A 230686-nucleotide genomic window follows, 5' to 3' on the forward strand; every position below is an offset into this window, starting at 1 on the left:
GCCGCGCGCATGGAGATCATCGTGGTCTGCGTGCTGTGCATCGGCCTCAGTGGCTACCTGATGTCCTGGCTGTGCACCCTGCTCACCCGCCGCCTGCTGCGCTGGCGCACCAACCATTGAAAGGCTCGACCATGAACGCCATCGCCCACGCATTACCCACCACCGCCAGCACTGGCGCGCTGACCATTCGCGGCCTGAACAAGGCATACCCGCTCAAGGGCAAGCATGTGCCGGTGCTCGAAGGCATCGACCTGGACATCCGCCCGGGCGAATTCGTCAGCATTCTCGGCGCCAGCGGCTGTGGCAAATCCACCCTGCTGCGGCTGATTGTCGGCCTCGACCAAGACTACCAGGGGCAGATCCTGCTGGACCGGCAACCCGTGCGCGGGCCGGGCCTGGAGCGCGGCATCGTGTTCCAGGACCACCGCCTGTTCCCGTGGATGACCCTGCAGCAGAACATTGCCCTGGCCTTGAAAAACCATGCGCTACCCGCGGTTGAGAAAAACCGCCTGGTGGCCGAGCACATCGAACTGGTGGGCCTGAGTGGTTACGAGCAGGCCTACCCGCACCAGTTGTCCGGCGGCATGGCCCAGCGCGCGGCAATTGCCCGGGCGCTCGTGAACAAGCCCAAGGTGCTGTTGCTGGACGAACCGCTCGGCGCGCTGGACGCCCTGACCCGGGTGCGGCTGCAACAGGAGTTGCAGCGCATCTGGGTGCAGGAGCGCTGCACGGTGATCATGGTGACCCATGACATCGAGGAAGCACTGTACCTGGGTGACCGGGTGATCGTGATGGACGCGCACCCAGGGCGGATTCGCGAGGATTTGCGCATTGACCTGCCGCACCCGCGCCAGCGGGACAGCCAGGTGTTGCAGGGGTACAAGCAGCGGTTGCTGGGGGAGCTGGTAGGGCATTGAAAGGGGTGAACTGAACAATTTGCCGGGGGCTGATTTGCAGCCCCCGGCACCATCAGAAATCGTAACGCAGGTTCAGGCTGGCATCCTGGCCCCTTGTCCCCCTGCCCAAGCACCACCATAATGATAAGAATTCTTATTTGAATCTGACTGTATGAAAAAGCCTTGCACGGATGCACACGCCCAGGTCGATGGCCTTTACCGTGACCACCACCGCTGGCTGCGCAACTGGCTGCAACCGCGGCTGACCTGCCGCGACCTGGCCACCGACATGGTCCAGGACGTGTTCGTGCGTATCCTCACGGCAGACAACGCGGCCGAGCGCCTGCACGCCGTGCGCGAGCCCAAGGGCTACCTGGCGACCATTGCCCGCCGCCTGATGATCGACCACTTCCGCCGTGCCCGCCTGGAACGGGCGTGGTTGCAAACACTGGCCGAACAGCCCGAGGCGCTGGATATCTCCGAGGAAGACCGCGCCGTGTTGCTGGAGACCCTGTGCGAGCTGGACACCATGCTGGCCGGCCTGGGGATGGAGGTACGCCGGGCTTTTCTGCTCTCGCAACTGGAAGGCCTGCCGTACAAGGCCATCGCCGAGCAGTTGGGCATATCGCTGTCCACGGTCAACCGGCATATGGCCAAGGCGCTGCACCACTGCCTGCTGTTCAACCTCGAGGCAAACCTGCAATGAGCGTGACCGATCCGCGCCAGCGCGAGGCACTGGAGCAGGCGGTGCAGTGGTACACCTTGCTGCAGAGCGGCGCGGCCAGGCCACAGGACCATCTCGGCTGGCAACACTGGCTGCAACAAGGCGCGGCCAACCAGTGGGCCTGGCAGCAGATCGAGCACCTGCAACAACGCCTGCAAGGTGTGCCCGCTGCCGTCGCCGGCCGCACGCTGGAGCTTGCCGGCCAGGCGCAGCACCACACCCGGCGCAGTGTGCTAAAGGGCGGGGCGCTGATGCTGGGCAGCAGCAGCCTGGGCTGGCTGGGCGTTCACCAGTTCGAAAACGGCGCTTGGCTTTCCGACTACCACACTGCGGTTGGCCAGCGACTGCCCGTGGCCCTCGCCGACGGTGGGCAGTTGATGCTGAACACCGACAGCTCGGCGGATGTCCGCTACGACGCACAACAGCGCCTGGTGCACCTGCGCCAGGGCGAGGTGATGGTCACCACCGCAAACGATCCTGGGGGCCGGCCCTTCTTCGTCCAAACTTCGCATGGCCGCGTGCAAGCCTTGGGCACGCGCTTTTCGGTGCGCCTGCTGCAGGGGCAGACTCAGGTCTCGGTCTTCGAGCACCAGGTGCGCATTACCCCCGCCCATGGGCACCCCCTGTTGCTGCAACCCGGGCAGTACTGCCGTTTCTCTGCTGCGAATGCCGGCCCGACACGTTCGCTGGCCGCCGCACAGGATGCCTGGACTCAGGGCCTGTTGGTGGCCAACGAACAAGCGCTGGGGCCGCTGATCGACGAACTGGCCCGCTACCGCCGTGGCTGGCTGCGCTGCGACCCGTCAGCGGCCGGGCTGCGCGTCAGCGGTACCTTCCCGGTGGATGACACCGACAAGGCGCTGCGTGCGATCGCTAGCGTACTGCCGATAGACATCGTGCAACGCACCCGTTACTGGGTGAGTGTGAACGCCCTGCACACGGGATGAAAAATTTTTTGCCCACCGATGAGATTTCTTCTCTTTCTCATACGACTCAGGGGTAACGGGTGCATGACCCGCTTGCCAACATAAGAGAAGCCCTCCATGAAAACGCATCATCCGCTCCGCCCGCTGGCGGCCGGTATCCGCAACGCCCTGCTGGTTTCAGCCCTGTTCGCCGCCACCCCTGCTCTGGCCGACAGCACGCCCCGCGAATACAACATCGGCCAGGGTGACCTGGGCCAGGCACTGACCCGCTTCGCGACCCAGGCAGGCATCGTGCTGTCGTTTGATCCCGCCTCCACCCAAGGCCGGAAAACGCCGGGGCTGGACGGTGTGTACGCAGTCGACGCAGGCCTGCAGGCGCTGTTGTCGGGCAGTGGCTTGCGAGTGATGCGGGAAAGTGACGATCGCTATTTCATCATCCCCGCAGGTGAAGAAACCGGTGCAATGGAGTTGTCGGCAACGCACGTGAACAGCGTCGGGCTTGGGGCGACTACCGAGGGGACCGGCTCGTACACCACGGGGGTGACCAGTACCGCAACCAAGATGAACCTGTCGATTCGCGAGACGCCGCAGAGCATCAGTGTCGTTACCCGCCAACAGATGGACGACCAACACTTGGCGAGCATCACAGATGTGCTGAAGCAGAACCCTGGCATCACCATGTCGCAGGACGGCGGCGAGCGCTTTCATATCTACTCGCGCGGCTCCGAAATCAGTACCTACCAGCTCGACGGGGTCAACACGGTTCAGGAGTACCTGACCCGCAACATGCCCAGCACGTTGATGGACATGGCCATCTTCGACCGTGTAGAGATCGTGCGAGGGGCCACTGGCCTGATGACCGGTGCAGGTGAACCCAACGGCGTGGTCAACATGGTACGCAAACGCCCCACTCGCGAGTTCCAGTCCTATGTACAGGCGGGGGTCGGCTCTTGGGACTATTACCGCGCCGAGGCTGATGTCTCGGGCCCTCTGGTCGAGAATGGAAAGCTGCGCGGTCGGCTGGTGGCCGCCAAGCAGACCAACCACAGCTTCATGGACTGGTACAGCCAGGACCGCGACCTGTTGTACGGTGTGCTTGAAGCTGACTTGTCTGACTCCACCACCGCGCGCCTGGGGGTGGACTACCAGACCTACAATGCCGACGGCGCCCCCGGTGTACCGTTGTTCTACAGCAACGGCCAGCCGACTGACTTTTCGCGTTCCACCAGCAGCGGCCCGCGCTGGATGTATGAAGACTACACCACCAAGAACTATTCCTTCGGCCTCGACCAGCAGCTTGCCAATGACTGGCAACTGAAACTGGCAGCGAACTACATGGATGTCGATCGCGATTCATTGTCGGCGTTCTACCGCACCGGTGCCGGTATCGCCACCCTTGATCAGGCCACAGGCAATGCCACGCTGGACCTGCTGGAGGTCGAAGCGCATCAGGTGCAGCGCGGCATGAACATCACCCTGCAGGGCCCTTTCGAACTGCTTGGACAATCCCATGAGCTGATCGTCGGGTTCGACTACCTGGACTACAGAAACAACCACCTGACCGGGTCGGCAGGGTCGCCCACATTCAACTTCTTCACCTGGGGCAATCGCATACCACAGCCCGGCAACTACACGCCCGTGCTGGATTACGACGTCAACATCCGTCAGACCGGGTACTTTGCTGCCACCCGGCTCAACTTCACCGACGATTGGCATCTGATCCTGGGGGCACGGACCACCAGCTACCGCTACGACGCCCACCAGGTGTCGCTACCCAGCGGTTTCGACAGGCCCTCCAACCTGCAGGAGCGTGGCGAAGTCGTGCCCTATGTGGGGCTGATCCATGACTTGACCGCTGAACAGTCTCTGTACGTCAGCTACACCGACATCTTCAAGCCGCAGACCGCCAGGGACCGTACCGGCAAGGTCCTTGACCCCGTCACTGGCAAAAATTATGAGTTGGGATGGAAAGGCGAGTTCTATGAAGGCCGATTGAATACCAGCGCTGCGATTTACCTGATCAAGCGAGACAACTTTGCAGAGGACGACACCGGTTTCCCGATACCTGGCGTGGCAAACTCAACGGCGTCGCGCGCGGTAAACGGGGCCGAAACCAAAGGTATCGACCTTGAGCTCTCTGGCGAAGTGGCCGACGGCTGGAACGTGCACACCGGGTACAGCCATTCACGCACGGAAAACGCCCAGGACACCCGCCTGACGCCACAGCTGCCGCTGGACACCTTCCGGTTGTGGAGCACCTATCGCATGCCGGGCGAATGGGAGCGCCTGACCTTGGGGGGTGGGGTGAACTGGAACGCCAAGCAGTCGCTGCTGACCACCCGCAACACACGTATCACCCAGGAAGACTATGCCGTAGCCAGCCTGATGGCACGCTACAAGCTCCGCGACAACATGGCCGCCACCTTGAATGTCGAGAACCTGTTCGACAAGAAGTACTACGCGGGCCTGGCGGGCAATTACGGTCATTACGGAGCGCCCCGAAACGCAACGTTGAACCTGCGCTACGACTTCTGATCAATGGACTGGGGCCGCTTTGCGGCCCTTTCGCGGCACAAGGCCGCTCCTACCGGGGGCGTGCGGGTTTCAATAACACGCTATCCCTGTAGGAGCGGCCTTGTGCCGCGAAAGGGCTGCAAGGCAGCCCCTGCATTTCAATGCAGCTTGTCTTTCAGACCCTCACCCCGCCAGGATGAAGTCTGCAGCAGTCACCGTGGTCGCATCCGCCACCCCCGCCAGGCGGATGGAGTCGGCAGCGCCGATGTGAACCAGCGTATCAGCGCCAACATCGGCGATGGTGACGCTGGCGGCGAAGGTCGCTGCGGTGATGTTGAGGGCGGTGATATCCAGCCGGTCTTGGCCACCCGCCGCAATGGCATCGAAGTTGATGACCAGGTCGTTGCCGAAGCCGGCCGCAAACTGGAAGACATCGTTGCCGTCAGTGGCCATCATCGTGTCGTTGCCGGCCCCCCCCACCACCGTGTCGTTGCCCGCCGCACCGTTGAGGAAGTCGTTACCGGCGCCCCCAATCAAGGTGTCGGTGCCGACGTCACCAAACAGCGTGTCGTTGCCATCGCCACCTTGCAGTGCGTCGTTGCCGTTGCCGCCGTCCAGGCTGTCATCACCAATGCCGCCCACCAGGGTGTCGTTGCCGGCATCCCCCAACAGCGTGTCATTGCCGTCGCCGCCATCGAGGCTGTCATCGCCACCCCCACCGTTCAGGCGATCGGCACCCAGGCCGCCGAACAACTGGTCGTTACCGGCGTCGCCATTGAGGGTGTCGTTGCCGGCGTTGCCGTTGAGGATGTCGTTGCCGCCGTCACCGGCGAGCGTGTCATTGCCCGCCGCGCCGTTGATGATGTTGGCCAGTCCATTACCGGTGCCGGTGAAGTTGCCTACACCGGTATACGTCAGGTTCTCGACGTTGGCGGCCATGGTGTAGCTGGCCAGCGTGGTACGCACCAGATCAGTTCCTGCGCCAGTGGCCTCGACCACAGTGTCCCCGGCATCATCCACCACATAGGTGTCGTTGCCCACGCCCCCCACCAGGCGGTCGGCACCCGCACCGCCGCTTAGCAGGTCGTTGCCGGCGCCGCCGGTGATGGTGTTGGCCAGCGCGTTACCCGTACCGGTAAAGCTGCTGCTGCCGGTGTAGGTCAGGTTTTCGACGTTGGCACCCAGGGTGTAGGTGGCCAGGCTGGTCTGCACCAGGTCGGTACCACCGTTCAGCGCCTCTGTCACCGTGTCACCGGCGTTGTCGACCACGAAGCTGTCGTTGCCGGCACCGCCATTCATGGCATCCGCGCCAAGCCCACCGTTGAGGGTATCGTTGCCATCGTCGCCATTGAGGACGTCCGGGTCGTCCCCGCCGTTGAGGATGTCGTTGCCAAGCCCGCCGAACAACTGGTCAGCGCCGCCCAGGCCATTGAGCGTATCGTTGCCGCCCAAGCCCGAAATCACGTCGTTGCCCGCCGTGCCGGTCAGGGTGTTGGCTGCGTTGGTGCCCACCAGTGTCACACCTGGCGGTACCACCACTGCGGCCGTCGCGGCGGAGGTCAACGACTCCAGGGTGCCGAAGCCGTCGGTGTAGCGCACGATCACCCGCAACTGCTGGTTGCCCTGGGCAAAGCCCGGAGTGAAGGTGGCGGCCGTGGCCCCGACAATGTTGCTGAAGATGCCGCCAGTGCCCTGCTGCCACTGGAAGCTGAAGGCACCGAGCCCGTCCAGGTCGACGATGCCACCCGTCAGCGCGGTCAGCGTCTGGCCCCGGTCTGGCGTGGTGTCACTGATCAACACTGCACCGGTCGGTGCATCGTTGACGTTGGCGACCGGGTCGAGGATGTCGGAGGCGACACTTTCGTGCACGCCGAAGTCATCCACATAGCTGACCACCACCCGCATGTTCTGCCCCACTTGCGCCTGGGTCAGGACAAAGGTGCTGCTGATGGCGCCAACAATGTTGACCCAGCCGACACCCCGGTTGGACTGCCACTGGAAGGTGAACTGCGGGTTGCTCAGGCCGTCGGCATCGACGATGGTTGCCGGGTTGGCGGTGAGCGTCTGGTTCTGCACCAGCAGCCCGGTCACGGTGGGGCCGGCACTCGGCGCGCTGTTCGGCGACGAGTCGACGATTTCCAGGGTGCCCTTGGCGTCCTGATACACCGCACGTACACGGATGCTCAGGCCAGCCACATCGTCCGTGACCCGGTAGGTGGCGCCCGTCGCCCGCTGGACCTCGCCTGCGGCGACAAAGGTGATGTCTTCATAGACTCCCGAACCCGGCAGGGTCTCGACTTGCCAGAAGTAGGCCACAGGGCCGTTGACCGCACCGGTCGTATTGGCCGCGCTGACGTTGTCCGCATCGTGCACCGCCAGCGGTGTCACGCGCAGCAGCTGGCCGCTGACCGGTGTGTCGTCACGCAGCCCGGTGGCAGCGTCGAGGATCGCCAGGTGCCCCGTGGGGCCAGCGTTGACGGCGGTACCCACGCCAGAGGCCTGGGAGCGGTCAGAGAACTGCAGCCGCTCGATGCCGGTCAGGTGGTCGACACCATCGCGCCCGGCCACCAGGTCGGTGACGATCACCGCATTGCCATCGACCACCACGCTGTAATCGGTGGCTACCCCCGAGAACACCGCCGTGTCGTAGTTGTCGGTGCCGTTGAGGATCTCCCGCACGATCACCAGCTGGCCTGGGTTGTAGGTGCCGTTGAGCATCAGCGGCACCATGGGCTCCATGCTGTCGTAGCTGGCGATTTCCGGGCCAGTGCCATCGAGGTTGGCGCGTACGCTGATGCGCACGTTCAGCCACTTGTCACCGTCAAGGATGTCGTCGCCGCCACGGCCTTCGATGAGGTCGCTGCCGCTGCCGCCGAGGATGATGTTGCCGCCATCGTAGAACGTTGCACCGGCGGCCAGCAGGCTGGACAGGCCGTTGATCAGGTTGATGTTGGTCAGCACGCTGCCAGTGGCACCCGCGGTGGGCAGCGAAGTGGCGTCTTCGTTGTCACCGCGCAGGAAGTCGCCATGGGCCGAGCCCGACAGGCCTTCCATGATATCGAAGCGGACCAGCGCCGAAGCGCCCGAGCCCGGTACTGGCGGCACGTCGAAGAAGCGGTCGGTGTAGTCGATGGTCACACCCTGGGCCAGGCCCTTGAAGGTGGCCCAGTCGTAGCCCGAGCCGCCGATGTAACGGTCGCCAAAGCCCAGGCTGCCGACCATGATGTCGTCGCCGCCTTCACCGTTGAACTTGTCGTTCTCGTTGCCGCCGATGAACACATCGTGGCCGATGATGGGGTCGTTGCCGAGCGGGTCGAAGTTGTCGCCAGGCGCACCGTCCGAGGTGCCCTTCTCGATCCAGTCGTCACCTTCGTTACCCATGTCCTGCTCGTTGGCCTTGCTGCCCAGGATAAAGTCGTTGCCCTGGCCGCCTATGGCTTCGGAGGCATCTTCACCGGTGACGATGAAGTCGTTGCCGAAACCGCCGATGATCAGGTTGACGCCATTGCCGCCGTGCAGCACGTCGTTGCCGTCGCCGCCCTGGATGTTGTCGTCACCGCCCATGTCGCTGATGATGTCGTCGCCGGCACCACCGCGCAGCTGGTCGTTGCCGTCCCCCCCCTCGATGCGGTCGTTGCCACCATCGCCCCAGACCGTGTCGTCGCCTTCGCTGGACACCAGGATATCGTCACCGTTGGTGCCTCCCAGGACGATGTGCTCGGCCCCGGCATAGCGGATGTAGTTGGTGTCCGGGCCAGCCGTCAGCGGGCTGTCGCGGAACACCACCTGCTCGCCGTTTTCGCCCAGTGGGTCGACGTTGCCCAGGCCTGCGTTGAACTGCTTGCTCTGGTCGACTTCCAGGTAGAAGCCCGGGTCGGAGAACACCAGGCCCGGCAGGTGGGTGGCGGAGGTGTTGGCCATGATCAGCTTGGCAAACGAGTTGCTCTCCAGCTCGGCGTTCATCGACAGACCGGAGGTGCGCTCCAGGTAGTAGAAGCGGTCGCCGTCCTGCAGTTTCTCCATCTGGTTTTCAAAGACGAAGTTGAAGGTGCTGCCGAGCATGCCGCCGAACGGGGTTTTCTCTTCGGCCAGGCCGCCGATCCACAGGTCAATGGCATCGACACCGGTGATGGTCACCGCCTTCAGGTCATCGGCGGTGCCCAGCACACCATCCTTGCCGGGCAGGGTTACATTCGCCCAGGTACCGCTGCTGTTGAGGAAGTCCAGGCGGTCAGCCGGCGCGCCATCGCCACCGAACACCAGGGCCATGGCCGCGTCGCGTTTTTCCAGCAGTGTGGTGGCCCCGGTGATGGTGCTATGGGTGCCATAAGCTGCAATGAAGTTGATCAGCGACTCGGGGTGTTTCAGGTGCTGCACCAAGTCTACCCAGCTGGTATACGGCTTGAGCTGGGTATCACCGGTTTGCCCGTAGATGTCGCGGCGCAGGGCGTTCAGCGAAGGGATGCCAACGTCGCGGCCACGGGCGATGTTGATCGCTGGCAGGTCCAGTGGCAGGCCAAGCAGGTTGTTGCGCAGCGCCTCGGTGACGAACTCGTCGATTTCGTTGCCACCCTGGCGGGTGACCCCGCGGACGATGGCGCTGGTGGCGTCCTCGGGGGTAACGCCACTGGCGGCATAGGCCAACGGGTTGAGGAACGCCGCGATCAGGCCCAGTTGTTGGTCAGGGTTGGCGCTGGCCGGGTCCTTGATGACGTTGAAGTCGATGTCGTAGCGATCGACAGTCTCGGTCAGCATCGAGTGGCCGAAGCGGTACACCGTGTGGGCGAACTCGGCCACGATTGACGCATCGAGGTCGACGTCGTACACCTGGGTCGGGGCAAAGAACAGGTCGACCCGTGGTTGCACGGTACGGGCGAACTCCTCGAACACCAAGTGCTGGTACTGCATCTCGGTACCGAACTTGGCCGCCTGGAACAGCCGCTCGCCGTTCCATACCAATGCGCCGATCTCGGCCGGGGTAACCGGCAATGCGGTTACCGGGTTGAGCAGCCATTCGTTGAGGAAGGCCAGGTCGTGCGAGTCGAGCACGGTGTCCATGGTCTGCGCCACCAGCCGGTTGTGCTCGGAGTGGAAGATCGCATGCACGGCTGTCAGGCCGATGTTCTCGTTGACCCGACCGTCGCCGGCGACGTAGTGCGCGTCCAGCAGTTCGTTGTCGTAGGCCAGGTTGGCCCCGGTCTGTGGGTTGACCGGCACAGCGTTGCCGGCAACGTTGTCGGCATCCGGCGCCAGCACCCCGCCACTGAACACGGGTACCGCGTTATGGGCAATGTCGGCGAGGAACTGGTGCCCCGTGCGCACGGCGTTGGTCAGGTCGAGCGGCGCCAGCGGGTTGCCTTCGACCTGTTGATCATCGGCAGTGCCGGCAATGCCGTCGAGGCCCTTCATCACCACCATCGGGTAGCCGTTCGGCCCCTTGATGAAGTTGCCGTAGGCGTCGGTTGCCAGCAGCGGCACGTTGTCGACGTCGGCATCGGTCAGGTTGATGCCAAGCACGTCGCGGGCCTGGGCCTTGAGTACTTTCCAGGTGGCCATGCCGCCGATTTCGGTGTCGTCGGCAGTGCCGAACTTGCCATCGGCGCCCAGGTCACGGTTGGTGATCAGCCGGCCAGTGGCAACGGGGCCGTCGTCGGTCAACATGTAGGCACGCAGGAACACCTGGTGCGACGGGTGCGAGCTATAGGTCTGGTTCTGGTCCACGAACGGCGTGGTGGTGTTGGTGTGTTCGTGAATGTCATCGGCGTTGCCGAGGATGCCATCCGGCCCAGGCAGGTTGGTGGCACGGGTCACCACCATGAAGTTGGTGAAACCACCCTCCACGTAGAGCGGGTCATCGGGTTGCAGCGGGATGTAGATGGTACCCGAACCACCCTTGGTAACCAGGTCCAGGCCATGGTCGAAGAACTGCCCGAAGAAGGTCATCCAGGCGTTGAACGGCGCGGATAGGCCGGCATCGGCAGCGGTGTTTTCGAACAGGTACACATCGTGGTCGTCGGTGGTGCCGAACTGGCCATCCATGCCCGGGCTGGCGACGATGCGCACGCCGTCCTTGAGCACGTCGTCGTTACCGGGCGTGCCAAAGTTGAGCACGCCATCGGCACCTGGGTCATACGCGGTGGCATAGGCTGCCGGGTTGTTGGAGGTCTGGTCGACGATCAGGTTACTGATGGTGCGCGGCTGCGAGTCGAACACCGGGCCGCTGGTCTGCTGGTACGAGGAGCCCGGAATGGCCGGCGAGCCAGGGCCGAAGAAGCCGGCCGGTGCACCTTCTGCCGGGTTGAACACCGGGTCGGTCAGGCGCGGGAAGACATTGTCGGCAGCACCGAACTGGGTGTTGTTGTTGCCGTTGAGGTTCATCAGGTTGTTGTTCGAGCCGTCGACTGCCCGCAGGCCCAAGGGTGCGCGGATGTTGGGGATCAGCGAGAGGATGTCCTGCCCGGCGGCATCGGCCTCGGCGATCTTGATCTGGTCGAGGATGAAGTTGAGGTCGGAGCGCACCATGTGCAGCCCCTCGCCCCCTGCCGTGGCATCCACGACCGGAGCGGCCGGCGTTGGCACCACCGGTGCGCCCGGCTGCACCACCGCCGTGGGGGCGGAATACAACACCTCGGTTGTGCCATGGGCGTCCTGGTAGATCGCCTTGACCCGCAGGCTCAGCCCGGCCAGGTCTGGCGACACCTTGAACGCGGTGCCATCGGCGCTCTGGAACGCCAGGTCACCGGCCGGTAGCAGGATGATGTCCTCGAACACACCACTGCCCGGGTCGGCCTCGAATTGCCAGTAGTACGACACTGAACGGTCGGCAAGCGTGCCTGCCGGGTTGCCCGCACTGATATTGTCGGCATCGAACACGCCCGCCACGCTCACCGTCAGCATATCGCCCACAGTGATCGCACCGCCGTTGCCATCGGTGACGGTCGGGCTGCCCGTGGGCTGCGCGTTCACGCCTGTCACCAGCACGCGCTGGCTGTCGGCGAACTGCAGGCGTTCGATGTGCAGCAGCGTATCGACGCCGTCGCGGCCAGCCACGGTATCGGTCACCGTCCACACATCATCCGCGACATCGGCCGTGCCTTTGGTGTTCTGGGTTACCACGTACTCGCTCTGCACCCCCGAATACACAGCCGTGTCGAAGGCCGCCCCGCCAGTGGAGGTGCCGGGCAGGATTTCCCGCACGGCTTTCAGCTGGCCAGGGTTGTAGGTGCGGTCGAGCATGAACGGGATCATGTCGACCATGCTGTCGAAGCTGGCGATCTCGGGCCCGGTGTGGTTGACGTCGCCCGGGGCGTACACGGCAATCCGCACGTTCAGCCATTTGTCGCCGTCGATCAGGTCATCGCCGCCACGGCCCTCGATCAGGTCGCTGCCATTGCCGCCGAGCATGATGTTACCGGTGGCAAAGCCTGTGGTAGGCAACCCGGCATCCGCCAGAAACTGCTGCAGCCCACGGATCAGCGCCACGTTGGTCAGCGCACTGCCGGTGGCGCCGCCATGGTTGAGGATGGTCACGGCATCGACGTCATCGCCCTTGAGCACATCGGCGTAGTTCGAACCGGACACCCCTTCGACCTCGGCAAAGCGGTCGAGGATGCTGGCCGGCGAAGCGCCGACCGGGTTGAATACCCCGGCGTTCTGGTTTGGCGCATTGCCGTGGGGCTGGGCCAGCGCTGCCAGGCTCAGGTCAACGGTAACGCCGACCTTGTCGTTCTTGTTGGTGATCCAGTCGAAGCCCGACATGCCGTCCATCTTGTCCTGGGCATCGCTGCCGACAAAGATGTCGTCGCCGCCCTCGCCGATCATTTCGTCAAAGCCACCGCCACCGACGAAGATGTCGTTGCCGACCACTTCGTCACCCAGCAGCGGCGCAAAGTTGTCACCAGGCGCACCGTCCTGGGTACCCTTCTCGATCCAGTCATCGCCCTCGTTGCCGGTGGGTGGCAGGTTGGTCTTGGCGCCGAGGATGAAGTCATCGCCCTGGCCACCAAAGGTGGTGGAAATGTCCTCGGTGGTGATAATGAAGTCCTGGCCGTCGCCCCCCAGGATCAGGTTGCCGGCCGCCAGCATGCTGCCGGCGACGATCACGTCGTTACCGGCGTTACCCTCCAGGCGGTTGTCGCCGAACGAATCGGTGATGATGTCATCGCCGGCTCCGCCCAGCACTGCGTCGTTGCCTGCGCCACCTTCGAGCACGTCGTCGCCGGCATCGCCGTAAACGGTATCGTCGCCATCGCCCGAAATGATGATGTCGTTGCCGGCCGTGCCGCCCAGCACCACATGGTCTTCACCGGTGTAGTGCAGGTAGTTGGCGTCGGGGCCCACGGTGTCGGGGTTGTCGCGAATCACCAACGGTACGATTTCTACCCCGTTTATCTCGATGCCCCCCGTCGGGTCGGCCTTGCCGTCGGCACCCAGCCCGGTGAACTGGTTGGCCTGGTTCACTTCCAGGGTAAAGGTAGGCGTGAGGAACACGGTGTTGGACAGGTGGGTAACGTCGGAGTTGAGCATGATCAGCTTGGCAAAGGAGTTGTTCTCCAGTTCCGTACCAAAGTTCATGCCCGCCGTACGCGACAAGTAGTAGAAACGGTCGCCGTTCTGCAGCGCTTCCAGTTGGGTCTCGAAGACGAAGTTGAAGCTGGAACCGAGCATGCCGCCGAAGGGCATTTTCTGCTCGGCCAGGCCGCCGACCCAGAAGTCGATGGCATCGACCCCGGTCACGGTCACGCCGGAAATGTCGTCGGCCGTGCCGGCGATGCCGTCTTTGCCCGCCAGCGTCACGTTGGCATAGGCGCCGGTGCCGTTGAGGAAGTCCAGGCGGTCGAGTGGTGAGCCGCTACCGCCAAGCACCAGCGCCACTGCGGCGGCGCGCTTGTCCGCTTCGGTGGTGGCTGCGGTTATGGTGGAGTGAGTACCGTAGGCCGCGATGAAGTTGATCAGCGATGCCGGGTGCTTGAGGTGGTCAGCAAAGTCGGCCCAGCTGATGTAGGGCTTGAGCTGGCTGTCACCGGTTGCCGCATAGAATTCGCGGCGCGCCTCGTTCAGGCTGGGGATACCGGTATCACGACCACGGGCTATGTTCAGCGCGGGCAGGTCCAGCGGCAGGCCGAGCAGGTTGTTGCGCAGGGCTTCGGTGACGAACTCATCGATTTCGTTGCCCAGCTGGCGGGTAACGCCGCGGATGATCGCACCGGCCGCTTCGTCGGCGGTGGCCCCGCTGCCAGCGAACGCCAGCGGGTTGAGGAAGGCGGCGATCAGGCCCAGTTGCTGGTCAGGGTTGTCGGGGTCGGCAGACACCGGGTTGAACGACGTGTCGAAGCGGTCGACGGTTTCGGTCAGCATCGAGTGGCCGAAGCGGTACACCACATGGGCGAACTCGGCGAGGATGGCCGGGTTGATCGACGTGTCGTAGCCGTTGGGGGCGAGGAACTCGTCGATCTGTGGCTGGATGGTGCGCGCGAACTCTTCGAACACCAAATGCTGGTACTGCATTTCGGTGCCGAACTTGGCCGCCTGGAACAGCCGCTCGCCGTCCCACACCAGCGCGGCGATGCCGGCAGGTGTGGTGGGGATGGCGGCAACGTCGTCGATCAGCCATTCGTTGAGGAACGCCAGGTCGCCTGCGGCCAGCAGGGTGTCCTTGGTCTGCTGCACCAGGCGGTTGTGCTCGGAGTGGAACACGTGGTGCACAGCGGTCAGGCCGATATTCTCGTTCACCCGACCGTCGCCAGCGATGTAGTGGGCGTCGAGCAGTTCGTTGTCGTAGGTCAGGTTGTTGCCGCCCGGGCCCACAGGCTGCGCGTTGCCAGTGGCGGCATCAGTGTCGGCCTGCAGCACGCCCGCCACTACCACGGGGGCGGCGTTGTGGGCGATGTCGTCCAGGAAACCATGCCCGGTGCTCACGGCATTGGCCAGGCTGATGGGCGCGGCGCGGTTGCCTTCGACCAGCTGGGTGACGTCATCGGCAGTGCCGGCAATGCCGTCGGCGCCGTTGTTCACGCGCATTACCACCTGCGGCATGCCGTTGGGCCCGCGCAGGAAGTTGCCGTAGGCATCGGTGGCCAGCAACGGCACGCTGTGCACGTCGGCATCGGTCAGGTTGATACCCAGCAGGTCACGGGCCTGGGCCTTGACCACCGCCCAGGTGGCCATGCCGCCGTTTCCGCTGTCGCCATCGTCGGCGGTGCCGAATTTGCCATCCGCGCCAAGGTCGCGGTTGGTGATCAGCCGGCCTGTGGCCACCGGGTCGCCTGCGCCATCGAGCGTGTACTCGCGCAAAAATACCTGGTGCGAGGGGTGCGAGCTGTAGGTCTGGCTCTGGTCAACAAACGGCGAGGTGGTGTTGGGCTGACTATCGTCGGCCGTGCCCACCACGCCATCGGCGCCCGCGGTGCGTACGGCCCGTGACAGCACCATGAAGTTGGTCGGGCTGCCGGCCACGTACAGCGGGTCATCCGGGCGCAGCGGTATGAACACGATGTCGGTGCTGCTCTTGGTGACCAGGTCCAGACCGTGGTCGAAGAACTGCCCGAAGAAGGTCATCCAGGCGTTGAAGCCCGCCGTCAGGCCTACGTCCGGCGAGACGTTGGGTATGAAGAACACCGGCTTGTCGTCGGCGGTGCCGAACACCCCGTCGATACCGGGGCTTATCACCGGGGCTGCGCCACCATTGGCTTCGACCGCCGCCGGGTTGTTGCCGGTCTGGTCGACGATCAGGTTGCTGATGGTGCGCGGTTGCGAATCGACGACGTTGCCAGTGCCCACGTAGTTGGCACGGTAGGAGGCATCAAGCAGGCGCAGGAATGAATTGTCGGCAGCGCCGAACTCGCTCTGCCCGGCCACCAGGTTGTTGTAGCTGCCATCGACGGTGCGCAGCCCGAACGGCACCTGGCTGTTGGGCAGCAGGTCGCTCAGGCTGGCGCCGTCAGCATGGGCTTCGGCGATGAAGATTTGTTTGAGAATGAATTCCAGGTCCGACTTGCTGAAATTGGCCATTGCAATTGCCCTCGATCTTTCGGGAGAAATCACAGGGCAACAGGGTCCTTCCCGCGCCCAGTCAGTGTTGACGTGCGCAGTATCTGGTTGGTGGTTATAGGCTCAGTGGCGCAGTTTTTGTGCGGGCGCCACAGCCTCATTGCTTGCAAGCCGGCCCCCACCGGTGGGGTAGGAAGCCCTGTTAACCGTGCGCAACAGGTGTAACGCACCTGTATCGACCCCAGCTCGCACAGGGCCCGAATACCTCAGACTAAAGTCGTAGAAAAAACTCTTGTCAATATCCCGTCAAAAAATTACTCGTCGATGATAATGCGATGCAACTAGCTGTTTTGTAGGCACTTATAAAAAGTTCAAAGATTTCATAGAGCAAAATGATATTACTGAATGTTTCGTTGCAACCTACGCTCCAGCATGTGGGAGCAACGCAGCGTTTTTGGACTATTCGCCATTAGAGCGACCTGCCTGCGAGCCAACCAAGAAGCCACAACTACCGTTGTACGGGGCGCCGCAAGGGCTTCCCGCCTTGTAACAAAGGGAGGCCTCCGATGCCCAAGCCACCACGCACCCGCTCCGAGCTGGCCGACGTGTTGTTTCGCCTGCGCCGCAGCTTCTACGCCTTGGCCGCTTTCAGCGGCGTGATAAACGTCATGATGTTGACGCCAGCGGTTTATATGCTGCAGGTGTATGACCGCGCATTGGTCAGCCGTAACATCACCACCCTGGGCATGCTCACCCTGCTGGTGGTCGGGTTGTTCCTGCTGATGTCAGCGCTGGAGATGACCCGTACCCGCGTGCTGATCCGGGTAGGCAACTGCCTGGACATGGCGCTCAACCGACGCATCTTCAGCGCCGCCTTCGAGCGCAACCTGAGCCGCGCCGGTGGCAACCCGGCCCAGGCCCTGCATGACCTGGCGCAGGTGCGGCAGTTTCTGACCGGCAACGGGCTGTTCGCCTTCTTCGATGCCCCCTGGACGCCGATCTACCTGGTGGTCTGCTACCTGATTCACCCCTGGCTCGGGCTGGTCACGACCATCGGCTCGTTGACCTTGGTAGGGCTGGCCTACCTCACTGAAAAGGCCACGCAAAAACCGTTGGCAGAAGCCAACCAGGCGTCACTGTCGTCAGCCAGCTACGCCAACAACAACCTGCGCAACGCCGAAGTGATCGAGGCCATGGGCATGCTGCCGTCAATCGGCAAGCGCTGGTACCAGGGCCACTTGCGCATTCTGCAGATGCAGACCCTGGCCTCCGACCGCGCGGCGCTGATCAGCAGCACCGGGCGCTTCGTGCGTATCACCTTGCAGTCGGTAATCCTGGGTACCGGCGCACTGTTGGCGATCGAAGGCAAGATCACCCCCGGCATGATGATCGCCTGCTCGATCCTGACCGGCCGGGCCCTGGGGCCGGTGGAACAGGTGATCGCCTCATGGAAACAGCTGCTGGGCTGCCGTCTGGCCTGGGGCCGGCTCAACGACCTGCTGCAGGACTACCCACAACGGCCACCGAGCATGTCGCTGCAACGGCCGATGGGCATGCTGGCAGTGGAAAACGTGATTGCCGGCGCCCCCGGCACCAATACCAGCATCGTGCGCGGGGTCAGCTTCAGCCTTGTCCCGGGTGAAAGCCTGGGCATCATCGGCCCTTCGGCCTCAGGCAAGTCCACCCTCGCCCGCCTGCTGGTGGGTGTGTGGCCGGCCCAGGCCGGCAAGGTACGCCTGGACGGCGCCGATATCTTCACCTGGAACAAGGCCGAACTGGGTCCCTGGCTGGGCTACCTGCCGCAGGACGTGGAACTGTTCGAGGGCACCATCGCCGAAAACATCGCGCGCTTTGCCGAAGTGGACAGCGATGCAGTGATCCGCGCCGCCCGCAGCAGCGGCGTGCACGACATGATCCTGCACTTCCCGCGGGGCTACGACACCCGCCTGACAGCCGACGGCACCCCGCTGTCCGGCGGCCAGAAGCAACGCATCGCCCTGGCCCGCGCGCTGTACGGCGAGCCCAACCTGGTGGTACTGGACGAGCCCAACGCCAACCTCGATGACGTCGGCGAGAAGGCTTTGGTCGATGCGTTGGCCGAGTTGAAAACGCGCGGTGCCACGGTGATCCTGATTTCCCACCGGCCCAATGTGCTGTGCGCCGTAGACAAGATACTGATGCTGCGCGACGGCACCGTGCACATGCTCGGCAGCCGTGACGAAGTGTTTGCGGCGCTGCGCAAGGCCAGCGTGATTCCAGCGGCCAATACGGCCCCTCTGGCTTCGGTAAAAACACGGGAGTAACCCATCATGCAACTGGCTCAACACTCCGAACTGATTGCCGCCGAAGCCAAAGACCTGATCGACCTGGACGCCGGCCGACCGGTACGCTGGGGCGTGTGGATGGTGATCGCCGGTTTTGGTGGTTTCCTGCTGTGGTCTTGCCTGGCGCCACTGGACGCGGGTGTGGTCGCCACCGGCACGGTCAAGGTCACCAGCAACCGCAAGGCGGTGCAGCACCTGAGCGGTGGCACGGTCGAGGCGATCCTGGTGCGCGAAGGCGATGTGGTTACAAAAGGCCAGGAGGTGGTACGCCTCGACGCATTGCGCGCCGTGGCCGAGCAAGGCGCGCTCAGTGCCCAGTACATCGTCAGCAAGACCGTGGAAAACCGCCTGGAAGCCGAACGCGATGGCCGCGATACGGTCACCTTCGACCCTGCCCTGCTCAAGCACTACGGCAATGACCCACGGCTGCTGGCGGCCATGGACCTGCAACAGCGCCTGCTCGACACCCGCCGCGCCGGCCTTGCCGGTGAATTGAGCATCCTTGAAGAAAACCTCGCGGCCTCGGCAGTGCAACTCAAAGGCCTGCAGCAGGTGTACGGCGCCCGCGCCTCGCAGATCGGCTTCCTCAGCCAGGAGTTGCAAGGCACCCGGGTGCTGGCCGCCGAGGGCTATGTACCGCGCAACCGCCTGCTGGAACTGGAGCGCAGCAACGCCGACCTGTCTGCCGGCCAGGCCGAAAACCTCAACAACATTGCCCGGGCCCGCAGCCAGGCCACCGAAATCAAGCTGCGCATGCTGCAGCGCCAGCACGACTACCTGAAGGAAGTGGAATCGCAACTGACCGACACCGCCAAGGAGAACACCACCCTGGCCGACCGTTTGCGTGCGCTGGACTACGAAGTGACCCACACGGTGATCCGCTCGCCGATCGACGGCATGGTCCAGGGCCTGAGCATTGCCACGGTCGGCGGCATCATCCAGCCCGGCGCCAAGATCATGGAGGTGGTGCCGCTCGACCAACCGCTGCAGGTGGACGCGATGATCCCGGTGCAGGCCATCGACAAGATGGTGCCGGGGCTGGCCGTGGACATCGCCTTCCCGGCCTTCAACCACGCGCAGACGCCAAACATTCCGGGGCGGGTGAAGACCATTTCCGCCGACCGCCTGCTCGACGAAGAAAGCAAGCAGCCGTTCTACCTGGCCCAGGTGGAAGTGACACCAGCCGGCATGGGCCTGCTGGGCAGCAACCACATCCGCCCCGGCATGCCCGCCACCGTCACCATCAAGACCGGCGAGCGCAACCTGCTCAGCTACCTGCTCAAACCCATGCTCGAACGCGTCGACGCCGCGTTCAAGGAGCAATGACATGAAACGCCCGTGCCTGATGTTGTGCCTGCTGGGGGTGGCCGTGCAGGCCAGTGCCATGGACCTGAAGCAAGCCTGGGACTTGCTGCAATACCAAGGCCCGATCTACCGCGCTGCGGTGCACGAAAAAGAAGCCGGCAGCGAAAACCGCGCCATTGGCGAGGCCGGCCTGCTGCCGCAGATCAACGCGTCGGCGTACTTCAACAGGGTAAATGGCAGCCAGCGGCAGAACGGCCTGGATAACCATCTGGACTATGACTCCAAGGGCGCCAATGTGCGCCTGCGCCAACCGCTGTTCAACAAACAGAAGATGGCCGAGTACCGCCAGGGCCAGCAACGGGCCGACTACAGCGTGGCGGTGTTCGACGCCAAGAGCCAGGACGCTGCGGTACGCCTGGCCGACGCCTACTTCGACGTACTGCTGGCCAGCGAAACCATCACCTTGGCCAAGGCCAAGCTGAACGCCTTCGAAGAGCAGCAGGCTTCGGCGAAACGGCGCAAGGAGCTGGGCGCCGGCACCATCACCGACGTCGATGAGTCGGTGGCCCGGCGCGACCTGGCCGAGGCCGACCTGATCGAAGCCCAGGACAACCTGGTCAACGCCCGCCGCAAGCTGGAGGAATACATTGGTGAAACCCCGCAGGCGCTGACCACCTTGCAGCCGGGCTTCAGCACGCCACCGCTGATGCCGGGCAACCTGCAGGACTGGCTGGTCAAAGCCCAGGCTGACAGCCCGCTGATTCACGCGCGCCGGCACAGCTACGAGCTGGCCGAAGAAGAAGTGAAACGTGCCCGCGCCGGGCACTACCCCACCCTGGATTTCGTGGCGGGCTATAACGCCGGCAGCAGCCAGTCGATTTCCGAGCTCAACCAGCGCAACCACTACAGCTCGATTGGCCTGGAGCTGAACATTCCGCTGTACAGCGGTGGCAGCACCAGCGCCCTGACTCGCCAGGCCAGCGCCAACAGTTCCAAGGCCCTGGATGAACTGGACGCCACCCGCCAGGAGGTAATTTCCGGCACCACCCGCGAGTACCGCGGCGTGCAGAGCGGCGCCTTGCGCATCCATGCGCTGGAAAAGGCCGTGGCCTCCAACGAGCGCTCGCTGACCTCGACCCGCAAGGGCTTCAAGGAAGGCGGTACCAGCACCAACTCGGATGTGCTCAATGCCGAGGAACTGCTGTACGACGCCCGCCATGATCTGTTCGAGGCGAAACTGAACTACCTGATGTCGCGGCTGCGCCTGGCCTCGTCAGTGGGTAGCCTGGGGGATGACGATATCCAGCAGGTCAACGATTACCTGGGCCCGGAACTGATGGTGAGCAACTGATGAATACCTGAACGCATGCGCCTGCAGGGTACCGGGGTGGGCGCGATCATCAGTGTCAGGACCACAGGTCTACGATAGATGCCAGCGATGCCTGCGAGGCGCTGCCGGGTTACAAGCCCCGTACCGGGTCAAGCGAAAACACACGGCGACCGGGTAACGATACCCCTGCGCTTCGGCACCGGACCTGTATCAGAAGTCAACCGTGGCCGACAGCTGCAGCGCCCTCGGGTAACCCGGCGATATCGCGCCGTACGAAGCCACGCCCGACCAGTACTCGCGGTCGAACACGTTCTGCACCGTCGCCCGGAACGTTGTAGGGTGGCCATCGATGCGGGTGGCGTAGCGCGCCCCCACATCGAACCGTGTCCAGGCATCGAGTTCCTGGGTGTTGGCCTGGTTGATGTACTGGCTGCCTGTGTAGATGGCACCACCGGTCAGCGTGACACCTTCAGCCCAAGGGGTATCCCACTCGGCCCACAGGTTGGCCTGTACATCTGGCACACCTACTGCCTCGTTGCCCTTGTTGGCGGCCGTGGCCGAATCGGTCAGCTTGCTGTCGAGCACAGTCATGCCACCCAGCAATCGGGTGCCCGGCGCAACCTCACCAAACATGCTCAGCTCGACGCCACGGTTACGTTGCTGTGCCTGCACCGAGAACTGGTTGCCCGCGCCCAGCTCACCGCTGGGTTTCTCTATCTGGAATACCGACAAGGTGGTCATGAACGTGTTGCGCTCGTACTTCACTCCCAGTTCGTGCTGCTTGGTCTTGTATGGCGCGAACGCTTCACCGGCATTGCTCGCCGTTGCCGGTGCGACATCACCTTTGCTCAGGCCTTCGACATAGTTGTAGTACAGCGAAATGTTTTCCCAAGGCTTGACCACTACGCCTACCACGGGGGTGGTTGCACTGTCTTTGTAGCGCGAGGTTATCGTACCCGTGGTGCTGTAGTTGCGTGACTCGATTTCCTGCCGACGCACTCCCAGCGTCAATTGCACGCGGTCGTCGAGTACGGACAAAGTGTCAGTCAGGGCAACGCCAGACAGTTCTGCCTCGGACACTCGGTCCACCTTTGGCGCAGCGATGTACTGTTTGGGCACATCTACCGGGTGGTAGATGTTCGAGCGTATTTCCGTGCCATTGTTGATGCCACGGGACAACTCATCCTGATACCGAGTGGCCATGGCGGTAATCGTATGGTTGATCGGCCCGGTTTCAAACAACCCACGCAGCCCGACGTCGGCGGTGGAGCGGTCGACGTTGAACTTGTAGTAACCGGGGATATTGCTAGTGTCACCCGCCGCGTTGAGGATCCGTGGAACCTGGTCAGACATTCGCGCCACGTCCGCCCGGCCGCCCCCGGCATGGGCGAACACTGTCAACGCATCGCTTACGTCATATTCACCACCCAGCAACGCTGACTGTTCAGTGGTTCTCGACCAACCCCAGTCCTGCGGCAGATTGGTACGGCCATTGGCGGCGGAAGGTATGCCGAAACCGGGGGCCACGGTGAAGGGGCGCGAAGCAGCATCCCACCGCTCTTCCTGGCTGATGAAGTCCAGGTTCAGGCGCAAGCGTTCACCTTGGTAGTCCAGGGCGATGGCGCCGATGTCCAGCGCACGTTGCTGGTCATCGATAGCCGTGTCGCCCTGGGCGAGGCTGCCGTTGAAACGCACGCCCCATTGCCGCTGGTCCCCGAAGCGGCGGCTGATGTCGAGGTGGCCACCCACCTGGGTGTCAGAGCTGTAGCTGGCGGTGACACGCGTCAAATCCTCGGCGAGCGCACGCTTGGGGACGATGTTGATCACGCCGCCAACGCCGCTGTTCGGGGAAATACCGTACATCAAGGCCCCCGGCCCCTTGAGCACCTCGACCCGCTCGGCATATTCGGTGAACACCCGGTAATTGGGGGCAACGCCGTACACACCGTCGAAGGCCAGCTCCCCCAGGTTGCCTTCACCCACCGGGAAACCGCGAATGAAAAACGAGTCGACGATGCCACCCGCCTGCCCGGTGGAGCGCACAGAGGGGTCACGCTCCAGGGCATCGGCCACAGTCACCGTCTGCAGGTCAGCCAGTGTTTTTGCGGTGTAGCTGGTGACGTTGAAGGGCGTATCCATCACGTCTTTGTTGCCAAGCATGCCTAGCCGCCCGCCGCGTGCAACCTGTCCGCCTGCGTAGGCCTCTGGCAGTGTTTCGTGGCGCATGCTGTTGGCGTCAATGGTCGTGGCGGCCAGCGTGAGGCCTTCATCACTGCTTGGCTGACGGATCAGTTGGTAACTGCCGTTGCTCAGTTCCACCAGCTCCAGGCCACTGCCGGCAAGCAACTGGGCGATACCTTCACGCGCCGAATAGGCACCTCTGAGCCCGGGGCTGTGCAGGCCATCGGTCAATGCCGGTTCAAACGACAGCGCAACGCCCGAGGCCAGCGCGAAACTGGACAACGCCCGCCCCAGAGGGCCCGGGGCAATTTCGTAAGTGCGCAGGGTCACGCTATCCAGGGGTTGCGCGACGGCGGGCAAAAGGTAGCCGGCCCCTGATACCAGAACTGCACCGAAGAGTGTGCTGCGTACCGCAACAGCTAACGCACGCTTAGGCGATGGGCAACTTGCAACAGGCATGACAGGCGGGTCCTTCTGGCTGGGAATGGAAGTGTTCATTCCTGTTGCCAGCCGAGACTGAAAAAAGTATCACCCACACAGCAGTTTTTTTTACGTGTCTGGCATTTCACGGCTCTGCGGGGTAAAGCAGGGTCCAGTAGCCGTTCATGTGCGCGGCTACCCGCAATGAATAGGTCGACTCCAGCATGCTCAGGCTGCGCCTGGTATCGCTGACCGGGAACGCCCCGGAAATACGCAGGCCGGCAATACGAGGGTCGCAGCGAATGACGCCGCGCTGGTAGCGCGCCAGCTCGGTCACGAAATCATCCAGGCGCATGCCGTCTGCCAGCAGCATGCCCTGGGTCCAGGCCGTCGCGGTGGTGTCGACCGGCATTGGCCTGCCGACCGTGTGCGCATTGAAATCGACACGCTCGCCGGCCTGTACAACGGTGCCAGGGTTGGCCGCCGTACGGGCGGGCTCGATACGAATGGCCCCTTCGATCACCGCCAGGCAGGTGCGCCCGTCCAGCTCTCGCACGCTGAAACGCGTGCCCAGGGCTTGCATGCGCCCTTCTCGTGTTCCCACCCGCAGCGGGCGCGCAGGCACTACGATATCGGGCGCTGTCTGCACCAGGATTTCACCCCGACGCAGTTGAATGTAACGCTCGTCGGCATCGAAACGGATGTCGATTGCAGAGTCGGTATTGAGGAAGATCTGCGTACCATCGGCCAGGGTGAGCTGGCGGCATTCGCCTACGGCCGAGCGATAGTCGGCGGCCCATCCTTGGCGCTGGGTCAGCTTCCAGCCTGCCCACCCCGCCGGAAGCACAGCCAGCAGCAACGCCAAACGGCTGATCATCGCCCGACGCCCCGGGTCGGCCGGGCGGTCGAGCGCCGACATCGACAGCGCCGGCGGCAAACCGTCCAGCTTGCCCATCAGCCGTTCGGCACGTTGCCAGGCCTGCGCACGCTCGGGGCTGCTGCTGCGCCAGGCCAACCAGTCGGCCCTTTGCGCATCGGTCACTGCGCCTGCACTCATGGCCATCAACCACTCGGCCGCTTCTTCAAGTGCCTCAGTATCCGTTGGGCCGACACGCTGGACATCAGCCATCTAGTCGACCAGCCTCAAGCACTGGAGAAATGCCTGTTTCATGTAACGCTTGATGGTGATGAGCGATACACCTAGCTGCTCGGCAATGGCCTCGTACTTCATGCCGCCCAGCTGGGACAACAGGAACGCGCGGCGGACCAACGCTGGCAGGGTGTCGAGCATGGCATCGATTTCGTGCAGGGTTTCCAGAATTAGCAAGCGGGCCTCGGGCGAAGGCACCTCAGGTGCTGGCAAGTGCTCAAGCGCCTTGAGGTAGGCACGCTCCAGCGATTTACGCTGGCACCAGTTGGCAAGGATGCCCCCGGCGACACAGCTCAAATAGGCGCGAGGCTCGTCAAACACCACGGTTTTCGAGGCCAGGATGCGCGCGAAAGTATCCTGCACCAGGTCGGCCGCATCGACCGCATTGCCCAGGCGCCTGCGCAGCCTGGCATGCAGCCAGCCCTGGTGGCCGTTGTAGAGCGCCTCTACATTGCGCAGGTGATTGTCGGAACCGGGTAGCACGTCGCTCATGGGGGCGATTCTGTTCGCGCAAGTGAGAATTGTTTTCAATATTAAGGTAGCGTTTCAACACAACGCAAGTTCAACCAACGGGACACCACCATGCCTGATCCTGAATGCACCTTGCTCGACAGTTGGCAGCACAACGCCCAAGCCTGGATCGACGCCGTGCGCAGCGGCAGCATCGAGAGCCGTCGCCAGGTCACTGACCAGGCCATCCTGCTCGCCATCCTCGGCCGCCAGCCCGGGCGAGTGTTGGACCTGGGCTGTGGTGAAGGCTGGTTGCTGCGTGCACTGGATGACCGCGGTATCGAAGCCGTGGGCGTGGATGGTGACCGGGCGCTGGTAGAGGCCGCGCGCGCGGCGGGCTCGGCCGAGGTGCATCTGGCCAGTTATGCGCAGTTGGCCGATGCGCAGGTTTATGTGGGCACAGGGTATGACCTGGTCTGTGCCAACTTTGCCCTGTTGCACCAGGACATCATTCCGCTGTTGGCGGCGATGAATGAATTGCTTGTGCCAGGTGGGGCGCTGGTGATCCAGACCCTGCACCCATGGAGCGTGGCGGGCGGGGACTATCAGGATGGCTGGCGAGAGGAGTCTTTTGCCGGGTTTGCCGGGGACTGGCAACCGATGCCGTGGTACTTCCGTACGTTGGCCAGCTGGCTGAATGCGCTGGACATGGCCGGGTTGCGCCTGGTCAGTTTGCAGGAACCACAGCACCCGCAAAGTGCGGTGCCGCAGTCATTGTTGATGGTGGCCGAGACACGGTTGGTGTAGGAGCGGCCTTGCGTCGCGATGGGCCGCGAAGCGGCCCCAGAAATGGATGCCGTGACACACAAACTGGGGCCGCTTTGCGGCCCATCGCGACGCAAGGCCGCTCCTACACCGACCGCGTCGGGCTTAGAGCACGGGCTTGCGCGCCGCGCCGCTACGGGCCTTGGCCATGGCTGCCAGACGCACCGCGACGTTGGCCGCGCCGTAACCGGTATAGCCACCCTTGCGCTGGATGATTTCGAAGAAGAAACGCTCTTCAAACGGCTCGGTGTACACGTGGAACAGCTCGCCGCCCTGGGCGTCGCGGTCGTACAGCACGTTGTAGTACGCCAGTTCGCTGAGGAACTCGTCGTCGAAATCGAAGCGCGCCGCCAGGTCGTCGTAATAGTTCAGCGGGATTTCCAGCAGCGGTACTCCAGCCAGCTTGGCACGCGCCACTTCACGGAAGATGTCGTCACAATCGAAGGCAATGTGATGCACCCCCGAACCGCGGTAGCTGGACAGTGCATGGGCAATGGCGGTGTTGCGGTTTTCCGAGATGTTCAGCGGCAGGCGCAAGGTGCCGCACTGGCTGCGCAGGGCGCGGCTCTTGACCAGGCCATATGGGTCGGGCAGCACCACTTCGTCGTCGGCAGCGAAGTCGAACAGGCTCTTGTAGAACAGCACCCAGCTGTCCAGCGACTCGGCTGGCAGGGCCAGGGCCATGTGGTCGATACGACGCAGGCCGCCAGTGGCAGTAGCGCTCTTGTCCAGGCTGAAATCGGTGTCGTACAGCGTGTGGCCAGCGGTGCCCTGCTCCACCAGGTACAGCAAGCTGCCGTCCGGTGCGCGTACCGCCGGTACCTCGCACTCGTTGGGGCCGACCAGGCCACGGAACGGCTGGCCACGGAAGGCGGTGGCGCGCTTCAGGGCAGCTTGCGGGTCCTTGACCCGCAGCGCGGTGGCGCACAGTGACGGGCCGTGGGCCTCGAAGAAGTTGTGGCCGAAGGAGTACGGTTCGGCGTTCAGGACAATGTTGATATCGCCCTGGCGCAGCAGTTGTACGTCCTTGCTGCGGTGCTTGCCAGCTTCGGCAAAGCCCAGGCGCTTCAGCCAGCTGCCCAGGCGTGCGCCGACGGCTTCGTCGACGGCAAATTCAAGGAACTCCACGCCGTCATAGGCGCTGGCCGCTGGCGGGGTGAACAGCACGCCAGGTTCGATCGGCGTGTTTTCCTGCTCCAGGCGCAAGCGGGTCTGTTCTTCGAGGTACAGCAGCGAACGCAGGCCGTCTGCGGCATTCTGCCGGGTCGGCGCGGCGCGGAAGCCGTCGTTGAAAATTTCCAGCGACAGCGGGCCGCGGTAGCCGGTGGCAAGAATCGGCGCCAGGAAACCGGCCATGTCCATTTCGCCCTGCCCCGGGAAGCAGCGGAAGTGGCGGCTCCACTCCAGCACATCCATGGCCAGGATTGGCGCGTCAGCCATCTGCACGAAGAAAATCTTGTCGCCGGGGATGTCGCGGATCGCGCTTGGGTCGCCCTTCAGGGACAAGGTGTGGAAGCTGTCGAGGATCACCCCGAGGGCCGGGTGATCGGCCTGGCGCACCAGGTTCCAGACTTGCTGGTAGGTGTTGACGTGGCGGCCCCAGGCCAGGGCTTCATAGCCAATGCGCAGGCCGCGTTTGCCGGCATGCTCGCCCAACAGGCGCAGGTCGTCGACCAGCAGCTGTTCATCGCCCAGGGCATCGGCCTGAACGTTGCTGCACACCAGCACCAGGTCGGTGCCCAGCTCTTGCATCAGGTCGAACTTGCGCTCGGCGCGGTCGAGGTTTTTCTGCAGGCGGTCGCGGCGGCAGCCTTCAAAGTCGCGGAACGGCTGAAACAGGGTGATGGCTATCCCTAGGTCGGCGCACATCTGGCGCACCTGGCGCGGGCTGCCGGCGTAATAGAGCAAGTCGTTTTCGAAGATCTCGACGCCGTCAAAACCGGCGGCGGCGATGGCTTCGAGCTTTTCCGGCAGGGTGCCGCTCAAGGACACGGTAGCGATCGAACGCTGCATGGCGGGAGTTCCTTGTTGTTGGAAAATGACGGTGCCAGTCAGGTAAAAAACCACTGTCACAGTTTATGGCACGATCGATTATTCGCAGGTAAAGTCGTCGCTTCAATCTCTTTGTACGGAATGGTTAGTTTTGCGTTCGATTATCGCACAAAACCCGTTTTAACGAATTGCTAGACCGCTGGCCCGTGGTCAACATGAACCACAGACGCAGGCACACCGACCACTGCCTCCTGCCTTGGCGAACCAACGGCGGAACCTGCGCAAACAACAATAACAACGGAGACAACGATGGCTCACTCCAGCTCGCAAGCCAAAAAAGCGACCGCCAGTGGATGGATAGGCTCGGCACTCGAGTACTACGACTTCTTCATCTACGCCCAGGCCGCTGCACTGATCTTCCCGCAGATCTTCTTCCCCAATACCGACCCGAAAATGGCCATCATCGCCTCGTTGGCCACCTACGGCGTGGGCTACCTGGCGCGTCCGGTCGGTGCTTTCGTGCTGGGCCACTGGGGTGACACCCGCGGTCGCAAGAACGTACTGCTGCTGTGCATGTTCCTGATGGGCCTGTCGACCATGGCGGTAGGCCTGCTGCCCACCTACCACGACATCGGCTACCTCGCGCCGGCCTTGCTGGTGGTGCTGCGCCTGATCCAGGGCTTTGCCGTGGCCGGGGAAATTTCCGGGGCCAGTTCCATGATCATGGAGCACGCGCCGTTCGGTCGAAGAGGCTACTACGCCAGCTTCACCCTGCAAGGTGTGCAAGCCGGCCAGGTGCTGGCAGCGGCAGTGTTCCTGCCACTGGCCTACTTCATGCCTAGCGAAGCCTTCACCGAATGGGGCTGGCGCATTCCGTTCCTGATGAGCGCCATCGTGCTGATCGCAGGCTTCATCATCCGCAAGGAAGTGCATGAAACCCCGGCATTCGTGAAGGAAGAGAAGCAGGACAAGGTTGCCAAGTCGCCCATCAGCGAAGCCTTCCGTCACAGCTGGAAGCACATGGTGCTGGTGATGTTCATGGCCCTGATGAACGTGATCCCGGTGGTGGCCACCATCTTCGGTGCGGCCTACGCGGTGCAGCCGGCCTATGGCATCGGCTTCGACAAGAGCGTGTACCTGTGGATCCCGGTGGTCGGCAATATCGTCGCAGTACTGGTGATCCCGTTCATCGGCAACCTGTCGGACAAGATCGGCCGCCGCCCGACCATGATCGCCGGTTGCCTGGGCTCTGGCCTGCTGGCCTTCGTCTACCTGTATGCAATCAGCATCCAGAACGTGCCAATGGCATTCGCCGCATCGATCGTGATGTGGGGCATGGTCTACCAGGGTTACAACGCGGTGTTCCCAAGCTTCTACCCTGAGCTGTTCCACACCCGCTACCGTGTTTCGGCCATGGCCATCGCGCAGAACATCGGCACCATGCTGACCGCCATGCTGCCGGCGCTGTTCGCCCTGGTTGCACCACCTGGCTCGGACAACATCCCGCTGGTAGTAGGTAGCCTGGCGTTCTTCATCACCTGCGTGTGCGCCCTGGCCGCCTACATCGCCCCGGAAACCCACCGCCTGGCGATGGAAGACCTGGGTAACCCGGACGCCAAGCCGATGGAAAAGGCAGCGTATGAAGCTAGCCGTAAAGGTAGCCTTCAGGCAGTGAGCCACTGATAGATTGCAAGGGGCTGCTTTGCAGCCCATTCGCGGCACAAGGCCGCTTCTACAGGGGAACGCGCAAGCCTGGGCTGATGCGATCCACCTGTAGGAGCGGCCTTGTGCCGCGAATGGGCCGCAACGCGGCCCCCGGCAATTTCAGCTTGCAACCACTTCTTGCAGCCTCTGCCAAAGCTTCTCGACATGCTCGCGCTCAGTCGGCAGCGCCCCCACCGACACCCGCACCATCCATCGCCCGTCCAGCGTCGCTGGCGTCACGTACGCATCCCCGGACGCATTCAGCCGCTCGGCCCACCCCTTGGTATGCGCATCCAGCGCCTCCCCTTCCAGGCCCGCCGGCCGATGGCGAATGCACAAGGTCTGCAGTTGCACCGGTGCCAGCACTTCCCACTGCGCCGCCGCCCCGACCTGTTCCGCCAGCCACCGGGCATTGTCCAGGTCACGCCGCAGTCGCGCCTGCAACGCTTCGACACCCTCGCTGCGCAACATGAACCACAGCTTCAACGCGCGGAACCGGCGGCCCAGCGGGATACCCCAGTCACGCAGGTTTTTCACCTCGCCATCCACTGCCGATTGAAGATAACTTGGGTTGGTGCTCATTACACGGATCAGGTGCTGCGGATCTCGCACGTAGTAGATCGAGCAGTCGAAGGCCACCCCCAGCCACTTGTGCGCATTGACCACCACCGAATCGGCCAGCTCGATGCCGTCCCACATCCAGCGGCATTCGGGCAGGATCATCGCCGAACCGGCCATGGCCGAATCCACATGCAGCCACAGGCCATGGGCCTGGGCGATCTCGCCAATCGGGCGCAACGGGTCTAGCGCAGTGGTGGTCGTGGTGCCGGTGGTGGCCACTACGGCGCATGGCTGGTTGCCCACTGCCAGGTCCTGCTCGATGGCTGCCAGCAGCGCCTGCGGGCGCAGGGCGTAGTGTTCGTCGGTGGGGATCAGGCGGATGTTGTCGCGCCCAAAACCGGCCAGCAACGCGGCCTTGTCCACCGAGCTGTGGGCGTGGGCGCTGACGTAGACGATCTGGGGTTTGGCCTGGGCTTGCATGCCACCGCGCACCAGTGCGTAGTCGCTGGCACGCTCACGGGCGCTGATCAGCGCCACCAGGGTGCTGGTAGAGGCCGTGTCCTGGATCACCCCGCTCCATTGGCCCGACAGGCCGAGCAACTGGCGCAGCCAGTCGAGGGTGGTTTCTTCCAGCTCGCTCAGGGCCGGGCTGGACTGCCACGACAGGCCCAGCACGCCCAGGCCGGTGCTGAGGAAGTCGCCAAGTACCGAGGACAGGGTGCCGTTGGAGGGGAAGTAGCCGTAGAAGTCCGGATGCTGCCAATGGGACAGGCCGGGCATGACCAGTTGGTTGACGTCGTCGAGGATGGCTTCGAAGGGTTCACCTTGCTGCGGAGCGGTGTCGGGCAAGGCAGCCTTGAGGTAGCCAGGCTCGACCTGGGCCATGACCGGGCGCTCGCCGACGGTCTGGCGGTAGTCGGCGATCAGGTCGATCAGTTGGTGGCCGTACTGGCGAAATTGTTCGGGGGTCACGTGGGGGCTCTCCTGAGGGTAATCCACTGCCTGTGCTGGCCTCTTCGCGGGTAAACCCGCTCCCACAGGGACTGCACCAAGTTCGAGAACGGTGCAGTCCCTGTGGGAGCGGGTTTACCCGCGAAGAGGCCGGAACAGGCAACACAATGCCCCCAGTCTAGGCACCTGTCCCCCGGCGAATAACCCCGCCTTGCGCATACCTGCTATGGCAAACCCGCATGCCCACCCTGCACGCCGAACTGCGACTGACGCCACAGCTCGAACACCCGGTTGCGCAGCCAGCGGTGCTCCGCCGAAGCCTGCAGCCGCTGGTGCCATACCACCCAGTAGCGCTGGCTGTGGTCGATAAAGCCCAACGGCCGCCAGGCCAGGTCATGCAAGCGGCACAATTGCCGGGCGATATGCTCGGGCACGGTGGCCACGGCCTGGCTGTTGGCAATGACCTTTACGGTGGCGGAAAAAAACGGCACTTCCAGGCTGACCCGTCGCTGCAGGCCCTGGGCGCGCAGGTGGCGGTCGATGAAACTGTCCTTGTCGCCACCGCCGGAGATCCGCACATGCTTGTGCGCTAGGTAATCGGCCTGGCTGAGCGCGGTGTGCGCAGCCAGCGGGTGGTCGTGGCGCATCAGGCACACCGCACGGTCCTCGCCCAGCAAGCGCCCGTGCAGGTTGGGGGGCGACTCGTCGAACAAGGTGGTTGCCAGGTCGATTTCACCGCTGGCCAACAACGCATACTGGCCGGCCTGCCAGGTACGGTATTCCAGCGATACGCCCGGGGCTTCTTGTTCCAGCGCGGCCACCAGCAGCGGCAGCATATGCTCGGCCACGTAGTCCGAGGCGGCCAGGCAGAATCGCCGCTCGCAGCGCGCCGGGTCGAACACCGCGGGTTGGCGCAGGGCGTGCAGTTCTTCGAGAACCTGGCGCAGCGGTTCGACCAGGGCTTCGGCGTATTCGCTCAATACATAACCGCGGCCTTGGCGCACCAGCAGCGGATCGTCGAAGGCGTCGCGCAGGTGGGCCAGCTGGCGGCTCAGGGCCGATTGGCTGACGCCCAGGCGCTCGGCGGCGTGGCTGAGGTTTTTCAGCTGCAGCAGGTGGTCGAGGGTGCGCAGGTGGGCGAGGCTGAGGGAGGCGAAGGTGGGGTTCATCAAGGGTTCGGCTCCAGACCGCAGGCGAGGGCTTTGCCCTCGTTTCGCGGCACAAGGCCGCTCCTACAGAGGAATGCATAACCCCTGTGGGAGCGGCCTTGCGTCGCGAATGGGCCGCAACGCGGCCCCGGCTTTTTAGGCGGTCAGACCAACGTAGACGTTCTGCACGTCATCGTTCTCGTCGATCGCTTCGAGGAACGCTTCAACCTCAGCCAGTGCTTCAGCACTCAGGCTGGCTGCGCTCACCGGGTTCTTCGGGGTGTAGCCGATCTTCGCCGAGGTCACGGTAAAGCCATGCTCCGGCAATGCCTTTTGCACGGCATCCAGGTCAGTGGTGTCGGTGATGAACAGGGTGGAGCCCTCTTCTTCACCTTCTTCGAAGTCCTGGGCGCCGGCTTCGATGGCGGCCATTTCCGGGTCGGCGTCCCCTTCCGGGGTAGCTTCGATCAGGCCGACGTGGTTGAAGTCCCAGGCCACCGAGCCGCTGGCGCCCAGCTGGCCCTTGCGGAACAGCACGCGGATTTGCGCGACAGTGCGGTTGACGTTGTCGGTGAGGCACTCGACGATCAACGGTACCTGGTGCGGCGCGAAACCTTCGTAGCTGACTGCAGAGTACTGCACGGTATCACCGTCCAGACCAGCGCCCTTGCGAATCGCCCGTTCCAGCGTTTCGCGGGTCATCGAAGCCTTCTTGGCTTGCACGATGGCCAGGCGCAGGCGTGGGTTCATGTCGGGATCGGCGCCCGATTTGGCAGCGATCTGGATTTCCTTGGACAGCTTGCCCATGACCTTGCCTTTGGCATTGGCCGCTGTTTCTCTATGTTTGGCTTTCCACTGTGCGCCCATGTCGACTCTCTTGTTTCAGCGGCCGGTTCAGGAAGCGACCGGCCAAAAGTGGGTGCATTTTATACGCCCTCAGGCATGGGATCGACAAGAAATCTCATCAGCCTTTATCGGCTTTGCCCGCCGCCGCCGCAAACCGCGCCAGGCGCACATCCAGCCGACGCGGCCGCAAGCCGTGATCCTCGGCGCGCTCCTTGCGCCGGATGGCATTGCGCACCATCAGCGAGCCCAGGTAGCGGATCGGTTCGGGCGGGAACAGCCCCAGCGGCCCCTTGACCAGCGGCGAACGGGTCCACGGGTTATCCAGCCCCAGCGCCAGCGACGAAAGAATCTGCCCGCCCATATGACACGGGCCAACGCCGCTACCGGAGTATCCAAAGCCGTAGAACACGTTGCCCTGCCCGTCCAACCGGCCAAAGAACGGCAAGCCGGTCACCGAGCGGTCCGACGGCCCGTTCCAGCTGGCCGCCAGTGGCACCTCGGCCAAGGCCGGGAAAAACTCGCCAAGGGTTTCGCCCAGCAATGGCCGGTACGGCGACGGCTGGTCGAATACCGGCAGCATGCGCCCGCCATAGGCAAACGTGTTGCCGCCCTTGCCAAGCATCAGCCGGCCATCAGAGGTGTTGTGGTAGTAATGCACGAAAATACGCGAGTCGAGCACGCTGATGCCGCTGTCCAGACCGATCTGGCTTAGCAGTTCGGGGCACGGCTCGGTAATCACCATATCGCTGGAAACGATCGCCACGCTGCGCTCGAACTGCGGGAAGGCACGCGCCATCCAGGCATTGAGGCCCAGCACCACGCGGTCGGCGCGCACTGTGCCATGAGCGGTGCGTACCTGCACCGGGGCACCGTGCTCCAGGCCGGTCATGGCTGTGCCTTCATGAATGCGCACGCCGCGCTGCAAGGCCACCCGGCGCAGGCCGCGCACCAGCTTGCCCGGCTGCACCGTGGCGGCAGCCGGCGAGAACCAGCCCTCCAGGTGCCGCGCCGAACCCGCCAGACGCTGCACCTGCTCCAGCGGCAGGCGGTGGAAAGAGTTGATCCCCTTGTGCTCCAGCGCGGCGATGACCGCATCGGTGGCGCCGACCTGGGCCGTGTTGGTGGCGGTATACAACGTGCCGTCCAGCCGATAGTCGCAGTCGATGCCATTGGCCGCGCAGAACGCGCCGATGTCCCCGATGCTGCGCTCTGACTCGCGCACCAGGCGCACCGCCTCGGCCATGCCGAACAGGCGCTCGAGGGTGAAGTACTTGGCCGACCAGGACAACGCGCAACCACCATTGCGGCCACTGGCACCGGCGCCACAGATGTCGGCCTCGATCAGCACCACATCCAGGGCCGGTACCGCCTCCTTGAGCATCAGCGCCGTCCACAGGCCGGTGTAGCCACCGCCGACAATGCACACATCGCAACCGGTATCGCCCTGCAGCGGCGGGCACACCGCTTCTTGCGCCGAATCCAGGGCCTGTTGCAGCCAGAAGGGTCTCATTCGCTTGCTTTCCTTTCAGGTACGCAGTGGCTTGATTGCCATGCTGGTATTCGGTGCCACGTCGGTGCTTTGTGCATCACTGGCCGGGCGGCTGTTCCAGTGCGGCAGCAGTACCAGCGCCGAGAACAGCGCGCAGCCGGCGAACACAATGAACACCGTGACGCCATCGAAGTAGCCCGGTAGCAGACCGCCCAGCACCGCCCCCACCGAGCCGCAGCCATTGACGAACCCGGCGGCGGTGGCACCGGCCTTGGCCGTGCCGAAGTCGATGGCCGCAGCGCCGCTGATCATTGAGTCGGGCCCGTACAGGGTCAGGCCCATGACAAACAGCAATGCCACCACCAGCAACACGTTGCCGGTGTGCATGGCCGCCATGAACCCGGCCAGCGTCACGGTCAGCAGCACCAGGCTGATGACACAGGCCGGCATGCGCCGGGCGCCGAACAGCTTGTCGGAGGCCAGGCCGATGAGGATCGGGCCGAGCAGCCCGGCCAGCTCGAAGGCGGTCGGGATGATTGCCGCGCCGACCTTGCCTACTGAAGGCATCTGCTCGAACACGATCACCGGCCCCCACAGCAGGATGGCGTAGCGCGCCGGCTTCAACAGGAAGTACGCAAGCCCCAGGGTCAGCACCGTGCGATTGCGCAGGATCTCCCTCAGGGGTGCCCACACGCTGCACAGATTGCCGCCCGGCGCCATGCTCTGCGGCTCGGGCTCTACTGCCGGCAGGCCGACGTCTTCAGGCTTGTTGCGCTGCAGGAAGAAAAACAGCACGGCCACCAAAGCCACCACGGCGGCACTGGAGAAGAACGCTGCGTGCCAGGTACCCACCAGGGTATAGGCCCACCACCCCGCGAACGGTGAGGCCACCAGGCCGCCGAAGGCATAGCAGGAACTCCACAGGCCCAGTACCCGCCCACGCTGCGAGGCCGGGAAGAAGCTGCCGATGTTCTTGCACAAACCGGCCCAGCCGGTGGACTGGGCCAGGCCCTGCACCAGCATGCAGGTGGCAAAGATCGGGAAGGTGGCGTAGCTGCCCATCACCACCGCTGCCACAGCAGAAATCAGCAACCCGCCAAGTACCACCACCCGCGGGCCGAATCGGTCGGCGAGCATGCCCCAGGTGAACTGGCCCACGGCATAGGCGGCCAGGTAGATGGCGTCGAGGTTGGCCATGGCGGCCTTGTCGAGCATGAAGCTTGGGTCTTCAGCGATGCCCAGCTTGGCGACCGAGAAGGCTTTGCGGGTGAAGTAGAAGGCGGCGTAGGCCAGCCAGGTGATGGCGAAAATCTGGATGCGCCAGCGTTTGAACGCGGCTAGGGAATGATTCATGTGTGTCTGACCTCTTGCTCAAGTGTGCCGGCAGAATGTGAAGAAACGCCTGTCTTGTTCTTGTGTTACGCACAGCGATGACGAGGCTGTCATCGGGTCAGGTGGCACCGTGTGGGTACCAGGGCCCTGGCGGCATTCGTGATGCCGGCACCGGGCTGACATCTATGGAAACAGTTGCGCTAAGATAAATAAAATCGATTTATCGTATTACACACATAAGCCCAGCTTGTTACTGAGGTCAGCCATGTCGGTTTCCCACGCACAACTCAAGGCCTTCCATGCGGTGGCCGTGCACGGCAGCTTTACCCGCGCTGCGCAAAAGCTGTTCCTGACCCAGCCAGCGGTGTCGGACCAAGTGCGCAAACTGGAGGAGCGCTTCGGCGTATTGTTGTTCCACCGCAACAAGCGTTCGGTGCAGCTCACCGACCTTGGCGAGCGCCTGCTGGGCATCAGCCAGCGCCTGTTCGCCTGCGAGGCCGAGGCGCAGGAGCTGCTGCACGATTCGCGCGCGCTGCACACCGGCAGCCTGGTGCTGGCAGTGGATGCCCCGGTGCACGTGCTGCCGCAGATCGCCCGCTTCTGCCAGCGCTACCCGGGCATCCAGGTGAAGATCGAAACGGGCAATACCGACGAGTCGCTTGCGCGGCTGTTCAGCTATCAGGCCGACCTGGCCTTGCTCGGCCGGGATGTCGACGATGAGCGCCTGCATTGCCTGCCGCTGCGCCGCGACCCGATGGTGGCGTTTGTTTCGCACCACCACCCGTGGGCCAGCCGTGGCTCGATCAGCCTGGCCGACCTTGATGACACGCCATTGGTGCTGCGCGAGCCCGGTTCGGTGACGCGACAGACGCTGGAAGAAGAGATGCAACGCGCGGGTTTGCGGATTCGCCCGGCGATACAGGTGGAGGGCCGGGAAGCGGCGCGTGAGGCGGTGGTGGTAGGGATTGGCGTGGGGGTGGTATCGGCGGCGGAGTTTGGCGCCGATGCGCGGGTGTGTGCGTTGCCGATCGTGGATTGTCAGCGGCATTTGACCGAGACGCTGGTGTGCCTGAGCGAGCAGCGTACGCGGCGTGTCGTGGCGACCTTTTTGCAGATGGTTGAAGAAGGTTTGTAAGCCCGTACCGGCCCTTTCGCAGCACAAGGCTGCTCCTACAGAGGGATGCGATAACCTGTAGGAGCAGCCTTGTGCTGCGAAGAGGCCAGTACAAGCCATGCAGCTATGCTGGGATAACCTCAACCCACAAAACAACCACCATGCTCTACCGCCTGGCCGCCGACACCCTGGTCCTGCTGCACCTGGCCTTCATCCTGGTGGTGCTGTTCGGCGGCCTGCTGGTGCTCAAGTGGCGCCCTGCCCTGTTCATCCACTTGCCGGCCCTGGCCTGGGGCCTGGCGGTGGAGTGCCTGCACCTGGGCTGCCCGCTCACCACCTGGGAAAACCGCATGCGCAGCGCAGCCGGGGGCGCAGGCTATCAGGGCGGCTTTGTCGAGCACTACATCTGGCCACTGATCTACCCCGTCGGGCTGACACCGCACATCCAGCTGCTACTGGGCAGCGTTGTGCTGCTGCTCAACCTCGGCATCTACAGCTACGTGGCCTGGCGCTGGCGCCGCCCTAGCGGGTAGCGATCACGAACAACCGCGGGAATGGCAGCAGCACCTTGCCATCGGTGGCCGGCGGGTAGTCGCGCTGCATGGCCTGCAAGTACATCTGCAGGAAGTCAGCCTGCTCCTGCTCATCAAGCCTGGCCAGGTAAGGCCGCAACGCCGAACCCTTGAACCACTCCACCACCGCGTCGGCACCGCCCACCAAAGGGTGGTGATAGGTGGTACGCCACACATCCACTCGCGCACACAGCGGGCTGAGCAAGTCGTAGTAGAACGCCGCACCGTGCCGTGGCGGCAACTGGAAATCGGCGAATTTCGCCGCCCAAGGGCCTTGGCTGGCAATCTCGCGCAACTGCCGGTGAGCCGGTTCGTCGAGGTTGTCGGGGGTTTGCACGGCCAGGCTGGCGCCTTCACTCAACTGGCGTACCAGGTGCGGGTACAGCGAGGCGTGGTCAGGTACCCATTGCAGCGAGGCATTGGCCAGGATCAGGTCCTGCGGCTCGGGGGCAGACCAGCCGGCAATGTCGGCGATGACCGTACGTACCCGTGGGATGCACAGCCGTTTGCGCTCGCGGGCCTTGTCGATCATGTCCGGGTCGCTGTCCAGCGCGGTCACCTGGGCATCGGGGTAGCGTTGCAGCAACACCTCGGTGGAATTGCCCGGGCCGCAGCCCAGGTCGGTGGCATGGCGCACCGGGCGTGACGGAATGGCGGCGAGCAGGTCGCGTACGGCACGGGTGCGTTCGTCTTCGAACAGGGAATACTGGTTGGCGGACCAAGCCATGTGGGGCTCCTTTAGGCGGGCAATGTGCCTAGCATATGCCAAGTAGGACCCTGCGGGTCCCTTCCGAAAACTTGGACGCGATCTTTGTGGAAGCGTGTGCGGGCCGTCAGAAGTCCCAGCGGGTGGTTACCATGAGGTTGCGTGGCTCGCCGTAATAGCCACTGTAGAACGTGGTATCCAGCGCACTGAGGTACTTCTTGTCGAACAGGTTGTTGACGTTCAGCGTGGTGGAAAGCTGGTCGGTGATCTGGTAGCGGCCCATGAGGTTGAACACGGCGAACTGCCCTTGCTTGGCCTTGACCGTACCCAGTTCGGCAGGCGCGGCGGTGAAGTGCGTGCCGCTCTGCCAGTTCATGCCGCCACCCACGGTCAGGCGGTCCAGCTCGCCCGGCAGGCGGTACGTGGTCCACAGCTTGACCATGTTGGCCGGAAACACGGTGTTGATGCGCTCGCCGTCGGCATCCTTGATGATGCTGTGGTTGTAGCTGGCGGTGAGGTTCCAGCCCGGCTGCAACTCACCGCTGGCTTCCACTTCGAAGCCACGCGTGGTGGCACCGGAAATCGCTTCATAGGCCGCCGTGGTGGTACCTGGCACAACTCGGCCTGGGTCGACCACGGCAAGGTTGTCCTGCTTGATCTCGAACGCAGCGACGCTGGTTTGCAAGCGCCCGTCAAAATACTCGCTTTTCAGGCCGACTTCGTAGTTGTCGCCCTCGCGCGGCGCCAGCGTTGCGCCGCCGGCATCACGTACCGTCTGCGGCTTGAAGATACTGGTGTAGCTGGCATAGACCGAGTGAATGTCGTTCAACGCGTAGACCACACCGGCATAGGGCGTGACCACGCCGCTTTCACGGTTACCCGGGATCTTGTTCGGCTGCGTGCTGAGGTCGTAGCGGTAGCGGTAGTTACTGACCCGGGCGCCCAGGATGAGCGACAGGTCGTCGGTGGGCCGCAGGCGCGTGGCCAGGTAGGTACCGCTCTGGTAGATGCTGGTGTCGCCGTCGTACAGCTTGCCATTACCGGTGTCAGGCTTGGTGGTGTAGTTGTCCCAGTCGTAGAAGTTGACCCGGGTGCCTTCGATCGCGGTGCCGCGCAGCGGGTCGTGGTGGTTCTGGTAGCGGGAGAAGTTGTAGCCCAGCACCAGGTCATGCTGGCGGCCGAATGCCTCGAATGGCCCCTTGAGCTGGGCATCCACGCCAACCTGCTTCTGCCAGGTGCTGCCGGCACCGCCGTACAGGCGCACGCCCTCGCCGGTCTGCTTGTCGGGGAAGCCCCAGCTGGCGGTGGCCAGGCTGTAGTCGTCGCGGTTGATGTACATCTGGTTCACTGCCAGGCGCAGGCTCCAGTCGTGCCCCAGTTTCTGCTCGAGGCTGGCAAAAGTGTTCAGCGCGTCCTGGGGGTTGCTGCTCCAGCGCGCGGCGCTGTTGGTGGAGCGGGAAAAATCAGTTTGCTCACCATTGCTGTAGAACAGCGGGAAGGCCACCGAGGACGAGCCCTCTGGCCGGTTGCGCTGATAGTCAGCGCCCACGGTGAGCAAAGTGGTGTCGCTCAGGTCGGCCTCCAGGATGCCGTAGAACACCTGCTTTTCCTGGTGGTAATGGTCGACGAAGCTGTCGTTCTGCTGGTAGGCGGCAACCATGCGTCCGCGCACATTGCCGGTGGGGGTCAACGGCCCGGACAGGTCGACCTCGGTGCGGTACTTGTTCCACGACCCCAGCCCAGCGCTGACATGTCCCTTGAACTCGGGGGTGGGCCGCTTGCGCACCAGGTTGATGGTGGCAGAAGGGTCACCTGCGCCGGTCAGCAGGCCGGTGGCACCGCGCAGCACCTCCACATGGTCGTAGATGGCCATGTCGGCCAGGCTCTGCGCCGACACCTGGCTGACGATATCAAGGGTGGTGGGGATGCCGTCGAACTGGTAGTTGTCTACCGAATAGCCACGCGAGTAGATGTTGAACCGCTCACTGCCCAGGCTTTGGACCGACAGGCCCGGGGTTTGCTGCAACACTTCGGTGAGGTCGTTCAGGCCCTGGTCGTCCATGCGCTGGCGGGTGACCACGCTGATCGACTGCGGCGTTTCGCGCGGCGACAGGTCAAGGCCTGTACCGGCGCGTGTAGTGCCCAAGGTGTAGGCACCGGTGCCGTCGGTGCTGTTGCCGTAACGCTGGCTGTCGATGTTGATAGCGCCCAGTTCCAACGCCGGGCCACTGGCCGGCGCGCCGATCAGGTAACCCTCCCCGGCCCGCTGCAACTGCAGGCCCGAGCCGGCAAGCAGCTGCTGCAAGGCCTGGGCGACGCTCATGCGCCCTTGCACGGCGGCCGCCTGACGGCCCTCGGCAGCATCGGTGGAAAACAGGATGCGGGTGTCGGTCTGCTGGGCCAGGGTGTTTAGCGAGCGGTCCAGGCGTTGGGCCGGGATGTCCAGGCTGAAGGTGGCATCCTGCGCCTGGACGGTGGCGCAGGTCAGCAGGCTGGCAGCCAGCAGCGTCAGCGGTAAAAGGTGGTTACCCATGTGTTCCCCATATGAACGATTCAAGTGACTTCATGGGGATGGCGGTTGGCCATGGGCGAATGTTGATGTGCCAATGAAAATAATTATCGGTTGCTCCTGCCTGTGCGCCTTCCTGTAGGAGCGGCCTTGTGTCGCGAAAGGGGTGCGAAGCGCCCCCGGGATTTTCGCTTCATCTCAATAATTGCTGGGGCCGCACTGCGGCCCTTTCGCGACGCAAGGCCGCTCCTACAAGGGTTTACGCCAGGCTGACGATGAGTCAGTCTGGCCAATGACCAGCCCACCATCCGCCGCACGCACCACAGCCACTGGCAACACCGCCGGTAACTGCTCCAGCAGTGCCCGCACCTGCCGGCTGTCGAACTCACCCGACAAGCGCAAACCCCCGGTACGTTCATCCGCCAGCCGCAGTGGCACCTCGCTGTAGCGCTGCAAATCCACAATCGCATCGCGCAACGGTGTGCCGTCAAAACGCAACACCGAGCTGCGCCAGGCCTCTATCGCACCTGACGCGACGGCCTGCACCTCGCCCAACTCGCCAGCAGCAGCAAGCAGTTGCTGCCCGGCCCGCAGTGGCTGCACAGCGCCGTGCCCAATGCCGACCTCGACTGCCCCCTCGAGCACCCCTACCCGCACGCCACGCACATCGCTGCGCACATCGAACACCGTGCCGATATCACGCACCCGCACGCCCTGGCTGCGCACAATGAACGGCGCATCGGCATGCACTACGGTAAACCGCGCCTGCCCTTCGAACAGTTCCAACTGCCGGCTGCGCAGGCGCCGTTCAATCTGCAGGCGGCTACCCGAATCCAGCAGCACCTGGCTGCCGTCTGCCAGCACCAGCTCGCGCTGCGCGCCCACGGCCACCCGCACCTGCTCGGTATGCCAGGCAGGGTCCAGCCACCACAGGCTGCCCGCCAGCAACAACGACAGCAGGCTGGCCTTGGCCGCCTTGCCGACCTTGCGCCGGCGTGCGGTCATGGCTTTGCCTTCGGCGAGCAACGCCTCGCGGGACGCCACCCGCTCACGCAGGGCTTCGCTGAACGCCTCCAATGGGTCGGCCTGGGGCCTGCTTTCACGCTTGCCCTGGCTCATGCCCGCCCCTCGCCATGCAGGCGCCGGGCCGGTTCCCAGCGGCTGGCGATGGTACGCAACGCCCGGTTGAAGTGCTGGGTGACCATGTTGACCGAAATCTCCAGCTCGGCGGCAATGTCACGCTGAGCCATGCCATGGATGCGGTGCAACAGGAACACCTGGCGCTGACGTGCCGGCAGGGCCTCGATAATCGCCAGCAGGGCATGCAGCTGTTGCTCGAAATCCAGTTCGCGCGCACCGTCCCAGCTGTCCAGGGCCGGTTCGTCATGGCTCGCGGCAGCCAGGTGAGCCGCCCGCAGTGATTCGGCGCGCACCCGGTCGATGGCCCGGTTGAAGGTGACCTTGCGCAGAAATGCCAGCGGCAACGAAATGCGCTGACGGGGTGGCTTGTCGAGAATCTGCAGGTAGACGTCGTGCACCAGGTCGCGGGCAAAATGGCGGTCGCGAAAGCGCTGGCGGATGTAGCGGACCAGGTCGTCATAGTGCAACGCCAGCGCGTCAAGCAGTTCCTGGTTGGGCGGTGTATTAGACATGGTGGGCCGGCGCCAAGTGATAATGCTTCGCATTGTAGGGGCCAGACCTGTGTTTGTCTGCTATGGCTTGCCGGCCAGACGGCCGGAACTGACCACCTATGCGTGAAGTCAGTCCATTTATGCGCATGCCCATGAAGACCTACATCGCCCTCGCCATCCTCGCCCTGATTGCCACCGCCGCCCTGCTCGGCTCGCCGTGGATGAACCAGCGCTTCCACATGCCCGCAGAAAAACCCCAGGCCCAACAACGCGAAACGGCCGGGTCCCAGAGGGAGCCGGCCGTTTCCAGACACGAGTGACGCTTAGTGCTGCTTGCTGTTACCAGAACGGATCTGGTGCACCACACCCATTGCCACCACGACTGCCGCCGCGATACCGGTGGAAATCACCAGGATCTGGTAGTCAGGCATGAAGGCCATGGTTACCAGGGCGGCCACGATGAACGCGATCACCAGGTAGGTCAGCCACGGGAACAGCCACATCTTCAGGCGTACTTCCTTGCCTTCGGCAATCAGCTTGCGGCGCATGCGCAGCTGCGAGAAGGCAATTACCAGGTACACCAGCAGGGCGATCATGCCCGTGGTGTTCATCAGGGTATCCAGCACGTCTTTCGGGCGCAGGGTCTCGCTGAAGTTGATCAGCGCGCATACCACGGCCACCGCACACGAGCCCATGATCGCGTACACCGGTACACCAGTGCCGGCGCGGGTGATCTTGAAGAACGACGGCGCATCGCCACGCTGGGCCAGGGAGAACAGCATGCGCGAAGCGGTGTAGTGGCCCGAGATCAGGCAGCTGCTCACCGAAGTCAGCACCACGAAGTTCATCAGCAGCTCGGCATACGGCACGCCCAGCAGTTCCAGGGTACGGCGGTAGGCGCCATAGCCGGAAACGCCCAGGTGCGGGTCGTTCCACGGTACCAGGCAGACGATCAGGAAGATCGAACCGACGTAGAACAGACACACACGCCATACCACCGAGTTGGTGGCCTTGACGATCTGCGCGGCCGGGTCTTTGGCTTCGGAAGCGGCGATGGTGACAATTTCGGCGCCCAGGAAGGCGAACATCACCCCAAGCAAGGCACCAATCACGGTGGTGATGCCATTGGGCATGAAGCCTTCGGCGGTGAGGTGGCTGATGCCACGCACTTCACCAAACTGCCACACGTTCATCACGGCAGCGGTACACACGATCAGGAAGCAGACGATCGCGATCACCTTGATCAAGGCGAACCAGAACTCGAACTCACCGTAGTGCTTGACGTTGAAGAAGTTGACGGTAATCAGCAACAGGGTCGTGGCCAGCACGAACACGTTGACGCTAACGTCGGGGAAGAAGCCATGCAGGATCTTGCCCGCCACATAGGCTTCCCAGGCCATGAGGATGACCCAGTACCACCAGTACAGCCAGCCGATGGTGAAACCGGCCCAGCGGCCAATGGCGCGGTCGGCGTAGGTGGAGAACGAGCCGGTGTCTGGCGAGGAAGTCGCCATTTCACCCAGCATGCGCATGATCAGCACCACCAGGATGCCGCCCGCCAGGTAGGCCAGGACAGCGGCTGGGCCGGCGCTGTGGATCACGCTGCCGGATCCGACGAACAGGGCGCCGCCAATTACCCCGGCGATCGACATCATCGTCAGGTGGCGCGACTTCAGCGAGGCACTGAGCTTGCTCTCGTGCCCGCCTTTCGCGGTGGTGGTTGTGGATGTTGCGTCCATCAGTTGTGTACCCCGTGCTTCTTTTTATCCAAGGAAAACCGTGAAACCCCGATGGCTGGCGGTTTCACCTGTACATCAGTGCTAATGCGGGCAGGATGGTGTGAACGAACACACGCAGGCCCTCCATGGCGGCCTGCTGACGCGCCCCAGGACGACTGCCTGGAGCGAACTGAACATGCTTTATGTGGCGATATCCGACACCTAATGTAAAAATGTCCGACGCAGAGAGCCATGCACAGTGGCATGAATCTCGCACTGCACTGTACAGGTCGCCCTTGCAGTACACCCTGCAGACGCCAGGCGATACGCATCCTGAAGGCCCCGAATGTTCGAATTACATCCAGACTCCTCCACCCCGCTGGTCAACCAGATCATCGACGGGTTGCGCGAGTTGATCGACAACCAGACCCTGAAGCCGGGCGCCAAGGTGCCGTCTATCCGCGCCTTTGCCGCGAGCTATTCGGTGAGTACCTTCACCGTGGTCGAGGCCTATGATCGCCTGGTCGCCCAGGGGCTGCTGGTGAGCCGTGGCAATGCGGGGTTCTTCGTCAACCGTGCGGCGGGCGAACTACTGGAGCGGCACACTACCGAGGCCGACGCCAGTCGACCAACGTTCAACTCCGAGTGGTACCTGCAGCAGATCTTCGAGATCCGCCAGTTACCCTACAAACCGGGGTGCGGCTGGCTGCCGAACGACTGGATGTACGAAGAAGGCCTGCGTCGGGGGCTGCGCCAGGTGGCGGGTAGCCCGCTGGAACTGTCGGGCTACGGCGACCCCATGGGCCTGATGGAGCTGCGTACGCTGACTGCGCAGAATTTGCAGCAAGAGCTTTCCATCGTCGCCAACCCGGCGCAGCTGATGCTCACCCACGGCGCCAGCCAGGCCTTGGACCTGGCCGCACGTACGCTGGTGCGCCCAGGCGATGTGGTACTGGTGGACGACCCGGGCTATCCCAACCTGATGAGCATCCTGCGTACCCAGGGCGCGACGCTGGTCGGCGTGCCACGCACCCCGGCCGGCTACGACCTGAACCAGCTGGAACAATTGCTCACCCACCACCGCCCGACGGCGTTCTTCACCCAGCCGCACCTGCACAGCCCGACCTGCTCACGCACACCGCTGCCGCAGCTGCACCGCCTGCTGCAGCTGGCCAGCCAGCATGGCTTCCGTCTGGTGGAGAACAACCTGTATGCCGACATGGTCGCCGAGCCGCAGCCATGCCTGGCCAGCCTCGACCACCTGCAGCAGGTGGTGTACGTGGGCAGCTACTCCAAGAGCATCTCGCCCAACGTGCGGGTCGGCTACATGCTGGCCAACCCCGAGCTGATGCAGAAACTCCTGCACCTGAAGATGCGGTCAGGCCTCACCACCTCGCAGGTGATGGAGCGTGTGGTGTACGCCGCGATCATCGACGGCCGCTGGCGCAAGCACCTCAAGCGCCTGCGCCAGCGGCTGGCCGAAGCGCATCAGGAAGTTGGGCGCCATCTGCATCGATTGGGCTTCGAACTGTTCACCGAATCGGATGAAGGCATGTACATCTGGACCCGCCACCCGGCGATTCCGGACAGCGCTGCGTTGCTGGATGATGCGCTGGAGAAAGGCATCATGCTTGGGCCTGGGCAGTTGTTCATGGTCGATGCCAAGGCGACCGGGTGGATGCGCTTCAACGTGGCGTTCAGTACGGACCCGGCGATGTGGGAGTTGCTGGAGAAGGTGTTCGTCAAGCATGTACGCCGGAGTGGGATGTAGTTCGCCACGACATCCTCAGCGTGGGTAAGGTTTGCAGGAACTTGTGGGAGCGGGCTTGTCCCGCGAAGGCGGCCACGCGGTGCCTGGCACCGGCTTTGCCGGTGTTCGCGGGGCAAGCCCGCTCCCACAGGGTCCCCGCTATTCAATGAGTTATGTCGACATGGCCTGCCCGGGCCAGCACGGCGTTCAGCAGTACATCAGCGCCCTGTCGGGCATCATCAGGCAGCACGTCCTCAGCCTCGTTGTGACTCAAGCCGCCAACGCAAGGGATGAACACCATCGCCGTCGGACAGTAACGCGCCAACAGGATGGCATCGTGACCCGCCCCACTGACAATCGATTGCTGCGCATACCCAAGGCCATCCACCGCTTGCTGCACGGCAGCCACGCAGTCGGCATCGAACGGGGTCGCCGGGCTGACCCAGTGCCGCTCGATACGCACTTGCAGGCCGCGCTGGCTGGCGATGGCTTGCAGCTTCAGGGTCAGCTCGCGCTCCATGGCTTCTATGGCGTCGTCGCGGTGGTGACGCAGGTCGACCGTGAACTGCAGCAGGCCGGGAATGGTGTTGCGCGAGGACTTGGCAATGGAGAGCTCACCTACGGTGGTCAGGCCTTCGGGGGCAAAGTCCGCTGCCAGTTGCTCGACCGCCTGGATCATCCGCGCGGTGCCGTACAGCGCATCCTTGCGCAGCGGCATCGGCGTAGTGCCGGCGTGTGCCGCCATGCCCTCAACCGTCACGTCCAACCAGCGGATGGCCTGGCCACCACTGACCACGCCAATGGCCTTGGCGTTGTCTTCAAGGATCGGACCTTGCTCGATGTGCGCCTCGAAATAGGCATCCACCTCACCACCCAGCGGGCGCTGCCCGGCGTACCCGGTGCGGTACAGTTCATCGGCGACGCTGACGCCATCGGCATCGCGGATGGCCAGCGCCTCGGCTAGCGCGAGGCTGCCGGTGAACACCGCCGAGCCGAACATGGCCGGAGTGAAGCGCGCGCCCTCCTCGTTGGTCCATACGGCAATTTCCAGTGGCTTGCGGGTGTGGATGTTCAGGTCGTTCAGGCGGCGCACCACCTCCAGGCCGGCCAGCACGCCATAGACGCCATCGAAACGGCCTCCTTCGGGCTGGGTGTCGAGGTGGCTGCCCATCATGACCGGGGCGGCATGCGGGTCACTGCCAGCACGGCGGGCGAACAGGTTGCCGATGGCATCTACCGACAGGTTGAGGCCCGCTTCGCGGCACCAGTGGCTGAACAGTTCACGGCCGGCTTTGTCCTCGTCGCTGAGGGCCAGGCGGCAGCTGCCGCCGCGGGCGGTGGCGCCCACTTCGGCCATGGCCATCAGGCTCGCCCACAGGCGTTCGCCATTGCTTTTCAACATATGCGGGTACTCCAGGATAATTGGGGTTCGATCAGGCCAGTTCCAGGCGCTGGCTGCGGGCGTATTGGCGGGCCAAGGCGAGCACGCAAACCAGCGAAATGGTGGCGATCAGGGTGTAGAAGGCTGCCATCGGCCACCATTGGCCGCTGAAGGTATGGGCCAGCCAGGTGCCAATCAGCGGGGTCAGGCCGCCGGCGATGGCGCCGCAGATCTGATAGGCCAGGGAAATGGCGGTGTAGCGCACGCGGGTTTCGAACATGCCGCTGACATAGCCGGCAATCACCGCGTAGAAGGAGGCCATGCAGGCGGCGGCCAGGGCGATGCCAAGCACGATGAACGGGCCCTGGCCCGAGCTGACCAGCACGAACATCGGGTAGGGCGAGGCCATCGCCAGCAGCGCGACCAGCGCCAGGAAGCGCGTCGCGCCGACCTTTTCCGACAGCCACGCCGCCAGCGGCTGCACACAGAGCTGGATGATCGCCACAAAGAACAGGCATTCAAGGATCAACGAGCGCTCCAGGTGCAACTGCTGGGTGGTGTAGCTGATCATGAAGGTGTTGGTGAAATAGACCCCGGCAATGCCCAGGGTGTTGGCGCCGATGCACAGCAACAGCGGGCGCCAGGCGGTGCGCAGCACTTCAAACACTGGCGCCTGCTCCTTGCGCCGGGCCTTTTGCGCCTGCTCGCGGCTGGCGATGAACTCGGGTGACTCATTCACCCCCAGGCGAATCGCCAGGCCCACCAGCAGCAACAGCGCGCTGGCCAGGAACGGCACGCGCCAGCCCCAGCTCATCAGTTCCTCTTCGGGCAGGCGGGTAACCGCGCCAAAGGCCAGCAGCGACAGAATCAGGCCAGCCGGGCTGCCCAGCTGGGCGAACGAGGCGAAGAAGTTGCGCCGGCCCTTGGGCGCATGCTCACCGGCCATCAATACCGCCCCGCCCCACTCGCCACCCACGGCAATGCCCTGGACGATGCGCAGCAGGATCAACAGCACCGGCGCAGTGGCGCCGATCTGCGCGTAAGTCGGCAGCAGGCCGATGCACACGGTAACGATGCCCATCATCAGCAGGGTGATGACCAGCGACTTCTTGCGGCCGATTCGGTCGCCCACGTGACCGAAGACGATGCCGCCCAGCGGCCGGGCGAAGAAGCCCACGGCGAAGGTGCCGAACGCGGCCATGGTGCTGAACAGGCTGTCGTCGGAGGGAAAGAACAAGGCACCGAACACCAGGGCGGCGGCGGTGGCGTAGATGTAGAAGTCGTACCACTCGATCATGGTACCGATGAACGCGGCGGCTGCGGCACGGCGCGGCTGGGCGGAAGCGGTGGGCTTCATGGGGGCTCCTTTGCTTGTTGTTCTGGCAGGAGTTGCTGGGACACGGCGGCGCTCTCGTGGCGCTTGGCCTATTGACTTGGCGCTGGCTCCTTTCGCGGGCTTGCCCGCTCCCACAGGGATCGCACAATGTCTGCTGACAGTGCAGTACCTGTGGGAGCGGGCAAGCCCGCGAAGAGGCCGACACCGATGCAATAGGCTCCGATGCCTGCGATTTATCGGCCCAGGGCTATGATTAGTCAATTTTCTATTTATTATTCGAACTATTAACCACGCTTATTATCGAGCCCCCGCCATGTCTGACCGCCTGCTCAACGATCGCCTCGACTGGAACCTGCTGCGCACCTTCCGGGTCATCGGCCAGGAGCTGTCCATCAGCCGCGCCGCCGCCCGCCTGCACCTCACTCAACCGGCGGTAAGCCAGGCGCTCAAGCGCCTTGAAGAGCAGCTCGGCCGCCAGCTCATCGCCCGCCGCGGGCCGCGCTTCGTGCTGACAGAAATGGGCGAACAGCTGTTCCAGCTGGCCGGCGAGGTGTATGGGCAAATGTCGCAGATCGGCGGCTTGCTGGAGCAACCGGCAGACGAAGTGGTGGGCAAGGTGCGCCTGCTGATGATCAGCCGCATCGTCAGCGAACGCTTCGACAACTTCCTGGCCGACTTCCACCGCCAGCGCCCGCGAGTGGAACTGGAAATCGACGTGATGCGCAGCTCCGACATCGTCGCCGCCCTGCAGGAAAAAACCGCCACAGCGGGCCTTAGCCTCACCCGGCGTGCACAGCCACGGCTGGAACAGCGGCTGTTCCTGCGCCAGCGCTATGCGTTTTTCTGTGGCAAGCACCATGCCCTGTTCGGCCAGGCCGAAGGCGACTTGCAACGGGAGAATTTCGTCAGTTTTACCAGCGACCAGATTGGCGGCATGTTGTCACCGCTGACCATTTTCCGTGACCTGCAAGGGTTTGCCGGGCGGATCGTGGCCTCATCGCCAAGCCTTGAGGAAGTACGCCGGCTGGTGATCGCCGGATTCGGCATCGGCTGCCTGCCCGAGCATGTGGTGGCACCGGATGTCGAAGCGGGGTTGCTGTGGAAGCTGCCGCCGCAGGAAGGGATTGCCGATGTGGATATTCACCTGTTGTGGAACAAGGAACAGCGGTTCAGCCGGGCGGAAGAGGTGTTTATCGAGGCGTTGCAACAAAGCCTAGGCTAACAAAAAACCATCCCGGCTTACCCCACAAATAGGTACCTGGCAGAACACCGGCAAGCACTAGACACAATAATGGCCAATTAGTAGCATCGATCCAACTGGACACTACGGACAATTTCAGACATGGATAGCACTGCAGGAGTCATTCAACGCCCACACCATCAACCTATCCGCCAATCACTCACTTGGGAAGAGGCATGGAAAGGTCCCGATGAGGGCTTGATTCGGTGCTGGGAGATTGGTCGTGAACGGGCCCTGGCTCAACCTGACCTTGCCCAACACTGTGCCAATGGCGCACTCCCTGTTCTTGGTTGGAAAGGCGGACATGATCGCGCATTGAAAAAACCCATGAAGTTCGGGTCTTTCAAATACCTGGCCCAATGGCAGGGCCTTCGTGGCGAAGATCTGCTCATCGACGTACGATCAGAAATCACCTTGAGCTGTAATCACACGGGCATGATCACCACATTTACACCGGACCAGGCAAAATATGCCGACGCTGTGATTCTAACGGAATAGAAACGAGGAGCAGGGAATGGTCGATCTTTACCAAGAGTTTCAGAACAGCCGCTTTTTCCACGAAGCGCGAATCGCACAGCGATCAGTTGATGCACTGATTGGCATCGCTGCCGGCCTGACGGCTGACAATCAAGTCAATCAACAAGAGGCTGAGTTTCTCAGGGGATGGATGGAGCAGCAGCTCATTCATCTCGAAGATCCGGTTATCAATTTATTATACCGTCGCCTGAGTGACATGCTTCAGGACAATGTGCTGGATGCCACCGAGTCAGCTGAACTGCTGGAGCTTTTGCAACAGTTCACCGGCAAGCCACGTTGCAGCGACAACCCCTTTTCTTCGCCCTCCACATTGCCACTTGATTGTCCCGAACCGACACTGGAATGGAGAGACCGCACTTTCCTGTTTACCGGGACAATGGCTTACGGGCCTCGCAAAGATTGCGAAGCACTGGTGATAGAACGTGGGGGGGCAGTCGCCGCCGGGGTCAGCAAGAAGATCCACTACTTGGTCATTGGCAGTATTGGCAATGACCAATGGCTGCATAGCAGTTATGGCACGAAGATCAAGAAAGCAGTGGAAATCAGGGAAGCCGGCGCGAACATCGCGATCGTGAGCGAAGCGCATTGGCAGCGCGCAGCTTTTGGCTGACGCGAACACGTGATGGGGCTCAGCGCTTCTGAGCGGCTCGATAGACCTCGCTGCGCTCGCGCTTGCCAACCGATACCACCACCACAACGATACGCTCGTCCTCGACCCGATAGACGAGGCGATACCCGGAGGCCTTGAGCTTGATTTTGTAGTGGTTCGGCAGGTCGCGCAGCGCATCGGCCTGCACCTTGGGGGATTGCAAACGCTCGCCGAGTTTTTTCTTGATCTGTTCGCGCACGGTGTGGCCCAGCTTGCCCCACTCCTTTAGCGCTGAGGGCAGGAATTCGAGCTTATAGGTCATCCAGAGACACCGGTACGCCTTTTTCCCCCAGCCTGGACTTGGCCAATTCACTCAATTCGAGATCTTCCAGGCGCTCCATCATGGCCTCATACAGCTCGGCCGGCACCATGTATCCCATCACGCGATTATGGTTAAGCACTGCGACGGGCATGCCCGCAGCTCCGGTCATTACAGCAGATGGGTTCTTTTTCAGTTCCGACACGCTTACGGTCACGTCAGCAAAGATGTTCTGCATTTTTTCGCCCTCGAATCAGGACCATATTTTGGTCCATATATAGGACACAAACAACCCTGTATTGTTCAGAGACGGCAGTGCTCGATCAGCTCGTCACGGCTGCCGCCCACGCCCCAAGGCTTGATCACGCCAACTTCACGCAGGCGGGTCAGCAGGCGAAAGGCCCCCGGACCAGGTCTCGACCCAGTGGAAGTCCGTCTTTTACTGACTGAACGTGCTTCACTTGGATGGCTTGCATCACTGCAACTCACTTACAGGAGCCATCCCATGAACATCGACCTCGGCGGGCGCACCGCCATCATCAGCGGCTCGACCGGCGGTATTGGTCTGGCCATCGCCCGTGGCCTGGCCCGCGCCAATGCCGACGTGGTCATTGCCGGCCGCAGCCAGAAGTCGCTGGACGCCGCCGTCGCCGAAGTTCGCAAGCAAGGTGGCCGTGGCCAGGTACACGGCGTGGTCGCCGACCTGGGTACCGCCGCCGGTGCCGAAACCCTGTTCGCTGCCCACCCCCGGGCCGACATCCTGGTCAACAACCTGGGCATCTACGACGACGTCGACTTCTTCGAGGTGGACGACAGCGAGTGGGCGCGCTTCTACGAAACCAACGTGCTGAGCGGTGTGCGCCTGGCACGCCACTATGCCCCGGGCATGGTCGAGAACGGCTGGGGGCGGATCCTGTTCATTTCCTCGGAATCGGGTATCGCCATCCCTGCCGACATGATCAACTACGGCGTGACCAAGGCCGCCAACCTGGCCGTTTCCCATGGCTTGGCCAAGCGCCTGGCCGGCACCGGGGTTACCGTGAACGCGGTGTTGCCGGGCCCGACCCTGACCGATGGCGTGACCGCGATGGTGGCCGATGCAGCGCAGGCCTCCGGGCGCAGCATTCGTGAAGAGGCGGACAACTTCGTGCGCACCGCGCGGCCAAGCTCGATCATCCAGCGCGTCGCCGATGTCGATGAGGTTGCCCACCTGGTGGTGTACCTCGCCTCCCCTTATTCCTCCGCCACCACCGGCGCGGCCCTGCGGGTCGACGGCGGCGTGGTCGACAGCCTCGCTATCTGAATTCAACTGGAGGCATTCGGGGAAAACTTGGATCCCATTCTATGACAAGGTATGCTGGGCAATAGCTATACGCCACTACCCTGGCGGGCTTCGTGCCTGCCTTCAAGGACGAAGCCTTTGCCCAGCCACCCTACCCGCCACACCATTGCCCGCCAGTGGCAGCTGCTCAAGTTGCTGCCCGGCCGCCACCCGGGCATGAGCTCCACCCAGTTGCAGGCCGCCCTGACAACCGTGGGCCATTCCACCAGCAAACGCACCGTCGAGCGCGACCTGGTCGAGCTCGCCGCGCTGTTCCCGTTGCAGTGCAACAGTAAAGGCATGCCGTATGGTTGGTATTGGCAACCGGGCCTGAGCCTGGGCGAAGCCCAGCAGCTACAACCCGACGTGCTTACGCCCACGGCCCAGATTGAACTGCATGCCTGGGTTGATGACGCGTTGGCCTTGCGCCTGGAGCAATCACCCCTGTCAGCAGACATGCAACTGACGCCGCAAGCGAGCGGCGGCGCCACGCTGGTGGCCAGTGTTGACGACAACCGGGCGCTGATGGGCTGGCTGCTGTCCCAAGCAGGTTCTATCCGCATCCAGGCCCCGCAGGCACTGCGCGTGGCCATGCTCGAACAGTTGCGCCAGAGCCTGGCGCTGCACGAGGGTAGTTATTGACCGGCAGGCAAAAGTCATTGTCCCGCGGGCCGCTTTTTCCCCAAGCCTGCCCTGCGCAGAATTCGCTCCTGACAACGCATTTTTCAGGAGTACTCGATGACATGCTTCAAGCCCTTGCTACTGGCCGTCGCCCTGGCGACCACTGCCCAGGCCACGTTGGCCGCCGACTGGCAGACCTCGCCCTACGGCAAACAGGATGAAATCGGCGCCGCCAACCTGCTCACCCCGGAGGTGGTCAAGCAGGCTGTCGGCCTGGTAAAGACCGGCAAGACCTACCCCCTGGCCGTGCCCGTGAGCAAGGACTTGCCGGCATTCCGCCACCGCAGCTTCCACCTTTACAACATCCAGCCCGGCGAGCAGGCGGGCCAGACCCTGGGCCGCAACAAGTTCAGCTTCAACGATGAACTGGTCAACGGCTGGACCGGCGTCGGCACCCAGCTCAACGGCATCGGCCATATCGGCATAGACAACGTTTATTACAACGGTAACAAGGCGGCCGACTTTGTCACCGTCGAAGGCGTGATCAGGCTGGGCGTGGAAAAAGTACCGCCAATGGTCACCCGTGGTGTGGTGCTGGACATGACGGCCTACTACGGCAAGGCCATCGTCCCGGGCGGCACCGCATTTACCGTCGCTGACATCAAGGCCGTGCTGAAGAAACAAGGCATCACCCTGCGCAAGGGTGATGTGGTGCTGTTCAATACCGGTTGGCTGGAGCTGATCGGCAAGGACAACCAGCAATTCCTTGCCACCGAGCCGGGCATCGACCTGCCGGCGGCCGAATGGCTGGCGGACCAGGGTATTGTCGCCTTTGGTGGCGATACGTGGGCCTCCGAGGTGTACCCGAACCCGAGCGGCGACGAGTTCCCGGTCAACCAGTTCATGCTGGCCAAACGGGGTATCTACAACCTGGAACTGATCGACACGCGTGCGCTGGTGCGGGACAAGGCGTTCGAGTTCCTGTTCGTGCTGGGGCAGCCGCTGTACAAGGGCTCGACCCAGGTGAACATCAACCCGGTGGCCATTCACTGATCGCCGGACTGGCTGTTTTTCGAAGGTGGGGCCGCTTGCGGCCCCGGCAATCTCAGAGGAACGTGAACACTTGCGAAGCCGGCAACCGTGACTTGTTCAGCCCCGCGTTGAAGTCCGATTCACTGCGATAACCCAGGCTGAGTATCACCACGCTTGTGAAGCCACGCTCACGCAAGCCCAGCTCGGCATCGAGCGCCTTGCTGTCGAAGCCTTCGATCGGCGTTGCATCCAGACCGTGTGCCGCTGCCCCCAGCAACGCCGTGCCCAAGGCCAGGTAAGTCTGCTTTTCCATCCAGTGCTGCGCGTCCTTCTGGTCGAAGCGGTGCAGGTTGACGTAATGGCGGCGGCTCTGGTTTTGCCCGGCGCGGGCTTGCTCGTCACGGAAACGGCCATCGGCAGCCTCCTGATCAAGCACCGCATTCAGGTGCGCTTCGGTCATCTCGGTGCGGGTGCAGAACACGATCACGCGGGACGCATCGAGGAGCTTGGGCGTGTTGTAGGCAAAACCCTCGGTGGTGCTCTTTGCCAGCCGGGCCTTGCCTTCGGCCGTGTCGGCGACGATGAAGTGCCAAGGCTGGGAGTTGACCGAGGACGGGCTGTGGCGCAGCTGTTCAAGCAGAGCATCGACAGTGGCCTGGGGAATACGGCGCGAGGCATCGTAGGCTTTAGTGGTGTAGCGGCGCTTGGCCAGCGAGACGGTATCCATGCAGCAACTCCGGAATGAACAGTGGATTTACCGCGCATCTTATCTTTCCGGCAGAAAAGAAAAACCGGCACAATGCAGCAACACTTTCATCCATGGAGTGAAAATGCTGCGCATCGCCGATCTCGAACTGTTTGCCCGCAGCAGCGTGCTGGGCAGCTTCACTGCCGCTGCCCATGAGGCAGGCTTGCTGCCGGGCCAGGTGGCTGCCGCAATCAAACGCCTGGAACGTGACCTGGATGTGCGCCTGTTCGCCCGCACCACTCGCAGCCTGCGCCTGACCGCCGAGGGCGAGCGCTACCTGCCCACCGCGCTGAATGTGCTGGAAAGCCTGCGCCAGGGCCATGAAGACCTGCATGGCAACCCCAATACCTTGCGCGGCACCCTGCAGGTGTCGGCACCTTCCGATATGGGCCGCAACATGTTGCTGCCCTGGCTCAGTGCTTTTCGCCGCGAGCACCCGGCATTGCAACTGCGCTTCTTCCTGTCCGACCAGATTGCCGACCTCAACCGCGACCCGGTGGATGTGGCCATCCGCTATGGCCTGAACCAAGATGCCAACTACATCGCACTGCCATTGGCCGACTGGAACCGCAGAGTGCTGGTCGCCTCGCCCGACTACCTGGCTCGCCACGGCCGCCCGCTCAGCCCCGACGCCCTGCAGCAACACGCCTGCCTGCTGTACATGCAGCACAACCGGGTATACGACAAGTGGCAGCTGGGCAACCGTACCGTGCAGGTGCGCGGGCCGCTGGTCAGTGACGATGCCGACGTCATCCGTCGCCTGGCCATTCAAGGCGAAGGCATCGTCTACAAGTCGTGGCTGGATGTCAGCGCTAGCATCGCGGCCGGTGAACTGGAAATCGTCCTGCCCGAACTGCTCGGCGAAGCTACCCCGGTCACCTTGGTATGCCCGCATCGCAAGCAGCTCACACCGGCGGTTTCGCAATTGCACCTGTGGCTGCGCGAGCGCTTCGAGGCCCTGCGTGATCGGGCACTGACCAACGGCTGCACAATCGTTCCAGACTGAGCCGAGGGGTTGCGCTAAGGTAGCCATTTAAGCCAACGGCACACGTTCATGAGCAACTGGATCGACCTCAAGCAAGACGCCGATACCGGCATCGAGTCGGTCCGTGCACATTTTGTCGGGCATGCCTACGACCCGCACTGGCACGACAGCTTCCTGGTCGGCCTGACCGAACAGGGCGTGCAGCAGTTCAATTGCCGCCGGGTGCGCCACCGCAGCACGCCGGGGCAAGTTTTCTTGCTCGAGCCTGGCGACATCCACGATGGCCTGGCGCCTACCGAAGAAGGCTTTACCTATTCCACGCTGTACCTGGAGCCCGCGTGGCTCGACCAACAGCTGCGGGCGCTGTTCGAGCACGCACCGGGCGACAGCCTGCCCAGCTTCGCCGACACCCTGTGCCACGACGAACACCTCGCGCGGGCCACCGCCCTCGCCTTCCAGTCCGTGCACGACCAGGACTTGCGCATCGTCCGGCAAACGGCCATGGACGACCTGCTGGCCTGCCTGACCCGCCACATGCACTGGCGCCGACGCATCAACCCCGACCCACGCCTGCCGCTGACCGCCCAACGCGCGCGTGATTACCTGCACGCCAACCTGGAGCGCGACATCGGCCTGGAAGACCTGGCCCAGGCCTGCGGCATCGACCGCTTTCGCCTCACCCGTGCATTCAAGGCCGCATTCGGCATTGCCCCGCATGCCTACCTGATCCAGCTGCGCCTGGCCCGGGCGCGGCGCCTGCTCGCCCTGGGCCAGACGCCTGCCGAAGTGGCCGTGGCCTTGGGCTTCGCCGACCAGAGCCACCTGGGGCGCTGGTTCCGTCGGGCCTACCGGCTGACCCCTGCCGACTACCGCAGGCGCTGCTCAAACCTTCCAGACTGATCGCCTGCGGGCAGCGAGCATGGTGCTTCGATTTTCCGGAGCCATGAACCATGTCGCAGTCGTTGTTGCCCTTCATTCTGTTCGCCCTGGTGTCCAGCATCAGCCCGGGGCCGACTAACCTGTTGATCCTGGCCCATGGCGCGCGCGCGGGTTTGCGCGCGAGCCTGGCGCCAATCGTTGCGGCCTGTGGCGCAGCGGCGGCGATCGTGTTGATGGTGGGTCTGGGGCTGGGTGAACTGCTGCTGCGTCACCCCTTGGCCCAACAGGTGATGAGTTGGGCGGGAGTGTTGTGGCTAAGCTGGCTGGCGTGGAAGATGCTGCGCAGTGCCGCCGCACCGCTGCAAGCGGCCACGGCGCAAGGGTTCAGTGCTTTGAGCGCCGCAGCGTTGCAGGTGGTGAACCCCAAGGTCTGGTTGATGGCCGTGGCGGTGGTCGGGGTGTTTGCCGCGCCTTCGTTGCCGGTGTGGCAGTTGGCACTGGTGTTTTTACTGATAGCCCTGCCGTGCATGGCAGCGTGGGCAGTGCTGGGGGTGGGCAGCGCCCGCTGGTTGCAGGCACCGCGCCGGTTGCAGCTGTTCAACCAGGTGTTGGCGGCGGTGCTGTTGATTTCTGCCTGGGCTGCCGTACTGGCTTGAATATCAAGCGGTACCCCTTGGTCTACGGGGGCACCTGTAGGAGCGGCCTTGTGTCGCGATGGGCCGCAAAGCGGCCCCGGCAATTTCTGCGGCGAAGCTGAAATCCTGGGACCGCTTTGCGGTCCATCGCGACACAAGGCCGCTCCTACAGAAAAGCGCGCTGGCCTTGGGTCAGTGTGTCAGCGCCTCGCGGAAGCGCCGGGTGCTGGCGACGGCCAGCACCAGCCCGACCACTGCCACACTACCGCCCACCAGGCCGATATCGGCCACGTCCATCTGGCTGCTGACGATACTGCCCAGCAGCGCACCGCCACCAATCCCGATGTTGTAGATACCCGAGAACAGCGCCATGGCCACGTCGGTGGCATCGGATGCCAGCTTCAACGTCTTGGACTGCAGCGACAGGCTGAAGCTGAGGATCGCTACACCCCAGAACATGCTCAGCACCGCAAACGCATAAAAGTTGCCCGACAGCGGCAACATCAGCAACAGGCACGCGGCGAGCAAGCCAATCGAGCCCACCAGAAAGCCATGGGGGAAACGGTCGCTGTAGCGGCTGAACAGCAACGAGCCGAATACCCCGGCACCACCAAACAGCAACAACAACAGCGTGGTGCGCTCACCGCCAATCTGCGCCACGTGCAGGGCAAACGGTTCGATGTAGCTGTAGGCGGTGAACTGAGCGGTAATCACCAGCGTCACCAGCAGGTAGGTAATCACCAGCGCCGGGCGCTTGAACAGGATTGGCAGGCTGCGCAACGAGCCCGAATTCTGGCTGGGCAGCAGCGGCAGCGACTTCATCAGGCACAGCATGGTGGCCAGCGCGACCCCGCCAATACTGAGGAAGGTCACGCGCCAGCCCAGCGCCTCTCCCACCACGCGCCCCAGCGGAATGCCCAGAACCATGGCAAGAGTGGTACCGGTTGCCAGCAGGCCCAGCGCCTTGGCCTGCTGGCCAGGTGGCGCCACGCGCACTGCCAGCGAGGCGGTAATGGCCCAGAACACCGCATGCGACAGTGCAATGCCGATTCGGCTGACCAGCAACATGGCAAAGCTCTGCGACAGCCACGACAGCAGGTGGCTGACGATGAACACCAGGAACACGAACAACAGCAGGCGCCGCCGTTCGATATTACGGGTCAGCAGCATCATCGGCAGCGAGGCCAGCGCCACCACCCAGGCATAGATGGTCAGCATCAGCCCGACCTGGGCGGTGCTCATGTCGAAGCTGCGGCCAATGTCGCTGAGCAGCGCCACCGGGACGAACTCGGTGGTGTTGAAAATGAAGGCCGCCAGGGCCAGGGCGATGACGCTCAGCCAGCTGCCGCTGCCCGCCGTGGGTGGCAGGTCGGTGGGTATGGGTCCGTTCATGGGTGGGAAACGTTTCTCCGCAGACGAGGCAACAGTTCGCACGCCAGCCACCCGTTTGCAGGGGTGCCGACGTACGCGCTGTTATTGATAGGAATGCACGGCATGGTACGCGCCAAGCCGGGGCCTCACAACCGCAAGGCAGGCAGAAGGAGTACCATGCGCGCTTTGTGTGAAACGCGTGTGCAACAAGGAGCCCGATTCGCTCATGGACAAGCAGCACCCCCAGCAGCAATGGCAGCAGGCGGTCATCGCCTATGCCCAGGCCGTCAACGACTACGTCGCACAGGGCCGTGCGCAAGGCTGGGACAATCTTGAAGAGCCACAGGCGCCCGCCACCGGGCACCTGCTGGACGCCTGGCGGGCAGCCCTGCAGGCAGCCAATCACCCTGGCGCCGACGAACAGCAGCGTCGAGCCTTCCGCGAAGCCTGGCCACCTGCGCACCACCCCCTGGTACCGTTGCTCGAAGACCACGGCCAAGGTATCAGCAATGTCCTGCTGCTGAAGGATGGCAGCCTGCTGGCACGCATCGGCATGCCTTACGACAAGGGCCAGGTGGTGCGTATCGATCATCATGGGGTAACCCCGGTCATCGGTATCGAGCACTTTGGCCGCTGCCCAGCCCGCCGTTATTTCGCCCTCGCCAATGCCGAAGGCATACGTGTGACCGATGGCTGGGGGGGCCCGCAAGTGCAGCGCCTGGCCTGGCCAACCGGGCTGGAGGGGTTGCCGACAGGTTACCCGTTCGAGCCGTTCGACCTGCCGCCCACACCGACCGCGCTGATCCCCTTCCCGGATGGCCAGCGCGTGCTGCTGGTGAGTGCCGAAGGTATCTTCGTGCTGTCCACCCAGGGTGCGACTCGCCTGCTACCGCAGCAGACACGCGTGCTCGATGAGCTGGCCGAAGGCACCGACCCGGACGACATCAGCCTGGGGCTGAGCATGGAGCATGGCGCGGTGTCGGCGGACGGTCGGCTGATCGTGGTGGGTGAGCAAGGCAGCCGCCACCTGGTACTGGACGCGCAACTGAGGCCGCTGGCGGATATCGGCCCTGGCAGCGAATACCCGCACTTTGCGTTGTTCAACCGCGCGGGTGACCACCTGGCCCTCAATGCCTGTCATTTCTACAGCGGCGCCACGCTGGGAGTAAACGTCGCCGATTTGCCGGGGCTGGAGACCGACTACTACAGCCAGGACCCTCGTACCCCACTGCTGCAGGATGGCGCGCGGGTATACGCCGGGGTAGCGCGCGAGGGCGAGTACATTGTGGGTGATGCCTATGGCTACCTGCGGGCGTTTGGCGAGGACGGTACGGAGCACTGGCAGCACTACCTGGGCTCGACCATCAGTGCGATGGATATCAGCGCCGATGGGCAAACGCTGGTGGCGGCGAGCCACGCGGGGGTGGTGTCGGTGATTGCGCTGGATAGCGGGCGGCCTGAATGGCAGATCGGCACCGGGGCACATGGCGAGGTGCGGCGGTGGTTGTTCTGGCGGGGGTGGGACAAGGCGATGTTCTGGTAACAGAACCAGGATTTTTTGCAGCCTGTACCGGCCCCTTCGCGGGTAAACCCGCTCCCACAAGGACCGCACATAGCCTGAATGCCGTGGTGCAACTGTAGGAGCGGGTTTACCCGCGAAGAGGCCAGTACAGGCAGCCGATCAATCAGTCCTGCAAAGTGGCCATGTCGATTACAAACCGGTACTTCACATCACCGGCGATCATGCGCTCATACGCCTGGTTGATGTTGCGGATATCCAGCATCTCGATATCGCAACGGATGTCGTGCTCGGCGCAGAAGTCCAGCACTTCCTGGGTCTCGGCGATGCCACCGATCAACGACCCCGCCACCACCCGGCGCTTGAGCACCAGGTTGGCCGCATGCACGGGCGGGTCGATCGGTTCGATCAGGCCGACCAGGATGTGCACACCATCGAACTTCAGTGTTTCCAGGTACGGATTGAGGTCGTGCTGCACCGGAATGGTGTCGAGCAGGAAATCGAAACGACCAGCCGCGGCGCGCATCTGCTCGGCATCGGTGGACACGATAACATGGTCGGCACCCTGGCGGCGGGCTTCCTCGGCCTTGGCCTGGGAACGGGTGAACAGGGTCACTTCCGCGCCCAGGGCCTTGGCCAGCTTGATGCCCATGTGGCCCAGGCCGCCCATGCCAAGGATGCCGACCTTGTGGCCCGGGCCAACGCCGTGGTGCTTGAGCGGCGAATAGGTGGTAATGCCGGCGCACAGGATAGGGGCGGCGCTGGGCAGGTCCATGCCGGCCGGGATGCGCAGCACAAAGTGCTCGCTGACCACGATGCTGCTGGAGTAACCGCCCATGGTGTTGCTGCCGTCGACCCGATCCGGGGTGGCGTAGGTCATGGTGGGGCCTTCCAGGCAATATTGCTCCAGGTCCTTGGCGCAGGCTTCACAATGGCGGCAAGAGTCGACCATGCAGCCGACGCCGACCAGGTCACCCACCTTGTGCGCGGTGGCCTTGGCGCCCACCGCCGTGACCCGGCCGATGATCTCGTGCCCAGGCATCAGCGGGTACACGGCAATGCCCCATTCGTTGCGTGCCTGGTGGATGTCGGAGTGACATACGCCGCAGTACAGGATCTCGATGGCGACGTCGTCCGGGCGCAGGCTGCGGCGCTCGAAAGTCATGGGCGCCAAAGGGCTGGCAGAAGTTTGAGCGGCGTAACCGATGGCGGTATACATGCAGGACCTCGCAGTGAAGTGAAACGATTCAGGCGACGCATTTTGCGCGTCCAACCGCGTCACGCCCACGGCTGATTCTCCGGCATCCATGCCTGATTATCCGAAGATGCTATCTGTCAGCTGGCGCCACGCCTTCAATCTGCGATGATTAAGCTGTCTGATTCTCTGCCCTTGGTCCACCATGCAACTGACCCGTCACGTCGACGCCAATGCGCCGCTTTGCGCACTAATCCGCAGCCTCGCCACGCGCCCAGGCTTTGTGCCCACGCACCTGCCCCAGGTGCAGGTGCTGAGCTGGGACCACTATGTGGCCAGCAGCCCGCAAATCTACGAACCCAGCCTGATGATCCTGGCCCAGGGCAGCAAGCTGGCGCGCCTGGGGCCGCGCACCCTGGAGTACGGCGCCGGGCATTACCTGGTGCAGGCGTTGTCGGTGCCGTTCATGTGCGAAACCTTCGCCACCCCTGACGCGCCATTGCTGGGCGTGGCGGTGGACATCGACCGTGGCGTGCTGGGTGAACTGGTGCAGAGCATGGGCCTGGTGCCAGACGCTGCAGTACAGGCGCAAACACCGCAATCGATGACCTCCGCAGCACTGGATGCGCCAATGCGCGAAAGTGTGGAACGGCTGCTGCACTGCCTGCAGGACCCGCTTGACGCCAAGGTACTGGGCCCGGCGCGCGTCCGCGAGGTGCTGTATACCGCGCTGCGCGGCCCGCAGGCCGGTGTGTTGCGAGCACTGGTGGAGCAACAGGGGCACTTCGCCCGTATCGGCGCCGCCCTCGCCCACCTGCGCGAGCACTACGCCGAGCCGCTGAGTGTGGAGGCACTGGCCGCGCGGGCCAACATGAGCGTTTCGACCTTCCATGAACACTTCAAGCGCTGCACCGACATGGCACCGATGCAGTACCTCAAGCGCTTGCGGCTACTCAAGGCGCAGCAGATGCTGATCGGCGAAGGCCTGGGGGTGGCGCAGGCAGCGCACCGGGTGGGTTACCAGAGCACCTCGCAGTTCAGCCGCGAGTACAAGCGCCAGTTCGAGCGCAGCCCGGGGGATGAACAGCCCTATCAGAGCTTGCCTGTGTAGCGAAGCCATGCTCGATCACTGTGGGAGCGGGCGCGCCCGCTCCCACAGTGATCACATGCGCTTCATGTTTGCCGTTCGACCATGGCGATAATGGCGGCCTTGAGCTCAGCCTTGGCCTGGCCGGCTTCCAGCTCTCCCGCTGCAGCCGCCTGGGACAGCGCATCCGCTGCCCCCACCAGCAGGCGCATGCCGGCAACCCCTACATTGCCGCTGGGCGAAAACCCGGCCAAGGCTTCGCGGCACTTGTCCAGGAACGGCTGTTCGTACGCCCGTTTCAGCGCCTCCATTTCCGGCGACCCGGCCAGCGCCGCCGACACCCCGGGTATCTCCCGGCCCTGGCTCATCACGCAGTCCACGTAGGCCTCGGCAATCACCCGAGCGCGGCTGGCCAGGCTGGCTTCACAGCTGGCCAAGGCTTGCGCCAGCATCTGCGACTGACGCGCATCGTATTCCTGGTACAGCGCCAGCAGCAGGCCGTTGCGGGTCTCGAAATGGTCGTACACCACCGGCTTGGTTACCCCCGCCTGTTCGGCCAGGCGGCCCAGGCTCAGGGCATCAGTGCCCTCCTCCCGCACCAATTGCCAGGCCATATCCAGCAACTGCCTGCGTCGGTCATCGCGGCTCAGGCGCTTGCGTGAACGTGCTTGATCATCGCTTGACATCGATTACCTACCAAAAGTAACTTACTAAACGTAACTTACCTGGAGTATATAACGCGCCAGGCAACCCTGCACCCTTTGACTGGAGAGCCACCATGCACGCCCTGATCGTCGTCGGTCACCATGACCCGCAATCCCTCACCCACGCGCTGGCCCGGCAGGTTGCCGACGGCCTGGCCAGCGTCGGCCACAGCAGCGAAATCGCCGACCTGGCCAGCGAAGGCTTCGACCCCCGCTTCAGCCTGGCAGACCATGCCGTGCACCGCGGGCTGGCAACACCGCCGGCTGATGTACTCAACGAGCAGGCACGCATCGAGCGCGCCGATGCCTTGGTGCTGGTCTATCCGATCTACTGGTGGTCACTGCCAGCCCTGCTCAAGGGCTGGGTGGAGCGGGTATTCAGCAATGGCTGGGCGTTCGACTATGACGAAGGCACCACGGTGAAGAAATTGCGTGGCATGAAGGTTCACCTAGTCGGCATTGCAGGTGCCGATACAGGCACCTTCGAACGGCACGGCTATGGCGAGGCGATGCGCGTGCAGATCGAGCACGGCATCTTCGACTATTGCGGCGCAGAAGTACTCAGTTCCACATTGCTGGATGACAGCGAAGGGCCTGACCAGCTCCCTCACTTGCACCACGCACATGCTTTGGGCAAAAAACTGTTTGCAGATTGCCAGGCCGCAGCCTGAACCGGCGCAGTGCCGCTACTCAAGTAGCGGCAGCCTCGGTTCTGCACGCACCCCATTGCAGGAAATCAGACGACCCGGCTACCATTGAGAACGATTCACACTCACAACCGGAAGCCAGGCGTTGGACAGCACATCCACCCGTAAACTGGGATTCTTCTTCAGCGACCACCATCGCTGGTTGCTCCAGCACATCCACAAACGCCTGCGCAACCATGCCGACGCCGAGGACACTGCCGCCGAAACGTTCTGCCAGATGCTCGGCGCACGTGTCGACCCAGACAGCATCCAGCAGCCTCGCGCCTACCTCACCGTCATCGCCCGTCGGCTGATCTTCGACCGCCATCGCCGTCGCCAGCTCGAGCAGGCCTACCTGGAGCACCTGGCGCGGCTGCCGGAGGCCGTAGCACCATCGGCCGAGGAGCAACTGCTGCTGATCGAAGCCCTGGTGAGCATCGATCAGGCACTGGACGGCTTGCCGTCAGTCGTCAAAGCCACCTTCCTCTACAGCCAGCTCGACGGCATGCACTACGCCGACATCGCGGCAAAGCTGCAGATCAGCGAACGCTCTGTCAGCCGCTACATGAAACAGGCGCTGCGCCAATGTTACCTGTGCGAGGTGCAGGCATGAGCAGACCTGCCCTGGACCGGGTCAGCGAGCAGGCCATCGACTGGATGGTCGAGCTCAGGGCCGCTGCGCCCGACCCGGCGCTGCTGCAACGGGTCAGGCTGTGGCTGCAGCAAGACCCCGCTCACCAACAGGCCTGGAACCGCCTGGAGCAACGCCTTGGCCATCCGTTCGCCGCGTTGCTAGCCCTGGATCAGCGGGCCCCTGGCCAAGCAGCGGAGGCACGCCGATTGCTGATGCAGCCTACTCGCTCACGGCGTGACGTACTGGGCGCCATGGCCAGTCTGGGGCTGTTCGGCGCGGCGCTCTGGGGTGGATGGCGCAGCGACACTACCCAAGGCTGGCTGGCCGATTTGCACACGGGCCGTGGCGAGCGGCGCAGCTTCACCTTGGCAGACGGCAGCCGCCTGAGCCTGAACAGCGCCAGTGCGGTCGACGTGCAGTTCGATGCCGGGCAGCGGCTGCTGGTGCTGCGTCACGGCGAGTTGCTGATCCAGGTTGCGCGCGATCCGCTGCGGCCCTTGCGCGTGCGCACCGCGCAAGGGCAAGTGCAAGCGTTGGGGACGCGGTTTATGGTCAGCCAGGAGCAGGACGCCACACGGGTCGTGGTGCTGCAGCACAGCGTCCGCGCCAGTCTCGCCGATGGGCAGTGGGCGGAGCTGCAGCAAGGGCAGGCTGCCCTGCTACGCAACAACACCATCGAGCGGCTGACAGGCGAGCAACAGCAACGTGCTGCATGGCTGGAGGGCCGCCTGGAAGTCCTCGACGCGCCGCTGCATGGGGTGATCGACGCGCTGCGCCCGTACCAGCGTGGCTACATCCGGCTCGCCCCCGCGGCACGCGACCTGCGGGTGCAGGGCGTATTTCCTCTGGACCAGCCACAGCAGGCGTTCAAGGCGTTGGCCGAGGCCCTGCCAATCAGCGTGGAGCGCTATGGCCCGTGGCTGATGTTGATCGACCTGAAAACGGTTTGATAAAAATATTTATCAAAATCATTCGCAATCGTGGCAAGTTTTCTTTGCTCGTCCCACATACCTCCTGACAGCCACTTCATTCGGGAGTAATCCGTGTACAACCCCTTGCCCCGCGCCCTGCCCCTGGTCGCTGCCCTGGCCAGCTTCAACGTGCTTGCCCAGGCGCACACCCAGGTGTTCGACCTGCCACCCGCCAGCCTGGCACACACGCTCAACCGCATCGCCAGCCAGAGCGGCCACATCATTGCGCTGGAGCCAGCACTGGTGCGCGGCAAGCAGGCACCTGCCGTGGTCGGCCAGATGAGTGCCGAGCAGGCCATGCAAGCTGCGCTGGCCGGTAGCGGCTTGCAGTTGCGGGTTTCCGCCGAGGGCCATTTCAGTGTGGCGCCCGGCAACCTGGGCAGCGACGTCATGGAGCTGGGCAGCACCAGCATCACCGACAACTATGTGGACGCAACCAGCGAAGGCACCGGGTCGTATGCTGCCCGCGCGGTGACCCTGGGCAAAGGCACGCATACCCTCAAGGAGATTCCCCAGTCGGTCACCGTCATCACGCGCAAGCAACTGGATGACCAGGGCATCACCGACTTGCAGGACGCGCTCAACCACACCACGGGCATTGTCGGCGCGCAGGGCATTGGCCCTGGCGTGGTCGTGACCTCGCGTGGTTTTCAGATTGATGACTGGCAGTACGACGGCGTGCCGATTCCGCGAAACAACTATTCGCTGGGCAACTGGGCCACCCAGGACCTGGTGTTCTTCGACCGGGTGGAAGTGCTGCGCGGTGCTTCGGGCCTGTTGCAAGGCACCGGCAGCCCAGGTGGCGCAATCAACCTGGTGCGCAAGCGGGGCCAAACGGCGCCGACCGTTACGCTGACAGGCAAAGCTGGCTCCTGGGACCACTATGGCCTGCAGCTGGATGCCGGCGGCCCGCTAACGACCGACGGCCGTGTGCGCGGGCGGCTTGTCGCTGACGAAGACCAAAGCGACAGCTTCATCGACTATGTCTGGAGCAAAAGCCATTCGTTGTATGGCGCCTTGGACATCGACCTGAACGACGCGACCACGGTGGGCGGCGGTATCAGCTACAACCGCCAGCAGTCCCGGCCGATGCTGCGCGGCCTCCCACGCTACGCCAGTGGCAAACCGGTCGACCTGCCGCGTTCGACTTACACCGGCGCCCGCTGGAGCCGCGCAGAAACCGACGTCACCACGTACTACCTGGACCTTGAACACCGCTTCAACGATGACTGGACCTTCAAGGCCGCAGCCGTGCGCATGGATGAAACCAACACATCCACCCACCAGCGCGTGCAGAGCACCCGCCAGGGTGTTGCGCCTGACGGCAGCGGCATCACCTACGCCGACTGGCTCACCGATTTTCACTCGACCAAGCTGGGCCTGGACATGAACGTGGTGGGCCACTTCGATACCGGCCCACTGGCCCATGAAATCACCGTGGGCGGCAACTACTCGAAGCTGACCTCGGATGACGCCTACTGGCGCAATTTCGATGCCGGCGGCAACATCTTCGACATCGACCATGACCGCCCGGAACCCAGCCGCGACAGCGTCTTCGACGGCGAACTGGCACGTGCCAACAGGGCCAGCTACGACATCCGCCAGAAAGGCCTGTACGGCGCCTGGCGCGTCAAACCCACCCAGGACCTGACGTTGGTCCTTGGCTCGCGCGTTAGCTGGTTCGACTACAGCTGGGACTCGATCGACTTCGACAGCCTGACCGACCCCGGTACCCGCTACCCGACCAGCCGCATGACCGAAACGGGCCAAGTCACCCCTTATGCCGGCTTTATCTACGACTTGACCCGCGAATGGGCCTGGTACGCCAGCTACACCGACGTGTTCGTACCGCAAACCGAACGCGCCGTGGGCAATGCGCCACTCAAACCGGTGATCGGCAGCAACTACGAAACGGGCTTGAAGGGCGAACTGCTCGACGGCCGGGTCAATGCCTCGATCGCATTGTTCCGCTACGACCAGGAAAACCGCGCAGTCACCGACGTAGCCTCGGGCTTCGCTTGCGATGACTGGTACTGCTCCACCGCAGCGGGCAAGGTGCGCAGCCAAGGCGTTGAAGCCGAAATCAGCGGCGAAGTGCTGAGTGGCCTGCAACTGTTCGCAGGCTACACCTACAACACCACCAAGTTCCTCGATGACCCTGACGACAAAGGCCGCACCTTCAGCCAGTGGACACCCAAGCACATGCTGCGTGCATGGGCCGATTACACCCTGCCACTGGACGGCCAGCGCTGGAGCACCGGCCTGGGCTTTACCACCCAGAGCCACACCCTCGGCTACGAGCGTACCTACACCGTGCCTGGCTATACCGTGTGGAGCGCACGCCTGGCCTACCAGCTAACCTCCGAAGTGAACCTTGCCGTCAACGCCAACAACCTGTTCGACAAGAAGTACTGGGTTGCAGGCTTCAACCAGCTCAATGGCAGCAACAACTATGGCGAGCCACGCAACTTCATGCTGACGGTGAAATACACCCCGCAACTCTGACCCCGGGTCAGTCTGCCAGCGGCCACTGCGCCAAGGGCCGGTAAGCGCCCTTGCGCGACTCGTAGAGCGTGAAATGGCGAGCCGCGAGGTAGAACTCCGGCGCGCTGCTGGCCTCAGGTGGTTGCCCGCGGTAATCCCTGGACAGGGTCAAGTGGGGCCGATACTCACGGTTGGCCGCCTCCACCCCCAACGGCAGCAGTGCCTGTTGCAAGCCGTACACCAGTTGCAACAGGGCTGGCGGTGTCTGCTGTGGCTCCAGCACCAGCGCGCCGGCCCGCTGCCACACCTGCAAGCGGTCAAGCAAAAGCCGCGGTGCCATGGCCGGCAGCGCCAGTTGATCGACTGCCGCACAGATCGCAGGCACCTGGGCGGTATCTACATCGCCGAGGAACAACAGCGTGACGTGGAAGTTGGCCGCCGGCACCGGTTTGCCGCTGCGCAGGCCCAGCCCACGCCGCCACTGGGCCAAGGCCCGGCGCTGGGCATCGCTGACCGGCAAGGCGAAAAACAGCCGTTTGAACGGGCTACCGCTGGGGCGTATATCCTGAACCATACCAACTCCATGACGTGAAACGTTTGCGCAAGACTGTAGGGCATTACACCAATGTCGCCCCGGTGTTTCGTAACAATAAGTACAAACTGCGACCATGATTGTTTATGCTGGCGAGCTTATGCCATGGCGCATGGCCATTTTTCGACAAGTAAACGTCCATGAAAATTGCACTCGTACTTATCTTCGCCCTCTCGATTGCCTACGTGCACCTGCGCGGTCGGGTTCGCCACAAGCTGACCCGCCAGCTGGGCGACCATTCCAGCTTCCTGGCGCCGGTCAACAGTTTCCTGTACCTGTTTTCCAAGCTCCCGGCCAAGCCTTACTTGCCGGTCGAGGCCTTCCCCGAACTGAAGCCGCTGCAGGACCACTGGCAGGAAATCCGCGAGGAAGGCCGCCAGTTGCTGCACGTGGGCGAAATCAAGAAGTCCGACAATTACGATGACGTCGGTTTCAACTCGTTCTTCAAGACCGGCTGGAAGCGCTTCTACCTGAAGTGGTACGGCGAAAGCCACCCTTCGGCGATGGCCCTGTGCCCGCGCACCACTGAGCTGCTGCAAAGCATCGGCACGGTCAAGGCCGCCATGTTCGCCACCCTGCCACCGGGCGCCAAGCTGGTGCGCCACCGTGACCCGTATGCCGGTTCGTACCGCTATCACTTGGGCCTGGACACGCCCAACGACGACGGTTGCTACATCGACGTGGACGGCGAGAAGTATTCCTGGCGCGATGGCGAGGGTGTGGTCTTCGACGAGACCTACATCCACTATGCGGCGAACACCACCGAGCACAACCGCATCATCCTGTTCTGCGACGTAGAGCGCCCGCTCAAGTACCGCTGGGCGACTGCGTTCAACCGCTGGTTCAGCCGCAACGTCATGGCCGCCGCCGCCGCGCCTAACGGTGACGGCGACAAGACCGGCGGTATCAACCGCTTGTTCACCCGCATCTACAAGATCCGTGAACGCGGCAAGGCGCTGAAAAAGCGCAACCGCATGCGCTATTACCTGGAAAAGTGGGCAGTGGTTGCGGCGCTGGTGCTGGTGTTCATCTACATCTGAATGCTCAGCGTGCTCCGTCTGTAGGAGCAGCCTTGTGCTGCGAAGAGGCCATCGCAGCTGAAGAAAATCTTTAGCCTTACTGGCCTCTTCGCAGCGCAAGGCTGCTCCTACAAGGTGCTGCGGCAGCCTGAGTGATGGTGCAAGACAGTTGCCCTCACAAGTACTGCTGCACACCCACCAAAGTACAAGCCTCGCTCTTGTCACTCTTCGACTAGCCTGAAAGCTCCACTCGCAACCACCACAAGGTGAAGACGATGAGCATGATGGACTGGGACGCCTACCGTAAGCAGTTGATGGCCGGCATCGGCGATCTCAAGCAACTCTCCCCCGACACCGTGGCCGGTTACATGACCGCCAGCGGTGCGGGAGCCAAGACCAACCACCTCGACGCCAAGACGCGTGAGTTGATCTCACTGGCCGTGGCCGTGACCACCCGTTGCGACGGCTGCATCGCCGTGCATTCGCAGCAGGCGGTCAAGCACGGTGCCAGCCGCGAGGAAATTGCCGAAGCCCTCGGCGTGGCCGTGGCGATGAACGCCGGTGCTGCGCTGGTGTACTCGGCGCGGGCCATGGATGCGGTGGGCAAGGCCAACGGCTAGGCACAAACGGCGTCGTCGCCCTTGCGCGACGGCGCCGCGCCCCACAGACTTGGCGGCCCAGCCCTTGCAGGAACCCGCATGATCCACATTCGCCCCATGACAGCCGAAGACTTCGAGCGCTTCTGGCCCACCTTCCAGGCCATCGTCCAGGCCTGTGAAACCTACGCATTCGACCCAGCCCTGAGCTTCGATCAGGCACGCCAGCTGTGGCTGGAGCTGCCATTGCACACGCTGCTGGCCGAAGAGGATGGCGAGCTGCTGGGCTCTTACTATCTGAAGGCCAATGCCGCCGGGCCTGGCGCGCACGTGGGCAATTGCGGCTATATGGTGTGCGAGCAGGCGCGTGGCCGAGGCGTGGCGCGCCTGATGTGCGAGCACTCGCAGAAGCTGGCACGCCAGGAGGGCTTTCTGGCCTTGCAGTTCAACTCGGTAGTGGCCAGCAATGAAGTCGCGGTGGCACTGTGGCACAAGCTGGGCTTCGAAACGGTCGGGCGCTTGCCCAAGGCTTATCGCCATGCCCGCCTGGGGCTGGTGGACTGCCTGGTGATGTACAAGTGGCTGGCGGATGAGCCGGTGGTGGAGAAGCCACCCCTGCTGATCGGGCGCAAGAATATCGAGGCACGGGTGTCTCGGCGGCGCGGGCGCTGACCTTCTCTCGCAGGCTAGTCCTCTTCGCGGGTGAACCCGCTCCCACAAGTACTGCGCAGCACCTAAAGGCTGTGCGGTCCCTGTGGGAGCGGGTTCACCCGCGAAGAGGCCGGGCCTGCTAAACGCTCAGTTTCAGAACGCCAAGCCCACCTTCACCCCAAACTCGTCACGCTTGAGCTTGGTGTTATCTGCTGCTGGCGAATCTTCATCCAGCTTGTATTCGGTGCGGGTGTAGTAAACCCCCGCCTGCACCGGCATACCGCCCTGCTGGTTCATCAGCAACGTCACTTCGGCATACGGGTTGGTGCGGTCTTTCAGGTCGACTGTGTCGCTACCAAAGTCGTCAACCTTCAGCCGCGCGCGGCCGTCCAGGGTGTGGCGTGCGCCCACCTCCACCCGCAGGGTCGAGGCGTCGAACTGGTGGTTGTAGCCCAATGCCGCCTTGGCAAAGGGCGATTTCACGGTGAGCTTGGTATCGAGGTCGTTGATTTCCGGCTCGAAGCGCGACCAGCTGTAGCCGCCGCCCACGGTCACGTCGACAAAGTTGCGAGCGTCCAGCGCCGCACGCCAGCCAAGGTCAAGGTCGGCCTGGGCCTCCTTGAGCTTGTTGTCGTTCTTCTTGCCGAATTTGGCTTCGGCGCCGAGCTGGTAGATGAAACCGGATTCGGCTGTCAGCTTGTTGCCGAAGGTAGCGAACACACCGCCTTGGCCCAAGTGTTCCTTGTCGCTTTCACTGCCACCTTCGAACTTGAACTTGTCGTAGGCCCCCTGCAGACCGATGGTGAACAGTGGGTCGGTGCTGGGCGCGGCGGTGGCGGCCAGCGGCGCGGCGATCAGGGCGAGCAGGCAGGTGTGGCGCAACAGTTGACGAGCAGACATGCGGGAAGTCTCCATGACTTGATAACGAAAGGCGAACGTGCGGTTCGAGACAAACGCCGCGAAAAAAGTTCGAAATAAAATCAGTAAAAGCGCGCAACCTTGTGTTTTATCGCGGTATTCATGGGGCGCCAACATTTGACGCCACAGCGTTTCAGTGGTCAGATGCGCGCCAGTTTCAGGTGCCCTTCGCCGCCGCGCGCAGGGTGAAACGGGAAGCCGGTGCGTCGTGGTACCCACGACAAGTCCGGCGCTGCCCCCGCAACGGTAAGCGAGCGACCCCTTCGAGATACCACTGTGCACATGCATGGGAAGGTGAAGGTGTCATGCCCCTCGCAAGCCCGGAGACCGGCCTGGAGCTTCACTTGGCAACCCGCGGTGGGCGGGCGCAGGCCGGAATCCGTGCGCGCGCCTGCCTGCATGGTTCGCCTTTGCGTGTTTTCCACCGGGATCCATTCATTCCTGCAGCAGTGGAACGACATGTCCCGTATGTTCAAGCTTCACCCCCTGGCGGCCTGCCTGGCCGTCGCCCTGCCGGCCCTGGCCGATGACCGTGACCCGCAACCCCTGGCCTTGCCCTCCACGGCCATCACCGACACCCTCGACAGCCGCGCCATCGACCTGGCCACGCCAACCCAGGCAGGCTCGCGCCTTGGCCTCAGCGCCCTGGAAACACCGGCCAGCACCAGCAGCATCAGCGCCGAGCAGATCCAGCAGCGCAACAACCTCACCGTGCAGGATGCGGTAACGCGGTCGCCGGGCATCACCTTCGTCGGCTCCCCGGGCGACGGCGGCACCGGCCTGTCCGCCCGCGGCTTTGCCGGCCACAGCTCGGTGATGACCCTGTTCGACGGCGCCCGCCTGTACACCGGTGCCGGCACCCAGACGTTCCCTGTCGACCCGTGGATGGTCGAACGCATCGATGTGATTCGCGGCCCGGCTTCGGTACTGCATGGCGAAGGCGCCACCGGCGCGGTGATCAACGTAATCCCGAAAAAACCGTTTGCCGGTGAGGTGCGCAACCACCTGCGCCTGGGCTACGGCTCGTGGGACCGCCAGCAACTGGGCCTGGACAGCGGCGGCGGCCTCAGCGAGCGCCTGAGCTATCGCCTCACCCTCAACCAGCAGGCCGGCAACGGCTGGGTCGACCGCACCACTTCGCGCAGCCTGGCCCTGAGTGCCGCGCTGCGTTTCGATGCCAGTGACGACCTCAGCTTCACCCTTGCCCACGACCGTGGCGATGCAGAGCCTGCCAACTACTACGGCACCCCGCTGATCGATGGGCACTACCGCAGCAGCCTGCGCAAGAAAAACTACAACGTGGAGAACGACGTGCAGCACTACGTCGATGAGTGGACCCGGCTGACCAGCGACTGGACGTTGAACGACCACGTCAGCGCCAGCAACCAGCTGTACTACATCAAGAGCCGCCGCCACTGGCGCAACGCCGAAGACTACAGCTGGGACGCCCAGCGCCAGCAATTGCAGCGCGGCAGCTACCTGGAGATCAAGCACAACCAGGAACAGTTCGGTGACCGCCAGACCTTCACCTTTGACCACAGCGTGTTTGGCCTGGCCAGCAAGACCGTGGTCGGCGCGGAATACAACAAGGTCCGCTTCAACGTCGACAGCAACGCGCCCTACAACGATGTGGGCGGCGACTACATCGACCCGTGGCAACCACAACCGGGCTGGTTCCACAGCGCCTCGCCGCTGCGCCCGCAGACCTTGTCCAGCACCCACACCTTTGCCCTGTTCGCCGAAAACCGCCTGCAGCTAAGCGACCGGCTGTCGCTGGTCACCGGCGTGCGCCGCGACCAGAACCACATCGACCGCACCAACCTGACCAACGACAGCCGCAGCGACCGCAGCCTGCGAGGTGGCAACTGGCGCGCCGGGTTGGTGTTCGCGGTCACCGACGACCTGTCACTGTATGGCCAGTACTCCACCAGCCAGGAGGGGGTCAACAACCTCATCAGCCTCAGCCCCACCCAGATGCACTATGACCTGACCGAGGCGAAGCAGACCGAGGTAGGCCTCAAGCAGCGGTTCTGGGACGGCCGCGGCGAATGGACGCTTGCCGCCTACCACATCGTCAAGAAGAAACTGCTGGTGGACGACCCGATCACCCACGAGAAGCAACAAGCTGGGCAGCAGACGTCCGATGGCCTTGAGGCCACCCTGGAACTGGCCCTGGCGCATCAGTGGCAGGTGTCGGCCAACGCGTCGCTGGTGCGCGCGAGGTATGACGATTTCGACGAGATGGTCGGCGGCGTGGCGCAGGACCGTGCTGGCAACCGGCCGGCCAACGTGCCACGGCGTACCGCCAACCTGTGGTTGAGCAAAGGCTTCGGCCAGCAGGTAGAGGCCGGCATTGGTGCGCGCTACGTAGATGAGCGTTATGCCGATACCGCCAATACCCAGAGCGCCCCCGGGTACACCGTGGTCGATGCCAACATCGCCTGGCAGGTGCTGCCGGATGTGAAGTTGGGCTTGCAGTTGAACAACCTGTTTGATCGTGAATATGTGCAGTCGGCGTTCAGTGGGCAGCAGTGGTTGATGGGGATGCCGCGGTCGTACTTTGCGACGGTGGATTACACCTTCTGACCTGAGTTGCCTGTAACGGCCTCTTCGCAGCACAAGGCTGCTCCTACCGGTCGGTGGTGACTTGTAGGAGCAGCCTTGCGCTGCGAAGAGGCCGGCACAAGCAACACAAAAAACTCTACCAACCTCTAATAAATTAGTTATAAGATAACATTTCACATGACATTCATTCCTATCAGCGACCCTCCATGACAAGCGCCAGCGCCACGCCCTCCTTGATCACCCAGCGCCTGCAGAGCATCGACGCCCTGCGCGGCCTGGTGATTCTGTTCATGCTTCTGGACCACGTCCGCGAAACGTTCTTCCTGCACCGCCAGGTCAGCGACCCGATGACCATCGACGCCACAGAGCCTTCGCTGTTCTTCAGCCGCACCCTGGCCCACCTATGTGCGCCAGTGTTCGTCCTGCTGACCGGCCTGTCGGCCTGGCTGTATGGCGAAAAACACCAGGGCCGTGGCGATGTCTCGGCGTTTCTGTTCAAGCGCGGGCTGTTCCTGGTGGTGCTGGAATTCACCCTGGTCAACTTCGCCTGGACCTTCCAGCTGCCCCCCAGCGTGATTTACCTGCAAGTCATCTGGGCCATCGGCGTCAGCATGATCGCCCTGTCACTGCTGGTATGGCTGCCACGTGCCGCCCTGCTCGCCCTGGGCGCAGTCATTGTCGCCGGCCACAACCTGCTCGACGGCCTGCACTTTGGCGTGGAGTCTGCCCTGCACGTGCCATGGGCCATCCTGCACGACCGTGGCTGGCTTGAGTTCTCCGAAAACCTGCGCCTGCGCACGTCTTACCCGGTGCTGCCATGGATCGGCGTCATCGCCCTGGGTTATGGGCTGGGCCCCTGGTTCGCCCGTGGCAGCCTGGCCGGCCAACGCCAGCAGCGCCTGCTGCTGGCTGGGCTGATCGCATTGCTGGGCTTTGTCGTGTTGCGCCTGGTCAACGGCTATGGCGAGGCGCCGTGGAGCGGTTACCCGTCCCTCACCCAAACCGTGATGAGCTTCTTCAACATCACCAAATACCCACCGTCACTGCTGTTCCTGGCCCTGACCCTGGGCTGCGGCCTGCTGTTGCTGCGCGCCTTCGAGCGCGCCGGCCAGGCCCGGTGGATCAGCGCGCTGGCAGTGTTTGGCGCAGCCCCGATGTTCTTCTACCTGTTGCACCTGTACGTGCTGAAGCTGCTCTATCTGGCCTGCGTGGCGCTGTTCGGCCTCAACCATGGCGACTATTTCGGCTTCGACGGCATCGCGGCGGTGTGGCTGGGTGCAGCGGCGCTGGCGGTTTCGCTGTACCTGCCGGTGCGCGGGTTCGCCCGCCTGAAAGCGCGCCGCCGCGACATCACCTGGCTGAAGTACTTCTGAAAAGCGTTTTCACCCGGCGGCGCGATGGTCTACCATGCGGGCCGCCGGTTTCCACCACGGAATTAATAGGGAATCCCAGGCCCGTCAATACGGGCCAAACGGAACTGCCCCCGCAACTGTAGGTGCCGAGCCTGCTCCATCGATGCCACTGGGCCACGCGCCCGGGAAGGCCGGAGCCGGGCGATGACGCACCAGTCAGGAGACCTGCCGGCCTACATTTACCAACCGGCGGGGTGTCCGGGATTGGCCATCAGTGTTGCCCCTGCCATCGGCGGGGCTCGGCGATGCCTGTCCGTGCGTTCCTCACCCGAACTGTCCGATAGGAGATCGCCCAGCATGCTGCCCCGTTTCGCCACCCTGCTCGCCGGCCTTGGCCTTACTGGCCTGGCCCAGGCCGCTGCCACCCACTACCCGCTCACGGTCGAGAACTGCGGCAAACCGCAAACCTTCGCCCAGGCGCCGCAGCGCGCCGTCACCATCGGCCAGGCCGGCACCGAGATGCTCTACGCACTCGGGCTGGGCGACAAGCTGGCGGGCACCTCGCTGTGGTTCAACAACGTGCTGCCCGAGTACCAGGCGCAGAACGACAAGGTGCCGCGCCTGGCCGACAATGACCCCAGCTTCGAGGCCGTGGTCGGCAAGCGCCCGCAACTGGTGACCGTGCAGTTCGAATGGATGGTCGGCGCCCAGGGTGTGGTCGGCACCCGCGAGCAGTTCGATGAACTGAAGATCCCCACCTACCTGCTGCCGTCGGACTGCGAAGGCAAGGACAACCTGGTCGGCGCCGACGGCACCCGCCTGCAGGCGTTTCAGGTCAGCAGCATCTACAAGAGCGTCAGCCAGCTGGCCGAGATCTTTGATGTGCAGGACCGCGGCACTGCGTTGAACGCCGAGCTGAAAGGCCGCCTGGACAGCGCCAAGGCACAACTGGCCGGCAAGGACCTGTCCGCCACCTCGGCACTGTTCTGGTTCTCCAGCGCCGACCTCGACATCGACCCTTACGTGGCGGGCCGTCAAGGGGTCGCTGACTTCATGCTGCGCACATTGGGCGTGCGCAATGTGGTCGAGTCCACCGAGGAGTGGCCTACCGTAGGCTGGGAAACCCTGGCCAAGGCCAACCCCACCTGGCTGATCATCGCCCGCATGGACCGCCGCCGTTTCCCCGCCGACGACTACCAGAAAAAACTGGAATTCCTGCGCAACGACCCGGTAACCCGCAACATGGACGCGGTGAAGCACAACCGCATCATCGTCCTCGACGCCGACGCCATGCAGGCCGGCATCCGCCTGTTCCGTGGCCTGCAAACCCTGTCGGCAGCCTTCGCCAGCGGTAAAGCGGCCCAGTGATGATTCGCCTGTTACCCTGCATCGCAATCGCCTTGGCGGCACTGTTGGCCGCCTTGCTGGCTGGCACTGCCATCGGTGAGACCAACCTGTCACCCAGCGTGGTCGGCCAGGTGCTGGCCAACCACCTGTGGCAGGCCGGCTACCCGGTTGACCCGATCGACGCCGGTATCGTCTGGAACTACCGCCTGACCCGCACCCTGGTCGCGGCAGCCTGCGGTGCCGGCCTGGCCACCTGCGGTGTGGTGCTCCAGGCGCTGCTGCGCAACCCGCTGGCCGAGCCGTACCTGCTGGGCTTGTCGGCCGGCGCCTCGACCGGTGCAGTGCTGGTCGGCCTGCTGGGCCTCGGTAGCCTGGCGCTGAGCATGTCCGGGGGCGCTTTCATCGGGGCGTTGGCAGCGTTCGCCCTGGTGCTGCTCCTGGCCCGCGCGGCCGGCCCAGGCAGCAGCAACGCGCAGGTAATCCTCGCCGGCATCGCCGGCTCGCAACTGTTCACCGCCCTCACCGCCTTTCTCATCACCAAGTCGGCCACCGCCGAGCAGGCACGGGGCATCCTGTTCTGGCTGCTGGGCAATCTCAGCGGCGTGCGTTGGCCTTCCGTGTGGCTGGCTGTGCCGGTGGCGCTGTTCGGCCTGGTGGTGTGCCTGTTGCACCGCCGCGCGCTGGACGCCTTCACCTTCGGCGCCGATTCGGCTGCATCGCTGGGCATCCCGGTGCGGCGCACCCAGTTACTGCTGATCAGCTGCACGGCACTGGTCACGGCGGTGATGGTGTCCATCGTCGGTGCCATCGGCTTTGTCGGGCTGGTAATCCCGCATGCCCTGCGCCTGCTGCTCGGCCCCGGGCACAGCCGCCTGTTGCCCGCCAGCGCACTGGGCGGCGCACTGTTCCTGATTGCCGCCGACGTACTTTCGCGCACCTTGATTACAGGCCAGGTGATTCCCGTGGGCGTGGTTACCGCACTGATCGGTGCACCCGTGTTCGCGCTGATTCTGGTCAGCCGCCGAGGGCACTCATGACGGTCATGACCGCTGTACAGCTTGCGCCACTGAGCTGCCAGGGCCTGGGGCTGCAACTGGCCGGCAATACCGTGCTGCGCGATATCGACCTGCACGTTGTGGCAGGTGAAACCCTGGGCATTGTCGGCCCCAACGGCTCCGGCAAATCCTCACTGCTCAAGCTGCTGGCCGGGCTGCGCAAGCCGGCCAGCGGCAGCGTGCAACTGCTGGGCGAACCGCTGGCACAGCTGCCCCGCCGCCGTGTTGCACAGGCCCTGGCGCTGGTTGAGCAACAGGCCGACACCCTCGATGCAATCAGTGTGTTCGAAGCCGTTGCCCTGGGGCGTACACCGTGGCTGTCGGCACTGGCACCGTTCTCTGGGGAGGACCGTGCCATCGTCGAGCAGGCCCTGGCTGACTTCGACGCCCTGCACCTGCGCACACGCCTGTGGGGTTCGCTGTCGGGTGGCGAGCGCCAGCGCGTGCACATCGCCCGCGCCTTGGCACAACGGCCACAGGTACTGTTGCTGGACGAGCCGACCAACCACCTGGACATTCAGCACCAGCTAAGCCTGCTGCAGCAGGTTCAAGCCCTGCCGGTGACCACGCTGGTGGCCCTGCACGACCTCAACCAGGCACTCACCTGCGACCGCGTCGCGGTGCTCGACAACGGCCGCCTGGTCGCCCTTGGCAAACCGTTCGACGTTCTAACGCCCGAGCGCCTGCTGTGCACCTTCGGCGTGCATGCACGTTACCTCACCGACCCCTTCGACGGCGCGCGCATCCTGCGTTTCCGCGCCCCCTGAACCAGGAAGTTCTACTGATGCTGTTGCGCCCTGTCGCCCTGCTGCTTGCCAGCGCCCTGCTTGCCCCCGCCGCACTGGCCGAGGTGCATGAAGTGAAAATGCTCAACCGCGGCAGCGAGGGCGCCATGGTGTACGAGCCGGATCACCTGCGCATTGCCCCCGGCGACACCGTGCGCTTTCTCCCCACCCAGAGCGGGCACAATGCGGCCAGCGTGCCCGGCCTGCTGCCCACCGGGGCCGAACCCTTCAAAAGCAAACTGAACCAGCCGTTCGAGCAAACCTTCAGCGTGCCGGGCGTATACGGCATCCAGTGCATTCCGCACCTGGCGATGGGCATGGTGATGGTGATCCAGGTGGGTGATGCGCCGGCTGCCGAGTTGCCAGCCAGCTTGCCTGCACGGGCGCAAGCCCGCTTCGCGGCCCAGTTGCAGAAGCTCGAGGCCGCGCGATGAACCGGCTGTTGTTGGCGCTGCCGTTGCTGGGGTTGTCGCCCTTTGCCCTGGCCGACTCCGCGCAGTCGCAAAGTAACGGTTTTATCGAAGACAGCAGCTGGAACATCCTCAACCGCAGCGTGTTCGACCAACGCGACTACAAGCACGGTGGGCGCAACAGTGCCGCGCGCAATGCCTATAAACCGCGTAGCGAACGCAATGGCAAGGCTGAGGAATGGGCCTACGGTTTGATGGGGACATTTCAGTCCGGCTTCACCCAGGGCCTGATCGGCGTTGGTGTCGATGCCCATGCCTATCTGGGCGTACAACTCGACAGTGGCGGCGGGCGTGCAGGCAAAGCGCGCCTGCTGGGGGTGGATAACAATGGGCACCCGAAAAACGAATACAGCCGCGCGGGCGCAGCGCTGAAGCTGCGGATGTCCAATACCGTGCTCTCCTATGGTGAGCAAAGGGTCAAAACCCCGGTATTCAGCTCTTCCGACAGCCGCCTGCTGCCCGAGACCGCCACAGGGTTCTTCCTCACCAGCAGCGAATTCGACACGCTCAAGCTGCTGGCAGGGCACTTCAACGAAAGCACCGACCGCAATGCCTCCAGCCACGACCAGGGCTTCGTGGTGAACTACTCCAACGGCAAGCAGGGCAACAGTTTCGACCTGGCAGGCGTGGTCTGGAACCCCGGCGCAGCCTTCAGCGGCAGCCTGTACACCTCGCGCTACGAAGACAGCTGGAACCAACACTACCTGGGCAGCACCCTCAGCCACGCGCTGGATGACCGACGCAGCATCAGCCTGGACCTGAACCTGTACCGCACCACAGACACTGGCAAGGCGCTGTCCGGGCGCATCGACAACACCACCTGGAGCCTGGTCTCGCGCTACAACCAGGGGCCGCACGGTTTCAGCCTTGGCTGGCAGCAGGTAGACGGCAACACCCCCTTCGACTACGTGACGCGAGGGGCAATCTTCATTGCCAACGCCGTGCAGATGTCGGACTTCAACGCCCCGAACGAGAAGTCCTGGCAGGCACGCTATGACCTGAACATGGGCGCCTATGGGGTGCCGGGGTTGAACCTGACGGCGTTGTATGTGCGGGGGTTCGATATCGACGGCACGCATGTCGACCCCAATGGCGGGTATGCGTACCTGGGTTATGGCAAGGGTGGCAAGCATTGGGAACGCGACCTCGAGGCGAGGTACGTGGTGCAGAGTGGCAAGGCCAAGGGGACGACGTTCTCGGTGCGGCATAACGTGCACCGGGGTAATACGGCGCAGGCTGAGCTGGACGGGGATCAGATCCGGTTGGCGGTGGAGTGGCCGTTGTCTGGGGGGTTCTGATAGACCGAGTTGCCTGGATTGGGGCTGCTGTGCAGCCCATCGCGACGCAAAGGGGCCCCAAATTCCATCAGGCAACAGAACTACCCGTAGGCAGCAACGCCCACTGCGCCCGCTCCTGCTCACTCATCGCTGCCAGCACCTCGGCAAACGTGTGCTCCAGCTCCGAACTGACATTGCCAAACACCTGGTAACGGGTCAGCAAGTAGCGCTTCACTGTCCTGGGCCAGCGCCACTCCTTGTGCGCCGCGTTGATAATGCCCTGGGCATCGTGACGTGATGCCCCCCGCCACAAGCTCATCAACCTGTTCTCGAAATCACTGAAGCTCCACAGGTCAGTGCGGTCTTCGAATTCGTCCAGCAGCTTGAGTTTGTACAGGGCCAAGTAAGGCATCGTGAGTCTCCCTCTGGTGCAGTGAATAAGCCGTGCACGGGGAAGGTATGTAAGCCGGGCCAGTTTGGATATGAACGCGTCGATCACGCCCAAAGCGCCGCTGTAGGCGCTTTCCCACATTCAGGGCAATTGCAAGTGCATGTGCGTGGTTTGCCAGACCGGGTCTTGCTCCACATTCACCACCGCAAACCCTTGCCGCTCCCAGAACGCAATCGCACCTGGCAGAAACGGATGCGTATGCAGGTACAGGCAGTCGATACCTGCCTGCTCTGCCCGCTCGCGCAATGCGCCGAACAACGCGGCAGCCAGGCCATGTCTGCGGTAGGCTGGCAGCACGAACAGGCGCACCACCTCGACTACGCGCCCAGCGTGATAATCAAGCTGGGCAAAGCGGTGGTCATAGGGCACGTAGCCGATCACCGCGACGAGCCGCCCGTCATCACGCGCCTCAAGGAAACACCCGGCGCCATCGAGGTAAGTCTCGGCAAAATGCGCAAGGTCGTGCGGCAATGGCGCTTTTGCAAGCATCGGAAACAGCTCGCGACGAGCGTTATCGACAAACGCCACGACTTCGGCAATGGCGACGCGCGCCACAGGTTGCAAGGTCCAGTTCGGCATTGGGCTGTTGGCAGTGGTCGGAGGGCAAGGTTCTACCCCAGTGTGCCGTTCAAGGCAAATTACAAAGCTCGTCGTGGCCAGGCGGACATCGGTATAATCGGCAGTCTTCACTGCCCGACCAGGCCACGCCATGCCTCGCTTCCAGAAGTTGCTGTTGCCCCTGCTGCTGACTGCCGCCCTCACCGCCTGCGACCAGAAGCCCTCTCGTGAAGATCAGATTCTCGCTCAGTTACCGCTGCAGGATGCCTATACCCACAACATCGAGCGCATGGCCGCGCTGCTCGGCCGCACTCACCCGCAGCTGTCGCAAGCCACCATTCAGGATGTACTGCGCAAGTACCTGACCGTCGAGGACCAGCGCCGGGACCTGTTCCGGCTGTACAGCGAAAAGAACTTCAGCGACGCCGAATTTGCCACGATCGTTGCCGCCACCCAGGACCCGGCCAAGGCCAGGGCGCTGGAAGACACCGAAGCGGGCAAGCGCCTGAGCGAAAAACTCACCGCGCTGATGCGCGAGACCGCTCGAGACGTCAAGGTGCAAGCGCTGGTGGAGCGGCGCATGCAGCAGGTGGAAGACGAGCTGAACGCACTGGACAGGCCTGGTTCCTGACCGCGGCGCCCCCCCCCCTAGCGCGAAAGGTCGTCGCTACTTTCAATCACCCGAGGTCAGGATTGCCACACGCCAAGCATGGATTGCGCCTGGATCTACGCACACTCATTCTGGTGCTCTGCGCACTCACAGCCCTGGTCATGCTGTGCGCCAGCTATTTCGCCAGCTACCGGGTGCAGCGCCAACTGCTGATCGACCACGCCCTGGAAGCCAACCGGGTGTATGCGATGAAGCTGGCCAGCATCACCGAAACCTTCATCGGCAACGCCCAGCAGCAGCTGGCGTTCAGCGCTGGCGTACAAGGCCGGCAGCTAAGCGACGCCCCGGCGCTGTTGGTGGAAACCGACCGTGTATTGGGCCAGAGCATGGCCTTCAATTCCACCTTCGTGATCGATGCCAACGGCGTGCTGCTGGCAGTATCTCCCGCTCCGCTGCGGCACCTGATCGGCACCCATGTCCAGTCGCCCGGCTCCCAGCAATCACTGCACGAACGCCGCCCGCTGGTTTCCACGCCCTACCTTTCGGCGGCCGACAACCTGGTGGTGGCGCTGTCGCAACCCATGTTCGACAGCAATGGTCGCTACATGGGGTATGTCGGTGGCAGCCTGTACCTGCGTGAACGCAACATCCTCAACAGCCTGCTGGGCGAACACTTCTACAAGGACGGTTCGTACCTGTATGTGGTCGACCGCAACCGCCGCCTGCTGTATCACCCCGTTAGCGAGCGGGTCGGCACAGTGGTGGAGGGCAATGCGCTGATCGACCAGCTGGCGACACTAAACAACGGTACCCGGCAACTGACCAACAGCCAGGGTGTGGAAATGCTCGCCGGGTTCGCCACTGTACCCAGCGCCGGCTGGGGCGTGGTGGCGCAGCAACCGCTGGCGCAGACGGTGACGCCACTGAACCACCTGGTCCTCAACGTGGTGGGCACTTCTGCGCCCCTGGCGCTGGTGGGCTGCCTGCTGCTGTGGTGGCTGGCCATAACCATCGCCCGGCCGCTGTGGCAACTGGCTGCCGGTGCCCGCTCGATGGACCGTGCAGGCACCGCCGAGCGTTTGCATAGCGTGCGGGCGTGGTACTTCGAGGCGGCCGAGCTCAAGCGCGCGCTGTTATTCGGGCTGAACCTGCTGCAGGAGCGCATCGGCCGGCTCAACCGTGACGCCCAGACCGACCCGCTGACCGGCCTGGGCAACCGCCGCAGCCTGGAATTCAGCCTGTCATTGCTGGAAGCCGAAGGCCGGGCCTTTGCGGCCATCGTACTGGACATCGACCATTTCAAACGGGTCAATGACAACCATGGGCACGAGGTGGGCGACCAGGTGCTGCGTAGGCTGGCAGAGTTGATGCGCCGCTGCTGCCGCGAAGGCGACCTGCTGTGCCGCACCGGCGGCGAGGAATTCTTGATGCTGCTGCCGGGTGCCAGCCTGGACGTGGCCGCCGTGGTGGCCGAACGGCTGCGGGTCACGGTGCAGGATACGCCCGTGCAGCCGGTGGGCGCGGTGACGGTTTCGCTGGGGGTGGCCCGCTGGGATGGCGAGGCTGGCAGCGAGCCCGTGGAAGCATTGAGCGAGGCGGACCGGGCGCTTTATCAGGCCAAGCAGGAGGGGCGTAACCGGGTAGCTATTGCCTGAACCGGCCTCTGCGCAGGTACAGCCAACGATGAAAGTGATTGTTGTAACAATCTTTGTCATAAAACTGTCTTGTTGCGGTCATAGGATTGACCCCAACCTGACATTTTTATTTCATGGATGAGCGTCTCATGCGTCGTGTGGTTTTCAATCAGAAAGGTGGCGTCGGTAAGTCCAGCATCGCCTGCAACCTCGCCGCTGCCAGTGCCGCCGAGGGGTATCGGACCTTGCTGGTCGACCTCGACCCGCAGGCCAATGCCACCTACTACCTGACCGGCCTGGTCAACGACGCCATTCCTGCCGGCATCGCCGATTTCTTCCGCCAGACCCTGTCACCGGTCACAGCGGCCGGCAAGAAGCACCGGGTGGCGATCACCGAAACCCGCTACAGCAACCTGCACCTGGTCACCGCCAGCCCCGACCTCAGCGACCTGCAAAGCAAGCTGGAGAGCAAGTTCAAGATCAACAAGCTGCGCAAGCTGCTGGTGGAACTGGGCGAGGACTACGAGCGGATCTACATCGACACCCCGCCAGCGCTCAATTTTTACACCTTTAGCGCGCTGGTGGCGGCAGAGCGCCTGCTGATCCCGTTCGACTGCGACAGCTTCTCACGCCAAGCCCTGCACAGTGTGTTGGCCGAGGTGGAGGAACTGCGCCAGGACCACAACCCGGCGTTGCAGGTAGAGGGTGTGGTGGTCAACCAGTTCGCCGGGCGCACCGCCCTGCACCAGACCCTGGTCGACCAGTTGCGCAGCGAAGGCATGCCCGTGCTGCCGGTGTACCTGAGCAGTTCGATCAAGATGCGTGAATCGCACCAGGCATCGGTGCCGTTGGTGCACCTGGCGCCACGGCACAAGTTGGCGATGGAGTTTGTCGATTTGCTGGATGTGCTGGAGCGGGCGGCCTGACAGAACCGGGGGGCGCTCTGCGCCCCAAAAAACTTGCAGTAAAAGCACTACCCGACCGTTCATCCGGATGGTAGATTCGCCGCCATGAAAACCACCCGGCACACTCGCACGCTGACTGCCTGGACGCTCTATGCCAGCGTCCTGTTCAGCCTGTTGCTGTGCGGCCTACACCATGGCCAGATGGGTGGCCTGCGCCTGGCCGGCCTTGAAGGCGGCTTCTGCTCGGTCAACAGCGAACACGGCGTAGCCATCGACCTGGACGGTGCTGGCGGTGACCAGCACATGGCCCAGCTCGACTGCCCGGTGTGCTCCTCGTTTGGCCTGGCCGTACCGCTCAGCAGCGGCGGCTGGTCATTCACCCCCGCGCAAGCCGTGGCCACCTCGCCAATCGTGGTGCGCAGCTGGGCACAACCGCCACCGCGCTACCAACGCCCCGCCCTCAACCCCCGCGCCTCCCCCGCCGCCTTCCCCGCAGCCGTATTTCATTTCGCCTGACCCAGCCGGGCGCGCCTGCGTGCGCGCTCGCCGTCAGCCATGACCTTTGCGTGGAAGACAAACAAACATGCTTCGCAAGACCTCCCTGGTGCTCCTCATGGGCACCTGCAGCTTTGCCTGCGCCGAAACCGCCCCTGTGGAACTCGGCGCCACCACTATTGACGGCGAACGTGACGCCGCCAGCGGCGTGCAGCTGGACGAGCCGATCCGAACCGGTTCGCGCCTTGGCCTGACCGCGCGGGAAACGCCCGCCTCGGTCAGCGTCTCGGACCGCCGCCTGATCGAAGAGCGCGGCGCCAAGGACAGCCAGGACGTGGTCAACGCCATGACCGGCGTCAACGCCTCCGCCAACCCAGGCTTTGGCGGCTTCGTCGCCTACCGCGGCTTTACCCAGAACCAGGTCACCCAGTTGTACAACGGCATCAACCTGGGCTACAGCAGTGCCACCCGGCCAGTGGACGCCTGGGTACTCGACCGTGTCGAGCTGATTGGCGGGCCGTCCTCGTTCCTGCATGGCGCGGGCGCAGTGGGCGGCTCGATCAACTACATCACCAAGCTCGCCAGCCGCGACCAGCAGACCCTCGATGGGCGTATCCGCTATGGCAGTTTCGACGACAGCGAAGTGGCGTTCGGTATCAACCAGGCGCTGGCCAGCAACCCCGCCGATGCCAACCATTTCATGCGCCTGGACTTCAGCCGCGGACATGGCAACGGCTACGTCGACCGCAACGAACGGCACACCGACAGCCTGGCCTTTTCGCTGCTCAGCGACCTGGCACCCAACCTCACCCACACACTGGCGCTGGAGTACCAGGAAGACCGCGAAGACAGCCCCTACTGGGGCTCACCGATCCTGCCCGGGCGCAGCACGATGAAGATCGACAACAGCCGCCGCTTCGAAAACTACAACGTAGCCGACGGCCGCTATGAGCAACGGGTGCGCTGGCTACGCTCGATCCTCGACTACCAGATCAGCGACAGCACCAGCGTGCAGAACACGCTGTACCTCTACAACGCCCAGCGCGATTACCGCAACCTTGAACGCTACGCCTATACCAGCGATGGCAAGGTGCAGCGCAGCAGCCCTTACCTGCAGCGTCACGACCAGAACCTGCTGGGCGACCGCATCGAGTTGCGCCACGATAACCAGCTGCTCGGCCTGGCCAGCCAATGGTCGCTGGGGCTTGAGTACTCGCGCATGCGCCAGACGCTCTACCCCACCTCCGCCAGCTGGAGTGACGTGGTCGATGCCGAGCACTTCGACCCCGGCAGCTTCGATGACATCCCCGGGGTGAATGCCGGCCTGACCAAGCAACGCCACCACGAGGTCATCAACCGCGCAGTGTTCGCCGAAAACCGCTTGCAGCTGACCGAGCGCCTCGCCCTGCTGACCGCCCTGCGCTACGACTACCTGGACATGGAGGTCACCAACTACGGCGCAGTCTCCCCCACCTCGCCGGCCTATTTCGAACGGCGCTGGGAACCGCTGTCCGGGCGCATTGGCCTGACCTATACGTTGACACCTTCGGCCAGCCTGTACGCGCAATACAGCACCTCCGCCGACCTGCCCGCCGGTTCGCTGGCAGCAGCGACCTACTCCAACGTCGGGCTATTCGACCTGTCCAAGGGCGAACAGTGGGAAGTGGGCAGCAAGTTCGACTTCCTCGACGGGCGCGGTGCCGCCACGCTGGCGCTGTACCAGATCGTGCGCAAGGACTTTGCCGTGCGCGACTCGAACGACGCCAACCTCACAGTCCAGGCCGGGCAGCAGACTTCACGCGGTGTCGAACTGTCCGGGCGCCTGCAGGTAACGCCAAAACTGCTGGCCGAGGCCAACTATGCCTATGTCGATGCGCAGTACGATGAGTTCAACGAGGCGGTCAACGGCCTATCGGTTTCACGCAAGGGCAATGCACCGACCAACGTACCGGCCAATGTCGCCAACCTGTGGCTGACCTACAGCGTGTCGTCGGCATGGTCGGTGGGCGCGGACGGGCGCTACGTGGGCTCGGTGTATGCCGACAACGCCAACAGCCTCAAGGCCCCGGCCTACACCCTGTTCGGCGCGTTCGCCCGTTACCGGCTGGATGAGCACACCACGCTGACCGGGCGGGTGCGCAACCTGACCGATGAGGTATATGCCAAGCAGGCCTACAACAGCCAGTACTACATGGGGCCGCCACGCACCTTCGAGCTGGCACTGGACATGCGCTTCTAACCTTCAGCTCGGTTACCCACTCTCGGCAGCGGGCCCAACACCTGTAGGAGCAGCCTTGTGCTGCGAAGAGGCCATTGCAGCACAAGGTGATATTCAGCCCTTCCGGCCTCTTCGCAGCACAAGGCTGCTCCTACCGGGTGAGTGGTAGCTTGAGTGATGGGGGAGAATAGTCGGTCCCACATTTCTCCATACAAACCACACACAGTCCTCACGCATTTCGCGTGATAATTTCTTGTCACCGCCGGCATGAGGGCCGGCTCTATCACATCAAGGAAGTTTCTGTGTTCAGATCGTTGTCTCCGGCAATCGTGGCCGCCGCACTCATCGCCTTGGCAGGTTGCCAGAACCGGCCGCCCCCCGAGGCGGACAAGCAGGCGCGCCAGACCTTCGTCAGCCACATGCAGCAAGCCCTGAAGCTGGGCATCGCCACAGCAGACACGGACAAGCAGGTCGGCGTGGTCATGCTGGATGTCAAACTCGACCAGCATTCCGCGCCCATCAGCTGCAAAGCCAGCAAGGCACCGACGAAGTACGAAAAGGTGCTGCCTGCCGACCTGGTCCGCTCGGACTTCCCGGCGTTGGCCAGCATGGTCGAGGCGCAATGCTGGAAGACCATCTATCCCGTGGTGCCCAAGTCGATGCGCGACGAGGACGGCACGGTGGCAATACGTGCGCCGCTGTTCGTGGACCTGCCCGCTGCCGCCCAGGCGCCGGATACCCCAAGGCGCCAGGCCAACGCACAACGTGAATTTTTCTGGCAGCACCTGTTCCGCGACCAGCCGGTAAACAGCATCGGCAGGGCATCGCTCTATTATGAGGCGAATGCGCAGGGCAAGGTCCAAGGCTGCCTGGTACAAATCTATCCCCACCCGAACCGGCCGGATGACTTTCGTCTCGATGGCAAGCTGCAAGCCGAACTCAACAGCCGCTGCATGGTGCTGGACCTGAGCAGCCTGCCAGGCTTCAAGGCTGACATGCACGGCAAAGCCAAAGGCTACAGCGAACTGGAATACGCCCCATGGAAGGTCGGCCGGCTGTAAACCGTTACACCGGTTGAATCAGGTATCCCGAGGTCGCCCTCGACAAAGCACCGGCCTGCGCCCGGTTATCTACTGGCAAGCACAACAATGATGGCGCGGCCCGACCGCGCCACTTTCATCATGGCTGCCAATGGAACCGGAGAGCACCCGCATGTCCGCACCTCATGAGGTATCCCCCGCCACCCTGCGCAGGGTGATCGCCGCCTCGGCCATCGGCAATTTCGTCGAATGGTTCGACTTCGCCGTGTATGGCTTTCTCGCCACACTGATCGCCAGCCAGTTCTTTGCCAGCGAAGACGCCAGCGTGGCTTTGCTCAAGACTTTCGCGGTGTTCGCCGTGGCCTTCGCCCTTCGCCCGCTGGGCGGGATCGTATTCGGCGCGCTGGGAGACCGTCTGGGGCGCAAGCGCATCCTGTCGCTGACCATCCTCTTGATGGCCGGCTCCACCACCCTGATCGGCCTGCTGCCGACCTACGCCAGCATTGGCCTGGCAGCCCCCGTGCTGCTTACCCTGGCGCGCTGCCTGCAGGGTTTTTCCGCCGGTGGCGAGTACGCGGGGGCCTGCGCCTACCTGATGGAGCACGCGCCCAACGACAGGCGGGCCTTCTACGGCAGCTTCGTGCCGGTCTCGACCTTTTCCGCCTTCGCCTGCGCCGCTGTGATCGCCTATGGGCTGGAAGCCAGCCTGTCGGCCGAGGCGATGAATGCCTGGGGCTGGCGCGTTCCGTTCCTGATCGCCGCACCGCTGGGGCTGGTCGGCCTGTACCTGCGCTGGCGCATGGAAGAAACCCCGGCATTTCGCGAAGCCGTCGCCCAAGGCAAGGCGCATGAGCATTCGCCGCTCAAACACACCCTGCGTCACCATGGCCGGGTCATTCGCAACCTGGGGGCTTTCATCTCGCTGACCGCGCTGTCGTTCTACATGTTCACCACCTACTTCGCCACGTACCTGCAACTGGTGGGCAACCTGACCCGCGCGCAGTCGCTGCTGGTGACCACCGTGGCGCTGCTGTTTGCCGCTGTCGGCTGCCCGCTGGCCGGGGCGTTCTCGGACCGGGTGGGGCGGCGCAAGACCATTGGCTTTACCTGCCTGTGGGTGATGCTGTGCGTGTTCCCGGCGTACTGGCTGGCCAGCTCGGGCTCGATGTCCGGTGCGCTGCTGGGGGTGATCCTGCTGGCGGTGGGGGCCTTGTGCAGTGGCGTGGTGACCGCAGCGTTGCTGTCAGAGAGCTTCCCCACCCGCACCCGCTATACCGCTTCGGCGATTACCTACAACGTGGCCTATACGCTGTTTGGCGGTACTGCGCCGCTGGTGGCGACCTGGCTGATCGGGCAGACCGGCAGCAGCCTGGCACCGGCGTTTTACCTGGTGGTTATTGCGCTGGTGGCGTTGGTGGGCGGGTTGGCGTTGCCGGAGACTTCGCGGATTTCGTTGCATGATGAGGTGGGAGGGGACCGCGTGCAGCCTGGAGCTCGTAGTACCGTTTGATATCTTGGGGCTGCTTTGCAGCCCTTTCGCGGCACAAGGCCGCTCCTACAGGGACCGTGTCAGCCAGGGGATGACGCGGACCCTGTAGGAGCGGCCTTGTGCCGCAAAAGGGCCGCAAAGCGGCCCCAAATTATCAGCCCTCCTGCTGCTCTTCGCGCCGATACGCCCACTGATACAACGCCGGCAACACCAGCAACGTCAACGCGGTAGAAGACAGAATCCCGCCAATCACCACCGTCGCCAACGGCCGCTGCACCTCCGCCCCGGTCCCGGTAGCCAAGGCCATCGGAATGAACCCTAGCGAAGCCACCAGCGCCGTCATCAGCACCGGCCGCAAGCGCGTCAGCGCGCCCTCTTCCACTGCCACCCGCAGTGGCCGCCCTTGTTCGCGCAGGCCACGGATAAAGGCAATCATCACCAGCCCGTTGAGCACCGCCACCCCCGACAGGGCAATGAACCCCACGCCAGCAGAAATGGACAACGGAATGTCCCGCAGCCACAGCGCCAGCACCCCGCCAGTCAGGGCAAACGGAATCCCGGTGAACACCAGCAGGCCATCCCTGAGGTTGTTGAACATCATCAGCAACAGCGCCATGACCAGCAGCAGGGCCACCGGCACCACCACCTGCAGGCGCTCGGTTGCCGATTGCAGCTGTTCGAACTGGCCACCCCAGCGCGTCCAGTAACCCGGCGGAATCTGCACCTGCTGGATCAGCGTCTGCTCGGCATCCTCCACAAACGAGCCCAGGTCACGCCCCCGTACGTTGGCACTGACCACCACCACCCGCTTGCCATCCTCGCGGCTGACCTGGTTAGGCCCCAGTTGCAGGTTCAACGTGGCCACCTGGGACAGCGGGATAAAGCCAATTTGCGCAGCGCCCACGGCAGCACTGGCCGGTACCGGGATCAGCAGGCTGGAAAGCCCGTCCACATCCGTGCGCAAGGTTTCCGGCAAGCGCACCACCATGTCGAAGCGCCGGTCACCTTCATACAACGTGCCCGCGGTGCGGCCACCCACGGCAATGGCGATGGCGTCCTGCACGTCACCCACGTTCAGTCCATGCCGGGCCGCCTTGTCGCGGTCGATGTCGATGGTCAGCACCGGCAGGCCGGTGGTCTGCTCGACCTTCACCTCGGACGCACCCGCTACACCTTGCAGGCTGCTGGCGATCTGCGCGGCGGTGCGGTTGAGCACGTCCATGTCATCACCGAACAACTTCACCGCCACATCGCTGCGCACGCCGGAAATCAGCTCGTTGAAGCGCAACTGGATCGGCTGCGACAGCTCGTAGTTGCTGCCCGGCACGCTGGCGGCAGCACGCTGTACCTCGGCGATCAGTTCGTCACGCGGCTTGCCTGGGTCTACCCACTGCTCACGCGGGCGCAACATCACATAGGCGTCGGAGATGTTCGGTGGCATCGGGTCGGAGGCGATTTCGGCAGTACCGGTACGGGCGAACACCCGCTCCACTTCCGGCACCTGGGCGATGATCGCCTGCTCCAGGCGCTGCTGCATGTCGACCGACTGCGTCAGGCTGGTACCCGGCACGCGCAGGGCCTGCAAGGCAAAGTCGCCCTCGCTGAGGCTGGGGATGAACTCACTGCCCATGCGGCTGGCCATGACCCCGGACAGCACCACCAGGGTAGCCGCAGCGGCAAACGCCAGCTTGCGCCGGCCCAGCACCCAGGCCAGCACCGGGGCATAGCGCTGACGCGCCGTGCGCATCACCAGGCCTTCCTCTTCCTTGACCTTGCCGGTGACGAACAGGGCGATGGCCGCCGGCACGAACGTGACCGAAAGAATCATGGCGCCGAGCAGGGCCATGACCACGGTAAAGGCCATGGGGTGGAACATCTTGCCCTCGACCCCGGTCAGGGCAAAGATCGGCAGGTACACCACCATGATGATCAACTGCCCGTAGATCAGCGGCCGACGTGCCTCACGGGCGGCGGCGAACACTTCATGGAAGCGCTCGCTGCGGGTCAGCATGCGGCCGTGGCGTTGCTGGGCATGGGCCAGGCGGCGGATGGCGTTTTCCACGATCACCACGGCGCCGTCGACGATGATGCCAAAGTCCAGTGCCCCCAGGCTCATCAGGTTGGCGCTGACCTTGTTGCTGAACATGCCGGTGAAGGTGAACAGCATCGACAGCGGAATGACCATGGCCGTGATGAGTGCAGCGCGGATGTTGCCCAGGAACAGGAACAGCACGGCGATGACCAGAATCGCGCCTTCGATCAGGTTCTTCTTCACCGTGGCGATGGCTTTTTCCACCAGGTTGGTGCGGTCGTACACGGTCACCGCCACCACCCCCTTGGGCAGGTTGCGGTTGATCTCGACAAGTTTGGCGGCAACGGCCTGGGACACTGTGCGGCTGTTCTCGCCAACCAGCATGAACACAGTGCCCAACACCACTTCCCGACCGTTTTCGGTGGCCGCGCCTGAGCGCAGTTCTTCGCCCAGGCCAACCTCGGCCACATGGCTGACGCGGATCGGCGTGCCGTCAACGCTGGAAATCACGATATTGGCGATGTCTTCGGCCGAGGTCACCTGGCCCGGTGCCCGGATCAGCAACTGCTCGCCATTGCGTTCGATGTAACCGGCGCCAACGTTACCGTTGTTACGCTCCAGGGCCGCGATCAGGTCGTTGAGGGTGAGCTTGTAGGCCGCCAGCCGCTTGGGCTCCGGCGCAATCAGGTACTGCTTGGCATGGCCGCCGATGCTGTTCACTTCGGCCACCCCCGGCACATTGCGCAACTGCGGCTTGATGATCCAGTCCTGGATCACCCGCAGGTCGGTCAGGGTGTACGGGTTGCCATCCTCCTTGAGTGCGCCCTGTTCGGCCTCCACGGTCCACAGAAAGATTTCGCCCAGCCCGGTGGAGATCGGCCCCATGCCCGCTTCGATCCCCTCGGGCAATTGCTCACGGGCCACTTGCAGGCGCTCGTTGACCAGCTGGCGGGCGAAGAACAGGTCGGTGCCATCATCGAAAATCACCGTGACCTGCGACAGGCCCGAACGCGACAGCGAGCGGGTCTGCTTCAAGCCAGGCAGGCCGGCCATGGCGGTCTCGATGGCGAAGGTGATGCGCTGCTCGGTCTCTAGCGGCGAGTAGCCGGGCGCGGCGGTGTTGATCTGCACCTGGACGTTGGTGATGTCCGGTACAGCGTCGATCGGCAGTTTCTGGTAGCTGTGGATACCCACCGCGGCCATCAGGACCACGGCCAGCATCACCACCAGGCGCTGCTCGATGGCAAATTGGATCAGGCGTTCGAACATGCAGGTGTCCCCGTGATCAATGGCTATGCTCGGCCGAGCCCTTGCCCAGTTCCGACTTGAGGACAAAGCTGCCGGCGGCGGCCACCTGGGTACCGGCCGCCAGGCCGCTGGTAATTTCCACGTGGCCGGCGTCGCGGCGGCCGGCCTTCACCGGGCGGGCTTCGAAGCCTTCCTCGTTGCGGGCAAACACGACAGTCTGTTCTTCCCAGGTTTGCAGGGCGCTTTCCGGCACCACCACGGCGGCATTGAAGCGCTCGACGCTGACCGCGATATTGACGAACAGCCCGGGGCGCCAGGCGCCGTTGGGGTTGGCCAGGGTGGCGCGGACCGTGGCGGCGCGGTTCTGCTCGCCGAGCAGGCTGCCGACGTAGTTGACCTTGCCTTCGACCTGAGCGCCCAGGTCCGGCGCACTGACCGTGACATTGCGGCCGGTCACCACCTTGTCCAGGTCACGCGGGGCCACGGCGAAGGTTGCCCAGACCCGGCTCAGGTCGGACAACGTGAATGCGTTGCTGGTCTCGTCGACCACCTCGCCCACGCTCAGGTGCTTTTCCACCACGACTGCATCGAACGGTGCGCGCAGCTCATAGCGGTTGCCAGCGCCGGCCGGGCCCACGGCGGCGACCTTCTGCCGGGCGTTGGCCAAGGCAATCTCGGCCTCCTGCAGTACCTGGCGCGCCTGCAGGTAATCCTGCTCGGCGCTGATGCGTTCCTGCCACAGCTGCTGTTCGCGCTGGAAGGTCAGGCGCGCCAGCTCAAGGCGGCGCTGGGCGGCCTGTTGCTCGCTGCGCAGGTCGGAAATCTGCTGGCTGGCGATCACCGCCAGGACCTGGCCGCGCTTCACCGCCTGGCCCAGTTCGGCTTGTACCGCCTCGACCACGCCGGGTACACGCGGCACCACGTGAGCAGTGCGGTCTTCGTCGAAGCGGATTTCCCCCGGGAAGCTGAAGGCGGTGCCCAACTCACGAGGGCCGGCGGCGGCCAGCTGCACGCCGGCGGCCTCGATCTGGGCGATGGACAGGTGCAACTGGCCCTCTTCTTCGCCGTGCCCTTCCTCGGCATGGCCTTCGGCCGCCTTCTCGGCACCATGGCCGTGGCTGTCTTCGCCATGGTCGTCGTGCCGGGCCTGCGCATTCGACGCCTGGCCGAGGTTGCCGGTCCAGGCCAGCCCGCCCAGGCCGAGCGCGGCCATGGCGGCGACCAGAAGGGCTATCTTGCGTGGGTTAGTCATTGTTGCTCCTGCTGTTCAAGGGGGTGCTCAGGTCATCGAGGTCGCCATAAATCCGCTCGACCTGCGCCCTGGCGTCGGTCGCCGATGCCAGAGCCTCGAGGTACAGCCCGCGGGCCTCGATCAGCGTGCGCTGGGCGTCGAGTACATCGAGGAACGCGAACTTGCCCATTTCGAAACCACGGGTGGCGGTGTCCACAGCCTGCTGCGCAGAGGGCAGGATGGTGCGGTCGTAGGCGTCCACCTCCTGCATCGCCGTGTGCCACTGGCTGACGGCGCTGCGGGTTTCGCTACGCAGGCGCAGTTCCACGGCGTTACGCAAGTCACGCGCCTGGTCGGCACGGCGTGCCGCCGCCAGCACGTTGCCCTGGTTGCGGTCGAACAGCGGCAATGGCATGGACAGGCCAACTACATTCACGCGCTCGCGGTCCTCGCGGCTGTACTGGCTACCGAGGCTGACGGTGAGGTTGGGAATACGCTGAGCCTTTTCCGACCCCAGCGACGCGTCGCCGCGCTCGACCTGGGCAGCAGCCAGGCGCCATTCGACCGTTTGTTCAACCCGGTCGAGCAACGCGTCGGCACTGGGCGCCACGCCAGGCGAAAGGTTGGCGGCCTGCAACTGGTCGAAGCTTGCCAACGGGCTCCCGGTCAGGCGTGCCAGAGCCTGGTAGGCCACACTGCGCTGGGTGTGCGCGCGGCGCACTTCAGCCTGGGCCTGGGCCAGTTGCACCTGGGCACGGGTGGCCTCCACAGGCGAGGACTGGCCAGCGGTCACCCGCCCCTGCACCACGCGCAGCCCGCGCTCGGTCAATGCCTGTGATTGCTGCGCCAGCTCCAGTGCAGTCTGCGCGCGCAAGGCGGCGTGAAACGCCTGCACCACATCGGCACGCAGGCCGTTGCGCTGGCGTTCCAGGCCAAGCTGGGCCATGGCCTGGCCGGTACCGGCCACGGCAATCCGTGCGCCACGCTTGCCGCCCAGTTCCAGCGGCTGGCTGAGGGTGACGGTGGTGGTGCTGGTGTCGCGGCGGGTGTCCTCGACCTCCCAGGAGAGCTCTGGGTTGGGGAGCAACCCGGCCTGGCGCCGCTCGCCGTCGGCAATGCCGATTTCCCGGCCGGCTGCGGCCAGCTCCGGGTTTTGCGCAAAGGCGGCGGCCAGCGCCTGCGGCAGGCTCAGGCTCTGACTGGCCTGGGCGCTGGCGGCACTGGCCAGCAGCAGGCAGAGCAAGGCGATCTTGCGGGGGATGGGCACGAACAAATCCTCGTCGACGCGTGTAGGCGAAGGACTGTAGAAAGCCGTGCTTATCGGGGCGGTGGCGGGAAAATTACAATTCTGTAATCCAGCTGCGTTTCTCTTTGTAGGAGCAGCCTTGTGCTGCGAAGAGGCCGACAATGCCATTACATCTACTGTGGCAGTACCGGCCTCTTCGCAGCACAAGGCTGCTCCTACAGGGGGTATGTACATGCTGAGGGTTCGATAATCGCCCACTTTCCCTGTGCGGCGTTTTAGTCCAATTGACTAAACTAACCAGGCGGTACAAAACTAGGTGCATCCAACAACAACAAAGCGATGCTCGTCATGAAGCCCCTTATTCTCGTGCTCAACGGCCCCAACCTGAACATGCTGGGTACCCGCGAGCCTGCCCAATACGGCCACGAAACCCTTGCTGACCTGGCCCAGAGCTGTGCCGATACTGCCCATGCCAACGGCCTGGAAATCGAATTCCGCCAAACCAACCACGAAGGCGAACTGATCGACTGGATCCACGCCGCCCGCGGCCGTTGCGCCGGTATCGTGATCAACCCCGGCGCCTGGACCCACACCTCAGTGGCCATCCGCGACGCCCTGGTGGCCAGCGAAGTGCCGGTCATCGAAGTGCACTTGTCCAACGTGCACAAGCGCGAGCCGTTCCGCCACCTGTCATTCGTATCGTCCATTGCCGTCGGTGTGATCTGCGGTCTGGGCAGCCATGGCTACCGCATGGCCCTCAGCCACTTCGCCGAAATGTTCCAGGAGCGCACGGCATGAGCCAGCACGCCATCCTCGCCGGCCTGATCGGGCGCGGCATCCAGCTGTCGCGCACTCCCGCCCTGCACGAACACGAAGGTGACGCTCAGGCCCTGCGCTACCTGTACCGTCTGATCGATGCCGACCAGCTGCAACTGGAGGACAGCGCCCTGCCCGGCCTGCTCGACGCCGCGCAGCACACAGGCTTCACCGGGCTGAACATCACCTACCCGTTCAAGCAGTCGATCCTGCCACTGCTCGACGAACTGTCGGACGAAGCCCGTGGCATCGGCGCGGTGAATACCGTGGTGCTCAAGGACGGCAAGCGCGTCGGCCATAACACCGACTGCCTGGGCTTTGCCGAAGGCTTGCGCCGCGGCCTGCCCGACGTGGCTCGGCGCCAGGTGGTACAGATGGGTGCCGGTGGCGCCGGTTCGGCCGTGGCCCACGCCCTGCTGGGTGAAGGGGTCGAGCAATTGGTGCTGTTCGAAGTGGATGCGGCCCGCGCGCAGGCCTTGGTAGACAACCTGAATGGCCATTTCGGCGCTGGCCGTGCCGTGCTCGGCACCGACCTGGCCGCAGCCGTGGCCGAGGCGGACGGGCTGGTCAACACCACGCCGGTCGGCATGGCCAAGCTGCCAGGCACACCGCTGCCGGTCGAGCTCCTGCATGCGGGATTATGGGTTGCGGAAATCATCTACTTCCCGCTGGAAACCGAACTGCTGCGTGCGGCTCGGGCACTGGGTTGCCGCACGCTGGATGGCAGCAACATGGCGGTGTTCCAGGCGGTAAAGGCGTTCGAGCTGTTCAGCGGGCGCCAGGCGGATGCGGCGCGGATGCAGGCGCACTTTGCCAGTTTCACCTGATAGAAAAGTGTTGGCTTCTTCGCGGCGGTTCGACGCGAAGAGGCCGGTTCAGGCTAGTCACCTTTTTCAGCCAGCAAAGCCTGTATCACCTGTTCCTGCCCGCCATAATCCCCCTCGCCAAAGTGCACATGGCGCACCTGCCCCTTGCGGTCGACAAAGTAATGCGCCGGCCAGAACTGATTGCCCCAGGCATTCCACACCTTATGGTCGTTGTCCACCGCCACCGGGTAACCGATACCCAGCCCAGCCACCTTGTTACGCAGGGTGCCCACATCGTGCTCGTAGTCGTACTCCGGCGTATGCACACCCACCACCACCAGCCCCTGGTCGGCATAGCGCCGCGCCCAGTCGTTCACATGAGGCAGGCTGCGCTGGCAATTGATGCAGTCCCAGGTCCAGAAGTCCACCAGCACCACCTTGCCCTTGAGCGCTGGCCCATCCAGCGGAGTCGAGTTGATCCACTGGCTGGCCCCCGACAGCGACGGCATCGCGCCGTAGCTGTCACGGGCCATCAGGTGGCCGGCCAAACCCAGCCCCGTCAGCGCCAGGGCAATACCACCCACCTTCAGCATCAGGCGGCGATCAATTCTCATGGCAACCGCCGGTGGCATAGGTGCGGTACTGCACGCTCTGCTGATGGCCCTTGGAGTCGAGGTAGTCCATACGGGTGTTCACCAGGCCGCAGGCGTCGCTCTGGTCGTCCTGCACCGACAGCACTTTCTTCACATCCAGGTGTTCACCGTAGCGGTACTGCATGGCACCGGCATCGGCCATGGGTGCGGTGGCGGCCTGGGCGGCAATGCCGCCAAAGCTGAGCACGGCGAACAGGCTGGCGCTGGCGAAAGTTTTGAAGTTCATGGCATCTCTCCTGTGTAACGCTTGGCAGTGGGGGGTGTTGTTCCCCGGTCGAGAGCCATTTGACGCCTGCCAAGTATCCCGTCTGTGTCACTCAACCCCGGGATGTGCGTCCGCCTGTAGCTGCATCCCTGTCGGAAAAACCTCGTGAAATCATGGAAAATCCTTCGCAAGCAGGTAGTTATAAAAAAAAGGCGCCCACTAAGGGCGCCCCGGCTGTACAAACGGATACAATAGCTGCACGTAGTGACACACTAACGTTTGTTGTCACTCACGGGTTCAACTTTATCGTGACGGCTGTACAACTCAGCCCTCGAAGCACGCTCTGTAAGCGGCCCTCTGTTTTCACCTTTGCTGGAACGCGGAGTGGATTTATTGTCGCCATCACCCGAGCAACTACCGCTTTGAACGGTTTGCTTATCTTTCATAAAAACCTCGATAGAGCCACCTGTATTAAATGGCCCATCATACTGTTCTTCAAGATGTGGAACGCTGGAAAAAGCATGCTTTGTCATGCGATCTATCAGCACAGGGTCAGTGCAGCCAGGCGCGTCTCCACGGGGTATCCGGGCCGTCCGAATGGCGGCTGAATCTCGGTGCGTTCGAGGCCAAAAGCTTTTCTGCAGGCACTGGCTCGGCCTCAGTAACAGGGTCAGGGTCGATGTAATCATCCCGATCATCAGTTGGAGACTGAACAAGACGATCATTGCCCAACACTTGGCGATCCTGATCAATTTCCGGATCACTCTCCGGCGAGTCCTGCCCTGTCTGGTTTTTACCGTACATAAGCACCTCTCATAGGCCCAGATATTCTGAGCTTATTGAGTATGCGCCCTGCTTGAAAACAAAAGACAGGTATCAGACCACCGGACACAATCTATCAGAAACTAACCAACAACGACCTTCTTTACGTACAGTTCCTGTATTGAACTTTCTTCATGGTCGCCACTCGTTCGCCTGGCGGGTATCGCCAGGCGCTCGTGAGGCCTTCAACAAGAGTGTAAAACTGCCTGTGAGTTGATGACGGAGCTCTTTGGGCATGATGAAAGCAAAATGCACGAGCCATGACCCGTCTCCCAGCAGAAAGCTCTCCCGGCGGTATTCGGTCACTTGTTGTTCTGAAATACCTATGCAGACGGCGATTACACCGTCGCTTGGCTCTTCGCTCACGGGCGTGCCCCTTCAAGAATGGGTTTTGAAGCGCCCGAATGGTGGTGGGTTCAGGCAGCAAAGGCAGGCCATCAAGGCTTGGCTGTACGCTCCTTGGTCCACTGAGCTTTGGCTACGCCATACGGGGTGCCGGTGACACCGCTGGCTACGTGCTGGATATGGCCGCCATGCTGGAGGAACGTTTCGATTTGCTCGCAAAGGCGTTCGTGTGCTCTTTGGGCTGCGCCGGGGTATGTCTGGTACATGTAGGCTACTCGGTAATGAGCCACTGAAATACAGTTACCCGAGGCGTCATTGTACGCGCTGTAGTGCAATCAGGCTCTGAACCAGCCCCGTACCCGGCTTTTATCGGCCAGGCGGTCGATTCCTGGCGCTGCGCGGCCTAGGCGCGAGGCGCTTCAAGCAACCCCATGCACGGTTGCCATCCCTGCCAGATACACTGCAATACAAACCCCCGCAGGCAAGCGCAAACACGCCGGGTACACTGCGCCAACCCCACTCGAACAGGAACGCTGCGCATGGAACACGTCGATCACATCCTGATCGTCGACGACGACCGCGAGATCCGCGAACTGGTCGGCAACTACCTGAAGAAGAACGGCCTGCGCACCAGCATCGTCGCCGACGGCCGGCAGATGCGCGCCTTCCTCGAAGCCAACAGCGTCGACCTGATCGTTCTCGACATCATGATGCCGGGCGACGATGGCCTGCTGCTGTGCCGCGAACTGCGCGCCGGCAAGCACCGCAACACGCCCGTGTTGATGCTGACAGCCCGCAACGATGAAACCGACCGCATCATCGGCCTGGAAATGGGCGCCGACGATTACCTCACCAAGCCGTTCTCGGCCCGCGAACTGCTGGCCCGTATCAATGCCGTGCTGCGCCGCACGCGCATGCTGCCACCCAACCTCACCATCAGCGAAAGCAGCCGCCTGCTGCGCTTCGGCCAATGGCGGCTGGACACCACCGCGCGCCACCTGCTCGACAACGAAGGCACCCTGGTGGCCCTGAGTGGCGCCGAGTACCGCCTGTTGCGGGTGTTTCTCGACCACCCGCAGCGGGTGCTCAGCCGCGAACAGCTGCTCAACCTGACCCAGGGCCGCGAAGCCGACCTGTTCGACCGCTCCATCGACCTGCTGGTCAGCCGCCTGCGCCAGCGCCTGGGCGACGACGCCCGCGAACCCAGCTGCATCAAGACCGTGCGCAGCGAAGGCTATGTGTTCTCGCTGCCGGTGCAACTGCTCGAGTCGCCGTCATGAAATGGCCACGCACCCTGGCTTCGCGCCTGGCGCTTATCTTCTTCACCGGCCTGGTGCTGGCCTACGGCTTGTCGTTTGGCCTGCAGGCCTACGAGCGCTACATCAGCAGCCGCTCGATGATGCTCAGCAACCTGGAGCAGGACGTGGCCACATCGGTGGCCATACTCGACCGCCTGCCTGCGGCCGAACGTGCGGCCTGGCTGCCGCGCCTGGAACGGCATACCTACCGCTACCGTCTCGATCAGGGCCTGGCCGGCGAGGTGATGCCCAGCAGCGACCCGCCCATGGCCGCCGAGTCGATCGTCAAGGCCATCGGCAGCGACTACCGCCTGACCTTCCAGGACATCCCCGGCCCGAACCCCCACTTCCAGGCGCACCTGAGCCTGGCCGATGGCGCACCGCTGACCATCGACGTCACCCCATCGCCGGTTCCGGTGGCCCGCTGGCTGCCCATGGTGTTGCTGATCCAGCTGGCCGTCTTGTTGCTGTGCACCTGGTTGGCCGTGCACCTGGCCATAGGCCCTCTGACCCGCCTGGCCCGCGCGGTGGACAACCTCGACCCGGACAAACCCGGCATACAGCTGGATGAAAGCGGCCCGCGCGAGGTGCGCTACGCCGCTGTGGCCTTCAACGCCCTGCAGGCGCGCATTACCGCCCACCTCAAGGAACGCATGCAGTTGCTGGCGGCCATTTCCCACGACCTGCAAACGCCGATCACACGCATGAAGCTGCGTGTCGAAGTGATGGACGAAGGGGTAGAGAAGGACAAACTGTGGAGCGACCTGGGCGAAATGGAGCACCTGGTGCGCGAAGGCGTAGCGTACGCCCGCAGCATGGATACCAGCACCGAAGCCCCGTGCAGGATCAACCTCGACGCCTTCCTCGACAGCCTGGTGTTCGACTACCAGGACAGCGGCGCGCAGGTAGAGCGCAATGGCAGCACCGGCAGCCTGCTGGAAACTCGCCCGCACGCCCTGCGCCGAGTGCTGGTTAACCTGGTGGACAATGCCCTCAAGTTTGCCGGCGCCGCCGAGCTGGAGGTGTGCCGCGAGGGCGGCATGACCGTGATCCGTGTGCTCGACAACGGGCCTGGAATTCCCGCCGACGAGCTGGATGAAGTGCTCAAGCCGTTCTACAGAGTGGAGGGTTCACGCAATCGCAGCACGGGCGGCACCGGGCTGGGGCTGGCCATTGCCCACCAGCTGATCCAGGCCATGGGGGGTCGGCTGACCCTGAGCAACCGCGACAGTGGCGGGCTGTGCGCGCGAATCGAGCTCAGCTGACAGGCGAGCGCACACCTACAATCCGGTACACAACCCCAGCACCGCCGACACACCGCAGATACCCCACCGCCACACACTCCCGGTCACACAACCATACCCGGGAGTCATCTTGATGAAAGCCTTTAACCTGACCACCTTCGACCACTTCGGCAACTGGAGCGCGGACCTGCCGTTACGGCTGTTCCTGGCCTGGGAGTTTTTCGAATCCGGGCTGGAGAAGTTCAATGGCAGCAACTGGTTTGCCGACCTGCAAGGTAGCTTTCCGTTCCCCTTCAACCTGCTGCCCGCCGAGCTGAACTGGCAACTGTCGATGTGGGCGGAACTGGTACTGCCGTTGCTGCTGTTGCTGGGCCTGGGTACCCGACTGGCGTCATTGGGCCTGATGGTGGTGACCGTCGTGGCAATAGCGGCAGTGCACTGGCCGGCGCACTGGTCGAGCCTGGCCGAACTGGCCCAGGGCTATGCCATTACCGACCAGGGCTTCGGCAATTACAAGTTGCCACTGATCTACCTGGTAGCATTGCTGCCCTTGCTGCTGACGGGGGCCGGTCGGTTCAGTCTGGATCATTGGCTCAGTGCGCGATTTCGCAGGTGAGTTGGCTGGGGCTGCCATGCAGCCCCCAAGGCCCTCAAACCGTACCGACGATGACGCCCTGCCCGCGCAACCCTTCCAGTAATGCCAGCCCCTGCTGCAACTCCCCTCCCAATGCCTCCAGCCGCGCCCGACCGGTGCCCTGCTCCAACGCCAGCAACCGATACGCCAGCGGCGCCAACCGCGCAAAGCGCACCTGCAACGCGGCATCGCGATAAACCAGCAGCAAGGTTGGCGTCTCTGGCGCAACCGTTGGCTGATAGTCCGCCGCAATACGCTCCACCGGCCAACGATAGGCCAGCACCCGCGCCACGCAAGACAACAGCGGCTCCCCGTTCAGCAGGTCGCCAGCAGGGTCATGCACCGGGTCCTCGGCATCGCTCAGGTAGAGCTGCGACTCGATCCACTCGTAGTGGGCCAGCTCCAACTGCCAGGGCGCATCCAGCTCGACGCTTTGCAGATAATCAACGAACGCTTCGGCAATCTTGGTAAACAAGGGGGTCTGGCTTCGGTAGCTGGCATAGAAATCACGTACCCGCGCATGCCAGCGCTGCTCGCCCAAGGCCTGGCGCATCACCGGAAAGCTCCCGGCCAGCAGGCCTTCGATGGCGCCGTAGAACAATTCACGGTAAACCTTCAGCCGCCGCGCCTCCACACCGGGCGGTGGGGCATTATGCTGTGGGTCGCGCAGGTACCGGGCCAGGGTGTATTGCTGTTCACGCAGTGTCTCATTCATGCGTTTGCCCACCCCAAACACGCTGTACAGCGCGGATACGTGCCGCCTCTGCCAACAGCTCGGCCAGTGGCGGGTAGTTGAAGTCACGTTCGAGCACCGTCGGCTGCACGCCAAAGCGCGCACAAGCGACCGCGTACAGCGCCCATACATCTTCCTTGACCGGTGCCCCATGGGTGTCGACCTTGAGGTCTGGCGCTTCATCGTAATGGCCAGCCACGTGCATGCCGGTCACCCTCGCCACAGGCAGGCCCTCAAGAAACGCCTTGGCGTCGTACCCGTGATTGCAGGCATTGACGAAGACGTTATTGACGTCCAGCAGCAGGTCGCAATCGGCCTCATCGAGTACCGCCCGGATGAATTCGAGCTCACTCATCGCCTGGTACGGTGCGGCGTAGTAGCTGATGTTTTCCACGGCAATGCGCCGTTCCAGGTGTGCTTGCGCCTGACGTATGCGCCCGGCCACATGGCGCACGGCTTCATCGGTAAACGGAATGGGCATCAGGTCGTACAGGTGCCCGTCATCACTGCAATAGCTCAAGTGCTCGCTGTACACCCGCACCTGGTGCCGATCTAAAAACTGACGGGTCTTGTCGAGAAAAACCCGGTCCAGCGGCGCACTGCCACCCAGCGACAACGACAGCCCATGGCAGGTGATGGGAAAACGCTCGGCCAGCTGGGCAAGGCCTTTGCCATAAGCACCGCCAACGGCAATCCAGTTTTCTGGTGCACATTCGAGAAAATCCACTGCACCGGCGTTCATCGCCAGCAATTCAGGCAGCAGGCCGCGGCGCAGCCCAAGCCCGGCATTCAACGTCGTAAAGTGCATAAACAGGCCTCCAACAGGCACAACGCCCCGCCTGACCAGCAGGCGGGGCGTTGCGTCATTTCAAGGTCAATGGGTCAGGGTTTGCCGGCCAGGTGGCTGAACAGCCCCTCGGGCATGGCCTTGCCGTTGGCCTGATAGATCGCCTTCAGGTGATCCGCAGCTTCCTGTTCGGAGATGAAGCCATCATGGTTGCGGTCGATCTTGTCGAAGTCACCGGCACGGTCCTTGGCCACCGCCAGAAACTCTTCCCGCGTAACCTTGCCGTCGTGGTCGCTGTCCGTCCTGGCGAACGAGGCATCGCCGCACTTGCCCTCCCCGCATTTACCTTCGCCCTGGCTAGCCTTGCCGCTGCCGCCACACTTGCCTTCGCCACATTTACCCTCGCCGGCCACTTTGGCCGATGCCAGTTGGTAACCCTGGGCCAACGGTTCAATCGCGAATGCACTGCTGGTCAAGGCCATGCTGCCGATCAGGGCGGCACCCAGCAGGCCGATGGTGTTTCGTGCTTGAGTCATGATGTAGCTCCACTGTGGTTGGAAAGTGGAGCCATTAGGCCGTTGCGCTGTGTCGTGGTTGTATCGAGCAGCCTGCGGTTTTGTAAGGGAGTGGGTCTGTTGTGCAGCCGGATACAATGCAATACAGCAGCCCCGGGTGTACCGGGGCCGATGCAGGTATTCAGTCTTCCAGCGGCTTTGGCGGCGCAGCCGGCTTTGCAGGCTTGGTTGGCTTGGCAGGCTTGCTGTCCTTGGCCTTGGTTTCCGGTGCCGCCGCTACTGGCTCAGGTGCGGCCACAGCTTTTTCGCTTGCGGGCAGTTCATCGACCGCCTTGAGAATCGCCTGCGGGTCGATGGGGTCGCCAGACTCGTCGTCCTTGAGCATGTGCCGCTCGCCGTCCTTGCCCACCAGGATCACCTTGGTGCCCTTGCTCGCGCCCAGTTTCAGTTCACGAATCAGGGCCATGGTGGTCTGTTGTTCGAGGTTCTTGTCCTCGCGCTTGCCCATCATGTTGGCGACGCTGTACAGCACCAGGTTGCGCTCCTTGAAGGCGGCCTGGGTGGCCGGGTCCTCGAGGGCCTTGTTCAATCCGCGCAAGGTTGGGTCTGCGCTGCTGGGCGCGATGACCACCAAGGGCCTGGCCTTGCCCACTTCCTTGGCCAGCGGTGCGTCACTGTCGGCCGCCAGCAGCGGGCCGGCGACAGCGAGCAAGGTAGCGAGGGTCAGTGACCGGACGAGCATGCGTATCTCCTTATTCTCTCGATAAACCAAAGACTACAGATCATGGAGAAAGATCCGACGCGGGAGCCTAAACCAACAGCCACAGACGTGCTCGGCACAAAGGTAACTTCCGATTTCCATGACCGGCCGGCACCATCTGCGTAAAAATCAGCGCACAATCAGAGCATAGCGCAAAGCCGCTGGCGCCACGCGGGCCTGCCCAGGGTTTGAACACCTAATGCAGCAGACGCGGCGGCGAATGCCTGTCGAGCGCTTCCAGCGTCAGCTGCAGCAACACTGCGTGCTCCCGTTGCTGATTGCTGATGTGCAGCCGTGCGATTTCCGCATCCCGGCCCCCCAAGGCCATCAGCCGCTCTAGCTCAGCGTGCATATGATGCGGCACTTGCAGGCGAGCCGGGAAGGTCGCGCGCAGGTAATCCTGCCAGAACCACTGCCGCGACAGAAAATGAGCAATGCCTTCCCGGGTCTGGCCCGCCAGGACGATTTCACGGGCCACGCGAACGTCCTGCTTGCTTAGCGCAGCAATACCTGGGTAAAGCATTTCGTCTGGCTGGGCGGGTAAGTCCAACGCCCTGCGCAGGGCGATCCGGTATGCCAGGGCGAACTCGATCGACTCATTCCCCGCCCCCAACCGCTGGGCATGTTCAGCGGCAATCTGGTCGAGCAACGCCAACCGCCACAACCGACCACCGAGCCATAGCAAAGCCCGCTCAGGCTGGCGGGCAAACTCGCCGCGTCGCGTCCGCCATATCATCACTCGCAGTTCCAGATCAGCGAAGCGAGCAGCGGCGTTATCCTGGCAATCGGTCGACGCTGCGTGTTCGAACAACTCCTGCTTGAGCGCATCATCCTCACTCATCGCCTGAAACATCTCGAGCACACGGGATGCGAGGGCGGACGCGGTCGACGAGAACCTGAATGCCCCCGACGCCGTCAACACCGACAGGGTATTGAAGAAGTCAGCCGATTGTTCCTCTGCCTCAAGATGGACCCACAACGCGGCCATTTCGTCGCGGCGCCCGACTGCCAACACATCCAGAAAGCGCAGCCGATATGGAACGCGGCTTGCCTCAAGCCAGTGCCAGACAGAAAGCGCTTCAGGCGCAGCCGCCAGCAGGTTGCCGGAAAGCTCGACCCTGCCCCAGCGCCACAGTTGCGACAGATGAAAACCCTCGGGCAATTCGTCAATGCTGTTGCCGCGAAGGTCCAGCGTGTGCAGGGCTGGCGCGTCCATCACCCCATAAGGACACTCGGGCATATGGGTGTGTGGCAGGTGCAGGGCATTGAGCTCGGTCATTGCGAAGACCGAGAATGCCCTGCCCAATGGGTTGTCCGAAAGGTTCAGGTACACCAGCGAACGACAACCCGCCAGGATCAATGCCTGGCTTTCGTCGAGTACGATCTGGTTACCCGACAGATCGAGCACTTCCAGCCTTTGGGCAAGCATCAGAGGCAAAGGCAAACGCCTGAGGCGACACTGGGTGATTTCCAGGTTGCGCAAGTTGGGAAATGCCCGCAGGAACTCATCCGGAATCTGCTCCAGGCGCATGGCACGCAAGGCCAGGATCGAGACGTGGGGAAAAGTTACTTGCGCCGGCAGTGCAGGCAGTTGCTGCAAGCGGCTGCGGGTCTGGGTCAGCATGAAGCGTGCCCCCTCCACCGTCGCATCCTCTTGAAGTTCGGGTACAAGCCAGCGCCAGCAGTCGACAAGGCCCTTTCTGAACTCACGCCGGGCGGCCAGTTCCGGTGTGGGAAATGCATTGCGTACCCATCTGTTGAGGTGAGTGCTGAGCAGTGCATATTGCTGTTCCAGCATGCGCAACCTGGCTTGCGCGTTGTCTGACGCCAGCCAACGGCCGATCTGTTCATCACTGAGGGCTGGGTACAGGTCTCGAAGCCGTGCCTGAAATGCCCTCGGCCTGGACAGCCCCAGCGCGGCCCATAACCTGCCGCCAGCCAGGGGGTAGCCAATCCGGCCATCATCGAGCCGTTGCGGCGCGAGAAATGAGCCACGCGGCCGGTCCAGCCTGAGCACATTTACCACCGCCTGCCTTTGGCCACTTGCAACCTGTGCCAGGGCCTGGCGCAGTGCAGGCACGAAGGCGTCGCCCTGGCCGATGGCCGCCTGAGACGGCTCGTCATAAGCCGCAGCCAGGGTCTCGAACAACTCGCCCGCCTCACTGGTCAATGACCGTGAAGGATCACGCAAGCGGAACACCCCATGCTGGTGAAGCAGGTCAAACGTCTGGCCCGCGCCCTCGATCGCGAGCAGCGGTTCGCTGGCATCACCGTCGAACAATTGCCACCCGGGCCCGTCAGCCCCAGGCACGTCGACCAGCAGGTTCAGCACCACCCGCGCCAGGTCGAGGGTTTGCGGCGTATCGATGCTCAGCGCCTCATACACCCGCGCGACTCGAATCCGCGCAACCTGCAACCTTGCCGCCTCGGCCATGAACAACGGCACGCGCCCGGTCTCGCGAAGCTGCTGCAGGTCATCTTCGCTGACATCGCGCAACACCTCGTCCGCCGCCAGGCGGTGCAGGCTGGCAAAATCCCGGCGCAATGGGCGCCCAGTGTCAGTGTCGGGGTTCTGCTCTTCGTACAAACGCTGGAACAACGCTCGTCGCCCTGCCCAGGCCACATCGGCCAGCGCTGCCCCGCCCTTGTCGGCTGCCTGGGGGAGACTCATCACCCGCTCCAGCAACTGCGGATCGGCGGTGGCCACGCCCTCACGCAACTGGTTGACCAGCGTGCGGACACGGCCGGCGAGAATCACGCGGTCGACGGTATCGACCAGCACGGCTTCAGGCGCCCGGCCATACACATGCCATGCCCGCAAATGCTGGTCGTCAAGACCATGAACCGCCAGCACCTGGTCGATCTGCGCGGCATCGAGGTCGCTGAATGGCCTGCCCAGGCGACGGAACAGCTGGTGGGCGTCGTCCCACTCGGCTGGCTGCTCGCACCACAGCCGCCATGCACCGGCACCATTGTGACGTAGCGGCGGCGCGTAACCCTGATAGGGGAGCAGTTGCCACTGTTCATCGGCATCGCACCAACCCACCTCATACCAGTGACCATCCAAGCTGATCCAGCGACGCTCGCCCAAATGGTACACACGCTCCATGTCCCGCGTTGCCGTGTCCGGCGGGCTTTCGCAGCGATAAGGCTTGAGGTCTGCGTTCCACAGTTTTTCCTCGCCGCCAGCCAGCTGCGTCGGTACCAGCTTGTCCACCTCGCTCCAGGCGCGACGGGCCGTAGCGACGACGGCAACGGTTGCCCCGACAGCCAACAGCCCTTTGCCCACATTCAGCAGATGCGCCAGCGCCGCATTGCGCTCGTTGTCCTGCCAGTCCCCTACAGCCTGAAACGTCTGCTCAAGCAGCTCCCAGGCCATCACCCCCAGCAACACCGCGCCGATACCGGGCACGAAGAACCCTGCAATACCCAACAGGGTCCAGCCTTCAGCACGCAGACGGCGGCCATGCTCGGCCTGGACTTCGCGATCAAGCTGGCCCACCGGTGGGGCAATGATCGCAGCATCATCCTTGATCCGGGCGACCCAATCGTCAGCGAGGTGTTCGAACAGCGGCAAGCTGTAGGCGAAGGTTTGCTCATCAAGGTCCCTGGTCGCCCACGCGGTCACGTCATCGAGCCGTTCGCTGACGGCCGAGAAGAATCGCTGGCTGTCGCGACGGCGCACGAAGCGGTTGAAAAACCGCCGGTAGTCATCTTCGCGCAGGCGCTTGCCAAGTACCCGGCGGGCATAATCTTCCAGGTCGCTGCGCACGCTCCAGGGGCCGTGCGGGTCCCCCGGCACATAGACCAGCACGCGCTTGCTGGTGTTGTACAACACACCCTCATCGACCACGTCCAGCACCACGATCTGCTGCAAACTGCAACCGAACAACGCCAACTGCCGGACGCGAACAGGTGCGCCTTCGAGCTGGCCCAGGGTACCCTGAAGGCACAACTGCACCACCCACTGCAGCTGGCCTGCGCTCAATACGCCTTGCGCCCTGGCCTGCAGGGCATCCACCAGCATGCTGTAGCGTTCCCGTCGCGCCAACAATCCCCTGACCTCGGGCTGCAGAACAGAGTCCAGATGCGCCTGGTACTTCTGGCCAAGGTCCAGTTCTCGACACAATTTGGCGAAGCGTAGTGCGGACAGTTCACTACGCTGTGCGCCGAGCTCATCGACCAGGCAATTGCCACGGGGCTGGTCGCGCTGCTGTTCTGCTGTGAAATTCCCCAAAGCGGCTTCGAGCACCGGGATGTCGTAGTAGTCGCTGTCGACAACGGGAAGCCTGCTGGTGACATAACTGACGGTGGGCGAGGTGAAGGTGTACCACTGGCGAAAGAACAGGCGATCAACGTCGAGTTCGCCGTGGGCGCCAAGCGCTTCGTGCAACAAGGGCCGGGTAAATGCATCCAGGTTGTCTAGCCGCGCCAACGCTGCCGACAAGCCTTCGCGGCAGGCCAGCAGTTCCATCAGCGCACCGCTCAGGAGGGTGAATTCTGCCACGCTCAGCCGCATCATCCAGGGCGACAGGCGCTGTGCGATGTACTGGTCCTGCCATGCTTGCGCCATGGCAAGGGTGTCGGCCGCAGCCGCTTGCTGACTGCTATTGTTGAGCATCTCTGCCTCCGCGATAACGTGGAGGTGCGAGTCTGAAGACTGTTGCTGCGTGCTGACGCCTAGCTATCTACCACCCGATCAGAACAGCAGCAATTGATGGTCGGTAAGACGGGCAAAATCATCGCCGACAAAGGGCAGGATGGCATCTGCCACCGGTTGTAGCTGACGGCTGATGTAGTGATCGTAGTCGATCGGTGCCTGCAGGTTTTCCAGTGGTTCAGGGCCGGCGGTGGTGATCACGTAGCTGATCCAGCCCCCGCGCTGGTATTGCAGAGGGCGCCCCAGGCGCTTGTTGTACTCGTCGGCAAGGCGTGCGGCACGCACATGCGGCGGCACGTTGCGCTGGTAATCGGCCAGCGGCCTGCGCAGGCGCTTGCGATACACCAGCAGCTCGTCCTGCTCGCCCGCCAACGTCCGCTGCACATACTCGCAGACATAATCACGGTAGGGTTCGCCGCGAAACACACGGCCGTAGAGCGCCTGCTGAAACTCCCGGGCCAGCGGCGACCAGTCGGTGCGTACCGACTCCAGGCCTTTGTAAACCATCTCTTCAGAACCATCAGCCCGCTGCACAAGGCCGGCATAGCGCTTCTTGCTGCCTTCATCGGTGCCGCGGATGGTGGGCATCAGGAAGCGCCGGTAATGCACTTCGAACTGCAGTTCGAGGGCACTCTGCAGGTTCATGGTTTCGCGCAGGTGTGCCTGCCACCATTGGTTGACTTCGGCCACCAGCTCGCGGCCGATGCGCGCCGCGTCTTCCTCCGCATGGGCACCCTTGAGCCAGACGAAGGTGGAATCGGTGTCGCCATAGATCACGTCAAAGCCGCGCGCCTCGATCAGCGCCCTGGTCTGGCGCATGATCTGGTGCCCACGCATGGTGATGGACGAGGCCAACCGGGGGTCGAAGAAGCGACAACCACTGGAGCCCAGCACCCCGTAGAACGCGTTCATGATGATCTTCAATGCCTGTGACAACGCCGCGTTGCCGTCACGTTTGGCCGCTTCCCTGCCCTGCCACACACGCTCGACAATGGCCGGAAGGCAATGCTGGCTGCGCGAAAAACGCCCACCGCGAAAGCCTTCCACCGAATGTTGGTCATCGGGGACACGCAAGCCTTCCACCAACCCGACCGGGTCGATCAGGAAGGTACGAATGATCGACGGATACAGGCTCTTGTAGTCCAGCACCAGCACCGAGTCGTACAGGCCAGGGCGCGAGTCCATGACGAAGCCACCGGGGCTGGCTTCGTCAGGGCGGCTGCCGAGGTTGGGGGCCACAAAGCCCATACGGTGCATCTGCGGCATGTACAAATGGCAAAACGCGGCGACCGACCCGCCGCTGCGGTCTACCGCCAGGCCGGTGACCGATGACCGCTCCAGCAGGAACTCCAGCAGGCGGGTGTGGGCAAATATGCGCGTGACCAGCTCACAGTCCTTGAGGTTGTATCGCGCCAGGGCCGGTTTGTCTTCGGCAAAGCGCCGGTTGATCTCGTCCATGCGCTGGTAAGGCGTGTCGATGGCTTTGCCTTCACCGAGCAGCGTCTGGGCAACGTTCTCGAGGCTGAACGACGGGAAGCTCCAGGTTGCCGAACGCAGCGCCTCGATGCCGTCGATCAACAGCCGCCCCGGCGCATCGGCGAACACGTGGCCACCACCGGCATGGCTACGTAGCGTCATCGGGACACCTTTACGCCCCAACGCCAGCGGCACCTGCAGCGCTTTGGCGTGCTCATGCAGCAGGCGCAGGTCGAACTGCACCAGGTTCCAGCCGATGATTGCATCCGGGTCATGCTCGGCCATCCACTGGTTGAGGCAGGCCAGCAGCGCGGCGCGATCGGCACAGTAGTGCAGGTCGAAATCGAGGCCATCGGCCGTGCCATTGGCCGGGCCGAGCATGTACACCTGACGCTGGCCGCAGCCTTCAAGGGCGATGCTGTACAACTCGCCGCGCTCGCTGGTTTCGATGTCCAACGACACCAGGCGCAGCGGCGGGCGGTAACCTGGCGAGGGCTTGAGCTGGGCCTCGCAGAGGACGCCCTGGGCGTCGGGTTGGCCGGTGAACTGGACCGGGGCAGTGATGAACCGCTCCATCAGGTAGCGTTCGGGTGGGCGGATATCCGCTTCGAACACCTCGATACCCGCCGTGCGCAGGCGTTGCTCCAGTTGCATCAGTTGCCGGTGCTGCCGGCAGTACAACCCCAGCACCGGGCGCTGGTCGAAGTCTTTCAGGCGCAGTGGCCGCAGCTCGACGCCGGGCTCGTTGGCCAGCAACACCCGCGCGTGGGCCTCATGCGCCTGCGGGATGAACGCCACCGAAACCTGTGGCGCCAGGCGTAGCTGCCGTGGCCCCTGATCGGTTGCGAGCCAGAACTCCACGCAGGTGCCTTCGGGCGTGTCATGCCAATGACGGGTCAGCACAAAACCCTGCTGCAACTCCACTGCGTCGACCTCTGCTGAAAAACGCAATTCTACGCTAGCGTGCCCCCGCCACGAAGCCACTTCTGCGCGCTGCCCAAGTCAACACCAAGGCCACCGCGATCAATGCCAACACCACCCCGCCAAAGGCCTCGGTCCCGCCCCCGACGAGCAACACGCCACCCACGATCCCGCCCAGGGCGATAGCGCTGTTCCACACGGTCACCAGCATCGATTGCGCCACATCCCCGCCCTCGCCCGCCGCATCGGCACAGGCGGTCTGCAGCAGGGTCGGTGCGCCACCGTAGGTCAAGCCCCACAGGGCGATGCTCAGGTATATCAACCACGACGACGCCTGCCCCAATGCCAGTGTGGCCAAGGCAAAACCGGCCAGGCTCAGCAATACCAGCGTGCGCAGATGCCGGTCGACCAGCATCCCCACCAGGCCGATTCCGGCCAGGGCCGAAAGGCCAAACACCATCAGCACCGGGCCAATGTCCGCCGCCATGCCGGCCGCCGCCAGCAGCGGCACAATGTAGGTGTAGAGGATGTTGTGGCCAAGGATCCAGGTCAGGATCACCAGCAGCACGATCAACACCCCCGGCGTGCGCAGCACCTGCATGGCCGCCGGGCGTCTGCCAGCGGCATGCCCCGGGTACTCCGGCACCGAGCGCAGCACCCACACCACCAGCAGCAACGCCACCAGGGTGACCAGCACAAACGTTGCACGCCAGCCCAGCCCGGCGCCCAGCCAGGTGGCAATGGGAAGCCCGAGCGACAAGGCAATCGGCTGCCCGAGCATGGCCAACGCCATGGCCCGGCCCTGCTGTGCCACCGGCACCATGCGCCGGGCATGGCCCGCGATCAGGCCCCAAGCCAGGCCGGCGGCAGCGCCGGTGAAAAAGCGCAGCACCAGGGTCAGGCTGTTGGATGTCGACAAGGCCGTCAGCCCGTTGAACAGCACAAAACCGATGATCGCCAGCAACAGGGCCCGCCGGCGATACCAGCCCTGGGTCAGGGTCACCAGCGGGATTGCCGTCAGCAGCGAACCCAAGGCATAGGCCGTGACCCATTGCCCGGCCATGGCCTGGCTGATGTGCATGCCGTTGGCGATCTGGTCGAGCAAGCCCGCCGGCAGGGTTTCGCTGAGGATGGCGATAAAGCCGGTCATGGCCAGCGCCAGCAGCCCGCTGACGGGCAGGCGCTCGCTGCTGGCGTCCAGCAACGGTGGGGAGGATGTCTGGGACATTGCAATTGCCTTGAGTTGGAAAACAAGGCGGACAGTCTGCAAGCAAGGCCACTGCGGAAAAAGACGGGTACAATGCCGCTCACCCCGGACACCTGTGTCCGCAATCAGGAATGCAGCATGGACAGCCTCAGCGGCTTCGTGGTGTTCAATCGGGTGGCTGAAACCCGCAGTTTCGTCGCCGCAGGCCAATCGCTGGGCATCACTGCCTCGGCCGTGGGCAAACGCGTGGCGCGCCTGGAAAGCCGCCTGGGTGTGCGCCTGTTCCACCGCAGCACACGCAGCATTACCCTTACCGCCGAGGGCGCGCTGTTTCTCGAGCGCAGCCGACGCATCCTGGCCGAAATCGAGGCTACCGAGCAGGAGCTGTCCCAGGCCAGCGAAACCCCGCGTGGCCGCTTGCGTATCAGCATGCCGCAGGTCACAGCGCTGGTGATGCCGGCGCTGGCCGAGTTCATGGCGCTATACCCGCAGGTGGAGCTGGACCTGGACTTTTCCGACCGCATGGTGGATATCGTCGGCGAAGGCTTCGATGTGGTGATGCGCGGTGGCCAGCCGGTGGATTCGCGGCTCAACGCCAAGTTCCTGGGGCACTTCCAGCACCGCCTGGTGGCCTCGCCCGAGTACCTGCGCGAACGCGGCACACCCCTGCACCCGCGCGACCTGGCGGCGCATACCTGCCTGCATTATCGCTTCCCCAGCAACGGCAAGCTGGAAACCTGGCCGCTACGCCAGGAGCACCCCGAACAAGCCTACGACATCCCCATCTCGATGGTTTGCAACCATGTCGAGACGCGCGTCTGCTTTGCCTTGAACCACCGCGGCATCACCTGCCTGCCAGACTTCAATGTGCGTCGCGAACTGGACAACGGCTCACTGGTCAGCGTGCTCGACAGCTTCATGGAACGGCGCGGCAGCTTCTATCTGCTGTGGCCGTCCGGGCGGCAGATGCCGCCGAAGTTGCGGGTGTTCATCGATTTCATGCTCGAGCGGGTGTTCAACCGTACAGGTAGTTGATGTCCTTGTAGGCCAGCGGTGGCACCTGGCCCAGCAGGAAGTCGCGCAGCTTGTGCATTTGCCGCGCTTTCGGGCTGGCCTTGAGCCAGGTCATGTAGTACCCGTCACCGGTAGCCACTGCATGCTTGAACGGCGTGGCCAGGCGCCCGGCCTGCAGGTCGGCACTGGCCAGCACCAGGTCGACCACCGAAATACCCAGGCCTTGCTGGGCAGCCGAAATGCCCTGGTCGAGGGTATCGAACACTTGCCCCTGGTCGATGCTGATCTCCAATGCGCCCATCCGCGCCAGCCAGCGCCGCCAGTCGCGCCGGTCGGGTGACGGGTGCAGGAACTCACATTGGGCCAGGTCTGCGAGGGCCGGTTGAGCCTGTGGCATGTAGTCGGGCTGGCACACCGGGATCAGCCATTCATCGAACAGCTTGAAACTCTCGATATCGGCGGGGAAACGCCCGCTGGCCAATAAAATGGCGCAGTCGTAGGGCTCGGAATAGAAGTCCACGCTGTCGATGTCCATCCACACGCTGGACAGTTGCACGCTGCAGTTGTCATCGGCCTTCTTGAACGCATCCAGCGCCCGCAACAGCCAGCGCATGGTGAGCGTAGACGGCGCCTTCAGGCGCAGGCCGTAGCGGTCCTGGCGCAGCAACGCGCAGGCATTTTCGATGATCTTGAAGCCAACCTTCAGCTCTTGCGACAGCAGGCGCCCGTGCTCGGTCAGGCTCAGTTTCGGGCCACGCCGCTCGAACAGGTCGCAGCCAAACAGGGCTTCCAGGGTTTTGATGTGATGGCTGACCGCCCCTTGGGTCAGGGCCAGTTCTTCCGCCGCACGGGTAAAAGAGCCATAGCGAGAGGCCACCTCGAAGGCACGCAGGGCGTGCAAGGCCTGAATCCGTTCCGACATGGCGACGTCCCGAGCATGAACAAGACTAATAGTAGGTCATAGTTCCACGCGTTTTACAACGTCGAGAGCGTCTCGGAAAATGCAGGTAAATAATAAACATAACCAAGATCCTGCCTGCATATGACTGGAACGTTCACTTAATCAACGCCTGGGGAAATCATGTTTACGGGATATGGAAATTGCTATCGCCTGGATGCGCTAGAGCTGGCCGTTGAACATGGATGCAATACGCAACACTGGACTTTCAAAACCATAGAACACTTTCGCAGTATCCTCGCCAACCCCGACTTCCCTTGCCTGTTCGGCCGCAAGGCGGTAAATGGCGAAACCTGCCACATACTCTTCGCCCGCGCCGAACAACTGGCCGATGACATCGCCCAGGGCCTGGCCGACTACGTGTTCACGGTCGCCCCGATCACACCCAAGCAGCGCATCGGCAGCCCACTGGTGGTGTTTCTCGAAACCGCCGCCGATTACACCCTGGCCGAACAGCAGGCGCTGGCCTGGAAGGTGCTGCGTGGCGTGCATGCGCGCGACCCGCACCCCTGGCCGCAGGGCATGCCGACCGACCCCGACGACAACGGCTGGTCGTTCTGCTATGCCGGCATGCCCTTGTTCATCAACATGAACTTCCCCGGCCACCAGCAGATGAAAAGCCGCAACTTGGGGCATCACATCACCTTCGTCATCAATCCACGGGCGAACTTCGACGAAGTGGCCAACGCCAACACCGAGAGTGGCAAACGCATCCGCGAGCGCATTCGCGAGCGCGTGCACCACTACAACGACGGTGTAATGCCCGACACCCTTGGCTTTTTCGGCGACACCGACAACTACGAATGGAAGCAATACCAACTGCAGGAGGCAGGTTCGCTCAACCCGTCACGCTGCCCGTTCCACGCACATGCCGCACACCCTGCGACACCCGACTTACTGATCGAGAACTGACCGTGAACACCGCACTCACCTTCACCTATGCCCTCACCGTCCTGCTGCTCATCGCCACCCCCGGCCCGGTGGTGGCGCTGATCGTCAACACCGCAGCTGCCTCCGGCTCGCGCAAGGCCATGTTCACCGCCGTTGGCACCAACTGGGCCTCACTGGTGCTGATCGGCGCCGCAGCCTGGATCATCCTCACCAGCGCCGCCATCGACAAGGCATGGCTCAGCACCATGAGCCTGCTAGGCTGCCTGTTCATCGGCTACATCGCCGTGGGCACGCTGAGGGACGCCCTGCAGGCGCCGGCCCCGGAGGCGGCGAGCGAGGCGCCCAAGGCCGCGCGCGGCGGGCTGCTGCAAGGCTTCATGGTGGGTATTTCCAACCCCAAGGACATCATTTTCTTCATCGCCTTCTTCCCGCAGTTCATCCAGATAACCGAGTCGTTCGGCAAAAGCATGGTGGTGTTGTCGCTGCTGTGGGTGGCCATCGATTTCGCCGTGCTCAGCCTGTACATCTTCGCCATCGGCAAAATCGCCTCGCAGCGCAGCAACCGCGTGATCAGCCTGGCTTCCGGCGTCGCCCTGCTGCTGATCGCCGCGGGCGGCCTGCTGTACAACCTCAACGAACTGGCTGCCTGAGTTTGATGCGAAGCACCCGGCGCACAGAAGGAAAGACCATGACAGCGACTGATACGGGCCCGTCTCCTTCGCCGTTGCAACAGGACTACCAGCGCTTTCTGCTGCTGGGCAGCCGCCGTGCGCCGCACACTGTACACGTGCATGAAACCGGCTACCGTTCCGGCACCATCAACACCGATGCCCTTGGCCTGCGCTACAGCCATTGCGCCGGCAAGCGCTTTTCGGCGGCCGAACGCGGCGGCGCTTCCCGTATCAACCTGCTGGTCGGCGGCTCCACGGCCCTGGGCATCGGCGCCAGCTCCGACGAACACACGGTGGCCTCGCACCTGTCGGCGCTCACCGGCGAGGTCTGGCTGAGCCTGGCCGGTTGCGGGCTCAATGCCAGCCAGGAGCTGCTGATGTTCCTGACTCACCAGCACCGCCTTGGCCAGCTAGGCCACGTGGTGGTGCTCAGCGGCCTCAACAGCCTGGCCCACGAAGCCCTGTGTGAAGTGCTCGGCAGCCCCAACGACCCACAGCACGCCAAGGCCTACCAGGCTTTTCTCAACAGTTTCAGCGAAGGCATGCAGCCCGCCGCACCACCCCGCCGGCCGTCGCTGTGGCGGCGCATCGGCCAGGCCCTGACCACGCCTGCGGTCCAGGCGCCGGTCTTCTGGCCGCTGTCGCCCCCGGAAAAGCGCCTGGCCCGCGCGGCCGACAGCATTGGCCGCACCTTGCGTCAGTGGGACCGGCTGCTGGCAGACAGCCACGCTACCCTCACCTTCATCCTGCAGCCGTTGCTGCCCTGGTGCCGGGACACCCTGCCCGTTGGCGAGCAGGCCATGCTGGCCGCGCTGGAGCAACAACCGGCAAACTTCGACCGGCTGCTGGACGGCGCATTCGACAGCCAATTGCACTCGGCCTTTTTCCGCCGCATCAAAAGCCAGGCCGACCCGGTGCCTTGCTACGACATGAACGGCATGCTCAGCAGCTCGCCGGTCTTCGGTGCCGACCTGTTCATCGACCGCCTGCATCTGAACGACCTGGGTCACAATGCTCTGGCCAAGGTGATTACCGCCAAGCTTGGCCTGGCCCAGGAAAAAAAACACGCACAACGCAAGGTCACGCCGATCAAGCTCGTCTGAGAGTTGCCGTGTGGTCTTCCGGCCACCCCCCTTGGGTGGCTAGAATAGGCCGTCGTTCCGATTTTCCAGAGGCGTACGCTTGACCGCCATTACCATCGAAGCCGCCCATCCTTGCCTGGCCGCCCACGGGGCTTGCCTGTGAGCCGCACGCGACGCCTGCCCCCGCTGTTGGCCGCCCTGATGCCGCTGGCTGCGCACGCGCTGGAGGTGCGCATCGACCCTCACGCCGACCTGCTCTATCGCCAAGCCTTGCCGCTGCTGGAGCAGGCCGATAACCAGGGCGACGATACCAGTACCCTGCGCACCGCCTTGGGTGGCGACCCCGAGCTCAGCCGCCAGGGCCAGGCCATGGCCCATACGCTGCCGACAGCGGTTGCCCTGCTGAAAAAGTCGGTAGAGCTGGGCCATCCGGTCGCGCAGTACCGCCTGGCGCTGTACTACATGACTTACCTGCCCGCCGCGCAAATTCCGGATGCCGCCTGCCCGTTGCTCGAAGCCAGTCTCAAGCAGGGGTTTGCCGCACCCGCGCCCGCGATCGCGACCTGGTGCCGGCCCTACAATGCCAGCAGCGAGTACCGTGCGGCGCTGGAGGCCATCCCCAGCATGGCCACCGTGTACGCCCCCTACTACCCGCAACCGGCCACCCGCCTGGCCTGCAGCCGCAGCCGGCCAGAAGGCTTGCAAATGTTGTGGGGGCGCCAGCGCGATTACCAGGCAGAGGTGTACCGCCTGCTCGGCGACCTGGACCCATCGCAGCGCCTGAGCCTGCTGCAGAAAGCCGTGGACATCAACGGCTGCGTGACGGCGCAACAACACCTGACTCGCCACCCGTGATTCTCTGCCAGATGCGGTCCCTGTTGGGCAACTGTCTCACTCAAACTTTGGATTCCGCGCGATCACTGTAGGAGCAGCCTTGTGCTGCGAAGAGGCCGGTAAGGCTAAAGACTGTTTTCGGCTGCAATGACCTCTTCGCAGCACAAGGCTGCTCCTACAGGGCTTGTGTTTGCCTTGAAATCAAACCCGATCAGCAAGATCGTTCAAGCCATCCCCTGCCCTGTCTGGCATGCTGATCTGCCTCGTACACGCATTGCAGCCATCATGCCCCACATCGCTCGCCAAGCCTTCCTCCACGGCGCCATCGCCATCATGCCGTTGTCCCTGGCCGTCGCCCCATGGGGGCTGCTGGCCGGCTCCATGGCCATCGAGGCCAACCTCAGTGCCTGGCAGGGGCAAGGGCTATCGGCCATCGTCTTCGCCGGTGCCGCGCAACTGGTCGCCATTGGCATGCTCAAGGGGGGCGCCAACCTGGCGTCGATCCTGCTCACCACCCTGCTGCTGACCTCGCAGCACCTGCTGTATGGCCTGTCGATGCGCCCGGTGCTGTCCAGCCAGCCATTGCGCTGGCGGCTGGGCCTGGGCTTTCTGCTGACCGACGAGTTCTTCGCGTTGACCAGCAAGTACGACCAGCAGCAATTCAATCGCTGGTATGCCCTGGGGGTAGGCCTGACGTTCTACGTCGCCTGGAACCTGTTTACCCTGGCCGGCATCCTGCTGGGCCAGAACATCCCCCACCTCGATCAACTCGGCCTGGACTTTTCCATCGTCGCCACCTTCGTCGCCCTGATCGCGCCGCTGGTGCGCAACCTGGCTACCGTGGTGTGCGTAGCCGTGTCGCTGTTCTGCTCGGTGCTGTTCAGCTACTGGCATTGGGAGGCCGCCTTGGTGGCCGCAGGCCTGCTGGGCATGAGCGCCGGGTTCATCTGCCAGAAATTTGCCGGAGCCCGCGCATGACCTGGATCCTGATTTTCGCCATGGGCGCCATTGTGTTCCTCAACCGCTACGCGTTCCTTGAGCCACGCCTGCCCCTGCGCCTTAGCTCCAATGCCCGGCAGTTTCTCGGCTTTGCCGTGCCCGGTATGCTCACCGCCATCTGCGGCCCGATCATCTTCATGCCCGACCACCAGCTCAACCTGAGCCTGCTCAACCCCTACCTGCTCGGTTCACTGGTGGCCATCGCCCTGGTGCTGTTGACCCGCAGCGTGTTGCTGAGCATGCTGGTGAGCATGTTGATCTTCTTCCTTCTGCGCAGCTGGCTGGCATGACCACGCCCCTGCGCGAGCAGACACACCTCTGGCAGGCGCCGGCCCTGGGCGACGTCGAGATGCTGCACGCGCGTTACTTCCAGCAGCGCTTCGCCCCGCATGTGCACGAAGGCTACGTGTTCACGGTGATCGAATCCGGCGCCCAGCGCTTCTGGCACCGCGGCAGCGAGCACCTGGCGCCGGTCGGCAGCATGGTGCTGATCAACCCCGACGAGCTGCATACCGGCGCCACCGCCCATGAGGCGGGCTGGCGCTATCGCGGCTTCTACCCCGAGCACGAGCGGGTCACCGGTGTACTGGACGAACTGGAACTGGGCCGCCACGGCATGCCCAGCTTCAAGGACAGCGTGATCCACGACCCGGCCCTGGCCATCGCCTTCAGCCAGTTGCATCAGTTGTCCGAAACCGGCGCAAGCGCCTTGCAGCAACAGACCGCCTGGCGCCAGGCGGTGCTGGCCCTGGTTCAACGCCACGGGCAATGCGCCGAACCCTCGGCACCAGGCCACGAACCACTGGCCGTGGCCCGCGCCCGCGAACTGCTGGAAAGCCAATTGGCCGACCCACCCTCGCTCGAAGCGCTTGCGGCGGCCGTCAACCTGTCACCCTTCCACTTCGCCCGGGTGTTCCGCCAGGCCACCGGCCTGCCGCCGCACGCCTGGCTGAAGCAGCGGCGCCTGGCCCGCGCCCGGGAAATGCTGAAAAGCGGCCTTGCCGCTTCGGAGGTGGCGTTCGACCTTGGTTTTGCTGACCAGAGCCATTTGAGCCGGCAGTTCAAGCAAGCCTACGGGGTGACGCCAGGGGCGTATCGGCAGGCATGCGCTCAATCTGTATTCCCTGCCTGAAGCCCGCAACACAAGCTGGCCCCATGTGCCAACACAGCGCGTCGGGCTATCCACGACTGTCGCCATCCGGGGAATGTTCTTTCAGGTTCCAGCGCACTGGCGCGATGAACAGCATGAACGTCATCCAGATTAAGGTTGCCGGCCCCGCAAGCACAAAGACCAGGCTGGCAATCAGCCCTGAAACGGCGTCACCAATGACGGCAGTGAAGTAGTAGAGGGAAAAATTTCTGCCAACTTCATGCTCGCTCGACAAACACTGGATGTTGGTCACGATAGCGATATCGACAAATGCACCAATGAAGCCGACCAGGAACAACATCAACAGGAACAGCCAGCTGTTGAATTGCAGTGCCACGGCTGCAGCAAAAAACAGTGCACCGTACAGCACCCAGTAACGCACTACCAATTGTGCAGTGGTGCGCGGGTTGAAGCGTGTGTAGAGCACGCCACCCAACACAGTGCCTGCCGCAAGCAGTGAGAATACGTAGCCCACCGCCGCTTCAGAGGCGAAGTGTTCCAGCACTGACGCAGGAAGGATGAAGCGAATCACCGAGGTGGCGAACATCGCACAGAGCGTGGTGCACCCAATGACAGCAAACAAAGGCGCATTGCTGACCCTTAGCTGACTGACACTGCGCGCCGCATCCCGGACTATGGCGCGCCCATCGAATGCCTGCCGGGCGCCCTGCCTGGCAGGCCCCAGGGTAGCGATGGAAATGGCTGACAATATCAGGCACCCCGCAAAAAACAAAAAGGTTGCTTCGCGAGTTAGCAGTAACACACATGCCGAAAACACCAGTGGCCCGATAATCGAGGCAGCATCCTCGATCACCTGGATACCGCTGTTGACCGAGGCCAGCTGGTCCTTTTCGACAAGGTCCGGAAAGTACGCGCGAAACGCAGGCACATAAAGGCATTCGAGCGCCGTCATCAGCATCGCAAGGCCGACCAGGACGGGCAACACGGGCGAGGACAAGCTGAACAAGGTAAAGAAGGCAAGTGCCAGCAGGGCTTTGGCCGCCTCGACTGCAAATAGTGTTCGTTTCTTGTCTGCGTTATCCGCCAGCCAGCCCCCCAAGGGTGAAAACACCATGCTCGGCAAGTAGCGGAAGAAATAGGCGATGCCAATCAAAAGCAGATCCGCCTCGGTCATGGACACGATTGCCACGGCAAACGCAGCTTCGAAGGCAAATTCACCACATTTGGAAAAGCAATAGCCCAACGCCAGAGAACGTGTTCCGGGGTTACGACTCAACGCCTGCATAATGGCTGTGTTCCTGAGCCCGCGGTTTAGGTCGGCTGAATTTAGAGTTCATCCACCACCGGGCTCAACGCTAAAGTTGTAACCATAGCGGGCACGGCCAGCGCAGAAAGAATCAGGCTGAGAATATGCCTACACGCTTCAACCGATGCCGAAGGCGAGCCCGGGTCTGCAAAACTGCATGACAGAGCTATGCAGCACAGCTGATCAAGCAGTTAAGGTTGATACCCCATGCCGCTTAGGGGCATCGGTTTAAACACTGTGTTTATTCGCTCAAAACAGTAACTCGGTGTTACTTGGGCAATGGAGCGTTCACTTTCGCCTCTTCGGCAACTCCTGCAGAGGCAACGGGAGCCGCGCCAACCCTCTGCTACACTGTCAAGGCTGAATGGAGGATCCTGCCATGTCCGAAAGAGAGCTCACCACCCTCCTGTCGCTGATGAACCAGCGCCAGGCCTGCCTGAACAGTGCCTGCAAGGAGATTGCCGACTGGATCGACCGGCAGGGCGATGTGCCCGCCGCCGGCAAGATCCGCGCCAGCCTGAAGGCACTGGAGGCCGATGAGGCCCAGGTTCGAAAGACCCTTACGTCGCTGACGCTCGACAGGCCGCTGCCGCGCTTTCGTAGCTGAAAGGCGCCGCTGAAAAAGAAAAGGGCCGCTAAGCGCGGCCCTTTGGTCTGTCAGTGCTTCATGTGCATGTGGTCATGCCCACCGCCGGCCTCGGCGTTGAGCGGGCGCACTTCTGCCTGCACATCCAGTGTTTCCTTGGCCCCTTTTGCATCTTCGATGGTAAGGGTCAGCGGCACTTTATCGCCTTCCTTCACCTGATCGTTCAGGCCCATCAGCATCACATGCAGGCCATTGGGGTCCAGGGTCACGGCCTTGCCGGCCGGCAACTCGACAGCCTTCACCTCACGCATGCCCATCACCTCGCCGTTCATGGTCATCTCGTGCACTTGCACGGTCTTGGCCACGGGCGAAGCCACGCTCACCAGCTTGCTGTCGCTGCTGGCGGTCAGGGTCATGAAGGCACCGGTGGACTGCTGGTGCGGCACGCTGGCACGGACCCAGGCATCGCTCACGGTAGTCTGGGCCAGGGCCGGCAGGGCCAGACCCATCAGTGCCAGGGCAGCCAGGCCGCGTTTGATCGGTTGCATCGACATTCAGCAGATCTCCATCAGGGTGACCAGGTCTTCGGCGCATTCCTTGGCATTCAGGGAATGGCCCAGGCTCAGGCGCAGGGTGCCACGCGTATCGTAGACGTAGCTGGTGGACGAGTGAGAAATGGTATAGGTGTCACCGGCCGGGACCTTCTCGTAGAACACCTTGAACTCCTTGGCCACTTCCGCGATTTCTTCGGGGGTGCCAGTGAGTGCAGTGAACGACGGGTCGAAGGCCTTGACGTAGGCATCGAGCACTTCGGGGGTGTCGCGCTCCGGGTCCAGGGTGATGAATACCACCTGGAACAGGTCGCGGTCACGACCGCGCAGCAGTTTGCGGATTTGTGCCGCGCGCGCCAGGGTGGTCGGGCAAACCGCCGGGCACTGGGTGAACCCGAAGAAGATCATCGGCATGCTGCCGTAGAAGCTCGACAGGGTGCGCACATTGCCTTGCGGGTCCTTGAGGCGGAACTTGCGCCCAAGGATCTCGTTGCTCATGTTCTTGCCGTACTTGAACTCGAGCCCGCGGGCCGGGCTGCAGCCTGCCAGCAGGCCAAGCCCGAGAACGCCCATCCCGGCGACAACCGCGCGCCGGGTAAATAGATCATTCATGAAACCATCCTTTACAGGGAAGGTGCCGGCCCTCGGGACGGGCCGGCTGAAAAACCGGGGCATTCTTGCATGACACCCAAAGCGGTTCTACCCGACGAACGCGGGTATGGCCTGCAGCCCTTTGAATACGGGCTGCGGCCTGTTGTCGCAGGGGTTGAAACCGTAACAGTTTGTTGCTAAGAGAGCCGCCCTTACACAAGCCATGCAAGCGCGTCAGCCTTAGTAGTAGGCGTTCTCTTTCTGGGTGTGGTCAGTCACGTCACGCACGCCCTTCAGCTCCGGAATACGCTCGAGCAAAGTGCGCTCGATGCCTTCCTTCAGGGTGACGTCGGCCTGGCCACAACCCTGGCAACCACCACCGAACTGCAGCACGGCGATGCCGTCGTCGACCACGTCCACCAGGCTTACCTGGCCACCGTGGCTGGCCAGCCCGGGGTTGATCTCGGTCTGCAGGTAGTAGTTGATACGCTCGTTGATCGGGCTGTCTTCGTTGACCATCGGCACCTTGGCGTTCGGTGCCTTGATGGTCAGCTGGCCACCCATGCGGTCGGTGGCGTAGTCGACCAGTGCGTCTTCCAGGAACGGCACGCTGACTGCGTCCAGGTAAGCGGTGAAGCTCTTCAGACCCACGGCGGTGTCGTCAGGCTTCTCTTCGCCCGGCTTGCAATAGGCAATGCACGTCTCTGCGTACTGGGTGCCCGGCTGGGTGATGAAAATTCGAATGCCGATGCCAGGCGTGTTCTGCTTGGAGAGCAGATCGGCCAGGTAGTCATGGGCGGCGTCGGTAATGGTTATATCGCTCATGTAGGTTCCTCACAGACTTGCCGCCAAGTGTACGCCAACCGGCTCCTCGAACAAAGTCCTAGCATTTGACTCGGGAAAGCGCATATTCCGCGGCCTGCCCCCGTGGCGCCGCCAGCCAAGCCTGCATGCGCCGGTACAGGCCGCGCTCCAGCCACTGGTAGCTGAACCACGACATTAGTCCAATGGACGGCACGCACAGGGCGAACACCAGGTAGGGGTTCAAATGCAGCCGCTGGCTGGCGAACCAGCCGGCGTACAGCACCAGCACATGGACCAGGTACACCGAATACGAACAGTCGCCCAAGGCCTTGAGCAGCCGGTTACCCTGGAAGACCGGTTCCAGGGCGATGAAGGCCAGCACGATCATCGCACTCGGCACGCCCCAGTGCAGCAAGCGCTGGGACGCATCCAAGTGATAGATGGCCAGGCCCGCCACCCCCAGCAACACCAGCGGCAGCCAACGCCCCTGGCGGATCAGGTCACGGCGGTACAACACACCCAGGCCGATGCCGAGCAGGAACTCGTAGATGATGTCGTTGTTATAGAAGCGGCTGAGCACGCCTATGCGCCCCAGCACCTCGCTGACCAGTAACAGGGCAAGCGTAACCAACAGCAAGTGATGCCGCTGGCGTACCAGGAAGGCCAGGCCGAACAGCAGGTAGAAGAACATCTCGAAGTTCAGCGTCCAGCCCACGTTCAGGGTCGGGTACAGGCCATAGCCACCGGGGTTTTCCGCCGGGATGAACAGCATCGACAGGAGCAGGTGATGCCAGGCGAATTCCTGATGTGGCATCCATTGGCTGAAGGCCAGCAGCAAAGCGGCCATCAACGCGGTGTAAAACCAGTAGGCAGGGACGATACGCAGCACCCGGTTGAGCAGGAACTGACGCGGTTCGATGGTTTTGTCGCGGGTCGACAGGTAGATGACCAACCCGCTGATGACGAAGAAGATGTCGACCCCCACGGCGCCACGGTCAGTAAGCAGTTGGCCGATGGGGCCGGTGGCGTGGAAGTCGAAGAAGATCTGCATGAAGTGGTGGCACACCACCACCCAGGCGGCGAACGCCCGCAGTGCCTGAAGCGAATACAACATGAAATACCCTGCGCTTGCCGGTGTATTGAGGCCTTCGGGCGCGCTTTACGCTCCATCGCCGGCAAGCCAGCTCCCACAGGGACCGCGCTCACCGGCAATCGGGCTGCATAGCAGCCCCCGGACCACCCACCATTTCCGACCGCAGGGTGCTCGGAAAGGTCAGCCTAGCCGATCAGAGGTTCTCATAGCGGTTCATGTCCAGCACACCCGACTCCACCGGCGTGGTCTCCTTGATGAAGCTGTTCAGGTCATGGAAGTAGCGCCAGAACTCAGGGTGACTGCGGCGCACGCCCCAGCGCATGACGATGCGCTCGAACCTGGCTGCATCGTCCTTCGCATACTCCATGTCCTCGACAAACTCCGCCACATCCCCGGTCGGCACATTGAAGATGAAGTTGGGGTAGCTGCTGAGCACGCCCGGGTACAGAGTCAGGGTATCCAGCCCCGGCTGGTAGCGGTACGCCTCACCCAGCAGGAACGCCACGTTGCTGTGCGCGCGGTTGCGCAGCAGGCTGTACACCTGGCGCTGGCCGCCCTGCCCTTCAATGCGCAGCATGGTCGCCTCGGGCAACTGGTTGATCACCTTCAGCCCGGCAGCCGGGCGCGACACCAGGCGGCTGAGCGACTGCTCGGCATTGCGGAACTCCTCGCTCATCTGCGGCCGTGAGCAGAAAGCGCCCAGGCAGCGGTTGATCGGGTCGGGCGCGGCATTCAGGCTACCGGTGCGCTGCAGCAGCTTCAGGCCAAAGTCGCGCTTGGGGTCGCGTGGGTCGAGCTTGATGCCGCTCGGGGTGTCGCTGTCGATGTCTTCATAATCCATCCACATCTTCACCTTGCCGCTGTTCTGGTACCAGTCGCTGAGAATCGCCTGGCGATGGTCGGCCGGCATCAGGCGCAGGAAGTTGACCTCGGCGCCATTGCGGATCAGGTCGAAGTACAGGCGCGTCTGCAACTGGTGCGAAACGTTGCCGAACACGTCGAAGTTTACCGCCAGCTGGTAATAGGTGCGTTCCAGCAGCGGGTAGTCGAACAGCCACACGGTCTGCGGCACATCACCGATCAGGCCCTTGCTGACCGAAGCGCTGTCGAAGTGGCGGAAGATGCTCAGCAGCGCGTTGTCGTTACCGGCCCACAAGGTCGACCAGCCCGGCGCCGGCATGTCGGCATAGGCGTCGCGGCGCAGCTTTTCATACGCGTTGCGCTTGTCGCGGTAGGCGTGCCACAGGCTCAGCACACTGCCCACGTCATCGATCTGCCCAGGCATGGCCAGCAGCGGCGTGGCCTCGCCACGGTACTTGGCGTCGGTGATGTAGCGGTCGAAGGCCGGCTCCTGGAACAATGCCCAGAAGTTGTCGCGGATCACGTCGGTAGCGATCTGCCCGCGGCACACCGGGCCACGGATGAACGTGCGCACGAAGTACTCGGCGTTATCCAGCATGAACTGATAGCGCGCCACTGCCGGGATGGCCTCGAAGGTTTCGAACGGGTTGGCCCGGTGACGCGGGCCGTAGCCTGGCAGCGCGGCGGCATGCCAGTCGCCGGCGTAGAACAGCTGCTTCACCCGCTTGAGCTTCTGCGGACCCATCGGGTAGGTGATGTGCGTCTTGTGCACGATCACGCCCTGCACCGGGATCAGGCGGTAATAGAAGTCTGTGCCAGGTGGGTCGTTGGGGCGACGCGTGGCAATGATGTCGGCCGGCTGGCCGCTGGGCGTGCGTGAACGCACCCACTGGAAGAAGTGGCCCTGCTCGCCGCCAACGAAGTAGATGTGCGCCAGGAACAGATGCTCGTAAAGCCAGCGGCCGACCAGCGCCTCGGTGGAACCCGGGCGGTTGAGCAGCTCTTCCCAGTCGGCGATCTGCCTGGCTTCGGTATCACTGGGCTTGATCGGTTGGTACTCCACCGGCGCCCCGGCCGCCAGCCAGCGGCGCATGGTGTCGTATTCCTTGTCGGTCAGCCCGGTCACCGCCAGCGGCATGCCCTCCTTGGGGTGCGCACCGGCATAGGCGTCGAACTCATGAGGCAACGGGCACATGTTGTTGCGGCTCAGGCCCAGGACGATTTCCTCGGGCAGCTTGGCGTTGGGCGTGAGCGGGGTCTTGTGCCCCAACTCCAGCATGCGCGCCATCAGCGCGGCCTGGCTGCCCTGGTTGTCGAGCACCGAGTAGAAGCCTTTCTTGCGCCATTGCTCTTCGCTGTGGGCGTCGTAGAACAGCCGCGTGGTGGGCACCGCCTTGCTGCGGTCGCCCTCGTAGACCGGGACCTTGCTGGCCCCGCGTACCGCACCTTCCGGGCTTTCCAGCTTCAGCTGGCAGGCGGCGTCGTTGCAGGCATGGCAGGCCACGCATTTCTCGGTGAAGATCGGCTGAATGTCCCGGGTGTAGGAAATAGCCGGGCTCGACTGGGGGGCTTGCCCGAACACCGCGCCGCTGATGAGCAGGGCGAAGGCGCCGGCAAGGATACGATGCACCATGTGCGAAAAGTCCTGATTCTAAAAAGCTATCACGATTGTTGCCTGGTCGTGCCGGGTGCTGTTAACCGTGCCAGTAACATGAGCGGTTTTCATGCAAATGGGCGATGCGCCTAAGAACCGCGCAACTTTGATATGATTCCGCACCTTCTGATATTTGCCCGACCAGGTAGTTCCTATGTCCGACCGCAGCGCTCGTCTCCAAGCACTCCAGAACGCACTCAAAGAGCGCATCCTGATCCTCGACGGCGGCATGGGTACTATGATCCAAAGCTACCGTCTCGAGGAACACGACTATCGTGGCACGCGCTTCGCCGATTGGCCAAGCGATGTGAAAGGTAACAACGATCTGTTGCTGCTCAGCCGCCCGGACGTGATTGCTGCCATCGAGAAAGCCTACCTCGATGCCGGGGCGGATATCCTTGAAACCAACACCTTCAATGCCACGCAGATTTCCCAGGCCGACTACGGCATGGAATCGCTGGTCTATGAGCTGAACGTGGAAGGCGCGCGCATTGCCCGCCAGGTAGCCGATGCCAAGACCCTGGAAACGCCCGACAAGCCGCGCTTCGTCGCAGGCGTGCTCGGCCCTACCAGCCGCACCTGCTCGATTTCCCCGGACGTCAACGACCCCGGCTACCGCAACGTCACATTCGATGAGCTGGTAGAGAACTACATCGAGGCCACTCGTGGCCTGATCGAGGGCGGCGCCGACCTGATCCTGATCGAAACCATCTTCGACACCCTCAACGCCAAGGCGGCCATTTTTGCCGTGCAGCAGGTGTTCGAAGAGGACGCTGTCGAACTGCCGATCATGATCTCCGGCACCATCACCGACGCCTCCGGCCGTACCCTGTCGGGCCAGACCACCGAAGCGTTCTGGAACTCGGTGCGCCACGCCAAGCCGATTTCCGTGGGCCTGAACTGCGCCCTCGGCGCCAAGGACCTGCGCCCGTACCTGGAAGAGCTGTCGACCAAGGCCGACACCCACGTTTCCGCCCACCCCAACGCCGGCCTGCCGAACGCCTTCGGTGAGTACGACGAGACCCCGGCCGAAATGGCGGCGGTGGTCGAGGAATTCGCTGCCAGCGGTTTCCTCAATATCATCGGTGGTTGCTGCGGTACCACCCCGGGCCACATCCAGGCCATTGCCGAAGCGGTGGCCAAATACAAGCCACGCGAGATCCCGGAGATTGCCAAAGCCTGTCGCCTGTCGGGCCTGGAACCGTTCACCATCGATCGCCAGTCGCTGTTCGTCAACGTCGGCGAGCGCACCAACATCACCGGTTCCGCAAAGTTCGCCCGGCTGATCCGTGAAGAGAACTACACCGAAGCCCTGGAAGTCGCCCTGCAGCAGGTCGAGGCCGGCGCCCAGGTGATCGACATCAACATGGACGAAGGGATGCTCGATTCCCAGGCTGCCATGGTCCGTTTCCTCAACATGATCGCTGGCGAGCCGGACATTTCCCGCGTGCCGATCATGATCGACTCCTCCAAATGGGAAGTGATCGAAGCCGGCCTGAAGTGCATTCAGGGCAAAGGCATCGTCAACTCCATTTCCATGAAAGAAGGCGTCGAGCAGTTCAAGCACCACGCCCGCCTGTGCAAGCGGTACGGCGCCGCCGTGGTGGTAATGGCCTTCGACGAGGTCGGCCAGGCCGACACCGCCGCACGCAAGAAGGAAATCTGCAAGCGCAGCTACGACATTCTGGTCAACGAAGTAGGCTTCCCGCCGGAAGACATCATCTTCGACCCGAACATCTTCGCCGTTGCCACCGGCATCGAAGAGCACAACAACTACGCCGTCGACTTCATCGAGGCCTGTGCCTATATCCGTGACCACCTGCCCCATGCGCTGACCTCGGGCGGTGTGTCCAACGTGTCGTTCTCGTTCCGTGGCAACAACCCGGTGCGCGAGGCGATCCACTCGGTGTTCCTGTTCCACGCCATCCGCAACGGCCTGACCATGGGTATCGTCAACGCCGGCCAGCTGGAGATCTACGACGAAATTCCGGCCCAGCTGCGTGAAAAGGTCGAGGACGTGGTGCTCAACCGCACCCCGGAAGGCACCGATGCCCTGCTGGCCATTGCCGACGACTACAAAGGCGGCGGCGCCACCAAGGAAGTCGAAAACGAAGCCTGGCGTTCGCTGCCGGTCGGCAAGCGCCTGGAACACGCACTGGTCAAAGGCATCACCGCGCACATCGTCGAGGACACCGAGGAGTGCCGCCAGCAGTGCGCACGCCCCATCGAGGTCATCGAAGGCCCGCTGATGAGCGGCATGAACGTGGTGGGCGACCTGTTCGGTGCAGGCAAGATGTTCCTGCCCCAGGTGGTCAAGTCGGCCCGTGTGATGAAGCAGGCGGTGGCGCACCTCATTCCGTTCATCGAAGCCGAAAAAGGCGACAAGCCAGAGGCCAAGGGCAAGATCCTGATGGCCACGGTAAAAGGTGACGTGCACGACATCGGCAAGAACATCGTCGGCGTGGTACTGGGCTGCAACGGTTACGACATCGTCGACCTCGGGGTGATGGTGCCTGCCGAGAAAATCCTGCAAACCGCCCGCGACGAGAAGTGCGACATCATCGGGTTGTCTGGCCTGATCACCCCGTCGCTGGACGAGATGGTCCATGTTGCCCGCGAAATGCAGCGCCAGGGCTTCGAACTGCCCCTGATGATCGGCGGCGCCACCACCTCCAAGGCGCACACCGCAGTCAAGATCGAACCGAAGTACAGCAACGACGCAGTCATCTACGTCACCGACGCCTCGCGTGCGGTCGGCGTGGCCACGCAGTTGCTGTCCAAGGACCTCAAGCCGGGCTTCGTCGAGAAAACCCGACTGGAATACGTGGATGTGCGCGAGCGCACCGCCAACCGCAGTGCCCGCACCGAGCGCCTGAGCTACGCCCAGGCCATCGCCGCCAAGCCGCAGTACGACTGGGCCAGCTACCAGCCAGCAGTGCCCTCCTTCACCGGGGTCAAGGTGCTGGAAGACATCGACCTGCGCACCCTGGCCGAATACATCGACTGGACCCCGTTCTTCATCTCCTGGGACCTGGCTGGCAAGTTCCCGCGCATCCTCACCGACGAAGTGGTTGGCGAAGCTGCCACCTCGCTGTACAAGGACGCCCGCGAGATGCTCGACAAGCTGATCGACGAGAAGCTGATCAGCGCCCGCGCGGTGTTCGGCTTCTGGCCGGCCAACCAGGTGGCCGATGACGACATCGAGGTGTATGGCGAAGATGGCCAGGCGTTGGCCACCCTGCACCACCTGCGCCAGCAGACCATCAAGCCGGACGGCAAGCCCAACTGGTCGCTGGCCGACTTTGTCGCGCCAAAAGCCAGCGGCGTCACCGACTATGTAGGCGGGTTCATCACCACCGCCGGCATCGGTGCCGAAGAAGTGGCCAAGGCCTACCAGGACAAAGGCGACGACTACAGCTCGATCATGGTCAAGGCCCTGGCCGACCGCCTGGCCGAAGCCTGCGCCGAGTGGCTGCACGAGCAGGTGCGTAAAGAGCACTGGGGCTATGCCCGCGACGAGCACCTGGACAACGAAGCGCTGATCAAGGAGCAGTACAGCGGCATCCGCCCGGCCCCAGGCTACCCGGCCTGCCCCGACCACACCGAGAAGGAAACCCTGTTCCGCCTGCTCGACGGCACCGCCATTGGCGAAACCGGGCCGAGCGGCGTCTTCCTTACCGAGCACTTTGCGATGTTCCCGGCGGCGGCGGTCAGCGGCTGGTACTTTGCCCACCCTCAGGCGCAGTACTTTGCCGTGGGCAAGGTCGACAAGGACCAGATCGAGCGTTACAGCGCACGTAAAGGCCAGGATGTGAGCGTGAGCGAGCGCTGGCTGGCGCCGAACCTCGGTTACGACAACTAAGACTATTGGGGCCGCACAGCGGCCCCAATGGGCACCTACACTGTCCTTGATTGCCTCTGATTCTTCAGGAGCCACCATGGACGATTCCAGCCAGGGCAAACCCCCAACCTTCTGGCAGATGCTGCACAGCATCCTCGCCGCCGCCTTTGGCGTGCAAAGCGGCAAGAACCGCGCTCGCGACTTCACCCACGGCAAAGCCAGCCATTTCATTGCGCTAGGGACGCTCTTCACCCTGATATTCATCATGGTGCTGATCGGCCTGGTGCAACTGGCCCTGCACCTTACCCGCTAGCCTGTACCGGCCTCATCGCCGGCAAGCCAGCTCCCACAGGTTTTCTGCAGCCTCTGGGCCTGCGCTGCACCTGTGGGTGCTGGCTTGCCGGCGATGAGGCCGGTACAGGCAACACAAAAACGCCCGCAGGACATCCCCCGCAGGCGCTGTTGTTACATCACGGTCTAAAAGAAAGTCTACTGGTGGCTGACCCAATACACGGCAGTGACCACCACCAGGACGATCAGGCAGAGGATCGCCCAGGCATCGACGCTGCTGTCAGCTTTGCGGACCTTGGTTGAGTTTCCCATTGCATTGCCTCTTGTAGTGGTTATGGGAATGCACTTCACAACCAGCAGTTAAGACGAGCAATGCCCTTCCCTCAAGCAGGGTCTTTCAATAGTCGACCGGTGACGTCAGAAACGGGTACTGGTAGCTGGCCGGCCGCCCTTCGGCGCTGTAATGCAAAAAATCTACGCCATAGTCGGGCCGTTCCAGCAGTTTCAGCCAGCGCCTGGCCTTGGCCTGGTCGATTGCCTGCAGTACCGGGGCACTGTGCACCCGCTGGCCGTCGCGGTTCAGCGCCACACCCTGGGCATCGTCGTGCAACATCACCATGGCCCAACCGCCAAGGGTGAAATGCCCGCCCATCAGCGCGCTCAAGCGCCCGTCGATACGGGCACGCAAGGCCTCGGGCGAACTGTTGACGGCGCCGAACAGCACGTCACGCCCCGGCGTATGCCCAGCCTCCTCGAACGCCTGCATGGCGCCAAAGGCCATCTCGTCATTGGCCGACCACACCAGGCGGGTGGCCGGGTATCGCTCCAGCAATTGCTGCGCCTGCTCGTAGGCGCGCTCGCGGCTCCAGCCGCCGTATACCACCTGGCGCAGGCGGACCTGAGGGAAGTCGGCCAGGGCGCGGCGCATGCCCTGCTCGCGCAACTGCGAGGCCGGTGTGGTCTTGAGCCCGGCAAAGGCCACCAGGTCCACCGGCCCTGCGTCGCGAGGCAGTTGCGCAACCATCAGGTGCAACATCTGAAAGCCCGCCTGCTCGTCGTTGCTCATCAGGGTACCGAGTGGCTCAGGATATTTGTCGGGCTGGGCCTGGATGCTGCGGGCCTGGCTGGCGGTCAGGCCATTGTTGACCAGCAGCAGCTTGACCCCGGTGCCACGCGACAACCGCAGGATTTCCGGTGCCACATACTGCTCGTTGACCAGCACCAGGTAATCCGGCCGCTGCGCCCCACTCAGGATCGCCCTGGCCTGGGTCAGCGCCAGGTCGGCGCGGCGCTCGCTGTACTCCACGCGCAGGGACATGCCCAGTTCGTCCGCAGCGGCCTGCATGAAGCGGGTGTAGCTGGTCCAGAATGTCTCGGTGGACAACCCCGGATTGAGGAACACCACCGAGGCCGGCTGCGCATTTGCCGCCAGTGGCAGGGCAAGACACAAGCTTTGGCACAGGGCCTTGAGCATGGGGTCACATCTCTGCGAAGCAAACGCCGGATTATAACCGTCTGGCTACCGCCAGCGCACAAATGGCAGTCAGTCTCACATAGTCCATTTGGTTCTTTTCATATGCAAAAACATCACTTTAGCGCATAACCGCAACCTGATATCGTTCCACGGCTCCGTACCGGAGTGCGCGGCCGTGCGCGCGAATAGCTGCATGCCTGAGACAGGACTTTTATGTACGTATACGACGAGTACGATCAGCGGATCATCGAGGACCGCGTCAAGCAGTTCCGTGATCAGACCCGCCGCTACCTGGCCGGTGAGCTGAGCGAAGAAGAATTCCGCCCTCTGCGCCTGCAGAACGGCCTATACATCCAACGTTTCGCGCCAATGCTGCGTGTCGCCGTGCCGTACGGCCAGCTGAGCGCCCGCCAGGTCCGCACCCTGGCGAAGATCGCTCGCGACTACGACAAGGGCTACGCGCACATTTCCACCCGCCAGAACGTGCAGTACAACTGGCCGGCGCTGGAAGACATTCCGGACATTCTCGCCGAACTGGCCACCGTGCAGATGCACGCGATCCAGACCAGCGGCAACTGCCTGCGCAACACCACCACCGACCAGTTCGCCGGTGTGGCCGCAGACGAAATCATCGACCCGCGCCCGTGGTGCGAAATCGTCCGCCAGTGGACCACCTTCCACCCGGAATTCGCCTACCTGCCGCGCAAGTTCAAGATTGCCATCAACGGCTCGCAGGAAGACCGCGCTGCCATTGAAGTGCACGACATCGGCCTGGAGCCGGTGCGCAACGCTGCTGGCGAGCTGGGCTTCCGTGTACTGGTCGGCGGCGGCCTGGGCCGTACCCCGGTGGTCGGCTCGTTCATCAATGAATTCCTGCCGTGGCAGGACCTGATCAGCTACCTGGACGCCATCCTGCGCGTGTACAACCGTTACGGTCGCCGTGACAACAAGTACAAGGCGCGGATCAAGATCCTGGTCAAGGCACTGACGCCTGAAGTGTTCGCCGAGAAGGTCGAGGCCGAAATGGTCCACCTGCGCGGCGGCAGCACCACGCTGACCGAAGACGAAGTACTGCGCGTATCGCGCCATTTCGTCGACCCGGAGTACCTGGCCCTCGAAAACATCGACTACGCCGCTCAGGACGCCGAAAACCCAGGCTTTGCCCGTTGGCGCTCGCGTAACACCCGTGCCCACAAGCGCCCTGGCTACGTCGCTGTAACCCTGTCGCTGAAGCCTACCGGCGTTGCCCCGGGCGACCTCACCGACAAGCAGCTGGACGCCGTGGCCGACCTGGCCGAGCGCTACAGCTTCGGGTTCCTGCGTACCTCGCACGAGCAGAACATCATCCTCGCCGACGTCGAGCAGCGTCAGCTGCACGCGCTGTGGCTGGAACTGCGCGAAGGCGGCTTCGCCACCCCGAACATCGGCCTGCTGACCGACATCATCTGCTGCCCGGGCGGTGACTACTGCTCGCTGGCAAACGCCAAGTCGATCCCGATCGCCGAGTCCATCCAGCGCCGTTTCGACGACCTGGACTACCTGTTCGACATCGGTGAAATCGACCTGAACATCTCTGGCTGCATGAACGCCTGCGGCCACCACCATGTGGGCCACATCGGCATCCTCGGCGTGGACAAGAAGGGTGAGGAGTTCTACCAGGTGTCGCTGGGCGGCAATGCCGCGCGCGGCGCGAGCCTGGGCAAGATCCTCGGCCCGTCCTTCGCCCAGGATGCCATGGCCGATGTGATCGAGAAGCTGATCGCCGTGTACGTCGAGCAACGTACCGAGGAAGAGCGTTTCATCGACACCTACCAGCGTATCGGCATCGACCCCTTCAAGGAACGCGTCTATGCAGCGAATCATTAAGAACAACCAGATCGTCGACGAAACCTGGCACCTGCTGCCCAAGGAAACCTCGTTCGACGAGCTGACCAACTGCGACGACTACATCGTGCCGCTGCAGCTGTGGCGTGACCATGCCCACGTGCTCAAAGCCCGCGACGGCGGCCTGGGCGTGTGGCTGGACAGCGACGAAGAAGCGGAAGAAATCGGCGAAGACGTGCAGTACTTCCAGGTCATCGCACTGAACTTCCCGGCCTTCACCGACGGGCGCAGCTACTCCAATGCGCGCCTGCTGCGCGACCGCTACAAGTTCAAGGGCGAGCTGCGCGCCATCGGCGACGTACTGCGCGACCAGCTGTTCTTCATGGCCCGTTGCGGTTTCGATGCGTTCGCCATCCGTGCCGACAAGGACCCGGAAGACGCGCTGCAAAGCCTCAAGGACTTCTCGGTGACCTACCAGGCCGCCACCGACGAGCCGCTGCCGCTGTTCCGCCGCCGCTGACCGTCCCGCTCCAGCGAACAGCCCGCCTCTCGGCGGGCTTTTTCGTTCCTGGCCCCTGGCGTTGAAGGGCCTTACGACTTCGATCAAGTTAAACCTGCCGTTGCGCTCCTTCACACTCTGAACAGATGTGCCCGAAATCATTCTTGCCTGCAGTTCAAATGACTTTGACGCAGCAGCCGCTTATTCGCTGCCTTCTGAACCGGCACACTGGCCGCTACATGATCCTCCCCCACTTTTCAGGAGTAACCCCATGAGCGTTCCTTCCTTCGGCCTCGGTACCTTCCGCCTCACCGGCCAGGCCGTCATTGACTCGGTCAAGTCGGCCCTGGCGCTGGGCTATAGGGTCATCGACACCGCACAGATCTACAAGAACGAAGCCGAAGTCGGCCAGGCCATCGCCGAAAGTGGCGTGCCGCGCAGCGAGCTGTTCATCACCACCAAGATCTGGGTCGACAACTATTCGGCCGACAAACTGGTTTCCAGCCTGCGCGAAAGCCTGGAGAAACTGCGCACCGACCACGTCGACCTGCTGCTGATCCACTGGCCGGCGCCAGGCAATGGCGTGGAGCTGAGCGAGTACATGACTGCGCTGGCCGAAGCGAAAAAGCTGGGGCTGACCCGCCAGATCGGTGTCTCCAATTTCAATATCGAGCTGACCCGCCAAGCCATCGATGTGGTCGGCAAGGGCGAAATTGCCACCAACCAGATCGAACTCAGCCCGTACCTGCAGAACAGCAAGCTGGCCGCGTTTCTCAAGGAGCAAGGCATCACCGTCACCTCGTACATGACCCTGGCCTATGGCAAGGTCCTTAAAGACCCGGTACTGGCCGAAATCGCCGCCAAGCACAAGGCCACCGTCGCCCAGGTTGCGCTGGCCTGGGCCCTGCAGCTGGGCTACGCGGTAATCCCTTCTTCGACCAAACGCGAAAACCTGGCCAGCAACCTGCTTGCCCGTGACCTGAAGCTGGACACCGACGACATGGCACGCATCGCCACGCTGGAACGCAATGGCCGCGAGGTCAGCCCTGACGCCCTGGCGCCTGCCTGGGACTGATGCAGGGTTGGGCGGCCGCAGCCAGTATCGCCTGGCTGCGACCACCTGTAGGCGCGGCTGCACTACACGTGAAATCATGCATTGTTCCACGCACTGCAATTATGAAGTGCCTGGCGCATCCGTTCTCTTGTTGGGGCATCGGCGGCTAATCTGCTACACGTAAACCGACCCGAGGAGTACCGCGATGTCCCGCCCACCCCTTCCGCCCTTCACCCGCGAAAGTGCCATCGAAAAGGTCCGCCTGGCCGAAGATGGCTGGAACGGCCGCAACCCGGCCAAAGTTGCACTCGCCTATACCCCTGATACGGTTTGGCGCAACCGCGCCGAGTTCCCCCGTGGGCGTGCCGAGGTCGAGGCATTCCTGAGCCGTAAATGGAACCATGAACTGGAATACCGCCTGATCAAGGAGCTGTGGGCTTTCACCGGCAACCGCATTGCCGTGCGCTATGCCTACGAGTACCACGACGACAGCGGCCAGTGGTTTCGTGCCTATGGCAACGAAAACTGGGAGTTTGCCGACGACGGGCTGATGCAGAACCGCCACTCGAGCATCAACGAACACCCCATCAGCGAAGCCGAACGCAAGTTCCACTGGCCGCTGGGTCGCCGCCCGGATGACCACCCCGGGCTGAGCGAGCTGGGCCTCTGATCAACCCAGCAGCAATGTGACCTTTTTTGCACTCAATGGCCAGATGCCCGAAACGCGACAGTGGCTGCCTGTTCGGCGTGAGACAGGCAACCCAGGCACTGGCTAACCTGCTGCGGCAATGCCTTGCTCCCTTGCCACAGAAGAACCTTGCCCATGACTATCTCCGCCGCCTCCGTGGCCGCCGCCACGCCTGTCGACCAACCTCAGGGCTTTGTAGTCCGCATTGTCGGTGCTGCTGCATTCGCCCACCTGCTCAACGACCTGATCCAGGCCGTGCTGCCGTCGATCTACCCCATGCTCAAAAGCGATTTCGCGTTGAGCTTTGCCCAGATCGGCTGGATCGCCCTCGTGTACCAGGTAACAGCCTCGCTGCTGCAACCCTGGGTCGGGATGTACACCGACAAGCACCCGCAACCGTACCTGTTGCCAGCCGGCATGCTGGTGACACTGGTGGGCATCGCCCTGCTCGCCTTTGCGGGCAGCTATGAAATGCTGCTGGTGGCCGCTGCGGTGGTCGGCGTGGGTTCGGCAACCTTCCACCCCGAAGCTTCGCGGGTGGCCCGCATGGCCTCCGGCGGGCGCTTCGGCACTGCCCAGTCGACCTTCCAGGTCGGCGGCAACACAGGCTCTGCCCTCGGCCCGTTGCTGACTGCTGCCATCGTCATTCCACACGGCCAGCCAGCCATTGCCTGGTTCATGCTGGCGGCTGCGCTGGCGGTGCTGGTGCTGCTGCGGGTGACCGGCTGGAGCGTGCGCCACGGCCAGGCCCGGCTCAAGAGCTTCGCCGGCCAGCAGGCCCCCGGGCTGTCGCGGGGCGCCATGTGGCGCGCAGTGGTGGTGGTCGCCGTCTTGATGTTCGCCAAGTTCGTGTATATCGCCTCGTTCACCAATTACTTCACCTTCTACCTGATCGAGCACTTTGGCCTGAGCGTGCAACACAGCCAGCTGTATCTGTTCGTGTTCCTGGCAGCGGTGGCGCTGGGCACCTTTGCCGGCGGCCCGGTGGGTGACCGCATCGGGCGCAAGGCGGTGATCTGGGTTTCGTTCCTGGGCGTGGCGCCCTTCGCCCTCGCCCTGCCCCATGCCAACCTGGCCTGGACGGCGGTACTGGCGGTGGCCATCGGCCTGGTGATGTCCTCGGCGTTCGCAGCCCTAGTGGTGTATGCCCAGGAAGCGGTCCCAGGCCGGGTCGGCATGGTCTCGGGGGTGATGTTCGGGCTGATGTTCGGCATCAGCGGCATTGGTGCTGCCGGCCTGGGCGAGCTGGCCGACCGGCATGGCATCGAGTGGGTGTACCAGGCCATCGCGTTCCTGCCGCTGCTGGGCCTGACCACCGCGCTGTTGCCAGCTACCCGCTCAAAGGCCCGGCCCAGCCGTTGCTGCTAAAGTGGCGCTGCCAGGCTGCATCTATACGAGGTCACGATGGTAAAGCCGCAGCGTGAATTGCTGGTGGAGGTAGATCAGTGGACCTGGGAAGTGGGTAGCCGCGCGACGGACTACCCCAGCGACTGGTTCATCGAGCCCCATACCCATGCCAAGCACCAACTGATCTATGCCACCAAAGGGCTGATGATCGTCGAGTCCGGGAACGAATGCTGGACAGTGCCGCCCAGCCGCGGTGTGTGGATGCCTTGCGGCCAGGTGCATGCCATCCGCTGCGTCGGCGATGTGAAGATGCGCAGTGTGTTCGTGCGCACCGATGCGGCTGCGGGCCTGCCTCTGCAGAGCAAGGCCATCAGCATCTCGCCGTTGCTCAGCGAACTGATCAAGGCCTCGGTGGGCTTTACCGCACCCTTTGCCGAGGACTCGCGCGAAGCCCGGGTAATGCGCCTGATCCTCGACGAGATCTGCGTCCTGCCGACCTTGCCGCTGAAGCTGTCGCAGCCCAGCGACAACCGCCTGCGTGTGATCTGCACGCGGTTGCAGGAGCGGCCCGACGATAATTCCACCGTGGCCGACTGGGGCCTGCAACTGGGCGTGGACGAAAAGACCATCCAGCGCATGTTTCGCAGCGAAACCGGGATGACCTTCGGCCAGTGGCGCCAACAGGCTCGGCTGATGCAGGCGCTGGAGCGAATTGCCCTGGGCGAGCGGATCATCGATGTGGCGGGGGCACTGGGGTATGACAGCCCCAGTGCCTTTGCCAGCATGTTCAAGCGACAGTTCGGTACAACGCCCAGCCAGTTCTTCAAATAGCCTGAAGTTCACACATCGACTGTGCTGGCCCTTTCGCGGCTAAAGCCGCTCCCACAGGTACTGCATAAACCTGAATCCTGCGCGATACCTGTGGGAGCGGGTTCACCCGCGAAGAGGCCGGCACAGGCCTCCTCAGTCAGCAGCTTGCGGCTCGAACACAGTCACCGCACGCGCATCCACCGGTTTGGGCAGCAGGCCTTCGCGGTAGAAGGCATCGGCAATACGCTGTTGCTCACCCAGGTTGCCCAGTTGCACCGGCTGCACGTCATAGCTGCGCCGGCCATTGGCCTGCTGCACCGTGGCGCTGTCCAGGTTGCCCCACAGTGGCCCCAGCACCCGGGCAGCCGCTGCGGGGTTGGCTTTGGTCCAGGCACCGATTTCGCGCAGCGCCTGGTACACCTGCTGCAGCACTTCAGGGTGCGCCTTGGCGTAGTCGCTACCGGCCAGGTAGTAACGCTGGTAGCTCGCCAGCTCGCTGCCATCAGCCAGAACGCGGGCATTCTGCTGGCGCTGGGCGCTGGCCACATAGGGGTCCCAGGTAACCCAGGCATCGACCTTGCCGTTCTCGAACGCCGCGCGGCCGTCGGCAGGAATGAGATACGCCGGGGTAATGTCCTTGAAACTCAGGCCGGCCTTGGCCAGCGCCTGGATCAACAGGTAATGGCTGCCCGCCGCCTTGGTCACCGCTACCCGCTTGCCCTTGAGGTCGGCGAGGGTCTTGAGCGGCGAGTCGGCTGGCACCAGAATGGCCTGGGCCGAGGGTGATGGCGCCTCACGAGCAAAATAGGTGAGCTTGGCGCCAGCTGCCTGGGTGAACACCGGCACGGTGTCGGCCACATCCGCGGACAGGTCGACATTGCCGAGGTTAAGCGCCTCCAGCAGCGGCAGGCCGCTGGGGAACTCGTGCCAGCTGACGCGGATACCCTCGGCCTGCAGGCGCTGCTCCAGCGTGCCACGGGCTTTGAGCAGGGTCAGCAGGGTGGAGGATTTCTGGTAACCGATGCGCAGGGTCTGCTCGGCGCTGGCAAGCGACGGCAGCAGGCCACCGAGCAGCAGGCCCAGGGCCAGGTGACGCAGGCGTTTGCGGTGCAGCATGGGGTGTCTCCAGGTCAATGTTGGGCCAGTGAGTCAGTGGCGGGCACGGTAAAGCCCGTGGCGAAGGTCGGGGCAACGTCCAGGCGTTGGCTCATCAGGCCGTGGGCGTGGTAGAAGTCGGCGGTTTCCTGCTGTTCGCCGATGGTCTTCGCGTCGATGGCCTGCCAACGCAACTGGCGGCGCTCGAACTGCAGGCGGGCAGCGTCCAGCGGGAAGCCGATGATCGCGGCCAGGGTTTGCGAATAGCTGTCCAGGTGCTTATAGGCCCAAACCTGGGCGGCGGCCAGGCGGGCCAGGTAATCCTGCAATGCGGCCTTGCGCGCCGGGTCACCCAGCGCCTTGTCGGTGGCCGCCAGGAAACTGTTGCCACTGGACAACCCGCGGCCATTGACCAGCACCTTGCCCTGGCCGCTCAGCTCGGCCAGCGCGGTGTAGGGTTCCCAGGTCGACCAGGCGTCCACCGAGCCATTGGCCAGGGCGATCTTGGCGTCGACCGGGCCGAGAAAGCGGAACTCCACGTCTTTTTCGCTGAGCCCGACCTGATCCAGCGCCTTCAGCGCCAGGTGATGGCCGATAGAGCCACGGCCAGTGGCAATGCGCTTGCCCTTGAGGGCGGCAGCGCCGTGCAGCGGAGCATCAGGGCGCACCAGCAGCGCCGTGCCATACGGGTCTGACTTGTCCACAGCAATGGCCTTGACCGGCGCACCGGAGGCCAGCACGAAGAGCAATGGCGCATCACCGATGATGCCAGCATCGATCGCGCCGGCATTCAGTGCCTCGGCCAACGGTGCGGCAGCGGGGAATTCGGCCCAGCGGATGTCGTAAGGCAGGTCGCGCAGGGCATCGGCGGCCTCCAGCTGGGCGCGCATATTGCCTTTCTGGTCACCGATGCGCAGGGTCAGGCGGTCACTGGCAAATGCCTGTGTGGCCAGCAGTGTGGCAGCGGCGAGCAGCAGCAGGCGAGATCGAATGGACATCCGCAGTTCCTTGCAGGTTGGAAGAACTGCGAATGTAGCGGGCCGCATCAAATAAATAAAAGTGATTAAAGTAATAAGCTAATATGCAAAATAATATGTGGCGCAAATAATTCGTCGTAGCCAGGGGATGATGATGGGAGCGCTTTGCGCCCCAGTCGCCGGGACAGAAGACGCAAAACCAGGACAGATCGCGCAAGCTTTTGCAGATCGCCGCAACCTGTAACATTCAGTTTCATATTGCTCCAGGACAGTAGGCAGTCCAAACCACTGCCTGAGGCCTGATCCGTGCTGCAACGTGTGCTCTGCTCCCTGTCCCTGCTCACCCTTGCCATTTCCACTGCCCACGCCGCCGAAGCGCTCGACACCCCGCGCCTGGCCGGCATGGACAATTTCCGCGACATCGCCGGCACCACCAGTGCCTACACCACAAGCCACGACGGCACGATACGGGCCGGCGTGTTCTACCGCGCCAATGCCCTTACCCCGACCGCCGCCGACCTGGCTACCCTCAATGGCCTGGGTATCAGCGATGTGTACGACCTGCGCACCCCAAGCGAAATAGCCAGCACCCCCGATACCCTGCCGGACGGCGCCAGCTACACCAACATCGACATCATTGGCAGCACCACATCGGGCTCCAACATCACCAATATTTCCTTCAGCAGCGCAGAACAGGCGCGGGCGATGATGCAGGAGACCAACCGCGCCTTCGTCAATGACGCCGGCATGCGTGGCCAGTTTGCCGTGCTGTTCAACGAACTGGCCGCTGCCGATGGCGCCGCGCTGTTCCATTGCACTGCGGGCAAGGACCGCACCGGCTGGACGGCAGCGGTGCTGCTGAGCATCGCCGGGGTGGACGAGGCCACCATCATGAGCAACTACCTGGCCACCAACGACTACACCGCCGCCCGCGTGGCTGCCACGCTGGCGGCGATGCCGGCGAGCATGGCCGAAACCTATGCACCGTTACTGGGGGTCGAAGCCAGCTACCTGCAGGCTGGCCTGGATGAAATCAGCGCCGACTACGGCAACATGGACAACTACCTCAAGCAGGGCCTGGGCCTGAGCCAGGAAACGATCTACGTGTTGCGCGGCAAGATGGTGCGCTATGGTTCCCTGCCCGGCGAGGCTGGCCTGCTGGGCAACGCTGCCGCCGGCGCGCAACTATTGCGCGAGCTGCAGGACACCTCGCTGTCGGGCAGCTACAGCGCCTACAACTACTACCTGCAATCGGCCATCGATGCCGGCACCTTGGGCGGCGTGACCTCGACAGTTGGCGGCCAGGTGCACGCGGATGCCGCCAGCTACCTGTTGCGCCAAGGCGCCATGGTAGAACGTGCGGCTTCGCCCTTTGCCGACGCCAGCAACCTCAAGGTCGGCCAGGCGCGCCTGTGGAGCACGGCGCTGGCCGGCTACCTGGGCACTGACGGCTCAGCCCATGCGGCCAGCAGCAACGAGCATAGCCAGGGGTTGATGGTGGGCATGACCCAGCGCTTTTCCGAGCAGCTCAGCGGCCATGCCGGTTTTGGCTACAACCGCGGCAATGTGGGCGGTGCGGGTGGCGAGGCCGACACCGACCTGACCTTCCTGAGCCTGGGGGCACGCTTTGCCCCGGGGAGCCTGGAGCACGGGCTGTTCATCGATGCCGACATCAGCGGCGGCTGGCTCGACTACTCCAGCAAACGCGAACTGGGCGGCGGCCTGGGCACGGCCAAAGGTGACAGCCACGGCACCCTGGCGGGTGCCAGCCTGGCGCTGGGTTATCGCCTGCCCACCCATGGCATGGTGCTGGAGCCAAGCCTTGGCGTGCGGGTCAGTCACGTCGACCTGAACGGCTTCACCGAGAAAGGCAGCGAACTGGCCCTGCAAGTGGACGACCTGAAAGAAACCCGTCGCAGTGCGGTGGCCAATCTCAAGGCGTCGTTCGCGCCGATTGCGGTAGGCAGCTGGCGGTTGGTGCCGGGAGTGGAAGTGGGTTACGAACATGCCCTGGGTGATCAGCAGGTGGATAGCCAGGGGCATCTGCTGGGGCTGGATATCGAGCAACGTGCGGCATTCGACAACCGCGATCAGTTCACTGGCGGGGTGAGCCTGATGGCCAACCTGGGTGCATTGAGTGTCGGCGGCGAAGTGGCGGCGATGGGCGGTGGCGACAGCCACGGGGTGAGTGGCAGCCTCAAGGCCAGCTACGCGTTCTGATCCTGTAACCGCTGGCACCGGCTGCGCCGGTGTTCGCGGGTAAACCCGCTCCCACAAGGACGGCGCTGGCCTTGCCACCGTGATCAAGCCTACCCCCACAGGCACTCCAGCATTTTTGAAGGCTGCAGTGAACCTTGTGGGAGCGGGTTCACCCGCGAACACCGGCAAAGCCGGTGCCCGGCAGCGCTAACCACTGCGCCGTACTTCGGCCGGGCTTACCCCGAACGCCTGCTGGAAATACTGGGCGAACCGCCCCGCATTGCTGAACCCATGTCGCAAGGCCACTTCGGCCACCGACCCGCCCTCCCCGCGCGCCAGCACCTGGCGCGCACTTTCCAGCCGAACCTGCCGCTGGTAACCCACGATCGACGTACCAGCAAAACGGCGAAAGCCATCCTGCAACGCGCGCAGGCTGACATTGGCCAACCCCGCCAGCTCGGTGCCACTGACCAAGCGCGCCGGGTGCTCGTGCAGGTAGGCCATCGCCAGCTTCACATGGCGCGGCGCCAACCCGGGCGCAGGGCTGCGCAGTGCATCGCTATAGTTGTGTGGCCAGGCTTCCAGCACCGCATCCACCATCATTTCCTGCAGGCGGGTCGGCATCAGCACGCCGGTATTGATCAGCTGGTCGAACTGCGTACCGGTGGCCATTTCCAGCAATGCACGTATGCCCTGGAACACCGGCAACGCCAGGTCCACCACCGGGGCAAAACACACCGGTGCCGCCAAGGGTTGGCCTAACAGTAGTGACAGGCGCTCGGCAAACAACCCGCGGTGTATCGACATGCCGCACTGGGCATGGTTTTCGGCAAAGCGCACCGTGCGAATATCGCGTTTGTCGACCGCCAGCCCCACCTGGGCACCACCAATCGATTCGCCACGGTGATCGAAAATGATCTTGCCAGCGCTGGGCAGCACGAAAGTGATCTCATCCTGTGGCGTGGGCAGGGAGATGCTGAAATCGCCGCCATACTGCATGCGTCGCACGCTCATGCCCTCAAAGCGCCCGTATACGCCGCCAATGCTGATACCTTGGGCCAGCGGCGGCATGTCGGCGTACAGGCTACCGAACATCTGGGTGAACAAAGCCCCAAAGTCATCGCTGCGCATGTCGCGGGAGCGGAGGATGAAGGGCTTGCGGGTCATGCCGGAATGCACTGTGGTTTCACCTGCGCGAACGGGGACCCGGATGCTGCCATGGCTGCATGACAACCGCGTTAAAGAGGCAGCAACCCTGCCAAGCCGTGTACAGTACCCCTACAACAATGCCCGCAAAGGAGCCCGGCACATGACCGTGACGCTGTCCCCCCTGCAGATCGACTGCGCTTTCGATTCCGGCAACATCCAGGTGCTGGATGCCAGCAACCCGGCCCAGGTACACCTGGCCATCCGCCCGGACACCCACAGCGGCCACTACCAGTGGTTTCACTTCAAGGTCAGCGGGCTGACGCCGGGCCAGGTCCATCGCTTCAGCCTCGACAACGCCTCCGGCTCCTCGTACAAGAACGCCTGGAGCGGTTACAACGCGGTGGCCTCCTACGACCAGCAAAGCTGGTTCCGCGTGCCCAGCCAGTTCGACGGCGCGGCGCTGTCGTTCGAAGTAACGGCTGAACAGGGCCAGATCTGGTTCGCCTACTTCGAGCCATACTCGCGCGCCCGCCACAACCAGCTGATCGAGCGTGCTCGGCAAATACCGGGGGTCGAGTTGCTGGCCAGCGGCCGCAGCGTGCAGGGCCGCGACATTCCCCTGCTGCGAGCCGGCGATGGCGCCGCAGGTAAGCGCAAGCTGTGGCTGATTGCCCAGCAGCACCCGGGCGAGCACATGGCCGAATGGTTCATGGAGGGCGTGATCGACCGCCTGCAAGCCAACGACGCGGTGATCAAGGGCTTGCTGGCCAAGGCCGACCTGTACCTGATCCCCAACATGAACCCCGACGGCGCATTCCTCGGTCACCTGCGCACCAACTTCAAGGGCAAGGACCTCAACCGCGCCTGGCAGGACGCCAGCGTCGAGCTGACCCCGGAGGTGTTCTTCGCCCAGGCGCAGATGAAGCAGTACGGCGTGGATGCGTTCATCGACGTGCATGGTGACGAAGAGATTCCGCACGTATTCACTGCCGCCTGCGAGGGCAACCCGGGCTATACGCCACGGCTGGAAAAACTCGAAGAGCAGTTTCGCAGCACTTTGCGCAGCGTGACCCGAGACTTCCAGACCGTGCACGGCTATACCCGTGACGAGCCTGGGCAGGCGAATACCACGCTGGCCTGCAATGCCGTGGGCATGGCCCATGACTGCCTGTCGCTGACGCTGGAGATGCCGTTCAAGGACCATGACGACGCGCCCGATGCGGTAACCGGGTGGTCGGGTGCACGTTCGAAGGCTTTGGCGGGGGCGGTGCTGGAGACCCTGTCAAAAATGGCGGACGATTTGCGCTGAGCCCTGCCTCACCGGGCCCTTGTAGGAGCGGCCTTGTGTCGCGATGGGCTGCGTAGCGGCCCCAAGATCGCAAACCCAGCACATATTGCTGGGGCTGCTGCGCAGCCCATCGCGACACAAGGCCGCTCCTACAGGGGACCGTGGCAGGCATGAAGTTCAGTCAAAACTGCACATCCAGTATTACGCTGTCGGAATAGGTGGCTGCCGGCGGCGTAGCCTGGTCGGTATAGACCTTGGCGTTGTAGTTGAACACCTGACTACCCGTGCCTGTTCCCGCGCCGGGGTTGACGTCGGCATCCGTGCTGGAACGCCTGGCGGCCCCGGATGCCCCCCAGCGTACCGTCCCGGCACTTTTGAAAATGTCATAGGCCAGGTAGTTGTTGGCGGCCGACTTCATGCGCCGCCGACCGTTGGCCACGTTCTGCCCGTCATTCAAGCCCACCGTGTAGCTGCTGCCCTTGGTACACGACACACTCAGGCTCTGGCTCACTGTGCCGAACCCAGCCACCACTGGCGCGCTGGCGAAGGTGATGTCAGGCGTGGTGATCTGGCAGTCATTCGTCACTGTCAGGCTCACGGTAAGGCTTGCCGAGCCCGAGCTATTGTCACGCCCGATACAAAGCCCGCCGATGGCAATCCCTTCGCAGTAGTTCCACGCCCACCCCAGGGACAGGGTTTCCTGGTACAACCCCGCTGCAACGTTACTGCCGATCTGCGTGCGGATATACAGCGGCACGGCCTTGGGCGTGCCGTTGAGCAGGCCGAGCAGGTCGAGAATACCGGTGCGTCCAAACTCGAATGCCACATTTCGGGTAATCGGGAAGTTGGTGGTGGAATCGGCATACAGGGTGTAAGGGATAACATCACCGGTAGGCCCTACCAACCCGCCAGTGGCCGGGGTCACGGTCAGCTTGAACGAGTCGCTGCTGCTGAGCACGCTCAGCACCGTCCCGTTGCACTGCAAGCCCGCGTTGCTGGTAGAGGCCGCCTGGGTCGCCAGGCGTACCTGGGTCGAATTGACTGCGCCGAACAGTACCGGCAGTGTCGACACTACCGTGCACTTGGCCCAGGCCGAACCGGCCCACAACAGCAAGGCAAAAGCCGACAACACGCGCCAACCAGCCTTCATCTGCATACCAACGGGCCAATCAAGGGGATTGAACCTTCAGCCTTGGGCAGATCGAAGGCCACCTGACAATGGCCACCGCCTTCAAGCTCCACCTGCAGGCTGTTATGCGCCGAGAGATTCTCCAGGTACACCAGCCCGTCCCAACCGACCACCGCCTGGCTGCCGCTTTCAGCATGAGTAACGCGGCTACCCAGCTTGAGCGCCTGCTGGTTGCTGTCCACCAGTTCGACACTGGCCGCCATTACGCGCTTGAGCGGGAATTCCAGCAGGTAGCCACTGCCCCGTCGTACCGCCACACGCTGTTCGACGTTGGGCGCAAGGACATCCGGCGGCAGGTCCATGGGGTCGATTTCATATTTGCCACGGTAGTAACCGCTGCTGTACGGCACCAGCAAATGCCCCTTGCCATCGGTACGCCCGATTTCCTGGTTTTCATAGCGCACCGGCACATCGGCGTAACCTGCGGTACTGACCACCACGAAGGCATCGTCGATGCGGTTGGCAGCGAACACTCCGGCATCCATCCACACCAGTGAGCCACTCGCATCGGCCCAGCGGGTCATCTCGCCGCTGCTGCCGTACACACCGGCTTGCAACTGCACCGACTGCAAGCGCCAGGTGACGTCTGCCTGCCTGTAGGCATCACGGTCGCTGCCTGCGGCATAGCCCAGGTTGTAGCCGACGCCGACACCCGCCGGCACCGCATGACTGTAGTTCACCCGTTGCAGGGTCTCGCCTTCCTTGCTGCGTTCCATGCCCAGCGCCAGGGTGCCGTGCAGGTCGAACGGGATCACCAGCTGCGCCTGCACGGCCCACTGGCTGTCACCCACTTCACGGTTGGCAGACAGATACACACTGCTGCTGCCCCATAGCGGCCTGCTGTAGCTCAGGTTGATCAGCCGCGTGCGCGTGCCGTCACCGGCGCGCACATCGAAATAGCCGGCGCCGATGCTGCCGTACTCGTTCAGGTTGAGGCTGAGGGTGACCTGTTCGCTGCTTTTGCTCAGTTGCATGTCGGGGGAGTCGACCCGCGTCAGGTCGGCGTAGTCACCGTGGCGTTGCAGGCGCTGGTAGCTGAAGCCGATGCGCTGGCTGTTGTACTGGTAACCAAGAGCGACCTGGTGGCCCTTGTCACCGTCGAAGCGGCTTTGCGCCAACGCTGCGTTGAGCACACCAAAGTTGCCCAGGCGCATGTTGCCGCCCACACCGCCCAGCATCAGCGACTCGGCAGTTTCGGCGTGGGTTTCCAGGGTAAAGGTGTCGCTGAGCCCATAGCGCAGGCTGCCCGAGGCAACACCCGGCCCATAGCTGAAATCGCGCACGGCGTAATCACGACGCAGGCTACCGGCGGCCACCGAGTAGTCGGACAGGCCCTTTTGCAGCAGGCTGCTGGTGACATAGAACGGCAAAGTGGTCGACACCTGCCGGCCAAGGGCATCAGTGGTGACCACCACCGCCTCCCCGGCACCGTTGATGAACGGCACGTTGGTCAGGGTGTACGGGCCTGGCTGCAGCTCGGTGGTGCTGGACTTGAAGCCGTTGATGAACAGGTCAAGCGACGTCGGTACCGCTGCTTCGCCTGCGAACGCCGGCAACGGGTAAGTGACCAGATCGGGGCGCGCAGCGAAGTCGCGCGACAGCTGCACACCGCCCACCCGCACCGAACTGCTCCAGGGCAAGGCCCCGGTCACGAAGTCACCGGCTTCGTATGTGAGCAGGCGCTGTTCGTCGGTAAAGCGCCAGGTGGTGTCGTAACGCATGAAGCCTTGGCGCGTATCATCCGCCTGTGCGCCATTGAATGACTGGCGCCATTGCCCGGTACTGGAGAAGGTCCCCCAACTGTCGAACAGGCGCAGCTCGTTCCAGGCTGCCAGATAGGTGCCGCCTTCATCGGTGTCATTCAGGTACAGGTCGTAGTTTAACAAGGCGCCGAAACTGCTGCGCGCATCGCTGGCCGGGTACAGGTTGCGATCACCCACTTGCTGGTCTGGCAACCAGGCCGGCGGCACCTGCAGCAGCAGGCGCTGGTTCTGGGTGTCGTAGTCAGTGTGCAGCCCCGCGATGCTTTCAAGGGCCACCTCGCCTTGGGGGTTGCCCGGCAACGAAATACCGGCTGCCCGCAACACGTCGCTACCCAGGTACAACTGCCCGGCCCGTTGCTGCACCGGCACCAGTTCAGCCCTTGGCATCTGGTTCACCACCAGGTCCAGGTACAGGGTAGCGTCGGCGATGGCGGACATCTCCGTGGGCGGCGGGGGCAGGTCGTCGGCCAGCGCCAGCACAGGGCTGGTCATGACCAGCCCCAGGCACCAGCGGCGCGTCGTCGCCGAGAGCCATTTCACACACGGTTTCCAACCATTGCCGGGTCCTCCCTGGCCCCTGCACTGCATTCAGTCGTTGACTCATTGGCCCTGGCGGATGGCGTCCGCTGCACTCTGGCCATTGACCCTGCCCTTCAGCACGCTGCCGCTGGTGGACGCCACGGGAGCAGGCCAGCGCATGCTGGCGCCCGGCAATACATAGCCCAGCAGGCCTTCAGCCAGTGGCTTGCTCTGGCTGCCTTGCTGCACCACCACATCGGTCAGCCGCGCATGCACGGGGCCTGTGTTGCGCAGTTCAACGTAAGGTTTGCCCTGCACCGTCACCGGCCGCCAGCTGACCTGCGGCTTGCCTACGCCCTCGGCATTGCGTTTGCCTTCAGGGTCGGCCTTACCCCACAGCCCTTCGCCATAGACGAACAGCGGCACCGAATAACGCATCTGCAAACGGATGGCCGCCGTGGCGCCGGGCTCGGCCTTGTCGACCGGGATGGCGGGCGGGATCTCGTCGATGATGATGCGGTAGGCCTGCTCCTGGCCGGCGGGCGAAGGGCCGGTTCGGGTCAGGCGGATCAACTGCTTCTGCCCGGGGGCAATGTTGGCAACCGGCGGGCTGCCGATGATCTCGCGTTGCGCCTGGAACTGTTCCTGGTAATCACCCTGGCGCCATGCGAATACCCGTACCTGCAAATTGGCCGGCTCAGTGCCACGGTTTTCCAGCCACAGGGCACCGGCCTTCTGGTCGGCCTCCAGCACCGGGTCGATTGGCCAGATCAGCACCGAGGTGGCCGCCCCGGCCGGCAGGCTTGCCAGCCACAACAATCCGATCAATCCACGCGCCCACTTCGCGCCTGCCCGCATGCAGCTCTCCTTAGACACTTGTCGTTGGTGGCGCTGGCGTTTACCAGGTCACCGTCACTTGCACCACATCGGTGTAGGTCCCTGCCGGCAGCACGCCAGTCAGCTGGACCCGCCCGTACACCGGCAGCTTGATCGCCGTCGGGTCGGAATAGCTCACGGCCACGCTCTGGCCGATGCCCAGGCTCTGGCTGAAGGCCGCGTCCCGGTACAACTGGTAAGCCAGCACTTGAGTGCCGGTAGTGCGCTTCAGGTTGCGTGTGCCACTGGCGCTGTTCTGCCCGCCATCCAGGCTCATGCTCATGGCTACGCCCGGCGTGCACTGGAAGGTCACTGTCGAGCCACCCAGCGAGGTGCTGAGCAACGCTTTGGACAGTGCCGACTGCGAGCCATAATCGAGCGTGCCGTAACTGGTGACACCGCCCACCACCAGGCACCCGGCGACAACCTGCGCCGTTACCGTAAAGGTACTGGTGGTCACCGCCCCCAACGGGGCAGCCAACAGCATGCCGATTCCGGTCAGGCCACCTGCCAGCCATCCGCGCATGGTTCAGAACGACAGCTCGACCGAAATCGTGTCGCTGTAGACCCCTGCGGGCAGGCCCGCCTTGCCCACGGCCTTGCCGTAAAGGTTGACGGTCTGGGCCACGCCAGTGCTGGTGGGCAGGGTGATGGTGCCGTCGATCGCCAGCAGCGTTGTACGCCCGGTGTCGGTGTACAGGTCATACGGCACAAAATTGCCGGCCCCATCGGCGAGCGCACGCGTGCCACCGCTCGACTGGCCGTCATGCAGGCCTGCGCGCACCTTGACCACAGGCACCGTACCCGCCGAGCACAGGATGCTCATGGCACCACCCCCGCCTCCCAGCACCTGGGCATTGGCGGTGACGAACAAGGCATCCTGGGTACCGAAGTTCAAGGCACCGAAGTTGAGCCCCGACGTGCCAGAACTACCATTTACCTGACACGCCGAAATCAGCGTCAGGGTCGAGTTGATGCTGCCGGTCACCGTGGCGGCCTGGGCCTGGGAAGCCAGGGCCAGGCCCAGGCCTGCGAGCATGCAGCATGAAAGGTTCGTTCGCATCGGAGTCTCCTTGCGTGGTTACCAGTCCAGGGTCACTCTGAGGGTGTCGCGGTACAGCCCGGCCGGCAGTGCGCGCGGTTGCGCCACCACCACACCGTAAATGGGGATCGGTACTTGCTGGGTGCTGTTGATGGTGAAGGCACGCGCCTGGCCGATGGCGTAGCGGCTATTGCCGCCCGGGTCGACCGCCAGTTGATAAGGGATCAGCTCTCGGCCGTTGCTCAGGCGGCGCACGCCGTCGTCGCCATTCAGGCCGCCATTGATCCGCACGTTGAAGGCCCGTACTTCGGGCGTGCAGCTGATCTGCAGGGAGCCCGCGCCGCCCGCTTCGTCAACCCGGCTGCGCAGCGGCTGGTCCCAGTTCGGGCCACGCTCGCCAAAGTCCAGCAGCCCCGGGTTGCCCAGCACAGCCGGTTGCGTATCGTTGCTGCTGATCTGGCAGGCTGCGCTGATCACCAAGCGCGCCTGAATGAAACCGGTGGCGCTGCCATGCGCCGCGCCACCGGGAACCAGCAACGGGCCAATGGTAAGCAACAGGATCGAAGTGCGGTTCATGGCGTGGCGTCCTTGTGCATGGCAGCGTCCCTACCAGGTGACCGTGACTTTGAGCAGGTCGGCGTAAACCCCTGCATTCGGCACCCAGGCCAATTTGTCGATGCGTGCGTACAACGGCAGCTCGACCGAACCGCTGCTCGGTACCCTCGCCGACTGGGCGACCCCTACCGCCAGAGGCTCACGCCAGGCTGCGTCGCGGTATAAGCGATAAGGGATGGGCCGCGCCGTGTGGTCGTCGCTGGCCAGGTAGCGCAGCTCGCCGACGCCGCCATGCTGGCCGCCATCGACGCGCACCTGATAAGGGGTGTCCGGGTTACACTCAAGGCGCGGTGGGCGCTGGCTCAGCAGAACGCCGCTCAACGGTGCGCCGGGGCCGTCCAGGCGTGCTGCCGTACCCAGGTCAATGCGCCCGAGGGCCTGGGCTCCCGCGTCGCGGGTCTGGTTGACCAGCATGCAACCGCGCTGCACCAGCACACGCACTTCCACGAGAAAATCCGCTGCCACGGTACTGCCGCTGAACAACAGGCCCAACAACGCGGCCATTAAGCGCTCCGTCACCTTTTTATCCTTGTCGAAACGTCCTGAACAGAGCGTAGCAGCGAGGCAGGGCAACCGTGGTGGCACCACGCCGTTTTTTGGTATTAGCGATAAAGCGATAGCACCCCGTTAAAAAAAAGCCGGAACGGCGCAGAACCCCAGGCCACCTCCGTGTCTCCAATGGCCGAGGGCCGGTAAATGTGCCTGGTTTCTGGTAGGGTGAACCACGTTCCTCCAGCGCCAGGCGCCAATGCCATACATGGACGGACATGACAGGAGCGTTTTCATTGATGACTGCAGACACCACGCTGGCAGAAGCCATGGAGCGCTGTGCCCGGGAACCGATCCACGTGCCGAGCAGCATCCAGCCCCACGGTTTTCTGCTGGTGCTGGACCCCATCGACCTGTGCGTGCTGCAGGCCAGTGAAAACGTTGAACACTGGCTGGGCTTGCCGGCCCGTGAACTGATCGGTTGTCCCTTCGCCAACCTGGTCCGCGATGGCTTTGACCTGCACGCGCAGCTCGCACGGCTGCCCGAAGATGAAGTCTTCCCCTTCCACATCGGCGACATGCGCTTGCGCCAAGGTGCGCCGTACGGCAACCCGCTGCATTTGCTGGTGCACGGCCACGACGAAGTACTGATTGCCGAATTCGAACCCCCTCGCCTGTCGCCGGAGCTGGCCGGGCAAGGCGACTATTACCCGCTGGTGCGCAACTTTGTCGGCAGCCTGCAATTAGCCAGCAGCCTCGAAGACCTGCTGCAGCAAACGGTGTTGCAGCTCAAGCGCATAACCGGCTTTGGCCGGGTCAAGGCGTACCGTTTCGACGCCGAGGGCAACGGCCAGGTACTCGCCGAGGTGGCCGACCCAGGCTACCCCGGTTACCTGGGCCTGTGCTTCCCGGCTGCAGACATCCCGCGCCAGGCGCGCGAGCTGTACCGGGTCAACCGCATTCGCGTGATCGAGGATGCCAACTACCAGCCCTCGCCCCTGCTGCCAGCCATCAACCCGCGCACCGGCAAGGCACTGGACATGAGTTTCGCCGCGCTGCGCAGCGTCTCGCCGGTGCACCTGCAGTACATGCGCAACATGGGCACTCTAGCCTCGATGTCGCTCTCGATCGTGGTCGACGGCGAGCTGTGGGGGCTGGTGTCCTGCCACCACCACCAACCGCGCGCGGTGGACCTGCGCACCCGCACGGCCTGCGAGTTGCTGGCCAGTGTATTGTCGCTGCAGATCGAGTCCCGCGAATCCCATGCCAGCACGCGCAAGCTGCTGGCGTTGCGCCAACATATCGTGCGCATGATCTCGTCCATGGCCGACCACGACAGCGTCAGTGACGGCCTGCGCGACCTGCCCCAGGTGTTGCTGGCCTTTGCCGGTGCGCAGGGCGCCGCAGTCATCTCGGCCGAACGCTGTGACCTGTTCGGCCAGACCCCGCCTGAAGCCCAGGTGACCGCGCTGGTGCACTGGCTTGGCCAGCGCGGGGAAGACACGGTATTCCACAGTGACAACGTGCGCCGCGACATCACTGACCTGCCCGAGCTGGCCGCACATGCCGGGGGTGTACTGGCGGTGGCCATCTCGCAGATCCACTCGCACTACCTGCTGTGGTTCCGGCCCGAGCAGGTGCGCACGGTGAACTGGGCGGGCCAGCCGACCAAGCAGGTCGGGCCGCAGGGCAACCTCGACCCGCGGCACAGTTTCGAACGCTGGCGCGAAGAACTGCGCGGCTACAGCGAACCTTGGGACCCGCTGGTGATCGAGGGCGTGCTGGAACTGCGCACCGCCGTGCTTGGCATCGTCCTGCGCAAAGCTGAAGAACTGGCACAGCTGGCCGGCGACTTGCGCCGTTCGAACAAGGAACTCGAAGCGTTTTCCTACAGTGTTTCCCACGACTTGCGCGCGCCGCTGCGGCACATCGCCGGGTACACCGAACTGCTTGGCGAAATGGAAGGCCAGGGCCTGAGCGAGCGCGGCAAGCGCTTCCTGCAGCATATCGGTGAAGCGGCGCACTTTGCCGGCACCCTGGTCGACAACTTGCTCAACTTCTCGCAGATGGGCCGCTCGGCCCTGCGCCTGTCCGACGTCGACCTGAACGCACTGGTCGAAGCCATTCGCAGCGAGCTGGCCCCCGATTACGAAGGCCGCGCAATCGTTTGGGACATCGCCCCGCTGCCCAAGGTGATCGGCGATCCGGCATTCATCAACATGGCATTGCGCAACCTGATCGCCAACGCCATCAAGTACACACGCGGCCGTACACCTGCACACATCGGGATCAGTGCCATCCAGCATCCTGGCGAAACCGAGATCTGTATCCGCGACAATGGCGTGGGCTTCGACATGGCCTATGCCAACAAGCTGTTCGGCGTATTCCAGCGCCTGCACCGCATGGAAGACTTCGAGGGCACAGGGATTGGCCTGGCAAGTGTGCGCCGCATCATCGAGCGCCATGATGGCCGGGTCTGGGCCGAAGGCCAGATCGACCAGGGCGCAAGCTTCCATTTCACACTCCCCCGAAACACTGCTACCTGAGGCACCGCTACCATCATGCTCAAACCCATCCTGCTGGTCGAAGACAACCCCCGGGACCTGGAACTGACCCTGCTGGCCCTGGAACGCAGCCAGTTGGCCAACGAGGTCATCGTGCTGCGCGACGGCGCCGACGCACTGGACTACCTGCTACGCCGCAACGCCTATGCTGCCCGCGATGGCGGCAACCCTGCCGTGCTGCTGCTGGACCTGAAACTGCCCAAGGTCGATGGCCTGGAAGTGCTCAGGGAAGTACGCGCCACTGCCGAACTGCGCAGTATCCCCACGGTGATGCTGACCTCCTCGCGGGAGGAGCCCGACCTGCTGCGCGCCTATGAACTTGGGGTCAACGCCTACGTGGTCAAGCCGGTGGACTTCAAGGAATTCGTCGCCGCCATCTCCGACCTCGGGGTATTCTGGGCAGTGCTTAACGAACCGCCACCCGGCTCACTGCGGCTGAACCGTCGCGGTAGCAATTGAGGCCGCCGCAACGATGCAGCAAACACCATTGAACCTCCTGATGGTCGAAGACAGCTCGATGGACGCCGAGCTTACTCTGATGCGTCTGGAACGCAGCGGGCTGCATGTGCAGTCACAGCTGGTGTTCGACCATGTGGGTGTCGAACACGCCCTGCGCGAGGCCCGCTACGACCTGATCCTGTGCGACTGCGTGCTGCCGGGTTCATCTGGCACAGAGGTGCTGGCCATCGCCCAGCGCCTGGCCCCGGACACTCCGTTCATCTTCCTGTCCGGCATCTACGGCGAAGAGCACGCGGTGGAAATGATCCGCCTGGGCGCCACCGATTATGTGCTGAAGAAGAACCTGCCACTGCTGCCCAAGGCCGTACGCCGGGCGCTGACCGAAGTGCAGGAACGCCAGCGCCGGCGCCGCGCCGAAGAGGCCCTGATCGACGTCGAGGCACGTGCGCGGATTGCCATCGACGCCGCCGGCATGGGCACCTGGGACCTGCGCCCGCAGGAGCGCCTGTTGCTCTGGGATGACCGCTGCAAGACCCTGTTCGGCCTGCCTGTCAGCACCGAAATGAGCCTTGAAGTGTTCTACGCCGGCATCTACCCCGACGACCTGCCACTGGTACGTGAGGCGGTGGAACACGCCATGCGCCCGGAAAGCGGCGGCCGCTACCGGGTCGAATTTCGCATCGCGCCACCCAACGGCCTGGAACCGCGCTGGTTGCTCAGCAGCGGCCAGAGCCAGTTCGTCGATGGCCAATGCGTGCGTTTTTCCGGCGTGCTGCAGGACATCAACACGCAACGCCTGGCCACTCAGGCGCTGCGTCAGCTCAACGAGATGCTGGGGGAAAGGGTCGAGCGCCGTACCCGCGAACGCGACCGTGCCTGGGAGCTGTCGCAGGACCTGCTGGCCGTGCTGAACAAGGACCTTACCCCGGTCGCACTCAACCCTGCCTGGGAAGCCAGCCTGGGCTTCTCCCGCGAGCGCCTGAGCCAAACGTCGTTGCTGCACCTGCTGCCCGACCCCGACCAGGAACTGCTGCTGACCGAACTGGCTGCCCTCGCCCATGGCCGCACCAGCGTACGCTTCGTCGGCCGCATCCTGCATGCCGGCGGCCAGCAGCGCTGGCTATCGTGGGTGGTGGTGCCGGAAGACACCCTGCTGTATGTGGTGGCACGCGACATCACCAGCGAACGCGAAGCCGCCCTGGGCCTGGCAGAAGCCAACGCCCGCCTGCGCGAACAGATCAACGAACGCGAACGCATCGAGGCGGCGCTGCAGCAGATGCAGCGGCTCGAAGCCGTCGGTCAGCTGACCGCTGGCGTGGCCCACGACTTCAACAACCTGCTGACGGTGATCCTCACCGGCGCCAGCTTCCTTGAACGCGACCTGGCCAAGGCCAACCTGGACAAGGCCCGCACGCGCCTCACCCACATCCGCGAAGCGGGCGAGCGTGGCGCCAAGCTGACGTCGCAGCTGCTGGCGTTCTCGCGCCGCCAGCGCCTGGAGCCGGTTGCGCTCAACCTCAACCAGACCCTGGCCGGCCTGGAAGAGCTGTTGCGCCGCACCCTGGGTGGCAACGTCTCAGTGCGCCTGGACCTGGACCAGGCCCTGTGGCAGGCACTGACCGACCCCACCCAGACCGAGATGATCATCCTCAACCTGGCGATCAACGCCCGCGATGCCATGCCTGACGGCGGCCAGCTGACCCTGACCACCCGCAACACCCGCATCGATAGCCGCCCGCAACGCCCGGAAGACCCGGACCCGGGCGAGTACGTGATGCTGAGCATCCGCGATACCGGCTGCGGCATGAGCGAAGACGTGCTGACCAAGGTGTTCGAGCCGTTCTTCACCACCAAGGACATCGGCAAGGGCTCGGGCCTGGGCCTGGCCCAGGTGTTCGGCTTCGCCAAGCAGTCCGGGGGAGGCGTGCGCATCGACACCGCGCCTGGCCACGGCACTCAGGTGGCGGTGTACCTGCCTGCGGTAAAGGATCAGGCCGTGACCGAGCCGGTGGTACCGATGCCCAGCCAGTCGGTGAGCGAAAGCGGCCGCAACCGCACGGTACTGCTGGTGGATGACGACCATCTGGTGCGTGACATGATTGGCGATGTGCTGCGCCAGTATGGCTACCAGGTGCGTCAGGCGCACAGCGGCGAACAGGCATTGGCGTTGCTAGACAACGAGATCGACCTGCTGCTCACCGACTTCGCCATGCCCGAGTTCAACGGCGCGCAACTGGCGCTGGCGGCGCGCGAAGGGTTCCCGCACCTGCCGGTGGTGTTCCTGACTGGCTATGCAGAGTTGCAGGGGCTAGAGCTGCCGGGCAGCGTGGTGATCCAGAAGCCGGTGCAGGGTGATGAGCTGGCCAGGGTGCTGAACGAGATACTGGGCATTGCCGGGTAACCCGCGACTGCAGGAGCGGCCCGGCAAGGCCGCTCCTGCAGCAATCGTGTGACAGAATTGAAAATACGGAAACGACAAAACCCAGCGCTTATCTTTCTAAGCACCGAGCATATACGTTTGAATCTGGAAAATGGCAGGGGCGGCTGGATTCGAACCAACGCATGGCAGGATCAAAACCTGCTGCCTTACCGCTTGGCGACGCCCCTGTATCGGATGCAGCATTTGCTGCTCTGACAATTCCAACTGAGTGACAACTGGGTTGTTGTCTTGGAATGCGCGGCACTTTAACAACAAACTTTCGGTCTGTGAACCCCCTGATGAAAAAAAATTGCCAAAAAACAGCGGGTTAGTCATTTCAGCGTTGTGGTAGCGACCATCCGTCGCTTTCCCTCCGCTTCGCTTCAACACAATCGCATTCCTCCCTTCCAATCAGATAAGCCCATTGCATTGACCAAGGAGGACCTCATGCCTGTCTCCCACGACCTCTATCAGGACCTGCACTACCCGCGTGAAATCGTCCAACAACGCCGCCAGCAGGACAAGGCGCTGGACCGGCTGCTGGACGAGTACATGGACATCGACAACCAGGTGCTGGCAGCCGAATCGATCTCGGCGGGCAACTTCGTCGACGAAGACCTGCGCCACCTCAAGGAACGCCGCCTGGCAGTGAAGTACATGATCGAGCGCCAGCTGGAGCGCAAGGCCTAGGCAATGCCGGTGTGCGGCCCGCACCTATCGCATGAAGTGATCATTGCCGGTCACTTTCTGTATTAGTCAAAATGGCCGCCCTCGGGCAAGCTGCACGCTGCCCCGCCATCGCCCAAGGAGCGTTGCTTGTGTCTGCCTGGATCCCTGCCCCACTGCGCCAGCTTGGCCAGCGCCTGCGTGGCGCCCCCGCCAACCAGAGCGAACTGCTCGACTGGTTCGAGGACAAAGCCCGAAGCCGGGGTTACCAGCTGAGTGATGGCCAGCGTCGGGTAATCCACTGCATGGCCGAACAGCTGGCACTGCTGGAGCAAGGGCAGCCACGCAGCCTGTACCTGTATGGTTCGGTGGGGCGCGGCAAGAGCTGGCTGCTAGACGGGTTCTTCCAGGCGGTGCCGGTCGAAGCCAAGCGCCGCCTGCACTTTCATGATTTTTTTGCCCGCCTTCACCAGGGCATGCACCGCCATCGGGCGCTGGATGATGCGCTGGGCGCAACCCTCGACGAGCTGGTGGGTGGTTGCCAGGTGTTGTGCTTCGACGAATTTCATGTGCATGACATCGGCGATGCCATGCTGCTTACCCGCCTCTTCAACGCCCTGTTCGCACGCGGCGTGTTTCTGCTAGTGACCTCTAACTACGCGCCCGAAGGGCTATTGCCAAACCCGCTGTACCACGAGCGCTTCCTGCCGGTGATCCGCCTGATCAACGGGCGCATGCAGGTTCTGGAAGTGGGTGGCGACACCGACTTCCGCAGCTTGCCTGCCAACCGCGAGCACCAGCGTTTTACCCAGGGCTACTATGTGTGGCCGGGGACAGCGGCACAGCGCCAGGCGCTGGGCGTGCCGCACGAGCAGCCGGTAATGCTTGAGGTGAACAAACGCCCACTGCGCGCGCAGGCCATCGATGGCCGGCGGGTGGTGCTTGGCTTTGACGATTTGTGTGAAAAGGCCACGGCGGTGATCGACTACCTGGCGCTGGCGCAGCAGTACGATGAGTGGATCATCGATGGGCTGGATGACCTGGCGGAGTGTTCGCTGGCGGCCCAGCAGCGCTTCGTCAACCTGGTGGATGTGTTGTATGACCAGGACCGACAGGTGACGGTGATTGGCAAACGGCCGCTGGAAGAGAGCCTGGGCGGGCCGCTTGCCGACCTGATGCGTACCCGCAGCCGGCTGGGGCAACTGCACCAGGTAGCGCCCTAGAACTGCATCGCCTGAACGGGCCTCTTCGCGGGTAAACCCGCTCCCACAGGTGCAACACAGTTATCAAGACCTGTGACATACCCGCGAAGAGGCCAGTAATGTCAAAGCATCAACCCGCCCTGGGCAAATCCGCCAGCACCGCCTCGATTTCCCCCAGCACCGCCGGGTCATCCAGGGTCGAAGGCGGTACATAGTCCTGCCCGTCGGCAATCTTGCGCAGCACCGCGCGCAAGATTTTCCCCGAGCGGGTCTTGGGCAGCCGCTTCACCAGCCGAACCCGGTTGAAACAGGCCAGCGGGCCAATGGCCTCGCGCACGCTGCCCACCAGATCTACCAGCAACTGCGCCTCGGCAATGCCCTCGCCGTCCTTGAGCACAATCAGCGCCAACGGCACTTGCCCCTTGATTTCATCGTGCACGCCAATCACCGCACACTCGGCAACCGCCGGGTGGCAGGCCACCAGGTCCTCCATTTCGCCCGTGGACAGCCGGTGGCCAGACACGTTGATCACGTCATCCGTGCGCCCCATGATGTAGACGAAACCGTCATCATCCAGAAAGCCGCCGTCACCCGTGTGGTAATACCCCGGGTAGGTGCGCAGGTAAGCCTGCAAGTAACGCTCGTGGTCGCCCCACAGGGTCTGGCTGCACCCGGGTGGCAGTGGCAAGGCAATGACGATCGAGCCCTGGTGGTTGGGGCCCAGCAAGTGGCCCTCGTCATCTACCACACGCACGTGGTAGCCCGGTACCGCCCGGTTGCTTGAGCCCGGCTTTGCCGCACTGCCTTCCAGCCCCACACAGGGCGCGGTGACCGGCCAGCCGGTCTCGGTCTGCCACCAGTGGTCGTGCACCGGTTTGCCAGTGACCCGCTCCAACCATTCATGCGTGCTGGAATCGAGCTTCTCACCTGCCAGGAACAGCTGGCGCAGCGAGCTAAGGTCGTGCTCGCGGATCAACTCGCCCTCCGGGTCTTCCTTGCGGATGGCACGCATGGCGGTGGGTGCACAGAACAGCGCGTTGACCTTGTATTGCTCCACCACCCGCCAGTAGGCAGAGGCGTCCGGGGTGCGGATCGGCTTGCCTTCGTAGAACACCGTGGTACAGCCACTCATCAGCGGCCCATAAACGATCAGCGAATGGCCGACCACCCACCCGACATCGGAAATGCCCCACCACACGTCGCCGGCCTGCATGCCGTAAATATGGCGCATGGCATAGCACAGCGCCACGGCATTGCCGCCATTTTCGCGGACGATGCCCTTGGGTTTGCCGGTGGTGCCAGAGGTGTACATGATGTACAGCGGGTCGCCGGCATCCAGCTCCACCGGTGGCACCGGCTGGGCGCCGGCCAAGGCAGCCTGCCAGTCCAGGTCGCGGCCTGGCTGCAGTTCAGCCTGCGCCTGCGGCCGTTGCAGCACCAGCACATTGCGCGGCTGGTGCCGGGCCAGCTGCAGGGCGCGGTCCACCAGCGGTTTGTAGGCGATCACCTTGTCGAACTCCAACCCGCAGGATGCCGTCAGCAGCAGCGTGGGCCGGGCGTCATCGATGCGCAGGGCCAGCTCGTTGGCGGCAAAGCCGCCGAACACCACCGAATGCACCGCGCCAATCCGCGCGCAGGCCAGCATGGCCATGGCCGCTTGCGGCACCATGGGCATGTAGATGATCACCCCGTCGCCCTTTTGCACCCCCAGCTGGCGCAGCAAACCGGCCAGGCGCGCCACTTCGTCGCGCAACTGGTTGTAGGTGTAGGCCTGCTGCACGCCGGTGACCGGCGAATCGTAGATCAGCGCCACCTGCTCGCCACGGCCCAGCTCGATCTGGTGATCGAGGGCCAGGTAGCAACTGTTCAGGCGGCCATCGGCGAACCAGCGGTGGGTACCGTCGGCGTTGTCTTGCAGGGTGAGGGCAGGCTTGCGGTGCCAGGCCAGGTGCGCGGCCTGTTCCGCCCAGAAAGCGGCAGGGTCGGAAATGGAATGGGCGTAGCTGTACTGGTAGCTCATATCGAAGGGAACCCGGTACTTGTTGTTATTGAAGGGCGAAACCTGAGTATGGACCGCTACACCCGCGCCGCCATGGGACTAAAGTCACAACCGACCTGCAAATTTGCAGACAACGCAAAAGCGCCCCATAACGGTGCAAAGCTTCTAGAATAGGCCACCCTTCAGCCACCGAGCAGCCCATGGATATCGATCAGGCCCGAACCTTCCTGGAAATCGTGCGTTGCGGCAGCCTGGTCGCCGCCGCCGAACGCCTGTTCGTGTCACAGACGGCAATTACTGCCCGGGTGCAGCGCCTGGAGCAACAACTGGGCTGCCAGCTATTTGTGCGCAGCCGCAACGGCGCCAGCCTGACCAGCGACGGCGAAGCATTCGTCAGTTATGCCAACCAGCTGGTACAAACCTGGGAAGCGGCGCGGCGCGACCTGCCGCTGCCCGAGGGCTGCCAGCAAGTGCTGCATGTGGGCGGTGAAGTAAGCTTGGGCAACCCGATGATGCTCGACTGGGTCAGTGCCCTGCACCGTGAACTGCCCAGCCATGCCATCCGCAGCGAAGTAAGCGACGGCGAATCGCTGCTGCGCAAGGTCGAAATGGGTTTGCTGGACGCCGCGCTGGTGTACCAGCCGACCTACGGGCCGGGCCTGCAGGTGGAACAGTTGATGGAAGAGAAGCTGATCCGCGTGCGCCGGGTCGACCAGCCAGAGCCCTATATCTATATCGACTGGGGCGAGGCCTTCCGACGCCAGCACGATGCCGCCCTGCCCGACTGCGCCCGCCCAGCGCTCAGTTTCAACCTGGGCCCACTGGCCTTGCAGTTTATTCTCGACCAGGGCGGCAGCGGTTACTTCCGCACGCGGGTGGTGCAGGCGTACCTGGACAGCGGCGTGTTCGAACGGGTGCCGCAGGCGCCGGAATTCACCTACCCGACCTTTCTGGTGTACCCACGCAAACGCGACAGCGAAGCCCTGCAACAGGCCTTCGCCATCCTGCGCCGGCTGGTAGCCGCCGGCGCCAGCGACTGGTCACAACGCTGGGACCCGGTTATCTGAAGCCTCGGCTTTGCTGAGCAGCTGGCGCTTGAGGCCGGCGATCAGGTCGGTCTGGGTAATCACCCCCACCAGCTGGTCGGCATCGAGCACCGGCAGGCAATGCAGGCCCTGCTCGCACAGCAACGGCAGCAGGCGCTCAAGCGGGTGTTGGCTGCTGACACTGACCACCCGCCGGCTCATCACCTGCTCCATGCGCACCGCCTTGCGGCCGAACAGACCGCGCCAGCTGAAGCGGCCACGCTGCATCGCCGGGCCAACCAGGTCGCTGAGGCTGACGATACCCACCAGCTTGCCCTGCTGCAGCACCGGCAGGGTTTTCAGGTGATGGCTGGTCAGCATTTTCCAGGCCTGCTCCAGCGTGGTGTCAGGCGTGGCGAACTGCACATCGCGCGACATCACCGAGGCCGCAGTGATACCGCCAAGGCTGCGCTGCAGGGCGTGCTGCTCGGTGGCGAGGATGATGCGTTCCAGCTCGTCACGGGTGACATCGACGAACTCACCCAGCTCTTCCAGAGCCTGGTCCAGGTCCTCGCCACGGATGCCGACCCGCTCACTGGGCAGTGGGTCATGGGTGTGGTGCAAGTCTTTGCGCGGCGCTACGCCTTTCGGGTAGCGCACCCCGGTAAGGCGGTTGTAGATAACCGCCACGCTCACCAGGATCAGTGCATTGAGCAGGATTGGCTCAAGCAGGTGATCGCCCATGGCGGTCAGCCCTGAGTCGGCCAGCACTGCACTCACTGCCACCCCGCCACCCGGCGGATGCAGGCAGCGCAGCAGGCACATGAGCAGGATCGAGATGCCCAAGGCCGCAGCGGCCACCCACAGCTCCGGGCCGAAGCCTTGGCGCATGGCCAGGCCGACCGCGCCTGCCAGCGCGTAGCTGCCCAGCACCGGCCAAGGTTGGGCCAATGGGCCGGAATGCACGGCGAACACCAGCACTGCCGAAGCAGCCAGCGGGCCCAGCAGGTGCAAGGCGATGCCGGGGCCATAGGCCAAGCTGGTCAGCCAGCCAGCGAGGAACAGGCCGAGCAACGCACCGATACCGGCACGCAACCATTCTTTTGGAGAGGTATTCAGGGGCGCCGGCAACAGGCGCTGCAGACGGCTTTCGGAACGCGAGGCAGACATTTAAGTAATCGGGATCTTTGGTTTTTTTCTGATTAAAAAGAAAGCCCAGCCGAGCTGGCCTGGGCCTCGTATTGCGCGTGCAATACCGCAAGGGGCTCCGTCCGTGGAGAGATGGAAACCGCAGGGTTTCGTGAGGGGATTTTGCCGGGTGAAGGGAAATTGGGCTAATTCAAAAAACTGCGGCTGTACTGCAATTTTTTTGCAGTACTGACATGGCTTCGGCGAATTGGGTACACCTGTGGGAGCGGCCTTGTGTCGCGATGGGCCGCACAGCGGCCCCGGCATTATCCAGCCTTGCGCGGCAGGTCGATGCTCACACGCAACCCGCCCAGCGGGCTCTGCTCCAAGGCCAGCCGCCCGCCCCAGGCGTCGACGATATCGCGCACGATTCCCAACCCCAACCCATGCCCGTCCACCTGCTCGTCCAGCCGCGAGCCGCGCTCCAGCACCTGCTGCCGTTGGCTCTCGGGGATGCCGGGGCCATCGTCGTCGACCCACAGCTCGAAGCCCTCGGCATTGGGCTCAATGCCCAGGCGCACCTCGCTGTCAGCCCACTTGCAGGCGTTGTCCAGCAGGTTGCCCAGCAGCTCCAGGAAGTCTTCACGGTCCCATGGCAGTAACAGCCCGGACGGCACATCACTTGCCAGCAGCAAGCCCTCGCCATGGATCATGCCCAGTGTCCCGAGCAACCCCGGCAACTCGGCGTCACAGTCGAACTGCGCGCCCGGCAGCGCATCCCCTGCCAGCCGCGCACGGTTCAGCTCGCGTGCCAGGCGTTGCTGGATCTGCTCCAGCTGCTCGCGCATCTGCGCGCGGACCTCGGGCAGGTCCTTCAAGCGCTCGCTGGAGGCCAGGCTCAGCAGTACCGCCAACGGCGTCTTCAGCGCATGCCCGAGGTTGCCCAAGGCATTGCGCGAGCGGCGCAGGCTGTCTTCGGTGTGGCTGAGCAGGTGGTTGATCTGCCCCACCAGCGGCGCCAGTTCGCTGGGCACTTCAGCATCAAGCTGTGAGCGCTGGCCCTGCTGCAACTGGGCGATCTGCCGGCGTGCGCGCTCCAGTGGCCGCAGCGAACGGGTCACGGTGATGCGCTGCAGCACCAGCACCAGGATCAGCGCCACCAAGCCCATGCCCAGGCCGATCTGCTGCAGGCGACGGAAGCCTTCGCGCACCGGTGAGTAGTCCTGTGCCACGCTGATCGAAATGTCCTGGCCCAGGCGCCGATAGTCGGCACGCAAGGCCAGCAGTTGCTGCCCTTCCGGGCCGAGTTCATGGCTATCGGAAAGCCCGGGCGCCGATGGTTTGGGCATGTCCAGGTCCCACAGCGAACGAGACCTCCAGGTACCTTTGTCAAAATCGATGCGGAAGTAGTAACCGGAAAAGGGCCGTTGGTAGGCCGCCGAAATACGCCGCTCATCCAGCTGCAGGCCAGACGGCCCACGCACCAACGCCACCAGCAGGTTCTCGCTTTCCTTGCGCAGGCCGTTTTCCAGGTAGCGTTGCAGGCCAGCTTCGAACAGCCACAAGGTCAGTTGCGCCAGCACCACGCCGACCACCACCAGCACCGCCACCAGGCCCAGGCTAAGGCGCGCCTGGATCGACTTCACCCGGCGCTCCCGGCATAAATGTACCCTTGCCCGCGACGGGTCTCGATCACGCTACGGCCCAGCTTGCGCCGCAGGTGGTTGACGTGCACTTCCAGCACGTTGGAGTCGCGCTCGGTTTCGCCGTCGTAAAGGTGCTCGGCCAAGTGGCTCTTGGACAGGATCTGCTGCGGGTGCAGCATGAAGTAACGCAGCAGCCGGAACTCGGCAGCGGTCAGCTGCACATCCATGCCATCACGGCTCACACACTGACGGCTTTCATCCAGGTGCAGCCCCGCTGCCTCCAGCTTCGGCTGGTTGGCCAGGCCCCGGGCACGGCGCAGCAATGCCTGGATACGCAATTGCAGCTCTTCGGGGTGGAACGGTTTGCTCAGGTAGTCATCCGCGCCGGCCTTCAGCCCTTCGATGCGCTCGGCCCACGAGCCACGGGCGGTGAGGATCAGCACCGGCGTGGCCAGGCCGGCCGCGCGCCACTGGGCCAGCACGTCCAGGCCCGGCAAGCCCGGCAGGCCAAGGTCGAGAATGATCAGGTCGTAGGGTTCGCTCTGGCCCTGGTAAACCGCGTCGCGGCCGTCGGCCAGCCAGTCCACGGCATAGCCCTGGCGCTGCAGGCCGGCGGTCAGTTCGTCGGCCAGCGGTACATTGTCCTCGACAAGCAACAGGCGCATTCAGTCGTCTTCCTCGTCTTTGAGCAGGGCGCCGGTGCTGGCATCGAGCTTGATCTCGCGCACCACACCTTCAACCGTCAGCAGTTCGACTTCATATTCGTAGCGGTCGTCGTCTTCTTCCAGCTCGGCTTCCAGCAGACGCGCCCCGGGGTGACGCCCCAGGGCGGTTTCCAGCAATTGCTCGAGCGGCAGGATGACGCCCTTCTGACGAAGCTTCAGGGCTTCGTCCTGGTCAAGGTCGCGGGCAGCGGCCAGCGAGCACACGGCCAGCAGCGCCAGCGCGAGGTAGCGCGCCGGCCGCGGTAAGTGGATCATCAGTTGTCCCGCTCGTCCTTCAGCACTTCACCGGTCTTGGCGTCCAGCGCCACGTCCCACTCGACGTTCTGAGTGTCGCGCAACTCGACCTTGTAGATGTAGCGACCGTACTCGTCTTCAAGCTCCGAGTCGGTGACGGTGGCGCCGGGGTGCTTGGCCACGGCGGTGGCTTTAAGCTCCTCCAGCGACTTGATGGTCTTGGCGTTGACCAGCTTGACCACTTCGTCAGGCTGTACATCCTTGGCGAAAGCGGCATTGGCGCCCAGGGCGAGGGCGGCGGCGGTGAACAGGGCAGTCAAGGTTTTCATCGTTCTTCTCTCCTGAGAACTGTGTAAGTTGTCTACGGGGTTAAGACTAACCACCGGTCCTTAATTCAACCTGAAAACAGCTGGCGCCATGATAGCGCAGTTACACCGCCAGCCAGGCTCGGTCTCCTGCAGGAGCAGCCTTGTGCTGCGAAAGGGCCCGTGCAGGCGCAACAGTTGTGTAGTCTGTACGGGCCCTTTCGCAGCACAAGGCTGCTCCTACAAGCCAAGAGATCCGCCATGAGCGCCATCCACATCAAGTACCCTGCCCTCACCTTCAAGGCCGGTGACCGTGCCCTGCGGCTCATCCGCGAGCGCGGCCTGCAGGCGGCCGATGTCGGGGTGCTGCCAGGTGCGGCCGGTGGGCCGAAGCCGCTGGGCATCCAGGGCCTGGACCTGGCACTGTTCGGCGAGTGGCTGCCTTCGGCACCGCGCCCGCGCGCCCTGATTGGCGCTTCGATCGGTGCCTGGCGCTTCGCCAGCGCCTGCCTCGAAGACCCCATCGCGGGTCTGCGTCGCCTGGGCGAGTTGTACACCGAACTGGATTTCGCCAAGGGCGCCACCCCGGCCGAAATCAGCCACAGCTGCCAACGCATGCTCGACGACCTGCTGCAGGGCCGCGACGGCCAGCTGCTGGCCAACCCGCACTATCACCTGAATATCCTGGTAGTGAAAAGCCATGGCCAGCTTGCCCACGACCATCGCGGCCGCCTGGGCCTGGGCCTGGGTTCGGTGGTGGCCAGCAACCTGCTCGGCCGATCGCGCCTGGCGCGCCACTTCGAGCGCATCATCCTGCACGACGGGCGCGCCGCGCCGCCGCTCGACGCACTGACCGACTTCCCCTCACGCTACCTGCCGCTGGACCTGGCCAACCTGCGCCACGCCCTGCTCGCCTCAGGTTCGATCCCCATGGTCATGCAGGGCGTGAAAGACATCCCCGGCGCGGGTGCAGGCACCTACCGCGACGGCGGCCTGCTGGACTACCACCTCGACCTGCCCTACCGCGGCGACGACCTGGTGCTGTACCCGCACTTCACCGACAAGGTGGTACCGGGCTGGTTCGACAAAGCCTTGCCCTGGCGCAAAGGCGATGCCACCCGCCTGCAGAACGTGCTGCTGATGACCCCTTCGCCGCAGTACCTGGCCGCCTTGCCCTATGGCAAGCTGCCGGACCGCAACGACTTCAAGCGCTTCATGGGCGATGCGCCCGGCCGCAAGCGCTATTGGTACAAGGCCATCGCCGAAAGCCAGCGCCTGGGCGACGAGTTGCTGGAACTGGTCGCCACCGGGCGGCTGCATGAACGCCTGCAAGCCTTGTAACGGCCATGCTGGTAGACTGCGCGCATTATTGATTCACACAGAGTTATGACAGCGTGGAAATTTTCAAAGAGTTCACATTCGAATCGGCCCACCGCCTGCCCCACGTCCCTGAAGGGCACAAATGCGGCCGCCTGCATGGCCACTCGTTCAAGGTCGGCCTGCACCTGACCGGCCCGCTTGACCCGCACACTGGCTGGATCCGCGACTTCGCCGAGGTCAAGGCGATCTTCAAGCCGATCTACGAGCAACTGGACCACAACTACCTGAACGACATCCCGGGTCTTGAAAACCCCACCAGCGAAGTGATCGCCAAGTGGATCTGGGACCAGGTCAAGCCACTGATGCCGGAACTGTCGAAAGTGCGCATCCACGAAACCTGCACCAGCGGTTGCGAATACACCGGCGACTGATTCGCCCGCGCTACTGGCCCTGCGTGCTGCCCATGGCATCGCGCAGGAAGCTGGGGGCGATGTAGCGCTGGTAATGCGCTTCTGAAAGCAGGAAGAACTCGCGATCGATGGCATCGCGCAATTGCGGCAGTTCCCAGTCACGGAACTCCGGCAGCAACACCATGCCGTAGGCCTCCAGGTCACGGATCATCCGCGCCCCGCGGGCAATCAGCTGGTAAGCCCAGCAATATTCCGACTGCTGCTCGACAAAGCGGATGGAGCGCTGCTCCAGTTGCTGACGCAGCAGGCTTTTGTCGAACACCTCCAGCTTGGCCATCATCACCTGCACCAGCAACTGCTCAAGGCGCAGCCACACCGCGCGTTTCTGCGCGTCGTCGTAGCCGTTCCAGTTGATCACTTCGTGGTGGAAACGCTTGCAGCCACGGCACACCGTGTCTCCGTACACCGTGGAGCACAGGCCGACGCAAGGGGTCTTGATGGACTTGTTGGACATGAAAAACAACAGTTTGGCGGAGGAACACGGGCCCATGTTAGCCCTTTGTCTAACCAGGGTCACTCGTTAAAGTCATCTTCTGCGCCTTACTTTCGGGCTTTTTTTGCCGTAGAATCATCCGGCCTTTTCAAAGGCAACAATGTCCGTTGGAAGCTGTTTTCAAAGCGTCACGAGCACAGTTAATCCGGTAGAACGGCGTTGGCCCGGGCCATGCATCCCTCGCATGCCCGCGCCAGCCCTCATCAGCTCCCCGTTCTGCAGGCGTAAAACTTTGAAAGCAGCTTCTGTAAGGATTCTTTGCGACTCTGGCTGGGCGGCCCACAAAGCCGTGGCAGCGCATGGGTGCATTGAATGCTGGATAAGCGTCCCGGACCCCCTTTAGGGACCACTGATGAGGGAAATAACTGTGCTTGAAGCCTACCGCAAACACATCGAAGAGCGTGCCGCCCTGGGTATCGTGCCCCAGCCGCTGAACGCCGAACAAACCGCAGGCCTGGTCGAGCTGCTGAAAAACCCGCCGGCCGGCGAAGAAGCCTTCCTCGTAGACCTGATCACCAACCGCGTACCCCCAGGGGTCGACGAAGCTGCCTACGTCAAGGCTGCTTTCCTCTCTGCTGTTGCCAAGGGCGAAACCCAGTCGCCTCTGATCGACCGCAAGCACGCCACCGAACTGCTCGGCACCATGCAGGGCGGCTACAACATCGAAACGCTGGTCGCACTGCTGGATGACGCCGAACTGGGCGCCGTCGCGGCCGAACAGCTCAAGCACACCCTGCTGATGTTCGATGCCTTCCACGACGTGGCCGAAAAAGCCAAGGCCGGCAACGCTCACGCCAAGGCCGTGCTGGACTCCTGGGCTGCCGGCGAGTGGTTCACCGCCCGCCCGGCCATCGCCGAGAAGTACACCCTGACCGTGTTCAAGGTGCCAGGCGAAACCAACACCGACGACCTGTCGCCTGCCCCGGACGCCTGGTCGCGCCCTGACATCCCGCTGCACGCCCTGGCCATGCTGAAAATGGCCCGCGACGGCATCGAGCCGCAGCAGCCTGGTTCGGTCGGCCCGCTGGCACAGATCGAAGCCGTCAAGGCCAAGGGCTTCCCGGTTGCCTATGTAGGTGACGTGGTAGGTACCGGCTCCTCGCGTAAATCCGCTACCAACTCGGTACTGTGGTTCTTCGGCGACGACATTCCGTACGTGCCGAACAAGCGCGCCGGTGGCTTCTGCTTCGGCACCAAGATCGCCCCGATCTTCTACAACACCATGGAAGACGCCGGCGCTCTGCCGATCGAATTCGACTGCACCAACCTGGGCATGGGCGACGTCATCGACGTTTACCCGTACAAAGGTGAAGTACGCCGCCACGAAAGCGACGAACTGGTCACCAACTTCGAGCTGAAAACCGAAGTGCTGCTGGACGAGGTCCGCGCTGGCGGCCGTATCCCGCTGATCGTCGGCCGTGGCCTGACCGAAAAAGCCCGCGCCGAGCTGGGCCTGGGTGCTTCCGACCTGTTCAAGAAACCAGAGCAGCCTGCCGACTCCGGCAAGGGCTTCACCCTGGCGCAGAAAATGGTCGGCCGTGCCTGTGGCCTGCCAGAAGGCCAGGGCGTGCGCCCAGGTGCCTACTGCGAGCCGAAGATGACCACCGTCGGCTCCCAGGACACCACTGGCCCGATGACCCGCGACGAGCTGAAAGACCTGGCGTGCCTGGGCTTCTCCGCTGACCTGGTGATGCAGTCGTTCTGCCACACCGCGGCCTATCCAAAGCCGATCGACGTCACCACCCACCACACCCTGCCAGACTTCATCCGCACCCGTGGCGGCGTGTCGCTGCGCCCAGGCGACGGCATCATCCACAGCTGGCTGAACCGCATGCTGATGCCTGACACCGTAGGTACCGGTGGCGACTCGCACACCCGCTTCCCGATCGGCATCTCGTTCCCGGCCGGTTCTGGCCTGGTGGCCTTTGCCGCCGCCACCGGCGTCATGCCGCTGGACATGCCAGAGTCGATCCTGGTGCGCTTCAAGGGCAAACTGCAACCCGGCATCACCCTGCGTGACCTGGTGCATGCCATCCCTTACTACGCCATCCAGAAGGGCCTGCTGACCGTCGAGAAGAAAGGCAAGAAAAACGCCTTCTCCGGCCGCATCCTGGAAATCGAAGGCCTGGACGAACTGACCGTCGAGCAAGCTTTCGAGCTGTCCGATGCCTCGGCCGAGCGTTCCGCTGCCGGTTGCACCATCAAGCTGCCAGAGAAGGCCATTGCCGAGTACCTGACGTCCAACATCACCCTGCTGCGCTGGATGATCGGCGAAGGCTACGGCGACCCACGTACCCTGGAGCGTCGCGCCCAGGCCATGGAAGCCTGGCTGGCCAACCCTGAGCTGCTGTCGGCTGACGCCGATGCCGAGTACGCCGAAATCATCGAAATCGACCTGGCCGACGTCAAGGAGCCTGTGCTCTGCGCGCCGAACGACCCGGACGATGCCCGCCTGCTGTCTTCGGTACAGGGCGAGAAGATCGACGAAGTGTTCATCGGTTCGTGCATGACCAACATCGGCCACTTCCGCGCTGCCGGCAAGCTGCTGGACAAGGTCAAGGGTGGCATCCCTACCCGTCTGTGGCTGGCTCCGCCAACCAAGATGGATGCTCACCAGCTGACCGAAGAAGGCTACTACGGCATCTACGGCAAGGCCGGTGCGCGCATGGAAATGCCAGGCTGCTCGCTGTGCATGGGTAACCAGGCACGTGTGCAGACCGGTTCGACCGTGGTCTCCACCTCGACCCGTAACTTCCCGAACCGTCTGGGCGACGCCACCAACGTGTACCTGGCATCGGCCGAACTGGCTGCTGTCGCTTCGATCATCGGCAAGCTGCCGACCGTCGAAGAGTACATGCAGTACGCGAAAGACATCGACAGCATGGCTGCCGACGTTTACCGCTACCTGAGCTTCGACCAGATCGCCGAGTTCCGCGAAGCGGCAGCCAACGCCAAGATCCCGGTGGTTCAGGCGTAAGCTGAGTTACAGGTTGTAAAGAAAGCCCCGGCAGCGATGCCGGGGCTTTTTTGTTTCAGCCTGTACTGGCCCTATCGCCGGCAAGCCAGCTCCCACAGGTACTCCACAGGTCTTGAGAGCTTTGGAGTACCTGTGGGAGCTGGCTTGCCGGCGATAGCCAGTACAGGCAACCTCAAATCACAAACAAATCCACAAACCTGTGCACCGCCATCCCCTCCAACTGCTGCTGGTCCTTGCACACATCCACAATCTGCGCACACCGGTGACGGGCAAAACGCGTCCCCAGGTTTGCCCTGAACTTGGCCTCCAGCAACGGTATACCCTCCCCTCGCCGCCGCCGGTGCCCGATCGGGTATTCCACCACCACTTGGTCAGTGCTGCTGCCATCCTTGAAGAACACCTGCAGCGCATTGGCGATCGAGCGCTTGTCTGGCTCCAGGTATTCGCGGCTGAAGCGCAGGTCTTCCACCACTTCCATCTTCTCGCGCAGGCGATCGATGCTCGGGTGGTTGGCATGGAAAGCATCTTCATAGTGCTCCGCCACCAAATGGCCAAAGATCAGCGGAACCGCCACCATGTACTGCAGGCAGTGGTCACGGTCGGCAGCATTGGCCAGCGGGCCGCTCTTGGAAATGATGCGGATCGCTGACTCCTGGGTGGTGATAACGATGCGGTCGATTTCATGCAGACGGTTGCGCACCAGTGGATGCAGGGTTACCGCCGCCTCACAGGCGGTCTGGGCATGAAATTCGGCAGGGAAACTGACCTTGAACAACACGTTTTCCATCACATAGCTGCCCAAGGCCTGAGGCAGACGCAGCTCGTACTGCCCGGCAGGCTTGAGCGCCAAGTCTTTGTTGGTATGACTGAACGATACGTCGTAGAACCCCCACTGCGGCGCCGTGAGCACGCCCGGCACGCCCATCTCGCCACGCAGGGCGATATCGGCCAGGCGCACGCCCCGGCTGGAAGCATCGCCCGCGGCCCAGGACTTGCGAGAACCGGCGTTGGGCGCGTGGCGGTAGGTGCGCAGGGCCTGGCCGTCGACGAAGGCGTGGGACAAGGCCGAGAGCATCTGCTCGCGATTGGCCCCCATCAGCCTGGCACACACGGCGGTTGAGGCCACCTTCACCAGAATCACGTGATCGAGGCCGACGCGGTTGAAGGAGTTTTCCAGTGCCAGCACACCCTGGATCTCATGGGCCATGACCATGGCTTCAAGCACATCACGCATCAGCAGCGGTGCCTCACCTGCGGCTACGTGCTTCTGTGACAGGTGATCAGCCACGGCCAGGATGCCGCCGAGGTTGTCCGAGGGATGAGCCCATTCAGCGGCCAACCAGGTGTCGTTGTAGTCCAGCCAGCGCACCGTGCAGCCGATGTCCCAAGCCGCCTTGACCGGGTCGAGGCGGTAGGCGGTGCCGGGGACGCGGGCGCCATTGGGCACCAGCGTGCCTTCCACCTGAGGGCCAAGGAGCTTGGTGCATTCAGGGAAGCGCAGGGCCAGCAGGCCGCAGCCGAGGGTGTCCATCAGGCAGTTGCGTGCGGTGTCCAGGGCCTCGAGGGACTCGACCCGGTAGCCGAGGGCGTAGTCGGCCAAGGTTTGCAACACCCGGTCGTAGTCCGGGCGGTCGTTGAGGTCTACGTTGGCGCTCATATCCAGCTCCCTTCAGAATTGCCGGGGCTGCTTTGCAGCCCCGACGAACTAAAACCGAGCGCCAGTGGTGCTTTAGAAGCTATCGCCAGGCACGCGAACCCAGCCCTCCATCAGCACGCGAGCACTGCGGCTCATGATTGCCTTGGTCACTGTCCACTCACCCTCTACGCGGCGCGCCTCGGCCCCGACCCGCAGGGTGCCCGAGGGGTGACCGAAACGCACAGCGCTGCGCTCGCCCCCGCCAGCGGCGAGGTTGACCAGCGTGCCCGGAATGGCCGCCGCGGTGCCAATCGCCACCGCGGCCGTACCCATCATGGCATGGTGCAGCTTGCCCATCGACAAGGCCCGCACCAACAGGTCGACATCCTCTGCCTGCACCGCCTTGCCACTGGACGCAGTGTAGGTGCTCGGTGGCGCAACGAACGCCACTTTTGGTGTGTGCTGACGCCCGGCAGCCTGGTCGACATTGTCGATCAAGCCCATGCGCACGGCGCCATAAGCACGAATGGTCTCGAAACGCAGCAGCGCCTGCGGGTCGCCGTTGATGGCGTCCTGCAGTTCGGTACCGGTGTAGCCGATATCCGCCGCGTTTACGAAGATGGTCGGAATGCCAGCGTTGATCAGGGTCGCCTTGAAGGTGCCGACACCCGGCACCTCCAGGTCATCGACCAGGCTGCCAGTGGGGAACATCGCACCACCGTCGTCACCGTCGTCGGCCGCCGGGTCGAGGAACTCCAGTTGCACCTCGGCCGCCGGGAAGGTCACCCCGTCCAGCTCGAAGTCGCCGGTTTCCTGCACTTCACCTTCAGTGATCGGGACATGGGCGATGATGGTCTTGCCGATATTGGCCTGCCAGATGCGCACCGTGGCGATGCCGTTGCGCGGAATGCGCGCCGGGTCGACCAGGCCACTGCTGATGGCGAACGAACCGACCGCAGCAGACAGGTTGCCGCAGTTGCCGCTCCAGTCGACGAACGCCTTGTCGATGCTGACCTGGCCGAACAGGTAGTCGACATCGTGCTCAGGCTTGATGCTTTGCGACAGGATCACGGTCTTGCTAGTGCTCGACGTGGCGCCGCCCATGCCGTCGATCTGCTTGCCGTAAGGGTCGGGGCTGCCAATGACCCGCAGCAGCAGTGCGTCGCGGGCGGGGCCGGGGATCTGCGCCTGCTCGGGCAGGTCTTGCAGGCGGAAGAACACGCCTTTGCTGGTGCCGCCACGGATGTAGGTGGCGGGGATTTTTATTTGCGGTACGTGTGCCATTGATGGGCTGTCCTGTCTGAAATGCATAGGGCCTTTGGGGCTGCCTTGCAGCCCATCGCGACACAAGGCCGCTCCTACAGGGATCGCGTGACGCTGTGGGAGCGGCCTTGTGTCGCGATGGGCCGCAAAGCGGCCCCCGTTTCATGCTCAGGCGGTCGCCTCGAGGAAGTCCTGGGCAAAGCGTTGCAGCACCCCGCCCGCTTCGTAGATCGACACTTCCTCGGCGGTGTCCAGGCGGCAGGTCACCGGCACTTCCAGGCGCTCGCCATTGGCGCGGGTAACCACCAGCGTCAGGGTCGCCCGTGGCGTACGTGCGCCCAGCACGTCATAGGTCTCGCTGCCGTCCAGGCCCAGGGTTTTGCGGTCAGTGCCTGGCTTGAACTCCAGCGGCAACACGCCCATGCCCACCAGGTTGGTGCGGTGAATGCGCTCGAAGCCTTCGGCGACAATGGCCTCGACCCCCGCCAGGCGCACGCCCTTGGCCGCCCAGTCACGGGACGAACCCTGGCCGTAGTCGGCGCCGGCAACGATGATCAGCGGCTGCTTGCGCTGCATGTAGGTCTCGATGGCCTCCCACATGCGGGTGACCTTGCCTTCCGGCTCGATACGCGCCAGCGAGCCCTGCTTCACGCTGCCGTCTTCCTTACGCACCATCTCGTTGAACAGTTTGGGGTTGGCGAATGTGGCACGCTGGGCGGTCAGGTGGTCGCCGCGGTGGGTGGCGTAAGAGTTGAAGTCCTCTTCCGGCAAGCCCATTTTCGCCAGGTACTCACCGGCAGCACTGTCGAGCATGATGGCGTTGGACGGCGACAGGTGGTCGGTGGTGATGTTGTCCGGCAGCACCGCCAACGGGCGCATGCCGCGCAGGGTACGCTCCCCGGCCAGCGCACCTTCCCAATACGGCGGGCGGCGGATGTAGGTGCTCATCGGGCGCCAGTCATACAGCGGCGCCACCTTCGGCCCGCGGTCTTCCTCGATGGCGAACATCGGGATGTACACCTTGCGGAACTGCTCGGGCTTGACCGCGGCACGCACCACGGCGTCGATCTCTTCATCGCTCGGCCAGATGTCCTTGAGGCGGATTTCCTTGCCATCGACCACGCCCAGCACATCCTTCTCGATGTCGAAGCGGATGGTACCGGCAATGGCATAGGCCACCACCAGCGGCGGCGAGGCCAGGAAGGCCTGCTTGGCATACGGGTGGATACGCCCGTCGAAGTTGCGGTTACCCGACAGCACGGCGGTGGCGTACAGGTCGCGGTCGATGATTTCTTGCTGAATCACCGGGTCCAGCGCGCCAGACATCCCGTTGCAGGTGGTGCAGGCGAAGGCGACGATGCCGAAACCGAGTTGCTCCAGCTCCTTCTCCAGCCCGGCTTCTTCCAGGTAAAGCTGCACAGCCTTGGAACCTGGCGCCAGCGACGACTTGACCCACGGTTTGCGGACCAGGCCAAGCCTGTTGGCATTGCGTGCAATCAGGCCAGCAGCTATCACGTTGCGCGGGTTGCTGGTGTTGGTGCAGCTGGTGATGGCGGCAATGATCACCGCACCGTCCGGCATCTGCCCCGGCACCTCTTCCCAGCTGCCGGCAATGCCTTTGGCGGCCAGGTCGCTGGTAGCCACGCGAGCGTGCGGGTTGGACGGGCCGGCCATGTTGCGCACCACGCTCGACAGGTCGAAGCTCAGGGTGCGCTCGTAGACGGCGCCACCCAGGCTGTCGGCCCACAGGCCGGTCGCCTTGGCGTAGGTCTCCACCAGCTTGACCTGCTGCTCTTCGCGGCCGGTCAGGCGCAGGTAGTCGATGGTCTGCTGGTCGATGGCGAACATCGCGGCGGTGGCGCCGTATTCCGGGGCCATGTTGGAAATGGTGGCACGGTCGCCCAAGGTCAGGGCCCGGGCACCTTCACCGTGAAACTCCAGATAGGCGCCAACTACCTTCTGTTTGCGCAGGAATTCGGTCAGGGCCAGCACCAGGTCGGTGGCGGTGATGTTCGGCGCCAGCTTGCCGGTCAGCTCGACGCCGACGATTTCCGGCAGGCGCATCCAGGAGGCGCGGCCGAGCATCACGTTCTCGGCTTCCAGGCCACCCACGCCGATGGCGATCACACCCAGGGCGTCGACATGCGGGGTGTGGCTGTCGGTGCCAACGCAGGTGTCCGGGTAGGCTACGCCGCGGTCGCTATGGATGACAGGCGACATCTTCTCCAGGTTGATCTGGTGCATGATGCCGTTGCCCGGCTGGATCACGTCGACGTTCTTGAACGCCTTCTTGGTCCAGTTGATGAAGTGGAAGCGGTCTTCGTTGCGGCGGTCTTCAATGGCGCGGTTCTTTTCGAAGGCCTGCGGGTCGAAGCCACCGCACTCCACTGCCAGCGAGTGGTCGACGATCAGTTGCACCGGCACCACCGGGTTGACGGCGGCCGGGTCGCCACCTTTGTCGGCGATGGCATCACGCAGGCCGGCGAGATCGACCAGCGCGGTCTGGCCGAGGATGTCGTGGCACACCACGCGGGCCGGGAACCACGGGAAGTCGAGGTCGCGCTGGCGTTCGATCAGTTGGCCCAGCGAGGCGTCGAGGGTGGCCGGGTCGCAGCGGCGCACCAGGTTTTCGGCGAGCACGCGGGATGTGTAGGGTAGGCCGTCGTACGCGCCGGGCTTGATCGCCTCGACCGCCGCACGGGCATCGAAGTAGTCCAGGTCGGTGCCTGGCAGGTGCTTGCGGTATGCAGTGTTCATCATGGAATCAGGCTCGGTCACAGGATTCGGAAGGTTTCACCGTACCTGTGGGAGCGGGCGTGCCCGCGAATGCGTCAGCAGGTGCACAGTGGTTGCAAGGCCGGGTGCATTCGCGGGCACGCCCGCTCCCACAAGGGGAACGGGTTGCCTCTCTATAGCTATTCAGCGCTGCTCGATCGGCACGAACTGGCGCTGCTCGACGCCGACATACTCGGCGCTCGGGCGGATGATGCGGTTGTTGGCACGCTGTTCGAAGACATGCGCCGCCCAGCCGGTCAGGCGCGAGCAGACGAAGATCGGGGTAAACAGCTTGGTCGGGATACCCATGAAGTGGTACGCCGAGGCATGGTAGAAGTCGGCGTTGGGGAACAGCCGCTTTTGCTCCCACATGGTCTTGTCGATGGCCTCGGAAACCGGGTACAGCACCTTGTCGCCCACTTCGTCGGCCAGCTGCTTCGACCAGCCCTTGATCACCTCGTTGCGCGGGTCGGACTCTTTGTAGATGGCATGGCCAAAGCCCATGATCTTGTCCTTGCGCTCCAGCATGCGCAGCAGCTCGGCGGTGGCTTCCTGCGGGCTCTGGAAGCGCTCGATCAGCTCCATCGCCGCCTCATTGGCACCGCCGTGCAGCGGGCCGCGCAGCGAGCCGATGGCAGCGGTGACGCAGGAGTACAGGTCGGACAGGGTCGAGGCGCAAACGCGGGCGGTGAAAGTGGAGGCGTTGAACTCGTGCTCGGCGTACAGGATCAGCGACACGTTCATGACCTTGACGTGCAGCTCGCTCGGCTTCTTGCCGTGCAGCAGGTGCAGGAAGTGGCCGCCGAGCGTGTCTTCGTCACTGGTGCAATCGATGCGCACGCCATGGTGGGTGAAGCGGTACCAGTAGCACATCACTGCCGGGAACAGTGCCAGCAAGCGGTCGGTCTTGTCGCGCTGGGCTTCGAAGGTCAGCTCTGGCTCCAGGGTGCCCAACACCGAGCAACCGGTGCGCATCACGTCCATCGGGTGGGCGTCACGCGGGATACGTTCCAGCACTTCCTTCAACGCTTGTGGCAGGTCACGCAGGCCCTTGAGCTTGCGTTTGTAGTCAACCAGTTCGGCCTGGGTGGGTAACTCGCCGTACAACAGCAGGTAAGCAACCTCTTCGAATTCGGCACCTGCTGCCAGGTCACGAACGTCGTAACCCCGGTAGGTCAGCCCGGCACCGGCCTGGCCCACGGTCGACAGTGCGGTCTGGCCGGCCACCTGGCCACGCAGGCCTGCGCCGCTGAGTACTTTCGCTTCGGCCATGGTGTTTCTCCTTTCTTGAATTTGTTATGGATTTCTTGCTGGCTAATTCAGTTGGCCTGTGCCGGCCTCTTCGCGGGTAAACCCGCTCCCACATGTACAGCAAAGCTTTTGAAACTTGTGTTTTACCTGTGGGAGCGGGTTTACCCGCGAAGAGGCCGGCACAGGCGCCATCACTTACCCTTTCTTCTGGGCAAACAGCGCGTCGAGGCTCTGCTCGAAGGCGTGGTAACCAATGGCATCGTAGAGCTCCATGCGAGTCTGCATGGTGTCGATGACGTTTTTCTGCGTGCCGTCGCGGCGCAGTGCGGTGTACACGTTCTCGGCCGCCTTGTTCATGGCACGGAAAGCCGACAGCGGGTACAGCACCAGCGACACGTCGACCGAGGCCAGCTCTTCGGTGGTGTACAACGGCGTGGCGCCGAATTCGGTGATGTTGGCCAGAATCGGTGCCTTCACCCGATCAGCAAACGTCTTGTACATCTGCAGTTCAGTGATGGCTTCCGGGAAGATCATGTCGGCGCCAGCCTCGATGCAGGCCTCGGCGCGATCAAGGGCAGCGTTCAGGCCTTCGACGGCCAAGGCGTCGGTACGCGCCATGATCACGAAGCTGTCGTCGCTACGGGCATCGACAGCGGCCTTGATGCGGTCGACCATTTCCTGCTGGCTGACGATTTCCTTGTTCGGACGGTGGCCACAGCGTTTGGCGCCAACCTGGTCCTCGATATGGATGGCAGCAGCGCCAAACTTGCTCATCGAACGTACGGTGCGAGCGACGTTGAAGGCCGACGCACCGAAGCCGGTGTCGACATCCACCAGCAACGGCACGTCGCACACGTCGGTAATGCGGCGCACATCGGTGAGCACGTCGTCCAGGCCGGTGATGCCCAGGTCCGGCAAGCCCAGCGAGCCTGCGGCCACGCCGCCACCGGACAGGTAGATGGCCTTGAAGCCGGCGCGTTTGGCCAGCAGGGCATGGTTGGCGTTGATGGCGCCAACCACCTGCAGGGGATGTTCGGCAGCAACGGCGTCGCGGAAACGCTGACCGGGGGTGCTCTTCACAGTCATTTCTCACCTCGTGGGCTGTTGTTGTGGGCGTCCAGATAGTGACGCTCGATGTTGCGCTTGGACGCGCCGATGTGGCGGCGCATCAGGAGTTCGGCCAGCTCGCCGTCACGGTCGGCGATGGCATCGAGGATGCGGTGGTGTTCGGCAAAGGCCTGGCGTGGCCGATTGGGCGTGGCAGAGAACTGGATGCGGTACATGCGCACCAGTTGGTACAGTTCGCCGCACAGCATCTTGACCAGGGTCTGGTTGCCGCTGCCCTGGATGATCCGGTAATGGAAGTCGTAGTCGCCTTCCTGCTGGTAGTAACCCACACCAGCCTGGAATGCGGCATCGCGCTCATGGGTATCAAGCACACGGCGCAGTTCGTCGATGTCGCCCTGGCTCATGCGTTCGGCTGCCAGGCGGCAGGCCATGCCTTCCAGCGACTCGCGGATTTCGTACAGTTCGATCAGTTCGGCGTGGTTCAGCGACACGACGCGCGCGCCCACATGCGGTACACGCACCAGCAGGCGCTGGCCTTCCAGGCGGTGGATGGCCTCGCGCAATGGCCCACGGCTGATGCCGTAGGTGCGCGCCAGCTCCGGCTCGGAAATCTTGCTGCCGGGGGCAATTTCGCCCTTGACGATGGCCGCCTGAATACGCCGGAAGACGTTTTCAGACAAGGTTTCCGTTTCGTCTGTCAGCACCGGGCTGGCGGTGGAAAGGTCCTGCATATTGTCGACACCTTGAAAATCTCTTTGCCAGAAATTAGCGAAATCAGGCGCTCCCGTCAAAGACAAAATGAATATTGTCGACAATTGTCTAATAACGAACTAACCCCGGCCCGGTGCTGTCAGATCGCGCACCGCTGGCGTCAAGACGTCGGCGTGATAGAATGCCGCGCCTCCGATGGGGTATGGATAGCCTGTCTGTCATACATTCATGCTTGTTGACAGATAAATGAGGAAGCTTGCGCAGTAGTTGCCAGTCGCCTTGACCAGAACCTTGCCTAGAACCTTGCACTGCACCGCGCCAGGATTATGAGACTTACACCCGTTTTAATGCTGCTATGCCTCACCCTGCTGCCGGCCCTTGGTCAGGCTGCGGGCAAGACCGTCTATGGTCTCAACGAATATGCACGGCTGGGCGACCTGGACCTGGAAGTGGCCGCCAAGCTCGACACCGGTGCCAAAACCGCCTCGCTCAGCGCCCGCGATATCAAGCGGTTCAAGCGCAACGGCGAAAGCTGGGTGCGCTTCTACCTGGCCATCGATGCTGCCCACTCGCACCCGATCGAGCGCCCGCTGGCACGCGTAAGCAAGATCAAGCGCCGGGCCGGCGACTATGATGCCGAATCGGGCAAGGCCTACACGGCACGCCCGGTCATCGAACTTGAAATCTGCATGGGCCAGGCCATGCGCACCATCGAAGTCAACCTCACCGACCGCAGCGCCTTCCAGTTCCCGCTGCTGATCGGCTCCGAGGCACTCAAGCACTTCGACGCGCTGGTCGACCCTAGCCTTAAATATGCGGCCGGCAAACCTGCCTGTGCCACCGACGCTCACAAAGCAGAGTAATTCCGATGCGCTCTCTTACCCTCCATCTGAAAGTCCTGATCACCGTACTGGTGCTACTGGGTGTGGCGGTCACGGCTTACCAGATCTTCTTCCTCGGCATCCCGGTGACCGAGGATGAAACCGACGACCTGTGGAACATCGACGCCAAGGTCGAGTTCGTGGCCAGCACCAAGGACCCGGTCAAGGTGCAGATGTTCGTGCCACCGCTGAACCGAGACTACGTCAGCCTCAACGAGAGCTTCATCTCCAACAACTACGGGGTGAGCGTCAACCGTGCCGACGGTAACCGCAAGGTCACCTGGTCGGCCCGTCGCGCCAACGGCAACCAGACCCTGTATTACCGCCTGGTGCTGACCAAACGCTACAGCAACGAGAAGACCACGGTCAAAGGCCCGACCTTCCGTGACAGCCTGGCTATCGAAGGCCCCGAGAAAATCGCCGCCGAAGCCCTGATGGCGCCGATTCGCCAGCACTCTGCCGACGTCGAGACCTTCGTCAGCGAGACCATCAAGCGGGTCAACAACCTCAACGACGACAACGTAAAGCTGCTGCTGGCCGGCGACACCTCGCCGATGAAGAAGGCTCAGGTCATCGATCTGCTGTTGTCCATCGCCCACGTGCCGATGGAAAAGGTGCACACCATCCGCCTGGTGGCTGATACCCCGCAAACCCCGGAACTGTGGCTGCGCAGCTTCAACGGAAACGACTGGCTGTACTTCAACCCGGACACCGGCGAACAAGGCCTGCCCAACGACCGCCTGCTATGGTGGACCGGTGACGACAACCTGATCACCGTCGATGGCGGCAAGAAGGCCAACGTCACCTTCAGCATGAACAACAGCGAGATGAACGCCATCCGCCTGGCCAAGCTGACCGACGAGAACACCGACGCCGACTTCCTCGAGTATTCACTGTACAGCCTGCCGTTGCAGACCCAGCAAACCTTCATGATCATGGTGATGATCCCGATCGGCGTGCTGGTGATCCTGGTGCTGCGCAACCTGATCGGCCTGCAGACCCTGGGCACCTTCACCCCGGTGCTGATCGCCCTGGCCTTCCGCGAGACCCAGCTGGGCTTCGGCATCGTGCTGTTCACGGTGATTACCGCCCTTGGCCTGTCGCTACGCTCGTACCTGGAACACCTCAAGCTGCAAATGCTGCCACGCCTGTCGGTGGTGCTGACTTTCGTCGTGGTGCTGATCGCCGCCATCAGCCTGTTCAGCCACAAGCTGGGCCTTGAGCGCGGGCTGTCGGTTGCATTGTTCCCGATGGTGATCCTGACCATGACCATCGAGCGCCTGTCCATCACCTGGGAAGAGCGTGGCGGTGGCCATGCCATGAAAGTGGCCATCGGCACCCTGTTTGCAGCCTCTTTGGCGCACCTGCTGATGATGGTGCCGGAGCTGGTGTACTTCGTGTTCACGTTCCCGGCCGTACTGCTGATCCTGGTGGGCTTCATGCTGGCGATGGGCCGCTACCGTGGCTACCGCCTGACCGAACTCGTGCGCTTCAAGGCATTCCTGAAGAAGGCTGACGCCTGATGTTTGGCCTGATCAAGACGTGGAAAGCCCTGGAGGCCCGGGGCATCATGGGTATCAACCGGCGCAACGCGGACTACGTGTTGAAGTACAACAAGCGCAGCTTGTACCCGATCGTCGACGACAAGATCATCACCAAGGAACGCGCCCTGGCGGCCGGTATCCATGTGCCGGAAATGTACGGCATCATCGAAACCGAGAAAGAAATCGACAAGCTCGACCAGATCATTGGGGGGCGCAGCGATTTCGTCATCAAGCCGGCGCAAGGCGCCGGCGGTGACGGCATCCTGGTGATCGCCGACCGCTTCGAGGACCGCTACCGCACGGTGTCGGGCAAAATCATCAGCCATGAGGAAATCGAACACCAGATTTCGAGCATCCTCACCGGCCTGTACTCGCTGGGCGGCCACCGCGACCGCGCGCTGATCGAGTACCGGGTTACCCCCGACCAGATCTTCAAGAGCATCAGCTACGAAGGCGTGCCGGACATCCGCATCATCGTGCTGATGGGTTACCCGGTAATGGCCATGCTGCGCTTGCCGACTCGCCAGTCCGGCGGCAAGGCCAACCTGCACCAGGGCGCCATCGGCGTGGGCGTTGACCTGGCCACCGGCGTGACCTTGCGCGGTACCTGGCTGAACAACATCATCAGCAAGCACCCGGACACCACCAATGCGGTGGATGGCGTGCAGCTGCCGAACTGGGACGGCTTCATGAAGCTGGCCGCCGGCTGCTATGAACTGTGCGGGCTGGGCTACATCGGCGTGGACATGGTGCTGGACCAGGAAAAAGGCCCGCTGATTCTGGAGCTCAACGCCCGTCCGGGCCTGAACATCCAGATTGCCAACGACTGCGGCCTGACCCAGCGCACCCACGCCATTGAGGCGCACATCGAAGCGCTGGCCAAGGATGGCATTACCGAAGATGCCGAACAGCGGGTTCGGGTAGCTCAAGGCTTGTTCGGGCACGTGCCTGGCCGCTGAACTATCGGCCATTCGCAACACAAGGCTGCTCCTACAGGTACTGCGCAGGTTTCCAGGGCTGCGCTTCAGCTGTAGGAGCAGCCTTGTGCTGCGAATGGGCCAAACACACTGTTGAATGTCGCGCCCAGCGCTAGGCGCTTTTCCTGCACAGGTCTACAATCGCCCTCCTCGCTTTTACATCGCCGTCCACACTGATGCCGACCTGTACGCTTTACCCCCTGCCCTACCAGCCTGACCCAGCCGCCTATTTCGCCCGCCTGCGCCAGGCCCCCGGCGCGATCCTGCTCGACAGCGCCCGGCCTGGCGCCGAACGCGGCCGCTTCGACCTGCTCAGCGCCTGGCCGCTGCAACAGCTGCAAGCGCACCCCGATGAACAAGGCAGCACCTTCCTCCAGCGCCTGCGCGCCGGCCTGGCCCACCTGGGCCATGCGCAACTGCCCGAAGGCAGCGAGCTACCCTTCGCCGGAGGCCTGATCGGCTACCTGAGCTACGATTTCGGCCGCCGCCTGGAACACCTGCCAAGCCTGGCCGTGGACGACCTCGGCCTACCCGACGCGCAACTGGGGCTGTATGCCTGGGCACTGGTCAGCGACCACCTGCACGGCACCAGCCAACTGGTGTTCCACCCAAGCCTGGCAGGCAGTGAACGCGAACGCCTGATCACGCTTTTCGAAGGCGACTGCAGCACTGCAAGCGGCGACTTCCAGCTGCTCGCGCCGATGGCCGGCGACCTGCAGCCCGAACAGTATCGGGCCGCCTTCGACCAGGTACAGCGCTACATCCAGGCCGGCGACTGCTACCAGATCAACCTTACCCAACGCTTTCGCGCGCCCTGCCAGGGCGATCCCTGGCGCGCCTATCAGGCCCTGCGCCAAGCTTGCCCGACGCCGTTTTCCGGCTACCAGCAACTGGCCGATGGCAGTGCCTTGCTCAGCTTCTCGCCTGAGCGCTTCATCTGCGTCAGCCAGGGGCAGGTGGAAACCCGGCCAATCAAGGGCACTCGCCCGCGCGCCAGCGACCCCATTGAAGACAAGCGCAATGCCGAGGAGCTGCTGCACAGCCCCAAGGACCGCTCGGAAAACCTGATGATCGTCGACCTGCTGCGCAACGACCTGGGGCGTACCTGCAAGATCGGTTCGGTGAAGGTACCGGAGCTGTTCAGCCTGGAGAGCTACCCCAACGTCCACCACCTGGTCAGCAGCATCACCGGCCAGCTGGCCAGCGACAAGGATGCCCTGGACCTGATCGGCGACAGCTTCCCCGGCGGCTCGATCACCGGGGCGCCGAAGATTCGCGCCATGCAGATCATCGACGAGCTGGAGCCGGCGCGCCGGGCGCTGTACTGCGGCTCGCTGCTGTATGTGGACGTGCGCGGCGAGATGGACAGCTCGATTGCCATTCGCAGCCTGCTGGTCAAGGACGGCCAGGTCAGCTGCTGGGGCGGCGGTGCGGTGGTGGCCGACTCCGAGTGGCAGGCCGAATATGAAGAGTCGATTGCCAAGGTGCGGGTGTTGATGCAGACCTTGCAGGGCCTGTGAGTCCGTCTAGCCCGCGTTTTTTTGTTACCATCACCTTACTACGAGCGCACAGCGCCACAGCCAAGATGGAAACCGCCTGATGAGCCAACCCTTCGACGTCGCCGCCCTGGCCGCGACCTACGCCAACAAGTCCCCGCAGGACATTCTCAAGCTCGCCTTCGAGCATTTTGGTGATGACCTGTGGATCTCCTTCAGCGGCGCCGAGGACGTGGTGCTGGTCGACATGGCCTGGAAGCTGAACAAGCAGGTCAAGGTGTTCAGCCTCGACACCGGCCGCCTGCACCCGGAGACCTACCGGTTCATCGACCAGGTGCGCGAGCAGTACAACCTGCCGATTGAACTGCTCAGCCCCGACCGTGCCAAACTCGACCCGTTCGTCAAGGAAAAGGGCTTGTTCAGCTTCTACAAGGACGGCCACGGCGAGTGCTGCGGCATTCGCAAGATTGAACCGCTGCGCCGTAAGCTGGCCACCGTGAGCGCCTGGGCCACCGGCCAGCGCCGCGACCAGAGCCCAGGTACCCGCAGCCAGGTCGCGGCACTGGAAATCGACAGCGCCTTCTCCACCAACGAGCGCACACTGTACAAGTTCAACCCGCTGGCGCAGATGAGCAGTGAGGAAGTGTGGGGTTATATCCGCATGCTTGAGCTGCCATACAACAGCCTGCATGAGCGCGGTTTCATCAGCATCGGCTGCGAGCCGTGCACCCGCCCGGTGCTGCCAAACCAGCATGAGCGCGAAGGGCGTTGGTGGTGGGAAGAGGCGACGCAGAAGGAGTGCGGGTTGCACGCAGGTAACTTGATCAGCAAGGCTTGAGAAAGCCGGGGCTGCTTTGCAGCCCTCTCGCGGCACAAGGCCGCTCCTACAGGAAATCGCATGTCCCTGTAGGAGCGGCCTTGTGCCGCGAAAGGGCCGCAAAGCGGCCCCGCACAATTGCGGATCAGTGCACCGGCAATTCAACGCCTGCGAACAGTTCTTCAAGCTCTTGCTTGTTATGGCACTGAATGGCCTTCGCCATCACTTCACGGGTCAGGTGCGGGGCAAACTTCTCGATGAAGTCGCACATGAAGCCACGCAGGAAGGTGCCACGACGGAAGCCGATCTTGGTAATGCTGGCTTCGAACAGCTCGCTGGCATCCAGGGCCACCAGGTCATTGTCGAGTTTGGCATCCACGGCCATACCCGCGACGATACCCACGCCCAGCCCCAGGCGCACATAGGTCTTGATCACGTCGGCGTCTGCCGCGGTAAACACCACTTTTGGCGTGAGGCCCCGGTGGTTGAAGGCTTCGTCCAGCTTCGAGCGCCCGGTGAAACCAAACACATAGGTGACGATCGGGTATTCGGCAACGGCTTCCAGGGTCAGTTTCGGCAGCTTGGCCAGCGGGTGACCCTGCGGCACCACAACACAGCGGTTCCACTTGTAGCACGGCATCATGATCAGGTCGCCGAACAGCTCCAGCGCCTCGGTGGCGATGGCGAAGTCGACCGTACCGTCCGCAGCCATCTCGGCAATCTGCATGGGCGAACCCTGGTGCATGTGCAGGGACACTTCCGGGTACTGCTTGATGAAGCTGCTGATCACCGGCGGCAAGGCATAGCGTGCCTGGGTGTGGGTGGTGGCAATGGACAGCGTGCCCTTCTTCTCGTTGGAGAACTCCTGGGCAATCTGCTTGATGCTTTCGACCTTGCGCAGGATTTCGCCGGCGGTATTGATGATGCGCTCACCGGCCGGGGTAACACGGGTCAGGTGCTTGCCGCTGCGAGCAAAGACTTCAACACCCAGTTCGTCTTCGAGCAGGCGGATCTGCTTGCTGATACCTGGCTGGGAGGTATACAGGCTCTGCGCCGTCGCGGAGACGTTGAGGTCATGGTGCGCCACTTCCCAGATGTAGCGCAGTTGTTGAAGCTTCATAGGTTTCCCTCGGTTCAGCGATGAGTCCGCAGCAGCAGGCAGCGACGATATATAACTATATTAGTGGTTCTGGAAATAAATCTAGAACTATTTTGTTACATGCCCCGTAAATGGCCCACGGCCGTCTTTACACTTTCCTACGCCCCAGATGCTGCGCCAACGGCACCATGTACACCGGCACCGGCGACAACTGCAGCAGCCGTACGGCCGTGCGCCCCAAGGGCACATCCACCCCGGCACCGGCGCTGTGGCTGCCGAAAATCAACAGGTCGACGCTCAACCGCTGCGCCTGGTCAAGGATCACCTGCGCCGGGTCGCCCTGGCGCACCCGCACCGCCTTGATCACCGCCAGGTCGGCCTCCTCGCCCAGTTCATCGCGAAAGCTCTCCAGCACGCGCTGCTCGATGTTGGCCATCACCGTGCTCACCCCCTGGCTATGCAACTGGTCGAGCGTCTGCTCATCGAGATAGCTTTGCAGGAGGGATTCGGCGAATTGCCCCATTGGCTCCACGGCATGAATCACATACAACTCGGCATTGAACGTGCGCGCCAGGGCCAGCGCGTGCTGCATCACAAAAGGGGCGTAGACACCGAGGTCGGTGGCGTACAGCATGGAGCGGATCATTCGACCTCCTCGACTGCCGTAGCGGCAGAGCAAGCTTCAGCTTAGCAGCGCGCCGGACGCACGCTTTGCCGTCCGGCGCACTGCCCCGCGTGGGCTGCAGCCCCCCACAGGAGCGCGCTGACGAGGTCAAAGCCACCCTCAGCGGCGTCGATAGCTGCGGTCGAGGAAACTCAGCGCCTGGTACAGCATCTCCATGCGCGGCAAGCTGCAGCCTGCCGCGCGTGCACGCGCCAGCGGCTCGCCATAGATAGCCTGCAGCTCCAGCGGGCGCATCAGGGCATAGTCGTGATACATGCTTGGCCAGTAGTCGGGCATGCGCCCCGTCATCTGGAACAGGTGTTCGGCATAGCCCTCCGGCAACACGTGCCCGCAGGCGGCAGCCCCTTGCACCACCTCAGCCATCAAGGCCTTGATCAAGTCACGGCTGTGGCTGCTTGCCATCAGCTCGGTGGTGCCTTCACCCAGCAGCACCGACAGGCCGTTATAAGGCACGTTCCACACCAGCTTCTGCCAGCGCGCCAAGTCCAGGTTCGGCATGGCCTGCGAATCGATGCCCGCTGCCTGGAACAACCCTGCACCTTCACTGACCACCGCGGCACCACCCTCACTGGCCGGCCCACTGTGGTAGCCCACGTTGACCGCCCCCAGGGCCTGGTGGCGAATCACACCCGGTGCGTGGCGGTTGGCGCAGATGAAGCACAGGCCGCCGAGCAGGTGCATGTCGCTGCGCAAGGCCGGGCGCAGCTGCTCCTCCACACCCAGGCCGTTCTGCAGCAGCAGAACCTTGGCGCCAGGCGCAGCAGCCTGCACGATCAAAGGCGCGAGCCGATCATTGCTGGTGGCCTTGGCACCGACCAGCAACCAGTCGCAAGGCGGCATGTCGCCAGCACTGGCATAGGCCTGCACCTTCATCTGCAGCGTACCGTGTACCGCGCTGTCCAGCGCCAACCCCTGCTCGCGTACGACCTGGTACTCACTGCGCAGCAGAAAATGCACGTCGAAACCGGCCCGGGCCAGCATCAACCCATAGAAGCCTCCAATAGCTCCGCTGCCAATGATGCCGATGCGTGGTGTGCGCGGATGCATGCCGATCTCCAGGTCAATGTCAGCTCTCTTTTTTACACAGCTTGCGCACTGTCAGCTAGCCCATGCACGCCAACGCGCCACAACAGCAGGGAAAACAGCATGCTGACGGGACTTCAGCCCATTGTCGCGCCACCCGTAACGCGCTAAGGTTCGGCTCCCCGCTGCGATTATTCTTGCTGCTGGGCCGCACGGGGATAGTTGGCGGCCGGCACCCGTGACCTGACGAGTAACACGATGGCTGATTTACCGATCGATGACTTGAACGTTGCCTCCAACGAGACCCTGATCACCCCCGATCAGCTCAAGAAGGAAATCCCCCTCAGCGCCAAGGCCCTGCAGACTGTGACTGCCGGCCGTGAAGTGGTGCGCAATATTCTCGACGGCAAGGACCATCGCCTGTTCGTCGTGGTCGGCCCTTGCTCCATCCACGACATCAAGGCCGCCCACGAATACGCCGAGCGCTTGAAGGTACTGGCCGAAGAAGTGTCCGATACGCTGTACCTGGTCATGCGTGTGTATTTCGAAAAGCCGCGCACCACTGTTGGCTGGAAAGGCCTGATCAACGACCCGTACCTGGATGACTCGTTCAAGATCCAGGATGGCCTGCACATCGGCCGCCAGTTGCTGCTGGACCTGGCCGAAATGGGCTTGCCGACCGCTACCGAAGCGCTTGACCCGATCTCCCCGCAGTACCTGCAAGACCTGATCAGCTGGTCGGCCATTGGCGCCCGCACCACCGAATCCCAGACCCACCGCGAAATGGCCTCGGGCCTGTCCTCGGCGGTCGGCTTCAAGAACGGCACCGATGGCGGCCTGACCGTTGCCATCAATGCCCTGCAGTCGGTGTCCAAGCCACACCGCTTCCTCGGCATCAACCAGGAAGGCGGCGTGTCGATCGTCACCACCAAGGGCAACCCGTATGGCCACGTGGTACTGCGCGGCGGCAACGGCAAGCCCAACTACGACTCGGTCAGTGTCGCCCTGTGCGAGCAGGACCTGGCCAAAGCCAAGATCAAGGCCAACATCATGGTCGATTGCAGCCACGCCAACTCCAACAAGGACCCGGCCCTGCAACCGCTGGTCATGGAGAACGTTGCCAACCAGATCCTCGAAGGCAACCAGTCGATCATTGGCCTGATGGTGGAAAGCCACCTGAACTGGGGCTGCCAGTCGATTCCGAAAGACCTGAACGAATTGCAGTACGGCGTCTCGATTACCGACTCGTGCATTGACTGGTCGGCGACCGAGAAAACCCTGCGCAGCATGCATGCCAAGCTCAAGGATGTGCTGCCGCAGCGTAAGCGTGGCTGATTGATGGAAAAAAGCGGGGCCGCTTCGCGCCCCATTCGCGGCACAAGGCCGCTCCTACAGGGGTATGCGATCTCCTGTAGGAGCGGCCTTGTGCCGCGAATGGGGCGCGAAGCGGCCCCCGTTTTTTATGTAAAGCGTCAGGCCTTGCTCGAATGCCGCTGCTGGCGCTCCATGTAGCGTTCCACATAGGAGCACGACGGAATCACCGTGTAGCCCATCTGCTCAGCGTACTCCAGCGCCCGCTCGGTCAGTGCGGCAGCAATCCCGCGGCCCCGCAAGGCGTTGGGCACGAAGGTGCGATAGATGTCCAGCGTCTGCTTGCCCAGATCCATGTACGTCAGATAGGCACGATGACCGTCCACGTTGGTCTCGAACTGATGACCGGCCTGGTCATGGTGGATGGTCAGCGCTTCGCTCATCACTACTCCTCGCAGGTCTTCTCGGCAGACCCATACCTTAACCAATGGTGGTTTATCCGGCGCAGAATCCTCGACGCCACCTGTTCCCCCTTCGACCTCTGGACGATTGTAAACGTTCGCAGCCCATGGCACTCACAAGATAGTAGGCGCCGCAAATGGGATTGCTCAAGGTGGCGGGGGCCAAAAATGGTGAAAATGCTCAGAAAGCGACTCTTCCCTGCACGCTCAACAGCCGCCGGATGTTGTAGGGCTTAAGACGTCGAATGACAGTTAAAGTCACCGTTAGTTCAACAAAAAAGTTCCGGTACTACAATCGCTTGCGAACCCTGCACGTTTTTTTCACACGCACGTCGCAAATCTTGTCGGCGTGACGCCAAGCCACATTTTTTTTGCAGTTCTTGCGCTCAGTCAGTTTACTTACTACAAGTAATGGGTACTATGTACGCCGGCCAGTTTCTCTTTCCTGAGAGATGGCTATTTAATAGAAAGTCCTTGAAGGGGAACACGATGAACAACGTTCTGAAATTCTCTGCTCTGGCTCTGGCCGCAGTTCTGGCTACCGGTTGCAGCAGCGTATCCAAAGAAACCGAAGCTCGTCTGACTGCGACTGAAGACGCAGCAGCTCGCGCTCAAGCTCGTGCTGACGAAGCCTACCGTAAGGCTGACGACGCACTGGCAGCCGCTCAGAAGGCTCAGCAAACCGCTGACGAAGCCAACGAGCGTGCTCTGCGTATGCTGGACAAAGCCAGCCGCAAGTAATAATCCTCACGGATTGTTAAGAAGCCGATCCACTTGTGGGTCGGCTTTTTTATTGCCTGCCAGCAAGGCAAACGCGCCTGACAGTAACGAAAAGGCCCGCACTAAAGCGGGCCGTGATGTGTCGCAATTACCTTACTGCAGTTCGGGCGGAATGCTCGACACCATTGGCGCGCCACCCTGGTTCTCGACCGGCACGGCAATTTCTACCGGCATGCCATCTTCGGCAGCCACCACGTCTCGCACCATGTCCCAGTTCATGCGCAGGTTATTGGCCAGGTCTTCACGCTTGAGCAAGGCATTGATAACGGCAGTGTGTTTGTCGACCACCGAAGGGTTACCCTGATCGTCCAGTGGCGTGTGCGCCTCCAGATAGACCTTGCCGCTGCTGATACCGAACTTGTAAGGCTCGTTGATGATGCGCACCGGAGTACCCACCGGCACCATCTTCGACAGTTCCAGCACGTTGTTGTTGAGCATACGGAAGCAGCCGTGGCTGGTACGCATGCCAATGCCGAACTTCTTGTTCGAACCATGAATCAGGTAGCCCGGCACGCCCAAGGTGAACTTGAACGGACCCAGCGGGTTGTCCGGGCCAGCCGGCACCACTGTCGGCAGGATGTCACCGTCCGCCGCGTGCTCTTTGCGGATGGAAGCGGGTGGCGTCCAGGTAGGATTCGGCGTTTTGGCGGTGATCTTGGTGTTGGCGATCGGCGAGCCCCAACCCTCTCGACCAATGCCCAGCGGGAATGTATGCACCACGTTCTGCCCTTTCGGGAAGTAGTACAGGCGGTACTCGGCCAGGTTGATGACGATGCCTTCGCGCGGGCCAGGCGGCAGCACGTAGCGGGTCGGCAGGATGATCTCGGTGCCGGCGCCCGGCAGCCAGGGGTCGACACCCGGGTTGGCGGCAATCATTTCCAGGTAACCGAGGTCGTTGGCGGTGCCGATGTCGGCGAACGTGTCCTCGTACTTTGCCTTGATCACATGCACCTGGCCGACGATATCTTCACCGGGCGGTGGCAGTGGCAGCTCCAGCGCAGCAGCGGGGCCCGCTACCAGCAGGGCGGCCAGGGACAGGCTACGGGTGACGGCAGGAAAGCGCGGCAACATCCGGTAAATCCTTCGAAAGGTGGGTCAAGAGGATCGATTGTACACCCGAGCCGATGCAAGCGGGAGGCATTGGCGTGAAGCAAGCGTTTCAGATGATGAAAGGTGCTTGCCGTTCAGCTGGCTTGCAGCTCTGGCCAGACCGGGCGCATGCCGCGCCGCTGGGCATCGAGGATGGCTCGGCACAGGTCACACAGGCGGCTATCGCGGTAGATACCGCGCGGCACCCCCGACCAACGCGGCTGCGCCGGCAGCAGGCCGCCGCACAAGGTACGGTCGACCGGCACGCCCAGCTCAAGCTGGCGGGCCACCAGATGGACGCGGATTTCCTGGCAGGCGAACAGGTCGAGCTGCTCGTCGGGCTCGATCAGTTGATAGGCATACAGGGACCAGGCAGGGCGCGGCATCGGTGGCACTCGAAACGGGGGGCGCAACATTAGCCGAAAGCCCGCCCCGTTTAAAGCATCACAGCAAGGGTTTTATCGCCGGCCAGGCATTTTCCAGCAGGCGCTGCTGGGCGCCCTGGGCCGGATGAATGCCATCGGCCTGCATCAACTCAGGCACGCCCCCTACCCCTTCGAGGAAAAACGGCACCAACGGCACCTGTTTGTCCGCAGCCAGCTGTTCATACACCTTGGCAAAAGCGGTGGTATAGCGCACCCCGTAATTGGGCGGCAGGCGCATGCCCAGCAGCACCACCTTGGCACCCGCCTGGCGCGCCCCCTCGATCATTGAGGCAAGATTTTGTTGCAATTGCGCGGGCGGTTGCCCACGCAGGCCATCGTTGCCGCCCAGCTCCAGCACCACCAGGCTCGGTTTATGCGCTGCAAGCAGCGCCGGCAGCCGCGCCTGGCCACCTGCGCTGGTGTCGCCGCTGATCGAGGCATTGACCACTTTGTCGTCGAAACCTTCGTCCTTGAGGCGGGTCTGCAACAGAGTGACCCAACCCTGGCGGGTATCCAGGCCAAAACCGGCGCTGATACTATCGCCAACAACCAGCAGTGTTCCCGCCGCCGCGCTCTGGGCCAGGCAATACAGGGCCAGACCGGCACTCAACCACCACACTCGCATCGGATTCTCCATGGGCCCCAACATACTCGTTGCGCAGAACCTTAGCAAAGTGGTCCCCAGCGCGGAAGGTGACTTGACGATCCTCCACGCACTCTCCCTCGAACTGGCCAAAGGCGACAGCCTGGCCATCGTCGGCGCCTCGGGCTCAGGCAAGTCGACCCTGCTCGGCCTGCTCGCCGGCCTCGACCGGCCCAGCGCCGGCAAGGTCATCCTCGCCGGCAACGACCTGGGGCCACTGGATGAAGACCAGCGCGCCCGGGTACGCGCCGAACATGTCGGTTTCGTGTTCCAGTCATTCCAGTTGCTCGACAGCCTCAATGCGCTGGAAAACGTCATGCTGCCACTGGAACTGGACGGCCGCCGCGATGCCCGCGAGCAGGCGCGCACCCTGCTGGAACGGGTAGGCCTCGGCAAGCGCCTGAGCCACACGCCACGCCAACTGTCGGGCGGCGAACAGCAGCGGGTAGCCATTGCCCGAGCCTTCGCCGCACAACCTGCGGTGTTGTTTGCCGACGAACCCACCGGCAACCTCGACAGCCACACGGGTGAGCGCATCAGCGACTTGCTGTTTGACTTGAACAAGGAGCGCGGTACCACCTTGGTGCTGGTCACCCATGACGAACGCCTGGCCCGGCGCTGTCGCCGCCAGATCCGCCTGGACGCGGGGCGCCTGGTGGCGCCGGTGGAGGCTTGATGAAGCACATGCCGTTGTCCCGCCTGTGCGGCCTGGCCCTGCGCCAGTTGCTGCGCGATATTCGCGCCAGCGAAGTGCGCGTGCTGTTCTTTGCCCTGCTGGTGGCGGTGGCAGCCAGTACCGCCATCGGCTACTTCGGTGCACGCCTTAACGGCGCCATGCAACTGCGCGCCAGCGAATTCCTGGGTGCCGACCTGGTGCTGCAGGGCAGCGCCCCCGCCCGCCAGCAGCAGATCGATAGCGGCACGGCACTTGGCTTACGCCACGCGCAGGTGGTCGAGTTCACCAGTGTGGTGGGCGGCGACAACGGCATCCAGCTGTCCAGCGTCAAGGCCGCCGACAGCGCCTACCCATTGCGCGGGCAAGTACGCAGCGCGCCGGCGCCCTATGCAGAGGCAACACCCGGCGGCGGCCCGGCACCTGGCGAGGCCTGGGTCGAGCCCCGCCTGTTGGCAGCGCTGGGGCTGGCGATTGGCGACAGCATCGACGTAGGCATGAAAACCCTGCGCATGAGCCGTGTGGTTACTTACGAACCGGACCGCGCCAACAACTTTTACAGCCTTACTCCGCGGGTGATGATGAACCTGGCCGACCTGGAGGCCACCGGTGTCATCCAGCCGGGCAGCAGGGTCACCTACCGCGACCTGTGGCGCGGCGATGCCGAGGCGCTGGCCCAGTACCGCCAGGGCGTGGAAAAAGACCTGGCCGCCAACCAGCGCTTGCGCGACACACGCGATGGCAACCAGCAGATCGGTGGCGCCCTGGGCAAGGCCGAACGCTACCTGAACATGGCCAGCCTGGTGGCGGTGCTGCTGGCCGGGGTCGCCGTGGCCTTGTCGGCCAGCCGTTATGCCGCACGTCGCCTGGATGCCAGCGCGCTGCTGCGTTGCCTGGGTCTCTCACGCCGCCAGGCACTGGGCCTGTATTGCCTGCAGTTGGCCATGCTCGGCCTGGTTGCCGCCCTTGCCGGCGCCCTGCTCGGCTGGCTGGCACAACTGGGCCTGTTCCGCCTGCTGCACGGCCTGCTGCCAAGCGTGGTGCCGGCAGGCGGCATCATCCCGGCCCTGGCCGGCATCGGCACCGGGTTGGTTGCACTGGCCGGTTTCGCTCTACCGCCCATTGCCGCTTTAGGCCAAGTCCCACCACTGCGGGTACTGCGCCGCGATCTGTTGCCGATCCCCCCCAGCAGCTGGTTGGTGTACGGCGCCGCGCTGTTTGCCTTGGGCCTGATCATGTGGCGCCTGAGCCTCGACCTGCTGCTCACCTTCGCGCTGCTCGGTGGCGGCCTGGTCGCCGCATTGCTGCTCGGCGGCTTGCTGTTGCTGGGCTTGCGCAGCCTGCGCCGGCTGCTGGCCGGGGCACCATTAGCCTGGCGCTTGGGGCTGGGCCAGCTGCTGCGCCACCCCACCGCCGCGGCCGGCCAGGCCTTGGCCTTCGGCCTGATCCTGCTAGCCATGGCGTTGGTCGCTCTGCTGCGAGCAGAACTGCTCGACACCTGGCAAGCCCAGCTGCCCAAGGATGCGCCCAACCATTTCGCCCTGAACATCCTCCCGGATGACCGCGAGCCGTTCGCTCAACGCCTGCACCAGGTGAATGCCGCTTCAGCACCGCTCTACCCGGTAACGCCCGGGCGCCTGGTGCAAATCAACGAGCAACCGGTACAGCAAATCGTCAGCAAGGACTCCGCAGGTGAGCGCGCCGTGCAGCGCGACCTCAGCCTTACCTGGGCCGCCGAGCTGCCCGAAGGCAATGCACTGACCGCAGGCAACTGGTGGCAAGCCTTGCCCGCCGACGACGAAACCCCTGGTGTTTCGGTGGAGGCCGAACTAGCCAGCAGCCTTAAACTGAAAATGGGCGACCTATTGACCTTCGACATCGGCGGCCAGCAACGCCAAGCCCGGGTCAGCAGCTTGCGCAGCGTGCATTGGGACAGCTTCCAGCCAAACTTCTACATGATCTTTCAGCCCGGCACACTGCAGGGGCTGCCGACCACCTACCTGACCAGCTTCTACTTGGCGCCGGGCCACGACCTGGATGTGGTGGCGCTTTCGCGGGCCTTCCCGGCGGTGACCATCCTGCAGGTGGATGCATTGCTCGACCAACTGCGCAGCATCCTCGCCCAGGTGACCCTGGCGGTAGAGTACGTGCTGCTCTTTGTGCTGGCCGCCGGGCTGGCGGTGCTGTTCGCCGGCCTGCAGGCAACGCTGGACGAACGCATTCGCCAGGGTGCCTTGCTGCGTGCGCTAGGGGCGGCGCGGCCATTGCTGGTCAAGGCACGGCGTATCGAGTTCGGCTTGCTGGGGGCGGCCAGCGGATTGTTGGCCGCAGTGGGCTGTGAGCTGATTACCCTGGTGCTGTACCGCTATGCCTTCGACTTGCAATGGACCCCGCACCCGTGGCTGCTGGTGCTGCCGCTGATGGGGGCGCTACTGGTGGGCGGTGCAGGTAAAATCAATTCATTGGCCGTAACTGATACTGTTCACATACCAGGTGGCCTCACCGGTAGGCGTGTGCACCACCACCTCATCGCCCTCCTCCTTCTTGAGCAAGGCGCGCGCCATGGGCGAGTCGATCGAGATGTAATCGTTGCGCCCGTAGATCTCGTCGTAGCCGACAATGCGAAACTTCATGGTCTCGCCATCGTCATTCTCGACCTCGACCCAGGCACCGAAAAATACCTTGCCTTCCTGCTGCGGCGAGTAGGCCACCACCTTCACATCTTCAAGACGCTTGCGCAGGTAACGCACCCGACGGTCGATTTCGCGCAACAGCTTCTTGTTGTACTGGTAATCGGCATTCTCACTGCGGTCGCCCAGCGACGCCGCCCAGGTAACCTTCTGGGTGATCTCCGGGCGATAAACTCGCCACAGGTGGTCCAGTTCTTTCTTCAGCGCCTCATGGCCTTGCGTGGTGATGATGTTGGTACTCAACAGCGCACTCCTCAGCGGCGGGTAATCAGGCCTTGGCGCGCGATGCGGGTGAGGTGGCCAATGACTTCGGCGGCCTCGTCCGGCGCCGGGGCCTGGATAACGGCCAGGTCGAAACGGTCATTGCCGTATTGCGCCAGGTGGCAGCCGATATCGACGAAATGGATCAGGAAGGCACGCGCCTGGCCCTTGCGACGGGACAGGCCTTCGAGGTGACGCAAAAGGGTGGGCTGATGCTGGCCGCCGAGCAGAATGCGCGGTATGCGGGCCGCCTGGCTGGTAGGCAAAGGGCTCAAACAGACACTGGTACGTGGACAACTCATGGAGCTTCTCTCCGCCTCGCGAATCCCGCTGGGCAGCGGTGGGAGGCGTCACCGAACCAGCGCTTTAGCGGTATTTCGGATGGCCCGGAGGGGGGCTTTCCTGCGCCCCGCAAGTAGCTGTTTAAATCGGCGCAGGCGGTATGCTAGAGCGATGAGCTACAAGTTGCAAGCTAGAAGCCGCAAGCAAAAGCAGGCCGAGTACGGGCCCGCTCTTGCTTGCGGCTTGCAGTTCAATGCTTGCAGCTGTTTACCGGGCGATCAGGCGGTCCAGCGAGAAGCGGCCAGCGCCTTCGATCATGACGGCAACAGTACCGGCCAGCAGCGCCAAGGCGAACTCATAGCCGTTGTTGGACATGAACAGCCCGTTGCCAATGTGGACCGAGAAAATCGCTACCACCAGCGTCACAGACAACGCCAGAGCCGCGGGGCGAGCCAGCAGGCCGATTACCAGGGCCAGGCCGCCGAAGAATTCGGCGCTACCGGACAGCAGGGCCATCAGGTAACCCGGGGCCAGGCCGATGCTTTCCATCCACTGGCCAGTGCCTTCCAGGCCATAACCGCCGAACAGGCCGAACAGTTTTTGCGCGCCATGCGCCATGAAGATGATGCCGACCAGGATCCGGATAACGCTGAGACCAGCGCCGGCGCGGGTGGAAAACAGGGCGTTAAGGGAAGTGTTGTTCATGTCGAAGCGTCCTTGAAGCGAAGAAGTTGCGTTGAGATGGGCGCCATCATAATCAATTATATAGATATGAAAACCGCAAAAAACCCAACATAACAATCGATTAAATCGATTTATCAACGCTTCGCTACGCGCTCCAGCACGGCCCGCTCGCGGTTGAATGCCAGATAATACTTGTTGACACTGTTGACGAAGTTGACCGGCCCCATGCCTACCTGCTCCATGGCGATGCGTTCGGTCTGGAAGAACCACTGGTTGCCATTGAGCCCGCGCCGCCGCGCTTCAGCACGCATGGCCTGGACCCGCTCGGGGCCGAGGTTGTAGGCCGCCAGCGTGAAGGCCATGCGTTCACGCTCGTTGATCTTGGCGCTGGCAAAGAACTTGCGCCGGATCAGCGCCAGGTAGCGTGCGCTGGCCTGCACATTGCCATCTACCGTGGCGGTGTTGCTCACTCCCACGCGCTGAGCGGCCGAAGGGGTAATTTGCATCAGACCATGGGCGCCTCCCGTGCCGCGTGCAGCCGGGTTGAGCGTCGACTCCTTGAAGGCCAGGGCGGCCAGGTTGAGCCAGTCGATCTGCTGCGCCTGGCCATGCTTCTGCAGCACCGCCCGCACCGCGGCCAGGCGCTGGCGATCCTTGCTGGCCAACGGGTTGTGCACCCGGTACTGGCGCCGGTAGATGCGCTCGAAGGCGGCATCCTGATTGCCTGGCGCGCGGTAACCTTGCAGAAAGTGATCGACCGTGGCCAACAATTGCGGCGCATCATGCCCCACATACCAGCGCATGGCTTGTGGCGCCCCCAGGCGCACCCGGCTGTCCAGGCGCAGGCGTGGCATAACCCGCGCCCAGCGCCGGGCAATTGGCTGCTCGACCACGGTCAGGTGGTAGATGCCAGCCTGCACCATCTCCAGCACATCCTCCACCGCCAGCGTCGAGTCGACCCACTCCACCTTGATTGGCGGCCGCTTGCGCAGTGCCAGTTGCTGGTTAGCCTGCTGGATCAGCGGCCCGGCGGCACTCGCGCTGGTCAAGGCAACGGTACGCCCGGACAGCTGTTCGACCTTGCTGAAGCTTCGCTCGCCTTTGCGCCCTACCAGCATCAACGGCACCTGGTCGAGTATCGGCGCAGTGCTGCTGACGCCGTGTACCGTGCCAGGGTCCAGCAGCTCGCCCGGCGCCGCCAGGTCACCCTCGCCACGGGCCAGAGCGCCCAGCAGCTGCTCCTTGGCCCGCGGGATGAGCTTCAGTTGGATCTGCTGGTCGTCGGCGGTGCGGGCATTGAGGTAGTGCTCCAGCGCACGCAGGCGATAATACTCGATGCCGACCGGCTCGCCCTTGACCTCGCCAGAGCTGTTGCGGCTCTGGTTGACCAGCACCCGCAGCACCTTGCTGGTACGAATCTGCTGCAGGTCACGCACCTTGGCGGGCGGTATGTTCTGCTGCGGCCCCGGCACGCGCGCCTGGGCCGGGCCGGTAAGGCCCAGCCCGAGCGTCAGCATAAAAACAAGCCAGCATCGCAGCATGCAAAAACGTGTCCGTGGTGGTTGGGCGGCATCCATGGGTTGAACCGCCAGGTGAGAAATGACGGTAAAAGACCACGGCAACAGCATGAAGTTCTTGGTTTTTTTCAGAAAAACGCGGATTTTGCTATGCTGGCCGCCCCGCGGCACGAGATAGCACCATGCAACTGATCGATATCGGCGTCAACCTGACCAACAGCAGTTTCCACGACCAACAGGCGGCAATCGTCGAGCGCGCCCTTGAGGCCGGGGTGACACAAATGGTGCTGACAGGCACCAGCCTGGCAGTCAGTGAACAGGCGCTGGAGCTGTGCCAGCAGTTGGACGCCAGCGGTGCGCACCTGTTCGCCACTGCAGGCGTGCATCCCCACGATGCCAAGTCCTGGGATGCCGGCAGCGAACGCCAGCTGCGCGAACTGTTGAATGAACCACGCGTGCGCGCCGTCGGCGAATGTGGCCTGGACTTCAACCGTGACTTCTCCCCTCGCCCACTCCAGGAACAAGCCCTGGAGGCGCAGTTGGCGCTGGCCGCAGAGCTGCGCCTGCCGGTATTTCTGCACGAGCGAGACGCCAGCGAGCGCTTGTTGGCGATCCTCAAGCATTACCGCGACCACCTGACCGGCGCGGTGGTGCACTGCTTTACTGGTGAGCGCGAGGCGTTGTTCGCCTACCTGGACATGGACCTGCACATCGGCATTACCGGCTGGATCTGCGACGAACGCCGTGGCACTCACCTGCACCCGCTGGTGGGCAACATTGCCGAAGGGCGGCTGATGCTGGAGAGCGATGCCCCGTACCTGCTGCCACGCAGCCTGCGGCCCAAGCCGAAGAACGGGCGCAACGAGCCGGCGTTTCTGCACGAGGTGTTGCGCGAAGTAGCGCTGCATCGGGGCGAATCGGCCGAGCACACGGCGGCGCATACCACCGCGACGGCGCGGGCGTTCTTCCAGCTCCCTTGAACCCTGCGCGCGGGCTGTTGATATGGGTCAACATCTTGCTGAGCAGGTGCAGGCACAATGATGGCACCTTGCCAATATTGTTTCCGCTCAACTCAGAGAAGACCTGCCCATGGGTGCCTGGCTTAGCAATGTTTCCCTGAAGTACAAATTCTGGGCCGTCAATGCGGTGGCCTTTGTCACGACCCTGCTGCTGGTGCTCTATGCCGTGCACCTGGAGCAACGCGCCCGCGCCGAAGCGGCGCAGGCGCAGGCGGCAGCGCAGGCTCAGCTGCTGGCTGCCTGGCCTGCCGGGCAAGCATTGCCGCGCCCGGACAACGTCATCAGCTGGTCGGCCGGGCAAACGCCGGCTTTCGCCGGTGAGGCGCTCGATAGCCTGCGCAACGCCCAGGGCTGGGTAGAGCTACCAAGCGCCTGGATCCTCGGCGAAAACCCGCTGCGCGGGGCGCAGGTAGTGCGCCACGGCGACCAGCAGGTGGCCGTGCTCGCCCAGTCGCCAAGCCTGCGCCAGGTATTCTTCGAGCGCTTCAGCAACTACGCGGTATGCGTGCTGATCCTGATGCTGGCCATGCTCGGCGCCTCGCAATTGCTGATCCGTTTCCTGCTCAGCCAGCTCAATACCCTGAAGGATGTGATGCTGCACGTGGAAAAGACCGGCGACCTGGCGGCCCGTGTGCCGCTGGCCTGCGGCGACGAGGTCGGCCAGATGGCCGGGGCATTCAATGCCATGCAGGCCACCTACCACCGCGTGGTCAGCACCGTCGCCCACACCGCTGCACAGTTGGACTCGGGCGCCGCACGCCTGGCCGCCAGCATGAACAACGTACGTCACGGCATGCTCGGCCAACAGAGCGAGACTGACCAGGCCGCCACCGCCATCAACGAAATGTCGGCGACGGTGCACCACATTGCCCAGCATGCCGGTGCCACCCGTGACCTGTCACAAACCGCCGACACCTTGGCCGGCAGCGGTAAAGAGGTGGTCAGCCGGGTGCAGGATTCGATTTCCGGGCTTTCCAGCGGTGTACAGCAAACCGCTGAAATGATTCGCCAACTCGCCGAAGACAGCCAGAAGATCAACGGCGTAGTCGGGGTGATCCACAGCATCGCCGAGCAGACTAACCTGCTGGCGCTCAACGCCGCCATCGAAGCGGCGCGCGCCGGTGATCTGGGCCGCGGCTTTGCCGTGGTAGCCGATGAGGTGCGCAACCTGGCCAAGCGCGTGCAAACCTCTACCGACGAAATCACCACCATGGTCTCTGCCCTGCAATCGGGCACTCGCGATGCAGTGGAATTCATGCAGGAAAGCTCGTACAAGGCCGACGATTGCGTCCGCCAGGCCCAGGAGGCCGGCGAGGCGCTGGCGGAGATTACCGGTGCTGTGGCGCAGATGCGCGAAAGCAATACCCAGATTGCCGTGGCGGCCGAGCAGCAAAGCCAGGTGGCCGAGGAAATGAACCGCGCCGTGGTCAGCATCCGCGATGTCACCGAACAGACCGTGCAACAGACAGTGGGCTCGGCAACCACCAGCAGCGAGCTGGCGACGCTGGCCGGCGAACTGAACAGGGCCATTGGCCAGCTCAAGCTATAGTCACCATAGCCAGCCTCGATTGGCCCCCGCCCGGGGGCCGCACTAAGCTTTGAGCATGACCGAGAGGAAATGCCCATGAGCAAACGCCTGCCCAACCTGCCCGCCTGGCAATGGCGCGGCTATCACAATAATCACCGCCACCCGGCCAATCTGGTGCTGCACCTGATTGCCGTGCCGCTGTTCATCCTCGGCGCGCTGCTGATTCTGTCGGGGTTGTTCGGCCTGGACCTCGGCCAGATTGCCGTTGGCGTGATCGCCCTGATTGCCGGCCTTGGCTTGCAACGCCACGGCCATCGTCTGGAGGCCGAACAACCTGAGCCGTTCGCCAATCGCCAGGATGCCGTGCAGCGTTTGCTGACTGAGCAGTTCATCACCTTTCCACGCTTTGTGCTGAGCGGGGCCTGGTGGAAGGCCTGGCGGGAGCGGCACAAACACCGCCATTGATCTAATGATGATCCGCGATCTCTTGTAGGAGCGGCCTTGTGTCGCGAAAGGGCTGCACAGCAGCCCCAGTGTCGCAGCTTCGCAGCAGAGATTGCCGGGGCCGCTTTGCGGCCCTATCGCGACACAAGGCCGCTCCTACAGGGAATTGAGGTGGCTGAGGGTTAGGCAAACACGGTGACGGTCTGTCGGCTCAGGGCCAGCAATTCGCCTTCTGCCGTCCACAACGCCGCAGCAGCATGCCCATAACCCTCCCGCGCATGCTCGGTGTCCACGCAGTACCGGCACCAGTCCAGGGTCGACAGCTTCGCCGTGGGCTGGATGAACTCGATGGTCCAGGTCAGGGTGCTGCCAGCTGCGGGCTGCTTGAGAAACGGCATCAGGCTCGGCGGCCAGGCATCGACCAGCGCCAGCAAGTGCGACTCATTGACCTGCTCTTCAGCCACATCCCGCAAGCGCACCCAACCGCCCATCCTGCGTGATTGATTGCCACTGAACGGCAACCCACCCACCGCCCAACGCAAGGCTACATGGCGCATGAATTCAGGCGTCACGCCCTTGATATAGGGCAACTCGGGCGCTGCGTCGTCGAGCGCTGGCATTTCCATCGCCGGCAACGCTGGCACCTCGAGCACCGAAGGCCGGCCTGCACCGAAATTGCCCTGCACCAGGGTCACCACCTGACCATCCTGAACGGCGCGGCCGAGCAAGGTGCTGACCGCCTTGCCTTCACGCAGCACCTCCACCTCGAAACGAATTGGCACATCCGCTGCCGCAGGCGCAACAAAGCTGATGGCCAGTGAGCGCACAGGGCGGCTGTCGGACAGTTTCAGGCGCATGGCCTCATAAACCATTGCCGCCATCAGCCCGCCAAAGGCAGCGCGGCCCTGGGCCCAGCTGGGCGGGATGCTGACGGCGCCCGGGTTGGCCCGCACAGCGTCGAGCAGTTGGTTGAAGTTCATTGGCTGGCTCCTGCCCGCAGCGAAAAGGTCTGCCCATCGTAGCCAGCAAACCGCGGGCGATCAGCCCGCATATCGGTCAATTTTCGGGCTAGCGGCGCGCCAGCGCCTGCAGCAGGGCATCCAGCGTCGCATCCGACTTGCGTTCGGCCTCGTGCAGCTCCTGCTCCCAGGCGACCTTGCAAGGGGCCAGGTCAGCATGGTCGCGTGCCTGCAACAACCACTGCAGGCGGTCATGCCAGCCGCCCAGGTCAGCCTGTGCCTTTTTCAGCAGGCGCTGTAGTTTCTTCCCGGCGTGGTCGAGTTGCGGGTAGGCTTCGTCGCCATAGCGCGCACGCTTGATCAGCAAGCGCAAGCGGTGGCGGTCGTGAGTTGGGTCCTGCAAGGCTTCGTGCAACTTGCGCCACTGTTTCACCAGGCGTTTGTCGATGCGTTTGCCCAGCGACTTGACCAGCCCCTCACGGCCTGCCGCCCGCAGGAACAACGGAAACGCGTCAACAATTGCCAGCACCCGGGTCAACTGCGGACTGGCAGCGACGCTGGCGAAAGTGCGGCCACGCCCTTCCAGGCGGCGCTGCCCGGCCCCGGTATAGCCGCGACCGATCAATTCGGCTGCCAGCACCTCGCGGTCACGCAGCGGCGTGGTCAGGGTACCCAACGCGCGGGCAGCATCCTCCAACTGCTCAACACCAGGCAGCCCGCGCAGGGGCCTCAGCAGGCTGCGCAGGCGCCGCACGCTGATGCGCAGGTCGTGCAGCGCCTCGCTGTCAGTATCGGCGGCCAAGCGTTCGCGGCAAGCCAGCAGGCGCACCTGCACGGCCAGTATCTGGGCAACGACATGGTCCAGCATGGCAGACATACGACGCTCCTTGATCAGCGCCCGGCGCGCGACTCACCAATGTAGAAGCGCGCCTTTTCGGCTTTGCGCGTGCAGCTTTCGTAACCTTCGAACTGCTGCTGGGTCTTGGCCCCGGTGAGCAGCGACAAGGCCTTGGAGTAACTCACAGCACCGGCAAAGCCTTCGGCCTTGGCCAGGTCCAGTTCCTTCCAGGCGGCATCCAGCTGGGTCGCGCAGCTGTCACGGTAGGCCGTCTTGCCCGCGCAGCCAGCAAGGGCCAAGGCAATCAGTGGAAGGCAGATCCAGGCTTTCATCAGTAATACCTCAATGGAAAAAACATTGGCTGTTCGACGCCCCGACAGCTGAAAAGTGCCCGGTCTGGCCGACGGTGCCCGACCAGCTTTATTACAGTAGCTCAGCGCGATCTACATTGAAGCACAGCCTGTGATGGGTGCATTGTAGGACCATGGTTGCACTGGACGGGGAATATTCATGAGCAAACGCGTGGCACTGGTACTGGGCTCAGGCGGAGCCCGGGGGTATGCACACATCGGTGTGATCGAGGAAATCGAGCGGCGCGGCTACGACATTGCCTGCATTGCCGGCTGCTCCATGGGTGCAGTGGTTGGCGGCATCTATGCTGCCGGCAAGCTGAGCGACTATCGCAACTGGATCGAGAGCCTCGATTACCTGGATGTACTGCGCCTGGTCGACGTCAGCTTTCGCCTCGGCGCCATTCGTGGCGACAAGGTGTTCGGGCAAATCCGCAAGATCGTCGGCGAAATCAACATCGAGCAACTGCGCATCCCCTATACAGCGGTTGCCACCGACCTCACCAACCAACAGGAAATCTGGTTCCAGGAAGGCTGCCTGCACCAGGCCATGCGCGCCTCGGCCGCCATCCCGAGCCTCTTCACCCCTGTCATGCAGGGCAACCGCATGCTGGTCGACGGGGGTATCCTCAACCCGCTGCCGATCGTGCCTGTAGTGTCCAGCCACTGCGACCTGATCATCGCGGTCAACCTCAACGCCACCAACCAGAAGCAGTACCAGTTGCCGGTGATCGAACGCCCTGCAGCATTCAAGATGCGGTTTGACTCCTTGCTGAACTCGTTGGGCTCTCACTTGCCGTTCCGGCGCAAGCCGGCTGAAGAGCTGATGCGCATCGAGCAGGAAATAACTGCCGAAGGCCTGGCACCACCAAACCCGTGGCTGGCAGATACCGCCGACCCGGAAGGCCAGCAACCGGCGGCAGCACCGGAACGCGAGGGCGCGCCAAAGTCGGCGACCGGCTCGTTCATCATCGATAACGTAGGGCCTGCTTCGCTGCTGGATTTGATCAACCAGAGCTTCGAGGTCATGCAGACGTCTCTGGCGCAATACAAGATCGCCGGGTATCCACCGGATGTGCTGATCAACGTGCCCAAGCGGGTGTGCCGGTTCTTCGAGTTCTACAAAGCGCCCGAGCTGATTGCGCTGGGACGGGAGATTGCGCGGGATACGCTGGATAACTATGAAGGGGTGAAACGCTAAGCGTCGTAGCACCCGCGAAGAGGCCGGCACAAGCGACAGAAACGAAACAGGCCGCTCGAGGCGGCCTGTTTCTTCATGCAGCGATCACCTTAGTAACGGGTGATATCCGCATTGGCTTCCAGCTGCTTGCGGTAGGCCGCGAAGTCCTGCTGGCCAGCACGCGACGCGAGGTAGCGGCGGATCTGCTGCTTCTCTTCGTCGGTGGCGGTAGCGCCTTCGTTGACGCCCTTGAGCTGCAGCACCACCAGGCTACCGTCACGCAGCACTACGCTGCCATACACCGGCTTGTCCTTGGCTTGCGGCTTGCCCAGGCGGAACAGCGCCTGCAGCTCGGCCGGGTCAATACCGTCCTCGCCACGGGTAACTGCTTCATAGGCCTTCCAGCCTTGCCCTTCGTGCACGCTGTCTGCTGCGATGGAACCGTCACGCAGGCCGGCGATCAGCTTGTCCGCCTTGGCTTTAAGCTCGGCAGTCGCCTTCTCTTTGGCCAGGTGTTCGCGGATGTTGCTGGCCACCGCTTCCAGCGGCAGTTGCTCTGGCTTGCGGTGCTCCTTGACGCGCAGTACCACGGTGGTCTCCGGGTCGAGCTCGATGGCGGTGCTGTTGGCAGCCTCCTCCAGCACTTCTTCGGAGAACGCAGCCTGCACCACCGAACGGTTGGCGGTAATGCCTTCACCACCCTCGCGACCGAAGGCTGCAGAAGTCTGCACCTTGAGGTTCAGGTCCTGGGCCGGCTGGGCCAGGTCGGAAGCCTCGTAGGCAGCATCCTGCAGCTGCTTGCTGGCATCCACGTAACGCTGCTCGACCAGCGGGGTTTTCAGGTCGCGGGTCAGCTTGTCCTTCAAGCTGGCGAAGCTCGGCACTTCCGGCGCCTGCACACCCAGCAGCTTGATCAAGTGGTAGCCAAACTCGGTACGCACTGGCGCCGAAACCTGACCATCCTGCAGCTTGTACAGCGCATCCTCGAACGCCGGGTCGTAAACGCCCGGGCCCGCAAAGCCGAGGTCACCACCACTGTTGGCCGAGCCCGGGTCCTGGGAGAACTCCTTGGCCAGCGCGGCAAAGTCTTCACCCTTGGCCAGGCGCTGCTCGATCTCTTCGGCACGGGCCTTGGCCTGGGCGTCGGTGACCTTGTCGTTGACCTCGATGAGGATGTGCGCGGCATGGCGCTGCTCGGCGAGGTTGGCGATTTCCTTCTCGTACTGGGCCTTGAGCTCTTCGTCGGTCACTTTGACCTGGTCGAAGAACACCGACTTCTTCAGCTCGATGTAGTCGATCACCACCTGGTCGGGCGACATGAACTCCTTGGCGTGCTGGTCGTAATGCGCCTTGACCTCTTCGTCACTGACCTTAACCGCAGCCGGGTCGGCCTTGAAGGTAAGGGAGGCGAAGTCGCGGGTCTGCTTCTCCAGGCGAGCGAAGGCATCAACCTGCTGGTCGGTGACAAAGCTGCTACCCGCCAGGCCGGTGCGCAGCTGGCCGATGAGCATTTCCTCGGCGAGCATCTCGCGGAACTGCATGCGGCCGTAGCCCATCTGGCGGATGACCTGGTCGAAACGGTCAGCGCTGAACTTGCCATCCACCTGGAACTCCGGCGTTTGCAGGATCACCTGATCCAGCGCAGCCTCGGAGAAGGCAAACTTGGCATCTTCGGCGCCTTGCAGCAGCAATTTGCGGCTGATCAGGCCCTTGAGCGCCTCTTCACGCAGCAATTTGTCTTCCAGCAGCGCTGGGTCGAAATCCTTGCCCAACTGTTGCATCAACTGACGGCGCTGCATGTCGGCCGCCTGGGCCAGCTCGTTCTGGCTGATGGTCTGGCCGTTCACCTTGGCGGCGTCCTGGCTATGGGTGGCGGCCTGGAAAATAGCTTCGAAACCGGTCAACGCCATCAAGACGACGATAAGGCCGATGATGGTCTTGGCAATCCAACCTTGTGAATTGTCCCTGATATTTTGCAGCATGCGTCCCCCAGAAACGGCTGTACCACTGCGTCGACAACCGCGGAGCGTGGGTAGAATCCTGATAAAAGAAAGGCGCATCCGAGGATGCGCCTTTTCTTAGCAAACGTGTCAGGCGGGAACGTTTGCGCCCCGCCTTCAGCGTGCTCGGACCCGGCAAAGCCAGGTCCGGCTGAAAGACGACTTAGTTGACGGCGTCTTTCAGGCCTTTGCCAGCCTTGAAACCTGGAACCTTGGCGGCTTCGATCTTGATCGCCTTACCGGTTTGCGGGTTACGGCCAGTACGCTCGGCGCGGTCCTTGACCGAGAAGGTACCGAAGCCAACCAGAACGACGTCGTCGCCTGCTTTCAGGGCACCGGTTACGGAGTCGATCACAGCGTCCAGAGCCTTACCTGCGGTAGCTTTGGAAATGTCAGCCGATGCAGCGATAGCGTCAATCAGTTCCGACTTGTTCACTCTAAGTCCCCTTATTTCTCTATTGAGTTTGTTTCTAAGTATGTAATGAAAAGCTTATGAAACGTGCGCTGGGTGGCTTGATGACAATAGCGTGCCGCTTTATAGCAAGGGCCCGAAAAAACTGTCAAGGAAAGCCCCCCAGCCAAAAACTACTAATGCGTGCTGATTCTTTCCTTAGCATCGCCGTCGCGCTTTTCATCTTTCGCGACAATCTCAGGAGCCACATCTGGCAAGGGCTCCGGGGCGTATTGCAGCGCAATTTGCAGGACTTCGTCAATCCATTTGACCGGTTTGATCTGAAGATCCTGTTTGATATTTTCCGGAATCTCCTTCAGATCGCGAACATTCTCCTCTGGAATGATCACCGTCTTGATGCCGCCACGGTGTGCCGCCAGCAGTTTTTCTTTCAACCCGCCAATGGCCAGCACCTGGCCACGCAGGGTGATTTCGCCGGTCATGGCCACGTCGGCACGTACCGGAATCTGCGTCAGCGCCGACACCAGCGCGGTGCACATGCCCACGCCCGCGCTTGGGCCGTCCTTCGGAGTGGCGCCTTCCGGCATGTGGATATGTACGTCGCGCTTCTCGTGGAAGTCGGCGGCAATCCCCAGGCTACGGGCACGGCTGCGAACCACGGTCTGTGCGGCGGTGATCGACTCTACCATCACATCGCCCAGCGAGCCGGTCTTGATCAGTTGGCCCTTGCCGGGGATGACCACGGCTTCGATGGTCAGCAGTTCGCCACCCACCTGAGTCCAGGCCAGGCCTGTGACCTGACCGATCTGGTCCTGCTGCTCGGCCAGGCCGTAACGGAACTTGCGCACCCCCAGCAGATGCTCCAGCTGCTCGCTGGCCACCTTGACCTTGACCTGCTTCTGCCCGGTATGTTCCTTGACCACCTTGCGGCAGACCTTGGCAATTTGCCGCTCAAGGCCACGCACACCGGCTTCGCGGGTGTAGTAGCGGATGATGTCGCGGATCGCCGAAACGTCGACTTCCAGCTCGTCCTTCTTCAGGCCGTTGGCCTTGACCTGCTTGGGCACCAGGTACTTGACCGCGATGTTGATCTTCTCGTCCTCGGTGTAGCCCGGCAGGCGGATGACTTCCATCCGGTCGAGCAGCGCCGGCGGGATATTCATCGAGTTCGAGGTGCACAGGAACATCACGTCCGAGAGGTCGTAGTCGACTTCCAGGTAGTGGTCGTTGAAGTTGTGGTTCTGCTCCGGGTCGAGCACTTCCAGTAGTGCCGAGGCTGGGTCGCCACGCATGTCGCTGCCCATCTTGTCGATTTCGTCGAGCAGGAACAGCGGGTTGCGCACACCCACCTTGGTCATCTTCTGGATCAGACGGCCAGGCATGGAGCCGATATAGGTACGGCGGTGGCCACGGATCTCGGCCTCGTCACGCACGCCCCCCAGGGCCATGCGCACGAACTTGCGGTTGGTGGCTGCAGCGATCGACTCGGCCAGCGAGGTCTTGCCCACGCCGGGTGGCCCGACCAGGCAGAGCACCGGGCCGCGGATTTTCTTGACGCGCTTCTGCACGGCAAGGTACTCGAGGATGCGTTCCTTGACCTCTTCCAGGCCATAGTGGTCGGCATCGAGAATTTCCTCGGCCTTTGTCAGGTCCAGCCGCACCTTGCTCTGGGCCTTCCAAGGCACCTGCACGAGCCAATCCAGGTACGAACGCACCACGGTGGCCTCGGCCGACATCGGCGACATCTGCTTGAGCTTGTTCAGCTCGGCCTGGGCCTTGGTCAGGGCATCCTTGGGCAGGCCAGCAGCTTCGATGCGCTTTTTCAGCTCTTCGACTTCGTTGTGGCCTTCGTCGCCATCGCCGAGCTCTTTCTGAATGGCCTTCATCTGCTCATTCAGGTAGTACTCGCGCTGGCTGCGCTCCATCTGCTTCTTGACCCGACCACGAATGCGCTTTTCAACCTGCAGCAGGTCGATTTCCGCATCCAGCAGCGCCAGCACGTGCTCGACACGGGTGGTCAGGTCGACAATTTCGAGAATTTCCTGCTTCTGCTCGATTTTCAAGGCCATGTGGGCGGCCATGGTATCGACCAGGCGCCCTGGCTCTTCGATGCTGTTCAGCGAAGACAGCACTTCGGCAGGGACTTTCTTGCCAAGTTGCACGTACTGCTCGAATTGCGACAGCATCGTGCGCACGAACACTTCCGACTCGCGCTCGGCGGCGTCGGTTTCGTCGATCAGGGAGACTTCGGCACGGATGTGCCCTTCTACTTCGGTGAAACGTTCAACGGCGCCACGCTGCTCGCCCTCGACCAGCACCTTGACGGTGCCATCAGGCAGTTTCAGCAGTTGCAGCACGGTGGCAACGGTGCCGACACGGTACAGGGCGTCCTCGCCCGGGTCGTCGTCGGCCGGGTTTTTCTGGGCAAGCAGCAGGATCTGCTTTTCGCCCGTCATCGCTGCCTCGAGGGCTTCGATGGACTTTTCGCGCCCCACGAACAGCGGGATAACCATGTGCGGGTAAACAACGACATCGCGCAATGGCAAAAGAGGCAAGTCGAGGGTTGTCTTCATGATTTCGCCTCTACAGCGGCCTTATGGCCGGAAACCGGTGGAAATGATGCTTGGACCTAATGTGGGGGCACGCTTGGGAAATTACAAGCGCTAGCGCAGGAAAAGCAGAAAGGGGCCCGTAGGCCCCCTTCTTGCTTGCAACCGTCACCGGCCATTGCCTGAATCAGGCGTCTGGCGCGGCCTTGGCTTGCGGCTCGCTGTTCTCGTAGATCATCAGCGGCTGCGAAGTGCCTTCGATGACGCTCTCGTCGATCACCACCTTGCTGACATCCTTCTTCGAAGGGATCTCGTACATGGTGTCGAGCAGCACGCCTTCGAGGATCGAACGCAGGCCACGGGCGCCAGTCTTGCGCTCCAGAGCCTTGCGTGCAACGGCCTTGAGCGCATCGCTGCGGAACTCGAGGTCGACGCTTTCCATCTCGAACAGCTTGGCATACTGCTTGGTCAGGGCGTTCTTCGGCTCGGTGAGGATCTGCATCAACGCAGCCTCATCCAGCTCGTCGAGGGTAGCCAGCACCGGCAGACGGCCGACGAACTCCGGAATCAGGCCAAACTTGACCAGATCGTCGGGCTCGACCTCACGCAGGGACTCGCCAACCTTCTTGCCCTCTTCCTTGCTGCGCACTTCTGCGCCAAAACCGATACCACCCTTGGTGGAACGGCCCTGGATGACCTTTTCCAGGCCCGAGAACGCGCCTCCACAAATGAACAGGATGTTGCGGGTATCGACCTGCAGGAATTCCTGTTGCGGGTGTTTACGGCCACCTTGCGGTGGGACCGAGGCCACAGTGCCCTCGATCAGTTTCAGCAATGCCTGCTGCACGCCCTCGCCGGAGACGTCCCGGGTGATGGACGGGTTGTCCGACTTGCGCGAAATCTTGTCGATTTCGTCGATGTAGACAATGCCCATCTGGGCCTTTTCCACGTCGTAGTCGCACTTCTGCAACAGCTTCTGAATGATGTTCTCGACGTCCTCACCCACATAACCGGCCTCGGTCAGGGTGGTGGCGTCAGCAATGGTGAACGGTACGTTCAACAGGCGTGCCAGGGTTTCGGCGAGCAGGGTCTTGCCCGAGCCGGTCGGCCCGATGAGCAGGATATTGCTCTTGCCCAGTTCGACTTCGTCGCCCTTCTTGTCACGCTGGTTCAGGCGCTTGTAGTGGTTGTACACCGCTACGGCGAGCACCTTCTTCGCGCGCTCCTGACCAATCACGTACTGGTCCAGGATGCCGCTGATTTCTTTCGGCGAAGGCAATTTGTGCGCGCTGCTCTCGGCCTGGGCTTCCTGCACCTCCTCACGGATGATGTCATTGCACAGGTCGACGCACTCGTCGCAGATAAATACCGAGGGCCCGGCAATCAATTTGCGCACTTCGTGCTGGCTTTTGCCGCAGAAGGAGCAATAGAGCAATTTGCCGCTGTCCTCGCCGTTACGGGTGTCAGTCATTCGATCGATCCAATCCGGTAGGCTTGCAACACAAGATGAAGGCAATTGCGGGCTTTTTCAAGTCCACAGGTAGGCGGTTTGCCCACCTACCTGCTCTGGCACTCCGGTTCAGGAGGCCAGTTGCCGCTTGTCGTAGACCGAGTCGATCAGGCCGTACTCGGCCGCGCGCGAGGCGCTCATGAAGTTGTCACGTTCAGTATCACGCTGGATGGTCTCGAGGTCCTGGCCGGTGTGGTAGGCCAGCAGCTCGTTGAGACGCGCCTTGATGCTGAGGATTTCCTGGGCGTGAATCTGGATGTCGGTAGCCTGGCCCTGGAAGCCGCCCAATGGCTGGTGAATCATCACCCGCGAGTTAGGCAGGCAGTGACGCTTGCCCTTGGCACCGGCGGTCAGCAGGAACGCACCCATGCTGCAGGCCTGGCCGATGCAGATGGTCGAGACGTCCGGCTTGATGAACTGCATGGTGTCGTAGATCGACATGCCAGCAGTCACCGAGCCGCCTGGGGAGTTGATGTAAAGATGGATATCCTTGTCCGGGTTTTCCGCCTCAAGGAACAGCATCTGCGCCACTACCAGGTTGGCCATGTAGTCTTCTACAGGACCTACCAGGAAGATCACTCGCTCCTTCAACAGGCGCGAGTAGATGTCATAGGCGCGTTCGCCACGGGCGGACTGCTCGATAACCATCGGGACCAGGCCGCCTGCGGCCTGGATGTCAGAGCTCTGCTGAATATAAGAATTGCGGGACATGTCCTGCGCTCACTCCCAAATAGTCATGGCTTGAATACGCACAAGCCAGCGCGAAGGCTGGCTTGTGGGGGTTTCCTACGATAGAAAACGTATTACTCGGCTTCGGCTGGTGCCTCGGCTGGTTTTACGGCTTCTTCGTACGAGACCGACTTGTCGGTCACAGTCGCTTTCTGCAGAACAGTATCTACAACTTGTTCTTCCAGCACAACCGAACGCACTTCGTTCATTTGCTGGTCGTTCTTGTAGTACCAGGCGATGACCTGCTCAGGCTCCTGGTAAGCCGAAGCCATTTCTTCGATCATCTCGCGAACCTTGGCGTCGTCCGGCTTCAGTTCGAACTGCTTGACCACTTCGGCCACGATCAGGCCCAGCACTACGCGGCGCTTGGCTTGCTCGGTGAACAGCTCGGCAGGCAGTTGCTCAGGCTTGATGTTGCCACCGAACTGCTGAACAGCCTGCACGCGCAGACGGTTGACTTCGTTTTCCAGCAGGGCTTTTGGCACTTCGATCGGGTTGGCGGCCAGCAGACCGTCCATGACCTGGTTTTTCACCTTGGTCTTGATCGCCTGGCGCAGTTCACGCTCCATGTTCTTGCGAACTTCGGTGCGGAAGCCTTCCAGGGTCGACTCTTTGATACCGAACTGGGCGAAGAACTCTTCGTTCAGCTCTGGCAGCACAGGGGCGGCAACGCTGTTGACGGTGATGGTGAACTCGGCAGCTTTGCCAGCCAGGTCCAGGTTCTGGTAGTCCTCTGGGAAGGTGACGTTGACAACGCGCTCTTCGCCAGCCTTGGCGCCAACCAGGCCTTCTTCGAAGCCCGGGATCATGCGGCCGGAGCCCAGCACCAGCGGGGTGCCCTTGGCCGAACCACCGGCGAACACTTCACCGTCGACCTTGCCGACGAAGTCGATGTTGACCTGGTCGTCGTTCTGCGCGGCGCGCTCGACAGCCTCGAAACGGGTGTTCTGCTTGCGCAGCACTTCCAGCATGTTGTCCAGATCGGCGTCAGCCACTTCGGCGCTCAGGCGCTCGACGTTGATCGACTCGAGGCCGGCAACGGTGAACTCCGGGAACACTTCGAAGATGGCGACGAACTCCAGGTCCTTGCCTTTTTCGAAGGACTTTGGCTCTACAGCAGGAGCGCCAGCCGGGTTCAGCTTCTGCTCGACGATGGCTTCGTAGAAGGAAGCCTGGACCAGGTCACCGAAAGCCTCTTGACGGGCGTCAGCTTCGAAACGCTGACGAATCACGTTCATCGGCACTTTACCAGGACGGAAGCCCGCAATCTTGGCGCGCTTGGCAGTCTGCTGCAGACGCTTGTTGACTTCGTTCTCGACGCGCTCGGCCGGAACGGCGATGGTCATGCGGCGCTCGAGAGCGGAAGTGTTTTCAACAGAAACTTGCATGGATATTCCTCGTTGCACAGACGTTAGCCGGCGTTAGCCCGACTCCAGAATCAAGGGCAAGCATTCTAGTGAGTCGCGCAGCAGAAGTCACCCCACTCGGGACGACGGGAAACCACGCCGGTCGATTAACTTTCAAGGCCCGCACGGCTTACCGCCGAGCCTGCTTCAATAAGGGCCGCACGACGCTCGGGGCGACCTGCAGCCGAAATACCTTGTCAAACAACTGCCAGTGGCGAATTCGCTTCCTTTATTCAGGTTCGATTTCGTTGAACTGGCAATATTCTTCCCACTCCATCCCCAGCGCCTCGGCCACCTCGCGGTGCGTCTCCAGGCGCATGGCCTGCAGCTGCTCCGGGGTTTCGGCAATCAATTGCAGCGCCAGCTCCCAGGGCTGAATGCCCTGCTCATCGGCCGCATCCTCGAACGCCCACTCGATCTGCTGGGCCTGCTCGCGCGCATCCAGCTCGCGGATCTCTTCGAGCAACTGCGGGTCGGCCTCGGCAAAGCGCTGTAGCGCAAGGGCCTGACGGGATTCTTTTGCAATCATTGGGCTGTTCCTCTGCCGGCCAAAACAGGCCGGTGTTTCAACCGGCTGAAATCTAACAGCTTTTATTGGGATGCCACTAGAGGATTGCAAGGGGGCGGCACACATTGATTTTTCATCCGACCAACAGCCCTACAACATCTTAGGAAAAACCCTATGGCACGAGCGAGCAGCCCAAGCTTGAATGGAGCACCTTTTTTGGTACACTTCCATGGACAGGAACAACCCAACACTGAAAGCCCGCTTCTTCCGCACCGAAGCTGGCAATGAGCCCGTGCGCGAATGGCTGACTTCTCTCCAGCGCGCGGACAAACACTTGATTGGTAGCGAGATCAAGACAATACAAATTGGCTGGCCACTAGGCATGCCCATTGTCAGAAAGCTCGATAAAGGCTTATGGGAGGCAAGAGTCAACCTGGCAAACCGAACCGCCCGGGTTCTTTTTACCGTGGATGGAAACACCATGATCCTGCTTCACGGCTTCATCAAGAAAAGCCAGAAAACACCAGCACCGGACCTGGCCACCGCCAGGCAGCGCAAAGCCGCCATAGAGAGGCACCAGCAATGAATCCCCATATCGGCACCGACTTCGACGATTTCCTGGTAAACGAGCAGCTTGCCGAAACGGTATCTGCAACCGCCCTCAAGCGCGTGATCGCCTGGCAAATCGCCGAAGCCATGAAAGCGCAGAAGGTCAGCAAGAAGGCACTGGCCGAGCGCATGCACACAAGCCGAACCGCGGTTGACCGCGCACTGGATCAGAATGACCCCGGCATGACACTGGCAACTTTGGCCAGCGCAGCACGTGCTCTCGGGCAACGCGTAGAGGTGCGCCTGGTACCAGAGGGCGCCCCCGCCTAAGCGAGCAGCCACTAATCTAGGCCCAAAACAAAAAGGCGCCCGATCTCACGATCAAGGCGCCTTTTCTGGAATATGGGGTGGACGATGGGAATCGAACCCACGACAACTGGAATCACAATCCAGCGCTCTACCAACTGAGCTACGCCCACCATATTGCGGTGTTGCAGTGTTGCAGTACAGCTTTTACAGAAGCATGGTGCGGACGAAGAGACTCGAACTCTTACAGCTTGCGCCGCTGGAACCTAAATCTGGTGCCAGAGCTTGGTCAATTCGCGAAACCCTTTAGATACAAGGGCTTGGCGCGCATCTTACACAGGTGGGACACACTATGCAACGCTAAATTCGTGTCCCAAGTGTCCCCATGTGTCCCGGTGTGTCCCGCCCCGTTTTGGGTGGGCCCACGGTCGCCGCTCAGGGCCTACTCTGCCCGAGCCACGAATCAGAAAATGTGTCCCAACTAGGCCGTTGTAGCCTCACCATAGTTGAAGAACGTGTCGCGCTCTACCGACTCAAAAGCGGTCGGCTGTGCCGGTGCTGCCTCTAGCGCATTGCGCGCCTGCATCAGATTTTCCGGTGCCAGATGCGCGTACCGGAGTGTCGTGTTGATGTTCTTGTGACCCATCCAATGCTGGACGGAGGCCAATGGGACGCCGCGCTGTACCAGGCGCGAAGCGCAGGTGTGGCGAAGCATGTGAACGATGAACTGCGGGTCTTCTTCCATGCCCATGTAGGCGCGCAGAGTGGCCCACTGGTGACGCAAAGACGAAACGGTGAGCCCTTCAAAGGTAGTCAGGTTCATCCGCCTGCGGTGCAGGATGCGCGCCACGCGACTGGTAGCCGGGATGGCACGGGCGTCTCCGTTCTTGGTCTGTCCGGCGTACAGGTGAATCATCCCTTCCTGGAAGTCAGGAGCACTGAGCCCGAGGAGTTCAGCACGGCGGAACCCTGTATCGACCGCCACAATGATGAAGTCGTGAAGGCAGTTGAGCCCCAGGTGCTGGCACGCCTTTAGGACGTTGCCCTCCTCCTCTGTGTTCATCCAGCGGATACGGTGCTTGCCCTCTTTACGGCGGATCATACGTGGCACGCTGAGGAGCCAGTTGTGGTTCACAGCGGTCTTGAGGACCATAGAAAGAAGCGACAGCTTGCGGTTCACGGTCGAACCAGAGTTGCCCAAGTCCTCAAACTCCAGGACCATTTCGGTGATGGCCTCGGTCGTGATATCGCTCAGCAGCGTGTCGGCCCCAAGTGCTTTCAGCACGTTGCCGCCATTGAGTGTCATCGTTTTTTCAGACTTGCCACCCTTCCACTCCAGGCGGAATGTCAGGTCGTAGGCTTCTTGAAGGGTCTTGCGGGATTTCAGCGGGGAGATGGTGCCGGTGCCTTCGCCACGTACCGCCTTGGGTAGCGTGGCCCTCCTTGCTAGCTCTCTAGCCTCATCGGCCTTCGCCTCTTCCTCTGTGGCGAACGTTTGTCTGTAGCGGTCGTTGCGTGACCCGAGTGAAACTAGGTATCTATTTCCCTTCCTGTATATGGGCATTTTTGTCCTCTGATTCGAACAAGCTTTCAATGAATTTGCGCCCGGCGTCAGTGAACACCAGTTGCTTCTTACGCCAATCGTTCGGGTCTTCCTTAGCGACCAGGAAGCCCAAACCAGCGTCCGTGCGCCCACCACGCCCATAGCTCGCAGCGTAGCGGGATGCGACAGCTACACCTACCCCAACCAAGTCGGCCATTTCTGAGATGCCCACAGGCTCTTTTTGCTGGGCAAGAGTGAGCAAATAGATGACTTGCCGAATCGGCATTTTGGGGTCCAGGTCGTGGAACTTCTCAAGTGCCGTGACCAGGCTTGTGATCTGTGCGCTGTCCATGTTTCTTATCTACCACCTTGTTGAAAACCAAGTGAAGGCCCAGGAGCCAGATATGATTCTCACAGATGGAAAAGTAATAGTCAAGGAACATTCCCGAACGCGAATATGTTTCGAGGAAGAATTCCCATCCGAACAATGTCAAAAACACGCCTTTGAATCCTTTTAGTGAGCCTGTGACGGATAATTGTCACAAATGGAAAGGTATTGTTCAAGCGACATTTGCCTGGCTAACGACTTCTCTTAGAAGATACTTTCTCAGAGACAAAATCGAAAAATCCGGGGAGTCTACGCCTCAACACCCTGATGCGAAACCGCTACACTGTAAATTCATACAGTACTTTTCGTCGGCGATAGAAAAAGCCCCCGGTAGTTCCCGAGGGCAGCGCTGAAACGATTTTGAGGAGTTCGTCACAATTACCAGGAGCTATGGAACACGTAGCCGTCCTGATAGACGAATGTGTGGGACAGATCGCAGTCCCAAGCCTGCCGCCAGTCGATCCAGTTAAAGAAAGATTCATCTCCTTTCAGGCCGTGAAGCTCGCAGCACCACTCCTCTGCGAAGGCTTTTTCGCTGTCGTAATGGCCCCGGTAGGCGGCCTGGAAGTCATCTTCTGTAACAGAATCGCCATGATAGGCAGTGAAGGCAGCCCAGGCTTCGCCGTGCATCTCGACCATTTCCACATGGTTCAAGACACGCTGTAGGTCCGGGTATTCGCCAAAGGTCGCCAAGCCCTCACCATCCCAATCGTGTGCAGCCCATTCCTCTGCCGAAGCCACCTGGCCGGTCTTATCGCAGCACCTGCAGAAGAACTGCTCGGGCTTCTTACCGCTGCACGCTGGGCAGGTAACGGTGACGTTAGGGTATGGGCTGGTGCGCAGGACGTAGACCGCAATGGCCTGTTTCAGCTCGTCCGCGTCCGCGTAGTCCTCCAGGTCGAACCAACGGCCGTGCAGGTGGCCGTTGTTGTAGGAGGCCAGGCAGGCTGCGTACATCTTCATTGTGTCGCTCCAGGTAGTGCGTGTGTTCGTAGTCATTTCCGACTGTGTGAATATATCGTATGTGGTAACGACACCCCATGCAAGTGATTTATTTCCATTTGTGGAAATGACGTGTTTTCGTAATTTTGGCGCGCTTCTACGCGGATTCTGTCGGGCTTAGCCCCTGCGAATTCTCCAGAATCGACGTACAGACGCGAAAAAGGGCCCGATTGGGCCCCTTGAGGTGTGATTGCGTATGACTTGCGTCAGCGCTTCCTCACGAACTTGGTGTAGGTGTAGAAGGCTCGACCACTCGGAGAAAGGAAGGTGACCGCGTACTCATTCTGTTGGAACACCTCCACACGCATCCCCGAACTGACGTGGCAGCGACCCTGGCTCACAAGCCGGTCAGCGCCCGCTTGATCGCCGTCCTGGGCAACGGCCCCGAACGCGTCAAGGTCGCTCTGCTTGTTGCAGTAAACATAGTCTGCGGGAATGACGCCGTTGTAACTTACGTCTCGCCATTGCGCCCAAGCACCAGAAGGGAGGGTGAGCGCTACAGCACCGACCGCAATAAATCCTTTCCAATCGACAGCCATGACTCGCCTCCAGGGACCATTCACTTGGTCTGCTTCTCGCCGTTTTCTTCCATAAACTCTGCGAACGCTTCGAGACGTACGCCATACCAGCCTTTGCCGTTTTTAGGAGACCAAAGCACGCCGCTTGGCTTTACGCGGATGTGGCCGACCACTCGGCCCTCAGGATCGACGATTTCATGATCTTCATATTTGCGCGGACGAAACGAATTAACTGCCATAACTTCCCCTGTCTCCGGCTCTCTGCCGCTAGCGATACGTGGGCAGCATTTTGCCATCACGATTGGAGCTGTGTGTAGCCCTCTGCGCAAAAACAGATAGCCGAACGTCCACACGCTTAGGATTTGCCGCTGAGGGCCCAAAAAAGCCCCACAAAGGGCCGAAGATGGCCGCCTGTGAGGCTGGAAAGGTGGAGCGCGGGATTCTTAATCTGGTGACAGGCCCTGTGTTTACTGGGGTTTCCGGCCATGTGGGACACATTCCGGGACACATTGGGCTGCCGCTGGGCCACTTGGGGCCTGCCCGGAGGGTTCTCAGAGGGCGGATTCTGGCCGCTCGCTGGGGCACCGGGGGTAGTCGCGGCCTATCAGTTTCGAGGTGGGCTCTCAAATTTTTGCAACAAAATCATTTGCCTCTCCCGCTGGTACTATGGTGGCCTTTAGGAACCACTCAGAGGGACGCAGGTGAGATTTGTAGCGATGGCTTTGCTTTTATGTGTTGGGGCCGCAGATGCCCAGGCCGCAGTGAATGGGCGGTTCAGACAAGTGGGTATTGGCACGATGGGATGCGGGGAGTTTGTCCGTGCGGCTAACGACAACATCATCCAGGACGCCGTAGGGATATGGTTGAGTGGCTACTTCACAGCCTACAACAACGTGACGGACGGCACCGATGATGTGACCAAAAAGACTGGCCCCGATGACTGGACCCTCTGGATACAGCGCTGGTGCAAACAGAATCCACTGAACAACGTAGGCAGCGGCGCTGAGGCTTTGCTGATGACCTTGAGGGCTGATGCGACCCATCTATCTTCTGCTCATAAAGGAAGGTGATGGTGATGGTCTTCTATTAAGGACCACTAGAAATGAATCAGTGACTGCATCTCCATGATAGACCATTAGGAAACCTCAGTTAGCCCCCCTACCCCCCATAAAGAGAGTGGAGAGGTAAGGTTCCCAATGGTCATCATCATCAGCAGTCAAGCCATGACGGACACACTGAGGTTTCCCTACAGTCCGAACAGTGTCCGGCACCACGTAAGCCGTGATGTAGCCCCCGGATGAACGTCTCCGTCATCCTATTGTGGTCCCTTGGGGACTTGGGGGCGAACGTGCAGGGAACGTGTAACTTATCCGATGAGCCCCAAAGCAGCGGGCAAGCCGGCCCCCACAGCGGCACTTACCAGAGGGTGCTCAAGGAATTTGCTGAGTAGACCCTTTGCTTCCTCCTTCTCATCTTTACTGGCATGTGCCTTCTCGATAGCGGCAAGGACTTCCTTGATGGCGGCCTCTAAATGCTGGACGTTGTGGTCACCGATTTGGATGCCAGTAGAGTTAGAGATGTTGAAGTTGTTAGTGGTTGCGCTGCGGGGCTGCTGCTGGATGGCCGTGTCCTTGGTCAAATTGAGCGTGTAATGCGCGGGTATATGGCCGCCCATTCCATGGCTGTAGCCAACCTCCCGCACCGTGTAGACCTGCTCTTTCCCATGCAGAACGCGGATGAGCTTGTCGCCTTCCTCAATGTCCAGCTCCTTGTACCAGAGGCTCATCTTAGGGCTGGCAAAGCGGCATTTGTATGGGCCCTGGCGATCACCATTGCGATCAATGTAAATGACATCCTGGCCTGCATTGGGAGAGAACAAGTTCATTCTAGGGGCGTCCATGATTACGGGAATGAGGGGCACTATAGCGCGGGCAGTGTAGAAGATCACCGGGCCCCCGCATTACCTCCCATCCAGCCTTTGTTGCGCTGAGCGCGGCCCAGTACGTGGCCCATGAATTTCTTCAATTCGGCGTCCATGTTCTTGGTCCGCATCTCCTGGACAGCCTTGTCGTTGTCCCGAGCCATGTGGTCTACCCAGTACGCAACGGCCATCGCCAGGGCATCGAGCCGGTCATCATGTGACAGAGCTCCGCGGTCGCGTGTGAGGCGCGTGAGCTGGTAGAACAAGCTGTACTTGATGTCTGCCTGCGCCGACTCAAAGTCCCGCTCAATCAGTTTCTGGTCCACGATGAGACGGTGCTGCGTGAGGACGGGTTCCAGGGTGTCGATGATGCGCTGCTCTTTCTGCTGCGAGTGCTTTACCTCTTCGACCAGGCAGCGGTGATGCTTCTGCAGGATCGGCTGGAAGAGCTTCGTGTACATGCCGTCACCGAAGTTGGCTTCGATGATGATGTGGTTTGCTTGGTGCGCCTTGGCGATCTTGGCGAGAGTCTCCAGTGTTTCATCGGAGTAGCCACCACGGAGGCCACCAGCGGCCACCAGGAACAGGTTGCCCATGAGGACTTTCACCACGGCATAGCCGGTCTCGTCCTGACCACGGCCCGAGGGGTCGATAGCCATCACGCATCCGGTGTACTCGCTCATCTCACTGGCGTGCCACATGGGCCGATAGAAGCGGTCGCCGGTGAGCGCAACAGTAGGCATATCATTGATGCAGAGTTCAGGCGATGCAGCCCAGGCCAACTTGACGTGAGCCATGATCGGGTTGAGGTTCATCACCATCAGGTCTTGGACCTTGAGCGGGAACTTGTCACCGTCACTGAGGCTGGTGTCCAGCATGAACTGGAGGGCGAAGCCAGCGCGGCCATAGGAGGCCATACGCTCCATCAGGTCTTTCTCATCGAACCTTCGCGGGTCCGTGGGTTTGCCTGAAAGTGTTGGGTCCGCTTCCATCGCTTGCGTGATGAATGGGGCCAGACTGCCCTTGTAGTGCGGCACCTTCTGGAGTGTCGGGTACAGCGCGGGCCACACACGGATTTCATAGCCGCGTTCGGGGAGCCGGTTGTACAAGGACATCTCACACTGAGGTGTGCCCAGGTAGATGATGCGTGCCGACTGGAGCGGCTTGAGGATCGCATCAAATTCCTTCACGGCCTCGGACAGCTTGTCCCGCATCATCTGCGTGGCAGAGTTGTTCGGGATTTCGATGTCGTCCGCAATGATGATGTCAGCACGGGAACCAGTGATCTGCCCCATGATGCCCACGGACTTAACCGAAGGGGACTGGTCAGGCAGCGCGGGGGCAACCTCAAAGGCCACCATCTTGTCGATCTGATCCGGCCCAGGCTTGAGGTGCTGGAGCAACGGCATTTCGTGGATGAGGCGTTTGACGAAGGTGGAGAACGCATCGGCGCGTGCACTGGAGGCGGACACTACCAGGATGCGGAGCTGGGGATTTCGCCACAGGAGCCAGCACACGAACGCGGCTGTTACCCATGACTTGCCCACACCTCGGAAGGCTTCAATGACGCATCGCCGGGGACCGTGTTGCAGGTATCGTGCAATGTCGTATTGGACGGGAGTGGGTTCGGGAAGGTTGAGGTGTTTCCACACCAGGTAGATAAACTTTCGAAAATCCTCCTGGGCGGGGTGGACTTTAACGCGATCAGCCATACAGCAAAGGAACTCCTTGGGCCCACGCAGGAGGGAGCCGAGGCGTAGCCGCAAGGCCGCCCAGGACGCGCCTGGGGGCACCTGTAATTGAGGAAAAAGGATTGAAATTTAGAGGGACGGTAGTTGACGCCGTGCAGCGCTCAGGCAATGCTGGCCAATAGCCAATGCAACGCTGCCGGAAGGACTCCAGATGAACGACATCGCAGCTATTCCCGAAGAAGTAGAAGAGCTAGATCAAGCTGAACCCACCACAACAAAAAACTTCGAGGCTGAAAAGCAGCGGGTACTCTCGGCAATTTCCGGCAACAGCCCCAAACGGTTGCTAGACCGAGTTGCTTGGATTTTGAATCACTACACTAATGCGCGCGACTCTGATATTGCGTGTCAACTTCATTACTGGAGAACTTTCCAGGGTGATCTCTATAGCGGTGGTAACATCCTGCAAGAGCACTACCCAAAACTGGAGCGTCTTAACAACATTACACGGGCGCGAGCAAGGGTACAGAATGATCTTAAGATGTTCGTCGCTTCCCCTGAGGTTCGAAAGCGCAGAGGAAAATTAGAAGAAGAGGAAAAGCAGCGCGCCCTTGAAGAGCGGCCCACCTTCCCGATCTACTGCGTTTATGCGGACGAAAGCGGTAAAACCAGCAAATACCTCATGGTGGGTAGTGTGTGGGTACTGCGCAGTTATGAGACGATTAAGATCACGAACGCAATTAATCAGAAGAAGCAATCTATTGGCTTCAAAGGCGAGATGCACTTCAAAGACATCAACAAGGGCAATCTAGAGCTCTACTGCGAGCTTTTGAACGCCATCATTGAGAACTCATCTTCACTTTCTTTTAAGGGAATTGGGGTTCTCAGGAGCGGGCTGACAAACCTTGACGCCACGCTCGACAGGTTGTTCTATCATATGGTTATCCAAGGCATAAAAGAGGAGAACCAGTCAGGACGAGCCGTACTACCAAGAAACCTACAGTTCCGTAAAGACTCCGAGGAAGAGTCCAAGGACAAGCTGTCAATCATGGAGATCGAGCTTCAACTAAAAAATGCTGCCAAATCTGTTTTCAACGATCGTCTTTATGTGGACGTTGTTGCAGCCGAGAACTCTGAGCGTTCCCCACTCATGCAGATTGCGGACCTTTTTGTAAGCTCTATCTCTCGACACTTAAACAAGGGTGAAGGTGCCGAGGGCCCCAAGGATGTGTTTGCGAAGAAGTTTCTTCAGTCCTTTGGGGTAAACACAAATTCTCAGGAGCTTGACGGCTTTAGCGATTGCGTCCGGTTCTCCCAACCTAAAACTTAACAGCGATAACGTTTTCGTCGTCGAAAACTGGGAGGTCGCTAAGGTCTCCCATTGTGGTGCCCTTGGGGGCCAGGGATTCAATCTTGTTGTCTTTCAGGAACTGGCGGATGACGTTGAGATAGGCCGGTGCAGGTGGCGAGCGCACTAGCTTGCCATCCTCCATCACGCCTTCGCCGTCGATGGTCACGGGGACACCCCGCATGATTTCGAGGCACCACACGGCGAACTCGTTGTGGACTACTGCAAGTTCCTTTTCGGTTGCTCTATCCGAGGACATGGTGGACCACCATTTCGAGTGCTTTAGGGAAGCCGAGGTAGTTCACGGCCATGGTGATAGCTACGCCCAAGGCGAGCCATTTGATTTGAGTGAGGTTGTCCTGGATGTTGTTCAGGGCCTCATTCAAGGCTTCGGTCATCTTCTGGACCACGCCAAGTTCTTTTTCTTGCGCCTCCACGCGGACCTCAAGACGGGTCACGCGGCGGTCGATTGTTTCGCTCATTGTTGTTTTCCAAGTGGTGACCCCCGGTCTCCCGAGGGCGAATCAGTTAAGAGGTTGTGGTGGTCTGGACCCACAGGGCCGTTTGGGCTTCCCCGGAAAGCTTGAGCGCCTCCTGGAGTTCGGCCTTGGTGGCCTGGATGGTGCTGTTGTCCGCAAGTACCCAAATGATGGTATCGGTGTCGCTCAGGGCAACAATGGAGCGAGCCATGCGGTTCTGGCTGGCCTCATCGCCGTTGAAGGTATTACCTGCGGTGGTGGTTACTGTGATGGCTGCAACGGCATCGGAGCGGCTCAGAACGAACTCCATCCGTGTGGTGGAGCTGGAGACCTCAAAGTCTCCTACGGTCCCGAAGTCCCCCGCTACTGCGCGTGTGAATAGCTCGCGCCCGTAGTCGTGAGTGTCGTCCTGGCTGGCCGTGAATGGGGCCTCACCAATCCCCGTGAAGGTGACAGTGAGGGTCACGGCGGTTTTGTCAGCGTTGGCATAGGCCGGGCCCGAAGCTGTGGTGTACACCGCTGGAGTGGTGCTGGTGGTGCTGGTATCAGTCATTACGCTACTCGCAACATAACGGTGGCCTTGTAGCCGGAGGAAAGGTATCCGCACACCATCCAGGTGCCGGATGCCGTGACGGAAGATTGGTAGTTGTAGGAGCCGTAGTAGATGGCAGAGCCCGCTAGGAGCGTGCCTGGGGCGTAGTTGCCGTTCGCCCACATGAAGGCGTAGGTGCCGACCGCGCCCACTGCGAGCTGGCCGGTGTACGCCCCTAAGTTGCCGGCGTGGATGATTGGGTAGGACACGTCCCCCATGGACCAGCCACCGACCTTGAACACGTTGTCCGTGTCGATACCCAGGTAGCAGGCGTACTGCCCCTCCCGAATGAATGCCATGACGGCGGAGGCATAGTCGTTGGAGCCGTTACCGATGGTGAGAGCATTGGCGGCACCAGTGGAGGTGATGTTGGCGATGGCGGGCGGGTTGCCTGATGCAAAGCGCATCCCCGTTGTGTCGTGCGTCGAGCCTGCCTTGAGGTAGTCAGATATCGCGAAGTGTGCGCTGTTGTACACCGTGAGCCAGCCAGACCAGGTAGTTGCTGCCGTGGCGTAACGGAAGAAGCGCTCAGTGCCCGAGGAGAACTCCTGGCAGATGGCGGTCAGCGCTGATGAGTCCTTCCACTGCGCATGACTCACTAGGACGCCGTAGGTAGGGTCGCCTAGACCTGGGATAGCTAACCCTGCTGGCCCCCCGGAGATGAACCCCACCTGGGTGCCTGTGCCGTACAAGTCCGCTGGGGTTGCAGCCGCGATGGCGGTGCTTCGGAAGTCCACCACAGCCCCCAGACCATGCGCCAGGTGTGACGGAAAGTATTCCAGCCCTGTTTCCGTCGAGTTCTGCCGAAGAGCTTGGAGCGCTTCACCGGAGGCGACTGGCAGATTCAAACTCGCAGCGTACCCGGCCGCCTGCTGCTCAGAAGTTGCAGCGTTGGTCTCGCTGGTTTTCGCAGCGGCCTGAGAGGCGGCACTGGCTGTCTCCGATGCCAAAGCTGCGGCTGCCGAGTTCGCGGCGTTGGTTTCGCTCGTTTTGGCAGCCGTTTGGGAAGCTGAGGTTGCGGCTTCTGCGGCCTGAGTGATGGTGTTGAGGTCGTTCACAGCAGTCGTGTGAATCGCCTCCAGGTCACTGTTGGCGGCTGTACGGATAGCAGTGGTCTTGTCGACGGAGTCCTGCTCAATCGCAAGCATGGTGTTCTTGAAGTTGACGTTCATGTAGTTGAGCGTCATCAGGTCTTGCGCATCCACAGGGTCTGCGAAGTCAGTGGCACGGACGCCCTGCCCATCCCAAACGCCATCAGCGGTCAGGTGGATGCTCGCCTGGGTGCCGTCATACGCCTCCTGGGCGCAGTACAGGTTGTACGTGACCATCAGGTCCAGGTCGGCTTCCAGGAGCGTGGAGCCATCCTGGAAAGAAACAATGGCGGAATCTTTGGGAGTGATCCGGCGAATCTCGACCACGCCACCAGCGACAGGCGCGGAGGCGATCTTGATAGTGTACGAATCTACCCAGGTGAAGTCCGTGACCACTGTGTCCACGGACACCTGGATATGGGCGGTGTCCAGGTAGGGGAAGTTGAAGGGAAAGTTTGTGGTTGCTCCGTCCGCTTTCAACTGGACGTAGCTGTAGGGTGTGTAAGCCAAATAGAGGGTTCCAAAAAAAGAAAACCCCAGCCGAAGCCGGGGTTCCCGTTGAGGTGGTTATGTCAGTGCTGCTTCGAGCCGGTTGGGTAGTCGTTGGCGATCATGTTCAACATGGTGCTAACGGGCGCTACGTTGTTCAGCGGCAGGAGGCGAGCCCAGTTCTTGATGTCCGAAGCGGACGTTTGGGAGTCATCAGAGAGCCCGTTCTTGACGAGCTTCTTCATGGAGATGAGGCCGTTGATGGCCTGATAGGTTGGGTTGGAGACAAAGCTGGACAGGTCGCTAGTGGTCCGCATCCCCGAGAACAGCGGGTACGGAGACACCGTGTCATAGAGGTTTGGCAGAAGAGAAGCCTGGGAAATTTTGCCGAAGCTGTTGGCCACGATCTGGCCGGGGGCCATACGCTGGTCCAGGAACTTCTGGCGGTTCTCCTCATTCATCCCCATGGAATCCAGCATGGTTCGGCCCATGTAGGTCAGGCTCGCCAGGAATCCCCCGTGCAGGACAGTGGACAACGTGGCCCAGTCCCGGTGGTTCGCGGCGAAGAGCATGGACTTGTTCCAGCCGTGCATGGTGAAGGCCATGAACTGGAACATGGCTTTTCCTAGTGTGGTCCCCATGAGTGGAATCATGGAGCTAAGGTCGTTCTCCTGGATGACACGGCGAGACTCACGATGCATCGCAGTCATGAACCTGGAGTAGTTCTCAGGGGAGTCCTTAACCCAGGCCCCGAAGTCCAGCTTATGGGAAGGCCCGAAGGCACCATTCCGGGGAGTGCTGTACTTCTTGAGGTCCGCCAGAACGCCGTTCGCTTGCTCTATGCTCATCCCCATCCAGGCCAGTCGGTCATCGGTGAGGAGCTTGGACGCCGCACCATTGGCGTGATTGACCCAGTGATTCACCAGGGCGATAGCGTGGATGCGCTTCTGCTGGATCATAAGCGGTGTCATGCCGGTGTAGTCCAGGACGCCTTTGGCGACCTTGCGTAGCCCGTTGTCCACGGCATCCAGCTTGCGGTTGAACGCGGTGTCACCGTTATGGCGAACCCAATCGTCCTTGGCGCTGAAATTCAGGCGGGCCACGTAGTCAGCCCCGGCACCTCCGATTGTGTTCTCCAGGTGGTCCAGGAGGTCATCAGGGGCTTTGCCGGTGGCGATGTCACGGCGCAATGCTCGGAGAGTGGGCACGGCCTGGAGCGTGGCCTTCCATCCCATGGACCCAGTGATCTGCGACAGCTCGGAGACTTGGTTCCATACCGCCCCGCCCATGAGGCGGATGACGTTGAAGTTACGCCACATTTCCAGGCTCTTGTTGAGCGTGGAGAACTCCTCCATTGGGAGGCCCTGGATGCGATCAAAGGCGAACTTCAAGTCCTTTCGCATACCGGCCACGTTCGCGCCTGGGCGCATCCCTTCCCCGAACTTGTTCTCCGTGGCGGCCATGATGGCCTTTTCGATGTCCTGCCCCTTGTACACGTCCAGGTGTTTTGCAAGGGCCACACTCCCTGCCATACGGCGCAGGTACGGCTCCACTACTTCGAAGGCGTTGGTGTGGATGAAGTCGTTGAGAGAAACAGCGCTCTTCGTCCCATCGGCACCTGTCCAGGTCTCGGT

At 62.9% G+C, this 230686-nt stretch carries 201 protein-coding genes, 2 tRNA genes, 1 pseudogene and 2 riboswitches (2 of these 206 running past the window's edge); of the genes and pseudogenes, 96 read left to right on the plus strand and 108 right to left on the minus strand.

All coding sequences use genetic code 11. The annotated features are described in order from the left end of the window. From ABI582_RS02060 to ABI582_RS02080, 5 genes are all read left to right on the plus strand, one after another. Positions 1-120, plus strand: partial view of an ABC transporter permease gene (locus tag ABI582_RS02060; RefSeq protein ID WP_442118257.1) — the 3' end only. Its footprint begins 636 nt before the window's first position; 120 of the gene's 756 nt are visible here — the last part of the coding sequence; its start codon lies beyond the left edge, outside the window; it ends in the stop codon at positions 118-120. 11 nt (positions 121-131) lie between these two features. After that, positions 132-917, plus strand: coding sequence for an ABC transporter ATP-binding protein (locus tag ABI582_RS02065; protein ID WP_063422865.1), 786 nt, complete (start codon positions 132-134; stop codon positions 915-917). A 151-nt stretch (positions 918-1068) separates the two neighbouring features. Continuing rightward, positions 1069-1602 (plus strand): sigma-70 family RNA polymerase sigma factor, encoded by a 534-nt coding sequence (locus ABI582_RS02070; protein WP_338746886.1) that lies wholly within the window; start codon positions 1069-1071, stop codon positions 1600-1602. Then, positions 1599-2567, plus strand: a complete 969-nt coding sequence (locus ABI582_RS02075; RefSeq protein ID WP_442118258.1) for a FecR domain-containing protein — start codon at positions 1599-1601, stop codon at positions 2565-2567. The genes ABI582_RS02070 and ABI582_RS02075 overlap by 4 nt, the downstream gene beginning before the upstream one ends. 96 nt (positions 2568-2663) lie before the next feature. After that, positions 2664-5081, plus strand: coding sequence for a TonB-dependent siderophore receptor (locus ABI582_RS02080; RefSeq protein ID WP_442118259.1), 2418 nt, complete (start codon positions 2664-2666; stop codon positions 5079-5081). Between the two features lie 162 nt (positions 5082-5243). Here ABI582_RS02080 and ABI582_RS02085 read toward each other — a convergent pair whose 3' ends face one another. Beyond that, complete coding sequence (locus ABI582_RS02085; protein ID WP_442118260.1) at positions 5244-16070, minus strand: peroxidase family protein; 10827 nt, start codon at positions 16068-16070, stop codon at positions 5244-5246. A gap of 545 nt (positions 16071-16615) precedes the next feature. Here ABI582_RS02085 and ABI582_RS02090 point away from each other — a divergent pair. Genes ABI582_RS02090 through ABI582_RS02100 form a run of 3 tightly spaced genes read left to right on the plus strand, consistent with a single transcriptional unit; the run spans position 16616 to position 21029 of the window. Next, positions 16616-18352 carry a type I secretion system permease/ATPase gene (locus ABI582_RS02090; protein ID WP_442118261.1) on the plus strand — a complete coding sequence of 579 codons (1737 nt, stop codon included), beginning with the start codon at positions 16616-16618 and terminating at the stop codon, positions 18350-18352. 6 nt (positions 18353-18358) lie between these two features. Continuing rightward, positions 18359-19699 carry an HlyD family type I secretion periplasmic adaptor subunit gene (locus ABI582_RS02095; protein WP_442118262.1) on the plus strand — a complete coding sequence of 447 codons (1341 nt, stop codon included), beginning with the start codon at positions 18359-18361 and terminating at the stop codon, positions 19697-19699. Position 19700: 1 nt separating this feature from the next. Continuing rightward, positions 19701-21029 (plus strand): TolC family outer membrane protein, encoded by a 1329-nt coding sequence (locus tag ABI582_RS02100; protein ID WP_442118263.1) that lies wholly within the window; start codon positions 19701-19703, stop codon positions 21027-21029. A gap of 189 nt (positions 21030-21218) precedes the next feature. Here the strand turns inward: ABI582_RS02100 and ABI582_RS02105 are convergent, their stop codons facing one another. From ABI582_RS02105 to ABI582_RS02115, 3 genes are all read right to left on the minus strand, one after another. Beyond that, positions 21219-23648, minus strand: a complete 2430-nt coding sequence (locus tag ABI582_RS02105; protein WP_442118264.1) for a TonB-dependent siderophore receptor — start codon at positions 23646-23648, stop codon at positions 21219-21221. A gap of 106 nt (positions 23649-23754) precedes the next feature. Beyond that, positions 23755-24738, minus strand: coding sequence for a FecR domain-containing protein (locus tag ABI582_RS02110; RefSeq protein WP_442118265.1), 984 nt, complete (start codon positions 24736-24738; stop codon positions 23755-23757). Beyond that, the gene (locus tag ABI582_RS02115) at positions 24739-25251 is read right to left on the minus strand and encodes a sigma-70 family RNA polymerase sigma factor (RefSeq protein ID WP_028613511.1); all 513 of its coding nucleotides are present in this window, start codon (positions 25249-25251) and stop codon (positions 24739-24741) included. A gap of 90 nt (positions 25252-25341) precedes the next feature. Here ABI582_RS02115 and ABI582_RS02120 point away from each other — a divergent pair, with 90 nt between their 5' ends. After that, positions 25342-26016 (plus strand): class I SAM-dependent methyltransferase, encoded by a 675-nt coding sequence (locus ABI582_RS02120; RefSeq protein ID WP_442118266.1) that lies wholly within the window; start codon positions 25342-25344, stop codon positions 26014-26016. A 123-nt stretch (positions 26017-26139) separates the two neighbouring features. Here the strand turns inward: ABI582_RS02120 and quiC are convergent, their stop codons facing one another. Beyond that, positions 26140-28047: a 3-dehydroshikimate dehydratase QuiC gene (gene quiC / locus ABI582_RS02125; protein WP_016500398.1), complete on the minus strand. Its 1908-nt coding sequence runs from the start codon at positions 28045-28047 to the stop codon at positions 26140-26142. 288 nt (positions 28048-28335) lie between these two features. Here quiC and ABI582_RS02130 point away from each other — a divergent pair, with 288 nt between their 5' ends. Further along, positions 28336-29709, plus strand: a complete 1374-nt coding sequence (locus ABI582_RS02130) for an MFS transporter (protein WP_306378756.1) — start codon at positions 28336-28338, stop codon at positions 29707-29709. A gap of 141 nt (positions 29710-29850) precedes the next feature. Here ABI582_RS02130 and ABI582_RS02135 read toward each other — a convergent pair whose 3' ends face one another. The 5 genes from ABI582_RS02135 to ABI582_RS02155 all read right to left on the minus strand — a co-directional run bounded on the left by ABI582_RS02135 (position 29851) and on the right by ABI582_RS02155 (position 36078). Then, the gene (locus ABI582_RS02135; RefSeq protein WP_442118267.1) at positions 29851-31263 is read right to left on the minus strand and encodes a DOPA decarboxylase; all 1413 of its coding nucleotides are present in this window, start codon (positions 31261-31263) and stop codon (positions 29851-29853) included. 203 nt (positions 31264-31466) lie between these two features. Next, a complete protein-coding gene (locus ABI582_RS02140) occupies positions 31467-32411 on the minus strand; it encodes a LysR family transcriptional regulator (RefSeq protein WP_442118268.1) in 945 nt (314 codons plus the stop codon). A 135-nt stretch (positions 32412-32546) separates the two neighbouring features. Then, a complete protein-coding gene (locus ABI582_RS02145; RefSeq protein ID WP_016500402.1) occupies positions 32547-33257 on the minus strand; it encodes a YebC/PmpR family DNA-binding transcriptional regulator in 711 nt (236 codons plus the stop codon). A gap of 97 nt (positions 33258-33354) precedes the next feature. Beyond that, positions 33355-34746 (minus strand): FAD-dependent oxidoreductase, encoded by a 1392-nt coding sequence (locus ABI582_RS02150; RefSeq protein WP_132839685.1) that lies wholly within the window; start codon positions 34744-34746, stop codon positions 33355-33357. Between the two features lie 15 nt (positions 34747-34761). Further along, positions 34762-36078 (minus strand): MFS transporter, encoded by a 1317-nt coding sequence (locus ABI582_RS02155; RefSeq protein ID WP_442118269.1) that lies wholly within the window; start codon positions 36076-36078, stop codon positions 34762-34764. 244 nt (positions 36079-36322) lie between these two features. On the opposite strand from ABI582_RS02155, the gene ABI582_RS02160 reads away from it, so the two are divergent. Both ABI582_RS02160 and ABI582_RS02165 read left to right on the plus strand, forming a co-directional pair. Beyond that, positions 36323-37192: a LysR substrate-binding domain-containing protein gene (locus ABI582_RS02160; protein ID WP_258656435.1), complete on the plus strand. Its 870-nt coding sequence runs from the start codon at positions 36323-36325 to the stop codon at positions 37190-37192. A 140-nt stretch (positions 37193-37332) separates the two neighbouring features. Further along, positions 37333-37704, plus strand: coding sequence for a DUF2784 domain-containing protein (locus tag ABI582_RS02165; protein WP_442118270.1), 372 nt, complete (start codon positions 37333-37335; stop codon positions 37702-37704). On the opposite strand, the gene tam is transcribed toward ABI582_RS02165, so the two are convergent. From tam to ABI582_RS02185, 4 genes are all read right to left on the minus strand, one after another. Further along, positions 37694-38470: a trans-aconitate 2-methyltransferase gene (tam, locus tag ABI582_RS02170; RefSeq protein WP_442118271.1), complete on the minus strand. Its 777-nt coding sequence runs from the start codon at positions 38468-38470 to the stop codon at positions 37694-37696. The genes ABI582_RS02165 and tam overlap by 11 nt on opposite strands. Before the next feature lie 106 nt (positions 38471-38576). Continuing rightward, a complete protein-coding gene (locus ABI582_RS02175; RefSeq protein WP_442118272.1) occupies positions 38577-40982 on the minus strand; it encodes a TonB-dependent siderophore receptor in 2406 nt (801 codons plus the stop codon). Between the two features lie 225 nt (positions 40983-41207). Next, complete coding sequence (locus ABI582_RS02180; protein ID WP_442118273.1) at positions 41208-42077, minus strand: FecR family protein; 870 nt, start codon at positions 42075-42077, stop codon at positions 41208-41210. Then, positions 42074-42610, minus strand: coding sequence for an RNA polymerase sigma factor (locus ABI582_RS02185; RefSeq protein WP_403004585.1), 537 nt, complete (start codon positions 42608-42610; stop codon positions 42074-42076). Before ABI582_RS02185 ends, ABI582_RS02180 begins: the two co-directional genes overlap by 4 nt. A 119-nt stretch (positions 42611-42729) precedes the next feature. On the opposite strand from ABI582_RS02185, the gene ABI582_RS02190 reads away from it, so the two are divergent. Further along, positions 42730-42909: a hypothetical protein gene (locus tag ABI582_RS02190; protein WP_243055177.1), complete on the plus strand. Its 180-nt coding sequence runs from the start codon at positions 42730-42732 to the stop codon at positions 42907-42909. A 3-nt stretch (positions 42910-42912) separates the two neighbouring features. Here ABI582_RS02190 and ABI582_RS02195 read toward each other — a convergent pair whose 3' ends face one another. Next, a complete protein-coding gene (locus tag ABI582_RS02195) occupies positions 42913-44328 on the minus strand; it encodes an amino acid permease (protein ID WP_019470891.1) in 1416 nt (471 codons plus the stop codon). A 325-nt stretch (positions 44329-44653) separates the two neighbouring features. Between ABI582_RS02195 and ABI582_RS02200 the strand changes: the two genes are divergently transcribed. After that, complete coding sequence (locus ABI582_RS02200; RefSeq protein ID WP_442118274.1) at positions 44654-46078, plus strand: aminotransferase-like domain-containing protein; 1425 nt, start codon at positions 44654-44656, stop codon at positions 46076-46078. 142 nt (positions 46079-46220) lie between these two features. Here the strand turns inward: ABI582_RS02200 and ABI582_RS02205 are convergent, their stop codons facing one another. Continuing rightward, entirely contained in the window at positions 46221-47459 is a 1239-nt protein-coding gene (locus tag ABI582_RS02205) for a Zn-dependent hydrolase (protein ID WP_442118275.1), read from the minus strand. Positions 47460-47490: 31 nt separating this feature from the next. After that, positions 47491-48795 (minus strand): MFS transporter, encoded by a 1305-nt coding sequence (locus tag ABI582_RS02210; RefSeq protein WP_442118276.1) that lies wholly within the window; start codon positions 48793-48795, stop codon positions 47491-47493. Positions 48796-49087: 292 nt separating this feature from the next. Between ABI582_RS02210 and ABI582_RS02215 the strand changes: the two genes are divergently transcribed. The 3 genes from ABI582_RS02215 (at position 49088) to ABI582_RS02225 (ending at position 51161) form a co-directional block, all read left to right on the plus strand. Next, positions 49088-49996, plus strand: a complete 909-nt coding sequence (locus tag ABI582_RS02215) for a LysR family transcriptional regulator (protein WP_049275512.1) — start codon at positions 49088-49090, stop codon at positions 49994-49996. Positions 49997-50116: 120 nt separating this feature from the next. After that, complete coding sequence (locus ABI582_RS02220) at positions 50117-50512, plus strand: hypothetical protein (protein WP_061202459.1); 396 nt, start codon at positions 50117-50119, stop codon at positions 50510-50512. 16 nt (positions 50513-50528) lie between these two features. Next, positions 50529-51161: a BRCT domain-containing protein gene (locus tag ABI582_RS02225; RefSeq protein ID WP_132839671.1), complete on the plus strand. Its 633-nt coding sequence runs from the start codon at positions 50529-50531 to the stop codon at positions 51159-51161. A gap of 19 nt (positions 51162-51180) precedes the next feature. On the opposite strand, the gene ABI582_RS02230 is transcribed toward ABI582_RS02225, so the two are convergent. Together ABI582_RS02230 and ABI582_RS02235 are read right to left on the minus strand one after the other, a co-directional pair. After that, positions 51181-51462 carry a type II toxin-antitoxin system RelE family toxin gene (locus tag ABI582_RS02230; protein ID WP_132839670.1) on the minus strand — a complete coding sequence of 94 codons (282 nt, stop codon included), beginning with the start codon at positions 51460-51462 and terminating at the stop codon, positions 51181-51183. Beyond that, positions 51452-51697 carry a type II toxin-antitoxin system Phd/YefM family antitoxin gene (locus ABI582_RS02235; protein WP_016500420.1) on the minus strand — a complete coding sequence of 82 codons (246 nt, stop codon included), beginning with the start codon at positions 51695-51697 and terminating at the stop codon, positions 51452-51454. Before ABI582_RS02235 ends, ABI582_RS02230 begins: the two co-directional genes overlap by 11 nt. Before the next feature lie 267 nt (positions 51698-51964). On the opposite strand from ABI582_RS02235, the gene ABI582_RS02240 reads away from it, so the two are divergent. The 3 genes from ABI582_RS02240 to ABI582_RS02250 all read left to right on the plus strand — a co-directional run bounded on the left by ABI582_RS02240 (position 51965) and on the right by ABI582_RS02250 (position 54454). Then, entirely contained in the window at positions 51965-52762 is a 798-nt protein-coding gene (locus ABI582_RS02240) for an SDR family NAD(P)-dependent oxidoreductase (protein WP_442118277.1), read from the plus strand. A gap of 117 nt (positions 52763-52879) precedes the next feature. Continuing rightward, complete coding sequence (locus ABI582_RS02245; protein WP_338746865.1) at positions 52880-53422, plus strand: WYL domain-containing protein; 543 nt, start codon at positions 52880-52882, stop codon at positions 53420-53422. Between the two features lie 96 nt (positions 53423-53518). Continuing rightward, positions 53519-54454, plus strand: a complete 936-nt coding sequence (locus ABI582_RS02250) for a cyclase family protein (RefSeq protein ID WP_442118278.1) — start codon at positions 53519-53521, stop codon at positions 54452-54454. Positions 54455-54506: 52 nt separating this feature from the next. Here ABI582_RS02250 and nfsB read toward each other — a convergent pair whose 3' ends face one another. Continuing rightward, on the minus strand, positions 54507-55160 hold the full coding sequence (gene nfsB / locus ABI582_RS02255) for an oxygen-insensitive NAD(P)H nitroreductase (RefSeq protein ID WP_442118279.1): 654 nt from the start codon (positions 55158-55160) through the stop codon (positions 54507-54509). A gap of 103 nt (positions 55161-55263) precedes the next feature. On the opposite strand from nfsB, the gene ABI582_RS02260 reads away from it, so the two are divergent. The 3 genes from ABI582_RS02260 to ABI582_RS02270 are packed head-to-tail and all read left to right on the plus strand — an operon-like array spanning position 55264 to position 57701. Next, complete coding sequence (locus ABI582_RS02260; protein ID WP_338746863.1) at positions 55264-56187, plus strand: LysR family transcriptional regulator; 924 nt, start codon at positions 55264-55266, stop codon at positions 56185-56187. 48 nt (positions 56188-56235) lie between these two features. After that, positions 56236-57066: an AraC family ligand binding domain-containing protein gene (locus tag ABI582_RS02265; protein ID WP_442118280.1), complete on the plus strand. Its 831-nt coding sequence runs from the start codon at positions 56236-56238 to the stop codon at positions 57064-57066. A gap of 50 nt (positions 57067-57116) precedes the next feature. Continuing rightward, entirely contained in the window at positions 57117-57701 is a 585-nt protein-coding gene (locus tag ABI582_RS02270) for a LysE family translocator (protein WP_258656400.1), read from the plus strand. Between the two features lie 171 nt (positions 57702-57872). Here ABI582_RS02270 and ABI582_RS02275 read toward each other — a convergent pair whose 3' ends face one another. Next, the gene (locus tag ABI582_RS02275) at positions 57873-59072 is read right to left on the minus strand and encodes a sugar transporter (RefSeq protein ID WP_442118281.1); all 1200 of its coding nucleotides are present in this window, start codon (positions 59070-59072) and stop codon (positions 57873-57875) included. A gap of 205 nt (positions 59073-59277) precedes the next feature. On the opposite strand from ABI582_RS02275, the gene ABI582_RS02280 reads away from it, so the two are divergent. Beyond that, positions 59278-60594 (plus strand): hypothetical protein, encoded by a 1317-nt coding sequence (locus ABI582_RS02280; RefSeq protein ID WP_442118282.1) that lies wholly within the window; start codon positions 59278-59280, stop codon positions 60592-60594. A 142-nt stretch (positions 60595-60736) separates the two neighbouring features. On the opposite strand, the gene calA is transcribed toward ABI582_RS02280, so the two are convergent. Further along, positions 60737-61789, minus strand: a complete 1053-nt coding sequence (gene calA, locus ABI582_RS02285) for a vanillin reductase (protein WP_442118283.1) — start codon at positions 61787-61789, stop codon at positions 60737-60739. A gap of 181 nt (positions 61790-61970) precedes the next feature. Between calA and ABI582_RS02290 the strand changes: the two genes are divergently transcribed. Then, positions 61971-62876: an AraC family transcriptional regulator gene (locus tag ABI582_RS02290; RefSeq protein ID WP_014591584.1), complete on the plus strand. Its 906-nt coding sequence runs from the start codon at positions 61971-61973 to the stop codon at positions 62874-62876. A 62-nt stretch (positions 62877-62938) separates the two neighbouring features. Here the strand turns inward: ABI582_RS02290 and ABI582_RS02295 are convergent, their stop codons facing one another. Then, entirely contained in the window at positions 62939-63538 is a 600-nt protein-coding gene (locus ABI582_RS02295) for a TetR/AcrR family transcriptional regulator (protein WP_258656396.1), read from the minus strand. Between the two features lie 92 nt (positions 63539-63630). Between ABI582_RS02295 and ABI582_RS02300 the strand changes: the two genes are divergently transcribed. The 4 genes from ABI582_RS02300 (at position 63631) to ABI582_RS02315 (ending at position 68352) form a co-directional block, all read left to right on the plus strand. Continuing rightward, entirely contained in the window at positions 63631-64227 is a 597-nt protein-coding gene (locus ABI582_RS02300; protein ID WP_258911252.1) for an NAD(P)H-dependent oxidoreductase, read from the plus strand. A gap of 121 nt (positions 64228-64348) precedes the next feature. Beyond that, positions 64349-64855: a sigma-70 family RNA polymerase sigma factor gene (locus ABI582_RS02305; RefSeq protein WP_338746858.1), complete on the plus strand. Its 507-nt coding sequence runs from the start codon at positions 64349-64351 to the stop codon at positions 64853-64855. Further along, positions 64852-65826, plus strand: a complete 975-nt coding sequence (locus tag ABI582_RS02310; RefSeq protein WP_442118284.1) for a FecR family protein — start codon at positions 64852-64854, stop codon at positions 65824-65826. The genes ABI582_RS02305 and ABI582_RS02310 overlap by 4 nt, the downstream gene beginning before the upstream one ends. 93 nt (positions 65827-65919) lie before the next feature. Then, positions 65920-68352 carry a TonB-dependent siderophore receptor gene (locus ABI582_RS02315; RefSeq protein ID WP_442118285.1) on the plus strand — a complete coding sequence of 811 codons (2433 nt, stop codon included), beginning with the start codon at positions 65920-65922 and terminating at the stop codon, positions 68350-68352. 7 nt (positions 68353-68359) lie between these two features. Here the strand turns inward: ABI582_RS02315 and thpR are convergent, their stop codons facing one another. Continuing rightward, positions 68360-68905, minus strand: coding sequence for an RNA 2',3'-cyclic phosphodiesterase (thpR, locus tag ABI582_RS02320; RefSeq protein WP_368975984.1), 546 nt, complete (start codon positions 68903-68905; stop codon positions 68360-68362). Between the two features lie 158 nt (positions 68906-69063). Between thpR and lpxO the strand changes: the two genes are divergently transcribed. The 3 genes from lpxO to ABI582_RS02335 all read left to right on the plus strand — a co-directional run bounded on the left by lpxO (position 69064) and on the right by ABI582_RS02335 (position 71210). Continuing rightward, the gene (lpxO, locus tag ABI582_RS02325; protein ID WP_338746854.1) at positions 69064-69963 is read left to right on the plus strand and encodes a lipid A hydroxylase LpxO; all 900 of its coding nucleotides are present in this window, start codon (positions 69064-69066) and stop codon (positions 69961-69963) included. Positions 69964-70217: 254 nt separating this feature from the next. Continuing rightward, a complete protein-coding gene (locus ABI582_RS02330; protein WP_013973174.1) occupies positions 70218-70562 on the plus strand; it encodes a carboxymuconolactone decarboxylase family protein in 345 nt (114 codons plus the stop codon). A 78-nt stretch (positions 70563-70640) separates the two neighbouring features. Further along, positions 70641-71210, plus strand: a complete 570-nt coding sequence (locus ABI582_RS02335) for a GNAT family N-acetyltransferase (protein WP_132839651.1) — start codon at positions 70641-70643, stop codon at positions 71208-71210. Positions 71211-71342: 132 nt separating this feature from the next. Here ABI582_RS02335 and ABI582_RS02340 read toward each other — a convergent pair whose 3' ends face one another. Beyond that, positions 71343-72089, minus strand: coding sequence for an outer membrane beta-barrel protein (locus ABI582_RS02340; RefSeq protein WP_442118286.1), 747 nt, complete (start codon positions 72087-72089; stop codon positions 71343-71345). A 160-nt stretch (positions 72090-72249) separates the two neighbouring features. Next, positions 72250-72457: riboswitch (cobalamin riboswitch) on the plus strand. Between the two features lie 109 nt (positions 72458-72566). Here ABI582_RS02340 and ABI582_RS02345 point away from each other — a divergent pair. The 7 genes from ABI582_RS02345 (at position 72567) to ABI582_RS02375 (ending at position 80979) form a co-directional block, all read left to right on the plus strand. Continuing rightward, positions 72567-74693 (plus strand): TonB-dependent receptor, encoded by a 2127-nt coding sequence (locus ABI582_RS02345; protein WP_442118287.1) that lies wholly within the window; start codon positions 72567-72569, stop codon positions 74691-74693. Between the two features lie 185 nt (positions 74694-74878). Continuing rightward, positions 74879-76045, plus strand: coding sequence for a DUF1624 domain-containing protein (locus ABI582_RS02350; protein WP_442118288.1), 1167 nt, complete (start codon positions 74879-74881; stop codon positions 76043-76045). Positions 76046-76073: 28 nt separating this feature from the next. After that, positions 76074-76271: riboswitch (cobalamin riboswitch) on the plus strand. A 110-nt stretch (positions 76272-76381) separates the two neighbouring features. Further along, positions 76382-77392 carry an ABC transporter substrate-binding protein gene (locus ABI582_RS02355; RefSeq protein ID WP_442118289.1) on the plus strand — a complete coding sequence of 337 codons (1011 nt, stop codon included), beginning with the start codon at positions 76382-76384 and terminating at the stop codon, positions 77390-77392. Next, positions 77392-78408, plus strand: a complete 1017-nt coding sequence (locus ABI582_RS02360; protein WP_442118290.1) for a FecCD family ABC transporter permease — start codon at positions 77392-77394, stop codon at positions 78406-78408. Before ABI582_RS02355 ends, ABI582_RS02360 begins: the two co-directional genes overlap by 1 nt. Next, positions 78405-79193, plus strand: a complete 789-nt coding sequence (locus ABI582_RS02365) for an ABC transporter ATP-binding protein (RefSeq protein WP_442118291.1) — start codon at positions 78405-78407, stop codon at positions 79191-79193. Before ABI582_RS02360 ends, ABI582_RS02365 begins: the two co-directional genes overlap by 4 nt. A 17-nt stretch (positions 79194-79210) precedes the next feature. Next, complete coding sequence (locus ABI582_RS02370; RefSeq protein WP_338746843.1) at positions 79211-79645, plus strand: pseudoazurin; 435 nt, start codon at positions 79211-79213, stop codon at positions 79643-79645. Next, positions 79642-80979, plus strand: coding sequence for an OprD family porin (locus ABI582_RS02375; RefSeq protein WP_442118292.1), 1338 nt, complete (start codon positions 79642-79644; stop codon positions 80977-80979). The genes ABI582_RS02370 and ABI582_RS02375 overlap by 4 nt, the downstream gene beginning before the upstream one ends. A 67-nt stretch (positions 80980-81046) precedes the next feature. Here the strand turns inward: ABI582_RS02375 and ABI582_RS02380 are convergent, their stop codons facing one another. Together ABI582_RS02380 and ABI582_RS02385 are read right to left on the minus strand one after the other, a co-directional pair. Beyond that, positions 81047-81370: a hypothetical protein gene (locus ABI582_RS02380; protein ID WP_338746841.1), complete on the minus strand. Its 324-nt coding sequence runs from the start codon at positions 81368-81370 to the stop codon at positions 81047-81049. Positions 81371-81490: 120 nt separating this feature from the next. Further along, positions 81491-81988 (minus strand): GNAT family N-acetyltransferase, encoded by a 498-nt coding sequence (locus ABI582_RS02385; RefSeq protein ID WP_338746840.1) that lies wholly within the window; start codon positions 81986-81988, stop codon positions 81491-81493. Between the two features lie 130 nt (positions 81989-82118). Here ABI582_RS02385 and ABI582_RS02390 point away from each other — a divergent pair, with 130 nt between their 5' ends. From ABI582_RS02390 to ABI582_RS02420, 7 genes are all read left to right on the plus strand, one after another. Then, positions 82119-82598 carry a hypothetical protein gene (locus ABI582_RS02390; protein WP_338746839.1) on the plus strand — a complete coding sequence of 160 codons (480 nt, stop codon included), beginning with the start codon at positions 82119-82121 and terminating at the stop codon, positions 82596-82598. A 62-nt stretch (positions 82599-82660) separates the two neighbouring features. After that, positions 82661-84232 carry a sensor domain-containing diguanylate cyclase gene (locus ABI582_RS02395; protein WP_442118293.1) on the plus strand — a complete coding sequence of 524 codons (1572 nt, stop codon included), beginning with the start codon at positions 82661-82663 and terminating at the stop codon, positions 84230-84232. Positions 84233-84360: 128 nt separating this feature from the next. Continuing rightward, entirely contained in the window at positions 84361-85137 is a 777-nt protein-coding gene (locus ABI582_RS02400; protein WP_442118294.1) for a ParA family protein, read from the plus strand. A gap of 84 nt (positions 85138-85221) precedes the next feature. Beyond that, complete coding sequence (locus ABI582_RS02405; RefSeq protein ID WP_063427050.1) at positions 85222-85632, plus strand: DUF2946 family protein; 411 nt, start codon at positions 85222-85224, stop codon at positions 85630-85632. Positions 85633-85699: 67 nt separating this feature from the next. After that, positions 85700-87850: a TonB-dependent receptor gene (locus ABI582_RS02410; protein ID WP_442118295.1), complete on the plus strand. Its 2151-nt coding sequence runs from the start codon at positions 85700-85702 to the stop codon at positions 87848-87850. Between the two features lie 281 nt (positions 87851-88131). Continuing rightward, positions 88132-88890, plus strand: coding sequence for a hypothetical protein (locus ABI582_RS02415; protein WP_442118296.1), 759 nt, complete (start codon positions 88132-88134; stop codon positions 88888-88890). 151 nt (positions 88891-89041) lie between these two features. Then, positions 89042-90379 (plus strand): MFS transporter, encoded by a 1338-nt coding sequence (locus ABI582_RS02420; RefSeq protein ID WP_442118297.1) that lies wholly within the window; start codon positions 89042-89044, stop codon positions 90377-90379. A 133-nt stretch (positions 90380-90512) separates the two neighbouring features. Here the strand turns inward: ABI582_RS02420 and ABI582_RS02425 are convergent, their stop codons facing one another. Genes ABI582_RS02425 through ABI582_RS02435 form a run of 3 tightly spaced genes read right to left on the minus strand, consistent with a single transcriptional unit; the run spans position 90513 to position 96136 of the window. Beyond that, the gene (locus ABI582_RS02425; RefSeq protein WP_442118298.1) at positions 90513-93659 is read right to left on the minus strand and encodes an efflux RND transporter permease subunit; all 3147 of its coding nucleotides are present in this window, start codon (positions 93657-93659) and stop codon (positions 90513-90515) included. Between the two features lie 16 nt (positions 93660-93675). Next, positions 93676-94890: an efflux RND transporter periplasmic adaptor subunit gene (locus tag ABI582_RS02430; protein WP_442118299.1), complete on the minus strand. Its 1215-nt coding sequence runs from the start codon at positions 94888-94890 to the stop codon at positions 93676-93678. Next, positions 94883-96136 (minus strand): TolC family protein, encoded by a 1254-nt coding sequence (locus ABI582_RS02435; RefSeq protein WP_442118300.1) that lies wholly within the window; start codon positions 96134-96136, stop codon positions 94883-94885. The genes ABI582_RS02430 and ABI582_RS02435 overlap by 8 nt, the downstream gene beginning before the upstream one ends. A gap of 327 nt (positions 96137-96463) precedes the next feature. Between ABI582_RS02435 and aroQ the strand changes: the two genes are divergently transcribed. Continuing rightward, positions 96464-96913 carry a type II 3-dehydroquinate dehydratase gene (aroQ, locus tag ABI582_RS02440; RefSeq protein ID WP_442118301.1) on the plus strand — a complete coding sequence of 150 codons (450 nt, stop codon included), beginning with the start codon at positions 96464-96466 and terminating at the stop codon, positions 96911-96913. After that, positions 96910-97758, plus strand: coding sequence for a shikimate dehydrogenase (locus ABI582_RS02445; RefSeq protein ID WP_041167787.1), 849 nt, complete (start codon positions 96910-96912; stop codon positions 97756-97758). Before aroQ ends, ABI582_RS02445 begins: the two co-directional genes overlap by 4 nt. 53 nt (positions 97759-97811) lie before the next feature. Here the strand turns inward: ABI582_RS02445 and ABI582_RS02450 are convergent, their stop codons facing one another. The 5 genes from ABI582_RS02450 to ABI582_RS02470 all read right to left on the minus strand — a co-directional run bounded on the left by ABI582_RS02450 (position 97812) and on the right by ABI582_RS02470 (position 100028). Further along, positions 97812-98330: a thioredoxin family protein gene (locus ABI582_RS02450; RefSeq protein ID WP_258657653.1), complete on the minus strand. Its 519-nt coding sequence runs from the start codon at positions 98328-98330 to the stop codon at positions 97812-97814. A 10-nt stretch (positions 98331-98340) separates the two neighbouring features. Beyond that, complete coding sequence (locus tag ABI582_RS02455) at positions 98341-98616, minus strand: DUF2790 domain-containing protein (protein ID WP_258656361.1); 276 nt, start codon at positions 98614-98616, stop codon at positions 98341-98343. A gap of 251 nt (positions 98617-98867) precedes the next feature. Further along, positions 98868-99128: a hypothetical protein gene (locus tag ABI582_RS02460; protein WP_258656360.1), complete on the minus strand. Its 261-nt coding sequence runs from the start codon at positions 99126-99128 to the stop codon at positions 98868-98870. A gap of 19 nt (positions 99129-99147) precedes the next feature. Next, the gene (locus ABI582_RS02465; protein ID WP_442118302.1) at positions 99148-99399 is read right to left on the minus strand and encodes a hypothetical protein; all 252 of its coding nucleotides are present in this window, start codon (positions 99397-99399) and stop codon (positions 99148-99150) included. Positions 99400-99854: 455 nt separating this feature from the next. Beyond that, entirely contained in the window at positions 99855-100028 is a 174-nt protein-coding gene (locus tag ABI582_RS02470; RefSeq protein WP_442118303.1) for a hypothetical protein, read from the minus strand. Between the two features lie 273 nt (positions 100029-100301). Between ABI582_RS02470 and ABI582_RS02475 the strand changes: the two genes are divergently transcribed. The 3 genes from ABI582_RS02475 to ABI582_RS02485 all read left to right on the plus strand — a co-directional run bounded on the left by ABI582_RS02475 (position 100302) and on the right by ABI582_RS02485 (position 102920). Next, positions 100302-101042 (plus strand): response regulator, encoded by a 741-nt coding sequence (locus tag ABI582_RS02475; RefSeq protein WP_019471113.1) that lies wholly within the window; start codon positions 100302-100304, stop codon positions 101040-101042. Beyond that, positions 101039-102325, plus strand: a complete 1287-nt coding sequence (locus ABI582_RS02480) for a sensor histidine kinase (protein ID WP_442118304.1) — start codon at positions 101039-101041, stop codon at positions 102323-102325. Before ABI582_RS02475 ends, ABI582_RS02480 begins: the two co-directional genes overlap by 4 nt. A 112-nt stretch (positions 102326-102437) precedes the next feature. Beyond that, a complete protein-coding gene (locus ABI582_RS02485; protein WP_442118305.1) occupies positions 102438-102920 on the plus strand; it encodes an HvfX family Cu-binding RiPP maturation protein in 483 nt (160 codons plus the stop codon). A gap of 34 nt (positions 102921-102954) precedes the next feature. Here ABI582_RS02485 and ABI582_RS02490 read toward each other — a convergent pair whose 3' ends face one another. The 7 genes from ABI582_RS02490 to ABI582_RS02520 form a co-directional block, all read right to left on the minus strand. Continuing rightward, positions 102955-103653, minus strand: coding sequence for an HvfC family RiPP maturation protein (locus ABI582_RS02490; protein WP_338746825.1), 699 nt, complete (start codon positions 103651-103653; stop codon positions 102955-102957). Next, entirely contained in the window at positions 103646-104479 is an 834-nt protein-coding gene (locus ABI582_RS02495; protein WP_442118306.1) for an HvfB family MNIO-type RiPP peptide maturase, read from the minus strand. Before ABI582_RS02495 ends, ABI582_RS02490 begins: the two co-directional genes overlap by 8 nt. A 74-nt stretch (positions 104480-104553) precedes the next feature. Further along, positions 104554-104994 (minus strand): HvfA family oxazolone/thioamide-modified RiPP metallophore, encoded by a 441-nt coding sequence (locus ABI582_RS02500; RefSeq protein WP_442118307.1) that lies wholly within the window; start codon positions 104992-104994, stop codon positions 104554-104556. Between the two features lie 160 nt (positions 104995-105154). Further along, complete coding sequence (locus tag ABI582_RS02505) at positions 105155-105715, minus strand: DUF4174 domain-containing protein (protein ID WP_442118308.1); 561 nt, start codon at positions 105713-105715, stop codon at positions 105155-105157. 214 nt (positions 105716-105929) lie between these two features. Then, positions 105930-110354: an NEL-type E3 ubiquitin ligase domain-containing protein gene (locus ABI582_RS02510; RefSeq protein WP_442118309.1), complete on the minus strand. Its 4425-nt coding sequence runs from the start codon at positions 110352-110354 to the stop codon at positions 105930-105932. A 78-nt stretch (positions 110355-110432) separates the two neighbouring features. Beyond that, positions 110433-112793, minus strand: coding sequence for a DNA polymerase II (locus tag ABI582_RS02515; RefSeq protein ID WP_442118429.1), 2361 nt, complete (start codon positions 112791-112793; stop codon positions 110433-110435). 34 nt (positions 112794-112827) lie between these two features. Then, positions 112828-114018, minus strand: coding sequence for an MFS transporter (locus tag ABI582_RS02520; protein ID WP_442118310.1), 1191 nt, complete (start codon positions 114016-114018; stop codon positions 112828-112830). 117 nt (positions 114019-114135) lie between these two features. Here ABI582_RS02520 and ABI582_RS02525 point away from each other — a divergent pair, with 117 nt between their 5' ends. Then, the gene (locus tag ABI582_RS02525) at positions 114136-115032 is read left to right on the plus strand and encodes a LysR family transcriptional regulator (protein ID WP_442118311.1); all 897 of its coding nucleotides are present in this window, start codon (positions 114136-114138) and stop codon (positions 115030-115032) included. Here the strand turns inward: ABI582_RS02525 and ABI582_RS02530 are convergent. Continuing rightward, positions 115013-115933 (minus strand): LysR substrate-binding domain-containing protein, encoded by a 921-nt coding sequence (locus ABI582_RS02530; RefSeq protein WP_019471102.1) that lies wholly within the window; start codon positions 115931-115933, stop codon positions 115013-115015. The two genes, ABI582_RS02525 and ABI582_RS02530, sit on opposite strands and share 20 nt — an antisense overlap. Before the next feature lie 159 nt (positions 115934-116092). Here ABI582_RS02530 and ABI582_RS02535 point away from each other — a divergent pair, with 159 nt between their 5' ends. The 7 genes from ABI582_RS02535 (at position 116093) to ABI582_RS02565 (ending at position 121578) form a co-directional block, all read left to right on the plus strand. After that, complete coding sequence (locus ABI582_RS02535; RefSeq protein ID WP_338746818.1) at positions 116093-116881, plus strand: YqcI/YcgG family protein; 789 nt, start codon at positions 116093-116095, stop codon at positions 116879-116881. A gap of 2 nt (positions 116882-116883) precedes the next feature. Continuing rightward, positions 116884-117510, plus strand: coding sequence for a LysE family translocator (locus ABI582_RS02540; RefSeq protein ID WP_016500479.1), 627 nt, complete (start codon positions 116884-116886; stop codon positions 117508-117510). Between the two features lie 38 nt (positions 117511-117548). After that, positions 117549-118634: a hypothetical protein gene (locus tag ABI582_RS02545; RefSeq protein WP_442118312.1), complete on the plus strand. Its 1086-nt coding sequence runs from the start codon at positions 117549-117551 to the stop codon at positions 118632-118634. A gap of 138 nt (positions 118635-118772) precedes the next feature. Then, complete coding sequence (locus ABI582_RS02550) at positions 118773-119468, plus strand: sel1 repeat family protein (protein WP_442118313.1); 696 nt, start codon at positions 118773-118775, stop codon at positions 119466-119468. A gap of 264 nt (positions 119469-119732) precedes the next feature. Further along, on the plus strand, positions 119733-120425 hold the full coding sequence (locus tag ABI582_RS02555) for an AzlC family ABC transporter permease (protein ID WP_049275400.1): 693 nt from the start codon (positions 119733-119735) through the stop codon (positions 120423-120425). Beyond that, the gene (locus ABI582_RS02560) at positions 120422-120736 is read left to right on the plus strand and encodes an AzlD domain-containing protein (RefSeq protein ID WP_010953340.1); all 315 of its coding nucleotides are present in this window, start codon (positions 120422-120424) and stop codon (positions 120734-120736) included. The genes ABI582_RS02555 and ABI582_RS02560 overlap by 4 nt, the downstream gene beginning before the upstream one ends. Then, positions 120733-121578, plus strand: a complete 846-nt coding sequence (locus tag ABI582_RS02565; protein ID WP_442118314.1) for an AraC family ligand binding domain-containing protein — start codon at positions 120733-120735, stop codon at positions 121576-121578. Before ABI582_RS02560 ends, ABI582_RS02565 begins: the two co-directional genes overlap by 4 nt. 46 nt (positions 121579-121624) lie before the next feature. On the opposite strand, the gene ABI582_RS02570 is transcribed toward ABI582_RS02565, so the two are convergent. Continuing rightward, positions 121625-122842, minus strand: coding sequence for an MFS transporter (locus ABI582_RS02570; protein ID WP_442118315.1), 1218 nt, complete (start codon positions 122840-122842; stop codon positions 121625-121627). 400 nt (positions 122843-123242) lie between these two features. Here ABI582_RS02570 and ABI582_RS02575 point away from each other — a divergent pair, with 400 nt between their 5' ends. Beyond that, complete coding sequence (locus ABI582_RS02575; protein WP_016500485.1) at positions 123243-123470, plus strand: hypothetical protein; 228 nt, start codon at positions 123243-123245, stop codon at positions 123468-123470. A 50-nt stretch (positions 123471-123520) separates the two neighbouring features. Here ABI582_RS02575 and ABI582_RS02580 read toward each other — a convergent pair whose 3' ends face one another. The 5 genes from ABI582_RS02580 to ABI582_RS02600 all read right to left on the minus strand — a co-directional run bounded on the left by ABI582_RS02580 (position 123521) and on the right by ABI582_RS02600 (position 128982). Beyond that, entirely contained in the window at positions 123521-124003 is a 483-nt protein-coding gene (locus ABI582_RS02580) for a copper chaperone PCu(A)C (protein ID WP_403004388.1), read from the minus strand. Beyond that, complete coding sequence (locus ABI582_RS02585; protein WP_016500487.1) at positions 124004-124612, minus strand: SCO family protein; 609 nt, start codon at positions 124610-124612, stop codon at positions 124004-124006. 219 nt (positions 124613-124831) lie between these two features. Next, positions 124832-125416: a Fe-S biogenesis protein NfuA gene (gene nfuA / locus ABI582_RS02590; RefSeq protein ID WP_016500488.1), complete on the minus strand. Its 585-nt coding sequence runs from the start codon at positions 125414-125416 to the stop codon at positions 124832-124834. Positions 125417-125474: 58 nt separating this feature from the next. Then, positions 125475-126509 carry an acyltransferase family protein gene (locus ABI582_RS02595; RefSeq protein WP_442118316.1) on the minus strand — a complete coding sequence of 345 codons (1035 nt, stop codon included), beginning with the start codon at positions 126507-126509 and terminating at the stop codon, positions 125475-125477. Between the two features lie 172 nt (positions 126510-126681). Beyond that, positions 126682-128982 (minus strand): fatty acid cis/trans isomerase, encoded by a 2301-nt coding sequence (locus ABI582_RS02600; protein WP_442118317.1) that lies wholly within the window; start codon positions 128980-128982, stop codon positions 126682-126684. A 175-nt stretch (positions 128983-129157) separates the two neighbouring features. Between ABI582_RS02600 and metH the strand changes: the two genes are divergently transcribed. Then, entirely contained in the window at positions 129158-132865 is a 3708-nt protein-coding gene (gene metH / locus ABI582_RS02605; protein WP_442118318.1) for a methionine synthase, read from the plus strand. Positions 132866-132941: 76 nt separating this feature from the next. Then, on the plus strand, positions 132942-133157 hold the full coding sequence (locus ABI582_RS02610) for a DUF2970 domain-containing protein (RefSeq protein ID WP_016500492.1): 216 nt from the start codon (positions 132942-132944) through the stop codon (positions 133155-133157). Between the two features lie 375 nt (positions 133158-133532). Here the strand turns inward: ABI582_RS02610 and ABI582_RS02615 are convergent, their stop codons facing one another. Next, positions 133533-134609 (minus strand): ABC transporter substrate-binding protein, encoded by a 1077-nt coding sequence (locus ABI582_RS02615; RefSeq protein ID WP_442118319.1) that lies wholly within the window; start codon positions 134607-134609, stop codon positions 133533-133535. 213 nt (positions 134610-134822) lie between these two features. On the opposite strand from ABI582_RS02615, the gene ABI582_RS02620 reads away from it, so the two are divergent. From ABI582_RS02620 to ABI582_RS02645, 6 genes are all read left to right on the plus strand, one after another. Next, the gene (locus tag ABI582_RS02620) at positions 134823-136475 is read left to right on the plus strand and encodes a nitrite/sulfite reductase (protein ID WP_197899541.1); all 1653 of its coding nucleotides are present in this window, start codon (positions 134823-134825) and stop codon (positions 136473-136475) included. Continuing rightward, complete coding sequence (locus ABI582_RS02625) at positions 136459-136953, plus strand: DUF934 domain-containing protein (protein WP_016485947.1); 495 nt, start codon at positions 136459-136461, stop codon at positions 136951-136953. Before ABI582_RS02620 ends, ABI582_RS02625 begins: the two co-directional genes overlap by 17 nt. Before the next feature lie 250 nt (positions 136954-137203). Next, on the plus strand, positions 137204-138007 hold the full coding sequence (dkgB, locus tag ABI582_RS02630; RefSeq protein WP_442118320.1) for a 2,5-didehydrogluconate reductase DkgB: 804 nt from the start codon (positions 137204-137206) through the stop codon (positions 138005-138007). Between the two features lie 184 nt (positions 138008-138191). After that, on the plus strand, positions 138192-138656 hold the full coding sequence (locus tag ABI582_RS02635; RefSeq protein WP_442118321.1) for a nuclear transport factor 2 family protein: 465 nt from the start codon (positions 138192-138194) through the stop codon (positions 138654-138656). A gap of 153 nt (positions 138657-138809) precedes the next feature. Then, a complete protein-coding gene (locus ABI582_RS02640; RefSeq protein ID WP_442118322.1) occupies positions 138810-140042 on the plus strand; it encodes an MFS transporter in 1233 nt (410 codons plus the stop codon). 36 nt (positions 140043-140078) lie between these two features. Then, the gene (locus tag ABI582_RS02645) at positions 140079-140852 is read left to right on the plus strand and encodes an AraC family transcriptional regulator (protein WP_442118323.1); all 774 of its coding nucleotides are present in this window, start codon (positions 140079-140081) and stop codon (positions 140850-140852) included. A 132-nt stretch (positions 140853-140984) separates the two neighbouring features. Here the strand turns inward: ABI582_RS02645 and ABI582_RS02650 are convergent, their stop codons facing one another. Then, positions 140985-141947, minus strand: coding sequence for an aliphatic sulfonate ABC transporter substrate-binding protein (locus ABI582_RS02650; RefSeq protein WP_442118324.1), 963 nt, complete (start codon positions 141945-141947; stop codon positions 140985-140987). 14 nt (positions 141948-141961) lie between these two features. Continuing rightward, positions 141962-142924, minus strand: a complete 963-nt coding sequence (locus tag ABI582_RS02655; protein WP_442118325.1) for an ABC transporter substrate-binding protein — start codon at positions 142922-142924, stop codon at positions 141962-141964. A gap of 285 nt (positions 142925-143209) precedes the next feature. Here ABI582_RS02655 and ABI582_RS02660 point away from each other — a divergent pair, with 285 nt between their 5' ends. Beyond that, on the plus strand, positions 143210-145123 hold the full coding sequence (locus ABI582_RS02660; RefSeq protein WP_442118326.1) for a tyrosine-protein phosphatase: 1914 nt from the start codon (positions 143210-143212) through the stop codon (positions 145121-145123). Positions 145124-145309: 186 nt separating this feature from the next. Here ABI582_RS02660 and ABI582_RS02665 read toward each other — a convergent pair whose 3' ends face one another. Beyond that, the gene (locus ABI582_RS02665) at positions 145310-146269 is read right to left on the minus strand and encodes an AraC family transcriptional regulator (protein WP_442118327.1); all 960 of its coding nucleotides are present in this window, start codon (positions 146267-146269) and stop codon (positions 145310-145312) included. A gap of 142 nt (positions 146270-146411) precedes the next feature. Here ABI582_RS02665 and ABI582_RS02670 point away from each other — a divergent pair, with 142 nt between their 5' ends. After that, positions 146412-147560 (plus strand): M14 family metallopeptidase, encoded by a 1149-nt coding sequence (locus ABI582_RS02670; protein WP_338746800.1) that lies wholly within the window; start codon positions 146412-146414, stop codon positions 147558-147560. 160 nt (positions 147561-147720) lie between these two features. On the opposite strand, the gene ABI582_RS02675 is transcribed toward ABI582_RS02670, so the two are convergent. The 7 genes from ABI582_RS02675 to ABI582_RS02705 form a co-directional block, all read right to left on the minus strand. Next, positions 147721-148689 (minus strand): Csu type fimbrial protein, encoded by a 969-nt coding sequence (locus ABI582_RS02675; RefSeq protein WP_442118328.1) that lies wholly within the window; start codon positions 148687-148689, stop codon positions 147721-147723. Next, entirely contained in the window at positions 148686-150983 is a 2298-nt protein-coding gene (locus ABI582_RS02680; protein ID WP_338746798.1) for a fimbria/pilus outer membrane usher protein, read from the minus strand. The genes ABI582_RS02675 and ABI582_RS02680 overlap by 4 nt, the downstream gene beginning before the upstream one ends. A gap of 108 nt (positions 150984-151091) precedes the next feature. Then, a complete protein-coding gene (locus ABI582_RS02685; RefSeq protein ID WP_442118329.1) occupies positions 151092-151868 on the minus strand; it encodes a fimbrial biogenesis chaperone in 777 nt (258 codons plus the stop codon). Between the two features lie 40 nt (positions 151869-151908). Next, a complete protein-coding gene (locus ABI582_RS02690) occupies positions 151909-152412 on the minus strand; it encodes a Csu type fimbrial protein (RefSeq protein ID WP_338746796.1) in 504 nt (167 codons plus the stop codon). A gap of 3 nt (positions 152413-152415) precedes the next feature. Beyond that, positions 152416-152949, minus strand: a complete 534-nt coding sequence (locus ABI582_RS02695; RefSeq protein WP_258656293.1) for a Csu type fimbrial protein — start codon at positions 152947-152949, stop codon at positions 152416-152418. An 18-nt stretch (positions 152950-152967) separates the two neighbouring features. Next, entirely contained in the window at positions 152968-153504 is a 537-nt protein-coding gene (locus ABI582_RS02700; RefSeq protein ID WP_442118330.1) for a Csu type fimbrial protein, read from the minus strand. 30 nt (positions 153505-153534) lie between these two features. Continuing rightward, positions 153535-154062 carry a Csu type fimbrial protein gene (locus ABI582_RS02705; protein WP_041167793.1) on the minus strand — a complete coding sequence of 176 codons (528 nt, stop codon included), beginning with the start codon at positions 154060-154062 and terminating at the stop codon, positions 153535-153537. Between the two features lie 269 nt (positions 154063-154331). Here ABI582_RS02705 and ABI582_RS02710 point away from each other — a divergent pair, with 269 nt between their 5' ends. Genes ABI582_RS02710 through ABI582_RS02720 form a run of 3 tightly spaced genes read left to right on the plus strand, consistent with a single transcriptional unit; the run spans position 154332 to position 159456 of the window. Next, on the plus strand, positions 154332-156578 hold the full coding sequence (locus ABI582_RS02710; protein WP_442118331.1) for an ATP-binding protein: 2247 nt from the start codon (positions 154332-154334) through the stop codon (positions 156576-156578). 15 nt (positions 156579-156593) lie between these two features. Continuing rightward, entirely contained in the window at positions 156594-157055 is a 462-nt protein-coding gene (locus tag ABI582_RS02715) for a response regulator (protein WP_338746792.1), read from the plus strand. Between the two features lie 13 nt (positions 157056-157068). After that, positions 157069-159456 (plus strand): response regulator, encoded by a 2388-nt coding sequence (locus ABI582_RS02720; RefSeq protein ID WP_368976348.1) that lies wholly within the window; start codon positions 157069-157071, stop codon positions 159454-159456. Positions 159457-159587: 131 nt separating this feature from the next. Here ABI582_RS02720 and ABI582_RS02725 read toward each other — a convergent pair. Further along, positions 159588-159662, minus strand: a tRNA-Gln gene (locus ABI582_RS02725). A gap of 259 nt (positions 159663-159921) precedes the next feature. Here ABI582_RS02725 and ABI582_RS02730 point away from each other — a divergent pair. Together ABI582_RS02730 and zapE are read left to right on the plus strand one after the other, a co-directional pair. Next, positions 159922-160164, plus strand: coding sequence for a hypothetical protein (locus ABI582_RS02730; RefSeq protein WP_012271609.1), 243 nt, complete (start codon positions 159922-159924; stop codon positions 160162-160164). A 128-nt stretch (positions 160165-160292) separates the two neighbouring features. Then, a complete protein-coding gene (gene zapE / locus ABI582_RS02735) occupies positions 160293-161363 on the plus strand; it encodes a cell division protein ZapE (protein ID WP_338746790.1) in 1071 nt (356 codons plus the stop codon). Between the two features lie 109 nt (positions 161364-161472). On the opposite strand, the gene ABI582_RS02740 is transcribed toward zapE, so the two are convergent. Beyond that, a complete protein-coding gene (locus tag ABI582_RS02740) occupies positions 161473-163362 on the minus strand; it encodes a propionyl-CoA synthetase (protein WP_442118332.1) in 1890 nt (629 codons plus the stop codon). 179 nt (positions 163363-163541) lie between these two features. Here ABI582_RS02740 and ABI582_RS02745 point away from each other — a divergent pair, with 179 nt between their 5' ends. Further along, complete coding sequence (locus ABI582_RS02745; RefSeq protein ID WP_132846064.1) at positions 163542-164408, plus strand: LysR family transcriptional regulator; 867 nt, start codon at positions 163542-163544, stop codon at positions 164406-164408. Here the strand turns inward: ABI582_RS02745 and ABI582_RS02750 are convergent. From ABI582_RS02750 to ABI582_RS02770, 5 genes are all read right to left on the minus strand, one after another. Continuing rightward, on the minus strand, positions 164382-165536 hold the full coding sequence (locus ABI582_RS02750) for an HPP family protein (protein WP_442118333.1): 1155 nt from the start codon (positions 165534-165536) through the stop codon (positions 164382-164384). The genes ABI582_RS02745 and ABI582_RS02750 overlap by 27 nt on opposite strands. Before the next feature lie 284 nt (positions 165537-165820). Beyond that, positions 165821-167140, minus strand: a complete 1320-nt coding sequence (locus ABI582_RS02755) for an ATP-binding protein (RefSeq protein ID WP_338746786.1) — start codon at positions 167138-167140, stop codon at positions 165821-165823. After that, positions 167137-167805 carry a response regulator transcription factor gene (locus ABI582_RS02760; protein ID WP_049277367.1) on the minus strand — a complete coding sequence of 223 codons (669 nt, stop codon included), beginning with the start codon at positions 167803-167805 and terminating at the stop codon, positions 167137-167139. The genes ABI582_RS02755 and ABI582_RS02760 overlap by 4 nt, the downstream gene beginning before the upstream one ends. After that, the gene (locus tag ABI582_RS02765; RefSeq protein WP_016500524.1) at positions 167806-168120 is read right to left on the minus strand and encodes a PepSY domain-containing protein; all 315 of its coding nucleotides are present in this window, start codon (positions 168118-168120) and stop codon (positions 167806-167808) included. It lies immediately after the preceding gene. Then, on the minus strand, positions 168120-168428 hold the full coding sequence (locus ABI582_RS02770; protein WP_442118334.1) for a PepSY domain-containing protein: 309 nt from the start codon (positions 168426-168428) through the stop codon (positions 168120-168122). Before ABI582_RS02770 ends, ABI582_RS02765 begins: the two co-directional genes overlap by 1 nt. A 237-nt stretch (positions 168429-168665) precedes the next feature. Between ABI582_RS02770 and ABI582_RS02775 the strand changes: the two genes are divergently transcribed. After that, positions 168666-169745 (plus strand): patatin-like phospholipase family protein, encoded by a 1080-nt coding sequence (locus ABI582_RS02775; RefSeq protein WP_338746785.1) that lies wholly within the window; start codon positions 168666-168668, stop codon positions 169743-169745. 53 nt (positions 169746-169798) lie between these two features. Continuing rightward, positions 169799-170155, plus strand: coding sequence for a 6-carboxytetrahydropterin synthase QueD (queD, locus tag ABI582_RS02780; RefSeq protein WP_012271598.1), 357 nt, complete (start codon positions 169799-169801; stop codon positions 170153-170155). Between the two features lie 10 nt (positions 170156-170165). Here the strand turns inward: queD and ABI582_RS02785 are convergent, their stop codons facing one another. Next, complete coding sequence (locus ABI582_RS02785) at positions 170166-170648, minus strand: DUF1289 domain-containing protein (protein WP_151326450.1); 483 nt, start codon at positions 170646-170648, stop codon at positions 170166-170168. A gap of 406 nt (positions 170649-171054) precedes the next feature. Between ABI582_RS02785 and acnB the strand changes: the two genes are divergently transcribed. After that, positions 171055-173664 (plus strand): bifunctional aconitate hydratase 2/2-methylisocitrate dehydratase, encoded by a 2610-nt coding sequence (gene acnB / locus ABI582_RS02790; protein ID WP_442118430.1) that lies wholly within the window; start codon positions 171055-171057, stop codon positions 173662-173664. Positions 173665-173836: 172 nt separating this feature from the next. Here acnB and prpD read toward each other — a convergent pair whose 3' ends face one another. The 6 genes from prpD to ABI582_RS02820 all read right to left on the minus strand — a co-directional run bounded on the left by prpD (position 173837) and on the right by ABI582_RS02820 (position 182388). Then, positions 173837-175321: a 2-methylcitrate dehydratase gene (prpD, locus tag ABI582_RS02795; RefSeq protein ID WP_442118335.1), complete on the minus strand. Its 1485-nt coding sequence runs from the start codon at positions 175319-175321 to the stop codon at positions 173837-173839. A 72-nt stretch (positions 175322-175393) separates the two neighbouring features. After that, positions 175394-176584, minus strand: coding sequence for a 2-methylaconitate cis-trans isomerase PrpF (gene prpF / locus ABI582_RS02800; RefSeq protein WP_442118336.1), 1191 nt, complete (start codon positions 176582-176584; stop codon positions 175394-175396). Between the two features lie 147 nt (positions 176585-176731). Further along, complete coding sequence (gene acnD / locus ABI582_RS02805) at positions 176732-179320, minus strand: Fe/S-dependent 2-methylisocitrate dehydratase AcnD (RefSeq protein WP_338747488.1); 2589 nt, start codon at positions 179318-179320, stop codon at positions 176732-176734. A 162-nt stretch (positions 179321-179482) separates the two neighbouring features. Further along, complete coding sequence (gene prpC / locus ABI582_RS02810) at positions 179483-180610, minus strand: bifunctional 2-methylcitrate synthase/citrate synthase (RefSeq protein ID WP_442118337.1); 1128 nt, start codon at positions 180608-180610, stop codon at positions 179483-179485. Between the two features lie 174 nt (positions 180611-180784). Then, positions 180785-181675, minus strand: a complete 891-nt coding sequence (prpB, locus tag ABI582_RS02815) for a methylisocitrate lyase (RefSeq protein ID WP_016485912.1) — start codon at positions 181673-181675, stop codon at positions 180785-180787. Next, positions 181672-182388 carry a GntR family transcriptional regulator gene (locus tag ABI582_RS02820; RefSeq protein WP_016500533.1) on the minus strand — a complete coding sequence of 239 codons (717 nt, stop codon included), beginning with the start codon at positions 182386-182388 and terminating at the stop codon, positions 181672-181674. Before ABI582_RS02820 ends, prpB begins: the two co-directional genes overlap by 4 nt. Positions 182389-182694: 306 nt before the next feature. Here ABI582_RS02820 and rloA point away from each other — a divergent pair, with 306 nt between their 5' ends. The 5 genes from rloA to ABI582_RS02845 all read left to right on the plus strand — a co-directional run bounded on the left by rloA (position 182695) and on the right by ABI582_RS02845 (position 188104). Further along, the gene (rloA, locus tag ABI582_RS02825; RefSeq protein WP_258656259.1) at positions 182695-183231 is read left to right on the plus strand and encodes a retropepsin-like aspartic peptidase RloA; all 537 of its coding nucleotides are present in this window, start codon (positions 182695-182697) and stop codon (positions 183229-183231) included. A 5-nt stretch (positions 183232-183236) separates the two neighbouring features. Continuing rightward, on the plus strand, positions 183237-184772 hold the full coding sequence (rloB, locus tag ABI582_RS02830) for an osmotic stress tolerance membrane protein RloB (RefSeq protein WP_442118338.1): 1536 nt from the start codon (positions 183237-183239) through the stop codon (positions 184770-184772). Next, positions 184772-185752, plus strand: coding sequence for an alpha-L-glutamate ligase-like protein (locus ABI582_RS02835; protein WP_442118339.1), 981 nt, complete (start codon positions 184772-184774; stop codon positions 185750-185752). Before rloB ends, ABI582_RS02835 begins: the two co-directional genes overlap by 1 nt. A gap of 194 nt (positions 185753-185946) precedes the next feature. Beyond that, entirely contained in the window at positions 185947-187290 is a 1344-nt protein-coding gene (gene pabB, locus ABI582_RS02840) for an aminodeoxychorismate synthase component I (RefSeq protein WP_442118340.1), read from the plus strand. A gap of 79 nt (positions 187291-187369) precedes the next feature. After that, complete coding sequence (locus ABI582_RS02845) at positions 187370-188104, plus strand: phosphoadenylyl-sulfate reductase (protein ID WP_442118341.1); 735 nt, start codon at positions 187370-187372, stop codon at positions 188102-188104. A 124-nt stretch (positions 188105-188228) separates the two neighbouring features. Here ABI582_RS02845 and cysB read toward each other — a convergent pair whose 3' ends face one another. The 3 genes from cysB to ABI582_RS02860 form a co-directional block, all read right to left on the minus strand. Beyond that, positions 188229-189203, minus strand: coding sequence for an HTH-type transcriptional regulator CysB (gene cysB / locus ABI582_RS02850; protein WP_016485905.1), 975 nt, complete (start codon positions 189201-189203; stop codon positions 188229-188231). Positions 189204-189330: 127 nt separating this feature from the next. Continuing rightward, positions 189331-189828 carry a universal stress protein gene (locus ABI582_RS02855; protein WP_016485904.1) on the minus strand — a complete coding sequence of 166 codons (498 nt, stop codon included), beginning with the start codon at positions 189826-189828 and terminating at the stop codon, positions 189331-189333. A gap of 138 nt (positions 189829-189966) precedes the next feature. Beyond that, positions 189967-190914, minus strand: a complete 948-nt coding sequence (locus tag ABI582_RS02860) for a putative 2-dehydropantoate 2-reductase (protein WP_442118342.1) — start codon at positions 190912-190914, stop codon at positions 189967-189969. A gap of 234 nt (positions 190915-191148) precedes the next feature. Here ABI582_RS02860 and ABI582_RS02865 point away from each other — a divergent pair, with 234 nt between their 5' ends. Next, positions 191149-192225 (plus strand): 3-deoxy-7-phosphoheptulonate synthase, encoded by a 1077-nt coding sequence (locus ABI582_RS02865; protein WP_016485902.1) that lies wholly within the window; start codon positions 191149-191151, stop codon positions 192223-192225. A gap of 137 nt (positions 192226-192362) precedes the next feature. On the opposite strand, the gene ABI582_RS02870 is transcribed toward ABI582_RS02865, so the two are convergent. Next, a complete protein-coding gene (locus tag ABI582_RS02870; protein ID WP_003250290.1) occupies positions 192363-192644 on the minus strand; it encodes a GNAT family N-acetyltransferase in 282 nt (93 codons plus the stop codon). 507 nt (positions 192645-193151) lie between these two features. On the opposite strand from ABI582_RS02870, the gene oprI reads away from it, so the two are divergent. Beyond that, on the plus strand, positions 193152-193403 hold the full coding sequence (oprI, locus tag ABI582_RS02875; protein ID WP_003259780.1) for an outer membrane lipoprotei OprI: 252 nt from the start codon (positions 193152-193154) through the stop codon (positions 193401-193403). Positions 193404-193535: 132 nt separating this feature from the next. Here oprI and ABI582_RS02880 read toward each other — a convergent pair whose 3' ends face one another. From ABI582_RS02880 to ABI582_RS02890, 3 genes are all read right to left on the minus strand, one after another. Further along, positions 193536-194513, minus strand: a complete 978-nt coding sequence (locus tag ABI582_RS02880; protein ID WP_442118343.1) for a L,D-transpeptidase family protein — start codon at positions 194511-194513, stop codon at positions 193536-193538. 113 nt (positions 194514-194626) lie between these two features. Further along, a complete protein-coding gene (locus ABI582_RS02885) occupies positions 194627-194917 on the minus strand; it encodes a hypothetical protein (protein ID WP_368976383.1) in 291 nt (96 codons plus the stop codon). A gap of 58 nt (positions 194918-194975) precedes the next feature. Then, complete coding sequence (locus tag ABI582_RS02890) at positions 194976-195581, minus strand: arylesterase (RefSeq protein ID WP_016500544.1); 606 nt, start codon at positions 195579-195581, stop codon at positions 194976-194978. A 10-nt stretch (positions 195582-195591) separates the two neighbouring features. Between ABI582_RS02890 and ABI582_RS02895 the strand changes: the two genes are divergently transcribed. Together ABI582_RS02895 and ABI582_RS02900 are read left to right on the plus strand one after the other, a co-directional pair. Beyond that, positions 195592-196275, plus strand: coding sequence for an ABC transporter ATP-binding protein (locus tag ABI582_RS02895; RefSeq protein ID WP_338746776.1), 684 nt, complete (start codon positions 195592-195594; stop codon positions 196273-196275). After that, positions 196275-198734: pseudogene (locus ABI582_RS02900) on the plus strand (ABC transporter permease); the annotation flags it as partial. The gene ABI582_RS02895 and the pseudogene ABI582_RS02900, both read left to right, overlap by 1 nt. Here the strand turns inward: ABI582_RS02900 and greB are convergent. The 4 genes from greB to ABI582_RS02920 all read right to left on the minus strand — a co-directional run bounded on the left by greB (position 198732) and on the right by ABI582_RS02920 (position 201730). Then, the gene (gene greB, locus ABI582_RS02905; RefSeq protein ID WP_442118431.1) at positions 198732-199205 is read right to left on the minus strand and encodes a transcription elongation factor GreB; all 474 of its coding nucleotides are present in this window, start codon (positions 199203-199205) and stop codon (positions 198732-198734) included. The pseudogene ABI582_RS02900 and the gene greB overlap by 3 nt on opposite strands. A gap of 11 nt (positions 199206-199216) precedes the next feature. Continuing rightward, positions 199217-199525, minus strand: coding sequence for a hypothetical protein (locus tag ABI582_RS02910; RefSeq protein ID WP_442118344.1), 309 nt, complete (start codon positions 199523-199525; stop codon positions 199217-199219). A 247-nt stretch (positions 199526-199772) separates the two neighbouring features. Continuing rightward, a complete protein-coding gene (locus tag ABI582_RS02915; protein WP_442118345.1) occupies positions 199773-200210 on the minus strand; it encodes a DoxX family protein in 438 nt (145 codons plus the stop codon). A gap of 113 nt (positions 200211-200323) precedes the next feature. Beyond that, entirely contained in the window at positions 200324-201730 is a 1407-nt protein-coding gene (locus ABI582_RS02920) for a transglycosylase SLT domain-containing protein (RefSeq protein ID WP_442118346.1), read from the minus strand. Positions 201731-201888: 158 nt separating this feature from the next. Here ABI582_RS02920 and ABI582_RS02925 point away from each other — a divergent pair, with 158 nt between their 5' ends. The 3 genes from ABI582_RS02925 to ABI582_RS02935 all read left to right on the plus strand — a co-directional run bounded on the left by ABI582_RS02925 (position 201889) and on the right by ABI582_RS02935 (position 204718). After that, positions 201889-202686, plus strand: a complete 798-nt coding sequence (locus ABI582_RS02925; RefSeq protein ID WP_442118347.1) for a TatD family hydrolase — start codon at positions 201889-201891, stop codon at positions 202684-202686. Between the two features lie 109 nt (positions 202687-202795). Continuing rightward, entirely contained in the window at positions 202796-204274 is a 1479-nt protein-coding gene (locus ABI582_RS02930) for a methyl-accepting chemotaxis protein (RefSeq protein WP_442118348.1), read from the plus strand. A 75-nt stretch (positions 204275-204349) separates the two neighbouring features. Continuing rightward, positions 204350-204718, plus strand: a complete 369-nt coding sequence (locus tag ABI582_RS02935) for an Mpo1-like protein (protein WP_016500553.1) — start codon at positions 204350-204352, stop codon at positions 204716-204718. Between the two features lie 161 nt (positions 204719-204879). On the opposite strand, the gene ABI582_RS02940 is transcribed toward ABI582_RS02935, so the two are convergent. From ABI582_RS02940 to ABI582_RS02950, 3 genes are all read right to left on the minus strand, one after another. Continuing rightward, positions 204880-205677: an acyl-CoA thioesterase gene (locus ABI582_RS02940; protein ID WP_442118349.1), complete on the minus strand. Its 798-nt coding sequence runs from the start codon at positions 205675-205677 to the stop codon at positions 204880-204882. 88 nt (positions 205678-205765) lie between these two features. Beyond that, on the minus strand, positions 205766-206533 hold the full coding sequence (locus ABI582_RS02945; RefSeq protein WP_338746769.1) for a CHAD domain-containing protein: 768 nt from the start codon (positions 206531-206533) through the stop codon (positions 205766-205768). 14 nt (positions 206534-206547) lie between these two features. Continuing rightward, positions 206548-206826 (minus strand): hypothetical protein, encoded by a 279-nt coding sequence (locus ABI582_RS02950; protein WP_442118350.1) that lies wholly within the window; start codon positions 206824-206826, stop codon positions 206548-206550. 178 nt (positions 206827-207004) lie between these two features. Here ABI582_RS02950 and ABI582_RS02955 point away from each other — a divergent pair, with 178 nt between their 5' ends. Then, complete coding sequence (locus ABI582_RS02955; RefSeq protein ID WP_338746768.1) at positions 207005-208045, plus strand: patatin-like phospholipase family protein; 1041 nt, start codon at positions 207005-207007, stop codon at positions 208043-208045. Positions 208046-208134: 89 nt separating this feature from the next. Here the strand turns inward: ABI582_RS02955 and ABI582_RS02960 are convergent, their stop codons facing one another. From ABI582_RS02960 to ABI582_RS02990, 7 genes are all read right to left on the minus strand, one after another. Continuing rightward, positions 208135-210006: a SurA N-terminal domain-containing protein gene (locus ABI582_RS02960; RefSeq protein WP_442118351.1), complete on the minus strand. Its 1872-nt coding sequence runs from the start codon at positions 210004-210006 to the stop codon at positions 208135-208137. A gap of 181 nt (positions 210007-210187) precedes the next feature. After that, positions 210188-210460: an HU family DNA-binding protein gene (locus ABI582_RS02965; RefSeq protein ID WP_016485887.1), complete on the minus strand. Its 273-nt coding sequence runs from the start codon at positions 210458-210460 to the stop codon at positions 210188-210190. A 152-nt stretch (positions 210461-210612) separates the two neighbouring features. Then, positions 210613-213009: an endopeptidase La gene (gene lon, locus ABI582_RS02970; RefSeq protein WP_338746766.1), complete on the minus strand. Its 2397-nt coding sequence runs from the start codon at positions 213007-213009 to the stop codon at positions 210613-210615. Between the two features lie 163 nt (positions 213010-213172). Continuing rightward, on the minus strand, positions 213173-214456 hold the full coding sequence (clpX, locus tag ABI582_RS02975; RefSeq protein WP_016485885.1) for an ATP-dependent Clp protease ATP-binding subunit ClpX: 1284 nt from the start codon (positions 214454-214456) through the stop codon (positions 213173-213175). Positions 214457-214564: 108 nt separating this feature from the next. Further along, the gene (gene clpP, locus ABI582_RS02980; RefSeq protein ID WP_012271562.1) at positions 214565-215206 is read right to left on the minus strand and encodes an ATP-dependent Clp endopeptidase proteolytic subunit ClpP; all 642 of its coding nucleotides are present in this window, start codon (positions 215204-215206) and stop codon (positions 214565-214567) included. Positions 215207-215298: 92 nt separating this feature from the next. Further along, positions 215299-216612: a trigger factor gene (tig, locus tag ABI582_RS02985; protein WP_016500559.1), complete on the minus strand. Its 1314-nt coding sequence runs from the start codon at positions 216610-216612 to the stop codon at positions 215299-215301. Between the two features lie 247 nt (positions 216613-216859). Next, positions 216860-217159 (minus strand): DUF6388 family protein, encoded by a 300-nt coding sequence (locus ABI582_RS02990; protein ID WP_442118352.1) that lies wholly within the window; start codon positions 217157-217159, stop codon positions 216860-216862. 208 nt (positions 217160-217367) lie between these two features. Between ABI582_RS02990 and ABI582_RS02995 the strand changes: the two genes are divergently transcribed. Together ABI582_RS02995 and ABI582_RS03000 are read left to right on the plus strand one after the other, a co-directional pair. Continuing rightward, positions 217368-217724 (plus strand): type II toxin-antitoxin system RelE/ParE family toxin, encoded by a 357-nt coding sequence (locus tag ABI582_RS02995; RefSeq protein WP_442118353.1) that lies wholly within the window; start codon positions 217368-217370, stop codon positions 217722-217724. Continuing rightward, positions 217721-218017 (plus strand): XRE family transcriptional regulator, encoded by a 297-nt coding sequence (locus tag ABI582_RS03000; protein WP_442118354.1) that lies wholly within the window; start codon positions 217721-217723, stop codon positions 218015-218017. Before ABI582_RS02995 ends, ABI582_RS03000 begins: the two co-directional genes overlap by 4 nt. A 73-nt stretch (positions 218018-218090) precedes the next feature. On the opposite strand, the gene ABI582_RS03005 is transcribed toward ABI582_RS03000, so the two are convergent. The 6 genes from ABI582_RS03005 to ABI582_RS03030 all read right to left on the minus strand — a co-directional run bounded on the left by ABI582_RS03005 (position 218091) and on the right by ABI582_RS03030 (position 221683). Further along, positions 218091-218166: transfer RNA gene (locus ABI582_RS03005), tRNA-His, on the minus strand. 308 nt (positions 218167-218474) lie between these two features. Beyond that, on the minus strand, positions 218475-219557 hold the full coding sequence (locus ABI582_RS03010; RefSeq protein WP_049587561.1) for a tyrosine-type recombinase/integrase: 1083 nt from the start codon (positions 219555-219557) through the stop codon (positions 218475-218477). Continuing rightward, entirely contained in the window at positions 219532-219888 is a 357-nt protein-coding gene (locus tag ABI582_RS03015) for a hypothetical protein (RefSeq protein ID WP_010953267.1), read from the minus strand. The genes ABI582_RS03010 and ABI582_RS03015 overlap by 26 nt, the downstream gene beginning before the upstream one ends. 414 nt (positions 219889-220302) lie before the next feature. Next, the gene (locus tag ABI582_RS03020; RefSeq protein WP_442118355.1) at positions 220303-220887 is read right to left on the minus strand and encodes an antirestriction protein ArdA; all 585 of its coding nucleotides are present in this window, start codon (positions 220885-220887) and stop codon (positions 220303-220305) included. Between the two features lie 245 nt (positions 220888-221132). Next, positions 221133-221465 carry a hypothetical protein gene (locus tag ABI582_RS03025; RefSeq protein ID WP_061405621.1) on the minus strand — a complete coding sequence of 111 codons (333 nt, stop codon included), beginning with the start codon at positions 221463-221465 and terminating at the stop codon, positions 221133-221135. Positions 221466-221485: 20 nt separating this feature from the next. Continuing rightward, positions 221486-221683 carry a hypothetical protein gene (locus tag ABI582_RS03030; protein WP_126404369.1) on the minus strand — a complete coding sequence of 66 codons (198 nt, stop codon included), beginning with the start codon at positions 221681-221683 and terminating at the stop codon, positions 221486-221488. A gap of 477 nt (positions 221684-222160) precedes the next feature. On the opposite strand from ABI582_RS03030, the gene ABI582_RS03035 reads away from it, so the two are divergent. Then, entirely contained in the window at positions 222161-222514 is a 354-nt protein-coding gene (locus tag ABI582_RS03035; RefSeq protein WP_442118356.1) for an HdeA/HdeB family chaperone, read from the plus strand. A gap of 296 nt (positions 222515-222810) precedes the next feature. Here the strand turns inward: ABI582_RS03035 and ABI582_RS03040 are convergent, their stop codons facing one another. Both ABI582_RS03040 and terL read right to left on the minus strand, forming a co-directional pair. After that, positions 222811-223329, minus strand: a complete 519-nt coding sequence (locus ABI582_RS03040) for a hypothetical protein (protein WP_442118357.1) — start codon at positions 223327-223329, stop codon at positions 222811-222813. A 59-nt stretch (positions 223330-223388) separates the two neighbouring features. Next, positions 223389-225077: a phage terminase large subunit gene (gene terL / locus ABI582_RS03045; RefSeq protein WP_182336745.1), complete on the minus strand. Its 1689-nt coding sequence runs from the start codon at positions 225075-225077 to the stop codon at positions 223389-223391. 190 nt (positions 225078-225267) lie between these two features. Between terL and ABI582_RS03050 the strand changes: the two genes are divergently transcribed. Further along, positions 225268-226383 carry a DUF3800 domain-containing protein gene (locus ABI582_RS03050; RefSeq protein WP_442118358.1) on the plus strand — a complete coding sequence of 372 codons (1116 nt, stop codon included), beginning with the start codon at positions 225268-225270 and terminating at the stop codon, positions 226381-226383. Here the strand turns inward: ABI582_RS03050 and ABI582_RS03055 are convergent. From ABI582_RS03055 to ABI582_RS03075, 5 genes are all read right to left on the minus strand, one after another. Then, the gene (locus ABI582_RS03055; RefSeq protein WP_442118359.1) at positions 226373-226660 is read right to left on the minus strand and encodes a hypothetical protein; all 288 of its coding nucleotides are present in this window, start codon (positions 226658-226660) and stop codon (positions 226373-226375) included. The two genes, ABI582_RS03050 and ABI582_RS03055, sit on opposite strands and share 11 nt — an antisense overlap. Continuing rightward, positions 226647-226883, minus strand: a complete 237-nt coding sequence (locus ABI582_RS03060; RefSeq protein ID WP_442118360.1) for a hypothetical protein — start codon at positions 226881-226883, stop codon at positions 226647-226649. Before ABI582_RS03060 ends, ABI582_RS03055 begins: the two co-directional genes overlap by 14 nt. 46 nt (positions 226884-226929) lie before the next feature. Further along, positions 226930-227433 carry a DUF4376 domain-containing protein gene (locus ABI582_RS03065; RefSeq protein WP_442118361.1) on the minus strand — a complete coding sequence of 168 codons (504 nt, stop codon included), beginning with the start codon at positions 227431-227433 and terminating at the stop codon, positions 226930-226932. Beyond that, on the minus strand, positions 227433-229073 hold the full coding sequence (locus ABI582_RS03070; RefSeq protein ID WP_442118362.1) for a phage tail fiber domain-containing protein: 1641 nt from the start codon (positions 229071-229073) through the stop codon (positions 227433-227435). Before ABI582_RS03070 ends, ABI582_RS03065 begins: the two co-directional genes overlap by 1 nt. 62 nt (positions 229074-229135) lie before the next feature. Continuing rightward, positions 229136-230686: the final stretch of a transglycosylase SLT domain-containing protein gene (locus ABI582_RS03075; RefSeq protein ID WP_442118363.1), read on the minus strand. The gene runs 3159 nt beyond the window's last position; 1551 of the gene's 4710 nt are visible here — the last part of the coding sequence; the start codon falls outside the window, past its right edge — the gene reads right to left on this strand; its stop codon occupies positions 229136-229138.

The organism is Pseudomonas sp. SAS7 (genome assembly GCF_052112345.1).
GTDB classification, from domain to species: Bacteria; Pseudomonadota; Gammaproteobacteria; order Pseudomonadales; family Pseudomonadaceae; genus Aquipseudomonas; species Aquipseudomonas putida_Q.

What these genes read in the sequence shown, in the direction of transcription:
- ABI582_RS02065 (WP_063422865.1), top strand. Translation starts at nt 132, where the DNA reads ATGAACGCCATCGCCCACGCATTACCCACCACCGCCAGCACTGGCGCG.
- ABI582_RS02070 (WP_338746886.1), top strand. Translation starts at nt 1,069, where the DNA reads ATGAAAAAGCCTTGCACGGATGCACACGCCCAGGTCGATGGCCTTTAC.
- ABI582_RS02075 (WP_442118258.1), top strand. Translation starts at nt 1,599, where the DNA reads ATGAGCGTGACCGATCCGCGCCAGCGCGAGGCACTGGAGCAGGCGGTG.
- ABI582_RS02080 (WP_442118259.1), top strand. Translation starts at nt 2,664, where the DNA reads ATGAAAACGCATCATCCGCTCCGCCCGCTGGCGGCCGGTATCCGCAAC.
- ABI582_RS02085 (WP_442118260.1), bottom strand. Translation starts at nt 16,070, where the DNA reads ATGGCCAATTTCAGCAAGTCGGACCTGGAATTCATTCTCAAACAAATC.
- ABI582_RS02090 (WP_442118261.1), top strand. Translation starts at nt 16,616, where the DNA reads ATGCCCAAGCCACCACGCACCCGCTCCGAGCTGGCCGACGTGTTGTTT.
- ABI582_RS02095 (WP_442118262.1), top strand. Translation starts at nt 18,359, where the DNA reads ATGCAACTGGCTCAACACTCCGAACTGATTGCCGCCGAAGCCAAAGAC.
- ABI582_RS02100 (WP_442118263.1), top strand. Translation starts at nt 19,701, where the DNA reads ATGAAACGCCCGTGCCTGATGTTGTGCCTGCTGGGGGTGGCCGTGCAG.
- ABI582_RS02105 (WP_442118264.1), bottom strand. Translation starts at nt 23,648, where the DNA reads ATGCCTGTTGCAAGTTGCCCATCGCCTAAGCGTGCGTTAGCTGTTGCG.
- ABI582_RS02110 (WP_442118265.1), bottom strand. Translation starts at nt 24,738, where the DNA reads ATGGCTGATGTCCAGCGTGTCGGCCCAACGGATACTGAGGCACTTGAA.
- ABI582_RS02115 (WP_028613511.1), bottom strand. Translation starts at nt 25,251, where the DNA reads ATGAGCGACGTGCTACCCGGTTCCGACAATCACCTGCGCAATGTAGAG.
- ABI582_RS02120 (WP_442118266.1), top strand. Translation starts at nt 25,342, where the DNA reads ATGCCTGATCCTGAATGCACCTTGCTCGACAGTTGGCAGCACAACGCC.
- quiC (WP_016500398.1), bottom strand. Translation starts at nt 28,047, where the DNA reads ATGCAGCGTTCGATCGCTACCGTGTCCTTGAGCGGCACCCTGCCGGAA.
- ABI582_RS02130 (WP_306378756.1), top strand. Translation starts at nt 28,336, where the DNA reads ATGGCTCACTCCAGCTCGCAAGCCAAAAAAGCGACCGCCAGTGGATGG.
- ABI582_RS02140 (WP_442118268.1), bottom strand. Translation starts at nt 32,411, where the DNA reads ATGAACCCCACCTTCGCCTCCCTCAGCCTCGCCCACCTGCGCACCCTC.
- ABI582_RS02145 (WP_016500402.1), bottom strand. Translation starts at nt 33,257, where the DNA reads ATGGGCGCACAGTGGAAAGCCAAACATAGAGAAACAGCGGCCAATGCC.
- ABI582_RS02150 (WP_132839685.1), bottom strand. Translation starts at nt 34,746, where the DNA reads ATGAGACCCTTCTGGCTGCAACAGGCCCTGGATTCGGCGCAAGAAGCG.
- ABI582_RS02155 (WP_442118269.1), bottom strand. Translation starts at nt 36,078, where the DNA reads ATGAATCATTCCCTAGCCGCGTTCAAACGCTGGCGCATCCAGATTTTC.
- ABI582_RS02160 (WP_258656435.1), top strand. Translation starts at nt 36,323, where the DNA reads ATGTCGGTTTCCCACGCACAACTCAAGGCCTTCCATGCGGTGGCCGTG.
- ABI582_RS02165 (WP_442118270.1), top strand. Translation starts at nt 37,333, where the DNA reads ATGCTCTACCGCCTGGCCGCCGACACCCTGGTCCTGCTGCACCTGGCC.
- tam (WP_442118271.1), bottom strand. Translation starts at nt 38,470, where the DNA reads ATGGCTTGGTCCGCCAACCAGTATTCCCTGTTCGAAGACGAACGCACC.
- ABI582_RS02175 (WP_442118272.1), bottom strand. Translation starts at nt 40,982, where the DNA reads ATGGGTAACCACCTTTTACCGCTGACGCTGCTGGCTGCCAGCCTGCTG.
- ABI582_RS02180 (WP_442118273.1), bottom strand. Translation starts at nt 42,077, where the DNA reads ATGAGCCAGGGCAAGCGTGAAAGCAGGCCCCAGGCCGACCCATTGGAG.
- ABI582_RS02185 (WP_403004585.1), bottom strand. Translation starts at nt 42,610, where the DNA reads ATGTCTAATACACCGCCCAACCAGGAACTGCTTGACGCGCTGGCGTTG.
- ABI582_RS02190 (WP_243055177.1), top strand. Translation starts at nt 42,730, where the DNA reads ATGCGCATGCCCATGAAGACCTACATCGCCCTCGCCATCCTCGCCCTG.
- ABI582_RS02195 (WP_019470891.1), bottom strand. Translation starts at nt 44,328, where the DNA reads ATGGACGCAACATCCACAACCACCACCGCGAAAGGCGGGCACGAGAGC.
- ABI582_RS02200 (WP_442118274.1), top strand. Translation starts at nt 44,654, where the DNA reads ATGTTCGAATTACATCCAGACTCCTCCACCCCGCTGGTCAACCAGATC.
- ABI582_RS02205 (WP_442118275.1), bottom strand. Translation starts at nt 47,459, where the DNA reads ATGTTGAAAAGCAATGGCGAACGCCTGTGGGCGAGCCTGATGGCCATG.
- ABI582_RS02210 (WP_442118276.1), bottom strand. Translation starts at nt 48,795, where the DNA reads ATGAAGCCCACCGCTTCCGCCCAGCCGCGCCGTGCCGCAGCCGCCGCG.
- ABI582_RS02215 (WP_049275512.1), top strand. Translation starts at nt 49,088, where the DNA reads ATGTCTGACCGCCTGCTCAACGATCGCCTCGACTGGAACCTGCTGCGC.
- ABI582_RS02220 (WP_061202459.1), top strand. Translation starts at nt 50,117, where the DNA reads ATGGATAGCACTGCAGGAGTCATTCAACGCCCACACCATCAACCTATC.
- ABI582_RS02225 (WP_132839671.1), top strand. Translation starts at nt 50,529, where the DNA reads ATGGTCGATCTTTACCAAGAGTTTCAGAACAGCCGCTTTTTCCACGAA.
- ABI582_RS02230 (WP_132839670.1), bottom strand. Translation starts at nt 51,462, where the DNA reads ATGACCTATAAGCTCGAATTCCTGCCCTCAGCGCTAAAGGAGTGGGGC.
- ABI582_RS02235 (WP_016500420.1), bottom strand. Translation starts at nt 51,697, where the DNA reads ATGCAGAACATCTTTGCTGACGTGACCGTAAGCGTGTCGGAACTGAAA.
- ABI582_RS02240 (WP_442118277.1), top strand. Translation starts at nt 51,965, where the DNA reads ATGAACATCGACCTCGGCGGGCGCACCGCCATCATCAGCGGCTCGACC.
- ABI582_RS02250 (WP_442118278.1), top strand. Translation starts at nt 53,519, where the DNA reads ATGACATGCTTCAAGCCCTTGCTACTGGCCGTCGCCCTGGCGACCACT.
- nfsB (WP_442118279.1), bottom strand. Translation starts at nt 55,160, where the DNA reads ATGGATACCGTCTCGCTGGCCAAGCGCCGCTACACCACTAAAGCCTAC.
- ABI582_RS02260 (WP_338746863.1), top strand. Translation starts at nt 55,264, where the DNA reads ATGCTGCGCATCGCCGATCTCGAACTGTTTGCCCGCAGCAGCGTGCTG.
- ABI582_RS02265 (WP_442118280.1), top strand. Translation starts at nt 56,236, where the DNA reads ATGAGCAACTGGATCGACCTCAAGCAAGACGCCGATACCGGCATCGAG.
- ABI582_RS02270 (WP_258656400.1), top strand. Translation starts at nt 57,117, where the DNA reads ATGTCGCAGTCGTTGTTGCCCTTCATTCTGTTCGCCCTGGTGTCCAGC.
- ABI582_RS02275 (WP_442118281.1), bottom strand. Translation starts at nt 59,072, where the DNA reads ATGAACGGACCCATACCCACCGACCTGCCACCCACGGCGGGCAGCGGC.
- ABI582_RS02280 (WP_442118282.1), top strand. Translation starts at nt 59,278, where the DNA reads ATGGACAAGCAGCACCCCCAGCAGCAATGGCAGCAGGCGGTCATCGCC.
- calA (WP_442118283.1), bottom strand. Translation starts at nt 61,789, where the DNA reads ATGTATACCGCCATCGGTTACGCCGCTCAAACTTCTGCCAGCCCTTTG.
- ABI582_RS02290 (WP_014591584.1), top strand. Translation starts at nt 61,971, where the DNA reads ATGCAACTGACCCGTCACGTCGACGCCAATGCGCCGCTTTGCGCACTA.
- ABI582_RS02295 (WP_258656396.1), bottom strand. Translation starts at nt 63,538, where the DNA reads ATGTCAAGCGATGATCAAGCACGTTCACGCAAGCGCCTGAGCCGCGAT.
- ABI582_RS02300 (WP_258911252.1), top strand. Translation starts at nt 63,631, where the DNA reads ATGCACGCCCTGATCGTCGTCGGTCACCATGACCCGCAATCCCTCACC.
- ABI582_RS02310 (WP_442118284.1), top strand. Translation starts at nt 64,852, where the DNA reads ATGAGCAGACCTGCCCTGGACCGGGTCAGCGAGCAGGCCATCGACTGG.
- thpR (WP_368975984.1), bottom strand. Translation starts at nt 68,905, where the DNA reads ATGGTTCAGGATATACGCCCCAGCGGTAGCCCGTTCAAACGGCTGTTT.
- lpxO (WP_338746854.1), top strand. Translation starts at nt 69,064, where the DNA reads ATGAAAATTGCACTCGTACTTATCTTCGCCCTCTCGATTGCCTACGTG.
- ABI582_RS02330 (WP_013973174.1), top strand. Translation starts at nt 70,218, where the DNA reads ATGAGCATGATGGACTGGGACGCCTACCGTAAGCAGTTGATGGCCGGC.
- ABI582_RS02335 (WP_132839651.1), top strand. Translation starts at nt 70,641, where the DNA reads ATGATCCACATTCGCCCCATGACAGCCGAAGACTTCGAGCGCTTCTGG.
- ABI582_RS02340 (WP_442118286.1), bottom strand. Translation starts at nt 72,089, where the DNA reads ATGTCTGCTCGTCAACTGTTGCGCCACACCTGCCTGCTCGCCCTGATC.
- ABI582_RS02345 (WP_442118287.1), top strand. Translation starts at nt 72,567, where the DNA reads ATGTCCCGTATGTTCAAGCTTCACCCCCTGGCGGCCTGCCTGGCCGTC.
- ABI582_RS02350 (WP_442118288.1), top strand. Translation starts at nt 74,879, where the DNA reads ATGACAAGCGCCAGCGCCACGCCCTCCTTGATCACCCAGCGCCTGCAG.
- ABI582_RS02355 (WP_442118289.1), top strand. Translation starts at nt 76,382, where the DNA reads ATGCTGCCCCGTTTCGCCACCCTGCTCGCCGGCCTTGGCCTTACTGGC.
- ABI582_RS02360 (WP_442118290.1), top strand. Translation starts at nt 77,392, where the DNA reads ATGATTCGCCTGTTACCCTGCATCGCAATCGCCTTGGCGGCACTGTTG.
- ABI582_RS02365 (WP_442118291.1), top strand. Translation starts at nt 78,405, where the DNA reads ATGACGGTCATGACCGCTGTACAGCTTGCGCCACTGAGCTGCCAGGGC.
- ABI582_RS02370 (WP_338746843.1), top strand. Translation starts at nt 79,211, where the DNA reads ATGCTGTTGCGCCCTGTCGCCCTGCTGCTTGCCAGCGCCCTGCTTGCC.
- ABI582_RS02375 (WP_442118292.1), top strand. Translation starts at nt 79,642, where the DNA reads ATGAACCGGCTGTTGTTGGCGCTGCCGTTGCTGGGGTTGTCGCCCTTT.
- ABI582_RS02380 (WP_338746841.1), bottom strand. Translation starts at nt 81,370, where the DNA reads ATGCCTTACTTGGCCCTGTACAAACTCAAGCTGCTGGACGAATTCGAA.
- ABI582_RS02385 (WP_338746840.1), bottom strand. Translation starts at nt 81,988, where the DNA reads ATGCCGAACTGGACCTTGCAACCTGTGGCGCGCGTCGCCATTGCCGAA.
- ABI582_RS02390 (WP_338746839.1), top strand. Translation starts at nt 82,119, where the DNA reads ATGCCTCGCTTCCAGAAGTTGCTGTTGCCCCTGCTGCTGACTGCCGCC.
- ABI582_RS02400 (WP_442118294.1), top strand. Translation starts at nt 84,361, where the DNA reads ATGCGTCGTGTGGTTTTCAATCAGAAAGGTGGCGTCGGTAAGTCCAGC.
- ABI582_RS02405 (WP_063427050.1), top strand. Translation starts at nt 85,222, where the DNA reads ATGAAAACCACCCGGCACACTCGCACGCTGACTGCCTGGACGCTCTAT.
- ABI582_RS02410 (WP_442118295.1), top strand. Translation starts at nt 85,700, where the DNA reads ATGCTTCGCAAGACCTCCCTGGTGCTCCTCATGGGCACCTGCAGCTTT.
- ABI582_RS02420 (WP_442118297.1), top strand. Translation starts at nt 89,042, where the DNA reads ATGTCCGCACCTCATGAGGTATCCCCCGCCACCCTGCGCAGGGTGATC.
- ABI582_RS02425 (WP_442118298.1), bottom strand. Translation starts at nt 93,659, where the DNA reads ATGTTCGAACGCCTGATCCAATTTGCCATCGAGCAGCGCCTGGTGGTG.
- ABI582_RS02430 (WP_442118299.1), bottom strand. Translation starts at nt 94,890, where the DNA reads ATGACTAACCCACGCAAGATAGCCCTTCTGGTCGCCGCCATGGCCGCG.
- aroQ (WP_442118301.1), top strand. Translation starts at nt 96,464, where the DNA reads ATGAAGCCCCTTATTCTCGTGCTCAACGGCCCCAACCTGAACATGCTG.
- ABI582_RS02445 (WP_041167787.1), top strand. Translation starts at nt 96,910, where the DNA reads ATGAGCCAGCACGCCATCCTCGCCGGCCTGATCGGGCGCGGCATCCAG.
- ABI582_RS02450 (WP_258657653.1), bottom strand. Translation starts at nt 98,330, where the DNA reads ATGCTGAAGGTGGGTGGTATTGCCCTGGCGCTGACGGGGCTGGGTTTG.
- ABI582_RS02455 (WP_258656361.1), bottom strand. Translation starts at nt 98,616, where the DNA reads ATGAACTTCAAAACTTTCGCCAGCGCCAGCCTGTTCGCCGTGCTCAGC.
- ABI582_RS02460 (WP_258656360.1), bottom strand. Translation starts at nt 99,128, where the DNA reads ATGACAAAGCATGCTTTTTCCAGCGTTCCACATCTTGAAGAACAGTAT.
- ABI582_RS02465 (WP_442118302.1), bottom strand. Translation starts at nt 99,399, where the DNA reads ATGTACGGTAAAAACCAGACAGGGCAGGACTCGCCGGAGAGTGATCCG.
- ABI582_RS02470 (WP_442118303.1), bottom strand. Translation starts at nt 100,028, where the DNA reads ATGTACCAGACATACCCCGGCGCAGCCCAAAGAGCACACGAACGCCTT.
- ABI582_RS02475 (WP_019471113.1), top strand. Translation starts at nt 100,302, where the DNA reads ATGGAACACGTCGATCACATCCTGATCGTCGACGACGACCGCGAGATC.
- ABI582_RS02480 (WP_442118304.1), top strand. Translation starts at nt 101,039, where the DNA reads ATGAAATGGCCACGCACCCTGGCTTCGCGCCTGGCGCTTATCTTCTTC.
- ABI582_RS02485 (WP_442118305.1), top strand. Translation starts at nt 102,438, where the DNA reads ATGAAAGCCTTTAACCTGACCACCTTCGACCACTTCGGCAACTGGAGC.
- ABI582_RS02490 (WP_338746825.1), bottom strand. Translation starts at nt 103,653, where the DNA reads ATGAATGAGACACTGCGTGAACAGCAATACACCCTGGCCCGGTACCTG.
- ABI582_RS02495 (WP_442118306.1), bottom strand. Translation starts at nt 104,479, where the DNA reads ATGCACTTTACGACGTTGAATGCCGGGCTTGGGCTGCGCCGCGGCCTG.
- ABI582_RS02500 (WP_442118307.1), bottom strand. Translation starts at nt 104,994, where the DNA reads ATGACTCAAGCACGAAACACCATCGGCCTGCTGGGTGCCGCCCTGATC.
- ABI582_RS02505 (WP_442118308.1), bottom strand. Translation starts at nt 105,715, where the DNA reads ATGCTCGTCCGGTCACTGACCCTCGCTACCTTGCTCGCTGTCGCCGGC.
- ABI582_RS02510 (WP_442118309.1), bottom strand. Translation starts at nt 110,354, where the DNA reads ATGCTCAACAATAGCAGTCAGCAAGCGGCTGCGGCCGACACCCTTGCC.
- ABI582_RS02520 (WP_442118310.1), bottom strand. Translation starts at nt 114,018, where the DNA reads ATGTCCCAGACATCCTCCCCACCGTTGCTGGACGCCAGCAGCGAGCGC.
- ABI582_RS02525 (WP_442118311.1), top strand. Translation starts at nt 114,136, where the DNA reads ATGGACAGCCTCAGCGGCTTCGTGGTGTTCAATCGGGTGGCTGAAACC.
- ABI582_RS02530 (WP_019471102.1), bottom strand. Translation starts at nt 115,933, where the DNA reads ATGTCGGAACGGATTCAGGCCTTGCACGCCCTGCGTGCCTTCGAGGTG.
- ABI582_RS02535 (WP_338746818.1), top strand. Translation starts at nt 116,093, where the DNA reads ATGTTTACGGGATATGGAAATTGCTATCGCCTGGATGCGCTAGAGCTG.
- ABI582_RS02545 (WP_442118312.1), top strand. Translation starts at nt 117,549, where the DNA reads ATGACAGCGACTGATACGGGCCCGTCTCCTTCGCCGTTGCAACAGGAC.
- ABI582_RS02555 (WP_049275400.1), top strand. Translation starts at nt 119,733, where the DNA reads ATGCCCCACATCGCTCGCCAAGCCTTCCTCCACGGCGCCATCGCCATC.
- ABI582_RS02560 (WP_010953340.1), top strand. Translation starts at nt 120,422, where the DNA reads ATGACCTGGATCCTGATTTTCGCCATGGGCGCCATTGTGTTCCTCAAC.
- ABI582_RS02565 (WP_442118314.1), top strand. Translation starts at nt 120,733, where the DNA reads ATGACCACGCCCCTGCGCGAGCAGACACACCTCTGGCAGGCGCCGGCC.
- ABI582_RS02570 (WP_442118315.1), bottom strand. Translation starts at nt 122,842, where the DNA reads ATGCAGGCGTTGAGTCGTAACCCCGGAACACGTTCTCTGGCGTTGGGC.
- ABI582_RS02575 (WP_016500485.1), top strand. Translation starts at nt 123,243, where the DNA reads ATGTCCGAAAGAGAGCTCACCACCCTCCTGTCGCTGATGAACCAGCGC.
- ABI582_RS02580 (WP_403004388.1), bottom strand. Translation starts at nt 124,003, where the DNA reads ATGTCGATGCAACCGATCAAACGCGGCCTGGCTGCCCTGGCACTGATG.
- ABI582_RS02585 (WP_016500487.1), bottom strand. Translation starts at nt 124,612, where the DNA reads ATGAATGATCTATTTACCCGGCGCGCGGTTGTCGCCGGGATGGGCGTT.
- nfuA (WP_016500488.1), bottom strand. Translation starts at nt 125,416, where the DNA reads ATGAGCGATATAACCATTACCGACGCCGCCCATGACTACCTGGCCGAT.
- ABI582_RS02595 (WP_442118316.1), bottom strand. Translation starts at nt 126,509, where the DNA reads ATGTTGTATTCGCTTCAGGCACTGCGGGCGTTCGCCGCCTGGGTGGTG.
- ABI582_RS02600 (WP_442118317.1), bottom strand. Translation starts at nt 128,982, where the DNA reads ATGGTGCATCGTATCCTTGCCGGCGCCTTCGCCCTGCTCATCAGCGGC.
- metH (WP_442118318.1), top strand. Translation starts at nt 129,158, where the DNA reads ATGTCCGACCGCAGCGCTCGTCTCCAAGCACTCCAGAACGCACTCAAA.
- ABI582_RS02610 (WP_016500492.1), top strand. Translation starts at nt 132,942, where the DNA reads ATGGACGATTCCAGCCAGGGCAAACCCCCAACCTTCTGGCAGATGCTG.
- ABI582_RS02615 (WP_442118319.1), bottom strand. Translation starts at nt 134,609, where the DNA reads ATGCTCAAGGCCCTGTGCCAAAGCTTGTGTCTTGCCCTGCCACTGGCG.
- ABI582_RS02620 (WP_197899541.1), top strand. Translation starts at nt 134,823, where the DNA reads ATGTACGTATACGACGAGTACGATCAGCGGATCATCGAGGACCGCGTC.
- ABI582_RS02625 (WP_016485947.1), top strand. Translation starts at nt 136,459, where the DNA reads ATGCAGCGAATCATTAAGAACAACCAGATCGTCGACGAAACCTGGCAC.
- dkgB (WP_442118320.1), top strand. Translation starts at nt 137,204, where the DNA reads ATGAGCGTTCCTTCCTTCGGCCTCGGTACCTTCCGCCTCACCGGCCAG.
- ABI582_RS02635 (WP_442118321.1), top strand. Translation starts at nt 138,192, where the DNA reads ATGTCCCGCCCACCCCTTCCGCCCTTCACCCGCGAAAGTGCCATCGAA.
- ABI582_RS02640 (WP_442118322.1), top strand. Translation starts at nt 138,810, where the DNA reads ATGACTATCTCCGCCGCCTCCGTGGCCGCCGCCACGCCTGTCGACCAA.
- ABI582_RS02645 (WP_442118323.1), top strand. Translation starts at nt 140,079, where the DNA reads ATGGTAAAGCCGCAGCGTGAATTGCTGGTGGAGGTAGATCAGTGGACC.
- ABI582_RS02650 (WP_442118324.1), bottom strand. Translation starts at nt 141,947, where the DNA reads ATGCTGCACCGCAAACGCCTGCGTCACCTGGCCCTGGGCCTGCTGCTC.
- ABI582_RS02655 (WP_442118325.1), bottom strand. Translation starts at nt 142,924, where the DNA reads ATGTCCATTCGATCTCGCCTGCTGCTGCTCGCCGCTGCCACACTGCTG.
- ABI582_RS02665 (WP_442118327.1), bottom strand. Translation starts at nt 146,269, where the DNA reads ATGACCCGCAAGCCCTTCATCCTCCGCTCCCGCGACATGCGCAGCGAT.
- ABI582_RS02670 (WP_338746800.1), top strand. Translation starts at nt 146,412, where the DNA reads ATGACCGTGACGCTGTCCCCCCTGCAGATCGACTGCGCTTTCGATTCC.
- ABI582_RS02675 (WP_442118328.1), bottom strand. Translation starts at nt 148,689, where the DNA reads ATGAAGGCTGGTTGGCGCGTGTTGTCGGCTTTTGCCTTGCTGTTGTGG.
- ABI582_RS02680 (WP_338746798.1), bottom strand. Translation starts at nt 150,983, where the DNA reads ATGACCAGCCCTGTGCTGGCGCTGGCCGACGACCTGCCCCCGCCGCCC.
- ABI582_RS02685 (WP_442118329.1), bottom strand. Translation starts at nt 151,868, where the DNA reads ATGCGGGCAGGCGCGAAGTGGGCGCGTGGATTGATCGGATTGTTGTGG.
- ABI582_RS02690 (WP_338746796.1), bottom strand. Translation starts at nt 152,412, where the DNA reads ATGCGCGGATGGCTGGCAGGTGGCCTGACCGGAATCGGCATGCTGTTG.
- ABI582_RS02695 (WP_258656293.1), bottom strand. Translation starts at nt 152,949, where the DNA reads ATGCGAACGAACCTTTCATGCTGCATGCTCGCAGGCCTGGGCCTGGCC.
- ABI582_RS02700 (WP_442118330.1), bottom strand. Translation starts at nt 153,504, where the DNA reads ATGAACCGCACTTCGATCCTGTTGCTTACCATTGGCCCGTTGCTGGTT.
- ABI582_RS02710 (WP_442118331.1), top strand. Translation starts at nt 154,332, where the DNA reads ATGACTGCAGACACCACGCTGGCAGAAGCCATGGAGCGCTGTGCCCGG.
- ABI582_RS02715 (WP_338746792.1), top strand. Translation starts at nt 156,594, where the DNA reads ATGCTCAAACCCATCCTGCTGGTCGAAGACAACCCCCGGGACCTGGAA.
- ABI582_RS02720 (WP_368976348.1), top strand. Translation starts at nt 157,069, where the DNA reads ATGCAGCAAACACCATTGAACCTCCTGATGGTCGAAGACAGCTCGATG.
- ABI582_RS02730 (WP_012271609.1), top strand. Translation starts at nt 159,922, where the DNA reads ATGCCTGTCTCCCACGACCTCTATCAGGACCTGCACTACCCGCGTGAA.
- ABI582_RS02740 (WP_442118332.1), bottom strand. Translation starts at nt 163,362, where the DNA reads ATGAGCTACCAGTACAGCTACGCCCATTCCATTTCCGACCCTGCCGCT.
- ABI582_RS02745 (WP_132846064.1), top strand. Translation starts at nt 163,542, where the DNA reads ATGGATATCGATCAGGCCCGAACCTTCCTGGAAATCGTGCGTTGCGGC.
- ABI582_RS02750 (WP_442118333.1), bottom strand. Translation starts at nt 165,536, where the DNA reads ATGTCTGCCTCGCGTTCCGAAAGCCGTCTGCAGCGCCTGTTGCCGGCG.
- ABI582_RS02760 (WP_049277367.1), bottom strand. Translation starts at nt 167,805, where the DNA reads ATGCGCCTGTTGCTTGTCGAGGACAATGTACCGCTGGCCGACGAACTG.
- ABI582_RS02765 (WP_016500524.1), bottom strand. Translation starts at nt 168,120, where the DNA reads ATGATCCACTTACCGCGGCCGGCGCGCTACCTCGCGCTGGCGCTGCTG.
- ABI582_RS02770 (WP_442118334.1), bottom strand. Translation starts at nt 168,428, where the DNA reads ATGAAAACCTTGACTGCCCTGTTCACCGCCGCCGCCCTCGCCCTGGGC.
- ABI582_RS02775 (WP_338746785.1), top strand. Translation starts at nt 168,666, where the DNA reads ATGAGCGCCATCCACATCAAGTACCCTGCCCTCACCTTCAAGGCCGGT.
- ABI582_RS02785 (WP_151326450.1), bottom strand. Translation starts at nt 170,648, where the DNA reads ATGTCCAACAAGTCCATCAAGACCCCTTGCGTCGGCCTGTGCTCCACG.
- prpD (WP_442118335.1), bottom strand. Translation starts at nt 175,321, where the DNA reads ATGAGCGCCAACGTAGACCTCAACGACCGCCCGGACTACGACCGGGTG.
- prpF (WP_442118336.1), bottom strand. Translation starts at nt 176,584, where the DNA reads ATGGCACACGTACCGCAAATAAAAATCCCCGCCACCTACATCCGTGGC.
- acnD (WP_338747488.1), bottom strand. Translation starts at nt 179,320, where the DNA reads ATGAACACTGCATACCGCAAGCACCTGCCAGGCACCGACCTGGACTAC.
- prpC (WP_442118337.1), bottom strand. Translation starts at nt 180,610, where the DNA reads ATGGCCGAAGCGAAAGTACTCAGCGGCGCAGGCCTGCGTGGCCAGGTG.
- prpB (WP_016485912.1), bottom strand. Translation starts at nt 181,675, where the DNA reads ATGACTGTGAAGAGCACCCCCGGTCAGCGTTTCCGCGACGCCGTTGCT.
- ABI582_RS02820 (WP_016500533.1), bottom strand. Translation starts at nt 182,388, where the DNA reads ATGCAGGACCTTTCCACCGCCAGCCCGGTGCTGACAGACGAAACGGAA.
- rloA (WP_258656259.1), top strand. Translation starts at nt 182,695, where the DNA reads ATGAGACTTACACCCGTTTTAATGCTGCTATGCCTCACCCTGCTGCCG.
- rloB (WP_442118338.1), top strand. Translation starts at nt 183,237, where the DNA reads ATGCGCTCTCTTACCCTCCATCTGAAAGTCCTGATCACCGTACTGGTG.
- ABI582_RS02835 (WP_442118339.1), top strand. Translation starts at nt 184,772, where the DNA reads ATGTTTGGCCTGATCAAGACGTGGAAAGCCCTGGAGGCCCGGGGCATC.
- pabB (WP_442118340.1), top strand. Translation starts at nt 185,947, where the DNA reads ATGCCGACCTGTACGCTTTACCCCCTGCCCTACCAGCCTGACCCAGCC.
- ABI582_RS02845 (WP_442118341.1), top strand. Translation starts at nt 187,370, where the DNA reads ATGAGCCAACCCTTCGACGTCGCCGCCCTGGCCGCGACCTACGCCAAC.
- cysB (WP_016485905.1), bottom strand. Translation starts at nt 189,203, where the DNA reads ATGAAGCTTCAACAACTGCGCTACATCTGGGAAGTGGCGCACCATGAC.
- ABI582_RS02855 (WP_016485904.1), bottom strand. Translation starts at nt 189,828, where the DNA reads ATGATCCGCTCCATGCTGTACGCCACCGACCTCGGTGTCTACGCCCCT.
- ABI582_RS02860 (WP_442118342.1), bottom strand. Translation starts at nt 190,914, where the DNA reads ATGCATCCGCGCACACCACGCATCGGCATCATTGGCAGCGGAGCTATT.
- ABI582_RS02865 (WP_016485902.1), top strand. Translation starts at nt 191,149, where the DNA reads ATGGCTGATTTACCGATCGATGACTTGAACGTTGCCTCCAACGAGACC.
- ABI582_RS02870 (WP_003250290.1), bottom strand. Translation starts at nt 192,644, where the DNA reads ATGAGCGAAGCGCTGACCATCCACCATGACCAGGCCGGTCATCAGTTC.
- oprI (WP_003259780.1), top strand. Translation starts at nt 193,152, where the DNA reads ATGAACAACGTTCTGAAATTCTCTGCTCTGGCTCTGGCCGCAGTTCTG.
- ABI582_RS02880 (WP_442118343.1), bottom strand. Translation starts at nt 194,513, where the DNA reads ATGTTGCCGCGCTTTCCTGCCGTCACCCGTAGCCTGTCCCTGGCCGCC.
- ABI582_RS02885 (WP_368976383.1), bottom strand. Translation starts at nt 194,917, where the DNA reads ATGCCGCGCCCTGCCTGGTCCCTGTATGCCTATCAACTGATCGAGCCC.
- ABI582_RS02890 (WP_016500544.1), bottom strand. Translation starts at nt 195,581, where the DNA reads ATGCGAGTGTGGTGGTTGAGTGCCGGTCTGGCCCTGTATTGCCTGGCC.
- ABI582_RS02895 (WP_338746776.1), top strand. Translation starts at nt 195,592, where the DNA reads ATGGGCCCCAACATACTCGTTGCGCAGAACCTTAGCAAAGTGGTCCCC.
- ABI582_RS02910 (WP_442118344.1), bottom strand. Translation starts at nt 199,525, where the DNA reads ATGAGTTGTCCACGTACCAGTGTCTGTTTGAGCCCTTTGCCTACCAGC.
- ABI582_RS02915 (WP_442118345.1), bottom strand. Translation starts at nt 200,210, where the DNA reads ATGAACAACACTTCCCTTAACGCCCTGTTTTCCACCCGCGCCGGCGCT.
- ABI582_RS02920 (WP_442118346.1), bottom strand. Translation starts at nt 201,730, where the DNA reads ATGCTGCGATGCTGGCTTGTTTTTATGCTGACGCTCGGGCTGGGCCTT.
- ABI582_RS02925 (WP_442118347.1), top strand. Translation starts at nt 201,889, where the DNA reads ATGCAACTGATCGATATCGGCGTCAACCTGACCAACAGCAGTTTCCAC.
- ABI582_RS02930 (WP_442118348.1), top strand. Translation starts at nt 202,796, where the DNA reads ATGGGTGCCTGGCTTAGCAATGTTTCCCTGAAGTACAAATTCTGGGCC.
- ABI582_RS02935 (WP_016500553.1), top strand. Translation starts at nt 204,350, where the DNA reads ATGAGCAAACGCCTGCCCAACCTGCCCGCCTGGCAATGGCGCGGCTAT.
- ABI582_RS02940 (WP_442118349.1), bottom strand. Translation starts at nt 205,677, where the DNA reads ATGAACTTCAACCAACTGCTCGACGCTGTGCGGGCCAACCCGGGCGCC.
- ABI582_RS02945 (WP_338746769.1), bottom strand. Translation starts at nt 206,533, where the DNA reads ATGTCTGCCATGCTGGACCATGTCGTTGCCCAGATACTGGCCGTGCAG.
- ABI582_RS02950 (WP_442118350.1), bottom strand. Translation starts at nt 206,826, where the DNA reads ATGAAAGCCTGGATCTGCCTTCCACTGATTGCCTTGGCCCTTGCTGGC.
- ABI582_RS02955 (WP_338746768.1), top strand. Translation starts at nt 207,005, where the DNA reads ATGAGCAAACGCGTGGCACTGGTACTGGGCTCAGGCGGAGCCCGGGGG.
- ABI582_RS02960 (WP_442118351.1), bottom strand. Translation starts at nt 210,006, where the DNA reads ATGCTGCAAAATATCAGGGACAATTCACAAGGTTGGATTGCCAAGACC.
- lon (WP_338746766.1), bottom strand. Translation starts at nt 213,009, where the DNA reads ATGAAGACAACCCTCGACTTGCCTCTTTTGCCATTGCGCGATGTCGTT.
- clpX (WP_016485885.1), bottom strand. Translation starts at nt 214,456, where the DNA reads ATGACTGACACCCGTAACGGCGAGGACAGCGGCAAATTGCTCTATTGC.
- clpP (WP_012271562.1), bottom strand. Translation starts at nt 215,206, where the DNA reads ATGTCCCGCAATTCTTATATTCAGCAGAGCTCTGACATCCAGGCCGCA.
- tig (WP_016500559.1), bottom strand. Translation starts at nt 216,612, where the DNA reads ATGCAAGTTTCTGTTGAAAACACTTCCGCTCTCGAGCGCCGCATGACC.
- ABI582_RS02990 (WP_442118352.1), bottom strand. Translation starts at nt 217,159, where the DNA reads ATGATTGCAAAAGAATCCCGTCAGGCCCTTGCGCTACAGCGCTTTGCC.
- ABI582_RS02995 (WP_442118353.1), top strand. Translation starts at nt 217,368, where the DNA reads ATGGACAGGAACAACCCAACACTGAAAGCCCGCTTCTTCCGCACCGAA.
- ABI582_RS03000 (WP_442118354.1), top strand. Translation starts at nt 217,721, where the DNA reads ATGAATCCCCATATCGGCACCGACTTCGACGATTTCCTGGTAAACGAG.
- ABI582_RS03010 (WP_049587561.1), bottom strand. Translation starts at nt 219,557, where the DNA reads ATGCCCATATACAGGAAGGGAAATAGATACCTAGTTTCACTCGGGTCA.
- ABI582_RS03015 (WP_010953267.1), bottom strand. Translation starts at nt 219,888, where the DNA reads ATGGACAGCGCACAGATCACAAGCCTGGTCACGGCACTTGAGAAGTTC.
- ABI582_RS03020 (WP_442118355.1), bottom strand. Translation starts at nt 220,887, where the DNA reads ATGAAGATGTACGCAGCCTGCCTGGCCTCCTACAACAACGGCCACCTG.
- ABI582_RS03025 (WP_061405621.1), bottom strand. Translation starts at nt 221,465, where the DNA reads ATGGCTGTCGATTGGAAAGGATTTATTGCGGTCGGTGCTGTAGCGCTC.
- ABI582_RS03030 (WP_126404369.1), bottom strand. Translation starts at nt 221,683, where the DNA reads ATGGCAGTTAATTCGTTTCGTCCGCGCAAATATGAAGATCATGAAATC.
- ABI582_RS03035 (WP_442118356.1), top strand. Translation starts at nt 222,161, where the DNA reads ATGGCTTTGCTTTTATGTGTTGGGGCCGCAGATGCCCAGGCCGCAGTG.
- ABI582_RS03040 (WP_442118357.1), bottom strand. Translation starts at nt 223,329, where the DNA reads ATGAACTTGTTCTCTCCCAATGCAGGCCAGGATGTCATTTACATTGAT.
- terL (WP_182336745.1), bottom strand. Translation starts at nt 225,077, where the DNA reads ATGGCTGATCGCGTTAAAGTCCACCCCGCCCAGGAGGATTTTCGAAAG.
- ABI582_RS03050 (WP_442118358.1), top strand. Translation starts at nt 225,268, where the DNA reads ATGAACGACATCGCAGCTATTCCCGAAGAAGTAGAAGAGCTAGATCAA.
- ABI582_RS03055 (WP_442118359.1), bottom strand. Translation starts at nt 226,660, where the DNA reads ATGTCCTCGGATAGAGCAACCGAAAAGGAACTTGCAGTAGTCCACAAC.
- ABI582_RS03060 (WP_442118360.1), bottom strand. Translation starts at nt 226,883, where the DNA reads ATGAGCGAAACAATCGACCGCCGCGTGACCCGTCTTGAGGTCCGCGTG.
- ABI582_RS03065 (WP_442118361.1), bottom strand. Translation starts at nt 227,433, where the DNA reads ATGACTGATACCAGCACCACCAGCACCACTCCAGCGGTGTACACCACA.